This window comes from Enterobacter cloacae complex sp. R_G8, assembly GCF_024599795.1.
GTDB classification, from domain to species: Bacteria; Pseudomonadota; Gammaproteobacteria; order Enterobacterales; family Enterobacteriaceae; genus Enterobacter; species Enterobacter dissolvens.
The window spans coordinates 802505-1031980 of record NZ_CP102246.1 but is presented as its reverse complement, the minus strand read 5'-3'; the positions used below and the strand labels follow the sequence as shown (position 1 = coordinate 1031980).

Annotated in this window: 215 protein-coding genes, 2 tRNA genes, 1 other RNA gene, 2 pseudogenes and 1 riboswitch (1 of these 221 running past the window's edge); of the genes and pseudogenes, 99 read left to right on the top strand and 121 right to left on the bottom strand. The window is 55.8% G+C overall.

Annotation, left to right across the window (positions count from 1 at the left end; translation table 11 throughout):
* Positions 1 to 521 carry the 3' portion of a response regulator gene (locus tag NQ842_RS04915; RefSeq protein ID WP_014833240.1) on the top strand. It extends 172 nt beyond the left edge of the window, so only the last 521 of its 693 coding nucleotides appear in the window; its start codon lies off the left edge, out of view; the stop codon is at positions 519 to 521.
* Positions 522 to 575: 54 nt separating this feature from the next.
* Here the strand turns inward: NQ842_RS04915 and NQ842_RS04910 are convergent, their stop codons facing one another.
* Positions 576 to 2711 carry an ornithine decarboxylase gene (locus NQ842_RS04910; RefSeq protein ID WP_125365587.1) on the bottom strand — a complete coding sequence of 712 codons (2136 nt, stop codon included), beginning with the start codon at positions 2709 to 2711 and terminating at the stop codon, positions 576 to 578.
* 181 nt (positions 2712 to 2892) lie between these two features.
* On the opposite strand from NQ842_RS04910, the gene NQ842_RS04905 reads away from it, so the two are divergent.
* From NQ842_RS04905 to NQ842_RS04895, 3 genes are all read left to right on the top strand, one after another.
* Entirely contained in the window at positions 2893 to 3606 is a 714-nt protein-coding gene (locus NQ842_RS04905) for a DUF554 domain-containing protein (protein ID WP_014833242.1), read from the top strand.
* Between the two features lie 95 nt (positions 3607 to 3701).
* A tRNA-Phe gene (locus NQ842_RS04900) sits at positions 3702 to 3777 on the top strand.
* Between the two features lie 347 nt (positions 3778 to 4124).
* Positions 4125 to 4943: a DUF4225 domain-containing protein gene (locus tag NQ842_RS04895; protein ID WP_014833243.1), complete on the top strand. Its 819-nt coding sequence runs from the start codon at positions 4125 to 4127 to the stop codon at positions 4941 to 4943.
* On the opposite strand, the gene NQ842_RS04890 is transcribed toward NQ842_RS04895, so the two are convergent.
* The 3 genes from NQ842_RS04890 to NQ842_RS04880 all read right to left on the bottom strand — a co-directional run bounded on the left by NQ842_RS04890 (position 4921) and on the right by NQ842_RS04880 (position 7913).
* Positions 4921 to 5247, bottom strand: a complete 327-nt coding sequence (locus NQ842_RS04890) for a hypothetical protein (RefSeq protein ID WP_014833244.1) — start codon at positions 5245 to 5247, stop codon at positions 4921 to 4923. The genes NQ842_RS04895 and NQ842_RS04890 overlap by 23 nt on opposite strands.
* Positions 5248 to 5496: 249 nt before the next feature.
* Positions 5497 to 7284, bottom strand: coding sequence for a hybrid sensor histidine kinase/response regulator (locus NQ842_RS04885; RefSeq protein WP_257256578.1), 1788 nt, complete (start codon positions 7282 to 7284; stop codon positions 5497 to 5499).
* Entirely contained in the window at positions 7281 to 7913 is a 633-nt protein-coding gene (locus NQ842_RS04880) for a response regulator transcription factor (RefSeq protein ID WP_013098693.1), read from the bottom strand. The genes NQ842_RS04885 and NQ842_RS04880 overlap by 4 nt, the downstream gene beginning before the upstream one ends.
* A gap of 175 nt (positions 7914 to 8088) precedes the next feature.
* Here NQ842_RS04880 and NQ842_RS04875 point away from each other — a divergent pair, with 175 nt between their 5' ends.
* Both NQ842_RS04875 and NQ842_RS04870 read left to right on the top strand, forming a co-directional pair.
* Positions 8089 to 8403 carry a lipoprotein gene (locus NQ842_RS04875; protein ID WP_013098694.1) on the top strand — a complete coding sequence of 105 codons (315 nt, stop codon included), beginning with the start codon at positions 8089 to 8091 and terminating at the stop codon, positions 8401 to 8403.
* A gap of 116 nt (positions 8404 to 8519) precedes the next feature.
* Positions 8520 to 11537 (top strand): autotransporter domain-containing protein, encoded by a 3018-nt coding sequence (locus NQ842_RS04870; protein WP_257256577.1) that lies wholly within the window; start codon positions 8520 to 8522, stop codon positions 11535 to 11537.
* Between the two features lie 79 nt (positions 11538 to 11616).
* On the opposite strand, the gene NQ842_RS04865 is transcribed toward NQ842_RS04870, so the two are convergent.
* Entirely contained in the window at positions 11617 to 12144 is a 528-nt protein-coding gene (locus tag NQ842_RS04865; RefSeq protein ID WP_014833248.1) for a LuxR C-terminal-related transcriptional regulator, read from the bottom strand.
* A 671-nt stretch (positions 12145 to 12815) separates the two neighbouring features.
* Here NQ842_RS04865 and pgaA point away from each other — a divergent pair.
* From pgaA to pgaD, 4 genes are read left to right on the top strand one after another with little or no spacing between them, the layout of a single operon-like run.
* Positions 12816 to 15254, top strand: a complete 2439-nt coding sequence (pgaA, locus tag NQ842_RS04860; protein WP_257256576.1) for a poly-beta-1,6 N-acetyl-D-glucosamine export porin PgaA — start codon at positions 12816 to 12818, stop codon at positions 15252 to 15254.
* Between the two features lie 8 nt (positions 15255 to 15262).
* Positions 15263 to 17200: a poly-beta-1,6-N-acetyl-D-glucosamine N-deacetylase PgaB gene (gene pgaB, locus NQ842_RS04855; protein WP_014833250.1), complete on the top strand. Its 1938-nt coding sequence runs from the start codon at positions 15263 to 15265 to the stop codon at positions 17198 to 17200.
* Entirely contained in the window at positions 17193 to 18524 is a 1332-nt protein-coding gene (pgaC, locus tag NQ842_RS04850) for a poly-beta-1,6-N-acetyl-D-glucosamine synthase (protein WP_118283374.1), read from the top strand. The genes pgaB and pgaC overlap by 8 nt, the downstream gene beginning before the upstream one ends.
* Positions 18521 to 18949: a poly-beta-1,6-N-acetyl-D-glucosamine biosynthesis protein PgaD gene (pgaD, locus tag NQ842_RS04845; protein ID WP_014833252.1), complete on the top strand. Its 429-nt coding sequence runs from the start codon at positions 18521 to 18523 to the stop codon at positions 18947 to 18949. Before pgaC ends, pgaD begins: the two co-directional genes overlap by 4 nt.
* 52 nt (positions 18950 to 19001) lie before the next feature.
* Here the strand turns inward: pgaD and NQ842_RS04840 are convergent, their stop codons facing one another.
* Together NQ842_RS04840 and gss are read right to left on the bottom strand one after the other, a co-directional pair.
* Positions 19002 to 20108, bottom strand: coding sequence for a phosphotransferase (locus tag NQ842_RS04840; protein ID WP_257256575.1), 1107 nt, complete (start codon positions 20106 to 20108; stop codon positions 19002 to 19004).
* A gap of 157 nt (positions 20109 to 20265) precedes the next feature.
* Positions 20266 to 22128: a bifunctional glutathionylspermidine amidase/synthase gene (gene gss, locus NQ842_RS04835; RefSeq protein ID WP_257256574.1), complete on the bottom strand. Its 1863-nt coding sequence runs from the start codon at positions 22126 to 22128 to the stop codon at positions 20266 to 20268.
* A gap of 183 nt (positions 22129 to 22311) precedes the next feature.
* On the opposite strand from gss, the gene yghU reads away from it, so the two are divergent.
* The 3 genes and pseudogenes from yghU to NQ842_RS04820 all read left to right on the top strand — a co-directional run bounded on the left by yghU (position 22312) and on the right by NQ842_RS04820 (position 23936).
* On the top strand, positions 22312 to 23181 hold the full coding sequence (yghU, locus tag NQ842_RS04830; protein WP_014833255.1) for a glutathione-dependent disulfide-bond oxidoreductase: 870 nt from the start codon (positions 22312 to 22314) through the stop codon (positions 23179 to 23181).
* Positions 23182 to 23341: 160 nt separating this feature from the next.
* Positions 23342 to 23458: pseudogene (locus tag NQ842_RS04825) on the top strand (glycine zipper family protein); the annotation flags it as partial.
* Positions 23459 to 23606: 148 nt separating this feature from the next.
* Positions 23607 to 23936 (top strand): hypothetical protein, encoded by a 330-nt coding sequence (locus NQ842_RS04820; RefSeq protein ID WP_248041685.1) that lies wholly within the window; start codon positions 23607 to 23609, stop codon positions 23934 to 23936.
* Here the strand turns inward: NQ842_RS04820 and NQ842_RS04815 are convergent.
* The 4 genes from NQ842_RS04815 to NQ842_RS04800 all read right to left on the bottom strand — a co-directional run bounded on the left by NQ842_RS04815 (position 23911) and on the right by NQ842_RS04800 (position 27779).
* On the bottom strand, positions 23911 to 24717 hold the full coding sequence (locus tag NQ842_RS04815; protein ID WP_248041686.1) for a DUF4225 domain-containing protein: 807 nt from the start codon (positions 24715 to 24717) through the stop codon (positions 23911 to 23913). The genes NQ842_RS04820 and NQ842_RS04815 overlap by 26 nt on opposite strands.
* A gap of 193 nt (positions 24718 to 24910) precedes the next feature.
* Entirely contained in the window at positions 24911 to 25813 is a 903-nt protein-coding gene (locus NQ842_RS04810; RefSeq protein WP_257256573.1) for an alpha/beta hydrolase, read from the bottom strand.
* Entirely contained in the window at positions 25803 to 26699 is an 897-nt protein-coding gene (locus tag NQ842_RS04805) for an alpha/beta fold hydrolase (RefSeq protein WP_047361311.1), read from the bottom strand. Before NQ842_RS04805 ends, NQ842_RS04810 begins: the two co-directional genes overlap by 11 nt.
* A gap of 24 nt (positions 26700 to 26723) precedes the next feature.
* Positions 26724 to 27779 (bottom strand): sugar phosphate isomerase/epimerase, encoded by a 1056-nt coding sequence (locus NQ842_RS04800; RefSeq protein ID WP_257256571.1) that lies wholly within the window; start codon positions 27777 to 27779, stop codon positions 26724 to 26726.
* Between the two features lie 141 nt (positions 27780 to 27920).
* Here NQ842_RS04800 and NQ842_RS04795 point away from each other — a divergent pair, with 141 nt between their 5' ends.
* Positions 27921 to 28511 (top strand): TetR/AcrR family transcriptional regulator, encoded by a 591-nt coding sequence (locus NQ842_RS04795; protein ID WP_014833262.1) that lies wholly within the window; start codon positions 27921 to 27923, stop codon positions 28509 to 28511.
* A gap of 41 nt (positions 28512 to 28552) precedes the next feature.
* Here NQ842_RS04795 and NQ842_RS04790 read toward each other — a convergent pair whose 3' ends face one another.
* Positions 28553 to 30100 (bottom strand): methyl-accepting chemotaxis protein, encoded by a 1548-nt coding sequence (locus NQ842_RS04790; protein WP_257256570.1) that lies wholly within the window; start codon positions 30098 to 30100, stop codon positions 28553 to 28555.
* A gap of 246 nt (positions 30101 to 30346) precedes the next feature.
* Here NQ842_RS04790 and NQ842_RS04785 point away from each other — a divergent pair, with 246 nt between their 5' ends.
* Positions 30347 to 31387 (top strand): aldo/keto reductase, encoded by a 1041-nt coding sequence (locus tag NQ842_RS04785; RefSeq protein ID WP_047361308.1) that lies wholly within the window; start codon positions 30347 to 30349, stop codon positions 31385 to 31387.
* A gap of 60 nt (positions 31388 to 31447) precedes the next feature.
* Here NQ842_RS04785 and NQ842_RS04780 read toward each other — a convergent pair whose 3' ends face one another.
* The gene (locus tag NQ842_RS04780) at positions 31448 to 31936 is read right to left on the bottom strand and encodes a TIGR00645 family protein (RefSeq protein WP_013098707.1); all 489 of its coding nucleotides are present in this window, start codon (positions 31934 to 31936) and stop codon (positions 31448 to 31450) included.
* A gap of 72 nt (positions 31937 to 32008) precedes the next feature.
* Positions 32009 to 32512: an ESA_00282 family adhesion-associated protein gene (locus NQ842_RS04775; RefSeq protein ID WP_014833265.1), complete on the bottom strand. Its 504-nt coding sequence runs from the start codon at positions 32510 to 32512 to the stop codon at positions 32009 to 32011.
* 104 nt (positions 32513 to 32616) lie between these two features.
* Between NQ842_RS04775 and NQ842_RS04770 the strand changes: the two genes are divergently transcribed.
* Together NQ842_RS04770 and NQ842_RS04765 are read left to right on the top strand one after the other, a co-directional pair.
* Positions 32617 to 33021, top strand: a complete 405-nt coding sequence (locus NQ842_RS04770) for a hypothetical protein (RefSeq protein WP_013098709.1) — start codon at positions 32617 to 32619, stop codon at positions 33019 to 33021.
* 1 nt (position 33022) lies between these two features.
* Positions 33023 to 33472 (top strand): hypothetical protein, encoded by a 450-nt coding sequence (locus NQ842_RS04765; RefSeq protein WP_014833266.1) that lies wholly within the window; start codon positions 33023 to 33025, stop codon positions 33470 to 33472.
* Positions 33473 to 33514: 42 nt separating this feature from the next.
* On the opposite strand, the gene exbD is transcribed toward NQ842_RS04765, so the two are convergent.
* Together exbD and exbB are read right to left on the bottom strand one after the other, a co-directional pair.
* On the bottom strand, positions 33515 to 33940 hold the full coding sequence (gene exbD / locus NQ842_RS04760) for a TonB system transport protein ExbD (protein ID WP_257256566.1): 426 nt from the start codon (positions 33938 to 33940) through the stop codon (positions 33515 to 33517).
* Between the two features lie 6 nt (positions 33941 to 33946).
* Complete coding sequence (gene exbB, locus NQ842_RS04755) at positions 33947 to 34678, bottom strand: tol-pal system-associated acyl-CoA thioesterase (protein ID WP_182381088.1); 732 nt, start codon at positions 34676 to 34678, stop codon at positions 33947 to 33949.
* Between the two features lie 252 nt (positions 34679 to 34930).
* On the opposite strand from exbB, the gene metC reads away from it, so the two are divergent.
* On the top strand, positions 34931 to 36118 hold the full coding sequence (gene metC / locus NQ842_RS04750; protein ID WP_257256564.1) for a cystathionine beta-lyase: 1188 nt from the start codon (positions 34931 to 34933) through the stop codon (positions 36116 to 36118).
* Positions 36119 to 36260: 142 nt separating this feature from the next.
* Positions 36261 to 36920 carry a DedA family general envelope maintenance protein YghB gene (gene yghB / locus NQ842_RS04745; RefSeq protein ID WP_014833270.1) on the top strand — a complete coding sequence of 220 codons (660 nt, stop codon included), beginning with the start codon at positions 36261 to 36263 and terminating at the stop codon, positions 36918 to 36920.
* Positions 36921 to 36964: 44 nt separating this feature from the next.
* Here yghB and NQ842_RS04740 read toward each other — a convergent pair whose 3' ends face one another.
* A complete protein-coding gene (locus NQ842_RS04740; protein WP_050860595.1) occupies positions 36965 to 37864 on the bottom strand; it encodes an AraC family transcriptional regulator in 900 nt (299 codons plus the stop codon).
* A gap of 195 nt (positions 37865 to 38059) precedes the next feature.
* Between NQ842_RS04740 and yqhD the strand changes: the two genes are divergently transcribed.
* Positions 38060 to 39223 (top strand): alcohol dehydrogenase, encoded by a 1164-nt coding sequence (yqhD, locus tag NQ842_RS04735; RefSeq protein ID WP_014833272.1) that lies wholly within the window; start codon positions 38060 to 38062, stop codon positions 39221 to 39223.
* Positions 39224 to 39328: 105 nt separating this feature from the next.
* On the top strand, positions 39329 to 40156 hold the full coding sequence (gene dkgA / locus NQ842_RS04730; RefSeq protein ID WP_047361307.1) for a 2,5-didehydrogluconate reductase DkgA: 828 nt from the start codon (positions 39329 to 39331) through the stop codon (positions 40154 to 40156).
* Between the two features lie 77 nt (positions 40157 to 40233).
* On the opposite strand, the pseudogene NQ842_RS04725 reads toward dkgA, so the two are convergent.
* A pseudogene (locus NQ842_RS04725) lies at positions 40234 to 41388 on the bottom strand (IS481 family transposase).
* 101 nt (positions 41389 to 41489) lie between these two features.
* Positions 41490 to 43667, bottom strand: a complete 2178-nt coding sequence (locus tag NQ842_RS04720) for a YgiQ family radical SAM protein (protein ID WP_257256563.1) — start codon at positions 43665 to 43667, stop codon at positions 41490 to 41492.
* Between the two features lie 200 nt (positions 43668 to 43867).
* Between NQ842_RS04720 and NQ842_RS04715 the strand changes: the two genes are divergently transcribed.
* Positions 43868 to 45343, top strand: coding sequence for a TrkH family potassium uptake protein (locus NQ842_RS04715; protein WP_047361306.1), 1476 nt, complete (start codon positions 43868 to 43870; stop codon positions 45341 to 45343).
* Between the two features lie 30 nt (positions 45344 to 45373).
* Here NQ842_RS04715 and ftsP read toward each other — a convergent pair whose 3' ends face one another.
* The 4 genes from ftsP to NQ842_RS04695 all read right to left on the bottom strand — a co-directional run bounded on the left by ftsP (position 45374) and on the right by NQ842_RS04695 (position 50526).
* Positions 45374 to 46786 (bottom strand): cell division protein FtsP, encoded by a 1413-nt coding sequence (ftsP, locus tag NQ842_RS04710; protein WP_014833276.1) that lies wholly within the window; start codon positions 46784 to 46786, stop codon positions 45374 to 45376.
* 59 nt (positions 46787 to 46845) lie between these two features.
* Entirely contained in the window at positions 46846 to 47583 is a 738-nt protein-coding gene (gene plsC / locus NQ842_RS04705; protein ID WP_013098722.1) for a 1-acylglycerol-3-phosphate O-acyltransferase, read from the bottom strand.
* Positions 47584 to 47747: 164 nt separating this feature from the next.
* Positions 47748 to 50006 carry a DNA topoisomerase IV subunit A gene (gene parC / locus NQ842_RS04700; protein ID WP_125364687.1) on the bottom strand — a complete coding sequence of 753 codons (2259 nt, stop codon included), beginning with the start codon at positions 50004 to 50006 and terminating at the stop codon, positions 47748 to 47750.
* A 118-nt stretch (positions 50007 to 50124) separates the two neighbouring features.
* On the bottom strand, positions 50125 to 50526 hold the full coding sequence (locus NQ842_RS04695; protein WP_014833278.1) for a YgiW/YdeI family stress tolerance OB fold protein: 402 nt from the start codon (positions 50524 to 50526) through the stop codon (positions 50125 to 50127).
* A gap of 139 nt (positions 50527 to 50665) precedes the next feature.
* Here NQ842_RS04695 and qseB point away from each other — a divergent pair, with 139 nt between their 5' ends.
* From qseB to lysM, 5 genes are all read left to right on the top strand, one after another.
* Entirely contained in the window at positions 50666 to 51325 is a 660-nt protein-coding gene (qseB, locus tag NQ842_RS04690) for a quorum sensing response regulator transcription factor QseB (protein ID WP_014833279.1), read from the top strand.
* Positions 51322 to 52659 (top strand): quorum sensing histidine kinase QseC, encoded by a 1338-nt coding sequence (gene qseC / locus NQ842_RS04685; RefSeq protein WP_257256562.1) that lies wholly within the window; start codon positions 51322 to 51324, stop codon positions 52657 to 52659. The genes qseB and qseC overlap by 4 nt, the downstream gene beginning before the upstream one ends.
* Before the next feature lie 105 nt (positions 52660 to 52764).
* Entirely contained in the window at positions 52765 to 53346 is a 582-nt protein-coding gene (locus NQ842_RS04680) for an NAD(P)H-dependent oxidoreductase (protein ID WP_014833281.1), read from the top strand.
* A 30-nt stretch (positions 53347 to 53376) separates the two neighbouring features.
* On the top strand, positions 53377 to 53691 hold the full coding sequence (locus NQ842_RS04675) for a putative quinol monooxygenase (protein WP_014833282.1): 315 nt from the start codon (positions 53377 to 53379) through the stop codon (positions 53689 to 53691).
* Between the two features lie 142 nt (positions 53692 to 53833).
* Positions 53834 to 54274: a peptidoglycan-binding protein LysM gene (gene lysM / locus NQ842_RS04670; RefSeq protein ID WP_046888649.1), complete on the top strand. Its 441-nt coding sequence runs from the start codon at positions 53834 to 53836 to the stop codon at positions 54272 to 54274.
* 66 nt (positions 54275 to 54340) lie between these two features.
* Here the strand turns inward: lysM and NQ842_RS04665 are convergent, their stop codons facing one another.
* From NQ842_RS04665 to NQ842_RS04645, 5 genes are read right to left on the bottom strand one after another with little or no spacing between them, the layout of a single operon-like run.
* Positions 54341 to 55228 carry a MurR/RpiR family transcriptional regulator gene (locus NQ842_RS04665; RefSeq protein ID WP_046888650.1) on the bottom strand — a complete coding sequence of 296 codons (888 nt, stop codon included), beginning with the start codon at positions 55226 to 55228 and terminating at the stop codon, positions 54341 to 54343.
* Positions 55225 to 56175: an iron-siderophore ABC transporter substrate-binding protein gene (locus NQ842_RS04660; protein WP_257256907.1), complete on the bottom strand. Its 951-nt coding sequence runs from the start codon at positions 56173 to 56175 to the stop codon at positions 55225 to 55227. Before NQ842_RS04660 ends, NQ842_RS04665 begins: the two co-directional genes overlap by 4 nt.
* A 9-nt stretch (positions 56176 to 56184) precedes the next feature.
* Positions 56185 to 57225, bottom strand: coding sequence for an iron ABC transporter permease (locus tag NQ842_RS04655; RefSeq protein ID WP_063411982.1), 1041 nt, complete (start codon positions 57223 to 57225; stop codon positions 56185 to 56187).
* The gene (locus NQ842_RS04650) at positions 57222 to 58205 is read right to left on the bottom strand and encodes an iron ABC transporter permease (protein ID WP_257256561.1); all 984 of its coding nucleotides are present in this window, start codon (positions 58203 to 58205) and stop codon (positions 57222 to 57224) included. Before NQ842_RS04650 ends, NQ842_RS04655 begins: the two co-directional genes overlap by 4 nt.
* Positions 58202 to 59014 carry an ABC transporter ATP-binding protein gene (locus tag NQ842_RS04645; RefSeq protein ID WP_050860590.1) on the bottom strand — a complete coding sequence of 271 codons (813 nt, stop codon included), beginning with the start codon at positions 59012 to 59014 and terminating at the stop codon, positions 58202 to 58204. The genes NQ842_RS04650 and NQ842_RS04645 overlap by 4 nt, the downstream gene beginning before the upstream one ends.
* A gap of 383 nt (positions 59015 to 59397) precedes the next feature.
* Between NQ842_RS04645 and NQ842_RS04640 the strand changes: the two genes are divergently transcribed.
* Entirely contained in the window at positions 59398 to 61539 is a 2142-nt protein-coding gene (locus NQ842_RS04640; RefSeq protein ID WP_257256560.1) for a TonB-dependent siderophore receptor, read from the top strand.
* A 59-nt stretch (positions 61540 to 61598) separates the two neighbouring features.
* On the opposite strand, the gene parE is transcribed toward NQ842_RS04640, so the two are convergent.
* The 5 genes from parE to nudF are packed head-to-tail and all read right to left on the bottom strand — an operon-like array spanning position 61599 to position 66007.
* Positions 61599 to 63491 carry a DNA topoisomerase IV subunit B gene (parE, locus tag NQ842_RS04635; protein WP_014833290.1) on the bottom strand — a complete coding sequence of 631 codons (1893 nt, stop codon included), beginning with the start codon at positions 63489 to 63491 and terminating at the stop codon, positions 61599 to 61601.
* 28 nt (positions 63492 to 63519) lie between these two features.
* Entirely contained in the window at positions 63520 to 64101 is a 582-nt protein-coding gene (gene yqiA, locus NQ842_RS04630) for an esterase YqiA (protein WP_257256558.1), read from the bottom strand.
* Positions 64101 to 64928, bottom strand: coding sequence for a 3',5'-cyclic-AMP phosphodiesterase (gene cpdA, locus NQ842_RS04625; protein WP_014833292.1), 828 nt, complete (start codon positions 64926 to 64928; stop codon positions 64101 to 64103). The genes yqiA and cpdA overlap by 1 nt, the downstream gene beginning before the upstream one ends.
* A gap of 27 nt (positions 64929 to 64955) precedes the next feature.
* Positions 64956 to 65378, bottom strand: a complete 423-nt coding sequence (locus NQ842_RS04620; RefSeq protein WP_014833293.1) for a DUF1249 family protein — start codon at positions 65376 to 65378, stop codon at positions 64956 to 64958.
* Positions 65375 to 66007 (bottom strand): ADP-ribose diphosphatase, encoded by a 633-nt coding sequence (gene nudF, locus NQ842_RS04615; protein WP_014833294.1) that lies wholly within the window; start codon positions 66005 to 66007, stop codon positions 65375 to 65377. Before nudF ends, NQ842_RS04620 begins: the two co-directional genes overlap by 4 nt.
* A gap of 203 nt (positions 66008 to 66210) precedes the next feature.
* On the opposite strand from nudF, the gene tolC reads away from it, so the two are divergent.
* The 3 genes from tolC to NQ842_RS04600 all read left to right on the top strand — a co-directional run bounded on the left by tolC (position 66211) and on the right by NQ842_RS04600 (position 69708).
* Complete coding sequence (gene tolC / locus NQ842_RS04610; RefSeq protein ID WP_046888658.1) at positions 66211 to 67689, top strand: outer membrane channel protein TolC; 1479 nt, start codon at positions 66211 to 66213, stop codon at positions 67687 to 67689.
* Positions 67690 to 67879: 190 nt separating this feature from the next.
* Entirely contained in the window at positions 67880 to 68545 is a 666-nt protein-coding gene (locus NQ842_RS04605) for a DUF1190 family protein (protein WP_013098745.1), read from the top strand.
* 2 nt (positions 68546 to 68547) lie between these two features.
* Complete coding sequence (locus tag NQ842_RS04600; RefSeq protein ID WP_014833296.1) at positions 68548 to 69708, top strand: glutathionylspermidine synthase family protein; 1161 nt, start codon at positions 68548 to 68550, stop codon at positions 69706 to 69708.
* A 73-nt stretch (positions 69709 to 69781) separates the two neighbouring features.
* Here the strand turns inward: NQ842_RS04600 and ygiD are convergent, their stop codons facing one another.
* Complete coding sequence (gene ygiD / locus NQ842_RS04595) at positions 69782 to 70570, bottom strand: 4,5-DOPA dioxygenase extradiol (RefSeq protein ID WP_014833297.1); 789 nt, start codon at positions 70568 to 70570, stop codon at positions 69782 to 69784.
* Between the two features lie 197 nt (positions 70571 to 70767).
* On the opposite strand from ygiD, the gene zupT reads away from it, so the two are divergent.
* From zupT to NQ842_RS04570, 5 genes are all read left to right on the top strand, one after another.
* On the top strand, positions 70768 to 71541 hold the full coding sequence (gene zupT / locus NQ842_RS04590; protein WP_046888659.1) for a zinc transporter ZupT: 774 nt from the start codon (positions 70768 to 70770) through the stop codon (positions 71539 to 71541).
* Positions 71542 to 71741: 200 nt separating this feature from the next.
* A complete protein-coding gene (locus tag NQ842_RS04585) occupies positions 71742 to 72299 on the top strand; it encodes a fimbrial protein (RefSeq protein WP_063411988.1) in 558 nt (185 codons plus the stop codon).
* A gap of 73 nt (positions 72300 to 72372) precedes the next feature.
* Complete coding sequence (locus NQ842_RS04580; protein ID WP_373371741.1) at positions 72373 to 74811, top strand: fimbria/pilus outer membrane usher protein; 2439 nt, start codon at positions 72373 to 72375, stop codon at positions 74809 to 74811.
* A gap of 6 nt (positions 74812 to 74817) precedes the next feature.
* On the top strand, positions 74818 to 75576 hold the full coding sequence (locus tag NQ842_RS04575; protein ID WP_063411990.1) for a molecular chaperone: 759 nt from the start codon (positions 74818 to 74820) through the stop codon (positions 75574 to 75576).
* Positions 75560 to 76618, top strand: a complete 1059-nt coding sequence (locus NQ842_RS04570; RefSeq protein WP_046888663.1) for a fimbrial protein — start codon at positions 75560 to 75562, stop codon at positions 76616 to 76618. Before NQ842_RS04575 ends, NQ842_RS04570 begins: the two co-directional genes overlap by 17 nt.
* A 45-nt stretch (positions 76619 to 76663) precedes the next feature.
* Here NQ842_RS04570 and ribB read toward each other — a convergent pair whose 3' ends face one another.
* A complete protein-coding gene (gene ribB / locus NQ842_RS04565) occupies positions 76664 to 77317 on the bottom strand; it encodes a 3,4-dihydroxy-2-butanone-4-phosphate synthase (protein ID WP_014833303.1) in 654 nt (217 codons plus the stop codon).
* Positions 77318 to 77423: 106 nt separating this feature from the next.
* Positions 77424 to 77574, bottom strand: a riboswitch (FMN riboswitch).
* Positions 77575 to 77694: 120 nt separating this feature from the next.
* Between ribB and ubiK the strand changes: the two genes are divergently transcribed.
* Complete coding sequence (gene ubiK, locus NQ842_RS04560; protein ID WP_014833304.1) at positions 77695 to 77991, top strand: ubiquinone biosynthesis accessory factor UbiK; 297 nt, start codon at positions 77695 to 77697, stop codon at positions 77989 to 77991.
* Between the two features lie 79 nt (positions 77992 to 78070).
* Here ubiK and hldE read toward each other — a convergent pair whose 3' ends face one another.
* From hldE to NQ842_RS04545, 3 genes are read right to left on the bottom strand one after another with little or no spacing between them, the layout of a single operon-like run.
* A complete protein-coding gene (gene hldE, locus NQ842_RS04555) occupies positions 78071 to 79501 on the bottom strand; it encodes a bifunctional D-glycero-beta-D-manno-heptose-7-phosphate kinase/D-glycero-beta-D-manno-heptose 1-phosphate adenylyltransferase HldE (protein WP_014833305.1) in 1431 nt (476 codons plus the stop codon).
* Positions 79502 to 79541: 40 nt separating this feature from the next.
* Positions 79542 to 82400, bottom strand: coding sequence for a bifunctional [glutamate--ammonia ligase]-adenylyl-L-tyrosine phosphorylase/[glutamate--ammonia-ligase] adenylyltransferase (gene glnE / locus NQ842_RS04550; RefSeq protein ID WP_257256905.1), 2859 nt, complete (start codon positions 82398 to 82400; stop codon positions 79542 to 79544).
* A gap of 18 nt (positions 82401 to 82418) precedes the next feature.
* On the bottom strand, positions 82419 to 83720 hold the full coding sequence (locus NQ842_RS04545) for an inorganic triphosphatase (protein ID WP_257256555.1): 1302 nt from the start codon (positions 83718 to 83720) through the stop codon (positions 82419 to 82421).
* A 238-nt stretch (positions 83721 to 83958) separates the two neighbouring features.
* Between NQ842_RS04545 and NQ842_RS04540 the strand changes: the two genes are divergently transcribed.
* The gene (locus NQ842_RS04540; RefSeq protein ID WP_014833308.1) at positions 83959 to 84579 is read left to right on the top strand and encodes a TIGR04211 family SH3 domain-containing protein; all 621 of its coding nucleotides are present in this window, start codon (positions 83959 to 83961) and stop codon (positions 84577 to 84579) included.
* A gap of 60 nt (positions 84580 to 84639) precedes the next feature.
* Positions 84640 to 85881, top strand: coding sequence for a multifunctional CCA addition/repair protein (locus NQ842_RS04535; protein ID WP_046888666.1), 1242 nt, complete (start codon positions 84640 to 84642; stop codon positions 85879 to 85881).
* A 10-nt stretch (positions 85882 to 85891) separates the two neighbouring features.
* Here NQ842_RS04535 and bacA read toward each other — a convergent pair whose 3' ends face one another.
* Positions 85892 to 86713, bottom strand: coding sequence for an undecaprenyl-diphosphate phosphatase (bacA, locus tag NQ842_RS04530; protein WP_014833310.1), 822 nt, complete (start codon positions 86711 to 86713; stop codon positions 85892 to 85894).
* A 111-nt stretch (positions 86714 to 86824) separates the two neighbouring features.
* Entirely contained in the window at positions 86825 to 87187 is a 363-nt protein-coding gene (folB, locus tag NQ842_RS04525; protein WP_047361285.1) for a bifunctional dihydroneopterin aldolase/7,8-dihydroneopterin epimerase, read from the bottom strand.
* A gap of 107 nt (positions 87188 to 87294) precedes the next feature.
* Between folB and plsY the strand changes: the two genes are divergently transcribed.
* Both plsY and NQ842_RS04515 read left to right on the top strand, forming a co-directional pair.
* On the top strand, positions 87295 to 87909 hold the full coding sequence (plsY, locus tag NQ842_RS04520) for a glycerol-3-phosphate 1-O-acyltransferase PlsY (protein ID WP_014833311.1): 615 nt from the start codon (positions 87295 to 87297) through the stop codon (positions 87907 to 87909).
* A gap of 91 nt (positions 87910 to 88000) precedes the next feature.
* Positions 88001 to 89467 carry an MFS transporter gene (locus NQ842_RS04515; RefSeq protein WP_063411992.1) on the top strand — a complete coding sequence of 489 codons (1467 nt, stop codon included), beginning with the start codon at positions 88001 to 88003 and terminating at the stop codon, positions 89465 to 89467.
* 40 nt (positions 89468 to 89507) lie between these two features.
* Here NQ842_RS04515 and NQ842_RS04510 read toward each other — a convergent pair whose 3' ends face one another.
* On the bottom strand, positions 89508 to 89930 hold the full coding sequence (locus NQ842_RS04510) for a MarR family winged helix-turn-helix transcriptional regulator (RefSeq protein WP_014833313.1): 423 nt from the start codon (positions 89928 to 89930) through the stop codon (positions 89508 to 89510).
* 148 nt (positions 89931 to 90078) lie between these two features.
* Between NQ842_RS04510 and NQ842_RS04505 the strand changes: the two genes are divergently transcribed.
* The 9 genes from NQ842_RS04505 to ureG all read left to right on the top strand — a co-directional run bounded on the left by NQ842_RS04505 (position 90079) and on the right by ureG (position 96726).
* Complete coding sequence (locus NQ842_RS04505; protein ID WP_257256553.1) at positions 90079 to 91092, top strand: alpha/beta hydrolase; 1014 nt, start codon at positions 90079 to 90081, stop codon at positions 91090 to 91092.
* Positions 91093 to 91240: 148 nt separating this feature from the next.
* Positions 91241 to 92068, top strand: a complete 828-nt coding sequence (locus NQ842_RS04500) for an urease accessory protein UreD (RefSeq protein WP_257256552.1) — start codon at positions 91241 to 91243, stop codon at positions 92066 to 92068.
* Positions 92069 to 92078: 10 nt separating this feature from the next.
* Complete coding sequence (locus NQ842_RS04495) at positions 92079 to 92381, top strand: urease subunit gamma (protein WP_003862556.1); 303 nt, start codon at positions 92079 to 92081, stop codon at positions 92379 to 92381.
* 10 nt (positions 92382 to 92391) lie between these two features.
* On the top strand, positions 92392 to 92706 hold the full coding sequence (locus tag NQ842_RS04490) for an urease subunit beta (RefSeq protein ID WP_014833316.1): 315 nt from the start codon (positions 92392 to 92394) through the stop codon (positions 92704 to 92706).
* On the top strand, positions 92699 to 94402 hold the full coding sequence (ureC, locus tag NQ842_RS04485; RefSeq protein WP_014833317.1) for an urease subunit alpha: 1704 nt from the start codon (positions 92699 to 92701) through the stop codon (positions 94400 to 94402). Before NQ842_RS04490 ends, ureC begins: the two co-directional genes overlap by 8 nt.
* Before the next feature lie 9 nt (positions 94403 to 94411).
* On the top strand, positions 94412 to 94876 hold the full coding sequence (ureE, locus tag NQ842_RS04480; RefSeq protein WP_257256904.1) for an urease accessory protein UreE: 465 nt from the start codon (positions 94412 to 94414) through the stop codon (positions 94874 to 94876).
* Between the two features lie 9 nt (positions 94877 to 94885).
* Positions 94886 to 95425: a HupE/UreJ family protein gene (locus NQ842_RS04475; protein ID WP_257256551.1), complete on the top strand. Its 540-nt coding sequence runs from the start codon at positions 94886 to 94888 to the stop codon at positions 95423 to 95425.
* Positions 95425 to 96099 (top strand): urease accessory protein UreF, encoded by a 675-nt coding sequence (locus NQ842_RS04470; protein WP_257256550.1) that lies wholly within the window; start codon positions 95425 to 95427, stop codon positions 96097 to 96099. The genes NQ842_RS04475 and NQ842_RS04470 overlap by 1 nt, the downstream gene beginning before the upstream one ends.
* Before the next feature lie 9 nt (positions 96100 to 96108).
* Entirely contained in the window at positions 96109 to 96726 is a 618-nt protein-coding gene (gene ureG, locus NQ842_RS04465) for an urease accessory protein UreG (RefSeq protein WP_003862566.1), read from the top strand.
* A 35-nt stretch (positions 96727 to 96761) separates the two neighbouring features.
* Here the strand turns inward: ureG and NQ842_RS04460 are convergent, their stop codons facing one another.
* Both NQ842_RS04460 and tsaD read right to left on the bottom strand, forming a co-directional pair.
* Positions 96762 to 98774, bottom strand: coding sequence for a S8 family serine peptidase (locus tag NQ842_RS04460; RefSeq protein ID WP_257256549.1), 2013 nt, complete (start codon positions 98772 to 98774; stop codon positions 96762 to 96764).
* A gap of 292 nt (positions 98775 to 99066) precedes the next feature.
* Entirely contained in the window at positions 99067 to 100080 is a 1014-nt protein-coding gene (gene tsaD / locus NQ842_RS04455; protein WP_014833323.1) for a tRNA (adenosine(37)-N6)-threonylcarbamoyltransferase complex transferase subunit TsaD, read from the bottom strand.
* A gap of 236 nt (positions 100081 to 100316) precedes the next feature.
* Here tsaD and rpsU point away from each other — a divergent pair, with 236 nt between their 5' ends.
* The 3 genes from rpsU (at position 100317) to rpoD (ending at position 104395) form a co-directional block, all read left to right on the top strand.
* Positions 100317 to 100532: a 30S ribosomal protein S21 gene (rpsU, locus tag NQ842_RS04450; RefSeq protein WP_001144069.1), complete on the top strand. Its 216-nt coding sequence runs from the start codon at positions 100317 to 100319 to the stop codon at positions 100530 to 100532.
* Positions 100533 to 100648: 116 nt separating this feature from the next.
* Entirely contained in the window at positions 100649 to 102394 is a 1746-nt protein-coding gene (dnaG, locus tag NQ842_RS04445) for a DNA primase (protein WP_373371035.1), read from the top strand.
* A gap of 153 nt (positions 102395 to 102547) precedes the next feature.
* Positions 102548 to 104395: an RNA polymerase sigma factor RpoD gene (gene rpoD / locus NQ842_RS04440; RefSeq protein ID WP_013098777.1), complete on the top strand. Its 1848-nt coding sequence runs from the start codon at positions 102548 to 102550 to the stop codon at positions 104393 to 104395.
* 48 nt (positions 104396 to 104443) lie between these two features.
* Here the strand turns inward: rpoD and NQ842_RS04435 are convergent, their stop codons facing one another.
* From NQ842_RS04435 to mug, 4 genes are all read right to left on the bottom strand, one after another.
* Positions 104444 to 104917: a hypothetical protein gene (locus tag NQ842_RS04435; protein WP_223813278.1), complete on the bottom strand. Its 474-nt coding sequence runs from the start codon at positions 104915 to 104917 to the stop codon at positions 104444 to 104446.
* A gap of 14 nt (positions 104918 to 104931) precedes the next feature.
* Positions 104932 to 105537 carry a hypothetical protein gene (locus NQ842_RS04430; RefSeq protein WP_050860577.1) on the bottom strand — a complete coding sequence of 202 codons (606 nt, stop codon included), beginning with the start codon at positions 105535 to 105537 and terminating at the stop codon, positions 104932 to 104934.
* A gap of 50 nt (positions 105538 to 105587) precedes the next feature.
* Positions 105588 to 106088, bottom strand: a complete 501-nt coding sequence (locus tag NQ842_RS04425) for a hypothetical protein (protein WP_050860576.1) — start codon at positions 106086 to 106088, stop codon at positions 105588 to 105590.
* 203 nt (positions 106089 to 106291) lie between these two features.
* Positions 106292 to 106798 carry a G/U mismatch-specific DNA glycosylase gene (mug, locus tag NQ842_RS04420; RefSeq protein WP_050860575.1) on the bottom strand — a complete coding sequence of 169 codons (507 nt, stop codon included), beginning with the start codon at positions 106796 to 106798 and terminating at the stop codon, positions 106292 to 106294.
* 125 nt (positions 106799 to 106923) lie between these two features.
* On the opposite strand from mug, the gene NQ842_RS04415 reads away from it, so the two are divergent.
* A tRNA-Ile gene (locus tag NQ842_RS04415) sits at positions 106924 to 106999 on the top strand.
* 154 nt (positions 107000 to 107153) lie between these two features.
* Here the strand turns inward: NQ842_RS04415 and NQ842_RS04410 are convergent.
* From NQ842_RS04410 to NQ842_RS04285, 26 genes are all read right to left on the bottom strand, one after another.
* On the bottom strand, positions 107154 to 107354 hold the full coding sequence (locus tag NQ842_RS04410) for an ogr/Delta-like zinc finger family protein (RefSeq protein WP_014833326.1): 201 nt from the start codon (positions 107352 to 107354) through the stop codon (positions 107154 to 107156).
* 66 nt (positions 107355 to 107420) lie between these two features.
* A complete protein-coding gene (locus NQ842_RS04405; RefSeq protein ID WP_257256548.1) occupies positions 107421 to 108566 on the bottom strand; it encodes a phage late control D family protein in 1146 nt (381 codons plus the stop codon).
* A complete protein-coding gene (locus tag NQ842_RS04400) occupies positions 108563 to 109027 on the bottom strand; it encodes a phage tail protein (protein ID WP_014833328.1) in 465 nt (154 codons plus the stop codon). Before NQ842_RS04400 ends, NQ842_RS04405 begins: the two co-directional genes overlap by 4 nt.
* A gap of 11 nt (positions 109028 to 109038) precedes the next feature.
* Positions 109039 to 111486 carry a phage tail tape measure protein gene (locus NQ842_RS04395; RefSeq protein ID WP_257256547.1) on the bottom strand — a complete coding sequence of 816 codons (2448 nt, stop codon included), beginning with the start codon at positions 111484 to 111486 and terminating at the stop codon, positions 109039 to 109041.
* A complete protein-coding gene (locus NQ842_RS04390; protein WP_014833330.1) occupies positions 111479 to 111598 on the bottom strand; it encodes a GpE family phage tail protein in 120 nt (39 codons plus the stop codon). Before NQ842_RS04390 ends, NQ842_RS04395 begins: the two co-directional genes overlap by 8 nt.
* 32 nt (positions 111599 to 111630) lie before the next feature.
* Positions 111631 to 111939: a phage tail assembly protein gene (locus tag NQ842_RS04385; protein WP_257256545.1), complete on the bottom strand. Its 309-nt coding sequence runs from the start codon at positions 111937 to 111939 to the stop codon at positions 111631 to 111633.
* Between the two features lie 55 nt (positions 111940 to 111994).
* Positions 111995 to 112513, bottom strand: coding sequence for a phage major tail tube protein (locus NQ842_RS04380; protein ID WP_257256544.1), 519 nt, complete (start codon positions 112511 to 112513; stop codon positions 111995 to 111997).
* An 11-nt stretch (positions 112514 to 112524) separates the two neighbouring features.
* Positions 112525 to 113718 (bottom strand): phage tail sheath protein, encoded by a 1194-nt coding sequence (locus tag NQ842_RS04375; protein WP_257256543.1) that lies wholly within the window; start codon positions 113716 to 113718, stop codon positions 112525 to 112527.
* A 388-nt stretch (positions 113719 to 114106) separates the two neighbouring features.
* The gene (locus tag NQ842_RS04370) at positions 114107 to 114523 is read right to left on the bottom strand and encodes a tail fiber assembly protein (RefSeq protein WP_257256542.1); all 417 of its coding nucleotides are present in this window, start codon (positions 114521 to 114523) and stop codon (positions 114107 to 114109) included.
* Between the two features lies 1 nt (position 114524).
* Positions 114525 to 116597, bottom strand: a complete 2073-nt coding sequence (locus NQ842_RS04365) for a tail fiber protein (protein ID WP_257256541.1) — start codon at positions 116595 to 116597, stop codon at positions 114525 to 114527.
* Positions 116598 to 116608: 11 nt separating this feature from the next.
* Entirely contained in the window at positions 116609 to 117139 is a 531-nt protein-coding gene (locus tag NQ842_RS04360; protein ID WP_257256540.1) for a phage tail protein I, read from the bottom strand.
* Complete coding sequence (locus NQ842_RS04355; protein ID WP_257256539.1) at positions 117132 to 118040, bottom strand: baseplate assembly protein; 909 nt, start codon at positions 118038 to 118040, stop codon at positions 117132 to 117134. Before NQ842_RS04355 ends, NQ842_RS04360 begins: the two co-directional genes overlap by 8 nt.
* 5 nt (positions 118041 to 118045) lie before the next feature.
* A complete protein-coding gene (locus NQ842_RS04350) occupies positions 118046 to 118396 on the bottom strand; it encodes a GPW/gp25 family protein (RefSeq protein ID WP_046887381.1) in 351 nt (116 codons plus the stop codon).
* Positions 118393 to 119034 carry a phage baseplate assembly protein V gene (locus NQ842_RS04345; RefSeq protein WP_038420637.1) on the bottom strand — a complete coding sequence of 214 codons (642 nt, stop codon included), beginning with the start codon at positions 119032 to 119034 and terminating at the stop codon, positions 118393 to 118395. The genes NQ842_RS04350 and NQ842_RS04345 overlap by 4 nt, the downstream gene beginning before the upstream one ends.
* Positions 119035 to 119160: 126 nt before the next feature.
* Positions 119161 to 119628, bottom strand: coding sequence for a phage tail protein (locus tag NQ842_RS04340; RefSeq protein WP_046887380.1), 468 nt, complete (start codon positions 119626 to 119628; stop codon positions 119161 to 119163).
* On the bottom strand, positions 119591 to 119836 hold the full coding sequence (gene lysC / locus NQ842_RS04335; RefSeq protein WP_257256538.1) for an Rz1-like lysis system protein LysC: 246 nt from the start codon (positions 119834 to 119836) through the stop codon (positions 119591 to 119593). Before lysC ends, NQ842_RS04340 begins: the two co-directional genes overlap by 38 nt.
* Positions 119736 to 120149: an Rz-like lysis system protein LysB gene (lysB, locus tag NQ842_RS04330; RefSeq protein ID WP_248060398.1), complete on the bottom strand. Its 414-nt coding sequence runs from the start codon at positions 120147 to 120149 to the stop codon at positions 119736 to 119738. Before lysB ends, lysC begins: the two co-directional genes overlap by 101 nt.
* On the bottom strand, positions 120146 to 120655 hold the full coding sequence (locus NQ842_RS04325; RefSeq protein WP_257256537.1) for a lysozyme: 510 nt from the start codon (positions 120653 to 120655) through the stop codon (positions 120146 to 120148). The genes lysB and NQ842_RS04325 overlap by 4 nt, the downstream gene beginning before the upstream one ends.
* Positions 120639 to 120860: an HP1 family phage holin gene (locus NQ842_RS04320; protein WP_014833343.1), complete on the bottom strand. Its 222-nt coding sequence runs from the start codon at positions 120858 to 120860 to the stop codon at positions 120639 to 120641. Before NQ842_RS04320 ends, NQ842_RS04325 begins: the two co-directional genes overlap by 17 nt.
* On the bottom strand, positions 120851 to 121054 hold the full coding sequence (locus tag NQ842_RS04315) for a tail protein X (protein WP_063427239.1): 204 nt from the start codon (positions 121052 to 121054) through the stop codon (positions 120851 to 120853). Before NQ842_RS04315 ends, NQ842_RS04320 begins: the two co-directional genes overlap by 10 nt.
* Positions 121055 to 121219: 165 nt before the next feature.
* Positions 121220 to 121660, bottom strand: coding sequence for a DinI-like family protein (locus tag NQ842_RS04310; RefSeq protein WP_014833345.1), 441 nt, complete (start codon positions 121658 to 121660; stop codon positions 121220 to 121222).
* Positions 121661 to 121769: 109 nt separating this feature from the next.
* The gene (locus tag NQ842_RS04305; protein WP_257256535.1) at positions 121770 to 123731 is read right to left on the bottom strand and encodes a replication endonuclease; all 1962 of its coding nucleotides are present in this window, start codon (positions 123729 to 123731) and stop codon (positions 121770 to 121772) included.
* A gap of 1 nt (position 123732) precedes the next feature.
* On the bottom strand, positions 123733 to 123954 hold the full coding sequence (locus NQ842_RS04300) for a TraR/DksA family transcriptional regulator (RefSeq protein ID WP_014833347.1): 222 nt from the start codon (positions 123952 to 123954) through the stop codon (positions 123733 to 123735).
* Positions 123954 to 124181, bottom strand: coding sequence for a DUF2732 family protein (locus NQ842_RS04295; RefSeq protein WP_014833348.1), 228 nt, complete (start codon positions 124179 to 124181; stop codon positions 123954 to 123956). The genes NQ842_RS04300 and NQ842_RS04295 overlap by 1 nt, the downstream gene beginning before the upstream one ends.
* Positions 124182 to 124248: 67 nt before the next feature.
* Complete coding sequence (locus NQ842_RS04290) at positions 124249 to 124587, bottom strand: DUF5347 domain-containing protein (RefSeq protein ID WP_014833349.1); 339 nt, start codon at positions 124585 to 124587, stop codon at positions 124249 to 124251.
* Between the two features lie 32 nt (positions 124588 to 124619).
* Positions 124620 to 124883, bottom strand: a complete 264-nt coding sequence (locus tag NQ842_RS04285; protein ID WP_014833350.1) for a hypothetical protein — start codon at positions 124881 to 124883, stop codon at positions 124620 to 124622.
* 132 nt (positions 124884 to 125015) lie between these two features.
* On the opposite strand from NQ842_RS04285, the gene NQ842_RS04280 reads away from it, so the two are divergent.
* Both NQ842_RS04280 and NQ842_RS04275 read left to right on the top strand, forming a co-directional pair.
* Entirely contained in the window at positions 125016 to 125591 is a 576-nt protein-coding gene (locus tag NQ842_RS04280) for a phage repressor protein CI (RefSeq protein WP_023619965.1), read from the top strand.
* Positions 125591 to 126625, top strand: coding sequence for a tyrosine-type recombinase/integrase (locus NQ842_RS04275; RefSeq protein WP_046887376.1), 1035 nt, complete (start codon positions 125591 to 125593; stop codon positions 126623 to 126625). The genes NQ842_RS04280 and NQ842_RS04275 overlap by 1 nt, the downstream gene beginning before the upstream one ends.
* A gap of 551 nt (positions 126626 to 127176) precedes the next feature.
* Here NQ842_RS04275 and NQ842_RS04270 read toward each other — a convergent pair.
* From NQ842_RS04270 to NQ842_RS04205, 14 genes are all read right to left on the bottom strand, one after another.
* Entirely contained in the window at positions 127177 to 127710 is a 534-nt protein-coding gene (locus NQ842_RS04270; RefSeq protein ID WP_058661840.1) for a serine O-acetyltransferase, read from the bottom strand.
* Between the two features lie 260 nt (positions 127711 to 127970).
* Positions 127971 to 128654 carry an outer membrane protein gene (locus tag NQ842_RS04265; protein WP_083020579.1) on the bottom strand — a complete coding sequence of 228 codons (684 nt, stop codon included), beginning with the start codon at positions 128652 to 128654 and terminating at the stop codon, positions 127971 to 127973.
* Between the two features lie 137 nt (positions 128655 to 128791).
* Positions 128792 to 130906, bottom strand: a complete 2115-nt coding sequence (locus NQ842_RS04260) for a fimbria/pilus outer membrane usher protein (RefSeq protein ID WP_257256533.1) — start codon at positions 130904 to 130906, stop codon at positions 128792 to 128794.
* Positions 130907 to 130969: 63 nt separating this feature from the next.
* Positions 130970 to 131398, bottom strand: a complete 429-nt coding sequence (locus NQ842_RS04255) for a DUF1090 domain-containing protein (RefSeq protein WP_014833354.1) — start codon at positions 131396 to 131398, stop codon at positions 130970 to 130972.
* 62 nt (positions 131399 to 131460) lie between these two features.
* Positions 131461 to 134649 (bottom strand): ATP-binding protein, encoded by a 3189-nt coding sequence (locus NQ842_RS04250; RefSeq protein WP_257256532.1) that lies wholly within the window; start codon positions 134647 to 134649, stop codon positions 131461 to 131463.
* Complete coding sequence (locus NQ842_RS04245) at positions 134646 to 135275, bottom strand: response regulator transcription factor (RefSeq protein WP_257256531.1); 630 nt, start codon at positions 135273 to 135275, stop codon at positions 134646 to 134648. Before NQ842_RS04245 ends, NQ842_RS04250 begins: the two co-directional genes overlap by 4 nt.
* A 223-nt stretch (positions 135276 to 135498) precedes the next feature.
* Complete coding sequence (locus NQ842_RS04240) at positions 135499 to 135858, bottom strand: hypothetical protein (protein ID WP_257256530.1); 360 nt, start codon at positions 135856 to 135858, stop codon at positions 135499 to 135501.
* 356 nt (positions 135859 to 136214) lie between these two features.
* The gene (locus NQ842_RS04235) at positions 136215 to 136892 is read right to left on the bottom strand and encodes a hypothetical protein (protein ID WP_257256529.1); all 678 of its coding nucleotides are present in this window, start codon (positions 136890 to 136892) and stop codon (positions 136215 to 136217) included.
* Positions 136893 to 137624: 732 nt separating this feature from the next.
* Positions 137625 to 137891 (bottom strand): hypothetical protein, encoded by a 267-nt coding sequence (locus NQ842_RS04230; RefSeq protein WP_257256528.1) that lies wholly within the window; start codon positions 137889 to 137891, stop codon positions 137625 to 137627.
* Entirely contained in the window at positions 137888 to 138136 is a 249-nt protein-coding gene (locus tag NQ842_RS04225) for a DUF4258 domain-containing protein (RefSeq protein ID WP_072052087.1), read from the bottom strand. Before NQ842_RS04225 ends, NQ842_RS04230 begins: the two co-directional genes overlap by 4 nt.
* A 161-nt stretch (positions 138137 to 138297) precedes the next feature.
* Positions 138298 to 138822 (bottom strand): hypothetical protein, encoded by a 525-nt coding sequence (locus NQ842_RS04220; RefSeq protein WP_257256527.1) that lies wholly within the window; start codon positions 138820 to 138822, stop codon positions 138298 to 138300.
* Between the two features lie 186 nt (positions 138823 to 139008).
* Positions 139009 to 139230 (bottom strand): hypothetical protein, encoded by a 222-nt coding sequence (locus NQ842_RS04215; RefSeq protein ID WP_023619976.1) that lies wholly within the window; start codon positions 139228 to 139230, stop codon positions 139009 to 139011.
* Positions 139231 to 139232: 2 nt separating this feature from the next.
* Positions 139233 to 149168 (bottom strand): hemagglutinin repeat-containing protein, encoded by a 9936-nt coding sequence (locus tag NQ842_RS04210; protein ID WP_257256526.1) that lies wholly within the window; start codon positions 149166 to 149168, stop codon positions 139233 to 139235.
* A gap of 9 nt (positions 149169 to 149177) precedes the next feature.
* The gene (locus NQ842_RS04205) at positions 149178 to 150851 is read right to left on the bottom strand and encodes a ShlB/FhaC/HecB family hemolysin secretion/activation protein (protein WP_257256525.1); all 1674 of its coding nucleotides are present in this window, start codon (positions 150849 to 150851) and stop codon (positions 149178 to 149180) included.
* Positions 150852 to 151111: 260 nt separating this feature from the next.
* Between NQ842_RS04205 and NQ842_RS04200 the strand changes: the two genes are divergently transcribed.
* Entirely contained in the window at positions 151112 to 152281 is a 1170-nt protein-coding gene (locus NQ842_RS04200; RefSeq protein WP_014833366.1) for a DNA repair ATPase, read from the top strand.
* Here the strand turns inward: NQ842_RS04200 and NQ842_RS04195 are convergent, their stop codons facing one another.
* Entirely contained in the window at positions 152282 to 153046 is a 765-nt protein-coding gene (locus NQ842_RS04195) for a siderophore-interacting protein (protein WP_257256524.1), read from the bottom strand. It lies immediately after the preceding gene.
* Between the two features lie 146 nt (positions 153047 to 153192).
* Between NQ842_RS04195 and NQ842_RS04190 the strand changes: the two genes are divergently transcribed.
* Complete coding sequence (locus NQ842_RS04190; RefSeq protein WP_014833368.1) at positions 153193 to 153687, top strand: PadR family transcriptional regulator; 495 nt, start codon at positions 153193 to 153195, stop codon at positions 153685 to 153687.
* Here NQ842_RS04190 and NQ842_RS04185 read toward each other — a convergent pair.
* Together NQ842_RS04185 and NQ842_RS04180 are read right to left on the bottom strand one after the other, a co-directional pair.
* Positions 153684 to 155243 (bottom strand): methyl-accepting chemotaxis protein, encoded by a 1560-nt coding sequence (locus NQ842_RS04185; RefSeq protein WP_014833369.1) that lies wholly within the window; start codon positions 155241 to 155243, stop codon positions 153684 to 153686. The two genes, NQ842_RS04190 and NQ842_RS04185, sit on opposite strands and share 4 nt — an antisense overlap.
* Before the next feature lie 336 nt (positions 155244 to 155579).
* A complete protein-coding gene (locus NQ842_RS04180) occupies positions 155580 to 157100 on the bottom strand; it encodes a PAS domain-containing methyl-accepting chemotaxis protein (RefSeq protein ID WP_257256523.1) in 1521 nt (506 codons plus the stop codon).
* A gap of 434 nt (positions 157101 to 157534) precedes the next feature.
* On the opposite strand from NQ842_RS04180, the gene ygjG reads away from it, so the two are divergent.
* Positions 157535 to 158914, top strand: a complete 1380-nt coding sequence (ygjG, locus tag NQ842_RS04175) for a putrescine aminotransferase (protein WP_043951702.1) — start codon at positions 157535 to 157537, stop codon at positions 158912 to 158914.
* 35 nt (positions 158915 to 158949) lie between these two features.
* On the opposite strand, the gene NQ842_RS04170 is transcribed toward ygjG, so the two are convergent.
* Positions 158950 to 159552, bottom strand: a complete 603-nt coding sequence (locus NQ842_RS04170) for a helix-turn-helix domain-containing protein (RefSeq protein ID WP_153907382.1) — start codon at positions 159550 to 159552, stop codon at positions 158950 to 158952.
* Between the two features lie 42 nt (positions 159553 to 159594).
* Between NQ842_RS04170 and NQ842_RS04165 the strand changes: the two genes are divergently transcribed.
* Positions 159595 to 160281: a B3/4 domain-containing protein gene (locus tag NQ842_RS04165; RefSeq protein ID WP_063412552.1), complete on the top strand. Its 687-nt coding sequence runs from the start codon at positions 159595 to 159597 to the stop codon at positions 160279 to 160281.
* A gap of 11 nt (positions 160282 to 160292) precedes the next feature.
* Positions 160293 to 161141 (top strand): dihydrodipicolinate synthase family protein, encoded by an 849-nt coding sequence (locus NQ842_RS04160; protein ID WP_257256521.1) that lies wholly within the window; start codon positions 160293 to 160295, stop codon positions 161139 to 161141.
* Between the two features lie 94 nt (positions 161142 to 161235).
* Here NQ842_RS04160 and lsrG read toward each other — a convergent pair whose 3' ends face one another.
* The 6 genes from lsrG to lsrA are packed head-to-tail and all read right to left on the bottom strand — an operon-like array spanning position 161236 to position 166921.
* Positions 161236 to 161529 carry a (4S)-4-hydroxy-5-phosphonooxypentane-2,3-dione isomerase gene (gene lsrG / locus NQ842_RS04155; protein ID WP_013098845.1) on the bottom strand — a complete coding sequence of 98 codons (294 nt, stop codon included), beginning with the start codon at positions 161527 to 161529 and terminating at the stop codon, positions 161236 to 161238.
* Entirely contained in the window at positions 161526 to 162413 is an 888-nt protein-coding gene (gene lsrF, locus NQ842_RS04150) for a 3-hydroxy-5-phosphonooxypentane-2,4-dione thiolase (protein WP_014833375.1), read from the bottom strand. Before lsrF ends, lsrG begins: the two co-directional genes overlap by 4 nt.
* Positions 162414 to 162424: 11 nt before the next feature.
* On the bottom strand, positions 162425 to 163426 hold the full coding sequence (gene lsrB, locus NQ842_RS04145; protein WP_257256520.1) for an autoinducer 2 ABC transporter substrate-binding protein LsrB: 1002 nt from the start codon (positions 163424 to 163426) through the stop codon (positions 162425 to 162427).
* Position 163427: 1 nt separating this feature from the next.
* Positions 163428 to 164405, bottom strand: a complete 978-nt coding sequence (lsrD, locus tag NQ842_RS04140) for an autoinducer 2 ABC transporter permease LsrD (RefSeq protein ID WP_257256519.1) — start codon at positions 164403 to 164405, stop codon at positions 163428 to 163430.
* A complete protein-coding gene (gene lsrC / locus NQ842_RS04135) occupies positions 164406 to 165437 on the bottom strand; it encodes an autoinducer 2 ABC transporter permease LsrC (protein ID WP_257256518.1) in 1032 nt (343 codons plus the stop codon).
* Positions 165434 to 166921, bottom strand: coding sequence for an autoinducer 2 ABC transporter ATP-binding protein LsrA (gene lsrA, locus NQ842_RS04130; RefSeq protein WP_257256903.1), 1488 nt, complete (start codon positions 166919 to 166921; stop codon positions 165434 to 165436). The genes lsrC and lsrA overlap by 4 nt, the downstream gene beginning before the upstream one ends.
* A gap of 215 nt (positions 166922 to 167136) precedes the next feature.
* Between lsrA and lsrR the strand changes: the two genes are divergently transcribed.
* The 3 genes from lsrR to NQ842_RS04115 all read left to right on the top strand — a co-directional run bounded on the left by lsrR (position 167137) and on the right by NQ842_RS04115 (position 171920).
* On the top strand, positions 167137 to 168105 hold the full coding sequence (gene lsrR, locus NQ842_RS04125; RefSeq protein WP_013098851.1) for a transcriptional regulator LsrR: 969 nt from the start codon (positions 167137 to 167139) through the stop codon (positions 168103 to 168105).
* A 35-nt stretch (positions 168106 to 168140) separates the two neighbouring features.
* On the top strand, positions 168141 to 169733 hold the full coding sequence (gene lsrK, locus NQ842_RS04120) for an autoinducer-2 kinase (protein ID WP_257256517.1): 1593 nt from the start codon (positions 168141 to 168143) through the stop codon (positions 169731 to 169733).
* A 165-nt stretch (positions 169734 to 169898) separates the two neighbouring features.
* On the top strand, positions 169899 to 171920 hold the full coding sequence (locus tag NQ842_RS04115) for an NADPH-dependent 2,4-dienoyl-CoA reductase (RefSeq protein WP_083020559.1): 2022 nt from the start codon (positions 169899 to 169901) through the stop codon (positions 171918 to 171920).
* On the opposite strand, the gene rlmG is transcribed toward NQ842_RS04115, so the two are convergent.
* Positions 171917 to 173053, bottom strand: a complete 1137-nt coding sequence (gene rlmG, locus NQ842_RS04110; RefSeq protein ID WP_153907376.1) for a 23S rRNA (guanine(1835)-N(2))-methyltransferase RlmG — start codon at positions 173051 to 173053, stop codon at positions 171917 to 171919. The genes NQ842_RS04115 and rlmG overlap by 4 nt on opposite strands.
* A gap of 85 nt (positions 173054 to 173138) precedes the next feature.
* Here rlmG and NQ842_RS04105 point away from each other — a divergent pair, with 85 nt between their 5' ends.
* The 4 genes from NQ842_RS04105 (at position 173139) to sstT (ending at position 177381) form a co-directional block, all read left to right on the top strand.
* Entirely contained in the window at positions 173139 to 173642 is a 504-nt protein-coding gene (locus tag NQ842_RS04105) for a YgjP-like metallopeptidase domain-containing protein (protein WP_013098855.1), read from the top strand.
* A gap of 70 nt (positions 173643 to 173712) precedes the next feature.
* Complete coding sequence (locus NQ842_RS04100) at positions 173713 to 174711, top strand: Gfo/Idh/MocA family protein (protein WP_046887357.1); 999 nt, start codon at positions 173713 to 173715, stop codon at positions 174709 to 174711.
* Between the two features lie 252 nt (positions 174712 to 174963).
* On the top strand, positions 174964 to 175929 hold the full coding sequence (locus NQ842_RS04095) for a TerC family protein (protein WP_014833384.1): 966 nt from the start codon (positions 174964 to 174966) through the stop codon (positions 175927 to 175929).
* 210 nt (positions 175930 to 176139) lie between these two features.
* Positions 176140 to 177381 carry a serine/threonine transporter SstT gene (gene sstT / locus NQ842_RS04090; RefSeq protein ID WP_014833385.1) on the top strand — a complete coding sequence of 414 codons (1242 nt, stop codon included), beginning with the start codon at positions 176140 to 176142 and terminating at the stop codon, positions 177379 to 177381.
* 94 nt (positions 177382 to 177475) lie between these two features.
* Here sstT and NQ842_RS04085 read toward each other — a convergent pair whose 3' ends face one another.
* Positions 177476 to 178963, bottom strand: a complete 1488-nt coding sequence (locus tag NQ842_RS04085; RefSeq protein ID WP_014833386.1) for a UxaA family hydrolase — start codon at positions 178961 to 178963, stop codon at positions 177476 to 177478.
* 17 nt (positions 178964 to 178980) lie between these two features.
* The gene (uxaC, locus tag NQ842_RS04080; protein ID WP_014833387.1) at positions 178981 to 180393 is read right to left on the bottom strand and encodes a glucuronate isomerase; all 1413 of its coding nucleotides are present in this window, start codon (positions 180391 to 180393) and stop codon (positions 178981 to 178983) included.
* A 474-nt stretch (positions 180394 to 180867) separates the two neighbouring features.
* Here uxaC and NQ842_RS04075 point away from each other — a divergent pair, with 474 nt between their 5' ends.
* From NQ842_RS04075 to NQ842_RS04025, 11 genes are all read left to right on the top strand, one after another.
* Positions 180868 to 182166, top strand: coding sequence for an MFS transporter (locus tag NQ842_RS04075; protein WP_063427168.1), 1299 nt, complete (start codon positions 180868 to 180870; stop codon positions 182164 to 182166).
* A gap of 141 nt (positions 182167 to 182307) precedes the next feature.
* Complete coding sequence (gene exuR, locus NQ842_RS04070; protein ID WP_014833389.1) at positions 182308 to 183084, top strand: transcriptional regulator ExuR; 777 nt, start codon at positions 182308 to 182310, stop codon at positions 183082 to 183084.
* A 343-nt stretch (positions 183085 to 183427) separates the two neighbouring features.
* Positions 183428 to 184090, top strand: coding sequence for a DedA family general envelope maintenance protein YqjA (yqjA, locus tag NQ842_RS04065; protein WP_014833390.1), 663 nt, complete (start codon positions 183428 to 183430; stop codon positions 184088 to 184090).
* A 2-nt stretch (positions 184091 to 184092) separates the two neighbouring features.
* Positions 184093 to 184476: an EnvZ/OmpR regulon moderator MzrA gene (mzrA, locus tag NQ842_RS04060; protein WP_047361235.1), complete on the top strand. Its 384-nt coding sequence runs from the start codon at positions 184093 to 184095 to the stop codon at positions 184474 to 184476.
* Between the two features lie 142 nt (positions 184477 to 184618).
* Positions 184619 to 184987 (top strand): DUF1090 domain-containing protein, encoded by a 369-nt coding sequence (locus NQ842_RS04055; RefSeq protein WP_014833392.1) that lies wholly within the window; start codon positions 184619 to 184621, stop codon positions 184985 to 184987.
* A 29-nt stretch (positions 184988 to 185016) separates the two neighbouring features.
* Entirely contained in the window at positions 185017 to 185322 is a 306-nt protein-coding gene (locus NQ842_RS04050; protein ID WP_014833393.1) for a YqjD family protein, read from the top strand.
* Between the two features lies 1 nt (position 185323).
* Positions 185324 to 185722 (top strand): phage holin family protein, encoded by a 399-nt coding sequence (locus NQ842_RS04045; protein WP_013098867.1) that lies wholly within the window; start codon positions 185324 to 185326, stop codon positions 185720 to 185722.
* On the top strand, positions 185719 to 186015 hold the full coding sequence (locus tag NQ842_RS04040; protein ID WP_013098868.1) for a YqjK-like family protein: 297 nt from the start codon (positions 185719 to 185721) through the stop codon (positions 186013 to 186015). The genes NQ842_RS04045 and NQ842_RS04040 overlap by 4 nt, the downstream gene beginning before the upstream one ends.
* 278 nt (positions 186016 to 186293) lie before the next feature.
* A complete protein-coding gene (locus NQ842_RS04035; protein ID WP_014833394.1) occupies positions 186294 to 186686 on the top strand; it encodes a DoxX family protein in 393 nt (130 codons plus the stop codon).
* Between the two features lie 72 nt (positions 186687 to 186758).
* Entirely contained in the window at positions 186759 to 187745 is a 987-nt protein-coding gene (locus NQ842_RS04030; RefSeq protein ID WP_014833395.1) for a glutathione S-transferase family protein, read from the top strand.
* 105 nt (positions 187746 to 187850) lie between these two features.
* On the top strand, positions 187851 to 188216 hold the full coding sequence (locus tag NQ842_RS04025; RefSeq protein WP_014833396.1) for a DUF805 domain-containing protein: 366 nt from the start codon (positions 187851 to 187853) through the stop codon (positions 188214 to 188216).
* Positions 188217 to 188257: 41 nt separating this feature from the next.
* Here NQ842_RS04025 and NQ842_RS04020 read toward each other — a convergent pair whose 3' ends face one another.
* Positions 188258 to 189160 carry a LysR family transcriptional regulator gene (locus NQ842_RS04020; RefSeq protein ID WP_014833397.1) on the bottom strand — a complete coding sequence of 301 codons (903 nt, stop codon included), beginning with the start codon at positions 189158 to 189160 and terminating at the stop codon, positions 188258 to 188260.
* 104 nt (positions 189161 to 189264) lie between these two features.
* On the opposite strand from NQ842_RS04020, the gene NQ842_RS04015 reads away from it, so the two are divergent.
* Positions 189265 to 189966 (top strand): pirin family protein, encoded by a 702-nt coding sequence (locus tag NQ842_RS04015; protein ID WP_013098873.1) that lies wholly within the window; start codon positions 189265 to 189267, stop codon positions 189964 to 189966.
* Between the two features lie 313 nt (positions 189967 to 190279).
* On the opposite strand, the gene NQ842_RS04010 is transcribed toward NQ842_RS04015, so the two are convergent.
* The 9 genes from NQ842_RS04010 to garL all read right to left on the bottom strand — a co-directional run bounded on the left by NQ842_RS04010 (position 190280) and on the right by garL (position 200668).
* Positions 190280 to 190690, bottom strand: a complete 411-nt coding sequence (locus tag NQ842_RS04010) for a Spy/CpxP family protein refolding chaperone (protein ID WP_047361231.1) — start codon at positions 190688 to 190690, stop codon at positions 190280 to 190282.
* Between the two features lie 152 nt (positions 190691 to 190842).
* Positions 190843 to 193137 (bottom strand): formate C-acetyltransferase, encoded by a 2295-nt coding sequence (pflB, locus tag NQ842_RS04005; protein WP_257256516.1) that lies wholly within the window; start codon positions 193135 to 193137, stop codon positions 190843 to 190845.
* A 15-nt stretch (positions 193138 to 193152) separates the two neighbouring features.
* Positions 193153 to 194361 carry a propionate kinase gene (gene tdcD / locus NQ842_RS04000; RefSeq protein WP_257256902.1) on the bottom strand — a complete coding sequence of 403 codons (1209 nt, stop codon included), beginning with the start codon at positions 194359 to 194361 and terminating at the stop codon, positions 193153 to 193155.
* Between the two features lie 29 nt (positions 194362 to 194390).
* A complete protein-coding gene (gene tdcC / locus NQ842_RS03995) occupies positions 194391 to 195722 on the bottom strand; it encodes a threonine/serine transporter TdcC (protein WP_014833401.1) in 1332 nt (443 codons plus the stop codon).
* A gap of 9 nt (positions 195723 to 195731) precedes the next feature.
* Positions 195732 to 196721, bottom strand: a complete 990-nt coding sequence (gene tdcB, locus NQ842_RS03990; protein WP_047361524.1) for a bifunctional threonine ammonia-lyase/L-serine ammonia-lyase TdcB — start codon at positions 196719 to 196721, stop codon at positions 195732 to 195734.
* A 119-nt stretch (positions 196722 to 196840) separates the two neighbouring features.
* Complete coding sequence (gene tdcA, locus NQ842_RS03985) at positions 196841 to 197761, bottom strand: transcriptional regulator TdcA (protein WP_014833403.1); 921 nt, start codon at positions 197759 to 197761, stop codon at positions 196841 to 196843.
* 786 nt (positions 197762 to 198547) lie between these two features.
* Positions 198548 to 198926: RNase P RNA component class A (gene rnpB, locus NQ842_RS03980), an RNA gene on the bottom strand.
* Positions 198927 to 198985: 59 nt separating this feature from the next.
* Complete coding sequence (gene garR / locus NQ842_RS03975) at positions 198986 to 199876, bottom strand: 2-hydroxy-3-oxopropionate reductase (RefSeq protein WP_046887350.1); 891 nt, start codon at positions 199874 to 199876, stop codon at positions 198986 to 198988.
* A gap of 21 nt (positions 199877 to 199897) precedes the next feature.
* Positions 199898 to 200668: a 2-dehydro-3-deoxyglucarate aldolase gene (garL, locus tag NQ842_RS03970; RefSeq protein ID WP_013098883.1), complete on the bottom strand. Its 771-nt coding sequence runs from the start codon at positions 200666 to 200668 to the stop codon at positions 199898 to 199900.
* Between the two features lie 352 nt (positions 200669 to 201020).
* Here garL and garD point away from each other — a divergent pair, with 352 nt between their 5' ends.
* Positions 201021 to 202592, top strand: a complete 1572-nt coding sequence (gene garD / locus NQ842_RS03965) for a galactarate dehydratase (RefSeq protein ID WP_257256515.1) — start codon at positions 201021 to 201023, stop codon at positions 202590 to 202592.
* A gap of 99 nt (positions 202593 to 202691) precedes the next feature.
* Here the strand turns inward: garD and NQ842_RS03960 are convergent, their stop codons facing one another.
* On the bottom strand, positions 202692 to 203501 hold the full coding sequence (locus tag NQ842_RS03960) for a DeoR family transcriptional regulator (RefSeq protein WP_047361225.1): 810 nt from the start codon (positions 203499 to 203501) through the stop codon (positions 202692 to 202694).
* Between the two features lie 239 nt (positions 203502 to 203740).
* On the opposite strand from NQ842_RS03960, the gene kbaZ reads away from it, so the two are divergent.
* The 9 genes from kbaZ (at position 203741) to NQ842_RS03915 (ending at position 212970) form a co-directional block, all read left to right on the top strand.
* Positions 203741 to 205048: a tagatose-bisphosphate aldolase subunit KbaZ gene (kbaZ, locus tag NQ842_RS03955; RefSeq protein ID WP_257256514.1), complete on the top strand. Its 1308-nt coding sequence runs from the start codon at positions 203741 to 203743 to the stop codon at positions 205046 to 205048.
* 19 nt (positions 205049 to 205067) lie between these two features.
* Positions 205068 to 205541 (top strand): PTS N-acetylgalactosamine transporter subunit IIB, encoded by a 474-nt coding sequence (gene agaV / locus NQ842_RS03950; RefSeq protein ID WP_014833406.1) that lies wholly within the window; start codon positions 205068 to 205070, stop codon positions 205539 to 205541.
* Between the two features lie 10 nt (positions 205542 to 205551).
* Positions 205552 to 206331, top strand: a complete 780-nt coding sequence (gene agaW / locus NQ842_RS03945; RefSeq protein WP_257256513.1) for a PTS N-acetylgalactosamine transporter subunit IIC — start codon at positions 205552 to 205554, stop codon at positions 206329 to 206331.
* Positions 206321 to 207199 carry a PTS N-acetylgalactosamine transporter subunit IID gene (agaE, locus tag NQ842_RS03940; RefSeq protein WP_013098890.1) on the top strand — a complete coding sequence of 293 codons (879 nt, stop codon included), beginning with the start codon at positions 206321 to 206323 and terminating at the stop codon, positions 207197 to 207199. The genes agaW and agaE overlap by 11 nt, the downstream gene beginning before the upstream one ends.
* Positions 207200 to 207215: 16 nt before the next feature.
* Positions 207216 to 207650: a PTS galactosamine/N-acetylgalactosamine transporter subunit IIA gene (gene agaF, locus NQ842_RS03935; protein WP_014833408.1), complete on the top strand. Its 435-nt coding sequence runs from the start codon at positions 207216 to 207218 to the stop codon at positions 207648 to 207650.
* A complete protein-coding gene (gene nagA, locus NQ842_RS03930; RefSeq protein WP_257256511.1) occupies positions 207647 to 208780 on the top strand; it encodes an N-acetylglucosamine-6-phosphate deacetylase in 1134 nt (377 codons plus the stop codon). The genes agaF and nagA overlap by 4 nt, the downstream gene beginning before the upstream one ends.
* Before the next feature lie 246 nt (positions 208781 to 209026).
* Positions 209027 to 210175 carry an SIS domain-containing protein gene (locus NQ842_RS03925; protein WP_046887346.1) on the top strand — a complete coding sequence of 383 codons (1149 nt, stop codon included), beginning with the start codon at positions 209027 to 209029 and terminating at the stop codon, positions 210173 to 210175.
* A gap of 12 nt (positions 210176 to 210187) precedes the next feature.
* On the top strand, positions 210188 to 211060 hold the full coding sequence (gene kbaY / locus NQ842_RS03920) for a tagatose-bisphosphate aldolase subunit KbaY (protein WP_014833411.1): 873 nt from the start codon (positions 210188 to 210190) through the stop codon (positions 211058 to 211060).
* Between the two features lie 20 nt (positions 211061 to 211080).
* The gene (locus NQ842_RS03915) at positions 211081 to 212970 is read left to right on the top strand and encodes an enterotoxin (RefSeq protein ID WP_257256901.1); all 1890 of its coding nucleotides are present in this window, start codon (positions 211081 to 211083) and stop codon (positions 212968 to 212970) included.
* Between the two features lie 20 nt (positions 212971 to 212990).
* Here NQ842_RS03915 and NQ842_RS03910 read toward each other — a convergent pair whose 3' ends face one another.
* Positions 212991 to 213971 carry a Fic family protein gene (locus NQ842_RS03910; protein ID WP_257256510.1) on the bottom strand — a complete coding sequence of 327 codons (981 nt, stop codon included), beginning with the start codon at positions 213969 to 213971 and terminating at the stop codon, positions 212991 to 212993.
* A 5-nt stretch (positions 213972 to 213976) separates the two neighbouring features.
* A complete protein-coding gene (gene rsmI, locus NQ842_RS03905) occupies positions 213977 to 214840 on the bottom strand; it encodes a 16S rRNA (cytidine(1402)-2'-O)-methyltransferase (protein WP_013098896.1) in 864 nt (287 codons plus the stop codon).
* Between the two features lie 62 nt (positions 214841 to 214902).
* On the opposite strand from rsmI, the gene NQ842_RS03900 reads away from it, so the two are divergent.
* Genes NQ842_RS03900 through dolP form a run of 4 tightly spaced genes read left to right on the top strand, consistent with a single transcriptional unit; the run spans position 214903 to position 218612 of the window.
* Complete coding sequence (locus NQ842_RS03900) at positions 214903 to 217062, top strand: penicillin-binding protein activator (protein WP_257256508.1); 2160 nt, start codon at positions 214903 to 214905, stop codon at positions 217060 to 217062.
* Entirely contained in the window at positions 217020 to 217415 is a 396-nt protein-coding gene (locus NQ842_RS03895; protein WP_047361217.1) for a YraN family protein, read from the top strand. Before NQ842_RS03900 ends, NQ842_RS03895 begins: the two co-directional genes overlap by 43 nt.
* A gap of 21 nt (positions 217416 to 217436) precedes the next feature.
* The gene (gene diaA / locus NQ842_RS03890; RefSeq protein WP_003861754.1) at positions 217437 to 218027 is read left to right on the top strand and encodes a DnaA initiator-associating protein DiaA; all 591 of its coding nucleotides are present in this window, start codon (positions 217437 to 217439) and stop codon (positions 218025 to 218027) included.
* 9 nt (positions 218028 to 218036) lie between these two features.
* Positions 218037 to 218612: a division/outer membrane stress-associated lipid-binding lipoprotein gene (dolP, locus tag NQ842_RS03885; protein WP_014833417.1), complete on the top strand. Its 576-nt coding sequence runs from the start codon at positions 218037 to 218039 to the stop codon at positions 218610 to 218612.
* Positions 218613 to 218663: 51 nt separating this feature from the next.
* Here dolP and NQ842_RS03880 read toward each other — a convergent pair whose 3' ends face one another.
* Entirely contained in the window at positions 218664 to 219701 is a 1038-nt protein-coding gene (locus NQ842_RS03880; protein ID WP_248060425.1) for a permease, read from the bottom strand.
* 40 nt (positions 219702 to 219741) lie between these two features.
* Positions 219742 to 220386, bottom strand: a complete 645-nt coding sequence (locus tag NQ842_RS03875; RefSeq protein ID WP_014833419.1) for an NAD(P)H-binding protein — start codon at positions 220384 to 220386, stop codon at positions 219742 to 219744.
* Between the two features lie 128 nt (positions 220387 to 220514).
* Between NQ842_RS03875 and NQ842_RS03870 the strand changes: the two genes are divergently transcribed.
* The gene (locus tag NQ842_RS03870; protein ID WP_013098902.1) at positions 220515 to 221033 is read left to right on the top strand and encodes a type 1 glutamine amidotransferase domain-containing protein; all 519 of its coding nucleotides are present in this window, start codon (positions 220515 to 220517) and stop codon (positions 221031 to 221033) included.
* On the opposite strand, the gene NQ842_RS03865 is transcribed toward NQ842_RS03870, so the two are convergent.
* Positions 221013 to 221447 (bottom strand): YhbP family protein, encoded by a 435-nt coding sequence (locus tag NQ842_RS03865; protein WP_192544670.1) that lies wholly within the window; start codon positions 221445 to 221447, stop codon positions 221013 to 221015. The genes NQ842_RS03870 and NQ842_RS03865 overlap by 21 nt on opposite strands.
* Before the next feature lie 14 nt (positions 221448 to 221461).
* Here NQ842_RS03865 and NQ842_RS03860 point away from each other — a divergent pair, with 14 nt between their 5' ends.
* Positions 221462 to 221791, top strand: coding sequence for a GIY-YIG nuclease family protein (locus NQ842_RS03860; protein ID WP_072094927.1), 330 nt, complete (start codon positions 221462 to 221464; stop codon positions 221789 to 221791).
* Here NQ842_RS03860 and NQ842_RS03855 read toward each other — a convergent pair.
* Together NQ842_RS03855 and NQ842_RS03850 are read right to left on the bottom strand one after the other, a co-directional pair.
* Positions 221778 to 222281: a GNAT family N-acetyltransferase gene (locus tag NQ842_RS03855; protein WP_047361215.1), complete on the bottom strand. Its 504-nt coding sequence runs from the start codon at positions 222279 to 222281 to the stop codon at positions 221778 to 221780. The two genes, NQ842_RS03860 and NQ842_RS03855, sit on opposite strands and share 14 nt — an antisense overlap.
* Positions 222275 to 222799, bottom strand: a complete 525-nt coding sequence (locus NQ842_RS03850) for an SCP2 domain-containing protein (protein WP_248060451.1) — start codon at positions 222797 to 222799, stop codon at positions 222275 to 222277. Before NQ842_RS03850 ends, NQ842_RS03855 begins: the two co-directional genes overlap by 7 nt.
* 211 nt (positions 222800 to 223010) lie before the next feature.
* On the opposite strand from NQ842_RS03850, the gene NQ842_RS03845 reads away from it, so the two are divergent.
* The 3 genes from NQ842_RS03845 to NQ842_RS03835 all read left to right on the top strand — a co-directional run bounded on the left by NQ842_RS03845 (position 223011) and on the right by NQ842_RS03835 (position 225978).
* Positions 223011 to 224006, top strand: coding sequence for a peptidase U32 family protein (locus tag NQ842_RS03845; RefSeq protein WP_014833424.1), 996 nt, complete (start codon positions 223011 to 223013; stop codon positions 224004 to 224006).
* A 7-nt stretch (positions 224007 to 224013) separates the two neighbouring features.
* Entirely contained in the window at positions 224014 to 224892 is an 879-nt protein-coding gene (locus tag NQ842_RS03840; protein ID WP_083020546.1) for a U32 family peptidase, read from the top strand.
* Positions 224893 to 224970: 78 nt separating this feature from the next.
* Positions 224971 to 225978 (top strand): LLM class flavin-dependent oxidoreductase, encoded by a 1008-nt coding sequence (locus tag NQ842_RS03835; RefSeq protein WP_014833426.1) that lies wholly within the window; start codon positions 224971 to 224973, stop codon positions 225976 to 225978.
* 84 nt (positions 225979 to 226062) lie between these two features.
* Here NQ842_RS03835 and mtr read toward each other — a convergent pair whose 3' ends face one another.
* The 3 genes from mtr to yrbN form a co-directional block, all read right to left on the bottom strand.
* On the bottom strand, positions 226063 to 227307 hold the full coding sequence (gene mtr / locus NQ842_RS03830) for a tryptophan permease (RefSeq protein ID WP_014833427.1): 1245 nt from the start codon (positions 227305 to 227307) through the stop codon (positions 226063 to 226065).
* Between the two features lie 141 nt (positions 227308 to 227448).
* Positions 227449 to 229344, bottom strand: a complete 1896-nt coding sequence (locus NQ842_RS03825) for a DEAD/DEAH family ATP-dependent RNA helicase (RefSeq protein WP_014833428.1) — start codon at positions 229342 to 229344, stop codon at positions 227449 to 227451.
* Positions 229337 to 229417: a protein YrbN gene (gene yrbN, locus NQ842_RS23370; protein WP_100122156.1), complete on the bottom strand. Its 81-nt coding sequence runs from the start codon at positions 229415 to 229417 to the stop codon at positions 229337 to 229339. Before yrbN ends, NQ842_RS03825 begins: the two co-directional genes overlap by 8 nt.
* Positions 229418 to 229476: the final 59 nt, after the last annotated feature.

Sequence of the window (229476 nt, the reverse complement as noted above, 5' to 3'; positions counted from 1 at the left end):
ATAACTACCTGCCGGACGGGAAAGGTATCACCCTTATCAGTAACCCGATGCTCGCCCGCGCCAACTGCTCGGTGATTTTTATCACTGCCGCCAGCGATATGGACACCTGCAGCCAGGCCATTCGTAACGGGGCGTTTGATTACATCCTGAAGCCGGTTTCCTGGAAGCGGCTCAGCCAGTCGCTGGAGCGTTTTGTGCAGTTTGCTGAGCAACAGCGGGTCTGGAAGATTGTCGACCAGCAGAACGTCGATTCCCTCTATCAGCTACAGGCGAAAAACTACCGTCAGGACAACGGCAGCAAAGGCATTGAGGAAAATACGCTGGCGCGAGTGCAGGCGCTGTTTAACGACAAGGCGACACACTGTTTTACGGTGGATGAGGTGGTAAGCGAAACGGGGCTGAGTAAAACCACCACCCGGCGCTATCTGGAGCACTGCGTGGAGGCAGGTTTTCTGACGGTGGAGATGCTGTACGGCAAGATTGGGCATCCGCGGAGGATGTATAAACGTAGTGCGGTTTGAAGAAAAGTTCCCTCTCCCTGTGGGAGAGGGTTAGGGTGAGGGCAACAGCCCGCACTATCTCAATACATACCCATAAAGCCGCTTAATTCCGTCGGCATCCTTTTCGCTGTAAACGCCCTGCAGCTCCGGCGAGAAGCCCGGCAGCAGGTTAATCCCCTCTTCCAGCGCCAGGAAGTAGCGCTGCACCGCCCCGCCCCAGACTTCGCCCGGCACCACGCAGAGCACGCCTGGCGGATACGGCAGCGCGCCTTCGGCGGCAATACGCCCTTCAGCATCACGGATGCGCACCAGTTCCACGTTCCCGCGAATATACGCCTGATTGGCATCTTGCGGATTCATTACCACCGCAGGCAGGCTCTCCTTGCGGAACATCGCCTTCTGCAGATCTTTCACATCAAAACTGACGTAAAGATCGTGCATCTCCTGACACAGCTGGCGGAGTGTGTAATCCCTATAGCGCACCGGGTATTTCTGGTAGATGGTCGGCAACACGTCCGCCAGCGGCGTATCGTCTTCAATATGCTGTTCAAACTGGCCAAGCATCGCCACCAGCTGCGCCAGCTTCTCGCTGCTTTCGGCAGGCGTCAGCAGGAAGAGGATCGAGTTGAGATCGCACTTCTCCGGCACGATGCCGTTTTCCCGCAGATAGTGTGCGAGGATGGTCGCCGGGATACCGAAATCGGTATATTCCCCGGTTTCAGCATCGATACCCGGCGTGGTCAGCAGCAGCTTGCACGGATCGACAAAATACTGATCGCGGGCATAACCCTCAAATCCGTGCCATTTCGCGCCCGGCTCAAAGCTGAAGAAACGACGTTCGCTGGCGATGGCCTGAGTGGGATGATCCTGCCACGGACGGCCTGCCACCACTGGCGGAATAAACGGTTTGATCATATGGCAATTTGCAATGATCGCCTTACGCGCTTCAATCCCCAGCTCGACGCACTCCGCCCACAGCCTGCGTCCGCTCTCCCCTTCGTGAATTTTTGCGTTCACATCCAGCGCCGCAAACAGGGGATAAAACGGGCTGGTGGAGGCGTGCAGCATAAACGCGTTGTTCAGGCGCTTGTGTGGACAGAAACGCGCCTGGCCCCGGATGTGGTTATCCTTTTTATGGATCTGCGAGGTTTGCGAGAACCCGGCCTGCTGTTTATGCACCGACTGGGTCACGAAAATGCCCGGATCGTTCGCGTTCAGCTCCAGTAACAGCGGGGAGGTTTCCGCCATCATCGGAATGAACTGCTCGTAGCCCACCCAGGCGGAGTCAAACAGAATGTAGTCGCACAGATGGCCGATCTTGTCGATCACCTGACGGGCGTTGTAGATCGTGCCATCGTAAGTACCCAGCTGGATCACCGCCAGGCGGAACGGGCGGGTCTCGTCTGCCTTCTCCGGCGCCACGTCGCGGATCAGATTGCGCAGGTACGCGTCGTCAAAACAGTGTTCGTCAATCCCACCGATAAAGCCAAACGGGTTACGCGCCGCTTCCAGATACACCGGCGTCGCACCCGCCTGGATCAGCGCCCCGTGATGGTTGGATTTGTGGTTATTGCGATCAAACAGTACCAGATCGCCACGGGTCAGCAGCGCGTTGGTCACCACCTTGTTGGCCGCCGACGTACCGTTCAGCACGAAGTAGGTTTTATCCGCATTGAACACTTTCGCAGCGAACTTTTGCGCATGCTTGGCGGAACCTTCGTGGATCAGCAGATCGCCGAGCTTCACGTCGGCATTGCACATATCGGCGCGAAAAACGTTCTCACCAAAGAAGTCATAGAACTGTCGTCCCGCCGGGTGTTTTTTGAAAAACGCCCCGTGCTGGTGGCCCGGACAGGCAAAGGTGCTGTTGCCCATTGCAACATACTGGCTCAGGGTGTCGAAAAACGGCGGTAACAGGTTCTCTTCGTAACGACTGGCGGCAGATTCCAGTTCCAGGAACTCCTGCGCTTTACCCGAGATGACAGCCGTGGCGCCCTCGGGCACGTCCGTCGGCTCTTGCGAGAATAGATAGACCGGTAAATGAAAGCCCGTGCGTTTCAGCAACGCAAGAATGCCGCTGCGACTCTCCGCGAGCGTAATGACGACTGCCGCCACATCGGTGAAATCAGTGTTATCCAGCGTCACCTTTTCGCGATGCGTGGACACAGTGGAAACCAGCTCACGGCTGACGGCGATTTTCATGGTTTTCATAGGCGCTATTACCCTCACCGAACGGTGAGACAGGGAGGAGAAAATTCGCGCAATAATGTCACCTTTTATTTTGAGGTGCAAGAAGGAATCAGTATGCACTTCACCACCCAAAGCTAAGCCTAAATGAGCGCTGGCGTGTCATAATCATGCAATACCAATGATTAAGTAACAGGAGTTTTCCGTGGTTATCGGGCCATTTATCAACGCGGGTGCCGTATTGCTGGGCGGCGTACTCGGTGCAGTGTTAAGTCAGCGATTACCGGAGCGTATTCGCGTCTCTATGCCCTCCATTTTCGGCCTGGCCTCACTCGGGATTGGTATTCTGCTGGTGATCAAATGCGCTAACCTGCCGGTTATGGTGCTGGCCACCCTGCTCGGGGCGCTGATTGGCGAGTTTTGTTATCTGGAAAAGGGGATTAACAACGCGGTCAGCAAAGCGAAAAACCTGATAGCCCGGCCGGGCAAAACCAAACACGGTACCCACGAGACGTTTATTCAAAACTACGTTGCCATCATTATTCTTTTTTGCGCCAGCGGCACCGGGATTTTCGGCTCGATGCAGGAAGGGATGACCGGTGACCCCAGCATCTTAATCGCGAAGGCGTTTCTCGATTTCTTCACCGCTACGATTTTTGCCACCACGCTCGGTATCGCGGTGGCCGCGATTTGTGTGCCAATGCTGCTGATTCAGCTGGCGCTCGCCACCTGCGCCACCCTGATCCTTCCGCTGACCACGCCCGCGATGATGGCGGATTTTACCGCCGTTGGCGGTCTGCTCCTGCTGGCAACAGGGCTGCGCATCTGCGGGATCAAGATGTTCGCGGTGGTGAATATGCTGCCCGCCCTGCTGCTCGCCATGCCGCTTTCCGCGCTGTGGACCCACTTTTTCGCTTAGGATTACGACGAACTGGTGAGAGATTGTGCAGTCTGTAACGAAAACAACATTTTTCGTTGACGGCGGAGAGTGAATCGGGTTTAATGCGCCCCGTTGCCCGGATAGCTCAGTCGGTAGAGCAGGGGATTGAAAATCCCCGTGTCCTTGGTTCGATTCCGAGTCCGGGCACCACTCATTTATAACCCTCGCTTCGGCGGGGGTTTTTGCTTTCTGAGTCAGCAAAGTAGTTACCGCCCTTTTCTTTCCTCCATCCCCCGCTTCCCGGTGGTACGCAATTGGCGTGTTTACCGTCACACAGAAACAGAAAAACCTGACCTTCACCGATCTGTTCAAGTATTGTAAAGCACATATCAACCCCACAAATCCCAACAGAGTGGCGTCACGTATCCGTGAAGTGACTTCTGCTTCAGACCACGTAACCACATTGCTACTATATAGTGCGTTGGTACGCATGGCTGTTATGGGGAGTCGTTTATCAGTCTAAGCAGTGGCCGGTAAAGCAATGGAGAGAAATTACAATGGATGCAGCATTACTTAACATGATGCACTCAGGTGGAAGAAATAAAGCCTGGGCGGAAACTATGGTGAATATGGAAGCCAGGAAGCTGGTAAATACAGCCAACACTCTGTCGGCTTTTCATCTCAGCGATAGTCTGACTCGAATGAAGTTTATTCAGGAAATTCGTGACCTCATAGAACAACAGTTTACGTTAGCTCGTCGGGCTAAATCAGATGAAGAATGCATGGAATGCGTTAAAGTTCTGAGAGAAGAAAACTGTAACCTCCTGGAACAAGCTCGTTTATTACGAACGCGGGCAGCCAAACTTTACGCTAAAGTCGAGTTCATCCGAGAGAATAACAAAATTGTTGGATATGTGATCTCGGCAGTCAGTGTTGTGCTGGCCGGTGCTGAAATAGCTGCGGGGCTTACCCTCATTGGCACTATGACCCCTCTCGGGGTTCTTGCTGGTGCGATACTGGTTACTGACGGGGCAAACAGCATCAGTAAAGAAGTGGCTCGCTACGCAACTCACAACACGACCAGTGAAGGGCTGGTCGCGAATGCCGCGATGTCTACAGCTGAGTTTATGGGCTTTAGTCGTGAGAATGGGTTAGGCGTCTACAAATCAATCTCACTGGCCGCTAATGCGTACACCATTTTTGGCTTGTTACGGCGACCTGGTACCTGGCGACTGTTTCGATATCTGCCTGCTGACTATTACCGAAAGGTAAGCACACTGAGCCGCCCGCAGCTAACAATGAAAATAGCTGGTTATGGCGTGAAAGCTAAGATTGTTTTTGATCTGTTGTCCGTCAGCGATCCGTCCCAGAATTAGTCAGCATTTTACGATAACGCCAGGATTTGTAGCCAAGTTTTGCTGGCGTTATATACCAGATAAAAGGTAGTAAAATCAATAACGTGATCGCAAGTGTCAGACTTGTATCCTGAGATGCAAGTAAAAGAGTTAAAGCCAGTATGATGAAGGCAATAATAGTTATCCACTTCATTGCCTTAAAACGATTGGCCAGATCATGCGTTACGCTATCAAACGAACCACCGTAATTCTCAATATTGTTTTTTAGCTTTTGAAGATCTTGTTTGCTAAAACCTGATTTTAAAAGTGCTTCTTCGCTGGTCATTCTGTTATCAGTCCCATAACTCACTGAACCTGGGACGAAGTTTAACTTAATTTGACGGATAAATCGCTACCTGACGATATTCGTCAAATTTATATTTATATCAACTCGTTGAACATATCTTAGAGTATACGCTCGAAAACTGACATCTACCCGGTACAAAAAACGTGCAGGACAGCGCGAGCTAGCGGGCCTTACAGCCTGGCGACCGGGAGCAGGCAGTGAAGCTTAACGCTGCTGCTGCCTATTCTTCTATCCACGACTCCCGGACCACTGTGTCAGCAGCGCATGCAGTTTAGCCGGCTCCAGAGGCTTGCGTAGCACCATGTACCCTTCCTGCTCCGCCTCCAGCAGAACCGGTGAATTAAATTCGCCGCTGACCATCGCGCCGCTCATGTCCGGCAGACGTTCAAAAAGCGCTTTCAGGATGTCGAAGCCGCTTTCACCGGATCGCAGACGCTGGTCGCACAATACGGCAAACGGCGTAAAGCCATCGTCGATGATAGCGAACGCTTCTTCAGCGGAGGCCGCACAGCGCACGTTGATTCCCCAGATGCTCATCAGGCTCTCCCAGGCAGACGTCACCAGCGGGTCGTCATCAACGACCAGACAGGAACCGTGCAGCGGCGCATAGCGTACCGGCGAGGCAGTGTTGTCATAGGCGGGCCGCATCTCCGGCGCGATCTCGTCGCCAGCATATTGGGTGAAGCGCATCCAGAAGCGTGAACCTTTACCTTCAATGGATTGCATCCCGTACTTCACCTTCATCAGCTTGGCACAGCGGGCAACTACGGCCAGACCCAGCCCGTGTCCTGCACTGTCGATCTTCCAGGCCAGTTCGGGGCGGTAGTAAGGTGAGAAGATTTTACCTTTCTCATCATCGGCAATACCAACACCCGTGTCCCACACCTCCACCATACACCCGTCACCGCGCGGTCGGATGGCAACCAGCACGCCGCCCTGTAGCGTGTAGCGGAGGGCATTTTGAATCAGGTTAATCAGGGATTGTCGCACCAGCAGCGGATCGCCCATCACGTAGATGCGGCGTTTAGGTCGCCAGGTGCGCAGCCTGAGTGCGCGGCTGTTGGCCTCTTCGCGAAACAGCGTGATCACCGAGTCGAGCAGCGCGCCAATGTCCACTCTGGCAGGGGCAGTAAGCACATTCCCGGATTCAATCTTGCTGAGGTCAAGGAGGGAATTGAACATCAAATGCACCGAGCGGACGCTCTGCTGCAGATCAAGCAGCTGGGGCGTGAGGCTGTCGTCCCGGTTTCGGTGGATAATCGCTTCGATCAGAAACCCCATGGCGTGTACCGGCTGACGCAGGTCGTGGCTGGCGGTCGTCAGGAACTGATTTTTATCCAGCAGCGCCTGCTCGGCTTCCTCTTTGGCCTGGCGAAACTGTTCTGCCAGGCGTGAGCTTTTTTCCTCAAGCAGCGCCTGCTGAATGAAGAACGCGTGCGACGTTAACGCATGGCGGTAAATGGCGAAGCCGTACAGCAGGTTCAACATCAGCACAATGAACATCAGATCGTCCAGCCGCCAGATAATGCCAAGGTTCAGTACCCCCCAGGAGGCGAAGAAAAAGCACGTAAAGGTGCTGATGACCGGCGTCAGATGCGTCGCATTGGCGGCAACGATGGCGGCAATACTGATATTCAGGAGCAGGAAAAAGTCAAAGTTCTGCGTCTGCGGAGTAATTAAATAGAGAGATGAAATCCCCAGCCCGTGAATTAAAGCGATCTTATTTATACGCGGCAGCCAGCGGCGCAGGACATCCGCTTCATCATGCTCTTTCGCTTCGCGCTGGTAGCGTCGGTGCAATATTCGGATCGCCACGGCACATAGCAGGTAAATAATTATCCAGGTAATGGTTGGGCCGAGTTCGTCGCCCAGCAAATTAATCCAGATGGCGAAAGGAATGCCGACGAAAGGGACAGCGCTGAAGCTGAACACCAGCCGCAAAAAGGTATTGTTTAGCAAACGGATCTGCGCGGGAGGAGAGATGCCAGCGTTCTGTAAGCTCTGTAAAAATCTCATTCCGACGGTTCCCGTTTGCCATGCAGAAGCGTGATGGCTTCGACCCGACTGTTAACGCCTATCTTTTTCAATATATTGCTGATGTGTTCTTTGACTGTAGGCTCAGAAATAGAAAGTTGCGCGGCGATTCTTTTATTTGGCAGGCCGCGCATAATCATATTTAACACGTCTATTTGGCGCGGCGTTAAGTTAAATTTACTTAACTTCTCATTATTCGATTCAACGGAAAATTCGTTTCCCTCAGGAAACCAGGTGAGATTATCAGTGAGGGCAAAAACGGCCCGCGAAAACATTTCAGGTGGCTCGCTTTTCAATACGAAACCGTGCCCACCGGCGGCGTGAACTTTCTGCCAGATATCATTATTATCATCCCCGCTAACCACCAGGAGCCTTACCTGTGGGTAAAGTTGTTTGACTTCTTTGAGTAATTTCAACGCGGTTCCGGACGAGAGCCAAAAATCGATTACCAGCAAACGTGGCGGGCCATTATCCCTAATTTGACGGTAGCAATCATCCTCATTCGTCACCACACTCGCCTGCTTAAATCGGCAATGTGTAATCAGAAAATTGGCGATGCCGCTTGCTACCAATGGATGGTCATCAACGACCAACGCATAATTCTGCCCCAAAGGATCCTCCTTTTACCTTCGCATATTAGAGAGTACGGATGAATTATTATCTACCCACCCTACTTTAGGAGGGTTTTTTCGATTAGGAAAGGGAAATATATTATTCGCTGATTTGAGTAATAGAAAACATAAATACAATCAGAGAAATTAACTGATTGGATATAAAGGATAATTTATGAAAAAGCCACTACTCTTTTTAACCGTTACGTTGATGCTAGCCGGTTGTTCCACGCTGAAAACCGATCAGGCCATTCCACTCCTGCAGGCGGAAACCGCTAAAATGCTGGGGCTGGGCTCATCGGATGAAATAACCGTGACCAATGTTAATGGCGCCCAACCGGATGCACTGGGAGGGCAAAAGCTGTCTTATCGCGCGACAACGGAAAAAGGCCGTATTTTCGATTGCTCATCGATGATGATGCCAGGGATTTTAGGATCCGCCCCGACGCTGAGCGCGCCAACCTGTACACCTGTGGTCACCCATAAATAATTAACTTCATATCAAAAGGCGTACACATATTACGCCTTTAACTTTTTCTGTCGTATCTGATTTTTCATTTAAAACCGATTTTCCAGACATCACGCTAATGAGTACGGAGATAACCCGTGAATAACTCTACATCGCATTCTTTAGCGGTTAAGACGCCGCTTTCCAGACTTTACCTCGCTCTATTTTCCGCGCCGCTGTTACTGCTTTCACCTGCCGATTTCGCACGTGCAGCCGATGCCATTTTTGATGGTGACACGCGTATTACCGAAACGCTGGGTTACACCGGAGACGTTTACGTTGGACGCAATCAACGCGGAAACCTGCTGATCGATAATGGCAAAATCACCGCTTATAACATCAATATCGGCCGGCTGTTCAACGGCCAAATTTATGAAAGCGTGGTCACGGTCCGTGGGCCAAACGCTGAGCTTAACGCGGTGAACGATCAGTACGTCCTGCGCGGCGACCTGAATCTTGGCCTCGGCACCCTGCGAGTCGAAGAGGGCGCGCTGGCGAGTGCAAAAGAGATCGTTGTCGGCACCACCCGCGGCTACGACAGCCACCTTATCGCCACGGGTGCCGGCTCTCGCGTGACCAGTAATTTTCTTAGCGTAGGCCCCGATCTGGGCGCACGCTCCACGCTGGCGATTGAAGATGGCGCGGCGCTCGATACCACCTACGATGCGCGCATCGGCAATGGTACCGGGCCGGATGAAACCGACACGCTGAGCCCAAAAGCCACCGTCACGGGGAGCGGCTCACAGTGGAATGTTGGCCGTACGCTGACGCTGAATGGCGACCTGGACGTGCTGAACGGCGGAGCGGTTAACGTGGGCGGCGTGCAGGTGGCGGGCGTCTCCGGGGCTGGGAAAACCGCCGAGCTGGTTATTGCGGGCAAAGGCTCGCGCTTTACCAGCGACAGCAGCGTTAGCGTGGGCGATTATGGCAATGGCGTGCTGTCGGTTATTGACGGCGGTTCATTTTCCGCCGGCAGCAATGCGCTGATCGTGGGGACATCGGGCTCCGGTTCGAACCGGGGGGCGCTCATCATCGGCAGCCGCGGCAACATGGACACCGGCACGGGTATAACTGAGCCAACGCTTGGTACGGCAGGCGGCGCAGGGACCCTCGATGCGAAGACGGCAATCAGTCTGCGTGGCGGGCTATTCGGCAGCTATGTCTTCTTCAACCATACCGACGAAAACTACGTCTTCAGCAACAAGATGAGCGGCGAAGGTGAGGTGATCAATACCTCCGGGCAGACAACGCTGAACGGCGATCTTTCAGCGCTTCAGGCGAACGTGACCGCACGTGGTGGCAAAGTCATTATTGCCAGCAACATCAACACCCAGCCAGAAGACGATATTTTTGAGATTCAGACCCTTAGCGCTGAGAACGGCGGTACGCTGATCCTCAACGCGACGGCGGGTTCAGACGTCAGCAATGGGCTGGGTTACAGCAGCGCCGCGTCAATCAAGGCCGGCGGCACGCTGGGCGGCAACGGTACGCTGGGCCAGACCGAGATCCTGTCCGGTGGGCATATCTCACCAGGGGATGGCGATATCGGCACGCTGACGCTGAAACGCTATCTGAATTTTGTGGGCGAGTCTTTCTATGACGTTGATATCGCGGGAGATGGCCGCAGCGACCAACTGCTGGTATCGGGCAAAACCACCATCAGCGATCTGGCTAAAGTACAGGTCACCGCGCTGGATCCGCAAACCAGCTATAAAACGGGACAAAGCTATCGCATTTTAACTTCCGACGGGGGCATTGACGGTCAGTTCGCCGGAGCAATATCCAAATCCGCCTTCCTGGACGTGGCGCTCAAGCAGAGCACTAACGCCGTCGATCTGACCATCGCGCAGAAAGAGACCGGCGGCGAAAACCCGGGCGGTGAGAATCCAGGAGGAGAAAACCCTGGAGGCGAAAACCCTGGAGGCGAAAACCCGGGCGGTGAGAATCCGGGCGGTGAAAACCCCGGCGGAGAAAATCCTGGCAGCGGCAAGCCAGGGATTTTCCAGACCGTGGCCAGGAGCAGCAACCAGTGGAATACCGCCGGGGCGCTCTCCACGCTGACGCAAAGCGGCCCGTCGCTGGCGCTGTATAACTCGCTGCTGGTGCTGAGCGCGCCGGAAGCGCGCGAAGCGTTCAACCAACTCTCCGGTGAAGTGTATCCCTCGATGCAATCCAACCTGATCGCCGGCAGCACGCAGGTGTTTAACGTGTTAAACCAGCGGATGCAGCGCGCGTTTGATAACGACAGCCTGCCGATACCACCGCTAGCAATGTCGCTGGTGCAGCAGCCGGAGCCGCAAAACAATGGCGTCTGGGGCCAGACCTTCAGCTCCTGGAGCCGAAACAGCGGCGACGGTAACGTGGGCAAACTGGACGGCAACACCACCGGTTTCCTGCTGGGGGCAGATCGCAAGCTGGCGGACCATAACGTGCGTGTCGGTGGCTACTTCGGCTACAGCCGCGGGGATTACGACGTCGACAGCCGTCGTTCCTCAACGGATACCGACAACTATCACCTCGGCCTGTATGCAGCGGGTCAACAGGATGCGTTCTCCCTTCGCGGCGCGCTGGGTTACACCTGGCACAAGATCGAAGGCGAGCGCAACGTTGATTTCAGCGGCTTCTCGGATCGGCTGAAGTCAGATTACGACGCCAACTCGCTGCTGGCGTTCACCGAAGCGGGTTACCGTTTCGGCCAGCCAGAGATGAATGTCGAGCCCTTTGTTAACCTCTCCTGGATCCGACTGCATACCGACAGCTTCAGAGAGGACGGCGGTGCCGCCGCGCTGAGCGTACGTAATGAAACCATGAACACCTTCTATTCCACCCTCGGGGTGCGCGGTGTGACCGCGTTGCCGAAGAACGTTAACCTCTACGGTTCGTTGGGCTGGCAGCACGCCTATGGCGATAAGAATACCTCTTCGCGCATGGCGTTTGCGGGCAGCGACGCGTTCATTACTCAGGGTCAGACCGTGGATGAGGACGTGATGGTGGGTGATATCGGCGTGAGCGTGCAGCTGTCGCGTGCTGCGACGCTGGATGTGGGCTATCAGGGGCAATATGGTGCCGATACCCGCGTCAACTCGGTTAACGCTAATCTGCGCTGGTCGTTCTGATTGATATCAACGCTGAAGTGCCGGGTTGCGCTACGTCGACCCGGCCCTCGTGGCGGTTTTTTTTTGGTTTATGACCCAATCAGGGATCGTTCCCATCTCCATCCAGCAGTTTGTTTTTAAAGATAAACAAACACGCCTCGTTAAAATTCTCCGCCCCCAGCCGTTCAGAGAGCGCCGTTCGCGTGCGGTAGAGACTTTTAATCGAGGTGTTCAGTTCCTCCGCCACCTCTTCCATCGACATGCCCGCCCTGAGCAGCCGCAGCATAATCGCTTCATGGGTACTCAGCCGTAAGTTAAGCAGCCATTTGGTTGTCAGACGCCTGCCTTTCATATTCAGCACCAGATTAAACAACGACGCCATGTCAGCCACCGGAAGCGCAGTATTCATAAACATCTTCATGCTGAGCTGATTCTCCTCCCGGTGCCGCATATCGAGCATCACGCAGCCGATTGTTTTTCTCGTTCTGGCCGGATGGCGTATCAGATAATCATACAGACGGAGCGGTGAACGACTGTCAATCAGCACAGAATATTCATCTGCACTGTTATCAAATATCTTTCTGTCAATCGAATCCAGCAGGATTATATCCGGAAAAAATATCCTCATTCCCCTGACGAGGTAGCGATCCTGTGTCACTAACACTATTGAAGTTGCCACTAACCATCCCTTTTAGATTAAAGCAAGAACGACCCTTCAGAAAGAAGACGCCTTCGTTTTATAGCGCTTTTATATGAACGATAAATGTATTCTGGCTTTGATCATCCCTCGACACACACATTGATTTGTAAGACTTCCCATAGACTATCACTCAATGTCTGCTATTAATTATAAGTAAAAAACAATCGCAGAAAAGTCACCCCTCAAGATATTAAGAATTTTTGTCACGAAACTTCCCAAACATGCACCGGAAAGTACTTTAATTTATGCAGCACAGGCGCATTAAAAATATAAACAAAAACGTCACAATAAAAATAAATACATTATATATCAAGACATTAGAAATATAGCATTCGTTAAAAATAATCATAAAAATCACCTGAATACAGAATTATCTCAAAACAACAACCCGGCTTTTCAACATATTTATCCGTCAACATATCAGGTGTACATTACCTTTCACCCGGTCCATAACGATAAGGATCCATAATTACCTTTAAGTAAGTACCTCATAACGTAACTGCATTCACATTTTACGCTCTCATTTATGGCCTTTAACGCTACGTATAAAGGCGGCCGTGTTGCGCAATGGATTTATGATAAACAAATGGCAAATAGATATGGAAAGATCACTTCGCTTCAATACTTTATTCTTTTACCGCGCCCCAAAATTATTGTGTCTGCTATTACTGTTTCCCATTCTGGTTCAGGCTGCCGAATCCGTATATGACCAACAGATTCAGCAGGCGCGTAATGGTAATTACACTTCGTTTCTCCATTACTTGCAGCGTTATCAACAACAGCATGCCCTGACGCCTGAACAAGTTGCAGACTGGCTGCAGGTTGCCTCCTGGGCAGGACGCGATGACGAGGTTATTCAGGTATGGTTGCGTTATAACGTCTATATGCCACTCCCCGCCCGTGGCGTTGCCGCAGCCGCGCAATCCTGGAGAAATCAAAAGCAGTGGCAACCTGCGCTCGCACTCTGGAAACAGGCCTGTAGCTTTGCACCGGAACATGACGACTACCGTGTCGGGTATATCAAAACGCTGGCCGATGCCCGCATGGATCAACTGGCCCTTCAGGAAGCGCAAAAGCAGGTAACAGCGCACCCCAGCCAGATAAACCTGGAGACGCTCGCCTATGTGTACTTACGCCAGGGGAAAAGCTGGGATCGTTTATTAGCGGACACCCGCGCCCTGAAGAGCGCCCCCGAGAATAAAGCACAGCTCAGTGCGCTCATCGACGACCTGAACGATAACCGGGTCAGTACGCCTGCCCTGCGGCTGTCACAGGGTATTGCTCTGCCTCCGGCACAACGACGCCAGCTTGAACTTAACGCCGCCGCCGAACAGGTACGCCTGGCTGATGTGCCTGGCCGTACGGAAAAAGAGCGCCTGCGTCTGGCGCAAGCCGCACTGAATCGCTATGACGCTCTGCTTGCCCGCTGGCAACACGAACCGCAGGCGGCAGAAGATATCATTCGCGCCCGCGTCGACCGCCTTGGTGCGCTGTATGCGCAGGGTGATTATCCGCAGGTGATCGCTGAATATCACACGCTGACGTCAGCGCACCATCCGGTGCCGGGCTGGGCAATCGGCTGGGTCATCTCCGCGTATCTGCAGGAGCAAAACGCCGATGCAGCCCTGGCACTCCTGCAAAAGTATCCTGACTATGCACGTAACCCGCAGGACGAAGAGCATCAGCTTTTCTATGCCTGGCTGGATACCGGGCAGTATCAGGCCGCCCGTCAGTATGTCGAGCGGATAACCCGTCACGCCTCCTGGACCCGCTACGATTTCGGTTCGCCAACCGCCAAACCCAACGATCAATGGCTTATCGGCCAGTCGCTCACGTTTCAGTATTTGCTGGCAACAAATGCCCTGCCGGAAGCCGGAGCACTGGCGCACCGTCTGGCCGCCACGGCGCCCGGCAATCAGGGGCTACAGATTGATTATGCCGCCCTGCTTCAGGCCCGCGGCCTGTCACGTGCGGCAGAGCAAAAGCTCAAAATGGCGGAAGTACTGGAGCCCTCAAATACAGAGCTGGAGAAGCAGCAGGCTTACGTCGCGATGGATCTGCAGGAGTGGCGACAAATGGAACTCCTGACCGACGATCTGCTCGTCCGTGCGCCACGCGATCGCAGCGTCCAGCGCCTGGACAGGCTCAGAAATGTACATCATATGTCTGAACTGCGTCTGAACGCAGGCAAGGGATTGCACTCCGACAACCCGGTCAGCGGGACTCACGATCTGAACTGGGACGCCACGCTCTATGGTCCACCAGTCGCCGATAACTGGCGACTGTTTGGCGGCACCCGCTTTGCAGAAGGCAAGTTTGACGAAGGTAAAGGCACCAGCCGCCATCTGGTTGGTGGCGTCGAATGGCGGTCCCGGGATATCTGGCTTGAAGCGGAGCTCTCCGGCAACCGTTATCACGGCACCAGCACACCTGGCGCTCGCCTCTCCGGTCAGTACAGTCTGAACGATCGCTGGCAATCTGGCGGCAGCCTCGAACGGGTATCACGCACCACGCCGTTGCGGGCGTTACGGAACGGGATCCGTGCAGACCGCGCGGAAGGCTGGGTGCGCTGGTATCAGAACGAGCGTCGCGAGTATCAACTCAGCGCCGCAGTCAGCCATTTTTCCGACCATAACCGCCGACAGGAGTACACCCTCACCGGCAAGGAGCGGCTCTGGCAAACGCCGACCCTGACGCTGGATCTTGAACCGGGCATCTCCGCCAGCACGAATAGCCTGCGGGATACGCTCTATTACAACCCCGAGCGGGATCTGTCCGCGACGGCTGCGTTGTCCGTCGATCATCATCTGTACCGCTATTACGACACCCTCTGGAGCCAGCAACTGGTCGCCGGAGCCGGAGGTTACTGGCAGAAAAATCAGTCCGCCGGCGCCATCACGCTGCTCGGCTACGGGCAACGCGTTCAATGGAACAACGTCGTCGATACCGGCGTGATGTTGAACTGGGATAAGCGCCCTTACGACGGTAAACGAGAAAGCAATCTCTCCGTCACCTTCGATGCGACTTTACGGTTTTAAGGATGAATATGTTGAACATTCGTTTTCGTGTGGGCCTGCTCATCATCGGCTGGTTATGCCTCAGCGCGAGCGTCTGCGCACAGGCCCTTTCGTTTGTTTCGCCCCACGAGAGACCTCAGCCGGAAGCCAGTAAACCCTGGCCAAAGAATCAGTTTCTCGTGCTGGCCTACCACGATGTGGAAGATGATGCCGCCGATCAGCGCTACCTCTCCGTACGGACCAGCGCTTTAAACGAGCAGATAAGCTGGCTTGTGCATAACGGGTATAACGCCATCAGCGTGCAGGATATTCTGGATGCCCATGACGGTAAAAAAACGCTGCCGCCGAAAGCCTTTCTGCTCAGTTTTGACGACGGATACAGCAGCTTTTACACCCGCGTCTGGCCGCTGCTCCAGGCCTGGAATGTGCCGGCGCTGTGGGCTCCGGTCGGCAGTTGGGTGGATACGCCAGCACAGCAAAAAGTGAATTTTGGCGGTCTGATGACCCCCCGCGATCGCTTCGCGACGTGGGACATGGTGCGCGAGTTAAGCCAGTCCCCGCTGATTGAGATTGGCTCACATACCTGGGCCTCACATTACGGCATACCGGCCAATCCGCAGGGAAGCCGCGAACCGGCCATTGCCAGCCGCTTTTACGATAACGCGACAGGGCGCTACGAAACTGACCAGCAGTTCAGCCAGCGCATCGGCGATGACGTACGGAAAGTCACCGAAAAAATCGCGCAGGTGACGGGCAAAGCGCCGCGCGCCTGGGTGTGGCCTTACGGCGCTGCCAACGGCACGTCGCTCGCCATTGCCAGACAGCAGGGTTATCAGCTGGCCTTTACCCTTGAGGACGGGCTGGCAGACGTGCGTCACCTCGACAACATCCCGCGCCTGTTGATCTCCGGGAACCCTTCGCTCAAATCTTTTGCCAGCAGCATCGCGCAGATCCAGGAGACCGATCCTGTGCGAGTCATGCACGTGGATCTGGACTACGTTTATGATCCCGATCCGGCTCAGCAGACCAAAAACATCAACATGCTGATCCAGCGGGTCTATGACATGAAAATCAGCCATGTTTTCCTGCAGGCGTTTTCTGATCCCCTCGGCAACGGCACGATTAAGGCGCTCTATTTCCCCAACCGCCAGCTGCCCGTGCGTGCCGATCTCTTCAACTTTGTCGCCTGGCAACTGCAAACCCGCGCGGGCGTAAAAGTCTACGCGTGGATGCCGGTTCTCTCGTTCGATCTCTCCCCTGCCCTGCCGCGCGTGCAGCGCCGGGATCGTCAAACGGGCCAGGTGCGTGTCGCCACCGAGCCCTATACCCGGCTTTCGCCGTGGGACCCACAGGTTCGCCAGCAGGTGACCGAAATCTATGAAGACCTGGCCCGCTATGCCAGCTTCAACGGCATCTTGTTCCATGACGATGCGGTGCTCACGGACGTGGACGACGCCGGGCAGCAGACGACGCGTCAGAAAAGCCAGACGCTGATCGGGTTTACCCACGCCCTGAGCCTGGCGGTGAAGCACATCCGTGGCCCGCAGATAAAAACCGCGCGCAATATGTTCGCCCTGCCAATCCTCGACCCGGCGAGCGAAGCGTGGTTTGCGCAAAATCTTGATGACTTCCTGGCGGAGTATGACTGGACGGTGCCAATGGCCATGCCGCTGATGGAGTCCGTCCCGGCTGACGAGAGCAACGCCTGGCTAACGCGTCTGGTTAAGACCGTCGCCGAACGCCCCGGCGCGCTGAATAAAACCATTTTTGAGCTGCAGGCCCGTGACTGGGCGCAGACACCGCAACGCGCCGTACCCGACAGTCGTCTGGTGGAATGGATGCGCGTGCTCCAGCTTAACGGCAGCAAACATTACGGTTACTACCCCGACGATTTCATCCATAACCAACCTGATATGTCCCGTATCAGGCCTGAATTCTCTTCGTACTGGTATCCTGACAATGACTGATCGCCTTATTGCCTTCTCAATTTTATGCCTGGTATTCGGGTTGCCATTAGGCGTGGCCGCCCTCTTTACCGGCGAACTGATTCTGGATTTTGTCTTCTTCTGGCCCCTGTTCATGTCCGTGTTCTGGATCACCGGGGGGCTCTATTTCTGGTTTCAGCTTGAACGACACTGGTCATGGAACAGAAAAACGCCCGCCCCGACGTTAGAGGGCGATCCGTTAATTTCGATTCTCATTCCCTGTTTCAATGAGGAGCGAAACGCCCGGGAGACGATCGGTGCCGCGCTGGCCCAGCGTTACCCGAATATTGAGGTTATCGCCATCAACGATGGTTCGTCAGATAACACCGCGCAGGTGCTGCAACAGCTGGCGCAGGAGCAGCCGCGTCTGCGCGTCATCCATCTGGCGGAGAATCAGGGGAAAGCCGTGGCGCTGAAAGCGGGCGCAGCGGCGGCCCGGGGGGATCTTCTGGTCTGTATTGATGGCGATGCCCTGCTCGATCGCGATACCGCCGCTTATCTGGTTGCCCCGCTGATCCACTATCCCCACGTGGGCGCCGTGACCGGGAACCCGCGTATTCGTACGCGCTCCACATTAATTGGCCGCATTCAGGTGGGCGAATTCTCCTCGATCATTGGGCTCATCAAACGCACGCAGCGGATCTACGGCAGGGTCTTTACCGTCTCAGGCGTCATTGCGGCCTTTCGCCGTCAGGCGCTGGCGGACGTGGGCTACTGGAGCCCGGATATGATCACCGAAGATATCGACATCAGCTGGAAGCTTCAGCTTCGCCACTGGGATATCTTTTTCGAACCGCGCGCGCTGTGCTGGATCCTGATGCCGGAGACGTTAAAAGGGCTGTGGAAACAGCGCCTGCGCTGGGCCCAGGGCGGCGCGGAGGTGTTCCTGGTCAATCTTCGCAAGATCGTGCGCTGGGAACATCATCGCATGTGGCCGCTGTTTTTAGAGTACGCCCTGTCAACGCTGTGGGCGTTCGCGTATGCGGTGACGGTGCTGTTATTTATCATCAGCACCCTCACGCCGCTTCCGGCAAACCTGACCGTCACGAGCCTGTTTCCGCCGGAATTCACCGGACTCCTGTTGGGGATCATGTGCCTGCTGCAGTTCCTCGTCAGTTTGTACATTGAGCGACGTTATGAACGCAACGTGGCGAGTTCGCTCTTCTGGATCATCTGGTTTCCGATGGTGTACTGGATGATCGGCCTGTTCACCACCCTCGTCGCCTTCCCGAAGGTCATGCTTAAACGCCAGCGCTCACGCGCGCGCTGGATCAGTCCGGACAGAGGAAAAGGGAGCATTCAATGAACGAGAATACGTTAATCCTGACTGAACATCGGCTGGTGCCCCGGCTTTTTGATGCAGCGTTAACCCTGCTGGCCTGGGGTGGATTTCTGTTTTTCCTCTATGCCAACCTGTGGATGCAGATAACCAACGAGAGCGACTACCGCTGGGGAGTCATTATTGCCTCCTTTAAGACGGTGCTGATCTATTTGCTGATTGCCGCGCTCAACGGCTGGTTGCTGATCCTGTGGTATCAATATAATCGCCGCCGCGCGCATGCGAGACGACATCGCCGCGCAGCATCGCTTAAGCACGACGAGCTGGCCCGCAGCTTTAACGTGACGCCGCAAATCATCTCAGAGATGAGTCAGTACAATTTACTGACGGTCTATCATGACCAGATTGGACGCATAATTGATTTGAAAATCAGTCAGCAGGACGAGGAATAAGGCTCGGGCATCCGCAGGTTCTCCCTGCGGATGCTGTTTCTGCGGGTCACTCTCAGCGCTTATACTGTGGCTGCATAGCGTCACAGGCGAGCTGACGTTTGCGTTGATATTGCGCCAGTAACGCACTCTGACTTTTACCTTTATTATCGTAAAAAAGCGCGCCGCCATCGTTAAGCACCTCGTAACACGCCTGGATCGACTGAGTAATGTACTCAATCCTTTTCAGGGTCAGTGGCGTACAGCTTTGCCCATGTAAATCATCCTCGACATCCAGAACGTGTGAGCGAAACGCCTCAAGGGTGAAACCGCGCTGCAGGCTTTGATTATCATGCAGTGCCTGTTGCCAGCGGGTAATAATCGCATCCAGCCAGACGAGCACCGCCGCATCCGCGCCTTGCGACGCCAGTTTTTCTCTTTTATGGCGATAATGCTTCAGGGCCACAGTTTTCAGGGCATGATACTGCGACAGTTGCACGGCTTCAGGCTGATTTTCTTCGAGCAGCCTTCCGAAGAAAAAGCGGGTTTCAAAACGCTCGCAGGCGTGAAAGAGGGGATCCTTCAGGCCATTGCTGTTGTAGCTCTGCAGAGGCTGGAAAGGATACATATACCCGAAATCGAATAACCAGAGATGTCCGTTATCCATAAGAAGATTGCCGGGACACAAATCCCACTCCATAAGACCGGCCTCTTCGCATGCCATTAGCGTTGATAAAACCTGTTCAAACAGATCTTCATCGACCTTTTCTGGCGAGTGGCCCGGCAGCCAGGGCGAGAGAATAATCCCCTGGCGAAAGTTGGCATAAATCGTCGGTACGATGTGATCGAATCGTCCCGCCCAGAACGGATCGTTTTTGAGCCGGGTGAAATCAGCGCGTCTCTGTACTTCATTGAGGAACGAGGTCTGGCCATCGGTATTTCGCACCAGCGCCTCGTGTCGTTTCTGCTTGAGGGTGTAGTGTCTGCCCTCAATACACAGATGCAGGACCTGAGCGGTAAGGCCGCCATCAAAGCATTCAACGACGCAGGGATCGGAAGACGAAAGCTGCATTAATTTCTCAGGGGCCATCGGGCAATGGCGGCTGTCACCGACAACAATATTCTCTGCTGAGGCAATAAAAGAGAGCTGGGCTTGCTGGCGGGCATGGGTGAAAGTGTTCATAGGCTGTCCATCAGGTTGAGGGTCATCATCAGCCTGGCCTGGCCGCAGCCAGAAATCTTCCTCCGTGAGGCAGGATTTGAGGGAGGAACCTGAGGGTGGAGAAAGACAAAGAAAAGCCTCCGCAAGCGATCCTTGCGAAGGCTCGGTTACTGCCTGGTTACTTATCCTTGACCACAATCAGCGGTTCAATATCGCTCTCTTTTTTCACCACCAGCGTTTGATCCCCACGCAGACAGGTGCCGCCGTAATTCCCGCCCACGGTAAAGGTACAGACCTGGATATATTTGCCATCCACCTTCGGCAAACACCACAGCTGCTGGTAGATATTCTTGCGATCGACAAACTTGCCGCTGGATTTATCCAGCAGTTCATCCTGGGCGCTGATCAGATCGATATTACTGCCGCAACGTCCGGCGATCGGTTTGACGGCATAACCGGTCTGCTTCAGCAGGTCGTTAACCTCAAAATCGGTATCAAGCAGGTAGCGGTGGTTCGGGAACAGCTGCCACAGCACCGGCAGAATCGCCTTATTGCCTGGGATCACCGTCCACAGCGGTTCGAAGACCAGCACTTCCGGGCGCAGCAGCACGTCAATCAGCCGTACTTCGCCTGCCGGGTGACCGGTGCGGATCGGCACGGCAGCGTATTCGGTTTCGCTGACCTCCCGGATCTGCTCGATTGCCGTTTCCCACGCCCAGGTTTTCCACACGCAGTTGACGTGGCGACCTTCGTCGTCGATCAACTGCCCGGCGGCATCCCAGCTCAGCGCGCCGAGACCGTGCAGAATTTTGGTGTCAAACCCGGCCTGCAGCAGCGAGCGCTGAATGAAGAGCGCGTGATAATCCTCTTCAACATCGTTGTCCTGCATGATGTGCACGAACGGACGCGCATGGCTGTGTTTCCACGCCCCGGTCAGTTCCTCCAGCAAACCTTCTGCCGGGTTGTGCCCATTGCCGCGATAGCCGTGTTTAACCCACTCTTCCAGAATTAAGCCGCCCTCGGTGTGGCAGGAGGCGGAATCAGCATTGTACTCGTAAACCTTAATGCCGCGCTCATCCATACAGAAATCCATACGACCGGTGATCATATGGTGCCGACGCCACTGCCAGGAGAGACGCAGGCGCGGCCAGAGGATTTTGGGAATGTCGAAAAGCGCCAGTAAGTTGTCATCTTTCAGCACTTTGTCGGTGGCGTGCAGATACATCAGATGCAGTTCATTGGTCGCTTTAATCAACTCCTGTTCGGCGCTTTCGGTAATCGTGAAATAGTGGCAGGGATCGTGATTAATAATGTGGCCGTTGGCGCGGATGTAGGCCTGCTGCAGGGCGTCATTTTCGTTGAGCCATTTTCCGTCGTATTGACGTTTATTCTTCAACCGCGCACCGCTGATTTTCAGCAGTTCGCCGTCAGGTTCGGGCTGGGGAATGCTGTGCTCCGTGTCGTCCGTCTGGATCATCCAGCCAAGGATTTCGGTATCGCTGAAGGTGTCATGAAGCGTGTAACAGCCGTTCTCAACGGTCATGCGCAGCTCACGGGTCCACTGCTGTCCGAGCGGGAGCGGAGAGTGAATTACATTCTGCTCGGCAATGCGGACCTTGCCCTCCAAAAGCTGGGTGATTACCGCGACATGGCCGGTTTCATGGAACTCGCCGCCCTTTTGCCAGATGAGGAGCGCCCCGGCCTGCGGCGCGCGTTTCGAGCCGTTGGCAAAAGCCTGTAACGGCAGAATATTATCGTTCACCACCTGGCGCAAAAAGCGCAGGGAGAAGATCTCCCACGCCATCCCGACGTCGGTAAACACGAAGCCATAGTTGAGGAACAGAAAACGGCGGGCGAACTCCACACACTGCCACTTGTGGCCCATGTATTCGTTGCCGATATAGCTGCGGAAATCCGCGTCTTGCGGGTACTTACGCGGGTCCAGACTGCCGTAATTTGAAGAGTAAATCGCCACACCACCGGGCGCATAGCCTAACAACGTCCCGAATGGCGCATCACTGCTTAACTTTCCTTTACGCATGTATCCAACCTAAAACAGGCAGGCGGCAATTTTTTGAAGGGTTGTCGTCGTCTGCACGTTGTAATTAACCTGACAGAGGTGGGGTTATCATACACCTCCCCTGACCTTTGCGCTCAGTTCGTTAAACGGTCTATTCATCTCCTGCTACACTGCCTCAACACATCACAAAAAAGGCAGGCCAACATGTCAGACGAAAATACCTATCAGCCACCCAAAGTGTGGGAATGGAAAAAGAACGGCGGCGGGGCGTTCGCCAACATCAACCGTCCTGTTTCTGGTGCCACGCATGAAAAAGAACTGCCCGTCGGTTCGCACCCGCTGCAGCTTTACTCCCTGGGCACGCCGAACGGTCAGAAAGTGACGATCATGCTCGAAGAGCTGCTGGCGCTGGGCGTAACAGGCGCGGAGTACGACGCGTGGCTGATCCGCATCGGTGAAGGCGATCAGTTCTCCAGTGGCTTTGTTGAGGTGAACCCGAATTCGAAAATACCGGCGCTTCGTGACCACTCCACCACCCCGCCAACACGCGTATTTGAATCCGGCAACATCCTGCTCTATCTGGCAGAGAAGTTCGGGCATTTCCTGCCAAAAGATCCGGCTGGCCGCACGGAAACCCTGAACTGGCTGTTCTGGCTGCAGGGCGCGGCCCCATTCCTCGGTGGCGGTTTCGGCCATTTCTACAACTATGCGCCGGTGAAGATCGAGTACGCGATTGACCGCTTCACGATGGAAGCCAAACGCCTGTTCGACGTGCTGGATAAACAGCTCGCCCGTGGCCGCTACGTGGCGGGTGAAGAATACACCATCGCCGATATGGCGGTCTGGCCGTGGTTTGGCTGCGTGGCGCTGGGCAGCGTCTACAACGCCGCCGAGTTCCTGGATGCAGAGAAATACACTAACGTGCAGCGCTGGGCGAAAGACGTAGCGAACCGCCCTGCCGTGAAGCGTGGACGGATTGTGAATCGCACCAACGGTGAGCTTAACGAGCAACTCCACGAACGCCACGCGGCGAGCGACTTCGAGACCAAAACCGAAGATAAGCGTCAGGCGTGATGCACTGCCGGGCGGGTAACCGCCCGGCCAGGCAAATCCTTGCCCAGGGCATGATTAGCTTAAGGGATGGGCCGGTATTACTGGCTCTATGCGGACGTTTTTCTCCAGCCAGACGGCGAGAAGCGACGTTTCAACCGACAGCAGTCACAAAGGATTTGTTATGAAATCAATCAATACAGCGCTGGTGATCAGCATCCTCCTTTTTTCTACCTCAGGCATGGCGATGGACAAAACCGCCGCCGGTGCGGTAGCCGGCGCGGCGATTGGTGAAGCGACGCACTGATAAATGCCGTAGTTCTGCTTTTCGAACTGGTATGATGATGTTTCCAGATTTTCTGGCGGGCCTCCTTCCAGGTTGCCGATCGGGCTTAACTGGTTATTGCCGCAGGGCGTGTTAAACTTCCCGCAGGGAAAAGGAGGTAAGCATGAACCATAAAAATGATCTGATGAATCACGGTTTCAGAGAAGATGAAATTGTCCGATTGCAGGACAGTTCAGCTAAAACGGGTACGGAGATGGATACCCTGCTGAATGATCTGGCAAACCGTTTTAAGGCCCTTATTTGGGTTCTTTCAGTAATGGTGTTGATTTTCGTGACCACACTGTTGGTTGGCTCGAGGATGCATGCCATTTCCTTTGGTGTGGCCGTTGTGCTTCTTGGCACACTGTTTACAGTCACCATGCCTTTGAAGTTGGCCTATAAATCATGGCTTTACCGCAGGAAAACGCTCATTTCCCCGCATCATCCGAAGTGATCAGATCGAACACAACCTTAGCTTTTACCCCCCAGCCTACAATTTTCATTGTCAGTTTACCCCGGGACATGGTGTCGATTTTCCGGTAAAAATCGGTACTGATATAGTTAAACAGACGCCATGTTCCGGGTCTGGCCATCAATCCATAGATACTATATATATTGCCTGCTAGCGCTATCCCATTATAAATCCCCAACCCTGTTGATTGTTCAAATCCCATGAATTCAGCGATGTTCATCGCGCTATCACCAAACATGCCCTGCGTGTCAGGCTCATTCAGGAACTGACGACCAACTTCACGGGTAATAGTATTAGTCGCGTCGATAATCAGAATAGCACCGGCAAGAACGCCTACGGGGGTCATTGAGGAGGTCAGCACGAAGCCAAACACGCCCTGCATACCTGCCAGCACCACTTTAACGCCGGAGATCACATAACCGACCATCCGGTTTTCATCCCTGACGTATTTGATCTGTGCATACAGTTTCGCGTAACCGGTCTGGAGCTGACGGCTCTGCTCAAGCAGACTGCTGTTTTCAGTCTGCAAGTTACGCAGGCAAGCCATGCACTCCTCGTCGGACCTTGCCCGCCGGGCTCGTTCAAACTCGCCATTAATGACAGATTTAATTTCATCAATGAATTTGAGGCGCGTTAACCCGTCGCCCAGATGTCTGGCGCCAACAACGTTGGCTGTATTGACAAGTTTGCGGGCCTCCAGATTAATCATAGTTTCTGCCCAGACTCGTGTCTGGCTCTTGTTCCCCGGGAGAATTATATCCATTTCTCTCATCCTGACTGAAAAACACCCGTCAAAGCTTATCGCGCTCCCGGAGATAGGCAACCCTGCTTTAAAGGAAAAATTTGGAAACTGAATTGCCCCAAAGCACGATCCCGGATGTGCCGAAGGAAAATTTCGGAGGAAAAGATACTGAAATGAGTAGGGCTCCGTTTGGAAAACGGAGCCCTACTCTGAACTATATACAAGCCCGTTCAAACACCCGACGTGCCGCGGGCGTTAACCCTGACATATGAATACAGGCGTGCACCATGCCCGCTAACCGTTCACAGCGTACAGGCACCCCCGCCTCCTCAAGCCGCAACGCATATTGCTCCGCCTCATCGCGCAGGGGATCATATTCACAACTCAGGATGGTTGCTGGCGGTAACCCTCTCAGCGAGACCATATGCAGCGGCTCGGCATACGGATGTCGACGTTCTCCCAGATAGTTTTCCCAGCAAAACACCATCGCATCACGCGTTAAATAATACCCTTCAGCAAATTCACGGTAGCTTTCGCTCGACATTCCGCGGCTTAACGCCGGGTACAGCAGCAACTGATGCTCAATGTGAGGTCCGCTGCGATCCCGGGCCAGCAGAGTTGCCGCTGCAGCAAGGTTCCCGCCTGCGCTATCGCCCCCCACCGCCAGACGACTGGCATCAATGTCTAAAAGCGCGGCATGATCGCTGACCCAGCAGAGCGCCTGATAAATATCTTCTAATGGTCGCGGGAAGGGATACTCTGGTGCCAGCCGGTAATCCACCGAGAGTATTTTCCGACCGGTGGCATTAGCCAGTGCCTGACAGGGCCGATCGTACAGCGTCAGCGAGCCCAGACACCAGCCACCGCCGTGAGCAAACAGCATCGCAGGCTGCGCCATTTCCGTGTTTGAGGCGGCGGGGGTATAAACACGAAGGGCAATGGCGTAACCATCATCGGCGATGACTACGTAATCCTGCATGTCATCGCGTAATTCAGCTTCTCCCTGCAGCCGCAGCAAATCCGCTTCAGTCGCGGCTCGCATTTCGGCTAACGAGGCAGGTTGCGGCGCGCCCGATGACGCAGCCAGAAAATCAGCAATATGCGGATCAAGCGGCATAGTGAGTGCCCTCAGCCAGAAACGGCACGATCAGCTCAATAAACGCCTCATGACACTCTTCGGTAATAAAATGCCCGCAGTCGGCCACCGTCTCGCCACGCAGATCGAGGGCATTGCCCTCCAGAGTTATCAACGGTGCATCACGCGTGGCGTGTTCAGCCCCCACCGTTAACACCGGCATGGTTAAAGGCGTTTGCGCACGGCGCTGGTTCTGCCGGATAGTTTCCGGGATAGCGCGATAATAGTCGAAGCCGGCACGCAATCCGCCGGGAGTCGAATAGGCGGTGATATACACCTCTGCAGCGACCCGTTCACGACGATGCGACCAGCGGTCGAAAATATAGCTGAGATACTGTGATTCACGTCCGCTGGTCAGGGTTTCAGGTAAATCCGCCAGCTGATTAAACATGAAGTGCCAGAGAAAGATGTTCTCTTCCGGTGCGACAAAAATCGGTGGTGGCGGTGCCAGTCCTGGGATAACCGCTTCTGTCAGCACAAGCCGTTCTATCGCCTGAGGAAAATCGCTCGCCATGGCATAGCCAACCCACATACCGATATCGTGGCCCACAATGCGGTAATGCGAATGCCCCAGTTGTGCCATCATCGTATGCAGCGTGGCACCGACACGTCCGGTGTCATAGCCGTCGCGGGGTTTGTCTGATTCACCCATGCCCGGAGGATCAACCGCTATCGCCTTAAAACCCGCCGCTGCCAGCGCGCGCATGACATAGCGCCAGGTATACCAGGTCTGCGGCCAGCCGGGTATCAGTAATACCGGTTGACCTTTCCCCGCCACGACGCAGTGGATGCGCTGGCCGTTTACTTTCGTATAGACGTGTTCTGCCCTGAGATCCGCAGGCAGGATCTCACTGAATTGTTGTTCCATTGGGACTCCCTGTAATGTCGCGGCTTAGCGAATGCCGAGTAAGGCGTTGATTTGCTGATGGTTAACCGGCGCACCGGCGAAATCATCGAAGACTTTATCGGTGATGTGGATAATGTGGTCGCGGATGAATGCAGCCCCTTCTCGGGCACCATCCTGCGGGTTTTTCAGGCAGCACTCCCATTCAAGCGTTGCCCAGCCGGCATAATCGTATTGGGTCAGTTTCGAAAAGATAGCGTTGAAATCCACCTGCCCGTCACCCAGTGAGCGAAAGCGTCCTGCCCGGTCAATCCATGACTGGTAGCCACCATAAATCCCCTGACGACCGGTCGGATTAAATTCAGCGTCTTTCACGTGGAACATGGTGATCACGTCCTTATAGATATCAATAAACTCCAGGTAGTTAAGCTGCTGGAGCACCATGTGGCTGGGGTCAAAAAGCACCCGGCAGCGGGGATGCTCGTTTACCCGCTGATAAAACATTTCAAACGACACGCCATCGTGCAGATCTTCACTGGGGTGGATCTCATAGCAGAGATTAATCCCGTGCTCATCACAGGCGTTGAGCACCGGCATCCAGCGTCTGGCCAGTTCGTCAAAGGCAGTTTCAATTAACCCTTCCGGACGCTGCGGGAACGGGAACAGGTAGGGCCACGCCAGCGAGCCAGAGAAGGTACCCAGATCGCTGAGGCCCAGCCGGGCGGAAGCCTTGACCGCCATCAGCAGCTGTTGCCGCGCCCATTCGCCGCGGGCGTGCGAATTGCCGTGTACTTCCGGTGGCGCAAAGCTGTCGCATAAGCTGTCGTAAGCGGGATGTACCGCCATCAGCTGGCCGAAGATATGGCTGGTCAGTTCACTCACCACCAGGCCATGTTCCGCCAGCATGCCGGTCAGATCGTCGCAGTAGGTCTGGCTTTCTGCCGCCGTCGCCACGTCAAACAGACGGCGATCCCATGCCGGGATTTGCAGTGCGCTAAACCCCGTTTCCGCCGCCCACCGGGCTATCGCAGGCAAACTATTGAATGGGGCCGCATCATCACTGAACTGAGCAAGATGGAGAGAGGGACCTTTGAGGGTTTTCATCGTATACTCCTATTGTTTGTCGATTGACAAACAATAGGAGTAAAGCCGGATAACCGCAAGCGAAAATTATAAATTCGTTGGTAATCCAGAGGATTTAAGCGATCCTGTTTCACTGAATTCAGGAGCAACCGGAGCAACAAAATGGCAGGCAGACCGCGCCAGTTCGATCGTGACCAGGCGCTTATCAAAGCGCGCAACCTGTTCTGGCGACAGGGTTATGAAGGCACCTCAATGTCGGATCTGGTGGCAGAGCTGGGCATTGCATCGGCGCGTATTTATAAGGCGTTCGGTTCAAAAGAGCAGCTCTTTCGGGAAGCCATTGCCGATTATGAAAAACAGGAAGGCGGCTTTGCGGACCGGGCCTTAGCCACCGGGAGCAACGTGCGGGAGACAATCCAGACGCTGCTGATGGATGCCGTACACCTGTACTGTCATCCGGATTTACCGCAAGGATGCATGGTGGTCGCCTCCGCAGCCAGCGTCAGTGCGGAAAATGAGACGATCAAAACCTGGCTGGCACAGCATCGCCTGCAGCGCACACAGCAGATCATCGACCATCTGCGTCAGGCCGTGCATAACGGTGAACTGCCGGACACCACCGATGCAGACAGCCTGGGAGACTTTTTTGCCATCTTCTTACACGGTTTGTCGGTACAGGCCCGGGATGGCGTTCCGCCATCGCGATTGCAGGCGGCGGTTAATCAGGCCCTTAGCGTGCTGCCACCTTCCTGAGTGCAATCCCGTGAAAGGCCGCACGAGGCGGCCTTTGCGCGTTATGCCGTGAGGCGGAATTTCTGCACCGAACGCTGAAGCTCTTCAGTCTGACGCTCAAGCGCCGCAGCCGCGGCGGAGACCTGCTCCACCAGCGAGGCGTTTTGCTGGGTCACACCGTCCATCTGCGTAATGGCAACCCCGACCTGAGAAATGCCCTTGCTTTGTTCCTCAGAGGCTGACGCAATCTGCTTCATGATGGTGGTCACTTCCGTCACATCGCGCAGAATCGCTTCCATCGTGGTTCCCGTGTCGTTCACCAGTTGAGCCCCCTGCTCGACGCGAGCAACGGAATCGGCAATCAGCCCTTCAATCTCTTTCGCCGCGTTGGCGCTGCGGCTGGCCAGATTACGCACCTCACCTGCCACCACGGCAAAACCACGGCCTTGCTCACCCGCACGCGCCGCTTCCACTGCTGCGTTGAGCGCCAGGATATTGGTCTGGAAGGCGATACTGTTAATCACGGTGGTGATTTCAGCAATTTTCTTCGAGCTGTCGGAAATACCGCTCATGGTGGTCACCACCTCCTCCACCAGCGAGCCACCGCGGCTGGCCGTGGTCGATGCCACATCGGCCAGCTGGCTTGCCTGACGTGCGCTTTCGGCGTTCAGCTTCACCGTGGCAGTGAGTTGCTCCATGCTGGCCGCCGTCTCTTCCAGCGCGGCAGCCTGCTCTTCGGTACGGGAGGAGAGATCGTTGTTACCGCTGGAGATCTCCGTCGCCCCGCGCCAGATATTTTCACTGCCCGCGCGGATCGTGCTGACCGCTTCACGCAGGCTGTCCTGCATAGCGCTCAGCAAGGGAACCAGCTGTCCCACACAGTTGCGGCCAAACGGTTCAATGGGCTGGCTGAGATCGCCCTGTGCAATCTGGCGGAACTGCTGACGTATTCTGTCCAGCGGTTTCACCAGCATCGCCACCAGGTAACGGTCGGTGAAGAGCAGGATCAGCAGGCCGACAATCGTGGCGGCAATAATCACCGTGCGGGTCATGCTGGTCAGACCGTCCACCACCACGCGAGTGCTGTCGAGCGTTTTCGCGGCGGCGTTATTGAACGCCTCAGCCGCCGACCCGAACGCGCGGCTCAGCGGCGGCGTGACGTTGTTGGCCTGCTGGCGATAGCCGTCCAGCGCGCCCAGCTTCGCCTGCTGCATTTGTGGCGTGACGCCCTGTTCCAGCAACGCCTGCCAGCTGCTGATCACCCGGGAAGAGACCTGCTCATCCATCGGGCCGGGAGAGATTGCTTTCATCTCAGCCAGTTTCTTGCCCATGTTATCCAGCGCCTGTTGCGCGGAGGCCAGATCCGGCGTACCGCCGGCGGCTTTGGCTTCCATCGCGCGGCTCAAACGGGTAACAAAGCGAAAATACTGATCGTTGCCCTGGCTAAGAATGGTCATCTGTTTGACCAGCTGGCGATCGACTTCATTGCCATCAGAAACACGGGACAGGGACCAGGTGCTGTACAACCCGACGCCTGCCCACATTAAACAAAAGATCCCCAGGATCGTCAGCATGACGAAACGTATCGTGAAATTACGGAGCATATTCATAAATCTTCCTTGCCGTGAGGGTGAATTCGCCCAGAGGCGAGTGCTTCTCTCGTTATCGGCAGGAAATGGGGAAATTATAACCTTTTGTGATTATTTTTGATTAGCGTGGCTTCACAGGTACCACAGCACTGGTTAACGCTTAACCCTCGTTTCAGGCGCGACATCGCTTAACAACAGGATTTGTGATTTGATAATCAGAGAATGAAAACGTTGTTTCGAAAATTCATCGATAAGAAAGGAGACATCATGTCCTGGCACCCTAACCCCGGCCGCTATGAAAATATGCAGTACCGTTACTGCGGAAAAAGCGGCCTGCGCCTGCCTGCGCTGTCGCTCGGTCTGTGGCACAGCTTCGGCCACGTTCAGCCGCTCGATACCCAGCGTGCGCTGCTGCGTAAAGCCTTCGACCTCGGCATTACCCATTTCGATCTTGCCAATAACTACGGCCCGCCTGCGGGTAGCGCGGAAGAGAACTTTGGTCGCCTGCTGCAGGAGGATTTTGCCGCTTATCGCGACGAGCTGATTATCTCCACCAAAGCGGGTTACGACATGTGGCCGGGGCCGTATGGCTCGGGCGGCTCGCGCAAATATCTGCTCGCCAGCCTCGACCAGAGCCTGAAGCGTATGGGTCTGGAATATGTGGATATTTTCTATTCCCATCGCGTGGACGAGAACACGCCGATGGAAGAGACCGCTGCCGCGCTGGCCCATGCGGTACAGAGCGGTAAAGCGCTGTATGTCGGAATTTCGTCCTATTCAACGGCGCGCACGCAGAAAATGGCTGACCTGCTTCGCGAATGGAAAATACCACTGCTCATCCATCAGCCGTCGTACAACCTGCTTAACCGCTGGGTGGATAAAACCGGCCTGCTGGAGACGCTAAAGCAAAACGGTACCGGCTGTATTGCGTTTACCCCGCTGGCGCAGGGTTTGCTGACCGGAAAATACCTCAACGGTATTCCTGAAGGTTCACGGATGCAGCGCGAGGGGAACAAGGTGCGCGGACTGACGCAGAAGATGCTGACCGACGCCAATCTGAACAGTCTGCGCTTGCTCAATGAGATGGCGCAGGCACGTGGACAGACAATGGCGCAGATGGCGCTGAGCTGGCTGCTGAAAGATGAGCGCGTAACGTCCGTGCTGATTGGCGCGAGCCGCCCGGAACAGCTGGAAGAGAACGTTCTGGCCCTGAAAAACCTGCGCTTTACGGACGATGAGCTGATACGCATTGATCAGCATGTTACGGATGGAGAGTTGAATTTGTGGCAGGCGTCGTCGGATAAATAGTGCGGTCAGCTGCCCTCACCCCAGCCCTCTCCCACAGGGAGAGGGTGGTTAAGAAGGAAATTACTTCTTGCTGATCTTATCCAGATACCCCATCACAAACGCCGAAAGCACAAACGTCAGATGAATAATGACATACCACATCAGTTTGTTGTCCGGGACATTCTTTGCGTCCATGAACACGCGTAACAGGTGGATGGATGAGATCGCCACAATCGAGGCGGCCACTTTATTCTTCAGCGACGTGGCATCCATTTTGCCCAGCCAGCTCAGCTTTTCTTTCCGCGCGTCGATATCAAGCTGGGAGACAAAATTCTCATAGCCAGAGAACATCACCATCACCAGTAAGCCCCCCACCAGCGTCATATCCACCAGTGACAGCAGAACCAGAATCAAATCTGCTTCGGCAATGGAAAAGATGTTCGGCAGAACATGCAAGATTTCCTGGAAGAACTTAATCGTGAGCGCGATCAGCGCCAGCGAAAGGCCAAAATAGACGGGAGCCAGTATCCAGCGCGAGGCGTACATAGCGTTTTCAAAGAAGCGTTCCATAAAGTCCTGTCTGCAAACGAAACCAGCACTCAGTATATCGCAACGGCGCTGACTGTTTGCAACAACTAACCATTAGACGTTGTTGGGATCCACCTCAGGGCGCGCATACTCCGGCCAGACCAGCACCACCAGCTCCGGGTAGGCTTCCAGGCTGAACTCGCGAAAGCACTGACGCAGGTTTAATACGTCCAGGTCGGAATACGAGACCTTCTCACCATTCAGACAGCGCTTTTTGATATTGTCATAATATTTATAGACCGCTGAATTCAGGTCACTGCAGCGGCGCTGCGCTTCAAACAGGCCCGGCGTGTCATTAATTTCCGACATTTTCATCCGCTTAATTGTCGCGTGCAAAAAGTCGATATATTCATGGTTCACCCGCCAGTACCAAACCGGCGTCACCGAGTTCATCAAAACAGAGAAATGGTCTTCACCTTCCTCTTTAGTCATCAGTTCAGGCTGTGGGGATTCACTGGTGTCTTTCGACTCTTTCGTTTTATTGAACTCTTGCATCAATAAAAGAACACCAGCGGTCAGTAATAGTAATGTAATGACCGTAAAAAAGATGCTGTTCATGGGTTGGCTCCATTTTTTTTGATTTTAAAATTGCCTCATGATATTGTCAACGAATCTCACGCCTTTATCTTCCCCACCTTGTTGAAATTAAAGGAAATTAAAAAATGTTGCCCGACTATCTCGTCCCGGCTAAGTACCACATCACGCCTGTGGAACAGCAACCGACGGAAGCAGAAAAAGAGGCTAATTTCACTCAGGGAAAAAGAAAGCTCGCTGATTTTGAGCCTGACATATTAATTGGTGTTTCCCGTAGCGGCAAATCCCGTAATATGTTGCTGGAAGAGCACGATCGTCATATAAAGGATCGCTTATTTCGCGCCATCAAAATTGAAGCCTTTGTCCACCTGTTGAATGACCTGCAGGCAGAAGGCGAAATAGATGCCCAGAAACTAAGTCAAATAATGGCCGAAAAGACCAAAGAAATAAATGAAGCGGGCAATGAAATTTGGCTTAATCTAATTACGCGAGAAAAAAACAACCCTATTTTTTATAACCTGGGGGAAGATTAATGTGAAAGACGTTAAAGATAACGATGTCTATTTGACTTTAGATGACAAAAAAAGTGACGAATTTATCTTAAAGCAAAATCTCGAGGCTTTGCGTAACACCAAAAACGCCGAGATGACGCGTATTACCCAGGATCTGGTTTCCATTCCGGCGACGCTGGTGCGCCTGAAGTGGCAGAACCGCCGCGAGATTTATCCCTTACAGGTCAAGGAAGAGATTTACGGCGCCGTGATGAATGCCATCATCGAACAGCGACCCGAACTGAAAGAGAAGCTTCTGGGGCGTCTGGAGGCCAATTATCAGTATCTGCTGGCCAGAGAAACCGCGACCCTGCGCCTGACGCGCAAACTCTCTGACGGCGAGTACCGCACGTCAAACGTCACCTGTGTCGCGCTCGATGAAGACGCACTGGCAACCCCCGCTACCGCACCGACGACGAACAAACACGAATAACCCGACAGGCATAAAAAAAGCCGGCTTTCGCCAGCTTCTTCGTCATTTCGCGGCCGCTTTCTCTTCGCCGACCAGCCCTATCTTCAGATATCCCGCCTGATGCAGCGTATCCATGACTTTCATCATGGTCTCGTAATCAACGGTTTTATCCGCACGGAAGAAGACCGTCTTGTCTTTCTTACCGCCAGTGAGTTGATCCAGCGCGGGGATGACAGAATCCGCCGTTACCGGGTCGTTCCCGAGGAACATCGATTTATCCGCTTTCACTGACAGATAGATAGGTTTTTCCGGGCGCGGCTGCGGCTGGCTGGACGAGGCCGGCAGGTTTACCTTCACGTCGACCGTCGCCAGCGGCGCAGCCACCATGAAGATAATCAGCAGAACCAGCATAACGTCGATAAACGGCGTTACGTTGATTTCATGCATTTCGCCGTTGTCGTCCAGATTTTCATTAAGACGCATTGCCATAATTCATTAACCTACGCGCAGTTTAGACGCCGCGTGCACCGGTTTAACGGCGCTGGCATTCAGATCAAGATCGCGGCTTTGCAGCAGCAGAACCTGTGCGGCGACGTCACCGAGCGTGGCTTTATAGCTGCCAATCATTCGCGCGAAGATATTATAGATAACCACCGCCGGGATCGCCGCAACCAGACCGATAGCCGTCGCCAGCAGCGCTTCGGCGATACCCGGAGCAACCACCGCCAGGTTCGTCGTTTGGGTTTGTGCAATCCCGATAAAGCTGTTCATGATGCCCCAGACCGTACCGAACAGACCGACGAACGGCGAGATCGCCCCGATGGTCGCCAGATAACCATTGCCCCGGCCCATATGACGGCCCACGGCGGCGACACGGCGCTCCAGACGGAAGCCGGTACGTTCTTTAATGCCTTCGTTATCTTCACTGCCCGCGGAGAGTTCCAGCTCGTTTTGCGCTTCGTTAACTAACAGGGTGGTCAGGCTTTTCGCGTGGAAGGATGAAGTCATATCAGCCGCCTGATCCAGAGAGCGGGCTTCGGCCAGCTGCTGCTGCTCCCGCTTGAGGCGGCGCTTCTGTGAAATCAGCTCGGCGCTCTTGCCAAAGAAGATAGCCCACGTGATCACGGACGCCAGAATCAGGCCGATCATCACAATCTTAACCACGATGTCAGCATGATGATACATGCCCCAAACGGAGAGATCCGTCTGCATCAAATTATTACCCACTCTGTATCTCCAGGACGCAAATCACAAAATCTGAACGTAATAATATCAAAACATCGTCGAATTGATAGTCGTTCTCATTACTATTTACATAGTGCCGCAATTTTCGCTCACATTCCTTGCGCTTACGCAGTAAAAATTTCTTATGCGCTTTTTTGCTAATATTTTCTGCTTATTCGATAAGCATCCGGGTGCAGATTTTTACAATCGTGGTAGTCTGGACGTCCAGACGTATAAAAAACAGGGTTAGCGAACATGACTAAGAAGCATCTTGATACCACGCTGGTACAGGCCGGACGCAGCAAAAAATATACGCAGGGAGCGGTGAACAGCGTGATTCAACGAGCCTCCTCGCTGGTGTTTGATACCGTCGAGGACAAAAAAAACGCCACGCGCAACCGCGCCAAAGGAGGGTTGTTTTACGGCCGTCGTGGCACGCTAACCCATTTCTCACTGCAGGAAGCCATGTGCGAGCTGGAAGGCGGCGCAGGATGCGCGCTATTTCCGTGCGGCGCGGCGGCGGTCGCCAACACCATTCTGGCGTTCGTGGAACAGGGCGACCATATTCTGATGACCAACACCGCCTACGAGCCCAGCCAGGATTTCTGCACCAAGATCCTCACCCGCCTCGGCGTGACCACCGACTGGTTCGACCCGCTGATTGGCGAGGGCATCGCAGAGCTTATTCAGCCCAACACGCGCATCGTGTTCCTGGAATCGCCAGGTTCAATCACCATGGAAGTGCACGACGTGCCGGCCATTGTGAAGGCCGTGCGCAGCAAAGCGCCGGAGGCGATTATCATGATCGACAACACCTGGGCGGCGGGCGTGCTGTTTAAAGCGCTGGAATTCGATATTGATATCTCCATTCAGGCGGCGACCAAGTATCTGATTGGCCACTCTGACGGGATGATCGGCACGGCCGTTTCTAACGCCCGCTGCTGGGATCAGCTACGGGAAAATGCCTACCTGATGGGCCAGATGGTCGATGCCGATACCGCCTACATGACCAGCCGCGGCATCCGTACCCTGGGCGTGCGCCTGCGTCAGCATCATGAAAGCAGCCTGAAGATAGCCGAGTGGCTGGCACAGCACCCGCAGGTTGAGCGCGTCAACCATCCGGCACTGCCGGGCAGTAAAGGACATGAATTCTGGCAACGAGACTTTAAGGGTAGCAGCGGTTTGTTCTCATTCATTCTAAAAAAACGGCTGAGTAATGATGAGCTGGCAAGTTATCTGGATAATTTTACCCTCTTCAGCATGGCCTACTCCTGGGGCGGGTTTGAATCCCTGATCCTGCCTAACCAGCCGGAGCAGATTGCGGCCCTGCGCCCCGGCGGTGATGTGGACTTCAGCGGCACCCTGATTCGACTGCATATTGGTTTAGAAAACGCGGACGATTTAATTGCCGATTTAGCAGCAGGGTTTGCGCGTATCGTGTAGAGTGCTGGCAAACATGTACTCCATGGATGCTTTTGTGGACACTGCCACCAGAAAAGTCTGCATTAGTTGCGCCCGCGATCAACCCTGTCGGGCAAATTAGGGAGTACAATAGTGCTATATCTGCTGTTCCACAGGAAAGTCCATGGCTGTTATTCAAGATATTATCGCGGCGCTCTGGCAACACGACTTTGCCGCACTGACCGATCCTCACGTTGTAGGTATCGTCTATTTCGTGATGTTCGCGACCCTGTTCCTCGAAAATGGATTACTGCCAGCCTCATTTTTACCCGGTGACAGCCTGCTTTTGCTTGCAGGGGCGCTAATCGGTAAAGGTGTCATGGACTTCACGCCGACCATGGTGATCCTCACCTCCGCGGCAAGCCTGGGCTGCTGGCTGAGCTATCTGCAGGGCCGCTGGCTCGGCAACACGCGCGTCGTGAAAGGCTGGCTGGCGCAGCTACCGCATAAATACCATCAGCGTGCGACCTGCATGTTTGACAGGCACGGCCTGCTGGCGTTGCTGGCCGGGCGTTTTCTGGCCTTTGTTCGCACCCTGTTGCCCACCATGGCAGGCATTTCCGGCCTGTCGAACCGCCGCTTCCAGTTCTTTAACTGGCTGAGCGCGTTGTTATGGGTGGGTGTCGTTACTACCCTCGGCTACGCGCTGAACATGATCCCGTTTGTGAAGCACCATGAAGACCAGGTAATGACCTTCCTGATGGTGCTGCCGATGTTCCTGCTGGTGGCTGGACTGGTGGGAACGATTGCGGTGGTGATTAAGAAGAAATACTGCAGTGCATAAATAAAAGCCGGGTGGCGCTTCGCTTACCCGGCCTACGTTTGCCGTCAGACTCCCTGCATGGTTCGGATGCGTGACGCATCTTCTCCCGGCGTGACGCCGAAGTAGCGCTTAAACTCCCGACTAAACTGCGATGCACTTTCATACCCGACCCGCATCGCCGCCGCGCTGGCCTTCATGCCATCGTGGATCATCAACATACGAGCCTTATGCAGCCGGTAGGTTTTGAGGTACTGCAGCGGCGAGGTGCTGGTCACCGACTTAAAGTTGTGGTGAAACGCCGAGACGCTCATGTTCGCTTCCGCCGCCAGCTGGTCAACGCTGAGGTTTTCCGTGTACTGGCTTTCAATGCGCTTGAGTACGCGGCTTATCAGGCTGAAGTGGGTCTGCCGACTGACCAGCGCCAGTAATGCCCCGCCCCCCGGACCCAGCAGCACATGATAGAGAATTTCGCGGATGATTTGCTTACCCAGAATACGCGCATCCAGCGGCCTCTCCATCACGTCCAGCAGACGTTCAATGGCACAGAGGATCTCCTCTGACAGCGTGGCTGAGTTAATCCCGCTCGCCGCCATCGACGGCTGGAAAAGCTCGTCTTCGCCAATCTCCATCAGCAGCTCCTGAAGCTGAAGAATATCGACATTCACGCGGATCCCCGCCAGCGGAACCGCCTCTGTCGCGAAGGTTTCACATTCGAAGGGTAAAGGTACTGTCAGCAGAAGATATTCATTGGTGTCATAACGGAACACGCGTTCATTGATATAACCAATTTTATGGCCGGAAAAGAGAAAAACGATGCCCGGCTGATACATCACCGGCGTCCGCGTTCCCGGCTGCGTCCCGTAGAGCAGGCGAATATCCGGCAGCAGTTCGCCTGGGTTATTTTTCTTATCAATCAGTCTTTTAATCTGCGAAGTGAGCTGAAGACAGATGGCTTCACGGTTCATTTAGCGTTACTCCGGGTACGGTTTGCGACCCTCACAGTCTGCGCATTTTCCTGACGTTTCTCCAGTGCTCTGTAGAAATGGGCAAGACATCGGCAGGAATGTGCATTGAGAGGATATCCCCGGGCAGCCACAATGTGCAGCATCAGGTAGCCATCCGCGCCGCCACGATTTTTCACCCACGATAGGGAACGAGCCATGAATAATTTTAATCTCCACACCCCAACCCGCATCCTGTTTGGTAAAGGCGCTATCGCCGATCTGCGTGCACAGATCCCCGCTGACGCCCGCGTGCTGATCACCTACGGTGGCGGCAGCGTGAAAAAAACCGGCGTGCTGGATCAGGTTTACAGCGCACTGGAAGGGCTGGACGTGCGCGAGTTTGGCGGTATCGAGCCAAACCCGTCTTATGAAACGCTGATGAACGCGGTGAAAATCGCCCGCGAAGAAAACATCACCTTCCTGCTGGCTGTCGGCGGGGGTTCCGTGCTGGACGGCACGAAGTTCATCGCCGCGGCAGCACACTACGCCGACGGTATCGACCCCTGGCATATCCTGGAAACCCGCGGCAGCGACATTAAAAGCGCGATCCCGATGGGCTCCGTGCTGACCCTGCCAGCCACCGGTTCTGAATCCAACAAAGGCGCGGTGATCTCCCGTAAAACCACCGGAGACAAACAGGCCTTTATGAACGAGCACGTTCAGCCGGTATTCGCGATCCTCGATCCGGTGTACACCTACACCCTGCCCGCGCGTCAGGTCGCGAACGGCGTGGTCGACGCCTTTGTTCACACCGTTGAGCAGTACGTGACTTACCCGGTGGATGCCAAAATCCAGGACCGCTTCGCGGAAGGTATTCTGCTGACGCTTGTCGAAGACGGTCCGAAAGCGCTGAAAGAGCCGGAAAACTACGACGTACGTGCCAACGTGATGTGGGCTGCAACGCAGGCGCTGAACGGACTGATTGGCGCAGGCGTGCCGCAGGACTGGGCAACCCACATGCTGGGCCATGAACTGACGGCGATGCACGGGCTGGATCACGCCCAGACGCTGGCGGTGGTTCTGCCGGCCCTGTGGAACGAAAAACGTGATACCAAACGCGCCAAACTGCTGCAGTACGCGGAACGTGTCTGGAACATCACCGAAGGTTCTGACGACGCGCGTATCGATGCGGCAATCGAAGCGACCCGCAACTTCTTTGAAGGCCTGGGCGTGCCGACGCGTCTGTCCGGCTATGGTCTGGATGGCAGCTCTATCCCTGCCCTGCTGGCTAAACTGGAAGAACACGGTATGACTCAGCTGGGCGAACACGGCGACATTACGCTGGACGTCAGCCGTCGTATCTACGAGGCGGCGCGCTAAGCGTTTTTGGCATCCTGCCTTTCGTTTTTTGACATTTCGTCCAGACTTAATGCACACCCCATCGCCGGAGTCCCCCTCCGGCGATGCGCACCTGAAGGAGGAAAAATGGCAAACCAAACCGTAATCAAGCTGCAGGACGGCAACGTGATGCCCCAGTTGGGGCTAGGTGTATGGAAAGCCGGTAACGACGAGGTCGTCTCCGCCATTCATAAAGCACTGGAAGTCGGCTATCGGTCCATTGATACCGCCGCCGCCTACAAAAACGAGGACGGCGTGGGGAAAGCACTGGCCAGCGCCGGTATGCCCCGCGACGACCTTTTTATCACCACCAAACTGTGGAACGACGACCAAAAGCGCCCGCGTGAAGCGCTGCAGGAGAGCCTGGAGAAACTCCAGCTCGATTTCGTCGATCTGTATCTGATGCACTGGCCGGTTCCGGCTATCGACCATTATGTTGATGCCTGGAAAGGGATGATTGAACTGCAGAAGGAGGGGCTGGTGAAAAGCGTCGGCGTCTGTAACTTCCAGGTTCATCACCTGCAGCGCCTGATTGACGAGACGGGCGTTGCGCCGGTCATTAACCAGATTGAGCTGCACCCGCTAATGCAGCAGCGTCAGCTTCACGCCTGGAACGCCACGCACAAAATCCAGACCGAGTCCTGGAGCCCGCTGGCTCAGGGCGGTGAAGGGGTATTCGACCAGAAAATTATTCGCGATCTGGCGGATAAATATGGCAAAACCCCGGCGCAGATTGTCATTCGCTGGCATCTGGACAACGGCCTGGTGGTGATCCCGAAATCGGTCACGCCATCGCGCATCGCCGAGAACTTCGACGTCTGGGATTTCCGCCTGGATAAAGATGAGCTGGGCGAGATTGCAAAACTGGATCAGGGCAAGCGTTTAGGGCCCGATCCGGATCAGTTTGGCGGTTAATCCCCTCACCCTGCCCTCTCCCCGTGTACGGTCCGGGGACATGGTAGACAGGTGTTCGGGGACATGGTGAACACTTTTTAACATCCTTTACCCATGGTGATCGACTTTTTCTTCAGGTCGATCACCCCCACTTTTGTGCTGTACCACCACACCTCGTAGCGGCCGTCTTCCTGCATCTCCTTCAGCCCGACCCGTTCTCCCCTGAACGCCTTGCCTGCGCTCAGACTTACCCCTTTCACGCTCAGCTTTCCGCTGATATCCACTTTCCTGACCATCACGCCCTCGTCGTATTCCGGGGGCGTTGTGTTGCCGCTGTACCGTCGCGATGACGGCTGATACCGCGAGCCCGGTACCGCCATATCCAGCGCCTCATGCGGGCGTTCAAGGTTATAGACCGTCCGCCAGTGGTCGAAGGCGCGCTGCAGTTCGCCCTCACTCGCGAACCATTTACCCTGCAGCACCTCCGTCTTCAGGCTGCGGTGAAAACGCTCCAGCTTGCCCTGCGTCTGCGGATGATACGGCCGGGAGTGTCCCACCCGGATACCATGGCGCATCAGCCACAGCTCGAGCGCCGTCCAGGTGCCGGTGGTGTCTCCCCACGGGGCGCCGTTGTCCATCGTCATCCTGTCCGGCAGGCCCTAGCGTTCAAACACGCTGACCAGTTGTTGCTGCACGGTCTCACGCCGTTCATCGCTACAGTGCGCCAGGCACAGGGAAAAACGGGAGTGGTCATCCAGCAGGGTGAGCGGATGGCAGCGGCCACCGCCAAAGGGAAAGTGGCCCTTAAAATCCATCTGCCAGAGCCGGTTCGGCGCGTCATGTTCGAACCGTCCCGTGGCGGGAATGCCCGGTGAAGTGCCCGGCAGCAGGCCGTGACGGGCCATCAGGTTATGAACGGTGCTGAAGGCGGGCATACGGTGCCCCTGGTCTTCCAGCCAGCGCTTTATCTTGCGTGCGCCCCAGCGTTCATGGCGGTCATGGGCCATACGCAGCAGGGCAGTGATGTCGTCAGATGAGCGGTTCGGGGAATGGTGCGGTATGCGCGGGCGGTCCTGAAGGCCGGAGGAACCTTCCTCCATCCAGCGACGAAGCCACTTGTAGCCGGTGGCAGGTGAAATGCCGAAGCGACGGCAGAGGGAACGGATGTTCGCCCCGTCCTGCGAGGCGAACAAAACAAACTCGGTACGTAATGACATGGTATCTCTCGCATCCCAGGGCATAAGCGACTCCATAAACGGGTTCTTATGCCTTAGTTGTAAGTGTCTACCATGTCCCCGAACAAGTGTTCACTATGTCCCCGGACCGTACACCCGAAGGGGAGAGGGCATCATCGTTATCCGATCTTACGTTTTCCCGCTTTGTTCGCCCCCGTAGTCCCACCGTTCGAACGCTGATGCACAATCGGCGTGTGCTTGGTCAGCGCCGGGCGCGTATGGCGGTTCTGGCGACGCGCTTCACGCATCTCATCCAGCGTCGGGGCCGGTACCAGGCAGTCGCGACGCGAGCCAATCAGGTGTTTTTTCCCCATCTCTTCCAGCGCCTGACGGATCAGCGGCCAGTTTTTCGGATCGTGGTAACGCAGCAACGCTTTGTGCAGACGACGCTGTTTGTCCCCTTTCGGCACCACCACGTCTTCACTCTTGTAACCAATCTTACTCAGCGGGTTTTTGCCGGTGTAGTACATGGTTGTGGAGTTGGCGAGCGGTGACGGATAGAAGTTCTGCACCTGATCCAGACGGAAGCGACGCTGCTTCAGCCACAGCGCCAGATTCACCATGTCTTCATCGCGCGTACCCGGGTGGGCAGAGATGAAGTAAGGGATCAGGTACTGCTCTTTCCCGGCCTGCTTCGAGTAGGTATCGAACAACTGTTTAAAGCGATCGTAGCTGCCCATGCCCGGCTTCATCATTTTCGACAGCGGACCTTCTTCGGTGTGCTCCGGCGCAATCTTCAGATACCCGCCGACGTGGTGCGTCGCCAGCTCTTTGATGTAGCGCGGATCTTCCACGGCGATGTCGTAACGTACCCCGGAGGCAATCAGGATTTTTTTGATGCCCTTCAGGTCACGCGCGCGGCGATAGAGGTTGATCGTCGGCTCATGGTCGGTGTCCATATGCTCGCAAATGCTTGGATAGACACAGGAGAGACGACGACAGGTTTGCTCCGCGCGCGGCGATTTACAGCGCAGCATGTACATGTTGGCGGTCGGGCCACCGAGGTCGGAAATCACGCCGGTAAAGCCAGGCACGGAATCACGAATGGCCTCGATCTCGTTGATGATCGAATCTTCAGAGCGACTCTGAATAATGCGCCCCTCGTGCTCGGTAATGGAGCAGAAGGAGCAGCCGCCGAAGCAGCCGCGCATGATGTTGATCGAGAAGCGGATCATCTCATACGCCGGGATACGGGCGTTGCCGTACGCCGGGTGCGGCACGCGTTTGTACGGCAGTGCAAAGACGCTGTCCATCTCTTCGGTGGAGAGCGGGATCGCCGGCGGGTTGATCCAGATAAAACGCTCGCCGTGCTTCTGCATCAACGCACGCGCACAGCCGGGGTTGGTTTCATGGTGCAGAATACGCGACGCATGGGCGTAAAGCACCCTGTCGGCTTTTACCTTCTCGTAGGACGGCAGCAGCACATAGGTCTTTTCCCACGGTTTCGGGCGCGGCGGCTGCACGACGATAGCCTTCGCTTCCGCTTTTTTTGGCTCTACCGGCTTGTTATCGGCGCACGGCAGATCTTCGCCATACGGGTGCGGGATAGGATCGATTTTGCCAGGCATATCAATGATACGGGAATCCACCCCGCGCCAGCCCGGCAGCGCCTCTTTCACCATGATGGCGGTATTACGCACGTCGCGGATACTGCTCACCGGCTCGCCCTGCGACAGACGGTGCGCCACTTCCACCAGCGGACGCTCGCCGTTACCGTAAATCAGCATATCGGCTTTGGAATCAACCAGCACCGAGCGGCGCACGGTATCAGACCAGTAATCGTAGTGCGCGGTACGGCGCAGGCTCGCCTCAATGCCGCCCAGGATCACCGGCACGTCTTTCCAGGCTTCTTTGCAGCGTTGGGTGTAGACCAGCGTGGCGCGGTCCGGACGTTTGCCCGCCACGTTATCCGGGGTATAGGCGTCGTCATGGCGCAGCTTGCGATCGGCGGTATAGCGGTTGATCATCGAATCCATGTTGCCGGCGGTTACGCCGAAGAACAGGTTCGGTTTACCCAGACGCATAAAGTCGTCTTTGCTGTTCCAGTCCGGCTGGGAGATGATCCCCACACGGAAGCCCTGCGCTTCAAGCATACGGCCACAGATGGCCATACCGAAGCTCGGGTGGTCAACGTAGGCATCGCCCGTGACCAGAATGATATCGCAGCTATCCCAGCCCAGTTGGTCCATCTCTTCCCGGGACATCGGCAGGAACGGCGCCGGTCCAAAGCAGGCCGCCCAGTACTGGGGCCACGAGAAAAGGTCACGATCCGGCTGGATCAGGGAAATTGCGCTCATAATGCTTCCGAAGAAAAAATAGACAAAAGGAGCCGGATTATACGCTGTTCATCCGCCAGATTTGAAGAAAAGGATGCAGGAAGCAGACAGATATTCATGGAAGCCGCTAAAATACCGCGCCCTGATATTTTTGGATCATAATATTCACTATATTTTCCGGTGAGTTGCCCCGGAAAGGTGTTCTGGCGCGGAGTGCTTTTGTGAAGTTCAACGATTCGTTACATGTCTCCCAGCTGCGGGTTGTGCTTCACCTCTGCGGGTTTCTGGTCCTGCTGTACAGCCTGTCGATGTTGCCGCCGATGGTTATCGCGCTGCTGAATAAAGAGCGAACCTACTTTGCCTTTTTGACCACCTTTTTAACCTTTTTCACCCTCGGCGGACTGACCTGGCGGGCAACCCGTCACGCCGGTATACAGCTGCGCACCCGCGACGGCTTCGTGATTATCGTCCTGTTCTGGCTGCTGTTCTCATTCATTAGCGCCATGCCGCTCTGGATGGATGATGGTCTGCAACTCTCCTTCGCTGATGCACTTTTTGAAGGCGTTTCCGGGATCACCACCACGGGCGCAACGGTGATTGGCGACGTCAGCGCCCTACCCAAATCGTATCTGTATTATCGCGCGCAGCTCAATTTCATCGGCGGGCTGGGCGTCATCGTGCTGGCCGTCGCGGTCCTGCCGCTGTTGGGCATCGGGGGTATGAAGCTGTACCAGTCAGAGATGCCCGGGCCGTTTAAGGAGGAGCGTCTGACGCCCCGGCTTGCCGATACCGCACGCACGCTGTGGGTCACCTATCTGGCGCTGGGCATCACCTGCACGCTGGCATACTGGCTGGCGGGAATGCCCTTCTTTGATGCCGTTTGTCACGGGCTCTCCACAGTCTCCCTGGGCGGCTTTTCAACCCGCAGTGAGAGCATCGGTTTTTATGACAGCCACGCGATTGAGCTTGTCGCCGGGGTATTTTCGTTGCTCTCGGCGTTCAACTTTACGCTCTGGTATATCGCCCTTGTCAGACGCACCCTGAAGCCGATTCGCCGCAGCCCGGAGGTGAGATTCTTTCTGAGCGCCGCCGCGGTGATTATCGTCATCACCGCCTGGCAGGTCTGGCACGCGGGGATGTACAACGCCACCGATAGTCTGGTGCATGCGTTCTTTCTTGCCAGCTCAATGATGACCGATAACGGCCTTTCAACGGCCGACTATGCCCACTGGCCAGCCCACACCATTTTCCTGCTGTTGAGCGCCAGTTTCTTTGGCGGCTGCGTGGGATCAACCTGCGGTGGGATCAAGGCCCTGCGTTTTCTGATAATGTTCAAACAGAGCATACAGGAGATGAATCAACTGGCGCATCCGCGGGCGCTGTTGAGCATCAAGGTTGGCAACAGCGTGGTGAATGAGCGCGTCCTGCGTTCGGTATGGAGCTTCTTCTTTCTTTACGTGATGATCACGGGCTTTTTCGTCTGGGCACTCAATCTGATGGGCTATGACCTGTTTACATCATTCGCGACGGTTGCAGCCTGTATCAACAACATGGGGCTGGGCTTTGGCGAAACGGCATCAACCTTCGGGACGTTAAAGGAAGAGGCCAAACTGTTGATGTGTGCGGCGATGATCTTAGGACGTCTGGAAATTTATCCGGTGCTGATCCTGTTCTCGCGCTTTTTCTGGCGGGCATAACGCATTCCCGGCAAGCCGGGAATGGTGTGCTTACGGTGCAGGGTTAACCAGCATCTGCCCCACGGAGCCTCTGTCCATCATCTCCAGCGTCTGGCTGTGGAACAGGAACGGGAAGTGCGGCCACGAAGGTTGACCATAGTAGACGAGCAGTTCGACCTGACCATCCACCCAGACGGTGTCCTTCCAGCCCCTGTCTTCCGGGAACGGCATCGCGCCGTTCACGTTGCGGATCAGGAATGACACCCCTTCAATGTGGAACGACTGCGGCATGTCGGCGCGAACGGTCCAGCGCTCCCATGTGCCCTGCTGCGCGGTAATGTCGATACGGTTGACATCCCACAGCGCGCCATTGATCCCCGGATCATCGCCGAGGCTGATATCACGGCTGCGCACCGGCGAACCGCTCATGATCTCCTGCGGCAGCAGGCGCATGGGCAGGCTGTCGGTCACCAGCGGCAGCAGACCGGTTGGGCGCAGGGTCAGCACCAGCGTGGAGACCAGAATGCTCGACGGCTCAAAGAAGCCGCGGATGCGATCCACAATGCTCGCCGCTTCGCCGCAGGTCACAGAGACTTCATCACCGTTGGTCATATCCACGAGGATTTCACGCCGTTCACCCGGCGCAAGCGCCAGCTGTTTCACCGATACCGGCGCAGGTAAAAAGCCCTGATCGCCTGAAATAACGTGCAGCGCCCGGCCATCACTCATCTGCAGCTGATAGCGGCGCGAGTTAGAGGCGTTGAGCAGGCGCAGACGCACCCAACCGCGTGAGACTTCGACATACGGGCTCTGCGCGCCGTTGACCAGCAGCGTGTCACCAACAAAGCCACCGCTGCCCGGCTCGCTGTATTCCGGCGTGCCAAAGTTATCCAGACGCTTGTCCTGGATAATGACCGGGAAATCATCCACACCGTAGTGGTTGGGTATGGGCAGGGATTTACTGACCTCGTCTTCCACCAGCCACATCCCGGCCAGGCCGTTATAAACCTGCTGGGCAGTGCGGTTAGGGGTGTTGGCGTGATACCACAGCGTCGCCGCGCTCTGACGGATCGGCAGCACGGGAGCCCAGTCGGCGTTAGGCGACATCATGCGCGCAGCACCGCCAATTAACGGGCCCGGAACCTGCAATCCGCTGATGGTCATGGCGACGTTTTCAGAGGTGCGGTTACTGTAGATCAGCTTAACGTCATCGCCATTCCACACGCGGATGGTCGGCCCAAGGTAGCGCCCGTTAATGCCCCAGACTGGCGCACGGGTTCCCTGGGTAAACGACCAGTGGCTTCGCTGTAGCGTCAGGAATAGCGGCTGCCCGCGACGGGATTCAATCAACGGCGGAATGGGCAGCGGCTGTTGCTGCCCGGCGGCGCTGGCTGTCAGCGGCATCGCACCCGCACAAAGGGCGATCCCCGAAGCCTGAATAAACTGACGCCGACTGAGTGACATATAAGCTCCATCTGAAACGACTAACAACGCGGGAATTCGTTTTCCCTTTTAACGCCGGATTAGATCTTCCCGGCGGCTTCTCTCTCTGCGACTTCTTTGTCGAGCTGAGCAATATGCTGAACCATCAGTTCACGGCAGTGCGCAGCCAGCTCGCGGACCTGATCTTTACCGTATTTGCTGGTATCGACCGGCGGCAGCATCTCGACAATCACCAGCCCGTTATTCAGGCGGTTAAGATTAATCTTATTCGATGTATTGGAAACACACACGGGAATAATTGGAACGCCCGCCGCAATTGCAGCATGAAACGCACCGGTTTTAAACGGCAGCAGACCGCGACCGCGGCTGCGCGTCCCTTCCGGGAACATCCAGATAGAGATGCGGCGCTTTTTGAAATGATTCACCACTTCCGCAATGGTGCCGTGCGCTTTTGCGCGGTTATTACGGTCAATCAGCAGGTTACCCGTCAGCCAGTAAAGCTGGCCGAAAAAGGGGATCCACAGCAGGCTCTTTTTACCCACCGTCACGGTTGGCGGCAGAACGATGTTAGAGGCGGTCACCATATCGTAGTTATTTTGATGGTTTGCGATATAGATGGCGTTACCGAAATTCTCCGCCCCTTCCGGCAGACGCTTTTCAACCTTCAGACCAAACAGCGGCGCAAGACGACCAAACATGTGGCCGAAGGTGGCGACATGCTTCGGGTTACGCGGGCTGAACAGGCAATAGATGCAGCCGAAAACACAGACCAGAATGCAGTAGATAACGGTAAGAATAAGACGAACAATGTATAGCATAGCGACCTCTGAAGCCCTGACAGCTGACAATTATACTTCACCTGTGGCCAGGTAAGGACTTTATTACGAGCGCGTATTGTTAATCGCAACGCACGAATTAACAACGATTTTACGGGAAATTTTATTGGATATCCCCCTCCGGAACAGAGGGGGATCGAAACGCGTTACTCTTCGCTGTCGCCCGCGGTGCTGCGCTCAGGAGAATCGATCTCCACGCGGTCGATACGCTGCAGGCCGCGCATCAGCGAACCGCGGCGTCCGCGCTCGCCCACCACCTTCTGCAACTCTTCCGGACGCAGCTTGATTTTACGCTTGCCAACATGAATGGTCAGCGTGCTCTGCGGCGGCAGAATAAAGAGATGCGCCAGGCCATCTTCGCCTTTCGCGGCTTCCGCCGACGGGATGTTGATGATCTTGTTGCCCTTCCCTTTCGACAACTCCGGCAGGTCGCTGACCGGGAACATCAGCATACGGCCCGCGGATGTGATCGCCAGCAGCATGTCGCTCTCGTTCTCCACCACCAGCGGCGGCATAACGTGCGCGTTATCCGGCAGGCTGATCATGGCTTTACCGGCACGGTTGCGTGACACGAGGTCGTTAAAGGTACAGATAAAGCCGTAACCTGCATCAGAGGCCAACAGCAGTTTCTGGTCATCGGCTTCCATCAGCATGTGGTCAACCGTCGCCCCCGGCGGCAGCGTCAGCTTACCGGTGAGCGGTTCGCCCTGACCGCGTGCGGAAGGCAGCGTGATGGGGTCGATGGCGTAACTGCGGCCCGTGGAGTCAATAAACGCCACTGGCTGGTTGCTCTTGCCTTTCACGGCCGCCTTGAAGCTGTCGCCCGCTTTGTAGCTCAGTCCCGGCGCGTCGATATCATGGCCTTTGGCGCTACGCACCCAGCCGCTCTGCGACAGGACAATGGTGACCGGCTCTGAAGGCTGCATGTCATGCTCGTTCATTGCCTTCGCTTCTTCGCGCTCATGCAGCGGAGAGCGGCGCTCGTCGCCGAAGGCATCGGCATCGGCCTGCAACTCCTTCTTCAGCAGGGTGTTCATCTTGCGTTCGGACGCGAGGATCGCCTGCAGCTGATCGCGCTCTTTTTCCAGCTCGTTCTGCTCACCGCGGATCTTCATCTCTTCCAGCTTAGCGAGATGGCGCAGCTTCAGTTCGAGGATCGCTTCGGCCTGGGTTTCGCTGATACCAAAGCGCGACATTAACGCGGGCTTCGGCTCGTCCTCGGTACGGATGATCTCAATGACTTCATCAATATTGAGGAACGCCACCAGCAAACCTTCGAGGATATGCAGGCGCTTAAGCACTTTCTCCAGACGGTGGTTCAGACGGCGGCGCACCGTATCGCGACGGAAAGTCAGCCATTCGGAGAGGATCTCCAGCAGGTTTTTCACCGCCGGGCGCCCGTCCAGACCGATCATGTTCAGGTTGATGCGGTAGCTTTTTTCCAGGTCGGTGGTGGCGAACAGGTGGTTCATCACCTGCTCCATGTCCACGCGGTTAGAGCGCGGCACGATCACCAGACGGGTTGGGTTTTCGTGGTCGGATTCATCGCGCAGGTCGTCCACCATCGGCAGCTTTTTATTGCGCATCTGGGAGGCGATCTGCTCCAGCACCTTGGCACCAGAGACCTGATGCGGCAGCGCGGTAATCACCACGGCGCCGTCCTCTTTGGTCCACACCGCACGCATGCGCACGGAGCCACGGCCGTTCTGGTAGATTTTACGGATTTCCGCACGCGAGGTGATGATCTCCGCTTCGGTCGGGAAGTCCGGTCCCTGCACGATATCCAGCAGCTCATCCAGCGAGGTTTTCGGCTGTTCAATCAGGGTAATAGCGGCTTTCGCCACTTCACGCAGGTTGTGCGGCGGGATGTCCGTCGCCATACCGACTGCGATACCGGTGGTACCGTTCAGCAGGATATTCGGCAGACGCGCAGGCAGCATTTTCGGCTCCTGCAGCGTGCCGTCGAAGTTTGGCACCCAGTCCACCGTCCCCTGGCCGAGTTCGCCCAGCAGCACTTCGGCATATTTAGACAGGCGGGATTCGGTATAACGCATCGCTGCGAAGGATTTCGGATCGTCCGGCGCCCCCCAGTTACCCTGACCATCCACCAGCGGATAGCGGTACGAGAACGGCTGGGCCATCAGCACCATCGCTTCATAGCAGGCGCTGTCGCCGTGCGGATGGTATTTACCCAGTACGTCACCGACGGTACGGGCGGATTTCTTGAACTTGGCGGTGGCGTTCAGCCCCAGCTCGGACATCGCATAGACGATGCGGCGCTGGACGGGCTTGAGGCCATCACCGATAAACGGCAATGCCCTGTCCATGATGACGTACATGGAGTAGTTCAGGTAGGCGTTTTCCGTGAATTCATGTAGCGCGAGGCGCTCTGCCATATCGCTCATTACGTGTGATTCCTCAACTCAGAAACCGATGGGTTTCAGGCAATATTGCCGCAGATACTACCCTATCTGGCGAGTTGAGTCACAAAGAAAAAGGGCCGGATAAGCGGCCCTTTTTGCGTTATTTATTCAGCTTGATAACCTGCTTCACGTCGATTTCAAACTCATTCCAGTCTTTATCGACCTTACCCTGGAGCTCGACTTTATCCTGCGGAGTCACGGTTACGCCGTTCCAGCGTTTGTGGTCAATCTCTACCACCACCGTTCCGGTGTCATCGCGGAAGGTGTAGCGGTCATCGGACAGGCGTTCGGTGATGTTCCCGCGCAGCTTCACCCAGGCGTCGTCTTTCAGGTCTTTCACTTTAGCGGCCGTAGTCAGGTTAGCGTTGTTATCGACAAAGCCGCCCTGCTGGGTTTGCGTCTGAGCAGGTGTGGCCGATGGGCCCGTAAAACCGCCCTGAGCAGCGAAGACCGGTGCGGTGGTCATCATCATGATAGCAGCCATTGCAGCGAATTTTTTCATATTCATATCTCCCTTTAATGTGGTGTCGCAGTCCATTAAACAGGGTAATCCTTAACAACTTCTTAAGGGGAAAATTTATTTATTTTTACTGTACAGCAGGCGGACCCAGAGGGTTTACTGACGGCATCAAGGAGGGGATATGCGCATTTTACTGGTAGAAGACGACAAGCTGATTGGCGATGGTATCAAAGCAGGCTTGAGCAAAATGGGCTTCAGCGTGGACTGGTTCACCGATGGAAAAACCGGTCAGGCGGCGCTCTGTTCTGCCCCTTACGATGCGGTGGTGCTTGACCTGACGCTACCTGAGATCGACGGTCTGGCGATCCTGCGCGCCTGGCGCGAAAACGGGCGTAGCGAGCCGGTGCTGATCCTGACCGCGCGGGATGCGCTGAATCAGCGCGTTGAGGGGTTACGTCTGGGGGCCGATGATTATCTCTGCAAGCCCTTCGCGCTGATCGAAGTGGCGGCCCGCCTTGAGGCGCTGGTGCGTCGCAGCCACGGTCAGACGCGCAGCGAGTTACGTCACGGCAAGGTCACCCTCGACCCGACGAGCCTTGTCGCCACGCTGGAGGGGGAAACGCTGACGCTCAAGCCCAAAGAGTTTGCCCTGCTGGAACTCCTGATGCGCAATGCGGGCCGCGTTCTGCCGCGTAAAGCGATCGAAGAGAAGCTCTATACATGGGACGACGACGTCTCCAGTAATGCCGTGGAAGTTCACGTCCATCATCTGCGGCGTAAGCTGGGCAGTGAGTTTATCCGCACCGTTCATGGCATCGGTTATACCCTGGGTGACGCATGAAACTGAGTCTGAAACTCCGTCTGACGCTTCTTTTCCTGCTGCTGTCGCTGACGGCCTGGTTTGCCGCAAGCCTTGTCGCCTGGCAGCAGACGACCCACACGCTCGATAAGCTGTTTGATACCCAGCAGATGCTGTTTGCCAAACGGCTGCTGACGATGGATCTGGATGAGATCCGCGCTCCGGAGCGGATGCGCGAGATGCCAAAAAAAGTGAAGCATGGTCGCCTGGATGACGATGCCCTGGCCTTCGCCATTTACGCCACCGACGGCACGATGATCCTCAATGACGGGGAAAACGGGCGCGACATCCCGTATCACTATCGCCGCGACGGGTTTGATGACGGCAGGCTCAAAGACGACAACGATGAATGGCGTTTCGTCTGGCTGACCTCGCCAGACGGGAAGTACCGCGTGGTGGTTGGTCAGGAGTGGGAATACCGCCAGGAGATGGCGCTGGACGTGGTCAGCTCGCAGCTGACGCCGTGGCTGGTGGCGCTGCCGGTGATGCTGCTGTTGCTTATGGTCCTGCTGAGCCGGGAGCTTAAGCCATTGAAAAAACTGGCGCAGACGTTGCGCCTGCGCTCACCGGATGCCACCGACACCCTGCCGACGCAGGGCGTGCCATCAGAAGTGCGTCCCCTGCTTGACTCACTGAACCATCTCTTTACCCGAACTCAGGAGATGATGACCCGCGAGCGCCGCTTTACCTCTGATGCCGCCCATGAGTTGCGCAGCCCGCTGGCGGCACTGAAGGTACAAACCGACGTGGCGCAACTCTCTCTGGACGATCCGCAGGCGCAGGAAAAAGCGCTCTCGCAACTCCACGCGGGGATCGACCGGGCATCACGGCTGGTGGATCAGCTCCTCACGCTCTCACGTCTGGATTCTCTGGAAAACCTCGACGATGTCGAACCAATAATGATGGCCGATTTACTGCAGTCGGCGGTTCTGGATATCTGGCATCCGGCGCAGCAGGCGGGTATCGACGTTCGCCTGAACATCAACGCCCCGCAGGCTGAACGCACGGGTCAGCCGCTGCTGTTGAGCCTGCTGGTGCGTAACCTGCTGGATAACGCCGTGCGTTACAGCCCACACGGCAGTGTGGTAGACGTCACGCTGGAGGCCCGCGGCTTCACCGTACGCGACAACGGGCCGGGGCTCGCCCCCGAGGCGCTGGCCCGGATCGGCGAGCGTTTTTATCGCCCACCCGGTCAGGATGCCACGGGCAGCGGGCTGGGGTTATCGATTGTGAAACGCATTGCTGCGCTGCACGGTATGCGCGTTTCACTGGACAATGCCGCTGAAGGTGGCGTTGACGTGAAGGTGTGCTGGTAAGGGATTATTGCTTTTAACGCAAAAGACTTTGCACATTTTGCTCATTTTACCGCATCGCCCTCGCGCGTAGAATACTCGCCATACTCTCATCGACGAGGACAAATAATGAGCAACATTCTGATTATCAACGGCGCGAAAGAATTCGCCCACTCTAAAGGCCAGTTGAATGACACCCTGACCGAGGTCGCGGACGGCTTCCTGCGCGACGCCGGGCATGATGTTAAGGTTGTGCGCGCAGACAGCCATTACGACGTAAAAGCGGAAGTACAGAACTTCCTGTGGGCTGACGTGGTTATCTGGCAGATGCCTGGCTGGTGGATGGGCGCACCGTGGACCGTGAAAAAATACATGGACGACGTGTTCACTGAGGGCCACGGTTCACTGTATGCCAGCGACGGCCGTACCCGTTCAGACGCGTCTAAAAAATATGGCTCAGGCGGCCTGATTCAGGGTAAGAAATATATGCTCTCCCTGACCTGGAACGCCCCTCTGGAAGCATTCACCGAAAAAGATCAGTTCTTTGAAGGCGTGGGTGTCGACGGCGCGTACCTGCCTTTCCACAAGGCTAATCAGTTCCTGGGCATGGACCCGCTACCGACCTTCATCGTCAACGACGTGATTAAAATGCCGGACGTCCCGCGCTATATCGCAGAATATCGCAAGCATCTGGCTGAAATTTTTGCTTAACTGGTAGCCTGGAATTAGAAGGAGTTAATTATGCTTACCGTTATTGCTGAAATCCGTACGCGTCCTGGCCAACATCACCGCCAGGCGGTGCTGGATCAGTTCGCGAAAATTATCCCAACCGTACTGAAAGAAGAAGGCTGCCACGGCTATGCGCCGATGGTTGACGCCGCTACCAGCGCCAGCTTCCAGGCCACCGCCCCGGACTCGATCATCATGGTTGAGCAGTGGGAAACCGTGGCGCATCTTGAAGCCCACCTGCAGACCGCACATATGAAAGCGTGGAGCGACGCGGTGAAAGGTGACGTGCTGGAGACCCACATCCGTATTCTGGAGCAAGGGGTTTAAGTCCCCCCCTCACCTCGCCCTCTCCAGCGAAGAGAGGGAGAACAGATCCAGCCCGGCAGGCGCTAGCGCTCCGGGCTTTTTTTATCACCTTAAAACCCAACTGCTATGCTTATTCTGACTTCATGATTAACAGGAGGATGGAATGGGTCTTTTTAACTTCGTAAAAGAAGCAGGCGAAAAGCTGTGGGATAACCTGACCGATCATAAAGGTCAAAGCGACAAAATCACCGAGCACCTCAAGAAACTCAACCTTCCCGGCGCGGATAAAGTTCAGGTTAACGTCACCGATGGCAAAGCCAGCGTCACGGGTGACGGACTGACGCAGGAGCAGAAAGAAAAAATTCAGGTCGCCGTCGGCAATATTGCTGGCGTCAGCGAGGTGGAAAACAATATCACCGCCACCGATGCCAAAGATGAAGCCACCTACTACACGGTCAAATCAGGCGATACCCTGAGCGCCATCTCAAAAACCGTGTACGGTGATGCCAACCAGTACAACAAGATTTTTGAGGCGAACCGCCCAATGCTCTCCAGCCCGGACAAAATTTATCCCGGCCAGACGCTGCGTATTCCTAAGGCGTAACCCACAAGTCGGGGGGAAGCCCCCGACTTTTTACCTGCACAGCTTCCCGCTCTACGCCAAAAAACGTCAGCCGCTCTTTTTGCCGGGCTTTAACCCTCGATGAAACTCGTTGATGCGCTTCATGGATTTGATGGTGCGCTGCGGCTCGGTGGAGGCAACGGACAAGATAATCATCTCCAGACACAGCAGCACCGTTCCGTGCAGCGGAATTTTGCCTTTTTCTCCACCACGCGGAACGTGGATCACCACACTGGCCTCTTTGCTGAAACGCGAATCGAGGGCATTGGTCAGCAAAATAGTCGGGATCCCCAAACGTTTGGCTTCCCGCAGCGTAGTTTGCCCTTCCCGGTGTGCAGATTTTTGCGCCATCATCACCAGCACATCGCCGCGCTGGAGCGCAATCAGCTGTTCGGCAAGGCCTATTCCGGTGCGATTGAGCGGCATGGCGGGGAGCCCCATCCGGCTGAACAATCTGGCGGTGTAGTCGGCCAGAATGCCGGAGGCGCCAATCCCAAAGATAGCGACCTGTCTGGCCTGGGCCAGCAGTGACACCGCCTGCGCCATCGCATAGCGGTTGTGCGGTTGCGACAAGACCTCACAGGTGTGCTGATGCCCTTCAAGCACAAAATCGATGCTCGCGTTAACATCACTGGTGAGCGTATTTACCGTCGAGGAGATCTTTTCGCTCGAGGTGACCACCGGACCAAACCACTGCTCCAGCGTCTGCTTCAGATCGCGCAACCCGGCAAAGCCCAGCGCCTGAATCGCGCGCACCACGGTGGCGTCCGAGGTTTTAAGCAGCGTGGCGATCTCCATTGCCGTCTGCTCCATCACCGCTTCCCGGTTCTCGTTGATGTAGCGTGCCACCAGCTGCAGGCGTGGCGTTAACTGATGCCCCCGTGAGCGGAGGCGCTCGCCGTAAACATCGACCCGCGCTTTGTCTTTACGGATCACTGTGATGCCTCCGGTAGCGGTCGTCCGGCAATCTGCGACTGCACCTGCGCAACCATCAGCCCTAAAGAGGCGAAGGAATTCGAAATGGCCTCTTCACGTGAAATCAGCACATAGTGCCCGGTCCGGCAGGCATTGAGGAACTGGCACCAGCCCGGCATCACCGCCTCCATCGCCGCCAGCTCGTCCTGCGGTTTGCCCCCGGTGTCTCCGCGCCAGGTGGCAAAGACAAAATCGGCGTCCAGCTCCGGCAGACGTTCGGCGCTGACGTCAATCCGTCCCCCTTCCGGGATGCTCTCAATCAGCGGCGGGAAGGTAAAGCCGGCATCACGCAGCACGCGACCTAAAGAATGGTAGCTGTGCATGGCGTTGATTTTTCCCTGGTTGGCCTGAATCACCGACACGGTGATTTTGCGCGTATCGATGGTCGCCTTCAGCGCCCTGATTTGTTCCTGATAGCGGCGTTCCAGTATTTTCAGCCGCGCCTGCGTACCGGTGAGCTGCGCCAGCTTGCGGTAGATCTCCGGCGCACCGCCATCGAGATGGTCGATACTCACCGTCGGGGCTATCTTCTCCAGCTGTTCCACCGGCGTGTTGCGGGTGGGTTCAGTGATGATCAGATCGGGTTTGGCGGCGGCAATGGCTTCAATGTCGATATCCGCCGTGCCGATAAATTTGATACTGGAATTATCAAAATCGATACCCGTCAGCATGCCGCTGGCGCGCAGAAAATGGCTGCCATCCGGGCGCGTGCGGCCATGGCTGGCGACGGGCGGTACGCCAAGCTCTATCAGCGGAATGGTGATATCCAGATCATGCAGCGAGACGATCCGCTTCGGATGAAGCGGCACCACCACCTTGCGTCCCAGATCGTCAGTGAACGTCTGCGTCGGCTCCGCCGCACTCACCGTAAACCCAACCAGCAACAGCATCGAAAAAAGTACGCGCATCATAATCCTCTAAAATCTGTCCCGACGCTGCCAGAGCAGCAGCAGGAAAAACGGTCCGCCAATCAGTGAAATCACAATCCCCGCCGGCAACTGCAGCGGCAGGAATGCCAGACGCCCGACGGTATCGGCCAGCAGCACCAGTAGCGCGCCCAGCACGGCACTGCCCGTCAGCAACGCGGTTTGTCCACCGCGCAGCACCAGACGCGCCATATGCGGCGCAATCAGCCCCACAAAACCAATACTGCCCACGCAGGAGACGCAGGCCGCCGTTAACACTACCGGAGCCAGAACGCGCAGCAGCGCTAATCGTGAGGTGCGAACCCCAAGCCCCGTCGCGGTATGGTTACCCAGCAATGCCACGTCAGCCGCGCGGGCAGTAAAGAGCAGCAGCGCAAACGCAGGGGCAGCCCAGGCTGCGGCGATACCGAGCAGCGTCCAGTTTGCCGCATGCAGGCTCCCCGCCAGCCACAGCATCGCCGTCTGCACATCGCGTACATCGGCGGTGGTCATAAAGATCCCCATTGCCGCAGAGAAGGCCCATGACACGCCAATCCCAATAAGAATAAAACGTGGACGCGAGATATCGCGGGCCAGTGCCACCACCAGCAGCGCGGTAATGAGCCCACCGGCCATCCCGAACAGCGGACGCCAGGCCAGACCCAACGCAGGAAACTGAAAAATCAGCAGCAGCACCGCCGCGCTGCAGCCCTCTTTCACGCCGATCAGCCCCGGATCGGCCAGGCCATTGCGGGTGATGGACTGCATCGCCGCCCCCGCCATGCCCAGCATCGCGCCGCTTAAGACCGCCATCAGCAGCCGTGGCAGGCGAATATCCATCACGATATAGCGCGCATCCGCCTCCAGGCCTGGCTCAGTGAGCAGCGCGCGTCCGATAGCGGAAGCGGGTATGGGAAGCGAACCGTGCGTCAGGCCAAACCCCAGCAGGAGAACGCTCACAAGGACGATAAGCGCAACGCATGCCATAGCCCCCGGGCGCACCAGCCCGGAAAAGGGTCCGACACGCCATGCGCGAAGTCCGGCCCGGTTCATTTGAATATCCTCGACGCCATCAGGATAAAGAGAGGGGCGCCCACCAGCGCGGTCACAATCCCGGTGGCCAGCTCATACGGCATAAACAGCGTACGGGCCGCGATATCCGCCAGCAGTAACACCAGCGCCCCGCACAGGGCGGAAAGCGGCACCATCATACGTAAGTCCACCGACACCAGACGGCGAATCAGCTGTGGCACGACCAGGCCAATAAAACCAATCGGCCCGGCAATGGAGACGGCCGCGCCGCAAAGCAGCGCAATCGCCAGCAGGGCCAAAAGGCGGGTTTTCAACAGCGACACGCCCAGCCCCTGCGCCATCCGGTCGCCCAGGGCCAGCATATTAAGCGAAGGCGACAACCAGAGCGCCAGAGCGAACCCCACCGCGGCAACCCAGGATGCGCTATGGATGGTCTGCACGTTGAGCCCGGCCAAATCCCCCGCCAGCCAGGTGCGCATGGCAAGCAGCGTCTGTTCGTCCAGAATCAGCACCGTGGCGGTAATCGACGAGGCAAACGCCGACATCGCCACGCCGCATAAGGTGATTTTCATCGGCGTGAGTCCGGTACGCCCTGAGGAGGAGAACGTCAGCACCAGCAAAAACAGCGCGGCAGCACCAACAGCGGCAATCAGCGGGCGGCCAAACGGCAAGGTAAACCCGAGCGCGCTGGTCAGCACCACAGCCAGCGCCGCCCCCGCGTTCAGCCCCAGAATATGCGGCTCGCCCAGCGGGTTACGAATAACCGACTGTAACAACACGCCCGCCACGCCGAGTGCGGCCCCGGTGGCCATGGCGGCAGCCAGCCGTATCAGGCGCAATCTGACGATCACGTTATGATCGAAATTACGCGGGTCGAAATGAAGCAAGGCCTGCACCACCGTCTGGGGAGCAATGACACGCGCACCAACACCCAGGTGGGCAATCGCGCCCATCATCAGCAGCAAGGCAAACAGCAGGAAAGCCAGTGACGTTCGGATCATGATTTTTCTGCGACCTGGCGAAACGGCATAAAGAACGGCTTACCGGTCAGCGGATTAACCGACATATGGACGTCGACATCAAACACCGCTTTGATGAGCTCCGGCGTGCAGACATCACCTTCGTGCAGCACGCCCTGCACTTTCCCCTGGCGTAAGAAGACCAGCGAGTCACCGTAGTTTACGGCGAAGTTGAGATCGTGAAGCACCACCACTACCGTACGACCATGCTGGCGGGTCAGGGTATGCAGCAACTCGAGGATTTCTACCTGATAGCGAAGATCGAGAAAGGTTGTCGGTTCATCCAGCAGGATATACGGCGTTTGCTGCGCCAGGGCCATGGCGATCCAGCAGCGCTGACGCTGGCCGCCGGAGAGGCTTTCGACGGGCAAATGTGCAAACTCTGCCGTACCGGTCAGGTGCAGGGCCTCATCAACGGCCTGCTCGTCCTCGTCGCTCCACTGGCGCATAAAATTTTGCCAGGGAAAACGGCCGCGTGAAACCAGTTCAAATACGGTCAGTCCTTCCGGCAGCAGCGGAGATTGCGGCAGGATACCGAGCTGCCGGGCGACCGCTTTGGTCGGTTGCTCGTGAATGGCTTTGCCATCGAGCAGCGCGGCGCCGCCAAGCGGCTGCAACAGACGCGCAAGGGTGCTCAGCAGTGTGGATTTTCCACAGCCGTTCGCCCCCACCAGCACGGTCATTTTCTGCCGGGGGATTGCAAGGGAGATATCATCGACGATGATTTTTTTCTGATAGCCCGCGGAGAGGTTCTCCAGAACCAACCCCGGCTTATGCGTGTTGTGCGCCACGTGAATGCCAACTTAATAAAAAATCTAACAAATAAAAATAAAACTCATTCTCGTTGAGAGTTTGCCGCTGCACCATGTAGTAGTCAAGGGGATAAACACCCTGGTAAAGCCAGGGTTAAATAACAGGTACTACAGCAACAACGTTGTTTTTAACATCATTATTTTCATCATGTTATCCACCTCCCTTTCGCATCAGAACAGGCACCTTCAGGCTGTAGCCGATTTTTGCTTTTTTCCATTTACTACTACATTCCTGCATGATTGAATGATTCTCAATTACATGTTCGATGCCACACGGTTAACGAGCAGACAATTAAGGGCAATGACTCACACATTCTTCCGCGCCCCTTCATGCGTGGGATATTTTTGGGAAAACAGATGTAATGGCTACGTTCACACATTCTCTCTCTGGGGTAAAAGGGCGCGCGCTCTTTTCACTGCTGTTTATGGCACCGCTGGTGCAGGCAGCCGACACCACAACGGCTAAAGACGGCGAAACGCTGACCGTCACCGCCGATCCTAATGCCGTGGCCGAGGCCACAAACGGCTATCAGCCGCTGAACACCTCCACCGCCACGCTAACCAATATGCCGATGCTGGATATTCCGCAGGTGGTGAATACCGTCAGTGATAAAGTGCTGGAAGATCAGCACGCAACTTCACTTGATGAAGCGCTTTATAACGTCAGCAACGTAGTGCAGACCAACACCCTGGGGGGCACGCAGGATGCGTTTGTACGCCGGGGTTTTGGCGCGAACCGCGACGGGTCAATAATGACCAACGGCCTGCGCACCGTGCTGCCGCGCAGCTTTAATGCCGCGACCGGGCGCGTGGAAGTGCTGAAAGGCCCGGCCTCAACGCTGTATGGCATTCTCGATCCTGGCGGCCTGATCAACGTGGTTACCAAACGCCCGGAAACCCGCTTCGGCGGCTCGATATCTGCCACCTCCTCCAGCTTTGGCGGCGGCACCGGGCAGGTTGATGTCACCGGCCCGATTGACGGCACACGACTGGCGTATCGCCTGACGGGCGAGTATCAGGACGAAGATTACTGGCGTAATTTTGGCAACGAGCGCAGCACCTTTATCGCCCCGTCGCTGACCTGGTTTGGGGATGATGCCACCGTGACCGTGCTCTATTCGCATCGCGACTATAAGACGCCGTTCGATCGCGGAACCATCTTCGATCTCAACACCAAACAGCCGGTAAACGTGGATCGTAAAACCCGCTTTGACGAGCCGTTTAACGTTACTGATGGTCAGTCCGATCTGGCGCAGCTGAACGCGGAATACCGTCTTAACAGCCAGTGGACCGCGAAGTTTGACTACAGTTTCAGCCAGGATAAATACAGCGATAACCAGGCGCGCGTGATGGCCTATGACGCCAAAACGGGTAACCTGACCCGTCGTGTGGATGCAACTCAGGGATCGACTCAGCGCATGCACAGCACGCGTGCGGATCTGCAGGGGAACGTGGATATCGCGGGCTTTTACAATGAGATCCTGACCGGCGTGTCGTATGAGAATTACGATCTGCTGCGTACGGACATGATGCGCTGTAAGAACGTTAAAGACTTCAATATCTACCATCCGACCTACGGCAAGCTCGGCAAATGTACCACCGTCTCCGCCGCTGACAGCGACCAGACGCTCAAGCAGGAAAGCTACTCCGCCTACGCCCAGGACGCCCTGTACCTCACCGATAAATGGATTGCCGTTGCCGGGCTGCGCTATCAGTATTACACCCAGTATGCAGGCAAGGGTCGCCCGTTCAATGTGAATACCGACAGCCGCGACGAACAGTGGACACCGAAGCTGGGGCTGGTCTACAAGCTCACGCCATCCGTCTCGCTGTTTGCTAACTATTCCCAGACGTTTATGCCGCAATCGTCCATTGCGAGCTACATTGGTGACCTGCCGCCGGAAACGTCAAATGCTTACGAAGTGGGTGCAAAATTTGACCTGTTCGATGGCATTACCGCGAACATCGCGCTGTTTGATATTCACAAGCGCAACGTGCTGTACAACGAAAGCGTGGGCGGTGAAACCATCGCTAAAACCGCTGGCCGCGTACGCTCGCAGGGTGTGGAGGTGGATCTTGCCGGGTCACTGACTGAGAATACCAATATTATCGCCAGCTACGGTTACACCGATGCGAAAGTGCTGGAAGATCCAGACTATGCGGGTAAGCCCCTGCCGAACGTGCCGCGTCATACCGGTTCCCTGTTCCTGACTTACGACATTCATAACGTGATCGGCGGCAATACCCTGACCCTTGGCGGCGGTGGGCACGGCGTGAGCCGTCGTTCAGCGACCAACGGTGCGGATTATTATTTGCCGGGTTACTTTGTTGCCGATGCCTTTGCAGCCTACAAAATGAAGCTGCAGTATCCGGTGACGCTGCAGGTGAACGTGAAGAACCTGTTTGATAAAACCTACTATACCTCGTCCATTGCGACCAATAACCTGGGCAACCAGATTGGCGATCCGCGCGAAGTGCAGTTTACGGTGAAGATGGAGTTTTGATATAAAAAAGCCCGGTGGCGCTAGCGCTTACCGGGCCTACGATCGCTATGGCTGAGGCATCAGGCCTCAATATCCGCCATATCGCCTTTCTCCTGCAGCCAGTTGCGTCGGTCTTCCGAGCGTTTTTTGGCCAGCAGCATATCCATCATGGCGTTGGTTTGCTGCTCGTCTTCATCGCTGATAGTCAGCTGAACCAGACGACGGGTGTTAGGATCCAGCGTGGTTTCGCGCAGCTGCATTGGGTTCATCTCGCCCAGTCCTTTAAAGCGCTGAACGTTTGGTTTGCCCTTCTTGCGCTTGAGCTGTTCCAGCACGCCCGCTTTCTCTTCTTCCGTCAGCGCGTAGTACACCTCTTTGCCGAGGTCGATACGGTAAAGCGGCGGCAGCGCGACGTAGACGTGACCGTTTTTCACCAGCGTGCGGAAGTGCTTCACGAACAGAGCGCACAGCAGCGTGGCGATGTGCAGACCATCGGAGTCCGCATCCGCGAGGATACAGATCTTGCCGTAACGCAGCTGGCTGAGATCGTCGCTGTCCGGATCGATGCCGATCGCCACAGAGATATCATGCACTTCCTGCGAGGCCAGCACTTCATCAGACGAGACTTCCCAGGTATTCAGGATCTTACCTTTAAGCGGCATGATCGCCTGGTATTCACGGTCGCGCGCCTGCTTGGCCGAGCCCCCTGCCGAGTCCCCTTCCACCAGGAACAGCTCGGTGCGGTTGAGGTCCTGCGCCGTGCAGTCTGCCAGCTTGCCCGGCAGCGCAGGGCCGCTGGTCAGCTTTTTACGCACCACTTTCTTCGCCGCACGCAGACGACGCTGCGCGCTGGAGATCGCCATTTCCGCCAGCATCTCTGCGGCCTGAACGTTCTGGTTTAGCCACAGGGTAAAGGCATCTTTGACCACACCGGAAACGAAGGCCGCGCACTGACGCGAGGAGAGACGTTCTTTGGTTTGCCCGGCAAACTGCGGATCCTGCATCTTCACGGACAGTACGTAGGCACAGCGATCCCAGATATCTTCCGCCGACAGCTTCACGCCGCGCGGCAGAATGTTGCGGTATTCGCAGAATTCACGCATCGCATCCAGCAGACCCTGACGCAGTCCGTTGACGTGCGTACCGCCGAGCATGGTCGGGATCAGGTTGACGTAACTTTCGGTCAGCAGCTCCCCGCCTTCCGGCAGCCACAGCAACGCCCAGTCCACCGCTTCGGTATCGCCAGTGAAATTACCGACGAACGGTTTTTCTGGCAGGGTCGGCAGGCCGTTTACCGCTTCGCACAGATAGTCGTTAAGACCATCTTCATAGCGCCAGGTCTGCTCGGTGTTGTTGACGTTATCTTTAAACGTGATTTCCACGCCAGGGCACAGCACCGCTTTGGCTTTCAGCAGGTGCGTCAGACGAGAAACAGAGAAACGTGGGCTGTCGAAGAAGCTTTCATCAGGCCAGAAGTGGACGCTGGTACCGGTGTTGCGTTTACCGCACGTGCCGACAACCTGCAGATCCTGCACTTTCTCGCCGTTTTCAAACGCGATGTTATACACCTGGCCGTCGCGGCGAACGTTCACTTCCACGCGCTTTGACAGGGCGTTAACCACGGAGATCCCCACGCCGTGCAAACCACCGGAGAACTGGTAGTTCTTGTTGGAGAACTTACCGCCCGCATGCAGTCGGCAGAGGATCAGCTCAACGGCCGGTACGCCCTCTTCCGGATGGATATCCACCGGCATGCCGCGACCGTCGTCGATAACTTCCAGCGACTGATCGGCATGCAGGATAACGTCGACGCGTTTGGCATGGCCTGCCAGCGCTTCGTCGACACTGTTATCAATCACTTCCTGGCCCAGATGGTTTGGGCGCGTCGTATCGGTGTACATCCCCGGGCGGCGGCGAACCGGCTCAAGCCCGGTGAGTACCTCAATGGCATCAGCGTTATAGGTTTGCGTCATGATTTAAACTAGCAATTCGCATTGATTGTCAGAGGCTGTGCAGTCCAAGAAAATCGACAATCTGGGTGAAATGATCCTCAAAGCCCGTGAAAGCATGGTTTCCGCCCTCTTCTATAGTCTGGCGGCAGGATGCGTAATACGCCACTGCCTGGCGGTAATCCAGCACTTCATCACCCGTTTGTTGCAGCAGCCAGATCAGATCCGGTGCTTCAAGCGGGTCGACCTGCATAACTTTGAGATCGTAAATATGGCGTGACTCTAGCACATATTGTTGGCCGGTGTAGGGGTTCTCGTTTTCGCCAAGAAAGTCCCGCAGCAGCTCAAACGGCCGAACCGCCGGGTTAACCACAACGGCGGGCAGCATAAAGCATTGCGAGAGCCATGTGGCGTAATACCCTCCCAGCGAGGAGCCCACCACGCCAAAAGATTCGCCGCCGTGTTCCAGAACAATGGATTCCAGCATCTCCGCCGCCTCTGCCGGATAAGGCGGCAGCTGCGGGATAATCATCTCAACGTACGGATGATGCTCGCTCAGCCACTGGCGTAACTGTGTCGCTTTTGCGGAGCGCGGCGAGCTGTTGAACCCATGCAGGTAGAGGAGCGTAGACATCAATAGCCTTCTGAAGCGGTATCGGGGCGAAATTGCGTGCCTGCCAGACGGCAGACTTCGGTGGTCAGCGTACCATCGGCATGCAGTTCCAGCCAGCGCCAGCCCGGTGCAATGGTATCCAGGGTAAAGTTAGCGCAGTGCGGCTTAAACTGAACGCAGGTGGACGGCGTTGCCAGCAGACGGCGACCGTTCCAGTCGAGATCCTGTTCCTGATGAATGTGTCCGCACAGCAGATTCTTCACGCGCGGGAATTTCACCAGCACGCTATCCAGGGCGGCAGAGTTACGCAGACTGTGTTGATCAAGCCAGCTACAGCCCGCCGGCAGTGGATGATGATGAAGCAACAGCAGCGTATGACGCGCCGGTTCGGCAGCCAGTTTGGTCTCCAGCCAGTCGAGCTGAAACTCGCTTAACTCACCGTGCGGGACGCCAAACACCTGGCTGTCGAGCAGCAGGATCTGCCACTGGTCTCCCGCCAACACACACTTCGCCGGAGAGATCCCCGCTTCCAGGAGAGAGCTGTACATTGCAGGCTGGAAGTCATGGTTGCCCGGAAGCCAGACGCACGGCACGCTAAAGCTCGCGATGCCTTCAGCAAAATGCTGGTAGGCCGCGGAGGATTGATCCTGCGCCAGATCGCCCGTTGCGACAATCAGATCGCAGGCACGATTTTCAGCGTGAATCGCGCTAAGTACAGCCTGATAACTCTCCCAGGTGTTCACCCCCAGCAGAGTTTCATGCTTTTCGGCAAAAAGGTGAGTATCGGTGATTTGTAATATCCTGACTGGTGCCCCACCAGCAACAGTCAGGTTCAACAGGCTTTCCAAATGGTGTCCTTAGGTAGGTTTATGACGCTAACAAACCGGAATCGCCATTGCTCCATGTGCTAAACAATATCTTAGCCAGTCGGCTAAAAACTGGTTAATTTGATGCTTTTCGTCGCGTTGATGCAACTTTTTATTCGGGTAATCATACCGCGCTTTAAACCGAAAGATCTGCTGACTTGAACACACTTCAGCGACCATCGCGTCGTGATAGAGCCGCACTGTCATGGACGGCAGGCTCCAGTAGCTAATGCTGGGGGCCGTTTGTTCAATCTCCACCAGCGTAGTGTAGCGCGTTGATTCTGTTATCGTTAACCGATACTGCGCGTTGCTCACCTGATAGCTTACCGTTTCGCCGGGTGCGTCATTTTTCGGCAGCAGGCGGCGCAATTGTGCGAAATTGGTTTCGCACAGGCGCATCATTTCTGGGAAGTCAGGTGTATAACGCTTCATTTTTTCCACTCGTTTCGTAATGTCTGATAATGCAGTTGCAGCCATTGCAGGGCGATGACAGACGCTGCGTTGTCGATTTTCCCCTCTTCTACCCACTGGTAAGCCTGCTCCCGACTCACCACATGAACCCGAATATCTTCGTTTTCATCTGCCAGACCGTGGATCCCTTCCGCCGTCGTGGCGTCCACTTCGCCCACCATAATGGACAAGCGCTCGCTGGTGCCTCCCGGACTGGCCAGATAGCTCAGCACCGGTTTTGTGCGACCGACAACCAGCCCGGCTTCTTCCAGCGCTTCGCGACGGGCGACGTCTTCAACCGACTCGCCCTCTTCGATCATCCCGGCTACCATCTCCAGCAACCACGGGCTTTCACTGACGTCATAAGCGGCAATACGAATCTGCTCAACCAGCACAACTTCATCGCGCACTGGGTCAAAGGGTAGCAAGACTGCGGCATGCCCGCGCTCAAAAATTTCTCGCTTAATTTCGCCGCTCATTTCACCGTTAAACAGGCGATGCCTGAAACGGTAAAGTTCCATTGAAAAAAAACCGCTATATAGTGTTTCTCGTGCAATAATTTCTACATCGTTTTTGGCGAATGTCACGGGCAACTTATCTGGTTTTTGCATGAGTCGAGTCCTGGTAGCAATGGTGATGAAATGATGAATTTCAAGGCTGTTTGGCTGCCGTTTGTAAGGCTATATGATAGATTGGTGCAAATTACCGCCAGATGGCACGTTACGCCAACCTTTTGGTGTGGATGATTCTGTTAGAATCGGCAATTATTTTTAATTAGATCAGCGCTAATACTGCTTCACAACAAGGAATGCAAATGAAGAAATTGCTCCCCATCCTTATCGGCCTGAGCCTGACGGGCTTCAGTGCAATGAGCCAGGCGGAAAACCTGTTACAGGTCTACCAGCAGGCACGTCTGGGCAACCCTGATTTACGTAAATCAGCGGCCGATCGTGATGCTGCGTTTGAAAAGATTAACGAAGCGCGTAGCCCACTGCTGCCGCAGTTAGGTTTAGGTGCAGATTATACCTACAGCAACGGTTTCCGCGACGCTAACGGCGTTAACTCCAATGCTACCAGCGCCTCACTGCAATTGACACAGACGCTGTTTGATATGTCCAAATGGCGCGCCCTGACCCTGCAGGAAAAGAGCGCGGGTATTCAGGATGTGACTTATCAGACCGACCAGCAAACGCTGATCCTGAACACGGCGACCGCGTACTTCAACGTCCTGAGCGCGATTGACTCGCTCTCCTATACTGAAGCGCAGAAACAGGCGATTTACCGCCAGTTAGATCAAACCACCCAGCGTTTCAACGTGGGTCTGGTGGCGATCACTGACGTGCAGAACGCCCGTTCACAGTACGACAGCGTACTGGCCAACGAAGTGACCGCGCGTAACAACCTCGACAACGCGCTGGAATCCCTGCGTCAGGTCACCGGCAATTACTACCCGGAACTGGCTTCCCTGAACGTGGACAGCTTCAAGACCGATAAGCCGCAGGCGGTGAACGCCCTGCTGAAAGAAGCGGAAAACCGCAACCTGACCTTACTGCAGGCGCGTCTGAGCCAGGACCTGGCTCGCGAGCAGATTCGTCAGGCGCAGGATGGCCACCTGCCAACCCTGAGCCTGAGCGCCTCTACTGGCGTGTCTGATACCAGCTACAGCGGTTCTAAAACCAACACTGCCCAGTATGACGACAGCAACCAGGGCCAGAACAAAGTCGGTCTGAGCTTCTCTCTGCCGCTGTATCAGGGTGGGATGGTGAATTCTCAGGTGAAACAGGCGCAGTACAACTTTGTTGGCGCAAGCGAGCAGCTGGAAAGCGCACACCGCAACGTGGTGCAGACCGTGCGTTCGTCGTTCAACAACGTGAACGCCTCTATCAGCAGCATCAACGCGTATAAACAAGCCGTTGTGTCCGCCCAAAGCTCACTGGATGCAATGGAAGCCGGTTACTCCGTCGGTACCCGTACCATTGTTGACGTGCTGGACGCGACCACCACGCTGTATAACGCCAAACAGCAGCTCTCCAGCGCACGTTACCAGTACCTGATTAACCAGCTGAACATTAAGCAGGCGCTGGGTACGCTGAACGAGCAGGATCTGCAGGCGCTGAACAGCGCACTGGGCAAGCCAGTCTCAACGTCGCCGGACAGCGTTGCACCGGAGAACCCGGAGCAGGTTGCGGCGGTTGATAACTTCAACGCTGACAGCAGCGCGCCTGCTGCACAGCCAGCCGCTGCGCGTACCACGACGTCCACCAGCAAAGGCAATAATCCGTTCCGTAACTAAGCGTGTCATCAGGCCCACTGCGGCCTGATGCCCTCATCCCGGTCCTCTCCCACAGGGAGAGGACGCATCTGAATCACATCCGAACGTAAGCCAACGTAAAGATCCCCCTGATTCCGACCCTCTTCGCTTCATTTTCAACCACTCATCCTCTATCCTGAGCGTTATAACCACTGGGTCCTGGAAGACAAACATGAAACGGACAAAATCCATAAATCACGCGTCGTTCCGCAAAAGCTGGAACGCGCGTCACCTCACTCCTGTTGCGCTGGCGGTTACCGCTGTCTTTATGCTGGCAGGCTGTGAGAAAAGCGATGAAACGGTCTCTCTGTATCAAAACGCAGAGGACTGCTCAGCCGCAACCGGCAACGCGGCAGAATGTAAGACCGCGTATAACAACGCCCTGAAAGAAGCGGAACGTACCGCACCGAAATATGCCACACGCGAAGACTGCGTGGCAGAGTTCGGTGAAGGCCAGTGTCAGCAGACACCTGCTCAGGCGGGAACGGCGCCAGAAAACCAGGCGCAGGCACAGTCCAGCGGCAGCTTCTGGATGCCGCTGATGGCCGGCTATATGATGGGCCGCCTGATGGGTGGCGGTGCAGGTTACCAGCAGCAACCGCTGTTCAGCTCGAAAAACCCGGCCAGCCCGGCTTACGGCCAGTACACCGATGCCAGCGGCAAAGGCTATGGCGCAGCGACCCCGGGCCGTACCGTGACCGTACCGAAAACGGCGATGGCTCCGAAACCGGCTACCACCAGCACCATCACCCGCGGCGGGTTCGGTGAGTCTGTGGCGAAACAGACCAGCATGCAGCGTAGCGCGACGGGCACCTCGACTCGCTCAATGGGCGGCTGATCATGGAACGAGTCAGTATCACCGAGCGCCCGGACTGGCGCGAAAAAGCGACCGAATACGGTTTTAACTTCCACACCATGTATGGCGAACCGTACTGGTGTGAAGATGCTTATTACAAACTGACGCTCGCCCAGGTAGAAAAACTGGAAGCGGTGACAGCAGAACTGCATCAGATGTGCCTGAAGGTCGTTGAAAAAGTCATCGACAGCGATGAGCTAATGGCTAAATTCCGCATTCCTAAGCACACCTGGGGCTTTGTACGCCAGTCGTGGAAAACCAGCCAGCCCTCGCTCTACTCTCGCCTTGATTTGGCGTGGGACGGCGTGGGTGAACCTAAGCTTCTGGAAAATAACGCAGATACGCCAACCTCTCTGTATGAAGCGGCCTTCTTCCAGTGGATCTGGCTGGAAGATCAGATGAACGCCGGCAACCTGCCGGAAGAGAGCGACCAGTTCAACAGCCTGCAGGAAAAGTTGATTGAGCGTTTCGCCGAGCTGCGTGAACAGCACGGCTTTAACCTGCTGCATCTCGCCTGCTGCCGTGACACAGAAGAAGACCGTGGTACGGTTCAGTATCTGCAGGACTGTGCTGCCGAAGCGGAACTCGCCACCGAATTTCTCTACATCGAAGATATCGGACTGGGTGAGAAAGGTCAGTTTACTGACCTGCAGGATCAGGTGATCAGCAACCTGTTCAAGCTCTATCCGTGGGAATATATGCTGCGTGAGATGTTCTCCACCAAGCTGGAAGACGCTGGCGTGCGCTGGCTGGAACCGGCCTGGAAGAGCATCATCTCCAACAAAGCCCTGCTGCCGATGCTGTGGGAGATGTTCCCGAACCACCCGAACCTGCTGCCGGCGTACTTTGCGGAAGATGATTATCCACAAATGGAAAAATACGTCGTTAAGCCGATTTTCTCCCGCGAGGGGGCAAACGTCTCCATTATCGAAAACGGTAAAACGCTGGAAGCGGTTGAAGGGCCTTATGGCGAAGAAGGAATGATCGTCCAGCAGTTTTATCAACTGCCGAAATTTGGCGACAGCTATACGCTGATTGGCAGCTGGCTCATCAACGATCAGCCTGCCGGGATTGGCATCCGCGAAGATCGCGCGCTGATCACCCAGGATCTGTCACGCTTCTATCCGCATATTTTTGTGGAGTAGAGTGCGACCTGATGCCCTCTCCCACGGGAGAGGGTGCAAACACTAAAAACAGCAGCCGCAGGTTGTGCTTTTATTACCCCACCTGCACCGACAGCATACTCAAACTCCCCATCTCTATACCGTCGACCGGGATCGTCACCGGCTCCTGACCATCCCACGCGCCCAGGATATACAGCAGCGGCAGGAAGTGTTCCGGCGTTGGGTTAGAGAGCGAACCGCCTTCGTGATCCAGATAGTTCACCAGCGGGTGCTCTTCAACCGGGCCTTGCCAGGTCAGATTGTCTTTGACGTAGTCGTTAAAGGACGTTGCCCACGGATACGGGGTATTTTCACCGTGCCAGCGCGCCGTGCGAAGGTTGTGTACCACGTTACCGCTTGCCACCAGCATGATGCCTTCATCGCGAAGCGAAGCCAGCTTGCGGCCCATCTCCATGTGCCAGGCTGCCGGTTTAGTGCTGTCGATACTCAGCTGCACCATCGGGATATCGGCGTCAGGGTACATTTTTATCAGTACGCCCCATGAGCCGTGGTCAAAGCCCCAGGCTTCTTTATCCAGCGCGACCGGAACCGGGGCCAGTAGATCGACCAGTCGGAGGGCCAGCTCTGGCGAGCCTGGAGCCGGATAGTGCGTGTCGTACAACGCCTGCGGGAAGCCACCAAAATCATGAATGGTTTTTGGCGCTTCCATGGCGGTCACGCCGGTGCCGCGGGTAAACCAGTGCGCAGACACCACCACAATCGCTTTTGGACGCGGTAACGTCTCGCCCAGATGACGCCACGTGCGGGTATAGACATTATCTTCCAGCACGTTCATTGGGCTACCGTGGCCTAAAAACAGTGCTGGCATACGCGAAGAAGTCATGGTGATATCCTTACAGAAGGTGTCAATTTGATGGTGCTACATTACGCGTAATCCTGCAAAGATGAACGCTGATAAGCGTGAAGATCATCATCAGGAAATTTGAATGTAAGGAATGCGTAAAGCACAGGTTCCCGCTCTCGCTTTGGCTAAAGTGAATAATTAGTATTGATTAGAATGATTAACGCAAGGAGCATTGCATGTCTGTCCCCTTGATCCTGACCATACTTGCGGGCGCCGCCACGTTTATCGGTGCGTTCCTCGGCGTGCTCGGCCAAAAGCCGTCTAATCGCCTGCTGGCCTTTTCACTGGGTTTTGCCGCCGGCATTATGCTGCTCATCTCCCTGATGGAGATGCTGCCTGCCGCATTGGGAACGCAAGGCATGTCTCCGGTGCTGGGTTACGGCATGTTTGTCTTTGGTCTGCTGGGCTATTTTGCCCTCGATCGCATGCTGCCCCACGCGCATCCGCAGGATTTGATGCAGAAAAGCGTCACGCCCGTGCCACGTAAGATTAAACGTACCGCTATTTTACTGACACTCGGCATCAGTCTGCATAACTTCCCGGAGGGCGTGGCGACCTATGTGACCGCCAGCAGCAATCTGGAAATGGGGTTGGGTATCGCCCTGGCGGTGGCCTTGCACAATATTCCTGAAGGACTGGCCGTTGCCGGGCCGGTCTATGCCGCCACGGGATCAAAACGCACCGCCGTGCTCTGGGCCGGGATTTCAGGCATGGCTGAAATTCTGGGCGGTGTGCTGGCATGGCTGATCCTGGGCAGTCTGGTTTCACCGGTGGTGATGGCTGCCATTATGGCCACGGTTGCAGGGATTATGGTGGCGCTCTCGGTAGATGAACTGATGCCACTGGCGAAAGAGATCGATCCCGACAACAATCCAAGCTATGGCGTGTTATGCGGAATGTCTGTAATGGGATTAAGCCTGGTGTTGTTACAAACGGCAGGTATTGGCTAATATTATACTATGGCGCTTATTTTTTTATAAGCGCCCATCTCCCAGGCGTAATTAATCACACACCCATTCAATAAGCGCATATATATAAGCCATCTTAAAGCGGGCTTAATAATTACTAACAACACATTGTTACATTTGGAAGTAAAATACACAGAGCCAATTTTTGACCGTTCAAAAATGCTCATGTAAAGGAAATTCTAATGAACAATGGAAATAAAACCCTTCTTGCTCTGACTCTCGCCACTTTCCTCTCTGCACCTGCTTTTGCCAGCGATCAAGGCTCCGGAAAAATTACCTTCAAAGGCGTTGTGATTGATGCGCCATGTAATATCGCTCCTGACAGCGTTGATAAAGAGATCGATCTTGGTCAGATAACAACCGCGGTCATTAATGCCAACAAAAAATCAACGGCGGTGCCGGTTGATATCAATCTGGAAAACTGCCAGCTTGACGCAGCGGATGAAACCGCCACCCCCGTCACTAAAGTGGACGTGACCTTCAGCAGCACCGCTACCGATTCAACAGACACCAGCTTGCTGAGCAATACCTATGCGGGCGGTGCACAGAACGTTGGCGTTCGCCTGCTGGATAGCGCAGAGTCTCCAGTCACGCTTGGCTCCACAGAGACTGTCGATCTGTCTGCAGGTTCAGCAATTCAGACGCTGCACTTCAAAGCGCAGATGGAAGTGGCCAGTGGTAAAACAGCAACGGCCGGTCAGGTTGAATCTACCGCAAATTACGTCCTGCTGTATAAATAAGCCAAGACGCTGAATTCTGTTTCGGCTGGCAATATATTTGCCAGCCATTGCCGTAATTTTATTTGAGAGCTAAATGATGAAATACAGTGCGTTTTCGATCATCATTGCTGGCTTTCTTACGCCTCTTCCACTGGTTGCCGTTGAATTTAATATTAACGCTATCGATAAAGATCAGCGCGGCAATGTTGATTTATCCCAGTTCAAAGATAAGAACCACGTTGCGCCGGGTCATTATTTCGTTACCGTTTCAATAAATAATACGCCGCTCACTAACGGCTGGCAGTTAGCCTGGTATAAAAAAGACGATACAACGGAAGTCTGCATTCCGTCCGATCTGGCGGACACTTTTGGTCTGGACGATAAATACCGCAGCATGCTGACGGTTAACGCGGGCTGTGTCGACTTTTCCCCGCTGCCGCAGGTTCGTTTCGAGTTTATTCAGGCGACGCAAACGCTGGAAGTCACCCTACCTCAGGCCTGGCTACAGTACCGTTCCACCAACTGGATGCCGCCCGCGACCTGGGACAACGGTGTCTCAGGCGTGCTGCTGGATTACAATCTGTTTGCCAGCCGCTATCAGCCAGATGAGGGGTCAAGCAGCGATAACGTCAATACCTACGGGACCGCTGGCGCCAACCTGGGCGCCTGGCGACTGCGAGGAGATTATCAGTACGCCCTTAACCGTACGGATGGGAGGTCGCAGAGCGATGGCCGCCTTTCTCGCGCCTACCTTTTTCGCCCTCTGCCTGTATTTGGCTCTACGCTGACGCTGGGTGAGTCAGATTTTCAGTCGGATATTTTCGACGGATTTTCCTACACCGGAGCCTCACTTATCAGCGACGAGCGCATGCTGCCCTGGTCTCTGCGCGGCTACGCGCCACAAATTTCTGGTATTGCTCAGACGAATGCCACCGTGACCGTCAGCCAGGCAGACAGAATTATCTATCAAACCAAAGTTCCGCCGGGTCCCTTTGTGATCCAGGATATCAACCAGTCGGTACAGGGTACGTTAGACGTTATCGTCGCCGAAGAAGACGGTCACACCAGTACCTTTCAGGTTTCTGCAGCATCAGTGCCTTTCCTGACGCGAAAAGGCCAGGTTCGCTATAAGCTGGCGGGCGGTAAACCCCGTCAGGACAGCTCGCATAATGTCGAAAGCGAGGCCTTTTTAAGCAGCGAATTCTCCTGGGGCGTACTCTCCCGGACATCCCTGTACGGCGGGCTTCTCAACAGCGGTAATGATTACCGCGCACTGGCGGCAGGTATCGGGCAAAACATGGATATGCTTGGAGCGCTGTCATTTGACGTCACCCGGGCCAGCAGCCAGCGCGTAGGAGAAACAAAGCAGACCGGATACAGCTATCGCATCAACTACAGCAAGCGTTTCGACACCACCGGGAGTCAGCTCACGCTTGCCAGCTACCGCTACTCCGACAATCGCTTTCTCAGCTATGCCCGTTTTCTTGAAAACGATCAGGCTGACGCAGAAATGGAAAAACAAACGCTGAGCATCACTGCCAGCCAGTTCATCCCCGCCCTGTCGCTAAACCTTTACCTTGGTATGCTGCGCCAGACCTGGTGGGACAGAGCCCCCTCCACCACCGGAACGCTCACGGCAGGATACACCTTCGACCTTGGCCGCTGGAAAAATCTTGGCGTGACGGCCTCATGGAGCAAAACACATTATCAGGATCAAAGCGATGACACGCAGGTTTACTTCTCGCTAAGCCTGCCCCTCGATCCGGAGCACCGCCTCAATTACGACCTGAGAAACAGCGACACGACGCGTCAGACGCTCTCCTGGTATGACTCTTCAGACAGTAACAATACCTGGGGGATATCCGCTGGTACCGAGAGCAAAAAAACTGACGCCGGGGCGCAAGTCAGCGCGAATTATCAGCATTACGCCGGAACGGGAGACCTGAACCTGTCCGGAAGCTACAAGGCCAACGAATACCGTTCCATCAGTGCGAGCTGGAACGGCTCGTTCACCGCAACCGCCCATGGGGCAGCGCTTCATCGCCGGAGCTACGGTAACGAACCACGCGTGATGGTCAGCACGGAAGGAATCGGCAATATACCGCTGAATATGTCCCACGATGCGACCAATACCTTTGGTATTGGCGTCCTGCCCGCCTTTTCGAGCTATATGCCCGCCAGCGTACAGGTGAATCTGAATAATCTGCCAGAGGGTGTCGATGTCGATAACCGCGTCCTCCGCTCGACATGGACCGAGGGGGCAATCGGTTATCGGCTGATTGCCTCCCGTCAGGGTCAGGATATTGCCGGTGTCGTGCGTACCGCCCGCGGCACGCCTCCCCTCGGTGCCCAGGTGCGTGAGCAGGATTCAGGTAAAGAGGTGGGCATTGTCGCCCAGGACGGACACATCTGGCTGGGAGCGGTAAACGCGAAACAGCACTTTACGGTCACGTGGGGAGACAATCAGCAGTGTCATTTCTCCCTGCCAGCCTCTCTCGACAACACCACGCAGCTAATGCTGCCCTGTCAGTAAATTATCATGATGAAATCATATGTTTATTTAGCAGCATTCCTGTTTTGTGGCTCCAGCGTCTCGCATGCGGCGATTAACCTGGACAGGACGCGCATCGTCTTTTCCGCAAGCGATAAAGCCAGCAGCCTGACTATCGACAACCAGAGTAAATCACTTCCCTATCTTGCCCTCGCCTGGGTGGAGGATCAGGAGGGGCGCAAAGAGGACAGCCATTTTATGGTCCTGCCTCCCATTCAGCGTATTGAACCTGGCACTTCGTCACAGGTACGGATTGTGAAACAGGCTGCGACGCAACAGCTGCCTCAGGATAGGGAAACGCTGTTTTATTTCAATCTGCGTGAAGTGCCGCCCAAAAGCACGAATCTGAAAGAGGCGCGTAGCGTCATGCAGGTGGCTATGCAGAGCCGCATCAAGTTGTTCTGGCGTCCGGAAAACATCCGCAAAAAAACGGGAGAGGAAACGGAAATGCAACTGGCGGTGACATTGTCGGGCAACACCATGCGCCTGAAAAACCCAACGCCCTATTTCATCACCCTGGCGTGGCTGAGCAATAACGGTAAAACAATGATGCCAGGCTTCGACAGTTTGATGATCGACCCGTTTGCGACCAGCACGCTGACGCTGAGTGAATCACAAGGAACGGGCTATAGCATAGGTTATATCGATGATTACGGTGCGCTACGCAAGGTTAATCTAACCTGCTCCGGGTCAACACCATGCACGCTGGCGCCGCGTAAGGCAGGGCAAAATGCGACAACTCGCTAAGCTTTTCCTTTTTATGCTGGTGATGTGTCCCCTTAAGCAGGCGCTGGCGCTGAACTGCTACCTTGGCACACAAAATGGCCCGGTGGAGCAAACCAAAACGGTGTCAGAATTCTCAATCCCCAGCACAGCCAGGGTTGGGCAAAAAATATGGGAATCCAGCGATATCAAAATCCCCGTGTATTGCGACAGGAATACCGCGTCAAATCATGAGAACGAAGACGTCTTCGCCTGGGTGAACCCTTATCCGTCGGTGTCGGATCCTTACTACGAACTTGGGGTGACCTACGAAGGTGCGGATTACGATGCCATCGGGCAAACCTACGGCGTGGATACCCGTCAGTGTCTGGACAACAACAGCCTGAGTAAATATACGGCTGAACAGTTAAAAGCGATGGGCTGGGAGAAATACGTGTGCTCGGGGAATGCGTTGGATGTTCATACCTCACGAACCTTTGCGGCGCGCTTCAGACTGTACGTTAAGCTCAGGGCGATACCGCCTCAGGGCTACGTCAGTACGCTTGGTGATTACATCGTCGTGCAGTTTGACGGCAAAGGAGGCGTAAATGCCCTTTCTGATGCGAAAAATCTCAAATATCACATTAACGGGCTGGAGAACATCAGGGTCCTGGACTGCGGGGCGACGTTCAGCATTTACCCTGAAAATCAGGAGATCGATTTTGGCACCTTCAGCGCACGTGACATCGTCAATCAGGGCACACGCACGCGAACGTTCTCGGTTAAAACCAGTAAAGTACAGGATGCACAGTGTTCAGACGGGTTTAAGATCGACGCGTCGTTCTATACCGATAACGAACTGACGGCCAATGACACGGCGTTGCTGATTGGTAATGGGCTGAAGCTGCGTATTCTTAACGGTACACAGCCCTACACCTTCAATCAGTATGACGAGTACGCTGATTTTACCGGTTCGGTACTGCATTTCGAGACCACGTACACCGCTGAGCTTTCACGTGCAGAGGGAAAGGGTATCGATTCTGGTCCTTTTGAAACGGTCGTGCTGTTTAAAATTAACTACCACTAGAGACAACAAAGCCGGGTTTCCCCGGCTTTTTCATTCATGCATCGTTCAGCTGGCTTTGCGCTCGTGCGCCTGACGGTACTCGATCAGATCTTCAATCGTCACCACCGGCATGTTGTGCAAGCGTGCAAAGGTGATGCACTCTGGTGCACGCGCCATGGTGCCATCATCGTTGGTCAGTTCACACAGTACGCCTGCAGGTTTGAAGCCTGCCAGCGTTACCAGGTCAATGGTCGCTTCCGTGTGGCCGCCACGGGTCAGCACACCGCCCGCCTGCGCACGCAGCGGGAAGACGTGGCCAGGACGGTGCAGGTCGGAGGGTTTCGCGCCATCCGCAATCGCTGCACGGACGGTAGTCAGACGGTCAGCCGCTGACACACCGGTGGTCACGCCATGCGCAGCTTCAATCGTCACGGTAAAACCGGTACCAAAGGCGCTGGTGTTGTTCTCAACCATCATCGGCAGGTCAAGCTGCTTACGACGGTCTTCGGTAATACACAGGCATACGATGCCGCTGCCGTGACGGATGGTCAGTGCCATCTGCTCAACGGTCATGTTTTCGGCGGCGAAAATCATGTCGCCTTCGTTTTCACGGTTTTCATCGTCCAGCACCATCACACCGCGGCCTTCGCGCAATGCATCCAGTGCATGTTCAACACGTTGAGTTGAAGTGCCAAAAGAGGAAAGTAGCGTCTGATTCATGGTAAAAAAACCTCATTAACATTATGGTTACCAGAATCAGGGCAGTCTTAGGAGCGCCGTATAAGCGGCAAAAAGATAACGTGAGCGGGCCCATGCCCGACTGGATCGTTACTCTCTCCCATCCGGACTCTAACCGTCGGCCCCGGAATTACACCGGATCTGCTGACCTTTGAGTGTTCACCCAAAGCGCTCGCGGGCTTTCAGCATGACGCTGATTTACCGCCGGTGGGGAATTTCGCCCCGCCCTGAGAATAAGCGAGATAACTATAACGCTATTGATTATCCTGGGCAATGCATAAGCAACAAACAATTTTGTTTAACCCGTGGCATGACGCGCTACAATGGACACTAACACCTTTTCATCAAGGGAAACGACAATGATTGACCCAAAGAAAATTGAGCAAATTGCACGTCAGGTTCATGAATCCATGCCGAAAGGCATTCGTGAGTTTGGTGATGATGTTGAGAAGAAAATCCGCCAGACGCTGCAGGCGCAGTTGGTTCGCCTTGATTTAGTCAGCCGCGAAGAGTTTGACGTGCAGACGCAGGTTCTGCTGCGCACCCGCGAGAAGCTGGCGCTGCTGGAACAGCGTCTGACCGAGCTGGAAAACCGGAATACGCCAGCGGAAGTGAAACCCGCACCGGCGATTCCACCTGTGGATGACCAGGAGTAAGTGCGGCCTGTTGTGCCCTCACCCCAGCCCTCTCCCACGGGGAGAGGGTAAAAAAAACGGGCCAACTGGCCCGTTTTTTTTACTGACTGTCTTTCTGGATCTTCTTGATGATGTTGGTGGTTGAACACCCGTCCTCAAAGTTGAGCACCATCACTTCACCGCCGTTGGCCCAGACCTCTTCGCTGCCCGCGATTTGCTCCGGTTTATAGTCGCCGCCTTTCACCAGCAGATCCGGCAGAATGCCTGCAATCAGGCGCTGAGGCGTGTCTTCTTCAAACGGCACCACCCAGTCCACCGCTTCCAGCGCGCCGAGCACAATCATACGCTGCTCCAGCGGATTCACCGGACGCGTTTCGCCCTTCAGACGTTTGGTCGAGGCATCGCTGTTCACTGCCACAATCAGACGATCGCCCAGCTTGCGTGCATTCGCCAGATAAGAGACATGGCCCGCGTGCAGAATGTCGAACACGCCATTGGTCATCACCACTTTCTCACCGCGTTTACGCGCAGCGGCAACGGCCACTTTCAGTTCGTCTTCGCTCATGACGCCAAAACCGGTATCGGCACGGCCGCGTACGGCGTTTTCCAGTTCGATTGGCGAAACGGTAGATGTCCCGAGCTTACCGACGACCACGCCCGCCGCGGCGTTCGCGAAGTAGCAGGCTTCTTCGAGGGAGTTACCCGCCGCCAGCGTTGCCGCCAGCACGCCGATCACCGTATCACCGGCACCCGTCACGTCGTACACTTCCTGCGCCTGAGTAGGCATATGCAGCGGCGCTTTGCCCGGCTGCAGCAGGGTCATCCCCTGCTCGGAGCGGGTCACCAGCAGTGCAGACAGCTCGAAGTCAGCGATGATCTTCATACCGCGCTCGACGATCTCCGCTTCCGTCTTACACTTGCCCGCCACCGCTTCAAACTCCGAGAGGTTTGGCGTCAGCAGCGTTGCGCCGCGATAGCGCTCAAAGTCGGTGCCTTTCGGATCGATCAGTACCGGCACATTGGCTTTACGCGCCAGCTGGATCATCTGCTGTACGCTTGCCAGCGCCCCTTTGGCGTAATCGGACAGTACCAGCGCGCCGATATTGCTCAGCGCCTGATTAATGCGCTCGTGCAGCGGCTCAGGATCCACACCTTCAAACCCTTCTTCAAAGTCGAGGCGGATCAGTTGCTGGTTACGCGACAACACGCGCAGCTTGGTTATGGTCGGGTGCGTCGGAACAGAGACGAAATCGCACTTCACGTTCACGTCCGCCAGCGACTTGCTCAGCGCGCGCGCCGCATCGTCGATACCGGTGAGGCCCACCAGACGCGAATGTGCGCCCAGAGAAGCAATGTTCATCGCCACGTTTGCCGCGCCGCCAGGACGCTCTTCAATGGTATCGACCTTAACGACCGGTACCGGTGCTTCCGGGGAGATACGGCTGGTCGGCCCATACCAGTAGCGATCCAGCATCACATCGCCGACAACCATAACTCCAGCACGTTCAAACTCTGGCAGTGTTACTTTCATTCCTGACTCCAGAAAGATTCACAATTTGCGCGCGATGATATCACACTTGTTTTGTTACGCACGGTTCCACCAGCCACTTCTGCCAGCTCGCTTTCACCTGGTCGCGTTCACGGGTAAAGCAGTCGAGCGCCACGTGGCCCGGCTGTTCCTGCAAGGCGAGGTGGTGCAACTCATCGCGCAGCGTGGTGTAGGCGCGGGTTAAGGCCAGCGCTTCCTGCTCATCCATGATGTCGTTTTGCGCAAGCAGCTCCAGAATGCGCACATTATCCGACCAGCGGGTCAGCTTCGGCTTATCATGCGCATGCAGGAGCACCAGATACTGGGTAATAAACTCAATGTCGGTAATGCCACCCTCATCGGCTTTAATATCAAACCGATCGCGGTGTTTATTGCCCAGGTGCGCACGCATTTTTTCACGCATTTCGCGCACGTCGGTCTGCAACTTACTGCCTTCACGTGGGGTGGTCATCACCGCTTTACGAATGGCATCGAACTGCGTTTTTAACTGCGGATCACCATACACCACGCGGGCGCGCACCAGCGCCTGATGCTCCCACGTCCAGGCTTCGTTTTTCTGATAATCGGCAAAGGATTCCGTTGAAGTCACCAGCATCCCGGCCGCGCCGGACGGGCGCAGACGGGCATCCACTTCGTACAAAATACCCGATGACGTGCGGGTGCTGAACAGGTGCATAATGCGCTGGGCCAGACGCAGATAGAACTGGCGCCCGTCAATTTCACGCTCGCCGTCGGTCATCACATCGGCCGGACAATCGTGCAGGAAGATTAAATCCAGATCCGAGCTGTATCCCAGTTCCCACCCGCCGAGCTTGCCATAGCCTACCACGGCGAAACCGCGGCCTTCTCGTTCAGCAAGATGTTTTGGCTGACCGTAACGCGCCACCATCTGGATCCACGCCTGATGCACAACTGCATCGATGATTGCTTCCGCCAGCCAGGTTAAGTGATCGCTCACTTTCATCACCGGCAGCGTTCCGGCAATATCCGCCGCCGCGACGCGCAGCATCTGCGCCTGTTTGAACTGACGCAGCGCTTCCAGCTGCTGCTCTTCATCTTCCTCGGGCACGCGCAGCAGATACTGACGCAGCTCATCGCGGTAGGCATCGGTCGCCGTCGGCTGATAGAGGGTATTGGGATCGAGCAGTTCATCCAGCAGCAGCGGGTAACGCGCCAGCTTGTTCGCCACCATCGGTGACGCCGCGCAGAGCGTGATCAGATGCTTCAACGCTCCCGGGAACTCGCTCAGCAGTTCAAGATAGGTGGTACGCGTAATAATGCCGCTCAGCAGCGGCATCATGCGGGAAAGTGGCACCGGTGCGTCGGCACGGGAACAGACATCGCTCAGCAGGTGCGGCATCAGGTGATCCAGCACCTGGCGACCACGCGGACCAATGGCGCGCTTGTTGAGTTCAAGGCGGAAATCGGCGATCAGCGCCACCACCCGATGGCGATCGTCGTCGCTCAGGTGCGCCAGCACGGGCGTGGTGTCATCTTCCTGCAGGGCATCCTGCCACAGTTCACGCCAGTGTTCAGAGAGCGTATCGTCCTGCGATTCGCTTTCATCATCGCCAATCAGCTCGTTAAAGATACGGCGCACGCCTGCCATATGCGCGTCCAGTCGTTCGGTCAGTGCCGCCCAGTCGTCCACGCGCATGCCCCAGGCCAGACGCGCCCGGTTCAGCTCATCCCCCGGCAGGGTCTGGGTTTGCTCGTCATTGATGCTTTGCAGCAGATTTTCCAGACGACGCAGGAACAGGTATGCCTCACGCAGGGTTTGCGCGTCCCCCTCCGGCAGGAGATGGAGTTGCTCAATCGCCGACAGCGTCGGGAGCAACGAGCGGGATTGCAGCGACGGCTCGCGACCACCGCGGATGAGCTGGAAAACCTGGACAATAAACTCGATTTCACGAATGCCACCCGCGCCGAGCTTAATGTTATCTTTCAGCCCACGACGGCGTACCTCACGGGCGATCATCCCTTTCATGTTACGCAGGGACTGGATCACGCTGAAGTCGATATAGCGACGGAACACAAACGGGCGCAGCATGGCGCGTAGCTCGTTGGCGTAAGCGTCGTCACTGTCACCCATGATCCGCGCTTTGACCATCGCATAACGCTCCCAGTCGCGCCCCTGCTCCTGGTAGTAATCTTCCAGCGCCGCAAAACTCAGCACCAGCGGGCCGCTGTCGCCAAACGGACGCAGACGCATATCCACGCGATAGACAAATCCGTCCTGCGTCGGCTGATCCAGCGCCTTAATCAGACGCTGGCCAAGACGGGTGAAGAACTGGGCGTTGTCCAGCTCACGACGGCCTCCGCGCGTGGAGCCGTTCTCCGGCCAGGCAAAAATCAGGTCGATATCGGAGGAGAAGTTCAGCTCGCAGCCGCCCAGCTTGCCCATCCCCAGAATCAACAGCGGCTGAGGAACCCCTTCCTCGCTGCACGGCGTGCCCCACTCTTTACAGCAGGCGGCGTAAAGCCAGTCTCGCGCAGCGACAATCAGCGTCTGCGCCAGCTCGCTCAACTGCTGGAGCGTGCTCTCTTCACTGACCAGCTCAAGCGCCTGCGCCCAGGCGATACGCACCATCACCCGGCGGCGGAACTGGCGCAACACCCGCATTAAGGTGGCCTCATCCACGACGTCAGCCAGCGCGGTTTGCAGCCAGACTGCATAATGCCGCCACTCGTCAGCCTGCGGCGGGGCGTTTTCAAGCTCCACCAGCCAGTCCGGGTTAGCCGTAATACTTTCCTGCACAAAATCACTGAACGTGAGCACGCGCTTTGCCTGCTCACTTAACGATGACGCCGGTAATGACTCAGGCAGACGTTCGCAAACGGTCTGCCACTGCTGCTGTAACTGCGAAGAAAGCGGCATTATAGGGGTTCCTTGCCAGAGTTAACGTTTTCCGCTGTGCAGCCAGAATGGCTCCTGCGAAATGGCCTCGTTGCGGAAATGCTCAATCTCAATATGCTGACGGGTTTCGATGGCATGTTTCAGCCCCTGCCAGTTCTCCAGCCAGGCCTGCGCTTTGACGCCATCATAGGCGCCTGACAGCAGTAACATGCTGTCGATGTTGCGCGTCAGGCGGATCAGCTGATCGCCGTACTGGTCGCCCAGCGGATAAGCAAAGGTGGTTTTCAGCTCTGCGGCATGGCGGGAAAGGTGGATATCCGCGAAACGTTTGAAGTTTTCTGCGATTTTGGTCTGGGCTTTAGCGTCCAGGAAGGTGCGCCAGCCGCGTGTCACCAGAAACTCGGTCAGCGCCAGTTTGGCGGCCGCGGTTTGCGGGCTGTAGATCGCCGTTTGCGCCGACACGTCGGAGAGCATCAGTGCTTCGGTTTGGGTCAGCAGATCGCGTAAGTGAGCACTTGCTTTGCGCGGCACAATGCCGCCAAACAGCGTCAGGGTATGACGAACCAGACCGATGGCGGCCAGGACGTGGGCTTTTGCGTTTTTGACATTACGTACCCAGAGCTCCTCGTGGTACTGCCACTGCGAGAGCGCCAGCTCCAGCGCCGCCTCCATACCCTGCTCAACGCTGGCTTTTGGGGCAACGCGTAGCACAGGGGTCTCTTTCAGCACGCGTGGCGCATTCCCGGCTGCCAGATGATAGCCGCGGGCGGCTTTGCTGAGGCTGCCCTGACGTAAGCCTGACTGACTCACTAGCTTACGCGCCAGCCTCAGCACATCGTTCGTCTCACCTTCCAGCAACTCAAGCTCCAGCTCGCAAATCGGTTCCTGGTATTCGCCCGCTTTCACCTCGCCCAAATCAAGGGCGATTTCAATGCGGCTTTTGCCTTCCGTTACCAGCCATTTCTCGCGCCAGAAATCGGTGCTGAACAGCGGCTGCACCTCTGTTGCCAGGGTGGATGGCAGTTCGCCGTTCGGCCACACTTCTGCCGGAAAACGTTCCAGCTCAAGTTCTGGCTGACTGATGTCGATATTGTATTCCGGGCGCTGATGCAAACCGCCCACAACGCGACCGGCGATTTTCATCGTCATCTCGTAGCGCCCGTTCGCGCCACGGATGCGCAAGCCCATATCGTGACGACGCAGCCAGTTGTCCGGCGTTTCGTAATAGATATTGAGCAGCTGTACGGGTTCATGGTGTTCGCCGGACAGCGTTTGCAGATGCTGGCGCAGCGCGTCAACGCTGTCTTTTTCGACGATAAACTTTAATTCGATCTCTTGTGCCATAGCCTTGTACTTTTGCGTGCGTCACAGACGCGTCGATGAAGGCGAACTTCCTCGCCATTTGTTTGTCAGTACATAGTATTTTGCGCCAAATTGCCACGCAATGAGCAATTTGACGGGCGTAAAAAGTTTGCAGCGGCGGCGATCGGGACACAGATGATTCTGATTGATGACGAATCCTTTGCGTAGAGACACTGATGCCACTACTATCGTTCCACTATTTATGAAAATAACGACTGATATGCTTAAATTACGCCTGATTGGACTTACTTTACTCGCTTTTAGCGCCGCGACTGCGGTCCACGCTGAAGAAAAGCGTTACGTTTCTGACGAACTGAACACCTGGGTACGTAGCGGCCCCGGAGATAATTATCGCCTCGTGGGTACGGTAAATGCCGGCGAGGAAGTCACCCTGTTACAGACCAACGCGGAGACCAATTATGGTCAGGTTCGCGACAGTTCCGGCCGTACGTCCTGGATCCCCCTGAAAGAGCTGAGCACCGTGCCAAGCCTGCGCACCCGCGTGCCGGATCTGGAAAACCAGGTGAAAACCCTGACCGACAAGCTGAACAACATTGACGGCACCTGGAACCAGCGTACCGCGGAAATGCAGCAGAAAGTCGCGCAGAGCGACAGCGTGATTAACGGTCTGAAAGAAGAGAACCAGAAACTGAAGAATGAGCTGATTGTGGCGCAGAAGAAAGTGAATGCCGCCAATCTGCAGCTCGATGACAAACAGCGCACCATCATCATGCAGTGGTTTATGTATGGCGGCGGCGTACTGGGCGTCGGTCTGGTACTGGGTCTCGTTCTGCCACACCTGATCCCAAGCCGTAAGCGTAAAGACCGCTGGATGAACTAACTCGTCTTCTCTGCCAGACTTACGTATGATCCTGGAAAAGAGAAAACGGGAGTGTAAGGCGTGAAGAGTTATCTGGTCGGTGGTGCGGTACGTGATGCGTTGTTAGGTCTGCCGGTCAAAGATAAAGACTGGGTGGTGGTAGGCGCCACCCCCGAAGAGATGCTTAACGCGGGCTACCAGCAGGTAGGCCGCGATTTTCCCGTGTTCCTCCATCCGCAAAGCCGCGAAGAGTACGCCCTGGCGCGTACGGAGCGTAAATCCGGTTCCGGCTATACCGGCTTCACCTGCTATGCCGCGCCGGACGTCACGCTGGAGCAAGATCTGCTGCGCCGCGATCTCACCATCAACGCGCTGGCGCAGGACGAGAACGGCCAGATCGTAGACGCTTATGGCGGCCAGGACGATCTGCGCAACCGTCTTTTACGTCATGTTTCCCCGGCCTTTTCTGAAGATCCGCTCCGGGTGCTGCGCGTGGCGCGCTTTGCCGCGCGTTACGCCCATCTCAGTTTCCGTATTGCCGATGAGACGATGGCGCTGATGACCGCCATGACCGAGGCGGGCGAGCTGGAACACCTGACGCCAGAGCGCGTCTGGAAAGAGACGGAAAATGCCCTCACCACCCGCAACCCGCAGGTCTTTTTCCAGGTGCTGCGCGACTGCGGCGCCCTGAAGGTGCTGTTCCCGGAGATAGACGTGCTGTTTGGCGTGCCTGCCCCGGCAAAATGGCATCCGGAAATCGACACTGGCGTGCACACCCTGATGACGCTCAGTATGGCGGCCATGCTCAGCCCGGAGGTGGACGTGCGTTTTTCCACCCTGTGCCACGATCTTGGCAAAGGCTTAACGCCAAAAGAATTCTGGCCTCGCCACCACGGGCACGGCCCGGCAGGGGTGAAGCTGGTCGAGGGGCTGTGCCAGCGCCTGCGGGTGCCGAACGAGATCCGCGATCTGGCGAAACTGGTGGCCGAATTCCACGACCTTATCCACACCTTCCCAATCCTGAAACCGGCCACCATCGTTAAACTGTTCGATAACATCGATGCCTGGCGTAAACCCCAGCGCGTCGAGCAGATCGCGCTCACCAGCGAAGCTGACGTGCGCGGGCGTACCGGGTTTGAAGCCTGTGACTACCCGCAGGGGCGTTTGCTGCGCGCAGCGTGGGCGGTGGCCAAAGCGGTACCGACGAAAGATGTTGTCGACGCGGGCTTTAAAGGTCCCGAGATCCGGGAGGAGCTCACCAGACGGCGAATTCAGGCGGTATCAGACTGGAAGGAAAAGCATTGCCCTCAGCCAAAAGACTGAGGGCAGTCGGTCAGAAGAAGACCACGTAAACGGCAGCCGCGACGATAAAGCGGTAGATGGCGAACGGGATAAACGAGATACGCTTAATCAGTTGCAGGAAGGTTTTAATGGCAATCAGCGCCACGATAAAGGCGGTGATAAAGCCGACAGCAAACATCGGAATGTCGCCCGTGGTGAGGAAGCCAATGCTTTTGTAGAGGTCCAGCGCGGTGGCGCCCATCATCATCGGCACCGCCAGCAGGAACGAAAACTCCGACGCCGCGTAACGGCTTACGCCCATCAGCATCCCGCCAGAGATCGTCGCACCAGAACGCGAGAAGCCCGGCCACAGTGCCAGACACTGGAAGCAGCCAATGATAAAGGCCTGGCGATAGGTCATATCGTCCAGGCCTTCTGCCCGCGGCGTTTTTGGCTTCAGCACTTCCGCCGCAATCAGCAGGAAACCACCGACCACCAGCGCGTACATCACGTTAATCGGGTTAAACAGCGATTTGATGGTGTCGTGGAAAACCAGCCCCAGCACCACTGCCGGGATCATCCCGAGCAGGATATGAATCAGCGTCAGGCGGCCCTTGCTCTCACCTTCACGCTGTGGCAAACGCCCGAAGTGGATACCGATCAACCCAAACAGACGCCGCCAGAACATCACGACCACAGCCAGAATGGAACCCAACTGAATGACCACCTCGAACGTCTTTGCGGTATCGCCTTCAAAGCCCAGCAGATGGCCAACGATAATCATATGGCCCGTACTGGAAACCGGCAAAAACTCCGTCAATCCTTCGACCACACCCAGAATTGCCGCCACCAGCAGCGAGTGCATATCGCTCATCTATAAACCCCTAAAAAAATATAAAAAAACGGTCGCCCCAACAGCTACCGTGAAAGATACAGCTTTAAGACCGATATAACCTAAAATGGTTTAGCTATTATGACGTTAAATCTATCCTTTCAGATTTGTGCCACGCTCGATGATGACGCCCACATTAGCGGCACGCGCCACCGCGCCTGGCTTGCTCAGCTTAATGCGCACCCACGGCGAGTTGAATTTGGTCAGCAGCAGTTCGGCCACCTCCTCCGCCACCCGTTCTACCAGCGCAAAACGCTGCCCTTCAACGTGGGCAATGACCGTTTCGCTGATGTCGGCATAGCTCAGACAATCATTTACGTCATCACTCTTCGCTGACTTGCGGTTATCCCAGCCCATTTCGATATCGAACACCAGCTTCTGCTCGATGGTCTGTTCCCAGTCGTAAACACCAATAGTGGTGATTACCGAAAGTTGCTCTATAAATACAATATCCATCACGACCTGCCTGCTTTTTGGCTAAACCGGATACCACTTCCGGTGAATTATGCGTATTATCCACAGATGCTGAGAATACAGATACATTTTCTAAACGGAACAGCGTTATGAGTGCAATCGCGCCTGGAATGATTCTCCTCGCCTACCTTTGCGGCTCAATCTCCAGCGCCATTCTGGTCTGCCGCATTGCCGGGTTACCTGACCCGCGCGAAAGTGGTTCCGGGAATCCGGGAGCGACCAATGTACTACGAATTGGCGGCAAGGGAGCAGCCGTAGCGGTTTTGATTTTTGACGTTCTGAAAGGGATGTTACCCGTCTGGGGCGCGTATGCGCTGGGCGTTACTCCGTTCTGGCTGGGGCTTATTGCCATCGCCGCCTGTGTCGGCCACATCTGGCCCGTATTCTTCGGTTTTAAAGGCGGCAAAGGCGTCGCGACAGCCTTTGGTGCCATCGCGCCCATCGGCTGGGATCTCACCGGCGTGATGGCGGGCACCTGGCTGCTGACCATCCTTCTGAGCGGCTATTCGTCGCTGGGCGCCATCGTCAGCGCGCTGATTGCCCCCTTCTACGTCTGGTGGTTCAAACCCCAGTTCACCTTCCCGGTGTCGATGCTCTCCTGCCTTATCCTGCTGCGTCATCACGATAATATTCAGCGTCTGTGGCGTCGTCAGGAGACCAAAATCTGGACGAAGCTCAAGCGAAAGAAAAAAGATCCCGAGTAGCGGAGAGTTATGCCTTATAACCAAATGTGATTTTGGTCATCTTCTGCCTGTGGTAACTGTTAGAGACACAACACAACCACACAAAAAGAAAATGGCAGAAATCACAGACACCACTCCCCTTGCAACGGCAGGAAACACCCCGGATGGCGACATCAAGTGGGTACGTAACGCATCGGACGTTTCACGTCTGGTTAACGACGGTTCTCAGGGCCGCACCAACGCCCGTATTGTGGTCGGTATTGCGCTGGGAGGGATTTTCCTCGATGCCTACGATCTCGGCGCGCTGGCGTTTGGCATCAAAGACATTACCCGCGAATTCAATTTAACCCCTGCAGGCACCGGCATGGTGGCCTCGGCCATTACCTTTGGTGCTATCGTCGGGGCGCTGCTTGGCGGCTATCTTACGGATAAAATCGGGCGTTACCGCGTCTTTATGGCCGACATGGTGTTCTTTGTCGTCGCCGCTATCGCCTGCGCACTGGCACCAAACGAATATGTGCTGGCGGGTGCGCGCTTTGTGATGGGGCTCGGCGTGGGGATTGACCTCCCCGTGGCGATGGCCTTTCTGAGCGAGTTTGCCAAACTCAAAGGCCCGGGTAATAAGGCCTCCAGCGTCGCAATGTGGTGCCCTACCTGGTATGCCGCCATCAGCATCTCTTACCTGCTGGTGCTTTTCTTCTACGCCGTGCTGCCGGCAAGCCACAGCGACTGGCTCTGGCGCTTAATCCTCGGTTTTGGTGCGGTGCCTGCGCTGGTGATTATCGCCATTCGCAGTCGCTATATGAGCGAATCGCCGGTCTGGGCGGCAAATCAGGGCAACCTGAAAGAGGCGGCGTCTATTTTACGTCAGTCGTATAACATCAATGCCCACGTGCCGCAGGACGCGCTCAGCCAGCCCGCGCCGGTGGTCAATAAGGCAAAATGGTCGAACTACCTGAACCTGTTCCGGGGCATCTATTTACGCCGCACCACGCTCGCCACGCTGCTGTCGGTGGTCTCTTCCTTCGCCTATAACGCCGTGGCGTTTGGTCTTCCGGTAATCATCTCCAGCTTCTTTGTCCAGTCGATGCTGACCACCATTCTGATTTCGCTCGCGCTTAACCTGCTGTTTGCCTTCGTTGGCGGACTGCTGGCGGTCCGCTACGTGCCGCGCTTCGGCGCCTGGCGAATGTCACTTGCGGGCTACGCCTGTCAACTGGTGGCACTGCTTGGGCTGGCGCTGATAGGGCGGCCTGAAGGCGCGGCAGAGGGTGTGATTGCCGTCGGCATGCTGGCGCTGTTCCTGTTTGGTCAGGGTTTTGGGCCAGGCGCGCATACCATGACGTTCGCTTCCCTCAGCTACCCGACCTCGCTGCGCGGCGTGGGCGTAGGCCTTAACCAGACGCTGATGCGCAGCAGTTCAACGCTGTCACTGTTCCTGTTCCCGCTGCTGGTAGCCTCACTGGATACCGCCGTCTTCTGGGTGATCGCCCTGGCGCCGTTTATCGGGCTGGCCTCACTGCTGGCGATCCGCTGGGAACCCTCCGGGTATGATGTGGATGCGGAGGATTACCGGTAATTACGTATCACTTCGGTGGGGTCAGCCCACCGAAGGACTTTTATAAATCTTCCAGCAGCGTTCTGGAGAGTTTTTTTAGCGTCTCAAGCTCATCATCATTCATCCGCATGCTGCAGCGAATCCGGTCTGGCAGCGCCATCACCTGCTTTTTAAGTTCATTCGCCTTATCGGTCAGAACGACGTGTTTCATCCGTTCATCATTAGCCACGGCAACACGGTTCAAAAATCCTTTTGCCTCAAGCTTTTGTACGAGCGGAGTCAATGTACCCGAATCAAAAAACGTCTTATCGCTCAGATCGCGAAGCGGGATGTTGTCTTTCTCATAAAGGGCCATCAAAACAACAAATTGCGGATAAGTGAGGTCCAGCTCCTGCAGTAAGGGGCGATATTGTCGAACGAACGCATTGGTAACCGAGTACAGGGAGAAGCAAAGTAAATCATCTAATGTTTTGTTTTCTTTCATTTTTGTATCCACCCTGAAGCTGTTATCAAAAAAAAATTATAAATAAAGTTTGACTAAAAGTATCTTGCGCGCAAGTATTATATCAACAACTAAGTAGCGCACTACTTAATACGGTAACTGTTCAATACTCGCTTAAAGAGGTACTACCATGAAAACAATGACCGCCATCCTAATTTCTTCCGTCTTCGCGTCAGCCGCGGCATCCGCTCAAACCAGCAATACCCCAACCCCGACCGCGGGCGTGCAGGCATTTCTTAATGTTCTGAATGCCGGGAAAGGGAAACCGATGGAACAGATGACCCCGCAGGAAGCACGTCAGGTATTGATTGGCGCGCAGCAGGGCGCAAAACTTCCCCCCGCTGACGTTTCAGAAAAAACGATCCAGGTAAATGGTCAGGCGATCAAACTGAAAATAGTGAAACCTGAAAACGCGAGCGGCACGCTCCCGGCATTTATGTTCTTTCACGGCGGCGGTTGGGTGCTGGGTGATTTCCCAACCCACGAACGTTTAATCCGCGACCTCGTTCGCGCTTCCGGCGCCGCTGCGGTTTATGTCGATTACACACCGTCACCTGAAGCCCACTTCCCGGTGGCAATCAATCAGGCCTATGAAGCGACAAAATGGGTAGCCGCGCACGGTCAGGAAATTGGCGTGGATGGTAGCCGTCTGGGTCTGGTCGGTAACAGTGTGGGCGGCAATATGGTGGCTTCCGTGGCGCTGCAGGCAAAACAGTTCAACGGCCCCAAAATTCGCTACAACGTGATGCTCTGGCCAGTTACCGATGCGAATTTCGATACTGCCTCGTATAACCAGTTCGAAAATGGCTATTTCCTGTCGAAAAACATGATGAAATGGTTCTGGGATAACTACACCACCCGCGCTGACGATCGCAACAATATCCTGGCCTCTCCGCTTCGTGCCAGCACCGCGCAGTTGAAAGGTTTCCCGGAGACCTTGATTCAGACAGCAGAGCTGGACGTTCTGCGGGATGAAGGTGAAGCCTTCGGGCGTAAACTGGATGCAGCTGGCGTCCCGGTGACCGTCACGCGCTATAACGGCATGATCCATGATTACGGCCTGCTCAATCCACTGAGCGAAGAGCCGACGGTCAAGGTTGCCCTGGAGCAGGCTGGCGCAGCGCTGCATGAGCACCTGAAATAACAGCATCGCGATCCTCGTTAAAAAGCACGTCCCCGGGGCGTGCTTTTTGGTTTCGTCTTAAACGCCATCCATAAGCGACTCATATGACAGCCTTCAATTCTGCCAGGGCATACTGAAACGACCCCGATGATGAGCAGATGGATGCAGCATGTTAGCAGCTCAGGTCACTGATAATACATACAAAGGCTGGCAGGCATCGCTTGCCCTGCAGTTTTGTCACACCCCTGAGAAAACCCTCCTGCACTCCGCTCATCACGTCGGGCCGCTCACCGTTCAGCGTCCGTTTTACCCCGAAGGGGAAACCTGCCACCTTTATCTGCTTCATCCGCCCGGCGGGATTGTGGGCGGCGATACGCTGGACATTTCCGTTCGGCTGAACGCCAAAAGCCATACGCTTATCACCATGCCCGGCGCCAGCAAGTTCTATCGCAGCAGCGGCCCGCAGGCCCGTCTGAGCCAGCACTTTTATCTCGATGAAGACGCCACCCTGGAATGGCTGCCGCAGGACACCATTATTTTTCCCGGTGCGAATGCCGCACTGCGCTCCGTCTTCCACCTGAAGGCCTCCAGCACGCTGCTGGCGTGGGAGCTGTACTGCCTGGGCCGCCCGGTGATAAACGAAACCTTCAGCCACGGCACGCTGGAGAGCCGTCTTGAGGTGTGGGTAGATGACGAGCCGCGCCTGATTGAGCGCCAGCATCTTAGCGACGGCGATCTCACGCCCGTCGCCGGACATCCGTGGATCGGCACGCTGCTGTTCTATCCGGCTACCGATGATCACCTCGACGCGGTGCGCGAGCGGCTCGCACCGCTGGAAAATTATGCCGGGGCAACGCTCACCGATGGCCTGCTGTCGGTGCGTTTTCTCTCCCACGACAACCTGATTTGCCAGCGGGTGATGCGCGATATCTGGCAGTCGCTTCGCCCGCTCCTCACCACCAAAACCGCCTGTTCGCCGCGTATCTGGCAGACATAAGAGAAACGTTATGGAACTGACCCCCAGAGAAAAAGACAAGCTGTTGCTGTTCACCGCCGCGCTGGTTGCCGAACGCCGCCTTGCGCGCGGGGTAAAGCTCAATTACCCGGAATCGGTCGCGCTGATCAGCGCCTTCATTATGGAAGGCGCGCGCGATGGCGAAACCGTCGCCTCACTGATGGAAGCGGGCCGTCACGTCCTGACGCGCGACCAGGTGATGGAGGGCGTACCGGAGATGATCCCGGATATTCAGGTGGAAGCCACCTTCCCCGACGGGTCAAAGCTCGTCACCGTGCATAACCCGATCGTCTAAGGAGCGCGTGATGATCCCAGGCGAGTATCAGATCCAACCCGGCACTATTGCCCTTAACGTCGGGCGCGAAACCCGGCGTGTCATCGTCGAAAATCACGGTGACCGGCCGATCCAGGTGGGATCGCACTACCACTTTTACGAGGTGAATCCGGCGCTGAAGTTTGACCGGGAAGCCACCAAAGGCTACCGGCTGAATATTCCGGCAGGCACCGCCGTGCGTTTCGAACCTGGCCAGAAGCGCGAAGTGACGCTGGTTAAGGTCACCGGGGCGCAGCGCATTTTCGGTTTCCGTGGTGATGTGATGGGAGAAGTGAAAAATGGCTGAAATTTCGCGCCAGGCTTATGCCGATATGTTCGGCCCCACCACCGGCGATAAAGTACGATTAGCCGACAGTGAGCTGTGGATCGAAGTGGAAGACGATCTCACCGTCTACGGCGAAGAGGTTAAATTTGGCGGCGGGAAAGTGATCCGCGACGGCATGGGCCAGGGGCAGATGACCGCGCAAGACTGCGTGGATCTGGTGCTGACTAACGCGTTGATTGTCGATCACTGGGGGATCGTGAAAGCGGATATCGGCGTGAAGAACGGGCGGATCTTCGCCGTCGGCAAAGCCGGTAACCCTGACATTCAGCCTGGCGTAACGATCCCGATCGGTGCCGCCACAGAAGTGATCGCCGCTGAAGGGAAGATCGTCACCGCTGGCGGGATCGACACCCACATCCACTGGATCTGCCCGCAACAGGCCGAAGAGGCGCTGGTTTCCGGCGTCACAACGATGATCGGCGGCGGTACGGGACCTGCGGCAGGGACCAACGCCACCACCTGCACGCCGGGACCGTGGTATATCGCCCGTATGCTGCAGGCTGCTGATACCCTGCCGGTGAATATCGGCCTGCTCGGCAAAGGTAACGGTTCAAACCCGGATGCCCTGCGCGAGCAGATAGTCGCCGGTGCCATCGGGCTTAAGATCCACGAAGACTGGGGCGCGACGCCCGCAGCCATCAACTGCTCGCTGGAGGTGGCGGAAGAGATGGACATTCAGGTGGCGCTGCACAGCGACACGCTGAACGAATCCGGTTTCGTCGAAGACACGCTGGCCGCCATTGGCGGGCGCACCATCCATACTTTCCACACTGAAGGAGCAGGCGGTGGCCACGCGCCGGATATTATTACCGCCTGCGCACACCCCAATATTCTGCCCTCCTCCACCAACCCGACGCTGCCCTATACGGTCAATACCATCGATGAACATCTCGACATGCTGATGGTCTGCCACCACCTCGATCCGGATATCGCCGAGGACGTAGCCTTTGCCGAATCGCGTATTCGCCGGGAAACCATCGCCGCGGAGGATGTGCTGCACGATATCGGCGCATTCTCGCTCACCTCCTCAGATTCGCAGGCCATGGGCCGCGTCGGGGAAGTGATTATCCGCACCTGGCAGGTGGCGCACCGCATGAAGGTGCAGCGCGGCGCACTGCCGGAAGAAACCGGCGATAACGACAACTTTCGCGTGAAGCGCTACGTCGCCAAATACACCATTAACCCGGCACTTACCCACGGTATCGCCCACGAAGTGGGCTCCATCGAGGCGGGCAAGCTGGCGGATTTAGTGGTCTGGTCCCCGGCGTTCTTTGGCGTGAAACCCGCCACCATCGTCAAGGGCGGGATGATCGCCTGCGCGCCGATGGGCGATATCAACGCCTCGATTCCCACGCCGCAACCGGTCCACTACCGCCCGATGTTTGGTGCGCTGGGTGCCGCACGCCACGCCACCCGGCTGACGTTTGTCTCGCAGGCTGCTGACGCGCTGGGAATGGCACAACAGCTCAACCTGCAGAGCGCCACAGCGGTGGTCAAAGGCTGCCGGACGGTGAAAAAAGCCGACATGATCCACAACGGCCTGCAGCCAAATATCACCGTCGATTCGCAAACCTATGAAGTGCGCGTCGACGGCGAACTGATAACCAGCGAACCGGCTGACGTTCTGCCGATGGCGCAACGCTATTTCCTGTTTTGAGGAGTGATGATGATCTTTTTAACCCAACGCCTGGACCATGCGCATCCGATTACCGCCAGCGTCACGCTGCCGATTGACGTACGGGTGAAAAGCCGCGCCCGCGTATCGCTAAACGACGGCCGCGAAGCCGGACTGATGCTGCCGCGCGGCCTGCTGCTGCGTGGGGGGGACCTGCTCTGTAACGAAGACGGCAGCGAGGTGATCGAAGTGATTGCCGCCCCGGAGTCCGTCTCCGTGGTGCGCTGCGACGATCCTTTCCTGCTCGCCCGCGCCTGCTACCACCTGGGTAACCGCCACGTGCCGCTGCAAATCATGCCCGGCGAGCTGCGCTATCACCACGATCACGTCCTCGACGACATGCTGCGCCAGTTTGGGCTGGCGGTAACCTTCGCCAGCCTGCCGTTTGAACCCGAAGCGGGGGCCTACACCAGCGAGGCCCACAGTCATAGCCACGCTCACGCTCATTCACATTAAGGATTCATCATGCGCAAGTACTTACCCCTGTTACTGCTGGCTTTTTCCCTGCCTGCGCTGGCACATCCGGGACACGGTGCCGACAGCTTCCATGCTGGTTTTTTCCACCCACTGACCGGACTTGATCACCTGCTGATGCTTGCCGGTGCGGGCGTGCTCTCCGCGCTGAGCGGCCGCAAGCTGCTGCTGCCTTTTGCCACCCTCGGGATGATGCTCGTCGGTGCCATTGCAGGCAGCCTGCTCGGCGGCTTTAGCGGCATGGAGATGCTGATTATCGCCTCGCTGGGCGTCTGCGGCGTGATGATGTTTAAAACCGAAAATCGTCTGCTGCTGGCGGTGCCTACCCTGGCGATGTTCCACGGCTGGGCGCACGGGGTGGAGATGTCCGGCCACAGCTTCTGGCTCTTCACCAGCGGCTTTATGCTGGCCAGCGCCACGGTGCTGTGCGCCAGCTTCGCCGCGGGGTTACTGCTGCGCCGCCACGACGGACTGCGTAAAACTTTTGGCGGCGGGCTTATCGTCTCTGCCCTGCTGGCGCTGATGAGCTGATGGAGCTCGCCCGCCAGCGTCTGCGCCTGATGCAGCTCTCCAGCAGCAGCCTGCCGGTCGGGTCGTTTACCTGGTCACAGGGGCTGGAGTGGGCCGTCGAGACAGGCTGGGTTACCGACGCAGAGGCGTTCAAAAACTGGCAAACCCTGCAGATGGAGCAGAGCTTTTTCTGCGTCGACCTGCCGCTGTTTGCCCGGCTCTACCGGGCCTGTGAAGAGGGCGATCTGGCGGCAGCAAAACGCTGGACGTCATATCTGCTCGCCTGTCGGGAAACCCGTGAACTGCGGGAAGAAGAACGCAATCGCGGCGCCGCCTTTACGCGGCTCATCAAAAGCTGGGAGCCGGACTGTCCGGCCCCGTGGCAGCCGCTGTTTATGCAGAGCCAGCTCAGCGGCATGGCGTGGCTCGGCGTGCGTTGGGGGATTAGCGCGCACGAGATGGCCCTGAGTCTGGGCTACAGCTGGATTGAGAGCGCGGTGATGGCCGGCGTCAAGCTGGTGCCGTTTGGGCAACAGGCCGCGCAGCGGCTGATTATCGAACTGAGCGATCATTTTGCTGCCCGGTTTGAACAGGCATTTTTACGTGACGATGAGGCACTGGGCGCGGCGACGCCGCTGTCCGCCATCGCCTCTGCGCGCCACGAAACACAATATTCACGACTATTCCGTTCCTGAGGAAGCAACATGGCTGATTACAAACATCCCCTGCGCGTGGGCGTGGGTGGCCCGGTGGGGTCGGGTAAAACCGCGCTGCTGGAAGCGCTCTGCAAGGCAATGCGCGACACGTATCACCTGGCGGTGGTGACGAATGATATCTACACCAAAGAGGATCAGCGCATCCTGACCGAAGCAGGCGCGCTTGAGCCGGAGCGCATCGTCGGGGTGGAGACCGGCGGCTGCCCGCACACCGCCATCCGCGAAGATGCGTCAATGAACCTGGCCGCAGTGGAAGCGCTCAGCGAGAAGTTCGGTAACCTGGATCTGATCTTCGTTGAAAGCGGCGGCGATAACCTGAGCGCCACCTTCAGCCCGGAGCTGGCGGATCTGACCATTTACGTGATCGACGTGGCCGAAGGGGAGAAGATCCCGCGCAAGGGCGGGCCGGGGATCACCAAATCCGATTTTCTGGTGATCAACAAAACCGACCTGGCCCCCTACGTTGGCGCCTCACTGGAGGTGATGGAGCGCGACACCAACCGCATGCGCGGCGAGCGTCCGTGGACCTTTACCAACCTGAAAGCGGGGGATGGTCTGGCGACGATTATTGCGTTTCTGGAAGAAAAAGGCATGCTGCGGATCTGAATAAACCGGCCTGGCGCAATGCCAGGCCGTGTGGGTTATTTACAGCTGTTATTGGAAGCGCCCTGTTCACGCCATGCGCCCCACTGCCCGCCGGTTCCCGGGGTTTCCTGGCCCGGGTTGACATACCACTGGTTGAACCAAATTTTTCCGTTGTAAGAGACTTTGGTGCATTTGGTCGGGTAAGCAATTTTGGCGTTATAGGCCGGTGCAGCAGGTTTTACCGGCGTATCGTCTTTTGCCGGGGTGTCGTCTTTCGCGGGTACCGCAGGCTTAGTGACCTTAATGGTCATGCTGTCCGTCGCGGTACGGCCGTCTGCGCCGGTTGTGGTCAGCGTGAAGACCGCTTCTCCCTCGCTGTTGGCCGGAATGACGGCATAGGCATGCGCGCTATCCACGCTCTTCACCAGCGTGCCGTTTAGTTTCGCCTCCAGTGAGAAGGTTTCAGCCCCTTTCGTCACGCTCCAGTTATAGGATTTGGCATTCAGGCTCTTGCTGCCGTCCAGCGGGTAGGTGCTCACGCCAGTGGCCGGTGACACCATGGTGTAATCTGCCCCTGCCGCAGCCGTTGGAGCCGGCGCGACAGGCGTGTTACCGTCTTTCAGCGCCATAATGCGGGCTACCGCGCGCTCCATGTCAGGCTGTGTACCCACTTTCGCCGACTCCCCGTTCGCCAGCGGCGTACCGGTCTCCGCCAGAATCTGACGCATCTGACGCGGCGTCACGGTGATACCATTGGCTTTCGCAATGCCCGACAGGCTCGCGACCACGCCGGCAATAATCGGGTTCGCAGACGACGTGCCGGCGAACGTCGACGTATACTGTGCGTTTGGCGCATTATAAAGGTTGCCAAAGCCCGCGCTGACCACATCCCAGCATCCCCATGACGAACTGGTGACGCGCGATCCGTAGGTACTGAAGTAGGCTCTCTTACCCTCCTTCGCACAAAACGCACCGGCAATGATGGCCCCGGAATCGCGGACATTAACGTCAAATTTACCGTTAAACGCACTATGATCGAGGTTAACGTTGCCGTTCCCTGCCGCTTCAATGACATAGACGCCTTTATCGGTGAGAGCCTTGATGATGTCGTAGTAGCTCTGCACATTCTCCTGCGGCACGTAGCAGGTTGTGGTGCACCCTGTGATCTCACCGCCGCCGGTCTGCATGCCAATCTGTACGACATCGCCTGCTTTGAGCAACGGGATCATGTTATAGAGGTTGTTATAGTGCCAGTCGCTGAAGCCCACGCGGCTTTTCCAGCTAAGCCCACGGACGCCTGCGCCAATGTCTCTTGCCGCCATAATCCCCACTGAAGCCGTATCATGATCGTCAACATATTTATTGCTGCCCTGAATCAGAGCTGGCTTCGGCAGGTTGATATGGTTGACGTTCCAGATATCGTTCTCCATGGAGATAATCGTGACACCTTCTCCTTCGTTGCCAGGATATTTATTCACACTGTCCCGATTGACGCCGCCCATATAATAGCCCTGACGTTTGTCAGTGGGCGATTTAGTGTAATATTGCTGGCTACGAAAGTCTGGTACTGACGATGCCCCCACCGAGCTTTGCACCGTTGATTTTAATGGTGGCTTATTTTGATGTTCTTCACCACTGTATTTATCTAATGATACCGGGACGCTTTCCGGGTAGACTATTTCCACATTCTGGTTTTGTTCCAGTTCCGTAATGACGCGATTGATATAATTTTTATCGGTGCTTTTATTTTCCGGCAAATCAATCCGCACATAACGATCAAAACCGTAGCGTGCATTCAGCTGTGCAAACTCATCAGATTGGGTACTGCGCAGTTTATTTGGACGGAACATACTGGTCGGCACCAGAGCGGGGTCGCTCAGCGTCAGCGTATTTGCCGTGGTTGTGGTTGTACTGGTGGATTTGAGCAACGGTTTGCCCGGCTTCAGCTTCACCACAATCGCAATATAGGATTCGCCGTCCTGGGCAAACTCTGCCTGTGGCGTGGTTTCAGCAAAGGCAGAACATGTCACTGCCGCACATATTAAGAGTGAGAGAAGACTTTTTTTCATTTCGCCAACGTTCCTTTATGACATTTTGATGAGGGAGTTCCTTTTTACAGGATGAATTAACTCCCCATCACAGCCAATAAAAACGCAGGGTAAAAATAGTCAAAATAGATTGGGAAATATGTCAACCAGGATAAGGCAATAATAAGCAAGGAACGAATAAAATAAAAATATCCGTTGAATTATTGAGTCGGTGAAAATGCGGGGGTTATAAAATAATTTGCTCTAATAGAGTAATGAAGCTTCACTGCCTGCTTATCTCCGCCCGAATGTCTGACATTCGGGCGGTGAATTGTCACGCCTCTGGCAACTCCGCCAGCGGCCAGCGAGGACGCACGGAGACGCTCAGATCGGACGTTGCGCCAGCGTTCAGGCGTACCATTCCGGCGTAGGCGATCATCGCCCCGTTATCGGTACAGAATTCCGGACGCGCATAGAACACTTCCCCGCGACGTTTTTGCATCATCTCCGCCAGCTTCGTGCGCAGCGTGCGGTTAGCGCTAACGCCACCCGCCATGACCAGGCGCTTAAAACCGGTCTGATCCAGCGCGCGTTTGCACTTGATCATCAGCGTATCGACCACCGCATCTTCGAACGCACGGGCGATATCCGCACGGGTCTGCTCGCTGTCGTCATTATTGCGGATGGTATTGGCGGCAAAGGTTTTCAGGCCAGAGAAGCTGAAATCCAGCCCCGGACGGTCGGTCATCGGACGCGGGAAGACAAAACGCCCTTCCGTACCCTGCGACGCCATTTTCGAGAGCATCGGGCCACCCGGGTAATCCAGCCCCAGCAGCTTGGCGGTTTTGTCGAAGGCTTCTCCGGCGGCGTCATCAATCGACTCGCCCAACAGCTCATACTTGCCGATGCCGGTCACGCTAATCAGCTGGGTATGGCCGCCTGAGACCAGCAGCGCCACAAACGGGAATTCGGGCGGATTCTCTTCCAGCATCGGTGCCAGAAGATGCCCTTCCATATGGTGAACCGGAATGGCCGGAACATCCCACGCGAAGGCCAGGGAACGGCCCACCGTGGCACCGACCAGCAGCGCGCCGACCAGACCCGGGCCTGCCGTGTAGGCGACGGCATCAATATCAGTTGAGTTCAATCCGGCCTCTTTCAGCGCCGCCTGAATCAGGGGAACCGTTTTACGCACGTGGTCACGAGAGGCCAGTTCAGGCACGACGCCGCCGTAGTCAGCATGCAATTTCACCTGACTATACAGTTGGTTGGCAAGAAGCCCTTTTTCGTCGTCGTAAATGGCGATGCCGGTTTCATCGCAGGATGTTTCAATACCCAGTACACGCATGACTTGTTTTACCTCGTTTCAGTACCGCGCAGTGTAGAGCCTGGGCGGGTTGATGTAAAACTTTGTTCGCCCCAGGACATCCGCTCGTGTATACTCTTCCCCCTTATAAAAGTCCCTTTCAAAAACGCGTCGGTGCTTTACAAAGCAGCAGCATTTGCAGTAAAATTCCGCACCATTTTGAAATAAGCTGGCGTTGATGCCAGCGGCAAACCGAATTTATCAAAGGTGAGAGTTACATGCCGGTAATTAAAGTACGTGAAAACGAGCCGTTCGACGTAGCACTGCGTCGCTTCAAACGTTCATGCGAGAAAGCAGGTGTTCTGGCTGAAGTTCGTCGTCGTGAGTTCTATGAAAAACCAACGACTGAACGTAAGCGCGCTAAAGCTTCTGCAGTGAAACGTCACGCGAAGAAACTGGCTCGCGAAAACGCACGCCGTACTCGTCTGTACTAATCCGTTGAGGGCGATAGTCCTCAATTGACAGACAGAGTAATAGTCGTAAGGCCGTGCTTCCGGAAGGAATGCGCGGCTTGTTTTCGTTTATGAGTTGCTAAAAACTTTTGGGGCATATGGCCGGACGAATCCCACGCGTTTTCATCAATGACCTGCTGGCAAGAACCGACATCGTCGATCTCATCGACGCGCGGGTAAAGCTGAAAAAGCAGGGCAAGAACTACCATGCGTGCTGTCCTTTCCATAACGAAAAAACCCCCTCCTTCACCGTCAACGGTGAAAAGCAGTTTTACCATTGCTTCGGCTGTGGCGCACACGGTAATGCCGTCGATTTTTTAATGAACTATGACAAGCTCGAGTTCGTTGAAACTGTCGAAGAGCTGGCCGCGATGCACAACCTTGAAGTGCCGTATGAAGCGGGCAGTGGACCAAGCCAGATAGAGCGCCATCAGCGTCAAACGCTGTATCAACTGATGGATGGCCTGAATTCGTTTTACCAACAGTCTCTTAAGCACTCTGCGGCTGAGCCTGCGCGTCAATATCTGAACAAGCGCGGACTGAGCGAAGATGTTATTGCGCGTTTCGCTATTGGTTACGCCCCGCCCGGCTGGGACAACGTGTTAAAGCGTTTTGGCGGCAATAGCGAAGATCGTAAATCGCTGATCGACGCAGGCATGCTGGTCACCAACGACCAGGGACGAAGCTACGACCGCTTCCGCGAACGGGTGATGTTCCCGATCCGCGACAAGCGTGGCCGGGTGATTGGTTTTGGGGGGCGCGTGCTGGGTGATGCGCTGCCCAAGTACCTCAACTCCCCGGAGACCGACATTTTCCATAAGGGCCGCCAGCTTTACGGCCTTTATGAAGCGCAGCAGGCGAATGCGGAACCTCCGCGCCTTCTGGTCGTCGAAGGGTATATGGATGTCGTTGCGCTGGCGCAGTACGACATCAATTACGCGGTGGCCTCGTTGGGTACCTCCACCACGGCCGATCATATTCAGCTGCTGTTTCGGGTGACCAACAACGTCATCTGCTGTTACGACGGTGACCGTGCAGGGCGCGATGCCGCCTGGCGTGCGCTGGAAACTGCGCTACCTTATATGACCGACGGGCGGCAGTTACGCTTTATGTTCCTGCCCGACGGTGAAGACCCGGATACGCTGGTGCGTAAAGAGGGCAAAGCGGCGTTTGAAGCGCGGATGGAGCAGGCTCAGCCGCTCTCCACGTTCTTGTTTAACAGCCTGATGCCGCAGGTTGATTTGAGTACTCCTGACGGGCGCGCGCAGCTCAGCACGCTGGCGCTGCCATTAATTAGCCAGGTGCCCGGCGAAACGCTGCGCATCTATCTGCGTCAGGAGTTAGGCAACAAGCTCGGCATTCTGGATGACAGCCAGCTTGAACGTTTAATGCCAAAACAGGCTGAAAACGGCACGGTTCGCCCCGCGCCTCAGCTAAAACGCACAACCATGCGTATACTGATAGGGTTACTGGTCCAAAACCCCGAACTTGCGCCGCAAGTGCCATCGCTGGCGGGTTTGAACCACGAAAAATTGCCCGGGCTGGGCTTATTTTCAGAACTGGTCAACACATGTTTGTCTCAGCCAGGTCTGACCACCGGACAACTTTTAGAACATTATCGCGGCACAAAAGAGGCCGCTACCCTTGAAAAATTGTCGATGTGGGACGATATAGCAGATAAGGACATTGCAGAAAAAACGTTCACCGACTCACTCAACCATATGTTTGATTCGATGCTTGAGTTGCGCCAGGAAGAGTTGATTGCTCGCGAGCGCACACACGGCTTAAGCAGCGAAGAACGCCGGGAACTGTGGATGATTAACCAGGAACTGGCGAAGAAATAAAAGAATTTAACGGCTTAAGTGCCGAATATCGATCGGGAAGCCCCCGGCAGCCGCACTGAGAGGCAGCGGCAAAAATATAAGTACGCCCTCGCTTTAAAGGTTGGCAAACCATCGCCGACACCAATCAAACGAATTAAGTGTGGATACCGTCTTATGGAGCAAAACCCGCAGTCACAGCTGAAACTTCTTGTCCAACGTGGTAAGGAGCAAGGCTATCTGACCTATGCCGAGGTCAATGACCATCTGCCGGAAGATATCGTCGATTCAGATCAAATCGAAGACATCATCCAAATGATCAATGACATGGGCATTCAGGTGATGGAAGAAGCACCGGATGCCGATGATCTGTTGCTGGCTGAAACCTCCAACAACACTGACGAAGATGCGGAAGAAGCTGCTGCACAGGTACTGTCCAGCGTGGAATCTGAAATCGGGCGTACCACTGACCCGGTCCGCATGTACATGCGCGAAATGGGTACCGTTGAACTGTTGACCCGCGAAGGCGAAATTGACATCGCAAAACGCATCGAAGACGGGATCAACCAGGTTCAGTGCTCTGTTGCTGAGTACCCGGAAGCGATCACCTATCTGCTGGAGCAGTACGATCGCGTTGAAGCGGAAGAAGCGCGCCTGTCCGATCTGATCACCGGTTTTGTCGACCCGAACGCTGAAGAAGATATGGCGCCAACCGCCACTCACGTCGGTTCTGAACTGTCTCAGGAAGAGATGGATGACGACGAAGACGAAGATGAAGAAGAGAGCGACGACGACAGCGCCGATGATGACAACAGCATCGACCCGGAACTGGCACGTGAGAAGTTCGCCGAACTGCGTACCCAGTACGAAGTGACGCGTGACACCATCAAAGCCAAAGGTCGCAGTCACGCTGCTGCCCAGGAAGAGATCCTGAAACTGTCTGAAGTCTTCAAACAGTTCCGCCTGGTGCCAAAACAGTTCGACTACCTGGTGAACAGCATGCGCGTGATGATGGATCGCGTACGTACCCAGGAACGCATCATCATGAAGCTGTGCGTTGAGCAGTGCAAAATGCCGAAGAAGAACTTCATCACCCTCTTCACCGGCAACGAAACCAGCGAAACCTGGTTCAACGCGGCTATCGCGATGAACAAGCCGTGGTCTGAAAAACTGCACGACGTGAAAGAAGACGTGCATCGCGGTCTGCAGAAGCTGCAGCAGATTGAAGAAGAGACCGGCCTGACCATTGAGCAGGTTAAAGACATCAACCGTCGTATGTCCATCGGTGAAGCGAAAGCCCGCCGTGCGAAGAAAGAGATGGTTGAAGCAAACTTACGTCTGGTTATCTCTATCGCCAAGAAATACACCAACCGCGGTCTGCAGTTCCTGGATCTGATTCAGGAAGGCAACATCGGTCTGATGAAAGCGGTAGATAAGTTTGAATACCGTCGTGGTTACAAGTTCTCCACCTATGCGACCTGGTGGATCCGTCAGGCGATTACCCGCTCTATCGCAGATCAGGCGCGCACCATCCGTATTCCGGTGCATATGATTGAGACCATCAACAAGCTCAACCGTATTTCCCGACAGATGCTGCAGGAGATGGGCCGCGAGCCGACGCCGGAAGAGCTGGCTGAACGCATGCTGATGCCGGAAGACAAGATCCGCAAAGTGCTGAAGATCGCCAAAGAGCCAATCTCCATGGAAACACCAATCGGTGATGATGAAGATTCGCATCTGGGTGATTTCATCGAGGATACTACCCTCGAGCTGCCGCTGGACTCTGCCACCACCGAGAGCCTGCGTGCTGCCACGCACGATGTGCTGGCTGGTCTGACCGCCCGTGAAGCGAAAGTACTGCGTATGCGTTTCGGTATTGATATGAATACCGACCACACGCTGGAAGAAGTGGGTAAACAATTCGATGTTACCCGCGAACGTATCCGTCAGATCGAAGCGAAGGCGCTGCGTAAACTGCGCCATCCGAGCCGCTCTGAAGTGCTGCGTAGCTTCCTGGACGATTAATCTGCAGCCATGCAGAATGAAGCCCCGATTTATGATCGGGGCTTTTTTTTACCGCAAAATCTTCGCCGGACGCCAGTTTAGATCGTCGGGAAGCGGAATCAGTCCCGAGCTGTCGCCATTAATCCCATAGACATGAGTATTCAGCGAATTCAGCAGGAACTGCACCTGCAACGTGGTAATAAAGCTGTCGATTTTTTGCGAATCTGTGGCCGACTGGCAGGCATCGACATAAACCTTACCTTTATATCCAGGTGGGATCAGAGACCGGATATTGATAAAGCACTGCTCGCCATTGAGATAAAAGTCCCGGTCACCATCCCGGTCGCCGATCACCGGCCTGCCTTCATCACCCTGGAACGCCCCATGGGCAATAATAAACAGATCTTCTTCGAAACCCAGCGGCGGAATAGCACTGTGGAAAATTTTATAGTAACTGAGAAAAACCTCCGGCTCATTGAGGACGGATTCGGCGGCAATCTCCACCAGTTCAGGATCGTCAGTACATACGACAATAATCATCATCACACTCCTCTGAATTATTTAACCGTCCAGGTGTTGTCGAGGTTCAGCACGACATCCACGTTATAGACGTTAGGGTTAAAACTGATTTGCTGGGCGTTAGTAATGCTCTCCGTATCCAGCACTTCACCCGTTTCATAATCACCGAAGGTCACCCAATAAACGGGATGCGGCGTATAGGAGAACTGCAAATTAGGCTGCGCCTCTTTGGCAAAAGTACCGGCTCCCGACATGGCGATACCCACGGAGACCTGATCAAAGGGCACCGTATTATCGTTATGGACATAAAGCGTGCCCGGACGTCCGCCGGTTACCTGATCCCGGAAGGTTAATGCATTACGGGAAGTGGTCAGCGTAACGCTGTTATTCTTAGTAAGATCGGCAGGCCAGGTTTGTGATGCATCAAATTTCACACCAGGTACCAGCGGACCGGTCTCATCCCAGATAAACGCATAATCAATGGTCCACGTAAACTGAACGCGGGTAGTTGGGTGCGCGGGTTCGGTAAACCATGCCAGAGACATCAGCTGCGGGTCGGCAATATCCGGTGCAGTCTGGTAGACACAAATTTTGCCGTAGTTACGCGTGTTGTTTTGAAAAGTAAGCGTGTATTGTTGTGACATTTTCAGTTCCTCTTTACATGATGAGATTGTGTTTATTTAAAGAAAAATTGCTAAAGTGCTTCACCCCCTTTTTGTTTATCAGTAGTAGAACGAATCATTCTTATATTCCGCATACTCACCCCAAACGTGCGTGTTAATTCCGTTGAGGAGAGATTATCCCGCATAGCCATTTGCATGGCCGCGCGACGAATGGCGATAAAAACGCCCCAGGCAGAAGGCAGTTCAATATTCCCGGCTGAATCCACGCGCTTTAACAAACGGTCATACTGTTCTGCTGAAATATCAATGCAGTAGAGTTTTTTAAAACGTTCCTGTTTTTTGGGCAGATATATTTTCCTGCCGCCAAAGTCGTAAATCATATGAAACAGCGTTGAGAACCCACAGACCCCAGCGATCTCCGCCGCCGCCCAGGGCATAGCGGATAAAACGTAATGTGGATAGCGTTCACAAAACTGAATCAGTTCCTTTTCATTTTCTGAGCTCATTGCTGGTAAGCCGGAAAAAATGACAGGATAAGCCTGCAAAAAATGGTCGTTAATTTTATTATTCATACTTACCTCATGGGTCTCTTTTATTCATTGCTAACAGGCAATCTGAATAAGACAGGTAAAGTATTAATCGCAGAAAAGAATACAGACACGGAGGAAGTGTTCCCCCGCGTGAGAAATGCGTGTGTTTAATGAAGCTGAGATAAATTAAATTTTAGAGGCGCTACATAAAAATGAGACGCAGCGCCGAATAAAACAAGGATATATTATAAACCTCTACTCACCAGCGCCTCATCGAGTTCCCTGTAAGCTTCCACCAGTTTATCCAGCGTTGCCCTGTTAAGTCCGCTCGGGTTTGGCAGCACCCATACCTGCGTCACGCCGATGGTGATGGCCTGTTTCCCCCATTTCACCCCGCGCTGGCTGAACGCCTGCTCATAGGCCTGTTTGCCCAGAATCGCCAGCGCGGCAGGCTGGTAGTCTTCGATCTTCTTAATCAGTTCCCGCCCGCCAGTGCGCAGTTCATGCAGGTTGACTTCGCTCGCCTGCACGGTAGGTCGCTCCACCAGCATGGTGATCCCGCAGCGCGTATCCAGCAGATGCTGCTCCTCTTCAGGCTTGAGTAAGCGGTCGGTAAACCCGGCCTGGTAGATCACTTTCCAGAAGCGGTTCCCCGGATGAGCAAAGTGAAAACCGGTATGCGCCGAGGATTTACCGGGGTTGATTCCGCAGAACACCACCCGCAGTCCCGGGGCCAGAATATCGTTGATCATGTTTACTCCCGATTGATACATCATCATGGAAGTATAAAGGATTGATTATGCGTTGTTTATAAAAACAGCAGGCGGGTGTGAATGGCTGGATTGCGGCGGGGAGTTACATTATAATCCACCGCCACGGCCCCTTAGCTCAGTGGTTAGAGCAGGCGACTCATAATCGCTTGGTCGCTGGTTCAAGTCCAGCAGGGGCCACCAAATTTTAGCTTTAGTATCATATAATTAAGCCACTCACATGAGTGGCTTTTTTGTTGGCTCAATTTGCAGTGGCGATGAAATGGCGGTATCGCTGAGTTGTTACAGGGATAAAAAAAACCGCACGAGGCGGTTTTTTTGACTGATGCGGCGATCGCTAACTGCGGTTCACCGAGGGCGCCCGGGCACGCTCTGGCATGCCAGGGGCTGCAATCAGGCGCTCAACAGACTCCATGGTGACAAACGTACAGCTGCAATCAACGTTGGTACACTGGTGATAACGCTCTTTGGTATTTTCACTCAAATAGCGACTGGTTCGCGCATGTGCCGAGTGCTTACATTTAGGACAATGAAACATACCGCCTCCGTTTAATTCACTTTTTGTGAATTAATAATACCCCAAAGGCGTAAAATTAAAAGCATACTACTCGCTTTCGATGGAAAATTTTTCGTCGGCAATGTCAGGTTCAAGATTCACCTCCGTCGTAAAGCCTCTTCCGTCAAGGGTGTGTACGACCCGGCTGACGATCCACGCTTGCTCGTCAATCGCCCGCTTAAAGCCTTTTACCTGAAGGGGGGTTTCGGGAAAAAGGTCAGCTTTCCCCAGCGCCAGCTGGATAGAAAATTTCACCACCCCGCGCTGTAAAGCACGCCATTTGGCTTCAGCCGCTCTGAGTGCCTGCGCTTCGGAGGCAAAAATAGTGGTCAACTCAAAGACGTTATCGGCGGCACCAACCAATGTCTCCTGCGGCGTTTGCTCCGTGCTGCCGGATACGGCTGCGGCATCCGGATGAGGTAACGCACCTGTCGCTGCCGCCTGAGGCAGACGATTGATGCTGACCTTGGGGTGTTGTTGTTTAGGATCGCTCGTTTGCAGCCATTTGGCCGTCACGCCGGAATACGCTTCGCGATCGGCGATGGAAAAGCTGTGTTTATCGCCATCGGCGCGTTCAATCACCTTCAACGGAACCGGTTTGCCGCTGGCCGTCACGGCGCCGCCCGCTTTCATGAAAAGCACCTTCCCTTCCTTAACGGCCACAAACGCGCCATTGCGTTCAGCCAGGCGGGAGAGAAACGCGGCATCGGACTCCTGAGTCTGGTCGATATGCGCAATGGCTATGGATGAAAATTCCGCCGCCACGCTGGCGCTAAGCTGGTTGCGCTGCGCGATGGTATCAACAATTTCGCCGAGGGTGGTGTCATGCCATGACTGCTCGCGACGAACGTTGAGCTTGCCACGAAAATCGGCGCTGCGCCCACGAATGGTTAACCGGTCCGGCGCCCCCCGAAATTCAATATCATCGACCGTGAAATTCCCCTTCGGCTCCAGAGGGGTGCCCTGCCAGCCCAGCCATAGAGTAATAAACGCGCCGCGAGCCGGCAGGTCTAACAGACCGTCGGAATCATCCAGCTCAATGTCCACCTGATCGGCTTCCAGGCCTCGGTTGTCAGTCATGGTCAAGCGGATAAGGCGATGGCTAAAATTTTGCGTAATATCACGGCCATTAAGCTTGAGCATAAAATCGGGGGCGATTTTCCCCCCCGCCCGGACATTCATTTCCGTGATCATCCCAGCAGCCCTCCGATTTCGGTACGCGCGCTGGTCACCAGCTCTTCAGCCTGTGTTCTCAGGTCGCCAAACATCGCCATCAGCGATTCATCAACGCGCTTCAGCGAAAGCGTAAAATCAATTTTACGCGCCGTACCATCGCTGTAAAAATCCGTATGGGTGTGCGTGACCTTATCAATCACAAACATGCCATGGATAATGCCCGTCCCGTCAATCAGCGGCCAGGCCCGCCCCTCATTCGCCATCAGTTCGATGGCTTTGAGGGACAATCGCCCTCCGGTAATTTCAGGATAAAGCGTTCCGGAGAGCGTATGGGATGTATCGCCCTCACCCAGATACTGCCAGGCTTTGGGCTTCCCGATGCGATCGTTAGAGGCCCAGCGGTAATCCTTTGAAAACTGCATTGACTGATACGGCAAGGTTCGTCGCTCAAAGACAAACAGCCCCAGCACCATTAACATTTTCTCTCTCCTTACTCATACATAAAGCGCGATCGCTGGTTCGCCGCTCTCTGATTCTCTCTGCTGTCCAGGGCATCCTGAATTTGGCGGCTGAGGTCCGCGCCGGAGGTCATGTCACCCTGCAGCGTGAAGTGATATTCGCTCCTGCTCTGATCGACATAAGAGCGTCCGCCAGTGGCCAGCGCTGGCTGATACTTCAGATAGCCACCATAGGTCGATGTCGGCGGAATATACGCACTGCCCGGCGCAGAGGAAGCCGCCCCTGCGTTAGCCGCAGCGGGCTCGATGTTATCCGACTCTGTTTTGATAAGACCGAGTTTATCCAGTAGCCAGGTCGCCTTGCTGCTCAGAGTGTTGAACAGATTAAGCGGTGCCATCAACGCCTCCCCGAGCATCTGACCGAACATCACCCCCGCGTTTTTGCAACTGTCGAGCGTTTCCTGAGTCGCTTTGATTGGCGTAATCAGGTCAGTAAACCACTGCCAGATCCCGCCCAGCTTCTCTGAGATGAAACCAAACGCCTGCAGAAGTGGAGAAAACAGCTCGCCCAGTGGAGCAAAGGCCACAGAAAGCCCTTCCATCACCCCGGTAAAGAAGGCGCTGACAGGTTCCCAGTATTTAAAAATCAGTAATGCACCCGCCGCAATCGCCGCACCAATGGCAATGATGGGCCAGCTGAGTGCACCCAGGATCGCCATGATGCTACCGCCGACCACGCTGAAGGCGGTGCCTAACATCCCGGCGGCGGTAATGACCAGGTTCAGGCCGGTCACCATCGGCGCAACGACCGTGCCCAGCCCGCCCACTATGCCGGCAAACGCCTGCGCGCCGACGATAACCCCGACCAGGCCTTGCGTCAGTGCGGGGTTGGCATTCACCCACAGAGAGAGCGTACTGATCCACCCGGTCGCGGTGGTGGTCAGGGTACGCAGGGCGCCATCCGCCTTATCAAATACATCCATCTTCAGGCCGTTCCACACCGCCTGAAGCTTGCCTATATCACCGGCAAGGTTATCGGACTGAACGGCAGCTACCCGCGCGGTACTGCCCTTTGCCCCCTGGAGCTGCTGACGTTTCTCAGACAGCGTTCCATTACCCGCGGCGGAGACCAGTACCGCAGCGCCTTGCGCGTTTTCCTGACCGAAAATGGTCTTCAGGTACGCCATCTGCTGCGCGGTACCGAGTTGGCTCTTTTCAAAGGATGCGGAGAGGGCTTTGAGGATCTGCTCCGCAGGCAGCAGATTGCCTTGTACATCATGGGTCTGTACGTTCAGTTCACCCAGCGCGGCAGAACCCTGACCGTTCTGCATCTGCAGATGGCTCAGCACAGCGCCGACCCCGGCGCCAGCCGTGCTCCCTTTCATCCCCTTTTCCATCAGAATGCCAAGCAGCGCGGTCGTATCTTCAAGGCTCACGCCAGCGCCGCTGGCAATTGGCGCGACAGAGGCCACGGCAGCACCCAGCTCGGTAAGGCTGGTGTGAGAGGAGGTAAATCCGCGGGTCAGCACGTCTGCGACACGCCCAGCATCGGTATTGGCCAGGTTGAACGCGGTCTGTGCATTGCTGATGATGTCAGCGGCGTTTGCGGCATCGACATTTCCCGCAAGGCTGAGATTGACCGCAGGAAGCGTGGCTGCAAGCACACCCTCGGCGTCATATCCTGAACGAACCAGCTCGGTCTGCGCCCGGGTGACCGCCTCCGTTGAGGTTCCCGTACCGGCACTGACGTCCCGCGCCTGCTGGCGAATAGCCTCAAGCCTGACATCCCCCTTCTCCAGACCAAGACTGGCCTGAATAGCAGACATCTGCTTTTCAGCACTGATACCCGGCGCCATAAACCGGGACATCTGGTCAACGCCCGTCTTTGCCATGCTCACGCCTGCGCCAGCGATCTGATGCACGCGCGTGGCAACACGTTTGCCGGATTCGTAGCGACGCTGAACGGCATTGAGCCGCTCCTGCTGCTGATTAACCCGGGCGAGTGCCTCTCGTTGTCCGTTGAGCTGCTGCGTTTTTTCGCCGATGCTCTTTCTTAAACGACGTTCATCTGCTGCCAGGGTACGGGTGTTAATCCCCGCCTGCGCCAGTTCGCCGCGCTGGCGCTGGACGGACTGGCGCAGAGTGTTGTACTCAAGCTTCAGGGCGGCGGCAGACTGGCGGGCTGCCGTCAGCGCATCGTTCTGCTCCCGGGTGGGGTTTTGCGTGTTTTTCAGTTCACGCGCCAGTGCCGCCGTCTGTTGTTTCGCCATGGCAAGCGCCTGCCCCGTCATGGTGAGCTGACTGCTTGTTTTTCTGAATCCATCGACGCGGGCCGCCTGCTCATCGAGCGCGCGCAGCGCCGCCTGCGATTCACCGATCTCTCCCTCAAGAGAGAGACTGGCATTGTGGATAGCTTTGAGCGGTCGGCTTGCCCTGGCGACTGCATCCAGCAGCGCCTGAAGTCTGACATTATTACTCATGGTGGTTTCCGCTTCGCTGCAGCGCCTTTTCGCGCCATATGAGGAGTTCGGTCACGCTCAGGGGGTACAGCTCTGACGGCGGCCAGTGAAAAATCACCGCGATATCCGCCATCAGATCGTCGACCGACAGGTTTTCAGGAAATTTCAGCGAGCCGAAGTCGGTGACAAAAAACCGACCACCTTACCGGCAAAAGAGAGCAGGTCGGAGGCATCCAGACGTGCAATCTCATGTTCGGTCAACGCCGGAGAGGTCATTCGCGGCAGCACCTTAATCAGGGCATCCACGTCGGATTGCGCCAGCGACGCCAGCGATACGCCACGCAGGGTGCCCGCATTGGGTTTTGCGACGGTCACTTTTTCGATTTTATGCTCGCCGCGCAGAACGGGGCTATCAAGCGTGACGGTGTTTGGGTTTTCGCTTTCGTTGATAACAGTCTCGTTGATATTTTCCATTTCGTTACTCTCAAAAAGGGTAAGTAACCGGCCAGCAGCTGCGGCCGGTTAAGGGTTACAGGCCGATGGCCTTACGGTGTTCCGCCAGACGATCGACGCCGTCGACTTTCAGCACCATGTTGATGATGTCAATCTCGATAACCTCTTTGCCATCGATAGTGAGCTGGTAGTAAGCGCACTCGGTGGACATCTTGGTCGTGCCGCTTTCGCCCTGCTTGTTCTCGCCGCCGTCAAACTCTTTGTGACGGCCACGCATCACGATCTCCACCGCAGAGATTTCGCCGGTATCGTCACGCTGGAAGGAACCGGTAAAACGCAGCGGCACGCTGTCCGCGCCTGGCGAGGCATACTGCGCCCACAGTGCAACGTCCGGCAGACCACCAATGGTCCACTCCAGCGCCATGGCATCATCGTCCAGGCCGAGGTCGACAGAGACCGAACCCGGCATACCGCCGCCGCGATACTTCTCCAGCTTGCGGGTGAGCTTCGGTAAGGTGACAGACTCAACAACGCCCATATAGCTCAGGCCATCGTTGAACATATTCAGATATTTAAGTTTGCGTGGTAACGCCATGCTGCAGCTCCTTAGCTGTTAACCGAATCTGACAGGTCTGCCAGATAGGTATCGGTGATGCGCTGGCGCAGGGTCAGATTCTCCAGCGGCGGAACAGGGGTGTAGTCGTAATCGATATACAGTTTCCCCGCTTTGAGGGTCGACACGTCATTCGATTCCGGGTCATACCAGCAGGAGCCGTCAACGATGTAGCCGTTGGTTTTCAGCTCGCGGAATTTGGCATTGATACCGGAAATGATGTCGCGGATAAGCGTTGGGGTAATGGGTTTATCCATCGCCCATGCGTGCGCTTCCGCCATGGTGTCGGCCAGTACCTGCGCGGTACGGGTGTAGTTTTCAAACAGGAATAACGGATCGTCAGAGCAGGTACGGTTGCCCCAGAATTTGAAACTGTCATTGCGAATCAGCGTAGTCACGCCCGCCTGGTTAAGCAGGTTGGCATCGGTGGCCTGTTCCTGCAGGTCCCAGGAGACAGAAGCGCTCACCCCGGTGACGCCGTTAACACCGACGTTGGACAGGGTTTTATGCCAGCCGGTAGTCTGGTCAATCTTGGCGCGCAGACCAAGTGCGCGTGCGGTCGCCCAGGCCGTTTTGGTGGCGTTCGTCGTGGTATCCCACGCCAGGAAATCCGGGTGAATAACCATCAGCTCACGCTGGCTGAAGTTTTTGCGATAGTTGATCGCCTCAGGAATGGTTTTACAGCCCCATGCGCTGACATAGCCAAACGCACGCAGGCTCTGACACGTCGCTGCCAGCGCGGTCGCCACTTCCTGCGAATCCAGACCCGGTACACCAAGAATGCGTGGTTTAACGCCGGTCACCGTTTTCGCGGTGAGAAGTGCCTTCAGACCGGTGTATTTGCCGTTTTCATCGGTGGTACCGATGATGTTAGAAATGGTTTCTTTCTGTGCGGCTTCCGGGTCGTCCGGGTTATCGACACCTTCGGCCACGCGAACAACAACGACAACCGGTTTACACTGATCGGCAATCGCCTGAAGGGAAGCGGACAGCGTGCCTGTTTTCCCGGCTTTCGCAATCGCGGATTGTACATTGGTAATGAGCACAGGCTCGTTAAGAGGGAATGTCTGTTCGTCAGCATCGCTGGCCGTACAGACCATACCGATGATTGCCGTCGAGACGGTGGAAATGGTGCGTGTGCCATCGTTGATTTCGATGACTTCCACGCCGTGGTGATAGTCGCCCATCCGTTTAACTCCGTGGTTTAGTGGAGCATCTATTCTCTTGCATCAGCGGTTTATGCTCTATATAACTGAGTTCGTTTGCACATAACACAACAATCTATTCACCAGCGAATATATAAAAACTCTGTTGAGCCACAATAGTGTTACGGGGATTATGGACATTAATAAAATCCATTATGTTGACCTTTTAAATGCAATGAATTTTTATCGTTCACATATATACCATCTAACTAGATATGGAAATCGGTTACCAAAAACTTAATTCCGAAATAACACTTAAAAGTGAATAACCTCAATTAATATAAAAAGCACGCCGCTAATAAAATCAAGTGTAAATCAAGCTTAAAAATAATTATCGTAACGTGAGATCCCCCCATGGGGGGGGCTACTATCACGGTTCTTCTGGCCATACAGGGCTATCAGTTCGAACTCTGCTCACCAGCACACGATAATTCCGCCATGCAGGGAGTGCTGCTTCCTCTTCTTTGGTGCTGATTCCGAGCTCTATCGCATCGTTTAAAACAGCTATTTTTTCACTAACCACCCGCATTATTTGTGCTTTTTTTTCCTCGACAATCCCCCTCATCTCATGTTGCGTAGGTGGTGGTGGTTCTGACGGCACAGGCTGACCGAATTCGTTTGGTCTAATCACCTCCCCCCTTGCCTGACAATTAAGAATATAGGTATACCATTCTGTCGAGATTTCCTTAATATCATCTGGTAATGTACCTGCCTTAATATAATCAGGAATAAGCAAAGAGGGATAAAAAGCATTAGTTTTTGCGCTGTAATAGTATTTATCATTCATATTAATACCCTATTGCAAACCAGTATGAACCTGATGCATCACTGGACACACTCGCTGATGTGTTGTTAAAACTCGAGACAAAACCCCATGGTTTTGTTCCCGGATTATCAGCTCCTCTAACCCAAGAGTTTTGAACATTCAAACATGCATTAGGAAAAGCAATCGGGAAAATTACAGAGGCATTTCCTACTCCAGTGGATCCGTTTCTACCCCACTGAAAAATGATACCGGTATTAGTGTCTTTATACCAACCGTTAGCCGCCTTTGATGCAGTGTTTAATTTTTGATACCGAGCATCGCTCTCCGCTTTTGTATAGGCCTGCCCTGCAGGTGTATAACTCCCTTTAGGCTGGAAACGCCCGTCGCTTTCAGCTTTGGTATATGCGCCCGTTTTCGCCATATAACCCGCATCTGATTGCGTTTTAGTGTAATAGCGCGCGTCAAAAAACTGAAAGTTGGTTAAGTTCAGCTTACCCATGGTTACATCACCAGAAGACAAGCTCACGGCTAAAGGACGAAGGCCGTTATAACTTCCGTACTGATCACCGCTGTTGGTCAGCATGAGATATAAATTACTACCATCCTGCCGCCAAAATGCACCGTAGTTGCCATATACCATGCGATAGTTATTGGCTGAAATACTTTGAAATTCAGCTGAGTTTCTTACCACCCCATTTACAGCGGTGCTACCCGCCAGGGGGATGGCACTAACATCTATCGCCGTGGGTTTATTGGCCGCGTCATACTGTTTTATCCAGGCCGACCAGGTACCGCTGTAGAGGGTACGAATGTAAGTGCGAGAATTATTATAAATCCGATAAATTTGTGTAACACCGGCATGTTTATATACTTCAAGGGAACCGGCATTTGCTTCAGGGTAGTTTTTACCGGTTTGCGCCTGCGCATTCGCTGGCTGGTAATACAGCCCAGGTGTGGTATAGGCATTCAGATCTTCTGCATTACCAATCCCTGCCGCCTGACCGTTAAAAATATCCTGTGAAGTAACATTAATGTCGCCAGTTAACGCGCGGCCATTCACCTTTCGCCCAGACGGTACTCGCCCGTTGGCATTATCATTGGCTGCCTTAACCGATTTTGCTGTTGCCGCTAACGTCTCAGACGTGCTGTCCGTTGCACTGCTGAGCTGGACGATGCCCTTTTGCGTCGTCGTTGCATCTGCTGCCGTATACTTCCCGTTCGCCAAATCATACGCAGCCTTCACCGCCTTCGGCGTCGCTGCCAGCACCTCCGACACACTGTCAATCGCACTGCTGAGCTGGACAAGCCCCTTACGCGCCGTAGTGGCATCTACCGCGGTGTACTTGGCGTTTGCCAGATCGTACGCAGTCTTCACCGCCTTCGGCGTTGCCGCCAGCACCTCAGACACACTGTCAGTGGCACTACTCAGCTGAACAATCCCCTTACGCGCCGTGGTTGCATCCGCTGCGGTATATTTCCCGTTCGCCAGGTCGTACGCCGCCTTCACCGCTTTCGGCGTTGCAGCGAGCACCTCGGAGGCGCTGTCAATGGCGCTACTGAGCTGTGTAAAGCCCTTCGCAGCAAGGGTCGCGTCCGGATGGCGACGCGACTGCTCGTGCTCCGCGAGCTTCCCGTCGACGTATTCCTGCGTGGCCATTACCGTTGAGGTGTCAATCGTCAACTCGACGGAGGAAATATCGCTCACCATGATAACCATGCGAAGCGTCTGCGCGCGTCCTGACCCCTCCGCCAGCGCGGGCTTATAGCTTTCAGCCATATTCCCGACGGCAATCAGCGTCCCGGTATCGTCATAAAGGCCCATCTCACGCATCCAGAAACCACCCACTTCTGGCGGGATCAGCAGCTCCGCCACAACGTAGTTTTTGTTCTTCTTGTCCTGGCTGATTTTGTTCAGCGCGTGGCGCCAGACTTCATTCACCAGCTTTGTCTGGCTGGCATCCGGAACGGGCAACGCACCGCCGCCGTCGCCGACCGCCATTGCGGTGAAGTTCACTTTCTTCCCGTTGGGGACGGTTGCTGCAGCCAGTTTTTCTGCACCGGCTTTGGTGATAACCGTTTTAAATTTCACTGTCATTGTGCTCTCACTTATCCGGGGTAAACCGTAATGATGTCGCCGTCATAGCTCAGGGCACCGGTAAAGAGATAACCCGGGATGTCCTGGATGATATTCAGGCCGATAAGGTGGCGGCTGGCAGGCTTCGCATCAGCGATAAGCCTTTCCATCTCGTAATACATTTCCTCGGTGATACCGGTGTCTAATACGCCGATATCAAGGCGGAAGGTGCCGGGCGGATCGTTGGTTTGCCACCACTCGGTGACGTTAATCAGATAACCAAGCGGCTCCACGACGCGGCGCACGGCACCGATGGTTCCCTTGTGGGCATGGATAAACCACGCCGCGCGGATCACGTCCCGTTTGGTGGCCTCCGGCCAGTTCTCGTCCCAGCGATCGACCGAAAATGCCCACGCCAGCCACGGCAGCAAATTTGCCGGGCAGGTATCTGCGCTCCAGAGATGGCGTAGCGGTACCGGCGTTTTTTCTATCTCCGCACAGGCGCGCGCGGCCGCCACCTCAAGAGGCGACGCTCCAACCGGTAAAAGACGGGTATCACTCATCGCTCCCCCCCACGGTTACGCTGTACTGGCTGCACCATGAGGCCTGAGTTTCATCGAGCACGATATCGGCTGCCGGAGCGGTCAGCTCCACGCGCTGCACTCCTTCAACGTGAAGAGCGGCGTAAATGGCAGACTTGCGAATATCGCGTCCCAGCCGATGCTGCGCCGTGATATAGGCCTGCAGCCGGGCTCTGGCCGCGTTGAGCACCGGTTCGCTTTCCGGGCCAGGGAAGAGGAACAGCGAGGCCGCAATGGTGTAGTCGACAATTTTGGCCGACTGGACGGTCACGCGATCGGCGACTGGCCTGACGTCCTCATCGTTCAGCGCATTGCGAACGAGGGTAAGCAGCTCTTCAGACGCCACGCCGTTATTCTCCCGGGAGAGCACGGAAACCGTGACGTTCGCGGGCTGAGGGCTTATCACGGAAATATCCGCCACCCGCCCATCCGCGCTGCGGCCATGGAACTGATAAGCGCCAGTCGAACCGGCCACGCTCAGCCCTTCTGGCGCCTGCTGGATGCGCAGACGAAAATCGGTATCGGATTCCATTACCGCTGGCGTGGGCGGAAAGCTCGTGTCGTCGGCAGGCGTAATCACCAGGCGCTGAAGGTTAGCGTTTGCCCCAATCTGGTCGAGATCGCTGCCGGCGGCGTAGGCCAGCATGACCGCTCGCGCGGCCTCGTTGACGCGCTGGCGCCAGATAACTTCCCGATACGCGTTTTCCTGCAGCAGCTTCACAATCGGCTCTGACTCTAAGGCCAGCGTGCGTGCGATAGCCTCTTGCTCCGCCTCAGGAAAGAGTGAGACAAAGGTGGCCTTTCGTTCTGCCAGCAGCGTTTCATAATCCACCTCCTCCACGACATCAGGCGCGGCGAGCTGGCTCAGATCAACAATAGCCATAGCGTTTAACTCAGTGAAATGGTGAGAGAAAAGGAGCGATCGGAAGCCGGTCGCGTGCCGGTGATATCGACATACAGCGTCCCGTCACTCTCCGACCGTTCGAAAGCAATCGCCGTCAGGCTGATCCGCGGTTCCCATTTCTGGATCGCGGAATAACATGCGGCCATAATCTGCAGGCGCAGCGCCGGACTCTGGGGCCTGTCGATCATCGCCGCCAGCAAGGAGCCGTACTCCCGGCGCATAACACGTGAGCCAACTGGCGTAACCAGAATGTCGCGCACGCTTTGCCTGATATGTTCCGCCTCTGAAATGCTGAGCCCGGTCTGACTGTTCATTCCCGTGTAGCGCACCGTCATTGCGTCCCCTTAGTCCAGCTTCCGCCGCTTTGCACACTGCCGTGGGCATGGTTGTCCACCTGCACCCCATTCGAGGTGAATTTACCGCCGGAATGTTCAATATTTCCGGCCATCACGCCGCCCTTCTGCACCTCCAGAGAGGCGGTAATTAACTTGTTGGTACACACCACTTCAGGCGTATCCAGCGTGATACGGGTCTCTGCTTTCACCTGTACCACCGGAACGGTCGCGGTCAGCGATTCCGATGCGGTGATGGTTGCCGTTTTGATGCCGGTCGCCGTCAGCGCACCGTTGCCGGGCTCGTATTCGATAACCGCCCCATCAGGAAACGAGACGTGGAGCGCGTCAGGCGACTCAGACGGCGCCGGATGGTCGTCAGAGAAAATGCCTGGCAACACGAAGGCGGTATCCAGCTCACCGCCGATAGCCAGCAGCAAGACCTGTTCACCCTCGGACGGTGCCCACCAGACGCGCGAGCGGCCTGCGCGGCAGGTCAGCCAGTTCAGCCAGGTGGTTTTCATTCCCCCGGACTGGACGCGGCAGAGCCCTCGTTTGAGGTCGACATCGGTCACAACACCGAGACGAATAAGATTGCGGATCGCGCGAGCGATGCCGTGCATGGAAGTTAGCGTATTCATAAGAAGAGAATGCCGCTCAGGGCGATCGGCAGCAACGAGGCGGGGTTTTATGCGGGATGAAACAACAAGCTGTGGTGCCGTCTGGCCAGCCGACAGGGCTGCGGACTGGCCATCAGCACGGGAACGTCAGGCCTCCCACCGGCTGACCAGTTCACCGTTGACGTATAACTCCATCGGACGCGTGACGGGTTCTGGCAGCGGCGGCTCCGGAGAATAGGTGGCAAGCAAGGTCCCTTCATTCTCGGACACCAGAATCCGCTCGGTTAACTGCAGGCTGAAGCTGATATCTGAGGTTTCATCGTCATTTAAGACAACCTGAAAGAGATACCCCTTTTTTCGTCCCTCATCGAGGGTAAAAATATCCGGCTGGTTTTCCCGAAGCCAGGCCAGCACCGGGACGAAAATCCCCTCGCTGTCACCGGAAAAACCGCTGACGTTCGCCTTCAGTTCATATTGTTTTTCGAACGAGAGCGAGGCCGCCAGACGCGCATCGATGTTACCGCTTCCGACGGACATCTGTAAGCGCTCCGGGTTTGCGCGCAGTTGTGGTACAGCGTCAATTAATGCCTGACGCAGGCTTTTGAGTTTGTGCATCGAGTTTATCCTGACAGTCTTTAATGGTTTCAACCTGCAAGGCGCAGGCGATAAGGGCGTGCTCAAGCCTGCGAATATCGGCACTCAGATCGCCGTTTGTGACAGGCTCACTTGCCGGCATCGGGCAGGTGCTCACCTTTGGGCAAGCGTTGTAAACAATGTGCGGCGGAGGCACAGGCGGCGCGGGTGTGCAACCTGCGGACAACATCAGGCAGCTGAGCGTGATACCAGCGGCGTAGTTCTTCATTTTCATTCATCAATCTCCCGATAGCCGCTTCGCGCCTTGCCATCTCCTCAGCGGTAACGGCAAGCGCATCGCGGAGCCTGACCTGCGCGTTTTCATTTTCTCTGGCCATTCGTTGCGATACGGCCAGCTGATGGTTCAGCGCGTTAATCGTGTTTTTTTGTTCAGTGGCGATCTGGTTGGCTTTGGCAAAGGCGCGGGACAGGTTCTGATTGTCATGACGAAACCACAGGGTAATGGCCATCAGCACAGCCAGCATCAGCAGGAGAGTTCTCATCCCGCCCCCTGCATACACCAGGCCTTTTCACGGGCCCGACGGTTTTCCAGCCCGGCGTTCTTCTTCCCGTTGACATACACCCAGCGGGTCAGCTGATCGCAGGCCTGCGGCCACTGTTTGTGATGAATAAACGCCACCAGCGTCGAACGGCAGGCGGCACCGGTTCCCACGTTAAAGGCAAAACTGACCAGCGCGTCATAGACACGGGGTGGCATCTCCACCGGCGCGCATGCGGCAAGCCGTTTCTCAACATTCAGAACGTCGGCGATCAGGTTCGCCGCCGCGTCACGCTCGGTGATCGCCTGCGTCGGTACAACGCCTGCCGTATGGCCAATGCCTGACGTCCATACGCCCGCGCTACAGCGGTAGGGTGAAAGACGGCAGCCTTCGAGATCGGCAATTAACGCCAGCCCTTCAGGCGAGGTGTGCAGTAATCGAAAGTCAGGCATGAGCACCGCCAGGGCAAGGACGCTGGCGACGCTGCAACGCTTAATGATTGAGTTCACGAATACTCTTCTTATCGAGGCCCAGAGAGTTGAGATAGCGCCAGGTTTTTCGCTTAAACCAGTAATTCGTCAGCGCGGTAAAAATGGCGCAGAGGCTTCCCACGTACAGCGCCACTTTTTCAGGAGACATCGCCCCGAACCAGGCCAGCGCCACGGCCAGCCAGTAGGCAATAAACGTGGTGACTTTCTCCAGACTCAGTCCCATAGGTTCACGGTTTCTTTTCTGGGTGCGCTATCAACCTCTGGCATGTCTACTGCCGTGCCATGGGGTAAAACAACGCCCCACTCAGCAAGGCCAGGATTGGCTTTCAGAACGGGTTCGACTACGCCTGCCGTGCGCCCGTAATAACGGGCACAGATGGCATCAAGCGTATCTCCCTGCATTGCATAGATCTTCATCAGACACTCCAACATCCGGATTTCCAGGTACTGTAGAGTTTCCAGAGCCAGCGCCCTTTCCGCTACCGCAGGCGGATGGACAATCGCGGGCACAACAGGCTGTCCGCGTACGACCGAACGCGGCTCAAATCTGAATGAAGGTTGTTGCCGGGGAAAGGGCAGACGCTAGCGCCAGCTCTCGTCTTCCCAGACTTCCCGAAGAATGTTGTCTAACGCTTCGCGCTCGGCCTCGCCGTTGATGCCCAGCAGCTCGACGCCCGTCATGGAGCCTTCTTTCACCGTCACCCGCGTTGACGGGAACAGCGGCCTTATCCTGCGGGTGAGTTCGCACTGGAAGGCTTCCACCACCGACGGACCAATGTGCTGATCTTTATCGAGGGTGATATTTACCCGCACATGGCTCTCTTTTTTGATTCGTTCCGGAACAGGCGATGCCGAGAAAACAACGGTAAACGCGTTGTTTTTGATTAAATTCCCTCTCGCTATCTCAGCAATAAGATTCAGGGCAATTTCACGATCTCTCTCCTGACATGTTCCTTCTGTCGTCAGTCGCGCAATCATCTCGACTCGTTCAATCATGACTTGCTCATTCAACTCTCTGTCCACACAACCTCCACCACGAGATACTGTATAAACATACAGTAGCACGTATTCATAAAAAGAGTGAAGCAAAAAATCAGAACCGTATGCGGTATGTGCATGATATCGATGGAGATTAGCGCATCACCGCGGCCAGCTGACGCGTTAAATGCCCGGTACGTTCAAGGATTGAACGGGTCTTTTCCTGGAATGGCGGGGGCAATTCGCGGTGGCGGTGCAGTTGAGAAAAATCGCCCGGCGTACAGTTATTGACAGAACTCCAAGAGGGCGCGGTGGCGCCCTTAAGGTCAACGGCCCGCTTCGGGACAATCTTCCACTGTTTGAGGCGGGTTAACACCGGTGACCCGGCCCCAACGGCCGCATCGTAGACCCCGCGGATACAGACGGTTTCCTCGCCGTACTGGTTATATTCTTCTTTCGATTCGTAGAGCGTACGTACCTGCAGCTCGTCACGACGGACAAACGGCCCGCCCTGGGCGTTCACATACCCCGCCCAGTCTCCGGCGTCCGCCGCGTCATGCACGGCGGCAAGCTCCACGCTCAGGCCATACGCCGTCTCGCGCTCGGTGAGACGGCGCAACTCCCGGTAGACCGTCACCGGCGCACCGCCAATAAACTGAAACTGACGGATGTGCCAGCGGGCCGCCCAGGCGGAAACGGCGGGAGCGGTCTCTTTCAGCAGCTCGCCATTTTCATCATCAGTTTCGCCCTCAAGCGCATAGCCATCGATATTCTTCGCGATATATTTGGCGATATAGCCGGTAGCGCTTCCCTTCTCCGGGTCAATGGCTTCGGCGTGAAAGCGGGCTTTTTTAGCCCTGTCGCGTTGTAACTCAGCAGCATCCTCTTCGCAGGCATAGTCATCCATGATGCGTCTAACGCGCCCGACATCCTCCGGTTGCATGAACAGCAGCATATGCCAGTGGGGCGTACCGTCATGATGAGGTTCAGCAACACGGATCCCGAAAATACGCATCCCCTCCCGGTGCAGCTTCGCCCGGATGCGCGCCCAGAGCCGGTTAAGGTAGTGTTGCGTGTCTGCCGGGCTGGCGCCGTTCCACTTGCCGTTACGGTAACCGGCCTGCACGGTCGCGTGATATTTAGCGGGGGCGGTTAAGGTGTAGAACTCGCCTGCATAGCCCAGCTCATGGCAGATATTTTCAAACCCGCGAATACGGGTCATCAGTTCGCAGCGGCGTATTGCAGGGTTAGCCACCGAGCCATCGTATTTTTCAATCAGGCTGATACGATTACCCTCTTCATCTTCAAGCTCCAGCCCCTTCAGGAACTCACGCGTACGGCGCTTCTGCTCGCGCCACTCGGCGATGCACCGTTTGCTCGCATAGGCAGATTTCTTTTTGCTGACGTGACCGATGGCGATCTGCAGATGCTCCCGCCAGGCGGCCGCCATCCGACGCAGACGACCGCGCCACCAGGCCTCTGAAAACATGCGCATCACCGCCGGGGCAATGTCCTCTTTGCAAAAGACGGTTTTCGACACGCGCTCCCAGTGGGGAGGGACCACATTAAACTGACGGGTAATCACACCGGCGCGTTGATACCAGGCATGCAGCGTTTGATATTCACCCATGCCGGCATCGTCCATATTTGCCAGCTCGGCGCGAATAAAGCGGGCGATGTCAGCCCCCAGCAGATCGATATCCGCACGGGACATATCCGGAAGGCGGTTGAAGCGGGCGACCATATCCACCATCCGCGAGGCGAGGTATTGCAGTTGCGGCGTGTCAAAGTGGCCATCAAAAACCGCCGCGGAGACGCTCTCGTGCACGCCAACCCGGCTGTATTGCTCAGCAACCCGCTGCAGGCGCGGTAAGACCCCTTTACAGAAGCGGATCAGAAACGCATTGGCTCGCGGCGTGCCCTGCTGCTGTTCGATGGCGTCAACCGTACGCCACACTTCGGAACGGACGCATTCAGGCTGCAGAGAGAGGGCTTTTCTGGCTTGCAGCAGCGCCGCGAACAGACGATCGCGACGCTGCAGTTGAGAGTGTGTGAGATAGGGGCTGGCAATGGCCGTCCGTGGCGCATTCCACGGATAAGCACAGGAGATAGCCAATTCACCCTCCCCGATAGTGTTTGTTTTTCAGCTCCGTCATTTCCTGGCAGGTAACGCACATGGCCACGCCGGGGACGGCAATACGGCGTGCCTCGGGGATCGGGGCGTCGCACGCTTCGCAGAGAAAACGCGATGGCGACACAGGTCGACGGCGCGCGCTGTTAATGTGGCGCTCGCGTTCTGCCAGTTCACGCTCCTGCACCAGATCGATAAAATCAGCCATCAGTGCAGCTCCTGGGATTCACGCTCGTAACGGGCCGCTTCGTGGCACAGCAGTTCAGCCACGTCTTCACCGCTCATACCGGTTTTGTAAATGTGGCTGGCCAGCGCCTCAAGGCGCTGTGAAACCGCGAGCGCACGTGCTCTTCGCTCCTCGGTCTTTGCCTGCGCCAGCAGACGTACCAGTTTTTCTCCCTCGATCGGGGACGTGCGGTTTTCGCTATTTCGCATTACTCGTTCTCCTTACATTCAGGCAATAGAATGCCCGGCGGGTTTACGCCATTACGTTTGGGTGGGGTTACATCGGCAGGGTCAGCCGTTCGGGAAATAAGCTCACGACTGCACGAAAATGGTTCATGGCGGTAATCAGCGCCCTTTTCTCGTCAGTCGTCAGTTCACCGATCTCGCACGCATGACGGGTAGCGGGTAATTTCGCCAGGAAGAAGATGGCAGCCAGCGCGCGGGTGTTCTCTGCAAAACAGGGATCGCGCTTATCACGCAGCGCTGCAAAAAACCGCGTCAGCTCTTTCTCGCTATCGCCCCAGAATCTGGCGCGCAGTTCAGCCACGTGGTTAAGTCCGGACAGACGCGCCCCGACGCTGAGCGGAACGCTTGCCTGAGCAGCTTCTATCGCCATATCGCCCCTCGCTTCGTTTCCCGCAACGTGAATTATTCACCGATAACAAGCTGGAAGCGGGAATGGCCTAACGCCTTACGTAGCTGCTCCTCTTTCCAGCGCGCGTAATAGATACGGATGGGGCCACCTGCTTTTTTGCAGCCCTTGCGGATAGTGCGCGGCTCAATGGGGACCCGGGGGTTATCGCCGGTCGTCCAGCGGTAGGCAGTACGCTCAGAAACACCTTCCAGCGCGGCGAATTGCTGCAGCGTCACCACAGGGGCTGGCACTTTGATGATTGCGATTTCAGAAGCCATGTTGCATGATTCCCATTTTGATAATGACTGCAATCTTTAGCCTCTGTTTGCCAACGTCTGCCGCTGATTGCCCGAATTTGCAATGATACTAATACCCAATTGAGTATTAGTAAACACCCAAAGGAATATATTTTGATTTTAGATTCTCAAGTGAATAATGAAGAGTTGCTCGATAGAATCTGTCAGGTATATGGTTTTACGCAAAAAATCCAGCTTGCCCGGCACTTCAATATTGCCGCCAGCTCGCTGCAGAACCGCTACGCACGCGGCACTATCTCTTATGACTTCGCCGTGCAGTGCGCCCTGGATACGGGCGCCAGCCTGCGCTGGCTAATGACCGGGCAAGGTTCTCAGTTTGAAGGTCAGCCTGCGCCGGGCGATCCTGTATCTGTCGCGTCGTTCACTCTTAGTGATGGTCGACTGGAAGAAAATACTACTTTGAGTATCGACTCCCATTTCTTCAGCAAACAACTTACCCGCGGCATCGCCGTCCGGGCTGAGGGAAAACTTCACTTTGTTGAAAAAGACGCATCGTTAACCGACGGGCTGTGGCTGGTTGAGATTGAAGGCACCACCAGCATCCGCGAGTTGACGCTCCTGCCGGGTAAAAAACTCCACGTCGCGGGCGGAAAAATCCCGTTTGAATGCGGTATCGACGAGATAAAAACGATTGGCCGTGTGGTGGGTGTCTACAGCGAGGTTAACTGATGGCGGTCCGTAAAAATCCTGCCGGTGGCTGGCTTTGCGAGATCTACCCCAACGGGGCAAAGGGTAAGCGCATCAGAAAGAAATTCGCCACCAAAGGCGAAGCGCTGGCCTTTGAACAGTACACCGTTCAAAACCCATGGCAGGAGGAAAAAGAGGACCGCCGCACCTTAAAAGCGCTGATTGACGCCTGGTATAGCGCTCACGGCATTACGTTGAAAGACGGTCTTAAACGCCAGCTGGCGATGCATCATGCTTTTGAGTGTATGGGCGAACCGCTCGCGAGGGATTTCGATGCGCAGATGTTTTCCCGCTACCGGGAAAAGCGGCTAAAAGGCGAATACGCCCGTTCTGCCCGGGTAAAAGAAGTTTCTCCCCGCACGCTTAACCTTGAGCTGGCCTACTTCCGGGCGGTATTCAACGAGCTGAATCGTCTGGGGGAATGGAAAGGCGAAAATCCGCTGAAAAATATGCGCCCTTTCCGCACGGAAGAGATGGAAATGGCCTGGCTGACGCAGGAGCAAATTGCCCGGTTACTGGCCGAGTGTCGGCGTCATGACAACCCGGATCTGGAAAACGTGGTCAGGATTTGTCTCGCCACGGGCGCACGCTGGTCTGAAGCCGAAGGGCTCAAAAAAAGCCAGCTGTCGAAGTACAAAATCACCTATATCAATACCAAAGGGCGAAAAAACCGCACCGTTCCTGTCAGCAAAGCCCTTTATGACGCTCTGCCTGATAACAAAAATGGCCGTTTGTTCAGTGATTGCTATGGTGCGTTCCGCTCTGCGCTGCAACGGACAGGTATCGAGTTACCCGCCGGGCAACTGACCCATGTTCTGCGCCATACTTTTGCCAGCCACTTTATGATGAATGGCGGGAATATCCTGGTCTTGCAGCGGGTGCTTGGGCATACGGATATTAAAATGACTATGCGGTATGCGCACTTTGCACCTGATCATTTAGAGGATGCCGTTAAGCTCAACCCACTGGCGATGAGTGGCGATAAAGTGGCGGTAGAAATGGCGAATAATGGGTAATTGATGGCAAACAGTGGCAAAGTATGTCAATGATAAATCACGCAATGCGTTGATTTATGGTTGTTCTGGTAGGAACTCATAATCGCTTGGTCGCTGGTTCAAGTCCAGATGCGAATACCAAATTGAAATTATTGCCGTTTAATCCCTACCATTTGCTATCAACGTTAAGCAAAGTCATCGCATTTTGTGCAGGGTTTAGCCCCAAAGATGCATTTCGCGCTTTTTTGACTTTTAACTCCCCGAAAACTTAAAGGGAAAAAGAAGTTTTCTTATGTCAACAAGGATAAACCAGACAATGTTACTCACTACCATGAAAATACTTAAAATATAATTCCGAAAAAGTTGCGCGCAGACTGACTTCAAAACATAGATACACGTTCCAGTTTTGATTTTATATAATCCAGCATGCGCTTACGCGGGTTGGTGATAAAAATGAGATGGAGGAAGGAATGGGTTATAGGTCAACGAGACAAAAACCCGCTCCTGCGGGTTTAATGTAATTCAACCGAGCAAGCTAGTGAAACAATCATTCCTCCCAGTCTGCTTTACTCTTATACCGACACGCTTACAATCTCTGTTACTTTTTTTGTATAAACACGGCAGTTATCCGGGAGATCTTTATTGATGAATGTCATTGCGCCAATAGTAACATTATCGCCAATTTTCAGATCGTCGCCAATTATGCAGCTATTCGATCCCAGATAAAAGTTATTCCCAATGACGATCTTACCCTGTGTACCTTTTCCACTGCTTCCAATAACAGAATTTTGGGTAAGTTTCATATTTTTTCCTGCATGCACTCGCTTTGTCACTACTATACCAATATGATGAGCGATAGTTAGCCCTTCACCGATAGTTGCACCGAGCATAATATCGCAAGCAAATTTACTCTTGATGCGTGAGTGGACACGATAGGCCATGCGGCGGTGGCCGTTCTCATACAAATAACTTGCCAGTCGCCACCAAAAAACATATTTCAAACCCGGTTTGTTCCTTAGGCGTGTCATTAGGCGCAGAAAAGAAAATTTTTTTTCAAGACCAATAATCTCTACATGCCAGAATCGTTTTAGCTGTGAAAATTTCATTAATTAAAAATCTCTTTTTTTAGACTTGCTAATCAAGTTCGCCAGACGTCAAGTCAAGCGATTATATCAATATTTACTGCAGGTCTGCAAAATGAGTGAGTTATACTGAAAAAGGCCAGGCGGTCTTCACCGACCTCATCATCCGCAACGGTTACTGATCTGGCTCGGTCAATCAACATGCCACACCTGCGCAATAAAAAAGCCAACCCCGCACTCCCACGGTGTTGGCCCTGTTTTAAAGCAGTGACAGCCACAACAGGTTAAAACACGTAACGCATACCCAGCGTAAATTCGTTAGAGACAATATGCGCTTTCATCTGCTCATCTTTTAAGCCGCGCGCGTTAGTGAAATTGTTATATCCGCTTTCGATCTTGCCCATATCGATATAGCGATAAACCAAATCGACATACAGACGTTCAACCGGCGTGTAGCTTACGCCCGCTCCTAATGCGTAGGTCAGGTTGCTTTGGGTGGTCGAGGCGTATTCACGTCCGGCGTTACCCTGCCAGCCGCCCGCTTTGATCTTGCTCACGCCAAGCCCTGCGGTACCGTAAACAGAGACACCGTAGCCGAGTTCATAATCGCGGTAGACATTCAGCATCAGACGTTCTGTTTCGGTCTGCAGGTGGTTAAAGCTGTTCGCGAATGTGCTGGAGCCGCTGGTGTACTCCGTCTTTTGTTTAAAGGTGTATTCACCCTCGGTGCGCCAGCCGTTACCGAACTGGTAGCCTGCGGCAATCGCCGCGCCGCCAAAATGCTCTTTCTCTTTACCGCCCACAAACTGTCCGACACCCGGACGCGCGCTGGTATCCATCTCCTTCGCACGCTGTTCAATCTGCAGGTATTTTGCCGAGCCGTAATACCCTTCTTCCGTATTTGCCGCCAGAACGGTAGCCGGGATCATCGCCACAGGCAGGGCAATTAAAATTGCTTTCATCTTCATCTACACTCCATTGAAAAACAGTCAGTGAGACGAATCATAAGCAGTCCCGAAAGGGCAAACTATTAGGATGAATACGCGTTTAACCTGGTAATTTTACGTAGGGATTTGTCCCGCTTTTCATCCTGTTTATTGTAATTTCAATCCGTTACCGGTTGGGGAAAACGCAGCAGGACGATCGCGCCATCGGTGGGCACCGATTCCAGTTCCGTCACATCCAGCGCGGTGTTTTCCGGCAAGCTCAGGCTATCGACCGTAATGCGGTTCACCCGCCATGGCGTTAAGTAACTCACCAGCAGCTCACCTCTGGCATTGGTTGTGGAGCCAAACTGGTTATAGAAGCCAATGCCCGGCGAGTCCGGCACGTCCACCAGCGCAGCGGTGCTGCCGAGCTGTTGACCCAGCGTCACGCCGTCAGCGTGCACCAGAATGCTGCCGCTGGTGTCGGCATGATAATCGCGGCGCGTTCCCCCGCGTACCATACTGAGGTTCAGCTCGCCCGCGTTGTATTGATAGCCCAGATTCGCAGAGAGCTCATCATTGCGGTGTACGGTATGCGTCGCCTGCAGATCGTAACGCAGGCTGTAATCACTTAACGCTGAACCATACACATTCACCCCATGGCTATCTTCCCCCCGGCTGGCGAGCTCGGTGATATAACCGACATTACTCGTCGCCCCCCAAAGGGATAAAGGCACGCTGATGTTGATACCCACGGTGGTTTCATCCGGGTTTTTACCGTAGCGCTCGTATACGCCGTACACACTTACATCCACGTTGTGTAAGGTTGTATTCAGGCTCAGTGTCGCCCCCGTGTTGCCCGCGTCAGGTTCACGTGACTTCACCCCGTGCCAGGACAGGCTCAGGCTGGAATCCTCACCAAAATTCTGGTTAAGCTCCAGCTGTCCACGCAGCGCCCGCCGGGTGACGTCATCGTCCCAGCCGTACCTCAGCAATTCCGCCCGCGTAATTTTTTCTTCCAGCGACCGGTAATGCTCACCACGTGGATACCACTGGAGCTGGGCGGTGAGGCTGGTTTCGGTAGTGAAGAACGCTTTGGCATAGCGCAGACGCCACACCTTGCCCCGTAGCGTCTCCGCCTCTTGCGAATAGCGAGCCGCGCTGACATCGCCGGAAAACGCCCCCCACAGCCCCAGGTTAGCGCCAAAACCCGCGACCTGGCTGAAATAGTGCTCCCCTTGCTGCAGCCCGGCAAACACAGTGACCTGCCGTGCAATCCCCCACGAGACCGTACTCTGCCAGAAGCGATCCTTGTCCCTGTCAATGCCGTGAAAAGGCTTATACCGACCGGCGGCCAGTTCGTAGCTAAAGAGTCCCTGATGCACCAGATTGGGCATACTGGAATAGGGCAGCAGGCGGGTACGCTCTGTACCATCGCTCTCCTGAATCGTCATTTCCAGGTTGCCGTTTGGGTCCGGCGGATAAAAATCGCGAATGGTAAACGGCCCGGGCGGGACATGAATACGGTAAACACGTACCCCGTTCTGATGAATGGTGACTTCCGCCTCTGTGCGGGCATAGCCGTTGATCCAGGGCGAATAGGGTCGCCAGCTATCCGGGTACATCGCCTCGTCACTGGCGAGTGATGCACCGCGAAACGCCAGGCTGTCGAACATATTTGAAGAGGTATTGCCGTCGCCCAGGGTCACACGCGAACGCAGCGGCGTGATGCTGCGCCAGAGCGACATCGCATTGGTGTACGAACCGTGTTGCCCCTCTTTTTCACGCCAGAAGGTGTTTTGATAACGCAAACGCCAGGGACCCACATTAAGGCCATTGTCCAGGCTCAGCGTGGCGTCAGTACCGGAATGCTCCCAGTCGTACTGCGCCTGGCTGTTATCCGCATCCAGACGATAGTTAATAAACAGTGCGTTGATGCCATCATCCCAGCGACTGGTACTGACGCCGTTCTGCTGTGGGCTAATGGCGTCTGGCGGGAAGAGAAGGGTCAGCAGTTGCGCTTGTGGGCGGTACCAGTATTTGAGGTTGAACTGCTCCGCAGACTGCGGCGTCAGGCAACCTTTGGCATCCCAGACCAGACGTGAAAGCACCGCGTCACGCACGCCCCACTCCTCCATCAAAGGCTGACTAAGGCAAGGTCCCGAGGCAGACACCTCAAACGAAATCGCCCCTTTGTAGAGGTTATTAAGGATCACCCACGTCTTTTGGGTGGCCGCGCGGCTCTCTGCCATGGCGAAAAGCAGCACAAAAAAGAGAAGATGGAGTCGCATCATGATGGCAGGCAGCGCAAAAAGGTGAGGAGGCTCACGCCCCCTCACCTGTTTTACAAAAAAGCGTTATTTCTGCAGGGAGGCGAGCGCAGCGCGAGCACGGCTCAGCTCTTGCTGAATGCTGCTCAGATCGCTCTGTTTTTCAGCCAGTTTGCGCTGGTATTTTGCCACTTTCTTGCTGTCGCCTTTGGCTTTCGCTTCACGCAGATCTGCCTGAACCTCGGCAATATCTTCACGCTTCTCGGCCAGTTTCTTCTCCAGCTTCTTCACCTCTTTTTGCGCATCAGCCTGTACGCTTGCCGGGGTGCAGTGCGCTTTCACTTCGGCCAGTGCTTTTTTCAGGCCGTTGACCTTATAGGTATTACCGTACTGCTGGGCAATACGGATCTCTTTTTCCAGTGCCGCGGCTTTCGCAGAACAGCTTTCTGCCGCCTGGGCGGTGGTGAACATACCAACAGATGCGATAACGGCCAGTGCGGATACGAGTTTTTTCATCGGGATATCTCCTTTATATGTGAACTTCCCCGACTAAAAGCGTACCCCGATGGAGGGGAAGCTTACGCTGTACGCCCGTCCTCATTCTGCTGTAGGACGGTCTCGCCCGGCTGTAGTCCCGTCTCGCGCCAGCGCTGTAATACGCTCCTCAATGCCAGAATGTCCTCCTCAAGCTGACGGATGCCGCCGCTGTCGGCAGCCTGTTCCTGCTCCAGACAGCGCGCTTCCAGCGCCGGCATACCGAGCAGTTGAATACCGCCCCGCAGACGGTGCAGCGCGTCCTTCAAGGGTATACCGGGGTCCTTCCGCCACAGCGCGATATCACGCAGCGTCTCCTCCAGCACGCTTATCTGCAAATCCAGAAACGTTGCCAGATGCTCACCGTCCAGCAGTGCTGGGGGTAGCGTGATGGAACAAGGTAACGCATCCGGTGATTTTTCGGATGGAGCAAGAGGGGCGAGCAGATTTTCCAGCGCAACCAGCGTGACCGGCTTGAAGATACAGTCGCGCATGCCCGCTTCCCGCGCCTCATCCCGCACGGATTCACGCGCGTCCGCCGTCATGCCAAACACCGTGACATCCGGGTAACGTTCATTGACGATGCGCGACAGGGCATAGCCGCTCATTTCGGGCATGTTGCAGTCGGTGATCACCACGTCCGGCTGTCGGGTTGCCAGGCGCTCGATCAGCATTTTCGGGCTGTCGTACTGGATGACGGCATGCCCCAGCCACTCAAGCTGCTGGGTAAGCAGCATCCGTCCGACCGGATTGTCGTCTACCACCATAATGGTCAACGCAGCGCGTTTGCCGGAAGGGACAGCATGCCCGGCCTCTTTCTCTGGCAGGGCGGCCATAACGGGCAGCCTGAGCGTCACCGTGACCGTCGTCCCCTCACCTTGCACGCTATTCAGCGTGAGATCCCCTTCCATCATGTCCGCGAGCTGGCGACAGATATAGAGCCCCAGCCCGCTGCCCTGCGCCCGGGTACGGCTCTCACCCTGACTAAAAGGCTGGAACAGACGCTGTTGCGTCGCGATATCAATCCCCTCGCCGGTGTCTGCTATTGCCAGCTCCAGCAGCATAAACTCGCCGTCCTGCCATTGCGGCTGCGCGCGCAGCATCACCTGACCGTGGTCGGTGAATTTAATGGCGTTGCCCAGCAGGTTGGTGACGATCTGGCGAAAACGCATCACATCGATCAATACGTCCCCCTTCAGGGCGGTATCCATTTCCAGCAGCAGCTTCAATGATTTCTGCGCCGCCAGCCCCTCAAACTGCGACACCGTTCCTTCAATCAGGTTTCGAAGCGAGGCGCGCTCCGGGCGGAGCACCAGACGGCCGGACGCAATACGCTCCACATCCAGGATATTCCCGATAAGCAGCAACAGCGACTGCGCCGCGTCCCAGGCGACCCGTATCGACTGCGGGTTTTGCGGGGCATGGTCGGGACGTTTCATCACCAGTTCCAGCATGCCGATAATGGCGCTGACGGGCGTGCGAATTTCATGGCTCATGGTCGCCAGAAAGGCGCTTTTTCCCCGACGGGCTCGCTCTGCGCGCTGTTTCGCCGCACGCAGCGTCTGAATAAGCTTGCGGATGCGCGCCTGCTGGATGCGCCGCCGACGGTAGATCCATCCTGCCACCAGCGCCAGCAAGGCCAGACCGGCGGCGGTGAACGTCACCAACCACGTTATCGACAGCGCCGACGTCGACACCGAGGCAAACGCATTGCCCGTATTGCTGCCGCGCGTCAGGGCATGGAGATCTTCCGGCGGGATGTTGATCAGCGCTTTATTCAGAATGGTGATCAACGGCCAGGCCTGCCGCGATGCGCCAAAGGCAAAGCGCAACGGTTCGGCATCGATGCTGGCGAGAATTTTTAGTGAGGCAAATTCTTTGCGGGTGAGTTGGGCGTTGGCAATGATCAGCGGCACCACCATCATGTCGTTTTTATCCTTCACCACGCTGTTAAAACCCTGCCACCAGGTATCGACCTTCGCCGTCTGCCCACTGTTTTGTCGGCCAAGCCAGCCATCAGGCGCTTCACCGCGCAGGCTCACCACACGGGGCTGAAGCGCCTCCTTGCCCGGCAGCGCGCGTCCAACCATAACCCAGGAGTTATACAGCCAGGTTCGGGTAGTGAGGAGATCCGCCTGCCAGATCCCCTCCTGCGTGACACCTGCAATCAGCTCGGCCTCTCCGCGATTAATGGCCCTGAAGGCGGCGGCCTGGCTGGGATAACGGCGGATTTCAAAGGTAAACCCGGTACGCAGGCGGAGCGCGGTGAGCAGATCCGCCAGGATGCCGCGCAGCTGCCCGCGCTCGTTGAAAAAGGCAATGGGGGCGTTATCCTGCGCCACCGCGACGCGGATCCGGGAATGTTCTTTGATCCATTTATGTTCGAGCGAGGTGTAACGCGGTGGCTCTTCGCTCAGGGAGAGCGGGATCCCCCCGCTCCAGCGACGGTGGATCTCCACGCCCGCGTTCTCCGGCAGCGCCATCAGCATCTTGTTGAGGATCGCGATCCAGACCGCCATCTTTGGCATCGCAGCGAACGAGAATCCCGACGCCTCGAACGTGTCCGCCACCGGACGAATACTGAGATTGCTTAAATTTGACTGACTCGCCAGATAGCGCGCGGTGATCGCATCGCTGAAGAACAGATCGATTTTGCGAAACGCCAGCGCCTCCAGCGCATGCCGCGTGGAGGAGAAATTCACAATGACAGCCCCCGGATAACGGGCCAGCACGTCGCTGCTGCTGTAGACAGGCGAAACGGCGATCCGTTTCACCGGCTCATCGGGCGAGGCATCGGTATTTACCACTTCAACAGGGATGTTGTCGCTGTAGGGCACACTCAGCAACAGCCCCTGTTTTTGCTGGCTACCCCCTGCCTGAGGCATAAAATCCGCCTTACCTGCCCGCAATGCTGACAAAGCATCGTCATAGGTGGGATAACGCACCACCTCGATCTCCAGACCGAGGTTTTCCGCCACCAGCCCGGTGAAATCCGCATTGATACCACCGTAATCGTTCAGCCCCGTGGTGATGTCGTAAGGGGGCATCATCGGCTCCCAGACCGCCAGACGGATTTTGCGGTGTTCGCGCACCCAGCGCCATTCGCTGCCGCTGAGTCCCGGCTCGATCACCTTTTCATGGCTACGCGCCAGCAGGCGAAGGGATTCCCCCGGTTGCGCGGCGCACACGGTAAAGGCAATACAAAAAAGCAGGATAAAGGTAACGGCTCTCACGTCTCTGGCTCTGAAGTATCAATAAGATCGAAAAGTTGTTCAAAATGCGCAAAGCCGCTTTTTTTCATCATTCGCGCCTTATAGGTGCTGATGGTTTTGTTGCTGAGCGCCAGCCGGTCGGCAATCTCCTTGTTGCTTTTGCCCTGCTTCAGATAGTTCAGCACCGCGATTTCACGATCGGAGAAACTCGCCAGCAGCGCCCGGGTATCATGTTTTATTTCAGTAGCCTCGACGATTTTCATGAACGTCTCTTCCGGGAAACAGTGATAGCCGTCCAGCAGCAGCTGGCAAACCGGCTCGACGCGCTCCAGTGCCAGGCTTTTATTGATAAACCCGCTCGCCCCGGCCTTCAGCGTACGCAGTGCGTAGATCCCCGCAGGCTGGTTGGTATAAACCAGCACCCTGAGCGCAGGGAAGTGGTGTTTGATACGCGGGAGAAGATCCAGCCCGTCAGCGTTTTTGAGTTCCAGGTCGAGGATCAGCAGCGACGGCTGTTCCCGATGCAGCAGCGCCAGCAGGTTCTCGCCGGAGGATGTCGTCACGATAAAATCCGGATTCTTTTCCAGCAGCACCTTGAGCGCAAAGCAGATTGCCGGATGGTCATCCACAAGCAGTATTTTTGTCATTGGTGTTTATTCTTTCCTGAGGCATTAACGGCTCCATTACACGCTGTACACCATAGCCTACCACGTGTTGAATCAGGACAAGGTTTGTCTGGTTTGAGAATAATTCAGAAAAAATACGGAATACGCGAACACAACCTACTTTTCATTAGGCATAATGATTTAAACAAATGGGTTGGGAATTTTAATGCCAGATATTACAGGAGGGTTTTAATGCAGCAAAACGCTAAACCTGTCCTGTGATGAAAAAGGATCTGCAAACCTCAGTCACAAACTCGAAATCACTTATCAGGTCATGAGAGTGACTCAGGAAAACAGGCGGAACAGCACTTTCTTTCCTTTCAAAAAAAGCAGTCTGGATGCTTTGTATGTTTGTTTTATCATCCTTACCCTTAATTAATGAGAGCAGGAAATGCATACCATCCGAATGGATGCTGAGCGTTTTTTGATTATCAACATCTACAATATTAACGCTTCCCGTATTCGTCCTGAGCTGATGAAGCGCATCGTAAACATCTGACCATAAGGGAAAGTCCTTTTTACTTAAACCTGTATTTGCGCAAAACAGGGAAAGCTTCATTTTCATCGTTTGTCCTTTAACAATGTTGTTTGCTACGTATTTTAACATGGAAGATGAACAATCCAGAGCAGGATAAAGTGATGTCGCTGGCAAATTACACATTTTAGGAATTTTATGGTAAACCGGGCATAGGGGGCGGGGTAATCAGAATGACAACTGCGAACAAGCCCCGCAACGTGTAATGAGAGTAAATGTAACAATTGATATAGGATTTCCAGCATGGAGGTAGGGATCATTCAATGATATTGTTCAAAAATATTTTCCGAAGCTACTTCGCCATTCCCATAATTATTTTTATCAAAAGCGAATTTTCATACAGATAACATCCCGGTTTTAAAACCGGGACTGTTTTTATACAAATGCTATTTCTTCAGCAAGCGCGGGAGTTGATTATTTAATTCGAGGATACACGCATCCATATATTTCTGGGTTTCAACAGCCACCTTCTTATAATTATCACGTTCCCATTCTGACAGATTCGCTTCCACAGGAACGGGGGAACATTCAGCTACAGTATACGCGGAAAACATATTCCCACCCTCAGGTTTTTTATAGAAAAGCACCTTATATTTCAACTGATAAACGGGAGCGGTTGCTGTAGCATCTTTAAAAATCAATGCCCAGGTAGCATGGCCAATATTGAGTTGTTCTTTATAAACATACCCGCTGGATTGGGAGTCCATCCACTTACTGATACTTTTCTTTGCACCTTGAGCGAGGTAGGTATCAGTAGGATTTTTGATCGACTCGATGATTTCCCCTTTATAATTTTCTTTATCAAAACTGCTGGGTTTTATATTTCCGGTTAACACAGACAAAACGGCCAACCCTTTTCCTACAGCGTTATGAGTCGGAGTAACTACGCGTAGTGAATTATCTGCGATACGGTTATTATTAAGATCTGCCTGTGCTGACACAGCCATGATCTCAATTGAACTACCATTGGAAGAGGTTACTGTTTCAGGCTTTATTTTGCTGGCACACCCCGTTAGCGCTACAACGAATAGTAAAGTAGTTACTGTGAATGTTGTTACTTTCATTTTCTTTCCTTGAGATAAAATAATGAAGGAGAATATTCTTCTATATGCTTACGCTTACCGCTCTTTCGTACTTAGTTCAGGCCTGATTCGGCGTTCCCCTGCATACTGCAATATCCACTGCCGTTAAATTTCGGCAATCTGTGAGTGATCCAGAGCAGATACGGGAATTTCGAGTAAAGCCTAATAGTTTAAAAAAGAAGATCCCGACATACAGGCCGGGAGCTTCCTGGTTACCACAATTTAGGATAGTCGCTAAATGCTTCATATATAGTGCGCGTTGATTCTTCAGTTAGTTTTTCCTTTCCCTGGAAGGATGTAACATTTCCCTCCAAATCCTCTTTGGCGCATGACCATTCTAGCCAGCCTTGAGAAGAAAATACCCGCAACTCGAAAAAATGGTTCATATCTTTAAGTATTGCTACATCACCCCTTTTCATATTATCGATAAACCTGTCAAACTCCTGATATTATATCCAGAACTGAGAGTTTACCTCGCAGCTATAGCAAAATTTCCTTACCCGAATAGTTACACTAAACTTCATGGAGGGAATATTCTCGTCAAGCTCCATTACGTCAAGAGTAATATTTATAGGGCTATTAATTTCTATAACCATTTAATGTAAACCCAAGTATCGACATGAATGATTGTTAGCAACTCGCCAGCAGCGGGCATTGTATGTAAACGTAACTACTGATAACGCTCCCACCTCGACAGTCGGGAGCTTTCATTTTTTAGTGAACTTTTGGCAAATAAAATAACTTTTCGGCAACTCTACGCTCTAAATCACTATTTACATTCAGGCACATATAATCAGTAGCAACCCAATGTAGATAGTGAAAAATGTCTTCGATTTCTTTTCCCGCATATAACATATCACAGATAGGCTGCACATATGCATCATATTCATCATCGGCCTCAATGAGGTCGCTGATACCTAAAGGATCCCACTCATGTAATAAAACAGCCTTAACTTGGTCATATAAAAAGCGATCATTCATTTTGTCGGTGCTCCTGGAATTACTGTTACAACATCGCCTGTATTAGAGTTAATAATTACCCGCAGATTGTTTGTTGCATCGTAGTACCCCATAGTTCCGGACTTTGTTGAATAAGTATTCCCTGTCTTAATAGTATTTTCTACTGCTGAAGGCGGAACACCGCGCCCTTGCATACGATCAACTGTATGAGCTGAATATTTTCGCTCTCCAATTGCTGCTGGCGAGTTAGAACCTTTGGTATTCATGGGATTACCATTTCTACCAGTAGGATTGTAAGCACCTCTGGATCCTCCACCTTCAATCAGCGGGTTATCACGACAATCCCAAGGGGTTTCCGCACACATCACGCTCTTTAGAGAATTATTCTCAATAAAGAGTCATTTTTGCGGCATGTGAATGTGGGATATTATTTCAAAGTATTTCTTAAGCCGAGATAAATATCCAACAACCTTTTAACATTCTCTTCATCGACAGCTTGATTCGTGTAATCAAAAATAAAATAGTGAGCATTATAATGATTCATTAAGAATAATTTCCGACTATTTTTTACACTATACTCAACTTCATATATATTTTTACCAAATAATGAAACATTATCTTCAATAGTAAACTTTACTTTCTGCGTTACATCTTTTGGCTCCCACGTCAAAAAGCCCTCATACAAATCAATCCATGTCTGAACATTGTCTTTTGTCACGTAACCAAAGTGGCTTTCGACGTTTCCACCATTATAAATAACCATCGATGCATATTTACCCTCATCTTGCAAACGCAGGATGGCATCTACACCTCCTTTCCATTTTGGCATACTGACAACTTCAACTTCCACCCCTGTTTTATATTGTGTCCACTCGTAAAACAGACCATGCTTTCCTGGTGATGAGCATCCAACGGTCATAAATATAAACAATGTAATCAACAGTTTTTTCATAAAGTTTAATATCCTTATTTTTAGTGTTCAGGCGAACCATTTTGGGTTTAGTACCCACTATCAGTAATGGCTAAAGCAATCCTCAGTCGTAAAAGCACAGACATTCTCCTTGTTTTTCATTTACCCTTTGATGTTAAGGGCTGACGGGTAAAAAGAAGATCCCGCTACTAAAGGCGGGATCTTCTTTTACTGATTTAACAATTTTCTCTTAGCCTCATTTAACGCATTCTGAAGCCAGTCAAAGTTTACTGAATTAATATTAGATGCAAATTCAACTTTTAGATCATCCACACCATTTTCTTGTTGTAAAAGAGCAATAAACTCGTCATTAAGATAAATCTCAGCTATTAGATTCTCATAATCGACATCACTTGCAATTACTATTTTTAAACGATCTTTACTATTCATAATTAAGGCTCCAAAAATCCACGGAAGTTACCTTGAGGGTCGAATCTGGCGCCACGCCCATCAGGGGCGATGACATCAAACCCTCCAAAACGATTTCCTTCTTTTACAGAAGCTCCTGGCGCTTTAACTATCTCATCTAATATTTTCTGCCCCTGCTCATTCATTTGAGCAGGAGTGCCTTTAGCAGCAGGATAAGCACTTCCTTCGCGGCTACCGTGTTTTTGTAATGCCCTGCCTGCAACGGTGAAATTGCCAGACTTAGCTGCTGAGTCAATATTAGCTCCAGTTTTAGAAAGCGAATTTAATTCAAGCTGACCAAACTTACCGGCATTAATTTTTCCAATATCTGATGAGAGATTTTTCGCTGCATTAGCCGCTAACGCTTCGGCTTTCGCCGCCGTCGCCTCCGCTACCGACTTACCGATGCCTACCGCACCGCCAGCACCAACACCAACACCACCCGGTACGATAGCTTCTGATACCTGTATTCCGGCGCTGTTCAGACACAGCACAACATTTCCAGCGCAGGCCTGTATTGCAGCCTGAGCCGCTGCCGCTATTTCCGGCGTTGCTGCTGCCAGTACTCCACCGCCAAGACCTGCCGGAAGTGCCACCATCAGCGCATCATTCATCGCCAGGCCTTTCTGACAGGATGCTGAACCGGGATCAGTGCTACAGGATGCTATATTCTTGCCATGCTCCTGCACAAACTTCGTCTGGGTATCTTCGTTACCACCCAGAAGATTATTCTCAGACGAGTTCTTCCCTGCCTGCCCCCCGGCAACCGCTGACCCCGTACTGTCCCCGGCCAGTCCACCGGCCATCCCCGCCGATATCGTCGCCAGCGCACTGACCGTCTGCTTCTGCTCTTCGCTCAGCTTCGATAAATCTTTGACGTCAGGATACAGCATACCCGCTATCGCTTTCGCCGCAAGCTCACCGGTCGCCGCCCCTGCCGCACCCGCTGCCGCACTGTTTCCCTGCAGCGCCGCAACCGCACCGCCCAGGATGGCATGCGCAATGGTTTTCGCTGCCGTACTGTCATCGATCCCCATGCCGTGACCAATACGATACGCCAGCTCCGGTGCCGAAGCCCCCGCCAGTGCTGCCGTCAGGTCGCTGCCCGCCAGCCCCTGAAGCGCGGCCGTCGCCGCCTGGATACCCCTCTGCAGGTCGCTGCCCGTGCCATATTTCGCCGTCGTGGTTTTGTACGCATCGGTCCCGCGCAGCGCATCCTGATAGGCCTTTTTCAGTGCGTCGCTGGCATCCGCCCCCGGCTCGGTTATCCCTTTATCTGCAAGCTCTTTTCTGCCTGCATTCAGCCCGTTTATCTCGCCCTGCGTATTCGCAATATCCACCGCCTGCGAGCCAATCTCACCAATCAACTGCACTTCCTGCAGGCGCTGCTGCTCCTTCTCCTTGTCAAATATCGGGCTGATGCTGCCGTTCGCATGTTCCGCATCGCGGCTCAGGTCCACCACATCCTGCTTCTGGTTCTCCTTATCGCGGATGATGAGCGTCCCTTCGCTCACCGCCGCCTGTGTTGTCCCTTCCGCGTGACCGCTGTTACCGCCTCCGGCCAGCAGAGCGTTCGCCATATTCCCGGCAAACTGCTTGCCGATGCTGCCGCCCGAACTGATACCCGCGCCCTGATGCTCCGTCTTAAAATCCGCCTGGTTGTGGATATCGCTAAAGCCCAGCGTGCCCGTATCTAGACGGTTTTTATCCGCCGTCGCCGTGGAGGCAATCACCCCGCCGTCGAGCTGCGTATGGTTGCCCACCGTCACGTCAAACCCGCCGTTGCCTGCAAACAGCCCGCTCTGCTCCTGCACCGAGTCGTAGTCGCTGGTCATTTTGTCGCGGCTGACATTGATGCTGCCGGAGAAACCGCCTGCACCAAAGGTGTAACCCGCACCGCCGCTGACGCTGTTCTGCTTGCTGTTGTAGTGATCGCTGTCCTGGGTGCTGGCAATCGTCAGGTCGCGCCCGATATCCGCCACCACGGTTTCGCCGCTCACCTGCGCCCCGGCGATCGTCGCGTCGCGCCCGGTGTTGATGGTCACGCGGTTACCCGCATCCACCGTGGTCTCGTTCTGCCAGACACCGTTGCCCTTCTCGTGCCCCTTGCTGCTGTTTGCGTTCGCCGAGATGCTGATGCCCGCCCCACCGGAACCGACACCCACTCCAACACCCAGGCTGCCACCGCTGCTGCTGTTTTTACCCGTTGTCTGCTGCGTGTCCTGCGAGGCAATCAGGTTGACGTCCCGTACTGCATCAAGCGTCACGTCCTTTCCGGCCTTAATCTGGCTTCCCGCCACGGTGATGTCGCTTCCGGTGGCTTTTATCGTGACGTTATTGCCTGCACTCAGGGAGCTGCCCGTGGTCGTTTCGCTCTCCATGTGCGATGAGGATTTGGACGACTGTGACCCAATCGACGCGCTGACGCCGATGGTGTTGTTATTGCGTTTGTCAGAGTCGCCCTTCACCTGATCCAGCGCCACGGCCTGTCCGGCCTGTACGCCTGACAGCGCCGCCTGCGTACCCTGCAGTGCCGCCAGACGTGAGTCGCTGCTCTGCTTCGCGCTCTGGGCCGTGGTGACCGCGTTATTCACCGCGCTCCCCGCCGCCCCGGACAACGCCACCGTCAGTCCGCTGCTCTTCTGCTCAAATTTCTCATCGCGGGTGCGTTTGTCATGCCCCGGCTCAATCACCACGCTGTCACCGGTCAGGCTGATATCCTTCTGTGCGATGATATCTGCCCCGCCGATATGCGCCTGTTTGCCCGCTGCAATGCTGACGTTGCCGCCCGTCGAGCCGACGATGCTGAAGCTCTCGCTCTGGGTGGTACCCTGCTCGCGAAGATCGTGGGTGGACTTGCTGCTGCCGATGGTGAAGCCAATGCCGCCCGTGCCCATCAGGCCGGACTTTTTGGTCTCCTTAAAGCGCCAGGCCGTGTCGGTGTTGGTCGCCGCCACGATGTCCACATTGTTGCCCGCGGAAAGGGCCACATCGCCGTCGCCAGCGACCGCTGAACCTAACACCCGCAGGTTGTTACCCGCCGACACCGTTACATTGTCGCCGCTCAGCAGCGAGCCTTTCTCCCGTGTCGCGCTGTCTTCCTCGATGGTGTGGGTGGTCTTTTTGCTCAGGAAGCCGCTACTGGTTTTAGTTTGTTCCCGATAGCGGTAATCGCTCTCCGTCGCCGTCGTCAGATTTACGTCGCGGCCTGCCGCCACGCCAATATCGCCCTGCGCTGTCACGTCAGCCGCCTGCGCGGTTACGTCGCGCCCTGCGAGGATCACCGTATTCCCCCCGCTGGCAATCTCCGTACCCTGCTGACGTACAGATTCGTCAATGGCGGTTTTTTTCTTCACCTGGCTGCTGGAGCGTTCCATCGACGCTTCCGCCAGCAGGTTCACATCCCGACCGGCCTGAATGCCCACATCGCCTTCCGCCGCTATCGCCGCCGCACGGGCATTCACATCGTTACCTGCCTGCAAGGTGAGGTCACCGCCCGCGCTCAGGGTGCTGCCCTGATGCGTGACGGACGCCGTCTCCGTGGTCGCGCGGTTGCGCCCGGCGCGTCCTTCGCTGGTCGCGATCTCGTTGGCGGTGATGTTGATATCATTCCCCGCCGCCATACCCAGGCGGCCACCCGCCGAGACGTTTGCGCCGGTCACGTTGATATCCTGTCCGGCGCGCATCGTCAGCCCGTCGGTGGCGGTGATGGAGGCCGTCTTGCCGACATCGGTGCCACTGAAATGCACATTTCCCGCATCGACATTCCACTGCTGTGCGCGGGTAATGTTGTTAATGCTGCCCGCGACGCTCTCCAGCCCTACCGTTTTGCCGCTGATGGTGGATCCGATGTTATTGATATCCCCCAGCGCGCTCAGGTTCAGCCCGCCGCCTGCGCTCAGCAGCCCCGCATTGAGGTTGCTCAGGCTGTTGCTGCTGTCGATTGATAGCCCATTCTGCGCCGCAATCGTACTGCCGCTGTTAATGACGTTCCCGCCCGCCAGCTGGACGTTATTGCCGCTAATCACGCTGCCGCTGTGAACGGTGACATCCTTCGGCGACAGGTAGACTTTCGGGATCATCACCGTCTGACCGTTGATGGTCGCTGACTCCCACCAGAGCATGCTTTTATCGAGCGCGGCAACCTGCTCAGCCGTAAGCGCCACGCCAAATTTCAGCCCCAGCGTTTTTTGTTGCTCTGCGGCGCTGTTCATCAGGTAGCGCATCTGATCGAGATCGGAACCGATGCCGTTGATATAGCGGCTACCGGTCTGGTTCAGAATCGCGTTGCTGACGTAACGGGTATCAAACGCCGCGTCGCCGAGGAAGCGGTAGTCGCGATCCGGGTTCAGGCCGAGCCTGTCCAGGAAATAGGACGAGCCAAGGAACTGGTTCCGATCGGTGTACGCGCTGTTGGTTTCACGCGGTGTGGCACCGGGTGTTATGCCAAGCAGGTCATACAGTCCATTAAACAGGCTGTCGTCCATGTTGCCGAGGTCATCGAGCTTCGGGTTCACCGTAATCAGATACGGGCTATCGGGGTCGGTGGAGGGAACAAAATAGCCGTTATTGCCAGACGGCAGTGGATAGTTACCGCTGCTGCCGTTTTGGTTGGAGAGTGATGAACCACCGGAGATATCTTTCAGGGCGTCACTCACCGCATCACGCCATTGCGGCGTGGTGATGTCCTGCGCATCCGCTTCGACAAGGGCCTGCGCCTGCTCGCCGCTGGTAATGGACTGGTTGCTGAGCGGGGTCAGCGTAGGGGCGGCAATCGTATTGCTAAAGCCGTCCGTGTTGGCGGTGACGAGAGTGTTGCTGATGTCGTTGGTGAAGGTGGCGTGAATATTACCGCCTGCCTGAATAACGGCACGGTAACTCGTTGCTGTTCCCTCGGTTGCAGTGTATCTCTCGCCAGTAGCAAGGTACCGGATGGTATCGTGCACATCCCCTGTTTTTGCCGGGTTAGGCTTCATGCTTCCCAGGCGTCCCTGCGTCTCGGATGCATCATAGTGGTAAACCTGATAAGTGATCCGCTTACCCGATTCCCATGACTGATTGTTTAATACGCTCCCGCTTAACGTGGCGTCACGTTGCGCAAGAATAAAACTCGCCTGATTATCAAGTTCACCCGCAGTAATAAAGAGATCGCGCCCGGAGGCGATCCTGGCGGCTTTGCCCGTCGCGTTTACCCGAACTTCAGACTCAAGAACGGCAAAGGCTTTTTCATAGTATGCTTCGTAAGGTGTCGCCCAGGATTCCGGTTTGAAACCAGGGGCTCCAGTACCACTGCCACCGAAGTCTGTCACAAACCAATCATATTCCTCCCGGGGCAACCAGCCTGCTGGGATCAACGCTTCCGTCATTGTTACCCACGGCAACGAAGTCACCGCCTGCTCAGGCAGCACTTCCACATCCAACTGCTCCCATTTATTGCTCAGCAGCCCTGTTGCGACGGTCAAATCACCTTTCTGCGTCTCTATATTCCCGGACGTATTCACCACTTCACTGTTCGCCGCACCCGCCGCATTTTTCTGCATCCACAGGCTATTCCCTGCCAGAATATCGCCGTAGACGTTATGAATACGGTCGGCAAAGAGCTGCATATTATTTGCGGCATAAATCAGTGCGGTATTGAGCAAGGTGCCCACAGCATTCATCGTCAGGCTGCCAGCCGTACCGGTAAAACCATTTACGGTTATATCGCTCAGGCTGTTAAATACCACGTCGCCGCCTGCCGAGAGGCTACCGGCTGCATTGAGCACAATACGTTGCGCGCTGAACGTGCTGTCACCCTTACCTGCAGTGAACTGGCCGTTGTTGGTTAATACTCCACCCGTGCTCAGAACGAGGCTGTTTCCCTGTAAGGTGCCATTATTGGTGATATCCCCCTGAGCGGTGAGAGACAGGGTGTTGCTGGCGGCCAGCGTTCCACTGAACTCAAGCGCATTTAACAGATGAAGCGTAACATCCCCCAGCGCCACAATCTGTCCGGCGTTTTTCAGCGTGCCGCTGTTGAGCGTGAGGTTACCCGCGCTGAACAACTTACCGCTGATAGAATGGGTAATCTCATCGCCCTTCACCGTAAGCGAACGGGTACCGAGAGCCGTACCGCTGTTACTCAGTTTTTGATAATTAACCAGCAGGTCTGCGCCCTGCAGCATGCCGTCGTTGGTCAGCGCCGTTCCCCGTAGCTCAGCGTTGTCGGTGGCGAGTATCCGCCCACTATTTGCCGCGTTCACCACATCCAGCAGCAACCTCACCGCCTGAACCAGACCGCTGCTGCTGTTCTCCAGTTCCGGTGCGGTCAGCGTGAGTTTGCCACCGGAGAGCATTTTGCCGTCGTTCTGTACGCGGGTGGTGGCCTTCACCGAAGATTCCCCACCGCCCTGCAGCGTGCCCTGATTGTTCAGCGTGGCTGTCGATACCGTCAGCGCATTCTCGCTCAGCAGCACACCGCTGGCGGTATTGTTCAGCGCGCCCGAGGCATTCAGCGTCAGCGCTTCTCCCTGAAGCCGTCCGCTGTTAATGAGTTGCCCGGCGGTAACCGTGGTCGCTTTCCCCTGGATTTGCCCGGCGTTCGTTGCATTGTCCGCATCAAGCGTCAGCGCGCCTGCACTGAGCAGTTTTCCTCCGGCCTGGTTATTCATCTGCGTAAGGGCGACCGAAAGCGCATCAACGCCGGTGATCTCACCGCTGTTGTTCAGGGTACTGGCCCCCAGCGTGAGGTGTTTTGCAATCCACTGCCCGCTGTTTGCCAGCGTCAGTGCTGAGAGCGCCAGTTCTCCATTGGAGGTGATTTTGCTGCCCGTTGTCCCGGTAAGGGTGCTGACAATTTGCGCATCCAGTAAATTTTCTGCCTGGATCGCACCGCCGTTCGTAAGCGCCTGCGCATGAATAAGTACCCGTTTCCCCTGCCATTGCCCTGCGTTACGCAGATCGCCGCCCGTCACGGACAACTCGCCCGCGGTCAGCAACGATCCCGACGCGTCATTCACCAGCGTCAGTAATGGCGCCGCCATCTCCAGGCGCGCGGCCAGCGTCAGGGCGGCAATCCCGGTCAGCGTTCCGCTGTTCGTGATGTTGTCCTGATGCGCGGTGACGCGGTTCCCCTGAAGCGTACCGCTGTTGCGCAGCGTCTTTCCGTTAAGCGAAAGGTCACCGGCCGACAACATATTGCCGCTGTTAACGGTATTGACCGCATTCAGCGTGCCGTTGCCCTGGCTCATCAGTTCGCCGGTATTGCTGAGTGTTCCGGCGGTCGTCACGTCAAGTGAGCCGGTCGCAAGGGAACTTCCGCGGTTATTCCAGTCAAAGGCACGGATGCTGACATCCTGTCCCTGGAGCTGCCCTGCGGTAGTCAGCGTGGTACCTGAAAAGCCGAGTTCTCCCCCCGTCAGCGTGCGGGAGCCTGTCAGTAAATTCAGGATCCCGGCGGTCAGTGATAATGCGCTATCGCCCTGTAACAGACCGGCACTTTCCAGACGATCGGCATTCAGCGTCAGGGTGTTGCCCACCATGCTGCCCGCACTGGACACCGACTGTGCCGTGATGCGGTTGGCCCCGTGAGCCAGCAGCAGACCACCCGCGCTGTTCTTCAGCGTCTCGTAATCAATTGCCAGTGAAGCACCGCTCAGCTCGCCGCTGTTGGTCAGATTTGAACCAGAGAGAGAAAGCGCCGCGTCGCTGGTGATAATACCGGCGTTGTTCAGTTCAGAGAGGGAAAGTGACAGCGCCGCCGGGCTGTACAGCACGCCGCTGCTGCGGTTATCCAGCAGACGGGAAACCAGCGACAGCGTTTGTCCGGCATGGATCAGACCACCGTTAGTGACCTCAGGGCTGTCGATTGCAAGGGAGGAGGCCGTCAGGGTTCCACCGTTGCTGAGATGGCCGGTTTCAACCTTAAGCCCTGAGGCTGATGATTTCCCCGTGTGGTTAAGGCTGCTGTCAGCCTTCAACGTCAGGTTGCCTTTGGCAGCCTGAGTGCCTTCAAGGTTTGCGTTTTGCACGGCCACGCCGACGCTGTTGCCCTGCGTCTGTGCCGTGGCCGTGGTGTTGAGGCTGCGGCCCTGCACGGTGACGGTGCCACCGGCACTGGTTTCACCTGCCAGCGTGGTATCGGTGTTGTTCAGCGCCACGTCCCCGTCGCTGTGGGTCACTGACTTTGCGCTGGCGGTGAACGTCTCTGCTGAGGTGGTAACCCCCCGGACACCGGAAAGCGTACCGCTGTTGACGATCTGCGCCGCGTTCAGCGTCAGCGTGTCATCGCTGATAAGCGCGCCACTGTTGTTCAGGTTACCGCTCGCGGTTACGGTGGTTTTGCCTTTCGCGCCGGTCTCACCGGAAAGCGTGGCATTGCGTGCGCGGATATCCAGCGTGGAGGCGCTCTTCAGCGTGCCAGAGCTGGTGATATCCGTTCCGGAGACGGTCAGGCTGTTGCCCTGAACGGTGCCGGTATTGCTGAATTTACCGGTGTTAATCCGGGCATCCGCCACGGCGGCTAATGTGCCATTGTTCGCGAGGCTGCCCGCGCTGACGGCGAGAGAGTGTCCGGCGGCGGTGCTGCCTTTCAGTTGGCTGTGGCCAGACGTGGTAAGCGCGATGTTGCCACTGGCATTTGTTGTGCTGCGGCTCTCCTGCGTCAGCGTCTGCGCGGTGAGGGCAATCTCTGCGGCACTGAGACTTCCCTGCTGCACCAGCTCGCCACCCTTGACCGACAACTGCTGACCCGCCACAACAGAACCGTTAAGCGCCGCGTTTTTCTCAGCATTTACGGCAAGATGACGGCCCGCGCTTGCCCGGGCATCTGCACTCTGGATCAGGGTGGTCGCGGCAAGCGTAGCGTCATTTGCCGCCGTGAACGCACCGCCGTTTTGCGTCAGCGTGCCGCGGGTTGTTAACTGAAGGTTGTTATCGGCGGCAACGTGAGCCTGGTCAAGCGTCAGCGCCGTCTGGCCGGAGACCGTGACGTTGCCACCCGCTTTATGGTCCCCGCGTAACGTTACGTCCGCCGCGCTGACCGTGGTGCTGCCACTGGCAAGGGTGTCTTTCAGCACCACTTTTCCCGCGCTGCTGAGCGCAATATCTCCCTGTCGCGCGTTAAGGTTGCCCAGGTTTACGCCCACCCCCGTTTCACTGGAGACCAGACGGATCCGGTTAGCGTACATGCCGCCCAGCGCGCCGGTGTCCACCGCGACCTTCGGGGCGGTACCTTCACCTTTTAACGCACTGACGCTGCCATCCGCCGCTACGCGGTTCGCCCCTGCAACAACACGTAAATCTTTCGCATGCAGTTGCGCGTTGATCTCCGTCGCACGGGAGATGATCGACACCGCATCGCTCTGCGAGCCATTCAGGCCCGCGCCCTCGATGGTGACCGCACCCTGGGTTACATCAAGAGATTGCAGCTTACCGCTGGCATCAAGCACCGGTTTACCCGTGGTGAGGGTCACATTCGGCGTGTTGATAAATCCGCAGCCGTTACAGGTGATACCGTAGGGATTCGCCACAATGACGTTCGCCGCCTTGCCGGCCACTTCGGTATAGCCCTGCAAATTCGAGCGGTTAGCGCCGGTGACTTCGTTGATGATGCCTTTGGCTTCCTGCCCGGCCTTCAGGTTGGGGTTATTCTGGATAAGCCCGCCAAGCTGAGTCTGGTTAAGCTGCCCGGTCGCGTTATTGAGAATCAGCCCCTCTTTCCCGACGTTGTAGTCGTTGTATTTGTTATGGGAAATACCGGACTGGTTCGGCGTGGCGATGTTCACCACCGGCACGCCGTTGGCCGTCTTGTCGATCTGCGTATTGCCGGACGGGGTGATGGATGCCGCCACCGCGGGTAACAGCGGCTGAGTCGCCAGCAGCACGCTCAGTAACGCGCTCAGCGCGCGCTGTGAAAAACGAACCTGATCCTGTTTCATCATCCCTGTCCCTTAGAAAGCCACTGATACGCGGTAGTAAATTGTGAGGTGATCCGGTGCCAGCCAGTCCGGATACGCCATCGGTGTGCCAACGGTAAACTGGCTTGAATAGCCGCGATGAGCCGTCGTCAGACCAAACGCGGCGCCCCACAGCGTGCCGGAGGCGTAACGGTCAAAGCCGTCCTTCTTCAGCCAGCCACCGTCAACTGCCGCCAGCAGACCAACATCCCCCACCCACGGCAGCGTAAAGAGCGAATAATTGAGTTCATTTCGCCAGTAACCGCCGTTATCACCGGAGAGGTACTGCTCTTTGAAGCCGCGCACGGAGGTCTCTCCCCCCAGCGTCAGGCGCTCGCTGCCGTATAGCCGGTCCGGCGACCACTGAAAATAGACGCTGGTCAACCACCACAGCCCGTCAGCAACCGGGCGCTGAAAACTGCCGTTGACGCTCCATTTGCGGAACTCGGCTTTCGGCACATCGCCATGTTTGTCGTTATCATCTTCGGCGCCAAACCACGGCACACCCTGAGTGAAGGTCGGGTTCAGGGTCGCCACGCCAGAGGCAATTTTTTGCGTGTGGTTAAGGCCCAGGGAGAAACTTGAAAGTTTGCGGCTGCTGGTAGCCAGCAGAACATCGTCGAGATAGTTATGGTTGATGCGGTGGGTGATGCCCGCCGACACGCCGGTTTTGATATCGCCATTGCGGAACAGCACCCAGGAGCCATTCAGACGGTGGGTTTCTGTGTCGCCCGTCGAACGCCAGAGCCAGCCATTATTATCGATGGTACTGAGGTAGTTGCTCCAGCTGTAGCTGTAGTCCAGCAAGCCGTAGCCATAAGGCACGCTGACCCCGGCGGCAAAATTCTGCGCATCATGGCTGTTCGAAAAATCGCTGCTGCGCCCGCCGCTGATAAACCACTTATCCGCCAGCCCCAGCAGGTTATTGCCGTACAGCGCGCCATTGAGTTGTCCGGTACCGGTACTCTTTTGCCCGCTGTTATCGAAACTCACTGAACCGCCGAGCGGGAATTCAGGCGAAGCCGTCAGATTAACGACAGAATAGCCCTGCCTGTCGCCGGGCAAAATTTCAATTTCAACCGGGGTCTGACGTACGCGATTGAGCTGCTCCATGCCCTGTTCGATATCGCGCAGGTTAAGAATTTTCCCTTCGAGGCCGGGGAAGGTCATGCTCAGCGTGCGGGCGGGAACCCCTTCAAGCCGGATTTGCTGGAGTTTGCCTTCCAGCACCGCGAGATGCAGTACGCCACCAGAGAGATCCTGCTCGGTTAAAAAGGCGCGGCTGGTAATATACCCCCGGCTGATATACCAGTCAGAGACGGCGTTGGTCAGGGCATTGAGACGCGCCATATCAAGACACTGGTTCACCCACGGCGCAACCAGGCGATCTCTGGCTAACGGAGAAAGAAGGGTGGCGCCCGTCAGTTCGATACGCGAGATAACAAAACAGGGACCTTGCGGGGTCGCGGTACTGTCGGGCTGAACAGGACGCGGTAATACCACGCTGCGCTCCAGCTCTTCACGCTGGCGCTGGTTTTCATCCAGAAGCTGCTGCTGTTGCTGCTGAATAGTATTACGGTCGGCCGGAGTCAGGGGGGCCGCCTGCGCAGCACCTGCCAGCAAGGCCATGCCAGCCAGCACCTGTAGTATCGACGTTTTCCCTGACATCACTGCCGCTCCTTGCATAAAGTCCGTTTTCAGACTTGCCTGTCAAAAAACGCGCAACTTATGTCAAAAAGTAAACAGTGTAAATACACACATTTAATTTAAGGTCTATTTTGCAGCATTTTCAGAATTTAGCGGGTGACACTGCGTAAATCTAAAGAAATCCCCCATCGCGCCGATCATCATCCGTGTGTATTATTTCCTGTAGCGTTTCCAACAACTAACCTTAACTCAAATACTTAAGCGCCAAAGCGAAAGGCATCATGAGCACACCGATCAAACGGCTAGAAATCATTAAAAATGCCATTGAACTGGAAGATGACGACATCATTCAGAGCCAGCTGACCCGGCTGAAAAATGAAGCGTTTGACGATGAGCTACAGGCAATCGTCGTGGCGCTTGAGCAGAAAAATTACACCGCAGCCATCGCCGCGATTGCCGCCTGGCTGCAGAGCCAGCGTGCCGTTACCCCCTGGCGCGATCCGCAGGTCGCCGCGAGCAAACTGGAACTGAAAGCGCTGGAAGAGCGACTGCGCGATCTGATTGACCGCCGTAACGCACGCGTACAGCAGCTTGATGAGTTTAACGATCTCTATTTCTCCCGCCTGGGTCCGCTGATGCAGCAGATCCTCGCCCTGCGTAAAACGCTGGCCGAGCTGAACCTGCGCCGCCAGCAGGCTGAAGCGCGTCGTCGCGAGGAAGACTATCGCCGCTGTCAGCGCTACATGGCCCAGGCCGTGGAGGTGCTGGCAACACTCACCCAGCGCTGGCGCGATCTGCCTGCCGATTCCGTACAGGCAGCCGAGGCGCGTAAGCATCTGCAGCAGCAAAGTAACCTGATTGCCAACCTGCTGGCCGAGGCGCTGGAGCTGGAGAGCGGCTTAACGCGTGAGGAAGAGCCAGCGCGTCAGGCGCGTGACGAGGCCAACGAAGAGTACGAGAAATACCGCGAGCAGCATCAGGATGCCGAAGTGCGTCTGCGTAAAGGGAAGGATCTTTCACAAGAGGATCGGGACGAGCTGAAACGGCTCTGGCGGCAGGCGAGTAAGCTGTGTCACCCGGATCTGGTGGCGGACGATTTGAAAGAAGAAGCCAACGCGATGATGGTGCAACTCAACCAGGCTAAACAGCGTGGCGACGTCAAAGCCATTCGTTCTCTGGTGGCGCGCCTGCAGCAGGGCTTCGAGCCGCTGATGGCCAGCGACAGGCTGAACGATCTGGAGCGCATCCGCAAAAAAATGGCCCAGGTTCGCGAGCAGATCGACACCTTAGTGAACGAGCTGGCGGAGCTGGAGAAAGAAGAATCCTGGCTGCTGGTGTCGTCGCTCAGCAATATGGAAGCGTACTTCGCGCAGCAGGAAAAGGCGCTGAACGAGGTCCGCGCCTCGCTCGAACATCAGGTGAGCGAAGCGCAGCTCGATTCGGCAGCGTAACTATTTCGCGTGCCAGTACGCGCTGGCACGCACCAGCTGCTGATCGATAGCCTCCGTCTCAAACAGACGGCTCAGGTTTTTAACCACCTTCCCTTCCCCGGTCAGCCAGATAAAGTAATCTTCCGCCGGAACGTTCAGCGCCGCCAGATGCTCAGCCACTGCCTGCTCGTTGTGGCCTGTCACCCAGGTGATGTTGAACGCGCTCAGGTGCGCCAGATAGTCCTTGTACGATTCATCCCCGACGGTGACCACCGCGTGAATTTCCGGGCGATTCGGCAAGCTGGCGATGCCTTCCAGGCGGCGACGCAACGCCGGCATCCCGGACTCATCGCACACGTACAGCTGCCAGGCGTAATCCTCCGCGACCACCAGAGAACCGCGCGGACCACCAATCGTCAGCCTGTCGCCCGCTTTCGCCTCTACTGCCCACTGGCTGGCAACGCCGCCGTCATGCACGAAGAAATCGAGCACCAGCTCGTGCTTCGCGGCGTCATACAGCGGCGTGTAGTCGCGGGTTTGCGGACGCACGCCGTCCCCCCAGTCAATGCCGTCGTCGGTGACCACCGGCGGTACAAATGTTGTTCCCGGAGCCGGGAAAAACACTTTGGTGTGGTCGTCGAAACCGCGGGAGCTAAAGCCCTCCAGCGCCTCGCCGCCTAAAACAATGCGCTGAAAACCAGCGCTTACACGCTCAACACGGAGCACGTTCAGTTCACGAAAACGCAGCTCGTTACGCACGCGTTGTGGATAGCGGGTGGTTGCCATGTTCAGTCCCTTCTCAGGTGAATACGATATATCGAAATTAATTTTAAATGATAATGATTGCTAATCAGCAAGAATGCAAGATCTTTTAGATTGCATCTGAATATATCTTAGATATAGTTTAGATATATCATTTTGAGAGAGACACTATGCGACACGAACATGATGGCGGTGGACGTCGACCACGCTTTTTTGGTCACGGCGATCTGCGGCTGGTGATTCTGGATATTCTGACCCGCAACGCGAGCCACGGTTACGAGCTGATCAAAGAGATTGAGAACCTGACTCAGGGGAACTATACCCCGAGTCCTGGCGTGATTTACCCGACGCTGGATTATCTTCAGGATCAGGCCTTTATCACCATTACGGAAGAAGAGAATGGGCGTAAGCGTATTGCCATCAACGCGGCAGGACAGCAGTGGCTGGACGAAAACCAGGAACAGCTGGAGCAGATTCAGGCGCGGATCAAAGCGCGCGCGGTCGGTTTCCAGCTACGCAAAAACCCGCAGATGAAGCGGGCCCTGGAAAACTTCAAAGCGGTGTTGGATTTGAAGGTGAATCAGGGAGCGCTCAGCGACGCGCAGCTTAAGCAGATCGTTGGCGTGATCGACCGCGCGGCGCTGGAGATCTCCCAGCTGGATTAAGCCGGTGCGTGCGCGCTCACGCGGAAGACGCGTACCAGCTCTTTCAGGTGCATCGCCTGCTCGTTCAGGGACGCCGCCGCGGCAACAGACTCCTCCACCAGCGCGGAGTTTTGCTGGGTGGTGGCATCAATCAGGCCAATCGCGCTGTTAATCTGCGAGATCCCCTCTGTCTGCTCGTGGCTCGCCTGGCGGATCTCACGCAGGATCACATCCATCTCTTCCACGTTGCCCACCATGCCGTTGATCAGCTCGCTCGCCTTCTCAACCAGGTTCATTCCGTCCTGCGTCTGGCTGGTGGAGCTTTCAATCAGCTCACGGATCTCACTGGCCGATGAAGCACTCTTCTGCGCGAGCTGGCGCACTTCACCTGCCACCACTGCAAAGCCACGACCGTGCTCGCCCGCCCGGGCCGCTTCCACCGCCGCGTTCAGCGCCAGAATATTGGTCTGGAAGGCAATGGCATCGATCAGGTCGATGATGTCGGACATCCGGTTTGAGGTCTCGTTAATCAGGCGCATTTTGCTGGTCACCTGCTTCATCATTTCGCCGTTGTTTTTGACCACCTTCGCGGCATCCGCCGACAGGTTGGTCGCTTCTCCGGTATGCGAAGCGGTGTTTTTCACCGTCGCGGTAATCTGCTCCATCGAGGCCGCGGTCTGTTCCACAGAGCTGGCCTGCTCTTCCGTGCGCGCGGCCAGATCCTGGTTCCCGGCGACAATCTGCGCGGCGGCGCTGGAGATATTCTCCGAGCCGGTCTGCACCTGCTGCACAATGTCCAGCAGACGCGTTTTCATCTCCATCAGGGCATGCAGCAACAGGCCGGTTTCGTCTTTACCGTGCGAGGTGATGCTGCCGGTGAGATCGCCATCCGCAATCGCCGCCGCAAAGTCCACGGCCTGGCCCAGCGGACGGGTAATGGAACGCACGATAAACCAGCCAATCAGGCTGCCTGCCGCCACGCTGAAGAGGGTGATGAGGATCAGCAACAGACGGTTGCTCCTGAAATCACTCTCCACCTGCACGCCGGCGTTTTGCATCTCGGTATTCTGAATCGCAATCAGCGCCTGCACTTTGGCTTTATAGGCCTGCTGCAGTTTTAGCGTGTTGGTCATCATCTCCTGAACGGCACCGGCACGATCGTGGTTCTGCACCGCCTGCAAAATACGATACCGCGAGTCCAGATACTGCTGGCGCACGCCGCGTATCTCGGCGAGAACCTGCTGCGATTGTTGATCCTGCAGTGCCTTGTTCAGCTCGCCGAGGATCACCGTGATGTGCTCGCTAATCTCTTTGAGATGCTGCTGCGACTGCGCCGTGTACGTCCCCTGTTCATCCAGCAGCATGAGTTGCTGAGTGCTAATAAATTCCTGGAAGTTGTCGATTAACTGGTTCGCTTTTACCGTGGTCGGATAATCACTGGTAATGATGGATTGCATCCCGTTGTTTGCCCGGTTCAGACTCATTAAAGACAAACTCGCGCTCACCACCATCAGGACAATAAAGAATCCAAACGCCAGAAATAATTTCGTGCCGATTTTTACGTCATGTAAGAACATATTTACTCCATCGATGTGATTATTTCTCAGACGATCACCGTTATCGGTAACGAAACCGCTAACTTTATGACTTTGATCGTTTTTTTATTTCATAACCATCACAATGGATAGGCAGAGGCTATTAATATGGCCGTATCGATCGTTACTCAACTACCAGACGGGGCATTTCTGAAATAGCATCGGGAAAAAATGACTTAGGCAGGGATAAATAACTGAGGCACTTTCTTTAGTTATTTAATATAAAATTAACATTAAACCGCAGAAATAATCACAAATGAAGCGAAGGAAGCCGTTTAATCCTGACAGAATAAACGGCTTTTCTGGAACATTACAGACTCAATGGAGTACCGTCACCGCATCCTGAAGACGTCCGGCACGGTGTTTTACCATCGCGGAGATCTGCGCACTCTCCTCAACCAGATCCGCGTTTTTCTGCGTGATGCTGTCCAGTTCAGCCACCGCGCGGGTTAACTCCGAGAGCCCGGTAGCCTGTTCAGAGGTGGAATGGCTAATCTGCGCGATCAGCTGCGTGACGTTTTTCACCTGCTCAACGATATCATCCATGGTGCGCCCTGCGGCGTGTACCTGCTCAGATCCGGACTGTACCTTGCTGGCGCTGGCATCAATCAGCTTACGGATATCGTTGGCGGCGTTCGCGCTGCGGCTGGCAAGATGGCGAACTTCACCAGCCACCACCGCAAAGCCTTTGCCCTGCTCACCGGCTCGTGCCGCTTCTACCGCCGCATTCAGGGCCAGGATATTGGTCTGGAAGGCAATATCATTGATCAGGGTGGTAATGGAGCCGATACGCTGGGTACTGTCGGCGATATCATCCATGGTTTTCACCACCGTCTGCATCGCGTTGCCGCCTTTGGTTGCCGCACTGCTGGCGGCTACGGAGAGTTTGTCCACCTCGGTGGCGGTTTCAGAGTTACTCTGAACGGAGGCCGCCATCTGGTTCATCGTCGCCACGGTCTGCTGCACGTTTGCAACGGTCTGACGCGTGCGGTCATTCAGATCCTCATTACCCTGCGCCAGCTTGTCGCTGCCGTCGCGCACGCTCACCACCTGACTTGAAACATCATGGATTAACCAGCGACACATCAGCCCTAACTGCCCCACCGCGCGCAGAGTGAGTCCCAGCTCGTCGCTGCGGTTGAGATGCTGCACGCTATTGCGCTCGCCGGTTGCCACCTTCAGCGCCTGACGCGCCACGTTCTCTATCGGGCGGACAATCTGCTGCTCAAACAACAACGTGCCGAGCAGCAACACGACAGCTGCCGCGACCAACGACACCCAGCCTGCTGAGGTTGCCACCAGCGTGGCGGCGAGCGCGCCAAAGAGCACTGCCATCACGCCGCGTACCCGCCAGCGCAGCGGCATCGCCGGTAGCTTTCCGAGCCAGCCCTGACGCACCACCAACCCTTTATGGATCCGTTTATTACAGCGTCCGGCATTCAGGGCCTTATAGAGTGGCTCCACGGTGGCGATCTCTTCTGCCGTCGCTTTGGTGCGAATCGACATATAGCCAGTGACCTTCCCGTGGCGCACCATCGGCACCGCGTTGGCGCGCACCCAGTAGTGATCGCCATTTTTACGGCGGTTTTTGACAATTCCGCTCCACGGCTCGCCCTGTTGCAGGGTGTACCACATATCGGCAAACGCGGCTTTCGGCATATCAGGGTGGCGCACCAGATTATGCGGCTGACCCATCAGCTCATTAAGCTGATAGCCACTCACCTGAACAAAGGTGTCATTAGCATGAGTCAGATAGCTGTGGACGTCTGTGGTAGACATTAAGGTGGTGTCATCCTCCAGAAGATATTCATTCTGGGTGACATAGGTTGGAGAGGACATCGTGAGCATCCCTTGCAGGTTATTTGAATGTTAATTTTGTGGTTTATTGTTTTTTCGGCGGTAAACAATTTATCTTTAGTTGTTAAACTTGATGGAGATCGCAGATTTCACTTAAACCGCACTTTTTGTGAGATTTTATAATTGATTGATTTTAAATACTTTCGGAATGAAATTACCTGCAAAGGATGATCTGTTAACGCCCACTTAAGTCGCACCGCCTGCACCCCCCTGGTGCAATTGACCCCATGCACGTCTTCTTGCGCCCGTTTTCCGTACCGCTAAATCCCGTTTGGAAAACATCGGCATGATTAAATATTGCGCAACATTATTTTAACCTGGCGTTTATCCCGATTTTCGTTAAGTCCGCTGAAGTGGCGTAATCCCTGCAATACTTAACGCAGTATCATGTGATACGCGATCCCCGGGAGCATATTTTGAACAGGTTACCTTCCAGCGCCTCGGCTCTTGCCTGTACCGCGCACGCACTGAATCTCATTGAGAAGCGAACGCTTGATCATGAGGAGATGAAACAACTTAACCGAGAGGTCATCGATTACTTTAAAGAGCACGTCAATCCAGGTTTTCTGGAGTATCGCAAATCTGTTACCGCCGGCGGGGATTACGGAGCCGTAGAGTGGCAAGCGGGAAGTCTGAATACGCTTGTCGACACCCAGGGACAGGAGTTTATTGATTGCCTGGGTGGTTTTGGCATTTTCAACGTGGGGCACCGTAATCCAGTAGTGGTTTCCGCCGTACAGAATCAACTCGCGAAACAACCTCTCCATAGCCAGGAACTGCTCGACCCGCTTCGCGCCATGCTCGCGAAAACGCTGGCAGCCTTAACGCCCGGCAAACTGAAGTACAGTTTCTTTTGCAACAGCGGCACGGAATCGGTCGAAGCGGCGCTTAAACTCGCCAAAGCGTACCAGTCGCCGCGCGGGAAATTCACTTTTGTCGCCACCAGCGGCGCGTTCCACGGTAAATCCCTGGGCGCCCTGTCAGCGACCGCCAAATCCACCTTCCGTAAACCGTTTATGCCGCTGCTGCCGGGCTTCCGCCACGTGCCGTTCGGCGACATTAACGCCATGCGCACCGTGCTCAGCGAATGCCGTAAAACCGGTGATGACGTAGCCGCGGTGATCCTGGAGCCTATTCAGGGTGAAGGCGGCGTGATCCTGCCTCCGCAGGGCTATCTGCCTGCCGTGCGTCAGCTGTGCGATGAGTTTGGCGCATTGCTGATCCTCGACGAAGTGCAGACCGGCATGGGACGTACCGGCAAGATGTTCGCCTGCGAGCACGAGAACGTTCAGCCGGACATTCTGTGTCTGGCGAAAGCGCTCGGCGGCGGCGTAATGCCGATTGGTGCGACGGTTGCCACCGAAGAGGTCTTCTCGGTGCTGTTCGACAACCCGTTCCTGCATACCACCACCTTTGGCGGTAACCCGCTGGCCTGTGCGGCCGCGCTGGCCACCATCAACGTGCTGCTGGAGCAAAACCTGCCTGCGCAGGCGGAGCAGAAAGGCGACATGCTGCTGGACGGTTTCCGTCAGCTGGGACGTGAATACCCGGATCTGATCCAGGAGGCACGAGGCAAAGGGATGCTGATGGCCATTGAGTTTGTTGACAACGAAATCGGCTACAGCTTCGCGAGCGAGATGTTCCGCCAGCGGGTGCTGGTGGCTGGCACGCTCAACAACGCCAAAACCATCCGCATTGAGCCACCGCTGACGCTGACGATTGAGCAGTGTGAGCAGGTGCTGAAGGCGGCGAGTAAAGCGCTGGCGGCACTGCGCGTGAGTGTGGAGGAAGCGTAAAAAACGCCGGGTGGCGCGGCGCCACCGGCTGCTTTTTATCGGTGAAACTCCGCCACCGTCATGGTGAAGCGAAGCACGGTATTGCCTTCATTGGCATAGCCGTGCGCCGCTTCAGTTTTCGCCACCGCCGATGCCCCGGCAGCAACCTGCGTCACCGCCTCGCCCACTGTCAGCGATAAAACGCCTTCGTTCACGTGCAACAGCTCAAAGGTTCCCGCCGGATGCCCGGAAGAGGTAAATCGCTCTCCCGGCTGCATCTCCCACTGCCATAGCTCAATCATATCCGGGCCCGCGGTTCCTGCCAGCAGTCTGGCGCGTCCGCCCTTTTCCCCCTGCCACAGCACCGGGATCGCCGATTCCTCAATGATATGCACCCGCGGTTCGCTGGAGACATTCACAATATCCGCCACCGACACGCCGAGCGCGGCAGCCAGCTTGCACAGAATTGCGATACTGGGGTTAGCCGCCCCTTTCTCGATCTCCACCAGCATGCCTTTGCTGACGCTGGCACGCCGCGAGAGCTCATCCAGCGACAGTTTTTTCTCTTTACGCCAGTTGCGAATACGGCTGGCGACGGCCAGGCTTACCTGGGCGATATCGGCACCCTGTTCAGTCATTATATTGACTTTTTCAGTCATTGGTCACTACCATGGTATAAAACAGTCAATACAGGATTATTTATGTCTCTCGTTACGCCGTCAATAGACCCGCGTCTTGCCGGGATTGCCCCGGGCTTTCGGGCGCTGAGCATTGTGGTTGACGCTGCGCCGATTACCCACCCGGAAGTCGCTCCGGCCGTGCTCAGGCAGGCCTGCCAGCAAATGTTGAATGATGATGTTCCGTGGGCTGACGCGCACCTTTCCGGCTGGGATGAGGTATTCAAGGCCTTCGGCGCAAAACCGAAACGCACGCCCTGCTCGGCATCCGCCCTGCGTAAGCGGGTCTTAAAAGACGGCTCGCTGCCGCCGCTGGATCCGGTGGTGGATATCTACAACGCGGTGAGTATTCGCTACGCCATCCCGGTTGGTGGAGAAAATCTTGCGGCTTACACGGGGGCGCCACGTCTGACGCTGGCCGACGGCAGCGAGCCGTTTGATACCGTCAAAGAGGGGCAGCCGGTGGTGGAATACCCGGAGCCGGGCGAGGTTATCTGGCGCGACGATCTCGGTGTTACCTGCCGTCGCTGGAACTGGCGCCAGGGGATACGCACTCGTCTTGACAGTCAGGCGCAAACCATGTGGTTTATTCTGGAAAGTCTGCCGTCAATGCCGCTTACAGCACTGGAAGAAGCTGGCGCGGACCTGGTGGATAACCTGCAACGTCTGATGCCGGGTGCAGTGGCGCACAGGCAGTTACTGACACTGTAAGAGGATAAAAAATGTTTCGTGGAGTCAGCGCGTTTCCATTAACGCCCCTGAAAAACGGCACGTTTGATGAGCAGGCGTTTACGCGTCTGCTCTCTCCCGTGGTTGAGGCAGGCGTGGATTCACTGGGCATTCTTGGCTCGACGGGGAGCTATGCCTATCTGACCGTTGAAGAGCGTGCCCGGGTGACACGCTGCGCGGTGGAGCATGCCGGTGGCATACCGGTCATCGTCAGCATCGGCGCACTGCGGCTGGACGATATTCTGCGTCTGGCTGACGACGCGCAAACGGCCGGGGTATCCGGCGTGCTGTTGGCGCCCGTGTCGTACCAGCGATTAACGGATGAGGAAGTGTTTAAGCTCTATGAAACGGTGACCCGCCAGCTCTCCGTACCGCTGTGCATTTACGATAACCCTGCCACGACCGGTTTTGCGTTTAGTGATGAATTGCTATTTGCCGTCGCGTCTCTGCCGAATGTGGGTTCCATCAAGCTTGGCCGCGTGCCGGAGGATCTGTCTCAGGTACGTGCCCGGCTTCCTGATACGGTCACACTGGGTATCGCCGGTGACTGGCGGGCAGCCTCAGCCCTGCAGGCCGGGTTTGACGTGTGGTATTCGGTTCTCGCGGGGTTGTTCCCAAAAGCGGCGCTGGCGATAGCGCGTTCGGGGAAGAGTACTGAGTCAGAACGGTTAGAGCCGCTATGGGATCTGTTCCGTCGTTACGGTAGCGTAAGGGTCATCGCGGCAGCGGCGGAAATGAGGGGAAAAGTGGCACCCCCCGGATTGCCGTTTCCGTTGCAGGCGATTCAGGGAGAGCCGCGCGAGGCGCTTTCAGCGATCCTTGCGGAACTGGAACTGGCCTGAAAAACGCCGGGTGGCGCTGCGCTTGCCCGTCCTACACAATCAACACGAACTCGTGGCTGTAGGCCCGGTAAGCGCAGCGCCACCGGGCAAAACGTTACTCCGGCAACAACCCCACAAAACTGCGTTTTTTGCGTGGTTCCGACATTAATTCTTCGAGCTTATCCACGCAGGCCAGATAGTGCGGCGTTTTCTTGTGCGCCAGCACCGCCTCTTCGTCTTTATAGGCCTCGTAGATAAAGAACCGGGTTTTCACCCGGGGGTCCTGCAACACGTCAAAACGCAGGTTTCCCGGCTCCTGAATCGCGCCCTCGTGGTTGGCGCGAAACACCTCCAGAAACTCGTCCACCCGCTCGGGTTTGATGTTGATCTCCACTAACGTCACGTTCATTTCGCTTCTCCCTGTTTCTCTTCCTGCCAGAACTGGAACGCCTCCCGGGCGCTCATGTTCTCGTGAACTACTTTCTTCACCGCCTTCAGCATGGCGAGCGGCGCGCTGGACTGGAAGATATTACGCCCCATGTCCACGCCGGAGGCTCCCTGATCAATCGCGCGCCAGCACATCTCCAGTGCCTCGTGCTCCGGCAGCTTTTTCCCCCCGGCGATGACGATCGGCACCGGGCAGCTGGCGGTCACTTTTTCAAAACCGTCATCCACAAAATAGGTTTTAACGAACTGCGCCCCCATTTCGGCGGCAATCCGGCTGGCGAGCGAGAAGTACCGCGCATCGCGTGCCATCTCTTTGCCCACCCCCGTCACCGCCAGCACGGGCATCCCGTAACGTGCCCCCGCATCCACCAGCTTGATGATGTTGTTGATCGACTGATGCTCGAATTCACTGCCAATGTACACCTGCGCCGCCACCGCGCAGACGTTCAGGCGCAGGGCATCCTCCATCGCCACCGCCACGCACTCGTTGGAGAGCTCGCCTAAAATCGAATTCCCTCCCGAGGCGCGCAGGACCACCGGTTTATTGGTGGCGGCCGGGACGGTGCTGCGCAAAATACCGCGGGTACACATCAACACATCGGTTTCGCCGAACAGCGGCGCGATAGAGAGATCGATACGCTCAAGACCGGTGGTCGGCCCCTGGAAGTAACCGTGGTCAAAGGCCAGCATCACTGTGCGGTTGCTTTTTGGGTTGAAGATGCGCGAAAGCCGGGACTGCATGCCCCAGTCCAGCGAGCCACAGCCCTTCAGGGTGAACGGCACATTTTGCTGCGGTGTACCGATGCCAAAATCCTTACCGTCTTTGATGTCGTCTAAATCAGCCATTTGCTCCCCCGTCAGAAATCGTATTTGTTGATGTTCTCTTTGGTGAACACCACGCGCTCTGGCAGCAGCACGATGCCGTTGCCTTTTGCTTCATACTGGTAGCCCTGGACGCTGTTCGGCTCGACCTTCAGCGTACCGATATCTTTCACCTCCACGCTGTCGCCGACGTTAAGATCGCCTTTTTTCAATAAACGATCGGCGACATTGACCGCAATTTTGCCCTGTTGCACCACATCCCACAGGCCGAAGGCTTTAACCGTGCCGCGTTCGACGTACGGGCGCATGACGTTAGGCGTACTGAATCCGACAATCGCCACCCCTTCCCGCTTCAGGTTTTCCGCCGCCTGCGCCGCGGCTGGCAGGGCGTTGGCGTCCGGGGCGATGATCGCATCCAGATCCGGGTATGCTTTTAAGATCCCTTCGGCGGTTTGCAGGGATTTGGTGGCGTCGTTATAGCCAAACTGGGTGGTGACGATCTGCCACTGGGGATGGTCTTTCTCGATTTTGGCCTTCGCCTCTTTCACCCACTGGTTCTGGTCGGTGACGGTTGGGCTGGAGTAGAAGAAGGCCACTCTGGCATTCGGCTTTGTCACCTGCTTCCCGGCCATCTCCACCAGCAGGCCGCCGAGCTGCTCCGGGGTACCCTGGTTGATGTAGATGCTGCGGCACTCCGGTTTGGTGTCAGAATCCCAGGTCAGCACTTTGACACCGCGCTGCATCGCACGCTTCAGCGCCGGGCAAAGGCCATCCGGCGACACGGCGGAGACGATAATGGCGTTATAGCCCTGGTTGACGAAGTTATTGATGAGCTGCACCTGGCCGGAGACGCTCGGCTCGGTGGGGCCGTCGTAGGTGACGTCCACGCCGAGCGCTTTCCCCGCCTCTTTTGCACCGTTGCCGCCGCTGGTAAAGAAGCCCACCCCCACCAGCTTCGGGATAAAGGCGATGCGGTCCGCCGCCTGCGCCGAGGCGAAGCTGAGGGCCATTGCCAGGACTATCAGTTTTGTTTTCATCTTACGCTCCGGATAGTTTTCTAAAGAGAGAACGCACCCATTCACGGTGCAGACTCAGCGAACGTCCCATCACCACCACAACCAACAGCGCCCCTGACAGCGCGCTCGACACCTGGTTGGGGATGCCGACCATCTGTAAACCCTGCTGCAGGTACCCCACCAGCAGCGCTGCCAGTGCCGTACCGATAACCGATCCTGACCCGCCGTAAATATTCGCCCCGCCAAGTACGGCGGCGGTGAGGGCAGGCATCAGCAGATCGCGCCCCAGATCCGAACGCGCGGAACCGAAATAAGAGACCATCACCAGGGCGGCAATGGCCGAGGCGACGCCCACCAGGCCATACAGCGCGTAGGGCATACCGTTAACCGACAGCGCCGCATAGCGCGCGGCGCGCGGGTTCTGGCCGATTAAGAACAGATGCCGCCCAAAGCGCCCGCGGTGGGTAATCAGCCAGAAGAAAAGCGTAATGAGCGCAAACAGCACCAGTGGAATGGGCAGACCTGACACGGTCAGGTTAGCGAACGCGGTAAAGCTGTCCGGGAAGCCGCCGATGCCCTCATAGCCCGTCGCGCCCGCCATGCCGGAGAGTAGCAGCGCCCCGCCGCCGTAGAGGTAGAGCGTGCCGAGAGTGATGACTAACGGGCTGATGCCGGTGTAGTGGATCAGCGCCGCATTCACCAGCCCGCACAGCAGGCCCAGCAGCAGCGTCAGAGGAATGGCGACCGCCATCGGCCAGTCCGATTGCATCATCACCCCCAGCGCAATGGCGCACAGGCCGATGGTCGAACCGAGGGAGATATCGATCCCGCCGCTGATGATCACCAGCGTCAGCGGCAGCGCCACAATGCCGATGCAGATGAAATCGCTGGTGCTGAACAGCAGCATATTGATGTCGAGCATCCGCGGGTTGATGGCGCCAAAGAGCAGGATCTCCAGCACCAGTAAGATCAGCAGCGCGCTTTCCCAGTTAAGCTTCATTTACGCCACCTCTTTTTTGCGTTTGGGAAACGGGGTAATGTGCTTTCCCCCTCTGTTACCCGGCTGGAAGCGAGCGTATTTCAGCGCCCGCTGATGACGCGCCAGCGCCTGGCGCAGACGCCCGTCGAGCACCAGCACGCCCAGCAGCACCAGCCCGGCGATAAAGTCGTTCCACCACGCCGGGAGCTTAAACAGCACCAGTACGGTGTCGATTTGCGTCAGGAAAAAAGCCCCCAGCAGTGCGCCAATCAGCGTGCCCGTCCCGCCCAGCAGCGAAATGCCGCCGAGCACGCAGGCGGCGATGGCTTTCATCTCCAGCCCGCTGCCGGTCTGGTTTGGCACAAAGCCAATCTGGGAAGCAAAGACAATTCCGGCGCAGGCCGCCAGCATGCCATTGAGGGTAAAGGCGATCATCCGCGTGCGGTTGACCGCCACGCCCAGCTGGTGCGCGGCGGCAAGGTTATCGCCCACGGCGTAGAAATCCCGGCCGAAGGCGGTACGCGAGAGCGTCCACGCGCCGACAGCGGCCAAAAACAGCACCACCATGCCGAGCGGTGAGATACCAACCGCAACCGGTTCTGAGAGGGATTTCAGCGCTGGCGGCAGCCCTTCGATCCACTTCCCGCCGGTCCAGAGCAGCATCGCCCCGCGATACAGCCCCAGCGTACCGAGGGTGGCAACAATCGCCGGGATGCGCAGCGCCACCACCAAAAACCCGTTGAACGCCCCTGCCAGCGCGCCGACAGACAGCGCGAACAGCATCGACACCGGCAGGCTGTAGCCATTGTTCAGCGCCACGCCGATCGCGATGGCGGAGAGCCCCACGGTGGAGCCCACGGAGACGTCAATATTGCGGGTCAGCATCACCAGCGCAGCGCCAAGCGCCAGCAGGATCAGGATTTGCGCGCTGGCGAAGATCATCCCCAGCGTCTGAAGGCTCAGGTACGCCGGATTAAGCGCCACCAGCACGGCAAACAGCGCCAGAATGGCGAGAAATGCGCTCAGCTCGCGGTTTTTCAGTAACGTCTTCATGATTGTCCTCCGAACGCCAGCGCCATCATCCGATCGAGGCTGACGGCATGGCGCGGCAACTCGCCGCTGAGCACGCCCTGGTGCATCACCAGCACGCGATCGGCAAGGCCAGGAAACTCATCGAGATCGCTTGAGATCATCAGCACCGCCACGTTCTGCGCGGCCACGCTTTTGATGAGCTGGTAGATATCAGCACGTGCCGACACATCCACGCCGCGCGTCGGTTCATCGACGATCAGCAGTAACGGGTTGGCTTCCAGACAGCGGGCCAGCAGCACTTTCTGCTGATTCCCGCCGGAGAGGGTGCGCACGGTTTGATCCGCATGATTGAGTTTGATCCCCAGCGCCCGGTGGTAACGCTCCACCACCGCGGACTCCCGCTTGCGTTGCTGCCAGAGAGACGGCTCGTTCAGCGCCACCGTGTTCCAGCGGATCGGTGCATCCAGGAACAAGCCGGACACCTGCCTGTCTTCCGGCAGATAAACCAGGCCTTTGTCCAGCCGGCCGCCCACGCTCTCGTGAGTGATCTCCTGATTCTCCAGCCAGACCCGTCCGCCACGCACCGGACGCAGGCCGTAGAGCGTCTCGGCAAATTCGGTGCGCCCGGATCCGACCAGACCGGCCAGACCGACGATCTCGCCTGCGTAGATCTCAAGCGAGAGATCGATAAACCCCTCCCCGGTAAGATCGTCCACGCGCAATACCGGAAAATCCTGCGGCTGGGTGCGACGGTTTCCCGGCAGCGCCAGCCACAGTTTTTGCGCATCGCTTAAGCCTTTCTCCCGGCTCACCGGCGTCATGGCGGCAATCAGCGCGTTATCGTCGAACTGCGCGGTTTCCCCGCTGAGCACCACGGCACCGTCGCGCATCACCGAGACGTGGCTTGCCAGCTGGCGGATCTCCGGCAATTTATGCGAAATAAAGACGATGCCGACGCCCATATCCTGCAGGGCGCGGATCTGGCGAAACAGGCGTTCGGTTTCACCGGGCGTGAGGGACGCCGTGGGTTCGTCGAGGATCAGGATCGTCGCGTTACGCATCAGACCGCGCAGGATCTCCACCATCTGCTGATCCGCCACTTCCAGCGTGCTGGCGATCGCGTCGAGATTTAGCTGGCACTGCAGCTGCTGCAGCTTCTCCGTCAGCCGATTCTCTCGTTCCCTTTCACGCGGCAGGCGGAAAAGGATGTTTTCCCGCACCGTCAGATTGGGGAACAGGAGCGGTTCCTGCGGCACCAGATAGATACCTAACTTATGCGCCTGCACGGGCGTGAGCCGCGCATATGAATGGCCTGCTACGGAAAGTTCACCGCTGTCCGGCGTCTCCACCCCGGCGATGATCTTCATCAGCGTCGATTTACCCGCGCCGTTCCCGCCCATCAGCGCATGTACCTGGCCCGCAAGCAGCGTGAAATCAATGCCTTTCAAAACCGGCACCCCGGAAAACTGCTTGCAGATGGCTCGTGCTTCGATAAGTGGGGTCATCATCGCTCCGCTATTGAACAAATGATTTTTAGATTTAATAATGTTCAAAAGCGTAGACGGTGAACTATATTTACAACCGTGCAGGGATCACAGTTTTATCGATTAAGATCCAACTGAACCAGAAACTATCTAAAAGATCCGTTTTGCCGCGTGGCTCACATTTTCGACCTGCGCCGTCACGAACATATGATCTAAATTTTTATAAGAGTTCAATTATGAGCGATAAACGCACTGCGGAAGAAGGTCGGTTTGCCGGGCTGGCACTGGCGGAAGAGGAGTTGGTTGCCCGCGTGGCCTGGTGTTACTACCACGACGGATTGACGCAAAACGACATTGGCGAACGGCTCGGCCTGCCGCGCCTGAAGATCTCTCGCCTGCTGGAGAAAGGTCGCCAGTCCGGGGTGATCCGCGTGCAGATCAACTCCCGCTATGAGGGCTGTCTGGCACTGGAAACCGAACTGCAGCAACGCTTTGGGCTAAAGCTGGTGCGCGTGCTGCCAGCGCTGAATACCCCGCCCATGAACGTGCGGTTAGGCATTGGTGCCGCGCAGTCATTAATGGGCGTGCTGGAACCCGGCCAGCTGTTAGCGGTGGGATTTGGTGAAACCACCATGAGCAGCCTGCAGCACTTAAGCGGCTTTATCAGCTCACAGCAGATCCGTCTGGTGACCCTTTCCGGCGGCGTGGGGCCGTATATGACCGGTATCGGCCAGCTGGACGCGGCATGCAGCGTCAGCATGATCCCCGCCCCGCTTCGCGTCTCCTCCGCCGAGGTGGCTGGGATCTTAAAACGTGAAACCAGCGTGCGGGACGTGATCCTCGCCGCAACGGCGGCCGACGTGGCGGTGGTCGGGATTGGGTCCGTGAACCAGCGTCGTGATGCAACGATATTGCGCTCAGGCTACATCAGCGAAGGTGAACAGCTGATGTATGCCCGTAAAGGGGCGGTCGGCGACATTCTCGGTTATTTCCTCACTGCCGAGGGAGAGTGCGTTGAGGAGCTGGAGATCCACAAAGAACTGCTGGGCGTCACGCTTGATGAACTGGCGCAGTTGCCCACCATCGTTGGCGTGGCCGGCGGTGTTGAGAAAGCCGATGCGATTTACGCCGCACTGAAAGGTCGCCGTATCAATGGCCTGGTGACGGAAGAGACAACAGCCCGCGCGGTGCTGGCCCTGACGTAACGGGGTAAGCCCTGCGCTAACAACGAGGCAAACTCATGAGTTACCTTTTAGCGTTAGATGCAGGGACAGGCAGCGTGCGTGCCGTTATTTTCGATCTGCAGGGCAACCAGGTTGCCGTGGGTCAGGCCGAGTGGAAGCACCTCAGCGTGGACAATGTGCCGGGCTCGATGGAGTTCGACCTTGAGACCAACTGGCGGCTCACCTGCCAGTGCATCCACCAGGCGCTGGATCGCGCGCACCTGAGCGCGGCAGATATCCAGTCCGTCGCCTGCTGCTCCATGCGCGAAGGGATTGTTCTGTATGACCGCAACGGCGAGGCCATCTGGGCCTGCGCCAACGTCGACGCCCGCGCCAGCCGCGAGGTGGCCGAACTCAAAGAGATCCACGACAACCAGTTTGAATCCGAAGTGTACGACGTTTCCGGCCAGACCCTGGCCTTGAGCGCCATGCCGCGTCTGCTGTGGCTGGCGCACCATCGCCCGGATATCTATCGCAAGGCTGCCACTATTACCATGATCAGCGACTGGCTGGCGGCGAAGCTCTCCGGCGAGCTGGCCGTCGATCCATCAAATGCGGGCACCACCGGGATGCTGGATCTCTTCTCCCGCGACTGGCGGCCAGCGCTGCTGGATATGGCCGGGCTGCGCGCCGATATCCTCTCCCCGGTGAAAGAGACCGGCACTGTTCTGGGTGCCATCACCCATGATGCCGCCCGGCAGAGCGGCCTGCGTGAAGGCACGCCTGTGGTGATGGGCGGTGGCGACGTACAGCTGGGCTGTCTGGGGCTGGGCGTGGTGCGCGCCGGGCAAACGGCGGTGCTGGGTGGCACCTTCTGGCAGCAGGTGGTCAACCTGCCGCAGGTGCGCACCGACCCAGACATGAACATTCGCGTGAACCCACACGTCATCCCCGGTATGGCGCAGGCGGAGTCGATAAGCTTCTTCACCGGCCTGACCATGCGCTGGTTCCGCGACGCCTTCTGCGCGGAAGAGAAGCTGATCGCCGAACGTATGGGGATGGACACCTATTCCCTGCTCGAGGAGATGGCGAGCCGGGTGCCCGCGGGTTCGCATGGCGTGATGCCCATCTTCTCCGACGCGATGCATTTTAAGCAGTGGTACCACGCCGCCCCGTCGTTTATTAACCTCTCCATCGACCCGGAAAAGTGCAACAAAGCGACGCTGTTCCGCGCACTGGAAGAGAACGCGGCGATTGTCTCGGCCTGCAATCTGGCTCAGATCTCACGTTTCTCCGGCGTTCACTTCGAGAGCCTGGTGTTTGCCGGAGGCGGTTCGAAGGGGGCGCTATGGAGCCAGATTTTAAGTGACGTCACCGGTTTGCCGGTGCGCGTACCGGAAGTGAAAGAGGCGACGGCGCTGGGCTGCGCGATTGCCGCCGGAGCCGGGGCCGGACTGTTTGCGGATATGGCCACCACCGGCGAGCGGCTGGTGAAATGGAGCCGCGAGTTTACCCCGAACCCGCAGCACCGGGCGCTGTACGATGGCATGATGCAGAAGTGGCAGGCGGTGTACGCCGACCAGCTTGGGCTGGTGGACAGCGGGCTGACGACATCAATGTGGCAGGCGCCGGGGCTGGTGCGTTCCCCCTCACCCCGCCCCTCTCCCTAAGGGAGAGGAAGATTGAGTCCCCTCTCCCTGTGGGAGAGGGTTAGGGTGAGGGCATTATTTGAATCCCATCACAATCACTGCATTCCCCTTTTCCCTTTTACTTCCTGCTGGCTAAATTAGTAACTCATCCGACCACATAACAATAATTTTACACTGGAAGAGACTATGAGCCGCTACCCGTCGTTATTCGCCCCCCTCGATCTGGGGTTCACAACGCTCAAAAACCGCGTGTTGATGGGCTCAATGCATACCGGGCTGGAGGAGCATCCGGACGGGGCCGAGCGTCTGGCGGCCTTCTATGCCGAACGCGCACGCCACGGGGTGGCGCTGATCGTCACCGGGGGTGTGGCTCCCGCGCCCTCAGGGGTGGGGATGGAAGGCGGAGCGGTACTTAACGATGTATCACAGCTGCCGCACCACCGCATTGTGACCGATGCCGTTCACAATGAAGGCGGGAAAATTGCCCTGCAAATCCTGCATACCGGGCGTTATAGTTATCAGCCGCATCTGGTTGCGCCGTCGGCCATTCAGGCACCGATTAACCGCTTCAAACCGCATGCCCTTAGCCACGATGAAGTGCTGGCGCTGATTGACGACTTCGCCCGCTGTGCGGCGCTGGCGCGTGAAGCGGGCTATGACGGCGTCGAGGTGATGGGCTCCGAGGGCTATCTGATTAACGAATTCCTCGCGGCCCGCACGAACCAGCGTGACGACGAATGGGGCGGCGATTATGCGCGACGCATGCGCTTTGCCGTCGAAGTGGTACGCGCCGTGCGTGAACGTGCGGGCGCTGACTTTATTATTATCTTCCGCCTGTCGATGCTGGATTTGGTGGAAGGTGGCGGGACGTTTGACGAGACCGTCCAGCTGGCGCAGGCGATTGAAGCCGCCGGTGCCACCCTCATCAACACCGGGATTGGCTGGCACGAGGCGCGTATCCCGACTATCGCCACGCCGGTACCGCGCGCCGCCTTCACCTGGGTTACGCGCAAGCTGAAAGGCAAAGTGTCTGTTCCGCTGGTGACCACTAACCGTATTAACGATCCGCAGGTGGCGGATGATGTCATCGCACGTGGCGATGCCGATATGGTGTCGATGGCGCGTCCGTTCCTGGCGGATGCTGAGCTGCTCTCCAAAGCGCAAAGCGGGCGGGCGGATGAGATCAACACCTGCATCGGCTGTAACCAGGCCTGTCTGGATCAGATCTTCGTCGGGAAAGTGACCTCCTGCCTGGTTAACCCCCGCGCCTGCCATGAAACCAAAATGCCGGTGCTCCCGGCAGTAAACCCAAAACGCCTGGCGGTTGTGGGGGCGGGCCCCGCAGGGCTGGCGTTTGCAATAAATGCGGCGTCGCGCGGGCACAGCGTGACGCTGTACGATGCCGCTGGCGAGATTGGCGGGCAGTTTAATATTGCCAAACAGATCCCCGGCAAAGAGGAGTTCTATGAAACGCTGCGCTATTACCGCCGGATGATCGCGCTAACGGGTGTGGATCTGCGGCTCAACCAGTGGGTGAGCGCGCCAGATCTTGTGGATTACGACGAGGTGATCCTGGCGAGCGGGATCGCCCCGCGCACGCCTGCGATCGAGGGCATCGATCATCCTAAAGTACTGAGCTATCTCGATGTGCTGCGCGATAAAGCGCCGGTTGGGGAAAACGTGGCCATTATCGGCTGCGGTGGGATTGGCTTTGATACCGCCATGTATTTAAGCCAGCCGGGCGAGGCCACCAGCCAGAACATCGCCGAGTTTTGCGTGGAATGGGGCATCGACACCAGCCTGAGCCAGTCCGGCGGCCTGCGCCCGGAAGGGCCACAGCTGCCGAAAAGCCCACGGCAGATCGTGATGCTGCAGCGCAAAGCGAGTAAGCCGGGTGAAGGACTGGGGAAAACAACTGGCTGGATCCACCGCGCCACCCTGCTCTCGCGCGGCGTGAAGATGATCCCGGCGGTGAGCTACCAGAAGATCGACGATGACGGCCTGCACGTCACGATCGGCGGTGAGCCGCAGCTGCTGCGCGTGGATCATGTCATTTTATGTGCCGGGCAGGAGCCGAAGCGGGATCTGGCGGATCCACTGCGTGAGGCGGGTAAAACGGTGCATTTAATCGGCGGGTGCGATGTGGCGATGGAGCTGGATGCGCGGCGGGCCATTGCGCAGGGCACCCAGCTTGCACTGGTTATTTAGCGACGACGCCCCAGCTTCACCGCTTTCAAGACCACAAATTTGTTATTGGTGGCGATGGTGACGCAGTTACCGAAAATCTTCTTCAGCTTATGGAAGTAGTCCAGGTGACGGTTGGCCACGATATACAGCTCGCCGTTAATTTTCAGGCAGCGGCGCGCATGGTGGAACATCTCCCACGCAACGTTATCCGTCAGGGCATGCTTCTGGTGGAACGGTGGGTTGCAGAACACGGCGTTGAAGCGGAAAGGCTCTACGCCGGACAGCGCGTTATTGATCATAAACTCGCAGCGATCCAGCGCCTCTGGCATGTTGGTTTCCACGTTCAGACGGCTCGACGCCACTGCCATTGGCGATTCGTCGCTAAAGACCACGCTGGCTTGTGGGTTCTTTGCCAGCAGCGTCAGGCCAATCACGCCGTTACCGCAGCCGAGATCCACAATCTCCCCTTCCAGATTTTCCGGCAGATGTTCAATAAAGAAACGTGCGCCGATATCCAGGCCAGTGCGTGAGAAGACATTCGCGTGGTTGTGGATGGTCCAGTCGGTGCCTTCCATCTTCCAGCTCAGCGTCTCTGGCGCGTCAGCCAGTTCCGGCGCGCTGAAGGTACAGTTGATCAGGCGCGCTTTTTTCCAGGCCAGCGTCGTGGTGGTCGGGCCCAGCACTTTCTCGAACAGCTCCAGCGTTGAGGTGTGAATATCACGCGCCTTCGCACCTGCGATGATGCGCGTCTCTGGCGTGACGACTTTCCGTAATGCACGCAGCTGCTGCTCCAGCAACGCCATGGTTTTTGGCACTTTAATCAGCACCACGCCCGGCGCCTGCGGGTAGTCCGCGGTGCTGTCGAGGAACTTCACGCTGGCTTCGCCGAGATCGTTGTGACGCAGGTTTTCACGCGTCGCCAGCTCGCTTAAGTAAGAATCGCCAATGCTGTAAGGCGTGTGCGCCGCCAGGGCGCAGCCCAGCGCTCCGAAGGCATCATTCAGGATCAGAACCGGGCCGCGGATTTCAGTCTCATCCAACTGTTGCAGCAGATATTCATCCGCCGCTTCCCACGCCTGAAGCGGGTTAACGTCGTCCGTCTCCGGGAAACGTTTAAGGTTGAGTGAACGGAAACCGTTGTCTAAGTGGCTCATCGGCCCTCCTGAATGGTAAAATTTCGGCGTTATCCCTGAAAAGGGTGCGTGAGTATACCCGTTTTCAACTTATTTTGGGGTTTTGATGAACCAGCTGACTTATCTCCAGGGCTACCCGGAGCATCTGCTCTCCCAGGTACGCACGTTAATTGCCGAGCAAAAACTGGGGGCGGTGCTGGAAAAACGCTATCCCGGCACGCACGATGTCGCGACCGATAAAGCCCTCTGGCAGTATACGCAGGATCTCAAAAACCGGTATCTGAAGAGCGCGCCGCCGATCAACAAGGTGATGTACGACAATAAGATCCACGTGCTGAAAAATGCGCTCGGCCTGCACACCGCCATCTCCCGCGTGCAGGGCGGCAAGCTGAAAGCGAAAGCCGAGATCCGCGTCGCCACCGTCTTTCGCAACGCACCGGAAGCCTTTCTGCGAATGATCGTGGTACACGAGCTGGCGCACCTCAAAGAGAAAGAGCACGACAAGGCGTTCTACTCCCTGTGCTGCCACATGGAGCCGCAGTACCATCAGCTGGAGTTTGATACCCGCTTGTGGCTTACGCATTTATCGTTAAAGAGTAATGCGCAGTAGCGCACTGGTTTTGCAACAATCACGTGCTACAGTGGCTAAAGGTTCCCCGCTACGGAGTACGTAAACGTTTATGATACGTTTCGCAGTCATTGGTACGAACTGGATCACGCGCCAGTTCGTCGACGCCGCCCACGAAACCGGCAAATTTAAGCTCACCGCAGTCTATTCCCGCAGCCCTGAACAGGCGCAGGCTTTCGCGAATGATTACCTGGTTGAACATCTGTTCACCTCGCTTGATGAGATGGCGCAAAGCGACGCGATTGACGCGGTCTACATCGCCAGCCCGAACGCCCTGCACTTCCCGCAAACCCGGCTTTTCCTCAGCCATAAAAAACATGTCATTTGCGAGAAGCCGTTGGCGTCGAATATTCAGGAAGTCGAAGCCGCCATTCAGTGCGCCCGCGACAACCAGGTGGTGCTGTTCGAAGCGTTTAAAACCGCCAGTCTGCCGAATTTCCTGCTGTTACAGCAGTCTTTGCCGAAGATTGGCAAAGTGCGCAAAGCCTTTATTAACTACTGCCAGTACTCGTCACGCTACCAGCGTTATCTGGACGGTGAGAACCCGAACACCTTTAATCCGGCCTTCTCAAACGGCTCGATTATGGACATCGGTTTCTATTGCCTGGCCTCTGCGGTTGCCCTGTGGGGGGAGCCGCACGGCGTTACGGCCACTGCCAGCCTGCTGGAGAGCGGCGTGGATGCGCACGGTGTCGTGGTGCTGGATTACGGTGATTTCAGCGTCACGCTGCAGCACTCCAAAGTGAGTGACTCCGTCCTGCCAAGTGAAATTCAGGGTGAAAACGGCTCGCTGGTTATCGAGAAGATCTCCGAATGCCAGAAGCTTAGCTTTGTGCCGCGCGGCGGTAAAGCGCAGGAGCTGACGCAGCCTCAGCATATTAACACTATGCTCTATGAGGCAGAGGTCTTCGCCCGACTGGTGGAAGACAACGAGGTGAATCACCCCGGGCTTGCGGTAAGCCGCACCACGGCCAAGCTGCAAACGGAAATCCGTCGCCAGACCGGCGTGGTTTTCCCGGCAGACGGCGTGAGCGCAGACGCTATCGCGTAAAGCTGTGTAATGAATGACTGTGGACCATTGACGAAACTGATGGTCTGACATATTTTGTTACGAGCAAAGGGGAGTAACTTCCTTGCCGGTGGATCGTCATTACGATGCGTGCAAAACCGCATCCGGTCGCCGGGCAACCCTTGTGGTTGTAAGTGAGACCTTGCCGGAAGGCGAGGTCTATGCATAAAAAGCTAACGGCTATCGTCTTCTGACCATAGCCGTTTTTGTTTTTTTATGTGTAAGGAAAATAGTATGCATTCTGTCGGCACTCCAATGTTGTGGGGCGGATTCGCGGTTGTCGTGCTCATCATGCTGGCGATCGACCTCTTTTTACAGGGGCGTCGTGGCGAGCACGGTATGAGCATCAAACAGGCTGCCGTCTGGTCGCTGGTGTGGGTTACCCTCTCTCTGCTCTTCTGCGCCGCCTTCTGGTGGTATCTGGCCTCGACCGAAGGCCGTGCGGTGGCCGATCCTCAGGCACTCGCCTTCCTCACCGGTTATCTGATTGAAAAAGCGCTGGCGGTGGATAACGTCTTCGTCTGGCTGATGCTGTTCAGCTACTTTGCCGTGCCTGCTGCCCTGCAGCGTCGCGTGCTGGTTTACGGCGTGCTGGGGGCGATCGTTCTGCGTACCATCATGATCTTCGCCGGAAGCTGGCTGATTACCCAGTTCGAATGGCTGCTGTACGTCTTTGGCGCGTTCCTGCTGTTCACCGGGATCAAGATGGCGCTGGCGAAGGAAGACGAAACCGGCATTGGCGAAAAGCCGCTGGTGAAGTGGATCCGTGGGCACCTGCGCATGACCGACAAGATCGAGAGCGAGCACTTCTTTGTTCGTCAGAACGGCCTGCTGTTTGCCACCCCGCTGCTGCTGGTGCTGATTCTGGTTGAGCTGAGCGATGTGATCTTCGCCGTGGACAGTATCCCGGCTATCTTCGCCGTCACCACTGACCCGTTCATCGTGCTGACCTCAAACCTGTTCGCGATTCTCGGTCTGCGTGCGATGTACTTCCTGCTGGCAGGCGCGGCTGAGCGCTTCTCAATGCTGAAGTACGGTCTGTCGGTGATCCTGGTATTCATCGGTATCAAGATGCTGATTGTCGATTTCTACCATATCCCGATCGCCATCTCGCTCGGCGTGGTGTTTGGCATTCTGCTGGTGACGCTGATTATCAATACCTGGGTTAACCGCCAGAACGATAAAAAGCAGCAGGCATAGTGCGTTTTGCCGGGTGGTGCAGCGCCACCCGGCACTTTCGTTAAACAATAGTTAAAAAACATGACGCAACACGTAAAGTCCAGCATTTTACGCTTCCGCCTTTCCTCGATTTCCCTGATACTCAACCAGGCAAACAAATACTTACATCCGGACATAAATGTGCCTTAGAGCACAGCCAGGATGGAACGCAATTTCACTCAGGAATAACGTATGAGCACACAATCACGCGGTCTGTTCGCGCGCCTGGCGCAGGGCAGCCTTGTAAAACAAATTCTGGTCGGGCTGGTACTGGGTATTCTGCTGGCAATGGTGTCAAAACCTGCTGCGGAAGCCACGGGACTGCTTGGAACCCTTTTCGTTGGCGCACTGAAAGCCGTTGCACCGGTACTGGTTCTGATGCTGGTCATGGCGTCGATTGCCAACCACCAACACGGACAAAAAACCAACATTCGCCCGATTCTGTTCCTGTATCTGCTGGGAACCTTCTCCGCTGCCTTAACCGCCGTGGTATTTAGCTTCCTGTTCCCGTCCACGCTGCATCTGACCAGCGCGGCCGGTGATATCACGCCGCCATCGGGGATTGTGGAAGTGCTTCGTGGCCTGCTGATGAGCATGGTCTCTAACCCAATCACGGCGCTGATGAACGCAAACTACATTGGCATCCTGGTCTGGGCGATTGGTCTGGGCTTCGCGCTGCGTCATGGTAATGAGACCACGAAAAACCTGGTTAACGATGTCTCGAACGCCGTGACGTTCATGGTGAAGCTGGTGATTCGTTTTGCGCCAATCGGGATCTTCGGTCTGGTCTCTTCCACGCTGGCAACCACCGGTTTTGACGCGCTGTGGGGCTACGCACAGTTACTGGTCGTGCTGGTAGGCTGTATGCTGCTGGTGGCGCTAGTGATTAACCCCCTGCTGGTGTTCTGGCAGATCCGCCGCAACCCGTATCCACTGGTGCTGACCTGCCTGCGTGAAAGCGGCGTGTATGCCTTCTTTACCCGCAGCTCTGCAGCCAACATTCCGGTTAACATGGCGCTGGCTGAAAAGCTGAACCTCGATCGCGACACCTACTCCGTGTCGATCCCGCTGGGCGCCACCGTGAACATGGCGGGTGCGGCAATCACCATTACCGTGCTGACTCTGGCGGCCGTGCATACGCTGGGTATTCCGGTGGATCTGCCTACGGCGCTGCTGCTGAGCGTGGTGGCATCACTGTGTGCGTGCGGTGCATCCGGCGTGGCGGGCGGTTCTCTGCTGCTGATCCCGCTGGCGTGCAATATGTTCGGTATCCCGAATGAAATTGCCATGCAGGTTGTTGCTGTCGGCTTTATCATCGGCGTGCTGCAGGATTCCTGTGAAACGGCGCTGAACTCCTCTACCGACGTGCTGTTCACCGCTGCGGCCTGTCAGGCGGAAGACGCGCGTTTAGCGAAGAACGCCCTGCGAGGTTAACAGCAAAACGGCAACCCTGAGGTTGCCGTTTTTAGTGTTTGTACCCTCTCCCCGTGGGAGAGGGTCAGGGTGAGGGCACCAGCCCGTACCCAACTTACAGCGTCACCCCACTCTTAAAGATCGCCAGCTCGCGGAAGTCGTTCTTCTCGTTACAGGTCTGTTTGCCGTTAGCAAACGCTACAATAGTATCCACAAACTCCGTCAGCAGCTGCGGCATCGCTTTGCCGTGAATGAGCTGACCGGCATCGAAGTCGATCCAGTGCTTTTTCTTCGCCGCCAGTTCACTGTTGGTGGCAATTTTGACCGTCGGGACAAACCCACCGTACGGCGTACCGCGGCCGGTACTGAACAGCACCATATGGCAGCCAGCCCCGGCAAGTGCACTGGTGGCAACCGCGTCGTTACCCGGGGCGCTCAGCAGATTAAGCCCGTGCGTTTTCAGGCGTTCGCCATAGCGCAGGACATCCACCACCTGGCTGGCCCCTGCTTTCTGCGTACAGCCCAGTGACTTTTCTTCAAGCGTGGTGATCCCGCCTGCTTTGTTGCCCGGAGACGGGTTTTCATAAATCGGCTGGTTGTGGGCAATGAAGTACTGTTTGAAATCATTCACCATGGTGACCGTTTTCTCAAACGTCGCTTCATCACGGCAGTGGCTCATCAGGATACGCTCAGCACCGAACATCTCCGGCACTTCCGTCAGCACGGTGGTACCGCCGTTGGCAATCACATAGTCTGAGAAGCGCCCCAGCATGGGGTTCGCGGTGATGCCGGAAAGACCGTCCGAGCCGCCGCATTCCAGACCAAACTTAAGCTCGCTCAGTTTGCCCGGCTCGCGTTTGTCGTGACGCATCACCTCATACAGCTGATGCAGTTGCTCAACGCCCGCTTCCACTTCATCGTCCTGATGCTGACACACCATAAAGTGCACACGGTCAGGGTCAAACTCGCCCAGCGTCTCCCGGAAGGCATCCACCTGGTTGTTCTCGCAGCCCAGGCCAATTACCAGCACCGCCCCCGCGTTCGGATGACGCACCATATTTTGCAGCATGGTACGGGTGTTAATATGGTCATCTCCCAGCTGCGAACAGCCGTAGGTGTGGCTGAACAGATGCACGCCGTCAGTGCCTTCGGCATCATGGGTCTCTTTCAGAAAACGCGTCTGGATTTGACGCGCGATCCCGTTCACACAACCGACGGTCGGGAGGATCCACAGTTCGTTGCGGATCCCCACGTCACCGTTGGCGCGGCGGTAGATCTGTACCTCACGATCCGCCGCCTGCTTTTCTTCCGGGTGGAAATCAGGTTGATAGCTGTACTCGTCCAGATCGCTCAGATTGGTGCGCGTATTGTGGGAGTGGATGTATTCACCCGGCGCAATATCCTCCAGCGCATGGCCAATCGGTAAACCGTACTTCACCACGTTCTCCCCTTTCGCAATGGGGAGCAGGGCAAACTTATGCCCACGTCCAATGGCCTGACGTAACGTAACCGACTGATTATCGAAAGTGACGTCCGTTCCTTCGGTCAGATCCGCCAGCGCAACGGCGACGTTATCCAGCGAATGGATTTTGATGTATTGCATATCAACCTCAAACGGCCTTAGTTCAGTTCAATGGCGAAGTAGTCACGCGCATTGTTGAAGCAGATGTTTCTCACCATTTCACCCAGCAGCTGGATATCTGCCGGTGCTTCGCCTGCATGCACCCAGCGGCCAATCATCTGGCAGAGAATGCGACGGAAATACTCGTGGCGGGTATAGGAGAGGAAACTGCGACTGTCGGTCAACATCCCCACAAAGCGGCTTAACAGGCCCAGCTGTGCCAGCTGCGTCATTTGACGCTCCATGCCATCTTTCTGGTCATTGAACCACCAGCCGGAGCCGAACTGCATCTTGCCTGGCATCCCTTCGCCCTGGAAGTTGCCAATCATGGTGCCCAGCACTTCGTTATCGCGCGGGTTCAGGCAGTAGAGAATGGTTTTTGGCAGCAGATTTTGCTCGTTCTGCTTACTCAGCAGTTTAGAGAGCGCTTCGGCCAGCGGACGGTCGTTGATGGAGTCAAAGCCCACGTCCGCGCCCAGCAGTTTGAACTGACGCTGGTTGTTATTACGCAGCGCGCCAATGTGGTACTGCTGTACCCAGCCGCGACGGGCATATTCTGCACCGAGGAACACCAGTACCGCAGTTTTGAACTGGGCGACTTCATGCTCGCTCAGGGATTCGCCGGAGAGACGGCGCGCCAGGATGCTATCCAGTTCGGCTTCGTTAGACTCCGCAAACAGCACCACATCCAGGGCGTGGTCAGAGACTTTACAGCCGTGCGCGGCAAAATGGTCCAGACGTTTGGTCAGCGCAGTTTGCAGATCGGCGAAACGACGAATGTCGGTGTCGGAGACTTCAGCCAGCTTCGCCATATAGTCGCTAAACGTATCGAGTTCAATGTTAAACGCTTTATCCGGACGCCAGCTTGGCAGCACTTTGATATCAAACGCGGTGTCTTTCGCAATAACCGCGTGGTGCTCCAGCGAGTCGATTGGATCGTCCGTGGTGCCCACCATTTTCACGTTCATCTGCTTCATGATGCCGCGCGCGGAGAAGTTATCCTGTGCCAGCAAGTCGTTGCACTGCTCCCAGATCTCATCCGCCGTGGCCGGTGAAAGCAGCTTGCCGGTAATGCCAAACGGACGGCGCAGTTCGAGGTGCGTCCAGTGATAGAGCGGATTACCGATGGTCTGCGGCACGGTAGCCGCCCAGGCGTCAAATTTCTCGCGGTCGCTTGCGTCGCCAGTACACAGGCGCTCCGGGACACCGTTAGTGCGCATGGCGCGCCATTTATAGTGATCACCCTTCAGCCAGATGTCATACAGGTTTTTGAAACGGTAATTTTCGGCTACCTGCTGCGGCGGTAAATGACAGTGGTAGTCGAAAATGGGCTGGTCTTTTGCGTAGTCGTGGTACAGGCGGCGAGCAAATTCAGTGTCTAACAGAAAATCGTCGGTCATAAACGGTGTCATTATCGTCTTCCTCGTAACGGGAGCGGCAGAAAGCTTATGTTCAGATGCTGCAAAGTTATCACACCAATTTCCAGAGCCCGAAGTTTTTTTCGTGAGTTGGATCAATAAACCCGGACAAAAAAATTACCCCAAATGAGGTAAACCCTCCTCCAGACCGCGCCAGCACTGGCTTTACCTGCGCCAGATAATGTCCCTACAAAGAATCATACATTTGTGATGTCACTCACCTTTTAAAGTTGTATGACAAGTTATCTTTTCGCCGTCGCAAACACGCAGCTGACGGAATGCATTACCGGTGGCAGACATCGGATTTAACGGTACGGAAACCGACTTATGCACGCTTACTTATGGCAAGGTTCGGGCCGTTCCGGGACGTTCTCCCGGTTACGCCCCTCCCGTTACACAGCCCTCCCCGAAACCGGTTGAGAGGTTGCCGTGCCCCGGCACGGAAATAACATAACGATGAGGTTTTAGATGCGTAAAATTAAAGGGTTACGTTGGTATATGATCGCACTGGTGACGCTGGGCACCGTGCTGGGTTACCTGACGCGTAACACCGTGGCAGCCGCCGCGCCCACGTTGATGGAAGAGCTGCACATCTCCACGCAGCAATACTCCTACATCATTGCCGCTTACTCCGCGGCTTACACCATCATGCAGCCTGTTGCCGGCTATGTGCTGGACATTCTCGGGACCAAAATCGGTTATGCCTTCTTCGCCATTGCCTGGGCGGTGTTCTGCGGGGCAACAGCGCTGGCAGGGAGCTGGGGTGGCCTGGCGCTGGCACGCGGCGCGGTAGGTGCGGCGGAAGCGGCGATGATCCCCGCAGGGCTGAAAGCCAGCTCTGAGTGGTTCCCGGCAAAAGAGCGTTCCATTGCGGTCGGTTACTTCAACGTCGGTTCGTCCATCGGGGCGATGATTGCCCCCCCGCTGGTGGTGTGGGCCATTGTGATGCACAGCTGGCAGATGGCGTTCATTATCTCTGGCGTACTGAGCTTTGCCTGGGCTATGGCGTGGCTGGTGTTCTATAAACACCCACGCGATCAGAAAAAACTCTCTGAAGAAGAGCGCGAGTACATCATTGGTGGTCAGGAAGCACAGCATCAGACCAACAACGGCAAAAAAATGTCCGTCTGGCAGATCCTGGGAACCCGTCAGTTCTGGGGGATCGCCCTGCCACGCTTCCTGGCTGAGCCGGCCTGGGGCACCTTTAACGCCTGGATCCCGCTGTTCATGTTCAAGGTCTATGGCTTTAACCTGAAAGAGATCGCCATGTTCGCCTGGATGCCGATGCTGTTCGCAGACCTGGGCTGTATTGTGGGGGGTTACCTGCCGCCGCTGTTCCAGCGCTGGTTTGGCGTGAATCTGATCGTCTCCCGCAAAATGGTGGTGACGATGGGCGCGGTGCTGATGATTGGCCCAGGCATGATCGGTCTCTTCACCAGTCCGTATGTGGCTATTGCCCTGCTGTGTATCGGTGGCTTTGCTCACCAGTCGCTGTCCGGTGCGCTGATTACGCTCTCGTCTGACGTTTTCGGGCGTAACGAAGTGGCGACGGCCAACGGCCTGACCGGGATGGCCGCCTGGACCGCAAGTACCCTGTTCGCGCTGGTGGTCGGTGCGCTGGCGGACACGATTGGTTTCAGCCCGCTGTTCGCGGTACTGGCTATCTTCGACCTGATGGGTGCGGTCGTTATCTGGACGGTGCTGAAAAGCAAATCAGCGGACGAACTGGCGAAAGAGTCGCTTGGGGGACCGGCGACACAGAGTTAGCCTTGCTGTGCCGGGTGGCGCTACGCTTACCCGACCTACAAAACCAGCCGCCTCCGGGCGGCTTTTTTCATGGTGAAATCTGGAGAGTGGTGCGCAAAAGTGGTATAACAAATCATCTGCCGTACCCTGCCTGGAGCGCATATGGAAATCACCGAACCACGTCGTTTATATCAACAACTTGCTGCCGAGCTGAAAGATCGCATCGAGCAAGGTGTCTATCTTGTCGGTGACAAACTCCCCGCTGAGCGCTTCATTGCCGATGAAAAGAGCGTGAGCCGCACCGTGGTGCGTGAAGCGATCATCATGCTGGAAGTGGAAGGTTACGTTGAGGTTCGCAAAGGCTCTGGCATTCATGTGATTTCGAATCAGCCTAAACACTCTCCTGTGGCGGACGAAAGTCTGGAGTTTGCCAGCTATGGTCCGTTTGAGCTGCTCCAGGCCCGCCAGCTCATTGAAAGCAACATCGCGGAATTTGCGGCAACCCAGGTAACCAAGCAGGACATCATGAAACTGATGGAGATTCAGGAGAACGCCCGCAAGGAAAAATGTTTCCGCGATTCAGAGTGGGATCTGCAGTTCCACGTTCAGGTTGCCCTGGCGACGCAAAATACCGCGCTGGCCGCAATTGTAGAAAAAATGTGGACTCAGCGCGTTCACAACCCGTACTGGAAAAAACTGCACGATCATATCGATTCTCGAACGGTGGATAACTGGTGTGACGATCACGACCAAATCCTCAAGGCGCTGATTCGTAAAGATCCCCATGCCGCGAAACTGGCCATGTGGCAGCACCTGGAGAACACCAAGCAGATGTTGTTCAATGAGACCAGTGACGACTTCGAATTTAACGCTGACCGTTATCTTTTTGCGGATAATCCGGTCGTTCATCTCGATACCGCCTCAAGTCAGGCAAAATAGATTCCCTTTCTGCTGGCAGGCGCTTCGCTGCGCCTTCCGGCGCTGATGGGTAAGCAAAACATATATAGTGTCAGCCTTTGTAAATCCCCTCGCTCACTTCCAGGGCTTACGCCAAAATCATCACACCCTGCAAATTCTGTGACGCAGAACGTTGGGCTTTGTTACAATTGGATTCAATTCCTTATTTTGTAAGTTAGTGCTTGCTAACCAGCCAATTAACAGGGAACAGTGTTGGCCACACCGCAATGTGTCCGCGAGCGACCATAATGAAATCACAACAATGTCGCCGTGCTGTTTGTCCCGGATAACAGGCGTGACGTTAACCGATTTCCAGGAACACTGAATGGAACTTTTGACCCAACTACTGAATGCCCTCTGGGCTCAGGATTTCGAAACGCTGGCCAACCCTTCCATGATTGGCATGCTCTATTTTGTCTTGTTTATGATCCTGTTCCTTGAGAACGGTCTGCTGCCTGCGGCCTTTTTGCCAGGCGACAGTTTGCTGGTGCTGGTCGGCGTGCTGTGCGCTAAAGGGGCGATGGCATTCCCGCAAACCATTTTGTTACTGACCGTCGCCGCCAGCCTCGGCTGCTGGGTGAGCTACATCCAGGGACGATGGCTTGGCAATACGCGACTCGTGCAGAACTGGCTCTCTCATCTTCCCGCCCATTATCATCAGCGGGCGCACCATCTTTTCCATAAGCACGGACTTTCGGCACTGCTGATTGGCCGTTTTATCGCCTTTGTGCGTACCCTGCTGCCAACCATCGCAGGTCTTTCAGGGCTCAGCAGCGCGCGCTTCCAGTTCTTTAACTGGATGAGCGGCCTGTTGTGGGTGCTGATCCTCACCACGCTGGGCTATGCGCTGGGTAAAACGCCGGTCTTTATGAAGTATGAAGATCAGCTGATGTCATGCCTGATGCTGCTGCCTGTCGTTCTGCTGGTCTTCGGCCTGATTGGTTCGTTGGTTGTCCTGTGGAAGAAAAAATACGGAGCCAGGAGCTAGCAATGGTTATCTCAGCGCTCTCCCTGCGTCGTTGTGCGTATGCCCTGACCGTGCTGGTGCTAATTAGCGCCATGCTTCTGGTCTGGAGCGCGCTTTCGCATCAGGAGTCTACGCTGGCCATTCGCCCGGTGAATCAGGGTGCCAGCGTGCCTGATGGTTTCTCTGTCTGGCATCATCTGGATGCCAACGGGATCCGCTTTAAAAGCATTACGCCGCAAAATGATGTGTTACTGATCAAGTTTGACTCCCGTGCGCAGAGCGCGGCCGCGAAAGTGGTTCTCGACCGCACGCTGCCCCATGGATATATCATTGCTCAGCAGGACGATGACAGCCAGCCTGCGTCCTGGCTGTCGCTGATTCGCGATACGTCGCATCGATTTGGATAATTACCAGGATTCCGAATCTTTTCACTTACTTTGGTGAATCCCCCGTTTACTTACTATGCTTAAGTACGCGGAGCACCCCTCAGATGTTCTCCGCTTAGTCTGGATAGCGGCGTATGCCGCAACACAATGGAAGGTTTCGATAATGAAATTCCGCATTACTCTGGCTCTGGCCCTTTTATCTTTAAGCACTGCATCCTTCGCTAACTCTCTCTGTCAGGAGAAAGAGCAGGATATTCAGCGTGAGATCGGTTATGCCGAAAAGCACAACAATCAGCATCGTGTTGAGGGTCTGAAAAAAGCGCTGAGTGAAGTCAAAGCTAACTGTTCGGACAGCAAACTGCGTGCCGATCACCAGAAAAAAATCGCTGAACAGAAGGACGAAATAGCCGAGCGCCGTCGCGACCTGCAGGAAGCGAAAGAGAAAGGGGATGCGGAAAAAATTACCAAGCGCGAGAGAAAGCTGAAAGAAGCGCAGGACGACCTGAAAGCGCTGGAAGCTCGCGATTATTGAGTTAACGGAAATCTCAACAGGAGAAAATCATGTCAAAAGATACGACGTCTGAACATCTGCGCGCTGAACTGAAATCCCTGGCTGACACCCTTGAAGAGGTGCTGAACTCCTCCGCAGATAAGTCAAAAGAAGAGGTCAGCAAACTGCGCAGTAAAGCGGAGCAAGCGCTGAAAGAGAGCCGTCATCGTCTGGGTGAAACCGGTGATGCGCTGGCGAAACAGACCCGTGAAGCCGCCGCTCGCGCCGACGAATATGTACGCGATAATCCGTGGACGGGTGTCGGTATTGGTGCCGCAGTCGGTGTGGTACTGGGTGTTCTGCTGACGCGTCGTTGATATGGAAGATCCTCGTCACGCACAAGGGCCTGCTAACAACGTCCTCGGCATCGGCCAGCGTATTTTAACGACGCTGGTCGGGATTGCCGAAACGCGCGTCCGGCTGGCAGTGGTAGAACTGGAAGAGGAGAAAGCCAACCTCTTCCAGATGCTGCTGATGCTCGGGCTGACCATGCTCTTCGCCGCGTTTGGTCTGATGAGCCTGATGGTATTAATCATCTGGGCTATCGACCCGCAATATCGACTTAACGCGATGATTGCCACCACCGTCGTTTTGCTGGTTGCGGCACTGATTGGCGGTATCTGGACGATGCGCAAAGCGCGTAAGTCCACTTTCCTGCGCCATACGCGCCAGGAGCTGGCGAACGATCGCGCTCTGCTGGAGGATGACAAGCCGTGAGCGATAAAGCCGAACGTGAAAAGCGAAAAGCCTTTCTGTTAAGTCAGATCCAGCAGCAACGGCTGGATCTCTCTGCCAGCCGTCGCGACTGGATTGACGCGACGCGTCGGTTTGACCGTGGCTGGAACACCTTCCTGAGCCTCCGTTCCTGGGCTCTGGTCGGCAGCAGTGTGATGGCTATCTGGACGATCCGTCATCCGAATATGCTGATCCGTTGGGCCCGACGCGGCTTTGGTGCCTGGAGTGCCTGGCGCCTGGTGAAAGCAACGATTCGCCAGCAGCAGCTTCGCTAGCCTTCTCGCCGGGTGGCGGCGTCGAGGTAAAAGTAAAACGGTAACTCAGGTTACCGTTTTTTGTTTTTGCTCCCTCTCCCTGTGGGAGAGGGCTGGGGTGAAAGCACCAGCTCACCTGCCCTTACTCAATATCTTTGATAAAGATTGACAGTTTTCCTTGCTAACAATCGCCCACCGTCACGTTTATGATGCTCTCCATCGACAGCAAAGACGCGGTATCTACCCGAATTTGCAGACAAATAAAGATCAGCCACTAATGTGGTTTCCTGGAGAGTAAAATGAAAAAATTAGAAGATGTTGGTGTACTGGTAGCACGTATTCTGATGCCAATTCTGTTCATCGTTGCAGGTTGGGGCAAAATCACCGGTTATGCGGGTACCCAGCAATACATGGAAGCCATGGGCGTTCCGGGATTCCTGCTGCCACTGACCATTCTGCTTGAGTTCGGCGGCGGCCTGGCAGTACTGTTCGGCTTCCTGACCCGCACCACGGCACTGTTTACCGCGGGCTTCACCCTGCTGACGGCGTTCATCTTCCACAGCAACTTTGCTGAAGGTGTGAACTCCCTGATGTTCATGAAAAACCTGACCATCGCGGGTGGCTTCCTGCTGCTGGCTATCACCGGCCCGGGCGCATACAGCATCGACCGCGTTCTGAATAAGAAATGGTAAGCACGCTATACTGAATGAACACAAAGCGAGGAGACCTCTCCTCGCTTTTGCTATCTGACGGAGGAGAAAAAAATGGGACAACTCGTAGACGGCGTCTGGCAGGATGTCTGGTATGACACCAAATCCACCGGTGGACGCTTCAAGCGCTCTGTTTCGGCCTTCCGTAACTGGCTCACCGCCGATGGCGCACCCGGCCCCAGTGGCGAGGGTGGCTTTGCCCCCGAGAAAGATCGGTATCACCTCTATGTTTCCCTCGCCTGCCCGTGGGCGCACCGCACGCTGATTGTGCGCAAGCTGAAAGGCCTCGAATCCTTAATTCCGGTGTCGGTTGTGAACCCGCTAATGCTGGAAAACGGCTGGACCTTCGACAGTGATTTCCCTGCTGCGACGGGTGATGACCTTTACCATCATGACTTCCTCTACCAGCTTTATCTGCGTGCCGACCCGCACTACACCGGGCGCGTCACCGTACCGGTTCTGTGGGACAAGAAAAACCAGACGATTGTCAGCAATGAGTCTGCGGAGATCATCCGCATGTTCAACACCGCCTTCGATGCCCATGGCGCGCGCGCCGGTGATTACTATCCGGTTGAGCTGCGAGACAAAATCGATGAGCTGAACAGCTGGATTTACGACAACGTTAACAACGGCGTTTACAAGGCCGGTTTTGCCACCAGCCAGGAAGCCTACGACGAAGCGGTCGGGAAAGTCTTTGAATCTCTTGAGCGTCTGGAGCAGATCCTCGGCCAGCACCGCTACCTGACGGGCGATCGTCTGACGGAAGCGGATATCCGCCTGTGGACGACGCTGGTTCGCTTTGATCCGGTCTATGTCACCCACTTTAAGTGTGACAAACACCGCATCAGCGATTATTTGAACCTGTATGGCTTCCTGCGCGACATCTACCAGATGCCGGGAATTGCCGAAACGGTCGATTTTGACCATATTCGTACCCACTATTTCCGCAGCCATAAAACCATTAACCCGACGGGTATTATCTCTATCGGGCCGTGGCAGGATCTAAATGAACCCCACGGGCGCGACGTTCGTTTTGGATAAATATCGAGGGCATCGTAAGATGCCCTTTTTTAATTCACAATCTGCATCTATCCTTACCTCGATCGCTTAGAAAACAAGTGATTGACTGATAAAAGAGGCAAGGAAATGGATTGGTATTTAAACGTACTGCGCAACTACATTGGATTTGGTGGCCGCGCGCGCCGCAAAGAGTACTGGATGTTCATTCTGGTGAACTTCATCCTCGCTCTGGTGCTGAGCATCGTGGATAAAATTCTGGGCTGGGAGTGGGCGAGCGGGGAAGGCGTCCTTACATCGATTTATGCCATCTTTATTCTGCTGCCATCCTGGGCCGTACAGTTCCGCCGGCTTCACGACACGGATCGTTCCGCCTGGTGGTTACTGCTGCTGTTGATCCCGGTAGTGGGGTGGATCGTGATTTTAATCTTCAACTGTCAGAGCGGGACACCGGGCGAAAACCGCTTTGGTCCGGATCCGAAGATCGGCGCGTAAATTTATGCCCGATGGCGCTTACGCACATCGGGCTTACACTTTTACTTGTTGTGATGCGCAAAGAGCTTTGGAATTTCGCGCAAACACCACGATTTGGCTTCGCCCATGCTGTCGCGACGCCACGCCATAATGATATCCACTTCGCTGGTATATTCCGGGCTGACAACGCGCAGACGCCCTTCAGCAATATCCTTTTCAACAAACGGATACGGCATGGTCGCCACGCCCAGTCCGGCCAGCAATGCCTGGCGCTTATCTTCCAGAGAGGTCACCGTCAGACGCGGCTGTTTATCCAGCAACTGTACCGTTAACACCGGACGCTCACGCGCGGTATCCGCGACCGCCACGCCGCGATACTTCACACGCGTCACTTCAGAAAGCGGCTCCGCCTCCTGGTGAATCGGGTGATTGGGTGCGGCGACGTAGACGTTCATCACGCTGTAGAGTTTGCGGGAGTTGATTTCAGACGATGACCGGAAGTGCATATCCGGCGCAATGACGATATCCGCCCTGCCCGTCTCCAGACGCTCCCACGCGCCTGCCAGCACCTCAGTGATGATTGAGAGCTGCGTGTTCGCTTTGTCTGCCAGCCTGTCCACCAGCGGGAACAGCGCCTCGGTAGGCACCAGAGCCTCAGTGACCAGCGTCAGATGGGTTTCCCAGCCGCGCGCCAGCGCCTCGGCATCGGTTGTCAGTTTATCGGCCGCTTCCAGCAGTACGCGACCGCGCTCCAGCAGCATCCGCCCAACGTTAGTGAATTTTGTTCGATGACCGGAGCGGTCAAAGAGCACCACGTCCAGCTCTTCCTCCAGCTTCTGCATGGTATAGCTGAGCGCAGACGGAACGCGCCCCAGTTCATCTGCTGCGGCGGCAAAGCTGCCGCGCCTGTCTATCGCGTCCATGACGCGAAGCGCCTCAAGCGTCAATGCTCTCTCTTTAGCCATCTCGTTCTCATTCAGGAAATTTGAACATACCCGGCAGAATATCTGGCTAACAATGAAGCGTCCATACCTTTACCATTGTTTTAGTGTAAAGAGAGGTCAAGTTTATGATTACGACAAGAACAGCTAAACAGTGCGGACAAGCCGATTTCGGTTGGCTGCAGGCCCGCTACACCTTTTCCTTTGGACACTACTTTGACCCTAAACTCCTCGGTTACGCTTCACTGCGCGTGTTAAATCAGGAAGTGCTCGCTCCGGGCGCATCCTTCCAGCCGCGTACGTATCCGAAAGTCGATATCCTGAACCTGATCCTGGAAGGCGAGGCAGAATACCGCGATAGCGAGGGCAATCATGTCCAGGCAAAGGCTGGCGAAGCATTGTTAATATCCACACAGCCCGGCATCAGTTATAGCGAGCATAACCTCAGCAAAGACAAAACGCTGACCCGTATGCAGCTGTGGCTGGATGCCTGTCCTGAGCGGGAAAATCCGCTGGTGCAAAAAATCGATCTGCAGAGCGAAAAGCAACAGCTGATCGCTTCTCCGGACGGGAGCAAAGGCAGCCTGCAACTGCGTCAGCAGGTGTGGCTGCACCATATCGAACTGAAGAAAGGTGAACAGGCGAGCTTCCAGCTTCATGGCCCGCGCGCCTATCTGCAATCGATTCACGGTACGGTGCATGCGGTAACGCACACGGAAGAGAAAGAGGCGCTCACCTGCGGCGACGGGGCGTTTATTCGTGATGAAGCGAATATTACGCTGGTGGCTGATACGCCGCTGCGTGCGCTGCTGATTGATTTGCCGGTTTAAAGAATGCCCTCACCTACAGGGCTGAGGGATCCCCACAAAATAATGCGTGCACAAACGGCCCCCTCTCCCTTGAGGGAGAGGGCTGGGGTGAGGGGGAACATACGGCTCTGGTGGTCATTCCGTTCACTTTACGTTGATTGCTACTCTGTAACGACGAAACCTGTGAACGTGTCAGGGCGACTCAGTCGCCACCGCCCTGACGACCCGGGCTCCCGGCCAGAAGGAAATGCCTCAGCGATTTACAGCCGGACCAGGGCATCGCTGTAATTGCTTAATTCTACAGTTAAATGTTAATCGCTTTTGAATGTAAAGATCACTCTGCCAGCGCGTTAGCCATATCCGTTCTAATCTGTTTACGCTGTTCCGGCGTTAATACCTGGCTGACATCAAAGTAATATTTCACGCGGTAATAACGGGTCTGCTCTTCAATTTTGCTGAAGGCGGTAAGCTGGCTTTTCACCGTGCTTTCGTCCCATTTACCCGCCTGGAACATGTCGATCAGCGCACCGTCCTTCACGCCCGTCATTGGGATCTTGCTGACATTTTGTTCCAGCTGCTGATGCAGATCGTCAATCTTTTTAACCTGCTCATTGCTGAGCTTCAGGTGCTGTACCAGCGGATCCTGCGATGGAGACGGGGCTGCCTCAACGTTCGCGGCCTGCGCGGTAAAGCTGCACACCGCCAACGACGCTGCAACCAAAGCAATACGGGTCATTTTCATCATCTTACTGTCCTTACATTTTGTTATGGGGAAAAGCAGGAACATTGTTTTTCAAGAGCGGATGAATATGTGTGAGTAATTATATAAACAATTTTGTATGTTTAGCGGGCAAAAAAATGCCCCCTGCGTTGAGGGGGCATGAGACCTGAATGTCGTCAGATTGATTGCGTAAATGTTCGCGAAATCACATCCTGCTGCTGCTCGCGCGTCAGGGCGTTAAACCGTACCGCATAGCCTGACACGCGGATCGTCAGGTTCGGGTAATTCTCGGGATGCGCGATGGCATCGAGGAGCATTTCCCGGTTCATGACGTTGACGTTCAGATGCTGCCCGCCCTCGATAGCTGTTTCGTGGTGGAAGTACCCGTCCAGCAGCCCCACAAGGTTAGTTTTGCGCATCAGCTCGTCCTTGCCCAGCGCCTGCGGCACGATGGAGAAGGTGTAAGAGATCCCGTCCTTGGCGTAGGTAAACGGCAACTTGGCGACCGAGGTTAACGACGCCACCGCCCCTTTTCTGTCACGTCCGTGCATTGGGTTGGCACCCGGCGCAAACGGCGTGCCGCCCCGGCGTCCGTCTGGCGTGTTGCCGGTCTTCTGGCCGTACACCACGTTCGAGGTGATGGTCAGGATCGACTGGGTAGGCACCGCGTTACGATAGGTTGGCAGCGCCTGAATCTTCTTCATAAAGCGCTCCACCAGGTCACAGGCGATGCTGTCCACGCGATCGTCGTTGTTACCGTACTGCGGATAATCCCCTTCAATGACGAAATCGACCGCCAGACCGGTATGGTCGCGCACCGGCTTCACCGTCGCATATTTAATGGCGGAAAGGGAATCCGCCGCTACCGACAGTCCGGCGATACCGCAGGCCATGGTGCGGTAGACGTCCCGATCGTGCAGCGCCATCAGCGAGGCTTCGTAGCTGTACTTATCATGCATGTAGTGAATGAGATTCAGCGCGCTGATGTACTGTACCGCCAGCCAGTCCATAAAGTGATCGAGGCTCGCCATCACGGTGTCGTAGTCCAGCACGTCATCCAGCAGCGGCTCGGTTTTCGGGCCGACCTGAATCTTCAGCTTCTCGTCCACCCCGCCGTTGATCGCGTACAGCAGCGTTTTGGCGAGGTTGGCGCGGGCGCCAAAGAACTGCATCTGCTTGCCGATCACCATCGGGCTGACGCAGCAGGCAATGGCGTAGTCGTCGCTGTTGAAGTCCGCACGCATCAGGTCGTCGTTCTCATACTGCAGCGAAGAGGTGACGATCGACACCTGCGCGGCGTATTTCTTGAACGCGATCGGCAGCTGTTCTGACCAGAGGATCGTCAGGTTAGGCTCTGGCGCAGGCCCCATGGTGTGCAGCGTATGCAGATAGCGGAAGCTGTTTTTGGTCACCAGCGTGCGTCCGTCCAGCCCCATGCCGCCGATCACTTCCGTCGCCCAGATCGGATCGCCGGAGAAAAGCGTGTCGAACTCCGGCGTACGCAGGAAACGCACCATGCGGATCTTCATGATGAAGTGGTCGATCAGCTCCTGGGCCTGTACCTCGCTCAGGCGCCCGGCCTGCATGTCGCGCTCAATGTAGATATCGAGGAATGACGCGGTGCGCCCCAGCGACATCGCCCCACCGTTCTGGGATTTCACCGCGGCCAGATAGGCAAAGTACAGCCACTGCACCGCTTCCTGGGTGTTTATCGCCGGACGCGAGATATCAAAGCCATAGTTCGCCGCCATCTGCTGGATCTGCAGCAGCGCGCGCTTATGCTCCGCGAGCTCTTCGCGCAGGCGGATCGTCGCCTCCAGATCCTCGCCGCGCTCCAGTTTCCCCTGCAGATCCGCAAACTGCAGTTCACGCTCACGCACCAGATAGCTGATGCCGTACAGCGCCACGCGGCGGTAGTCGCCGATAATGCGCCCGCGCCCGTAGCCGTCCGGCAGACCGGTCAACACGCCGGATTTACGGCAGCGCATCATCTCCGGCGAATACACGTCAAACACGCCCTGGTTGTGGGTTTTGCGCAGATCGGTAAACAGGTATTCGAACTGCGGATCCATCTCGCGGCCGTAGGCTTCAAAAGAGCTGCGGATCATGTTGATCCCGCCGTACGGGTGCAGCGCGCGCTTGAGCGGTTTATCGGTTTGTAGGCCGACGATCGTCTCCAGATCCTGGTCGATATAGCCTGGACCGTGCGCCGTAATGGTTGTGGCAATGTTGGTGTCAAAATCCACCGGAGCGTGGGTGGCGTTCTCCTGACGAATGCCGACCATTACCTTCTGCCACAGCGCCGTCGTTGCTGGCGTCGCCTGCGCGAGGAAAGCTTCGTCGCCGTCATAAGGGGTGTAGTTATGCTGAATAAAATCGCGCACGTTGACGGTGTCTTTCCATTCTTCACCGCGAAACCCGGCCCATGCGTCGCTGTAGGGCGCGACGCCCGTATCGATTGTAACTTTCATCTTATTCTCGCTTTATCAGGCGTAAGCCGCAGCCGGGGTAACCTTCCCAAGACGGAGGGCGTCCAGCGCGATCATTTTTTCTTCGTTGGTAGGGACAACCGCGCAGGCCACGCGGGACGACTCGGTGCTGATGACGCGCTCACCCGCGCTGCCCGGCAGGGCATTTTTGGCGTCGTCGAGGATGATGCCAAACACCGTCAGGCGTTCCGCCACCAGGGCGCGGACAAGCGTTGAGTTCTCGCCGATGCCGCCGGTAAAGATCACCCCATCCAGGCGGTGCAGCGACGCGGCGTGACCGGCAATGTGACGCGCAATGCGGTGCACAAAGGTCTGGATCGCCAGCTGGGCACGTTCATTGCCCGCGTGCCAGGCTTTCTCAAGCGCCCGCAGGTCTGAAGAAATACCGGAGATGCCAAGCAGCCCCGACTCTTTGTTGACCAGCCGCTCCAGGTCCTCGAACGACTGGCCGGTCTGCTGGGCAATCCACGCCATTGCGCCAAAATCCACGTCGCCGCAGCGCGTGCCCATCACCAGCCCTTCCAGCGGCGTCATCCCCATGGAGGTATCCACGCTTTCGCCATTGCGCACCGCGCAGATGGACGCCCCGTTGCCGAGATGGGCAATCACCAGGCCGCTGTCATCGGGGGACAGCCCGAGAAGCGCCTGCGCCTGTCCGGCCACGTAGCGGTGAGAGGTCCCGTGAAAGCCGTAGCGACGCACGCCCAGCTCTTCAAAATAGCGGTACGGCAATCCGTACAGATACGCCTGCGGCGGCAGCGTCTGGTGGAAGCTGGTATCGAACACCGCGACCTGCTGTACGCCCGGGAACAGGCGCTCTGCGGCTTCCACGCCGCTTAAGTTTGCGTAGTTATGCAATGGTGCCAGCGGGGAAACCTGGCGGATCTGCGCAATCACCTCTTCCGTAATCAGGGTCGACTCGCTGAAGAGGTCGCCGCCGTGAGCTATGCGGTGGCCAATTAAGGCCACGCTGCTCATCAGGTTACGCTTCTCCAGCTCCAGGGCGATGGCAGCCAGGGCCCCTTCGTAGTCGTGGTGAGCCAGTGTGGCTGGCTCACCCCCGTTCACGGAAATAAAGGCGTTTTCAGTATTGATACCGTCGGCAATGCCCGTCATCAGGGCATCGCAGCTGCTGGCATCGAGTACCGAAAACTTAACAGAGGACGAACCGCAGTTAATAACCAGTACAACCGGAAACTCATTCATCATGTGACTCCGCTCTTCCTGAGCTTTGGTTAGAACAGTTTGTAAACGATATTCAGAATGGTCAGCAGACCCACAATCGTGACGAAGATGTTCTCCGGTCTGCCTTTGTATTTCGCCATGGCCGGCGCTTTGCGGATGGCATACATCGGCAGCAGGCACAGCAGAGAGGCGATGATCGGCGCACCCATGGCTTCGATAAGGTCAAGAATGTTCGGGTTGGCATACGCGACGACCCAGGTGGACCCCATGATGAAGACCATGCTGATGGTGTTCAGTTTGCCCACCGAGACCTTCTTCTTATCGCCCTTGTAACCGAACTTCAGGATCAGGCCGTTAAGCCCTTCCAGCGTGCCCAGGTAGTGGCCGAAGAAAGATTTGAAGATTGCGACCAGCGCGATGATGGAGGCGCCGTATTCCAGCACCGTCGCAAACGTCGATTTGGTGCCTGACATCGACGCAAAATGGTTCGCCAGATAAGAGAGCACCGGAATGTTCTGCGCTTTGGCATCAGCCATGTTCTGCGGAGAGAGCGTAAACAGGCAGCTAAAGGCGAAGAACATCACCACGGCCACCATCAGCAGGCTGGCGCGGCCGATGATTCTGGAACATTTCTGCTCGGTGAAGTCTTTACCGAACTCCGGTTCGTACTCTTCGCGCTTGGAGACCACAAACGAGGAGACAATCGGCGAGAAGTTAAAGGAGAAGACCATGATGGAGATCCCCAGCCACACCGTCACCAGAATGCCGTCATGGCCGGTGAAGGCGATATCGCTCAGGTTGACCTGGTCGATCACCGCCGAGTTCCAGTAAGGGATCAGCGACAGGGAAATCAGCACCAGACTGGCGATAAACGGGAACACCAGAAAGCTCATGACCTTCACCATCAGATCTTTGCCAAACCAGATCACAAAGGCCATCAGCAGCAGCAGGAACAGCGCCACCACCCCGCGGTTCAGCGCCGGCAGCTGGAGCTGGTTTTCCCAGAAGGTCATAAAGGTGTTGGTAATGGTGACGCCGTAAATCCACAGCAGCGGGCAAATGGCGAAGAAGTAGAGGAAGGTGATGACCACTCCGCCTGTTTTACCAAAATGCTCCTCCACCGTTTCGGTGATATTGCCGGAAACGTTGCTACCGGACAGGCACAGACGCGCCAGCGCGCGGTGGCAGTAGAACGCAATCGGGAACGCGAGAAGCAGCATCAGCAGGATAGGGATCAAGCCGCCAAAACCTGCACGAATAGGGAAGAACAGCACGCCTGCGCCAATGGCGGTACCAAACAATCCCAGCGTCCAGGTGGTGTCTGACTTACGCCAGGAGGACGTTTTTGTCTGGCCAACGATAATGCTTTCAGTGTTGCTCATAGGTCATCCTTATGCGTCAACGAAGCCGGTAATTTGGGAAACACGGGAGAGATCGATATTGCCGCCGGAAATAATGCAGACGGTTTTGCGTCCCTGAATATAATGGTCGAGCTTGCCGCTTAATAACGCCGCACAGGCCAGCGCACCCGCCCCTTCAGTCACCACTTTATTGCGCTGTATTAACGCAATCATGCTGTTGCGAATGTCATCTTCACTAACCAGCACAATGTCATCGACTAATTCGCGAACAATTTCGAAGGTTAAATTTCCCGGACGAGAAACATCGCAACCGTCGGCTAATGTGCCGGTCACGCGATGGCTTGTTATTTCTCCGGCCTGATACGATGCCGCCATGCCGTGAACGTTTTCCGACTGCACGCCAATAATATTAATGGTCGGGTTAATCGATTTTATGGCCGTTGCGATGCCGGCAATTAACCCGCCACCGCCGATCGGCACAATGACGTTATCCACGTCGTATAAATCTTCGAGAATTTCGAGGCCGATCGTGCCCTGACCGGCGATCACTTTCGGGTCATCGTAAGGCGGGATAAAAATACGCCCTTCCATCTCAACGATTTCGCTCACTTTGGCGATCGTGTCGTTGAAGTTCTCGCCGTGCAGCACCACTTCCGCCGAGTAGTCACGCGTGGCGGCAACTTTGGATTTTGGCGCGCCCATCGGCATCACCACTTTGCCGTCGATGCCGAGCATGGCACAGGAAAGGGAGACGCCCTGCGCATGGTTTCCCGCAGAGCAGGCCACAACCCCTTTACGTCTTTCAGCATCGGTCAGCGAGCTTAATTTATTGAACGCGCCGCGAATTTTGAAGGAGCCGGTACGCTGCATATTTTCAAACTTCAGAAAGATTTCACCCTTACAGCGTTCGCTGAGATAATTAGAGCGCGGCATGCCGGTTTTATATATCTTTCCTGCCAGTCGTTTTCTGGCGTCCTGAATATCTTCAATGGTTACCGGGAGATCGTAGGTAATATGCATAATATCCTCGTTATAATAATTCATTCTTTTCGGGCAAAGTCAGGGTATCAGAGCACAGCTAAAATAAGCTCTGGGGTGTTTTTCAAAAAATAGGCAGTACTTATTTGGAAATTAATTATTCATCGTCGTCGTTCACTGGTCAGTGACGCATATTGTTTTGCCAGCTCAACTAACACTGACGCTGATTTTTTAATTCTGTAATTTTTTGACCACACGGCGGCATAGCGTGCCACCGGTAATTCATCTTCTACTGGCAGTACAATAAACTGGTCTGAACCGAACGGCGCAATCATGTCGCGAGGGATCACCGTCAGGTAATCGGCATTCAGGACAAGGTTATAAATGGTGACGACGGAATCGGTCTGGACGATGTTTTCAATACTGATGTGGTTGTCTTGCAGAGTGGTCAGAAGTTCTTTGTAGTAGCCCATGTCGGTTTGCGGCATCACCCACTGCTCATGGGTGAGCGATGCCAGTGTCGTCGGGGCGGTGCACGTTCGTGATTTGCTGGCCACCAGCACAAATTCAGACTCGAACAGCGGCTCGACATGCAGATCCTGCAGCAGCATTTCATCACTCAGCGTGCCGATGGCAAAGTCCAGACGCCCGTCACGAATGGCCGGAAGGAAAGAAGAGAGCTGCGCTTCATACATGGAGACCCGCGCTTTCGGGAACACTTCCTTGAATTTTTTGATCATTTCAGAGAGGAACGTGAAGCCAATCAGCGACGGATAACCAAACGAGACGTCCATGACGGTGCTGAAACTGAGGCTGTTAATCTCGCTCACCATGTTTTTCATCTCACGGGTGATCGTCTCTGAGTACGAGAGCAGAACCTGGCCCGCCGCCGTTAGTTTTACGCCCGTGTTTTTACGCACCATTACTTCCACACCGAAGTAAGATTCGATGTCACTGATAATTTTGCTGACGGCGGGTTGCGTCAGACCCAGTTGTCTTGCTGCAGAACCTATGGAGCCACTTTTAATGACTTCCTGAAATACCACGAGGTGCTGTGTTTTCGGTAGAATAATAGTGTTCATAATATTCTGCGCTTATTTCCCTATGACGGGGTGAATTCTACTCAATATTGTTTCAGGGGGTATGTGCTGTTACTCACAATTTACCTTTTCGCACCATTACCAGGAACTACCGGACCCCACTAAAAACCCTTAAAATCAATAAAATACGACAAACCAAATACGCTATTACGCTGATATTGATCAACAAAAATGGCGGTAATAAATTTATTTTATGGCGATAACCCGGATAAATTTTTCTGCGTTTAAAAAATCAATAAAGACTATCTTTCAGGCAATTAAAGAACAATAAATAACCATTATGCATGTGAAACATTCTTTCAGTTTTTCGAAATTTACAGGCGTAATTTGGCAGAGGTTCGGGAAAGAGTGGAATACGTCACACATTCTTTGGGTGAATGTTTTTAATTTCAAAATATGCATATCAAATAAGAAAACATTCGGGATCATCCAGTTAACATTCATAACAAATTAATCATACTCAGAATTCAGGATTTTTTAGCGGTAAATTTTGTGATAACGATCAGGATTAGACAGCAGAGCGGCAATGAATGAAGAAAACAGTGAAATGTGCTTAATGTCGCAAATATGAGAATTGGTGTCGTTTGGGGAGTTGCCGGGTGGCGCTGCGTACATACCTCATTAAGCAAAAACCCCGCCGAAGCGGGGTTCTCTAAGAAGTTGAAGCTGACCGATAAGCCGCGTTCTTTCATAGAAAGCGGAGTGGACAGTCATTCATCTCTTTTAGCGCAGATAGCAAAAACCCCGCCGAAGCGGGGTTTTCAAAGAAGTTGAAGCTGACCGATAAGCCGGGTTCTGTCGTGGACAGTCATTCATCTAGGCCAGCAATCGCTCACTGGCTCAAGCAGCCTACCCGGGTTCAGTACGGGCCGTACCATGTGAACCCCTATTTGGCCTTGCTCCGGGTGGAGTTTACCGTGCCACGGACTGTTACCAGCCGCGCGGTGCGCTCTTACCGCACCCTTTCACCCTTACCTGATCCCACTTGCGTGGGCCATCGGCGGTTTGCTCTCTGTTGCACTGGTCGTGGGTTTCCCCCCCAGGCGTTACCTGGCACCCTGCCCTGTGGAGCCCGGACTTTCCTCCCCTTCGCCCGTCTCCACCCGAGGGTGGACGACGACGAAGCGGCGACTGTCTGGTCAGCTTCGGCGCGCAGTATAGTGGGTTTGCACGCCGCTGTCACCCTTGGTTGTGGGGAAGACGAAATTAGCGGGAGACTTCCACCTTCGCCAGTTTTTCGTAGTAGCACGCAATGGCACTGTGGTCGGCGGTGCCCAGACCGTCGGCGCGCAGCGCCTGCATCATCTCCATGACGGCGGCGGTCAGCGGCAGTTGGGCCCCTACGCCGTGAGAAGTGTCCAGCGCGTTAGCCAGATCTTTAATGTGCAGGTCGATACGGAAACCGGGTTTGAAGTTACGATCCATCACCATCGGCGCTTTAGCATCCAGCACCGTGCTGCCCGCCAGCCCACCGCGGATTGCCTGGTAAACCAGATCCGGGTTGACGCCCGCTTTGGTTGCCAGAGTGAGCGCCTCAGACATGGCGGCGATGTTCAGCGCCACAATCACCTGGTTTGCCAGCTTGGTCACGTTACCCGCGCCAATCTCCCCGGTGTGCACCACGGAACCGGCCATCGCTTTCATCAGATCGTAGTATTTGTCGAAAATCGCCTTGTCACCACCGACCATCACCGACAACGTGCCGTCGATGGCTTTCGGTTCACCGCCGCTCACCGGGGCATCGAGCATCTCGACGCCTTTCGCTTTCAGCGCCTCGCTGATTTCCCGGCTGGCCAGCGGTGCGATAGAGCTCATGTCGATCAACACCAGGCCCGGCTTCGCGCCGTCGATAATGCCGTTCTCACCCAGCGCGACCTCTTTTACATGGGGAGAGTTTGGCAGCATGGTGATAATGACATCGCACTGCTCGGCAATGGCTTTGGCTGTGGCGGCGGTTTCTGCGCCAGCCGCCATCACTTCGGCCACGGCCTGCGAATTATGGTCTGAAACCACCAGGGAGTATCCTGCTTTGATGAGGTTTTTACTCATTGGTTTGCCCATAATGCCCAGGCCAATAAAACCCACTTTCAGCGTCATAATCTGTTTTCCTCAAGATGGTTATTTTTTAAAAGCGTCCGCTAATTTCTGCGTCGCAGAACGGAATACGCCGAGGTCGCTGCCGACGGCAACGAAGGTCGCGCCCCACTCCAGATAGCGGCGTGCGTCTGCTTCAACCGGCGCCAGAATGCCACACGGTTTGCCGTGCGCTTTGGCGCGGGCAAAAATGTGCTGAATGGCGCGCTGCACATCCGGGTGACCCGCATTGCCCAGGTGCCCAAATGCGGCCGCCAGATCGCTTGGGCCGACGAAAATGCCGTCCACCCCCTCGGTGGCGGCGATGGCATCCACGTTGTCGACACCCTGCTGACTCTCAATCTGTACCAGAATGGTGATGTTGCTGTTGGACTGCGCAAAGTAGTCCGGTACGGTGCCAAACATGTTGGCGCGATGCGAAACGGAGACGCCGCGGATCCCTTCCGGTGGATAGCGTGTTGACGCCACGGCCTGTGCCGCCTCCTCCTGCGTTTCAACAAACGGGATCAGGAAGTTGTAGAAGCCGATATCCAGCAGGCGCTTGATGATCACCGGCTCGTTCGTGGGGACGCGGACCACCGGCGCGCTCTGGCTGCCTTTGAGCGCCATCAGCTGCGGAATAAAGGTGCTGATATCGTTCGGCGCATGCTCGCCATCCAGCACCAGCCAGTCGAACCCCGCCAGACCCAGCACTTCGGTGCTGATTGGGTTTGCCAGTGCGGACCAGCATCCAATTTGAATCTGGTGCGCCGCAAGCGCCGCTTTAAATTTATTTGGGAAGATAGCGTTATTCATCGTATTTACCTTTTTAATTCCGCAGCCCTGGTCAGTATATTTATTACCAGCGTTATATTTATTCTCTATTTCGGCGTGATAAAATCGTCATTCAGTATAATCTCCACTTTCCGGCAGCACATTGTTTTAATGCTCAAGTGTTACGCTCTGTTTCAATAATATTTTGAGCATATGCACAAACCACTGGGCGCTGATGCACAGAATCAGCCATTACTGGTTCGGGAGCGATCGCGATCACATTCTCACGCTCTGTCTCCTGACATGCTCTATTTTCGCAAGCTGCGTTTTTATTTTTGCCATAAGAAAATTGGCTGTATTAATTATCAGATTCTTTGCTGGAGAATATTGAACAATGGCCGACATTGAAATTCGACAAGCGTTGCCGACGGCGTTCTATATAAAAGTTCACGACACGGATAATGTGGCAATTATTGTGAACGACAATGGCTTAAAAGCCGGAACCCGCTTCCCGGATGGTCTGGAGCTGATTGAACATATTCCGCAGGGGCATAAAGTGGCGCTGGTGGATATCCCGGCCCAGGGTGAAATCGTGCGTTATGGTGAAGTCATTGGCTATGCCGTCCGTGCCATTCCGCAAGGCAGCTGGATTGATGAGTCTCTGGTTGAGCTGCCAGAAGCCCCACCGTTGAACACCCTGCCGCTGGCGACCCGCGTCCCGGAGCCGCTGCCACCGCTGGAAGGGTACACCTTTGATGGCTACCGCAACGCAGACGGGAGCGTGGGAACCAAAAACCTGCTCGGCATTACCACCAGCGTTCACTGTGTGGCAGGCGTGGTGGATTACGTGGTGAAACTCATCGAGCGCGATCTGCTGCCAAAGTACCCGAACGTTGATGGCGTGGTGGGGCTGAATCACCTTTATGGCTGCGGCGTGGCGATCAATGCCCCTGCGGCCGTGGTGCCAATCCGAACTATCCACAATATCGCCCTGAACCCGAACTTTGGTGGCGAAGTGATGGTGATAGGCCTGGGTTGTGAAAAACTACAGCCTGAGCGCCTGCTGCAGGGCACCGAGGATGTCAAAGCCATTCCGGCCGACGAGGCCAGCATTGTGCGTCTGCAGGACGAGCGCCACGTTGGTTTCCGTTCGATGGTTGACGATATCCTGCAGGTGGCAGAGCGTCATCTGGCTAAACTCAATATCCGTCAACGTGAGACCTGCCCGGCTTCCGAGCTGGTGATTGGTACACAATGCGGCGGCAGCGATGCGTTTTCCGGCGTGACCGCCAACCCGGCGGTGGGTTATGCCTCCGACCTGTTTGTTCGCTGCGGGGCCACGGTGATGTTCTCCGAAGTGACCGAAGTGCGTGACGCCATCCATCTGCTCACGCCGCGCGCCATCAACGAGGAGGTAGGCAAACGCCTGCTCGAAGAGATGGCCTGGTACGATAACTATCTTGATATGGGTAAAACCGACCGCAGCGCTAACCCGTCTCCGGGCAACAAAAAAGGGGGACTGGCGAACGTGGTGGAAAAAGCGCTTGGCTCAATCGCCAAATCCGGCCAGAGCGCCATTGTGGAAGTACTCTCGCCGGGCCAGCGCCCGACAAAACGCGGCCTGATCTACGCGGCAACGCCGGCCAGCGACTTCGTTTGCGGCACCCAGCAGGTGGCTTCCGGCATTACGGTGCAGGTCTTTACCACCGGACGCGGTACGCCGTACGGCCTGATGGCGGTGCCTGTGATAAAAATGGCGACCCGCACTGAGCTGGCTAACCGCTGGTATGACCTAATGGACATTAATGCAGGCACCATTGCCACAGGGGAAGAGAGTATAGAAGAGGTAGGCTGGAAGCTGTTCCACTTTATTCTGGATGTGGCGAGTGGTCGGAAGAAAACCTTCTCGGACCAGTGGGGGCTGCACAATCAGCTGGCGGTGTTTAACCCAGCTCCGGTGACGTGATAGCCCCTCACCCTGCCCTCTCCCCACAGGGGAGAGGGTAAAAACCGCACCGAGCAGTCCCCTCTCCCCTGTGGGGAGAGGGTTAGGGTGGGGGAGAAACTACCCTTTCACCAGCACCACATCGATCCCGCTTTTACGCAACCCATCCAGGCTCTCCGCCGGAATGCCTTCGTCGACAATAATCATATCAATCCGTTGTGTATCAATGATTTTATGCAGGCTTGAGCGGTTAAATTTGCTGGAGTCGGTCACGACAATAATACGCTCTGCCACTTCGCACATCCGGCGGTTGAGGCGCGCCTCGTCTTCATTGTGCGTGCTCACGCCGCGATCGAGATCGATGGCGTCAACGCCCAGGAACAAAAGATCGAAGTGATAATTTTGTAATGACTGCTCCGCCTGGTCGCCATAAAAGGATTGCGACTGTCGGCGCAGATGCCCGCCTGTCATCAGCAGCTCCACTCCTTCCGCTTCCAGCAAAGCGTTCGCGACGTTCATGCCATTGGTCATGGCAATCACATCCGTGTGCTGGCGCAGCATTCGGGCAATTTCAAACGTTGTGGTACCCGAATCCAGAATGATGCGATGCCCTGGCTTTACCAGTTCTGCGGCAACCTTCGCGATACTGCGCTTCACGGCAGTATTCAGCGAGCTTTTATCTTCTACGGAGGGTTCAGCGCCCGGCACATTGCCTTCGCAAATCAACGCGCCGCCATAGGCGCGAACGGCGATACCTTGCTTCTCCAGAAAAGCCAGATCGTTGCGGATCGTTACTGTCGACACACCGTATAAATGGGAAAGATCGTTAACCTGTACGCTTCCCTGCGCCCGCAACCGCTGAATGATCTGCTCTCGCCTTTCACTGGTGCCGGTGATGCGCTTTTCCGCGGAGGAATCAGTGCTGCTCATACGCGATCCTTTATAAATAAACTTTCGTTTCATTTCGTTTTGCCTATTAAGGCCTTTCTTTTAGGGGAATGCAAGCTCCATCTGCCGTTCTTACCCTCCCCTTCCCGACGCTGAAACCTTTCATTGCGTTTCTTTTGTGAAACAGATCGGAAAACCATTATCTTTCGTTTTATTTTTATACCACCATAATGCAGTATCAAATGAAACAAAACGAAAGATGAATACCATCACCATCCGAAATGGAGAGGAAAGTGAAACATCTGACTGATATGGTGGAACAACATAAACGGGGGAATTCAAACGGGATTTATGCCGTCTGTTCCGCACATCCATTAGTACTTGAAGCTGCAATTCGTTACGCCCATTCGCAACAAACGCCGCTGCTAATTGAAGCCACCTCAAACCAGGTCGATCAGTTTGGCGGTTACACCGGCATGACGCCCACCGACTTTTACGGGTTCGTCCGCAAGCTGGCGGACTCTCTTGGCTTCCCCGCGTCACAGCTGATCCTCGGCGGCGACCACTTGGGGCCAAACCGCTGGCAACACCTGCCCGCGCAGGAAGCGATGGCAAATGCTGACGATCTTATCAAAAGCTATGTCGCAGCCGGGTTCAAAAAGATCCACCTCGACTGCAGTATGTCCTGCGAGGATGATCCGGTTCCTTTGACCGACGCGATTGTCGCCGAACGCGCGGCACGTCTGGCAAAAGTCGCCGAGAAGACCTGCCGTGAACAGTTTGGTGAATCCGATCTGGTCTATGTCATTGGCACTGAAGTCCCCGTGCCGGGTGGCGCACACGAAACGCTTACCGAGCTTGAAGTCACCACGCCTGACGCGGCTCGCGCGACGCTTGAGGCGCATCGTCATGCGTTCGAAAAGGAAGGGGTAGGTGACATCTGGCCACGCATTATTGGCCTGGTGGTTCAGCCTGGCGTGGAGTTCGACCATGCGCACGTCTGTGACTACCAGCCGCAAAAAGCCCATTCCCTGAGCACCATGGTTGAAGCCTACGATACGCTGGTTTTTGAAGCGCACTCTACCGACTACCAGACGCCACAGGCGCTTCGCCAGCTGGTAAAGGACCACTTCGCCATTTTAAAAGTTGGCCCGGCCCTCACCTTCACTCTGCGCGAGGCACTCTTTGCGCTGGCTGCCATAGAAGAGGAGCTGCTGCCAGCGAAAGCCAGCTCGGGCCTGCGTCACGTGCTGGAAAACGTGATGCTCGATCGGCCGGAATACTGGCAAAGCCACTACCATGGCGACAGCAACGCACGCCGCCTGGCGCGCGGCTACAGCTACTCTGACCGCGTACGCTACTACTGGCCGGACAGCCAGATTGACGATGCCTTTGAACGTTTGGTGCGTAACCTGGCGGACGAACCGCTACCGTTGCCGCTGATTAGCCAGTATCTGCCGTTGCAGTACAGCAAAGTTCGCGAGGGGGCTCTCAAGTCAACGCCGCGAGAACTCATCATCAACCACATTCAGGACATACTTCAGCAGTACCACGCCGCCTGCGAAGGCGTAACGACTCAGCATGCATAATTAAAAAGAGGAAAAAGCTATGCCAAACATTGTCTTATGCCGAATTGATGAACGTCTGATCCACGGTCAGGTGGGCGTGCAATGGGTGGGGTTCGCGGGGGCGAACCTGGTACTGGTCGCGAATGACGAGGTGGCAGAGGATCCGGTTCAACAGAACCTGATGGAAATGGTGCTCGCGGAGGGGATCGCCGTGCGTTTCTGGTCTTTGCAAAAAGTGATCGACAACATTCATCGCGCCGCTGATCGCCAGAAAATTCTACTGGTCTGTAAATCTCCCGCTGATTTTCTGAAGCTGGTTGAAGGGGGCGTGCCCATCACCCGTATCAACGTAGGAAACATGCACTACGCCAGTGGCAAACGACAAATTGCCAAAACGGTATCTGTAGACGCGGACGACATCGCCGCCTTCAACGGCCTGAAAGCGGCCGGGGTGGAATGCTTCGTTCAGGGCGTTCCAACAGAGACTGCTTTGGATCTCTTTAAACTGCTTTGAGGGATTCACAATGGAAATCAGTCTGTTGCAGGCTTTCGCGCTGGGGCTTCTCGCCTTTATCGCGGGTCTGGATATGTTTAATGGCTTAACACACATGCACCGTCCGGTCGTACTTGGGCCGCTGGTTGGCCTGATCCTTGGCGATCTGCACACCGGGATTTTAACCGGCGGGACGTTAGAGCTGGTCTGGATGGGTCTGGCACCGCTCGCGGGCGCACAGCCGCCAAACGTCATTATCGGCACCATCGTCGGGACCACGTTTGCCATCACCACAGGCGTGAAACCGGATGTCGCCGTTGGGGTCGCCGTGCCGTTTGCCGTCGCGGTACAGATGGGAATTACCTTCCTCTTCTCGGTAATGTCCGGTGTGATGTCCCGCTGCGATCGCATGGCGGCTAATGCAGATACTAACGGCATTGAACGGGTTAACTATCTGGCTCTGCTGGCACTCGGCCTCTTCTATTTCTTGTGCGCGTTTCTGCCCATTTACTTTGGTGCGGAACACGCGAAAACCGCCATTGATGTTCTGCCGGCGCGTCTGATTGACGGCCTTGGCGTCGCAGGCGGCATCATGCCTGCCATTGGCTTTGCCGTGCTGCTCAAAATCATGATGAAAAACGTCTACATCCCCTACTTCATTATCGGTTTTGTCGCCGCGGCCTGGCTCAAGCTTCCGGTGCTGGCGATTGCCGCTGCCGCGCTGGCCATGGCTTTGATAGACCTGATGCGTAAATCACCTGAACCGGCGGCACCAGCGGCCCAGAAAGAGGAATTAGAAGATGGCATCTAATCACACAACATTACCGGGCGTGTCTGAAAGCGAAGAGACGCTGCTGACCGGCGTCAATGAAAACGTCTACGAAGACCAGAGCATCGGTGCAGAACTGACGAAAAAGGACATCAACCGCGTCGCCTGGCGTTCTATGCTGCTGCAGGCCTCATTCAACTATGAACGTATGCAGGCCTCCGGCTGGCTTTACGGGTTACTGCCTGCGTTGAAAAAGATCCATACCAACAAGCGCGATCTGGCACGCGCCATGAAAGGCCATATGGGGTTCTTTAATACCCACCCGTTCCTGGTGACCTTTGTTATCGGCATTATTCTGGCGATGGAACGCTCCAAACAGGATGTAAACAGTATTCAGAGCACCAAAATTGCCGTCGGTGCGCCGCTTGGCGGCATTGGTGACGCCATGTTCTGGCTGACTCTGTTGCCGATCTGCGGCGGTATCGGCGCCAGCCTGGCGCTGCAAGGTTCGATTCTGGGTGCGGTGGTGTTTATCGTGCTGTTTAACGTTGTGCATCTCGGCCTGCGCTTTGGCCTGGCGCATTACGCTTACCGGATGGGCGTCGCAGCCATTCCGTTGATCAAAGCCAATACTAAAAAGGTCGGCCATGCGGCTTCCATTGTCGGGATGACGGTGATCGGTGCGCTGGTGGCAACCTATGTTCGTCTCAATACCACGCTCGAAATCAAAGCCGGGGATGCGGTCGTCAAACTGCAGGCTGACGTTATCGATAAGCTGATGCCCGCGTTTCTGCCGCTGGTCTACACCCTGACCATGTTCTGGCTGGTGCGTCGTGGCTGGAGCCCGCTGCGGCTGATTGGTATCACCGTGGTGTTGGGTGTTGTCGGTAAATTCTGTCACTTCCTGTAAACGCAAAGAGGTTGCGATGTTAGGCATTATTTTGACGGGTCACGGCGGTTTTGCCAGCGGGCTTGAGCAGGCTATGAAGCAGATCCTGGGCGAGCAGCCGCAGTTTATCGCCATCGATTTTCCTGAAACTTCCACCACCGCGCGGCTGACCGCGCAGCTTGAGCAGGCGGTGAGCGAGCTCGACGCCCGGCACGATATAGTGTTCCTTACCGATCTGCTGGGCGGGACCCCGTTTCGCGTTGCTTCTATGCTCGCCATGAAAAGACCGGGCAGCGAAGTGATCACCGGTACCAACCTGCAATTGCTGCTGGAAATGGTGCTGGAGCGCGATGGATTAACCAGCGAAGCGTTTCGTCTGCAGGCGCTGGAGTGTGGCCACCGCGGTCTGACGAGCCTGGTAGATGAGCTTGGCCGCTGTCGCGAGGAAGCGCCCGCAGAGGAAGGAATATGAGCCAACTGCTGCGCGCGCGACAGGTGCTGACCGAACAAGGCTGGCTGGATGACCACCAGCTTCGTTTTGAGGACGGCATTATCGCAGCGATTGAACCCATCCCCGCAGGCGTTCACGCCCGCGATGCCGATAAGCTTTGCCCGGCATTCATTGATATTCACGTTCATGGTGGCATGGGTGTGGATGTGATGGATGACGCCCCCGATGCGCTGGATGTTTTGGCTCTCCATAAAGCACGTGAAGGCGTCGGGGCATTTTTGCCCACGACGGTCACCGCGCCGCTGGAGGCGATTCACGGCGCACTCACGCGGATCGCCCGACGCTGTCAGTCAGGCGGCCCTGGCGCGCAGATTCTGGGCAGCTATCTGGAGGGCCCGTACTTTACCCCGCAGAACAAAGGGGCGCATCCACCCGCGCTGTTTCGGGAACTGGATATCGCCGAGCTGGACGCGTTGATTGCGGTATCACACAACACGCTGAAGGTGGTGGCACTGGCACCGGAAAAACCCGGCGCGCTACAGGCCATTCGCCACCTGAAGCAGCGGGGTATCCGTGTGATGCTGGGCCACAGTGGCGCCACGTACGAGCAAACCCTTGCCGCCTTTGACGCCGGTGCAGACGGGCTGGTGCACTGCTTTAACGGTATGACGGGGCTGCATCACAGAGCGCCGGGTATGGTCGGTGCCGGGCTGACGGACAAACGGGCGTGGCTGGAGCTTATTGCCGACGGTCATCATGTTCATCCGGGCGCCATGCGTGTATGCAGCTGCTGTGCGAAGGATCGCGTGGTGCTGATTACCGATGCCATGCAGGCGGCAGGTATGCCGGACGGGCGGTATATGCTCTGTGGCGAAGAGGTCACAATGCACCACGGCGTGGTAAAAACCGCCTCTGGCGGGCTGGCGGGAAGCACGCTGTCGCTGGATGCCGCCGTCAGGCATATGGTGGAACATGCGGGTGTGACAGCAGAAGAGGCCATTCATATGGCTTCGCTGCATCCTGCCCGCCTGCTGGGCAGTGATCATCAGCTTGGCTCCTTAACGCCAGGGAAACGCGCCAATATTATTGCGCTGGATGACGGTTTACACCTTCAGCAGATCTGGATTCAGGGCCAGGCTCTCCCTCTTTAGCCCTTTTATTGTGTCTCCTTTTGGCTTTATGGCGTCAAACCGTAAGGCCTTTCTTTTCCTTTCCTTAATTTTACCCTTTCCTTTCGCGATCACACTTTTCGTTTTATTTCTTTTCTTTCGTTGAACTTTCGATTTCTTTTCTATAGATTTTATTTAACTGCTTAAGTGAACAAGTGAAACGAAACGAAAGATAGCGACACATTTGCCAGCGTCTGATGTGGAATTCACACGACTAAGGACTGAGTTATGCCACAGATCACTCCCACCGCCACAACCGGCACCTGGACCGAAGAAGAGATCCGCCAGCAGCCTGCCAGCTGGATCCGCTCGCTCCACAACATCGATAATTTGCGTTCCTCGATTGACAGTTTCCTGACGCCACTGCTGCGTAAGCACGATCTGCGGATCGTACTGACCGGCGCAGGCACGTCCGCGTTTATAGGCGATATCATTGCGCCATGGCTTGCGAGCCACACCGGGAAAAACATCTCCGCCGTACCGACAACCGATCTGGTCACGAACCCGATGGATTACTTCAGCCCTGCACATCCGCTGCTGCTGATCTCATTTGCCCGTTCCGGTAACAGCCCTGAAAGCGTCGCCGCCGTTGAGCTGGCTAATCAGTTCGTGCCGGAGTGCTACCATCTGTCGATCACCTGTAACGAGGCGGGAAACCTGTATCAGAGCGCTATCGACAGTGATAACGCCTGTGCCCTGCTGATGCCTGCCGAAACGCACGATCGCGGTTTCGCGATGACCAGCAGTATCACCACCATGATGGCAAGCTGCCTGGCCGTATTCGCGCCAGAGACGATCAACAGCAACACCTTCCGCGACGTGGCCGATCGCTGTCAGGCGATCCTCACCTCACTTGGTGATTTCCGCCATGGCGTATTTGGTAACGAGCCCTGGAAACGGATCGTCTACCTGGGAAGCGGTGGCCTGCAGGGGGCGGCGCGGGAATCGGCGCTGAAGGTACTGGAACTGACCGCGGGCAAGCTGGCGGCATTCTACGATTCCCCAACGGGGTTCCGTCACGGGCCTAAGTCGCTGGTAGATAACGAAACGCTGGTGGTGGTGTTTATCTCCAGCCATCCGTATACGCGTCAGTACGATCTGGATCTTCTGGCGGAATTGCGTCGCGATCGCCAGGCCCTGCGCGTTGTCGCCATCGCCGCTGAAAACGATCCGGTGATTGAAGCGGGCCCGCACATCCTGCTGCCGCCTTCACGCCCGTTTATTGATATGGAACAGGCGTTCTGCTTCCTGATGTACGCCCAGGTCTTTGCACTGTCCCAGTCCCTCAGCGTGGGCAATACACCCGATACGCCATCCGCCAGCGGCACGGTCAACCGCGTGGTACAGGGCGTTGTTATTCATCCGTGGCAGGCTTAAGAGGATCGCATCATGAGCATTATCTCAACGAAATATCTTCTGCAGGACGCACAGGCAAAAGGCTACGCCGTACCGGCGTTTAACATCCACAACGCAGAGACGATCCAGGCGATCCTCGAAGTGTGTAGCGAGATGCGATCGCCAGTGATCCTCGCAGGCACGCCGGGCACGTTCAAACATATTGCCCTGGAAGAGATCTACGCCCTGTGCAGCGCATATTCATTAACCTACGACATGCCGCTGGCGCTGCATCTCGATCATCACGAATCCCTCGACGATATTCGTCGCAAGGTTACCGCTGGCGTGCGTAGCGCGATGATCGACGGCAGCCACTATCCGTTTGAACAAAACGTGAAGCTGGTGAAATCGGTAGTCGATTTCTGTCACCTCAACGACTGTAGCGTCGAGGCTGAGCTGGGCCGTCTGGGCGGCGTGGAAGATGACATGAGCGTCGACGCGGAGAGTGCATTTCTCACCGACCCGCAGGAAGCGAAACGCTTTGTCGAACTGACCGGCGTCGATAGCCTCGCCGTCGCCATCGGCACCGCACATGGCCTGTATACCAAACGCCCTAAAATTGACTTCCAGCGCCTGGCCGAAATCCGTGAAGTGGTCACCGTGCCGCTGGTGCTGCACGGTGCGAGCGATGTGCCGGATGAGGATGTACGTCGCACCATCGCGCTGGGTGTGTGCAAAGTCAACGTGGCGACCGAGCTGAAAATCGCCTTCTCTGACGCAGTGAAAGCCTGGTTTGCTGAAAACCCACAGGGTAACGATCCGCGTTTTTATATGCGGGTCGGAATGGATGCCATGAAAGAGGTGGTCAGAAGCAAGATTACCGTGTGTGGCTCGGCAAACCGCTTGCTGCTTCCGGCAGAAGCCTGATGAAAAAGGATCTTACCCTGATGAAAAAAATCCTCCCCCTATCCATGCTTGCCCTGGGTGTTTCCCATAGCGCGATAGCAGCGAATTACACCCTTAATAACGACAACATTGCCCTGTCATTTGATGACGCGAACTCGACGGTCGTGGTGAAGGACACCAGGGCTAATCATCCGCTGACGCCGCAGGAACTGTTCTTTCTGACGCTGCCGGACGAGACTAAAATTCACACGACGGATTTTAAGGTCAAACATGTCGAAAAACAGGACAGTGGTATTGTCGTCGACTTCACCCATCCTGACTTTAACGTGACGGTGAAGCTGAACCTGGTGAAGGGCAAATACGCCAGCATCGACTACACCATCGCCGCCGTCGGGCAGCCTCGGGATGTGGCGAAAATCACCTTCTTCCCGACCAAAAAGCAGGCTCAGGCACCTTACGTAGATGGGGCAATTAACAGCTCGCCGATTATTGCAGACTCGTTCTTTATCCTGCCGGATAAACCCATCGTTAACACGTACGCCTATGAAGCGACGACCAACCTCAACGTGGAGCTGAAAACCCCCATTCAGCCGGCAACCCCGGTCAGCTACACCACCTACTTCGGTACCTTCCCGGAGACCAGCCAACTGCGCCGTAGCGTAAACCAGTTTATCGATGCCGTGCGTCCGCGTCCGTATAAACCTTACTTACACTACAACAGCTGGATGGACATCGGCTTCTTTACCCCGTACTCCGAGCAGGATGTGCTGGGGCGGATGGACGAATGGAACAAGGAGTTTATTGCCGGGCGGGGTGTCGCGCTGGATGCTTTCCTGCTTGACGATGGCTGGGATGACCTTACCGGGCGCTGGCTGTTCGGCCCGGCTTTCAGCAAAGGTTTTGGCAAGGTACGGGAGAAAGCAGACAGCCTGCACAGCTCTGTTGGCCTGTGGCTCTCGCCATGGGGCGGATATAACAAACCGCGCGATACGCGCGTCTCGCATGCAAAAGAGTACGGTTTCGAAACGGTAGACGGGAAGCTGGCGCTGTCAGGCCCGAACTATTTTAAGAACTTTAATGAGCAGATCGTTAAGCTGATAAAAAACGAGCACATTACCTCGTTTAAACTGGACGGCATGGGCAACGCCAACTCGCACATCAAAGGCAGCCCGTTCGCCTCGGATTTTGACGCCTCTATTGCACTGCTGCATAACATGCGCAGCGCCAATCCGAATCTGTTTATCAACCTGACGACCGGTACCAATGCCAGCCCATCCTGGCTGTTCTACGCTGATTCCATCTGGCGTCAGGGTGACGATATCAACCTGTACGGCCCCGGCACGCCGGTTCAGCAGTGGATGACCTATCGCGATGCGGAGACGTATCGCTCTATTGTGCGTAAAGGTCCGCTGTTCCCGCTGAACTCCCTGATGTATCACGGGATCGTCAGCGCGGAGAATGCGTATTACGGTCTGGAGAAGGTGCAAACGGACAGTGATTTTGCTGACCAGGTCTGGAGCTACTTCGCCACCGGCACCCAGTTGCAGGAGCTGTATATCACCCCTTCAATGCTCAACAAGGCGAAGTGGGATACCCTGGCGCAGGCTGCCAAATGGTCCCGGGATAACGCCAGCGTGCTGGTGGATACCCACTGGATTGGCGGAGACCCAACGGCGCTTGAGATCTACGGCTGGGCGTCGTGGAATCAAGACAAAGCCATTTTTGGTTTACGAAACCCGTCGGATAAGCCGCAAAGCTATTATCTGGATTTGACGAAAGATTTCGAAATCCCGACCGGAGATGCGACGCCGTTTAGCCTGAAAGCGGTCTATGGCAGTAACGCCACGATACCGGCAGAGTATAAAAACGCGGTGGTGATTACCCTCAAACCGCTGGAAACGCTGGTGTTTGAGGCGATGCCAGAAAAATAAAACGTGCTCGGCTGAGCAGGTTAAGGCATGACCTGCCAGCTTCCTCCTTTCCTGGCTCCCAGGCGCTTTAGTTTCCCTTTTGTTTGCAAGGCGCTGAGATAGCGTTCCACAGTGCGGGAAGTGACACCTAGCATGGATGCTAACATCGCTGCGGACATCTGCGGTTGAACGGTAAGAAGCTCAAGAATAGTCGTTTCCTTTTCCGACATCTCTTCCGACATTTTTTCCGACATAACAGAAGGTGCCCCTATGCCCTCCCGCAACGCTTCAGCCATATTCTGGAGCATAAACTCTATAAATGCGGTGCAATCACTCGCCCGGTCACATTCTCCCAAAATCTGATAATAGCGATCCTGCTGAAAATGAATCAGTGTCTCAACTGGCAGCCAGGCAAGCTCTGAGCGCCACTGACTCAAAATCAACGTTTGCCACAGCCGCCCCATACGACCATTCCCATCAGAAAATGCATGGATGAATTCAAATTCGTAATGGAAGACTGAGCTGGTAATCAGTGGATGGAGTTCGGTTTCTTTTAACCAGACAAGCAGATCAGCAATAAACCGGTTAATTTGGGAAGCGGGTGGAGCCATATGGACCAACTGATTCCCGCGATATACGCCTACGTCCCCCATTCGGAGCTTGCCAGGGTTATCAACCAGACCAAGCATTAATAACCGGTGTGCACTGAGTAAGTCTTTGAGCGTCCAGGGCTTCCATTCAGGCAATCTCTCATAAGCCAGAATCGCGTTACGCACTTCCTGAATATCTTTTTCAGGTGCGAGCACGCGTTTACCCTCCATGATTGCCGTTACTTGTCCGGTCGTCAGAGAGTTATGTTCAATGGCCAGAGAAGCCTGGATGGTGCGGATTCGGTTCTCTTTACGCAGTAACGGAGAGGTTCTTCCTGAATGCGCCGCCCAGTGCCCTAATAGCTCACCAATCTCAACAACCTGATTGAGAATCGATGGTGTGATCGTGAAAGGAGGCTGGTAGCGGCTCATATCACTTACTCCCCCTGCTGCTCCAGCGCATATTTATAGAGCGCATTCTTCTTCACGCCGTGGATTTCCGCCGCCAGTGCCGCCGCTTTCTTAAGCGGCAATTCAGCCTGTAGCAGTGCCAGAGTACGTAGCGCATCGGCAGGCAGTGCGTCCTCCTCCGCTTTATGCCCTTCGACAATCAGCACCATCTCGCCCTTGCGACGGTTTTCGTCCTCTTTTACCCACGCCAGCAGTTCGCCGACCGGCGCGCCGTGAATGGTTTCCCAGGTTTTGGTCAGCTCGCGCGCCAACACCACGTAGCGGCTCTCTCCCCAGACGGTCACCATATCTTCCAGGCTTTCCAGCAGGCGATGCGTGGATTCGTAGAAAATCAGCGTACGCGGTTCAGCTTCCAGCTCTTTTAACACGTCACGGCGGCCTTTGGATTTGGCGGGCAGGAAACCTTCATAGCAGAAACGATCGGACGGCAGGCCCGCAGCGCTCAATGCAGCAATCGCAGCACACGGTCCCGGCAGAGGGACCACCCGGATCCCCGCTTCACGGCAGGTACGCACCAGATGGTAGCCCGGATCGTTAATCAGCGGCGTACCGGCGTCAGAGACCAGCGCAATGTTCTGCCCCTCTTTGAGCTTCGCCACCAGCGTTTCTGCTTTTTGCTGCTCATTATGATCGTGCAGGGCGAAGAGACGAGCGTTAATCGCAAAGTGTTGCAGCAATAAACCGGTATGCCGGGTATCTTCAGCAGCAATTAAATCAACAGCTTGCAATACGGTCAGCGCACGTTGGGTAATATCAGACAAATTCCCGATAGGAGTAGGTACAATATAAAGCTGGCCTTGAGAATTCTCTGCCGTTTCGTGTTGTTTCATTGTTTCGTCCGTATTGCCGATTTAATATTGAGCATTGCGTAAAAAAAATCACTGGATACAGTATGGTACCGTTAACGTTTCTTCGAAAAAAAGCCACGCGCAGCGTGCCGCTTCTGCTGGCAGCCCTGATCTTTGCGGGCTGTGGCACCCAGGCACCTGACCAGAGCACGGCCCATCTGCAGGGATCCGCTCAGGCTGATTCTGGCTTTTATCTGCAACAAATGTCGCAAAGCTCAAATGATACCAGGATCAACTGGCAATTACTCGCCATTCGTGCACTGCTGAAAGAGGGCAAAACCCAGCAGGCCGCCGAACTGTTCAACCAGCTTCCGCACGAGCTTAACGATGCCCAGCGTCTTGAGCAGAGCCTGCTCTCTGCCGAGCTGAAAGTCGCGCTGAAAGATTATGCCGCCGCGAAAAAGATCCTTGGCGACATCGACGTAAGCGCGCTGGATAAAAATCAGCAGGCCCGTTTCTGGCAGGCGGGTATCACCGCTGAGCAGGGACGTCCTTCCCTGACGCTGCTGCGGGCGCTGATCGCCCAGGAGCCGCTGCTCGGCGGTGCGGACAAGCAGAAAAATATTGATGCCACCTGGCAGGCGCTCGCCTCAATGACCCAGGAACAGGCGCAGGCGCTGGTCATCAATGCTGATGAAAACGTGTTGCAGGGGTGGCTGGATCTGCAACAGATGTGGTTTAACAACCGCAGCGATCCAAACATGCTGAAAGCCGGTATTACCGACTGGCAAACGCGCTACCCACAAAACCCGGGCGCGAAAATGCTGCCGACACAGCTGGTGAACGTGCAGAACTTTAAGCCTGCCTCCACCAGCAAAATCGCCCTGCTTCTGCCGTTGAACGGCCAGGCGGCGGTATTTGGCCGCACCATTCAACAAGGTTTTGAAGCGGCGAAGAACGGTACCACGCCCGTTACCGGTAGCGCGGTTCCGGCACAGGCAGCTCAGGCGGCAAACGTGAACGACGTTGTTAGCCCTTCCGCTGCGGAAACCAGCGACCTGACCACAGCACAAACGCCGCCGCAGGGGACGATGCAGAACCCGGTGACAGCACCGACCACACCTGCGGCCGCAGCACCTGCGACTCCGGCTCCGGTAGAGACACAATCCGCACCGGCAACAGAGTCTGCGACAGCGGAGCAGCCTCAACCGCAGAGCACTGAGCCCGCAGCACAACCTGCCGCTCAGCCCGCCACTCAGCCACAGGCCGTAGCCACCACCAGCGCTAACCCTGGCGCTGAATTGAAGATCTACGACACCAGCTCTCAGCCGCTCGATCAGGTACTGGCGCAGGTTCAGCAGGACGGTGCCAGCATCGTTGTCGGCCCGCTGCTGAAAAACAACGTGGAAGAGCTGATGAAGAGCAACACTGCGCTGAACGTGCTGGCGCTCAACCAGCCTGAACAGGTTCAGAACCGCGCCAATATCTGCTATTTCGCCCTCTCTCCGGAAGATGAAGCCCGCGATGCGGCGCGTCATATTCACGAGCAGGGGAAACAGTCTCCGCTGCTGCTGATCCCTCGCAGTACGCTGGGCGATCGCGTCGCCAACGCCTTTGCCGAAGAGTGGCAGAAGCTGGGCGGCGGCATCGTGCTGCAGCAGAAATTCGGTTCCGTCTCTGAACTGCGTGCGGGCGTTAACGGCGGCGCGGGTATTGCGCTTAACGGCAGCCCGGTGAGTGCCAGCCTGCCACAGCAGCAGAGCGTGACGATTGGCGGTCTGACCATCCCGGCCCCGCCAACCGATGCGCAAATCGGCGGTAGCGGCAAAGTGGATGCGGCCTATATCGTCGCCACGCCGCAGGAGATTGCCTTCATCAAACCGATGATCGCCATGCGTAACGGCAGCCAGAGCGGCGCCACGCTCTACGCCAGCTCGCGCAGCGCGCAAGGGACCGCGGGCCCGGATTTCCGTCTGGAGATGGACGGTCTGCAGTACAGTGAGATTCCTATGCTGGCAGGCAGCAATCCGGCGCTGATGCAGCAGGCGCTGAGTACGGTCCGTAACGACTACTCGCTGGCGCGTCTGTATGCAATGGGTGTCGATGCCTGGGCGCTGGCAAACCACTTTACCCAAATGCGTCAGGTGCCGGGCTTTGAACTTAACGGCAATACCGGCGATCTGACGGCCACTCAGGATTGCGTGATTAACAGGAAGTTATCATGGCTCAAATACCAGCAGGGGCAAATCGTCCCGGCCAGTTAAGCCGTAAAGAGACCGGCGACGCATGGGAATTAAAAGCCCGTCGCTGGCTTGAGGGCAAAGGACTGCGCTTTATCGCCGCTAACGTTCGCGGACGTGGCGGCGAAATCGATCTGATCATGAAAGAGGGTCAGGTCATTGTGTTTGTAGAAGTACGCTACCGACAGTCTTCCCGTTTTGGCGGTGCTGCCGCCAGCGTGACGCTCGCCAAACAACATAAATTATTACAGACTGCCCACTTGTGGCTTGCCCGCCATAATGGGAGTTTTGATACTGTGGATTGCCGGTTCGATGTGTTAGCCTTCACCGGAAACGAGATCGAATGGCTGAAAAACGCTTTTGGCGAAGACGCATAATTAAGATTTAAAAGGGATAACGTGCTCGAAAGAATTAAAGTGTGCTTCACAGAAAGCATCCAGACTCAGATTGCCGCGGCAGAAGCCCTCCCTGACGCGATCTCTCGCGCCGCAATGACGCTGGTGCAGTCTTTGCTGAATGGCAACAAAATCCTCTGTTGTGGCAATGGTACGTCCGCCGCCAACGCACAGCATTTTGCTGCCAGTATGATCAATCGTTTTGAAACAGAACGTCCCAGTTTACCTGCCATTGCACTTAATACCGATAATGTGGTCTTAACAGCGATTGCTAACGATCGTCTGCATGACGAGATTTACGCAAAGCAGGTGCGTGCCCTGGGCCATGCGGGTGATGTGCTGCTGGCCATCTCCACGCGCGGCAATAGCCGTGACATTGTCAAAGCCGTCGAAGCCGCCGTCACCCGCGATATGACTATCGTTGCCTTAACCGGCTATGACGGGGGCGAGCTGGCAGGTCTGCTGGGGCCGCAGGATGTGGAAATCCGCATTCCGTCTCACCGTAGCGCACGCATTCAGGAGATGCATATGCTCACGGTGAACTGCTTATGTGATTTGATCGATAACACGCTTTTCCCTCACCAGGATGATTAAGGAGTTCTCATGAAGGCTTTATCGACCCTCGCAGTCCTTATGTCTGCATTACTGCTTCAGGGATGTATTGCTGCGGCTGTTGTGGGTACCGCCGCGGTAGGCACCAAAGCCGCGACCGATCCACGCACCGTCGGTACTCAGGTAGATGACGGCACGCTGGAGCTGCGCGTCAACAGTGCGCTGTCGAAAGACGAGCAAATTAAGAAAGAAGCGCGCATCAACGTGACGGCTTACCAGGGCAAAGTGCTGCTGACAGGCCAGGCGCCAAATACTGACCTCTCCAGCCGCGCAAAACAGATCGCGATGGGCGTAGAAGGTACCACGGAAGTCTTTAACGAAGTGCGTCAGGGGCAGCCAATCAGCCTTGGTACCGCCTCCAATGATACGTGGATCACCACCAAAGTCCGTTCCCAGCTGCTGGGTTCAGACCAGGTGAAATCATCCAACGTGAAAGTGACGACCGAAAACGGCGAAGTGTTCCTGCTGGGTCTGGTTACCGACCGTGAAGGCAAAGCGGCGGCCGATATTGCCAGCCGGGTGAGTGGCGTGAAACACGTCACCACCGCCTTCACTTACATCAAGTAAGCCACACCTGACTCCAGGCCCGGTAAGCGCCAGCGCTACCGGGCTTTTTTTTCACAGAAGCGCAATACTTCCCACAATTACCCCGCTCAACGCCACCAGCCCCGCGGTCAGCCACAGCGCTTTCGCCGGGAATGACTTACGCAGCATGATAAGCGACGGCAGGCTGATCGCAGGCAGTGTGATCAGCAGAGCCAGCGCCGGAGCCGTTCCCATGCCGGCCAGCATCATGGTCTGCACAATCGGAATTTCTGCGGCCGTTGGGATCACAAACAGACAACCGGCAACGGCCATCGCAATGACCCACATAAGGGTATTGTCGATGGCGCCGTCGGCATGCGGGAATAGCCAGACGCGTGCGGCCCCGAGCACCAGCACCGCCAGGATATACACAGGAATGGTACTCCAGAAGAGCTGCCACAGCGCGTTACCCCAGCGCGCAAAGAAGTTCCCCTGCGGCTCGCTCACGTCAAGCTCGACAGACGCAGGTTCCACGGCAGTTTCTTTCACCCATTTTTGCACCAGCGTTGCCACCACCAGCACCGTCAGTAGCCCGGCCACCAGGCGGATAAACGCGAAATGCCAGCCCAGCACAAAGCCCATAAACACCAGCGTCGCCGGGTTTAACAGCGGGTTGCCCATCCAGAACGCCAGCGCGCCGCCCATTGAGACTCGCTGGCGACGCATACCGGCAGCGACAGGCGCGGCACAGCAGGAACACATCATGCCCGGCAGGGAGAAAATGGTCCCCAGCAGGGTGCCCTGAAAGCGCGGCTGCCCCAGGGTTTTTACCAGCCAGTGGCGCGGGATAAGTACCTGAATCAACGAGCCCAGAATGACACCTAATACGGCGGCTTTCCAGACGGCAAGGAAATAGACCATGGCATAATCCCACGCTGCGCGAAGCGGGCTGGAATCAGCCTGGGCGAGAATAGATTTACCGATGCTGTGCGTTTCGGCGGCAGTGAAGGCTTTACCGTAGTACGGCTGCCATTTCACATACCAGAGGCCAATAATGACCACGAGAAAGAAGAGTGCGGGCTTCCACCATTGGACAGGTGTTGCCGCCTGAGATGAAGACTGACCAGTCATAGCATTCCCCGGAGAGTGTTATTTAATTAGCCGGGGGAGTTTACGCCTCGCCTTGAGCGATTTCACGCAGTTTTGCCGAAGGAATGATATTCACCCCCTCCTGCGACGGCGAAAGTGCCTCGTTTAGCATCGCACGCGCCACATCGCGCGCCTCAATGGATTTCCAGTTACCAGGCAGAATGCGGAACAAGGGGGCAAAAACAGACTCGTTAAAACGACGCTCGTCGCGATGCCCCAGCAGCATGGAGGGACGGACGATAGTCAACCGCTCCCACTTCTGGGCAATCAGTGCCTCTTCCATCTCCCCCTTCACCTTGTTGTAAAAGAACGGCGAACGGGCGCTGGCACCCAGCGAGCTGACCACCAGAAAATGGGTGGCTCCCAGCTTTTTCGCCGTCAGCGCCGTGTCGACCACCAGCGTGTAGTCGGCATGGACAAACGCCTCTTTACTGCCCGCCTCGCGCCGCGTCGTCCCAAGACAGCAAAAGGCGATATCGATGGGATCCTGCACCTGTGCCAGTGCGTCAGTCAGCTGCGGATCGTGAGGATTAAAGACGCCAGAGATGTCAGCCAGCGGTCGACGTGTCGGGGCTGCGATGTAGTTCACCCTGCGATCCTGAATCAGCAGCCGCAGCAGATGATCGCCCACCAGCCCGGTTGCGCCTGTAATCAGTACCTGACTCATCTCTTCCCCTTTACAGAATAGTCCGTTTGCGAACTCAGCACGGTCAACCACACTTAGAAGTCTGTTACCGGTAAGTATTTACCACAAACGGGAAAAAAACAGTCTGAAGCGAAAACAACGGAGGAAGCATGGGTAAAAAAATCGCAGTCCTGATTACCGACGAGTTTGAAGATTCAGAGTTCACCTCACCTGCGGAGGCGTTCCGTAAGGCGGGACATGAGGTCATCACCATCGAGAAAGAGGCGGGAAAAACGGTGAAAGGCCACAAGGGCGAAGCCAGCGTGACCATCGACGAAACCATTGATAACGTCAGCCCGTCAGATTTCGATGCGCTACTGTTACCCGGCGGTCATTCCCCGGATTCCCTGCGCGGGGACGAGCGCTTCGTCACATTCACCCGCGATTTCGTCTCGACCGGCAAACCGGTCTTTGCCATCTGCCACGGTCCGCAACTGCTTATCAGCGCGGATGTGGTGCGCGGGCGTAAACTCACGGCCGTGAAACCGATCGTTGTCGATCTGAAAAACGCGGGGGCCGAGTTTTACGATCAGGAGGTGGTTAACGACAAAGACCAGCTGATCACCAGCCGAACCCCGGACGATCTGCCCGCGTTTAACCGCGAAGCGCTACGCCTGCTCGGCGCGTAGCCAGTGCAGCTTTTTGCCAAAGCCCAGCGTGTTGTCGGTAAATTTCAGCTCATCAAGGCGGATTTCCCACACCGGGGCTTTTAAGGCGGCGGCTACCGGAAAGCGGCGCGTGTAGTGCTTACGGCGCGCGTCGCTCTCTTCACCGTCCAGCCGACGGATCTCCCCTTTAAACTGCACCCCACGGATCAGTGCCACCGTTTTAGGCTGACCGTTAACTGTCCCTGCTACCTTCGCCTGTTGCCCGGTCATCTGCGCATGGCGCGTTTTATCTTCGGTCATCACATAAAACGCAACGCGATCAGGGTCATAATAGTAAAACGCATTCGCGCACCACATTTCACCGTCGTCATACACGCACCAGGTGACAACATGCTGTTTCGCCAGCCAGCGGTTAATGGCAGCCAGAGTTTCCATTTTCGTTCTCTCTCATGCTATGGTGCGTTCACCTTAACATACTGAATCTGTTTACCGTGTGCTGGTTTCTCTACCTTGTCCGTACCGCCGATAATGCCCTCTACACCGGGATCACCACCGATGTGGCGCGGCGTTTTCTTCAACATCAAACGGGAAAAGGGGCAAAAGCGCTGCGGGGGAAAGGTGAATTAACGCTCGCCTTTTCAGCCCCCGTAGGTGACCGATCGCTGGCGTTAAGGGTGGAATACCGCATTAAGCAGCTGACAAAGCGCCAGAAAGAGCGCCTCGTCACCGGAGACGGCTCGTTTGAGGCGCTGTGCGAAAGCCTGATTAGAAACGATTAAAATGGTCGTGGTACTCCACCAGACCATTTACACCATTCAGTGCGTCATCAGCCAGTCGGTGCACCTGGAAGGCAGATTCGGTGCCCGGCCAGCGACAACGAAGATCGTAGTGCGCCGCCTGTTCGAAGCCCAGACGACCATAGAAAGCAGGATCGCCCAGCGTCACCACCGCGGCATAGCCAAACTCATTGAGCGAGTCCAGCCCTTCATACACCAGCTGACGCGCCAGCCCCTGCCCGCGATAGTGCTCATCTACCGCCAGCGGCGCCATTCCTACCCACTGTAATTCTTCACCCTGAACGGTTACCGGGCTGAAGGCAACGTAGCCCACCACCTGACCTTCATCATCGGTGGCAACCAGCCCCAGCGTGATCAGGCCGTCTTCGCGGAGATCGTGGACCAGTTGGGCTTCTGCGTCGCTCGCAAAAGAACGGCGTAACAACGCATCGATACCCGGTGCATCAATCCCAATTTCGACTCGAATCAGCATGGCTCACCTACTGAAGTGTGTTTACTGTCAGGCGGGGTTTTCAGCCCGGCCTCAACGAAATCTGCCATTTGCATCAACATCACGCGCAGCGCTTTTGGCATCTGCTCCAGCTCAATGGCATCCATTAAATTTTTGACGTACAGACCCAGTTCCGTATCGCCTTCAATGACCAGACGGCGCTGGAAAAAGAGGGTATCCGGATCCTGCTTACGCGCGGCGATCATCAGCAGATCGCAGGCGTCGGCGCTAAAGCTCACATCCGCGTCGGCAGACTCGCGTACGATCAGCTGGTCATTCTCAACGGAGGTAAACCAGCGCAGACCGATATCACGCACTTCAATGCTTAACCAGCGACCTTCCAGAAACGCCAGCTCGCCATCCTGCAACGCCTGGCGGAATTGCCAGCTCAGGACCTGCTCCAGCACCTGACGTTTAAGCGCGAACGGCGCCAGTTTTACCGGCACGCTCAGCATTGATGGACCAAATTGTACGAGACGTGAACGCAGTTTTTCCAGCACGAGCTTTACTCCCTGATAGCGATAGTGCGGGTATTTTGCCATATCCGGAGGACAACATAGCGGCGTAAATCAACAAACCGTCGTCCGGTGTACCTCATTATTGGTGCCATCAATACGCCATTAGCTGCCTTAAATCAAAAATTGTCGCGTATGGGTTAATTAAAATCCCAGCTCGTTAACATTTTTGCTCTCGACGACATCAGGATAAATTATGGAGCTGCTCTGCCCTGCCGGAAACCTTCCGGCGCTTAAGGCGGCCATCGAAAATGGGGCCGATGCGGTCTATATCGGGCTGAAAGATGATACTAACGCCCGCCATTTTGCTGGCCTCAACTTTACGGAGAAAAAGCTTCAGGAAGCCGTTAACTTCGTACACCAGCACCGCCGCAAATTGCATATTGCCATCAATACCTTTGCCCATCCTGATGGCTATGCCCGCTGGCAGCGCGCGGTGGATATGGCAGCACAGCTGGGTGCCGATGCGCTGATTCTGGCCGACCTCGCCATGCTGGAGTATGCGGCAGAACGCTATCCTCATATTGAGCGCCATGTCTCTGTTCAGGCCTCTGCCACCAACGAAGAGGCGGTACGTTTTTATCATCAACACTTTGACGTGGCCCGCGTGGTCTTACCGCGCGTGCTCTCTATTCATCAGGTTAAGCAACTCGCGCGCGTCACGCCAGTGCCGCTGGAAGTTTTTGCCTTTGGCAGCCTGTGCATCATGGCTGAAGGCCGCTGCTATCTCTCCTCGTATTTAACCGGTGAATCACCCAATACCGTTGGCGCCTGCTCGCCTGCTCGCTTTGTTCGCTGGCAGCAAACGCCACAGGGGCTGGAATCTCGCCTGAATGAGGTACTGATTGACCGCTATCAGGACGGTGAAAACGCCGGCTACCCGACCTTGTGCAAAGGCCGCTATCTGGTTGACGGTGAGCGTTATCACGCGCTGGAAGAACCCACCAGCCTCAACACGCTGGAACTGCTGCCGGAACTGCTGGCCGCTAATATTGCTTCGGTGAAGATTGAAGGTCGCCAGCGCAGCCCGGCCTACGTCAGTCAGGTGGCGAAAGTCTGGCGTCAGGCTATCGACCGCTGCATGGCAGACCCGCAGAACTACGCCCCACAGTCGGCCTGGATGGAGACCCTCGGCGCGATGTCTGAAGGCACACAAACCACGCTTGGCGCGTATCACCGTAAATGGCAGTGAGATAATCATGAAATATTCATTAGGACCGGTGCTCTACTACTGGCCAAAAGAGACGCTGGAAGATTTTTATCAACAGGCCGCAACCAGCAGCGCCGATGTGATTTATCTTGGCGAAGCGGTATGCAGCAAGCGCCGCGCCACCAAAGTGGGCGACTGGCTGGAGATGGCGAAAAGCCTCGCCGGGAGCGGCAAACAGGTGGTGCTCTCCACGCTGGCGCTGGTGCAGGCGTCCTCCGAACTGGGTGAGCTAAAACGCTATGTGGAGAACGGTGAATTCCTGATTGAAGCGAGCGACCTGGGCGTGGTGAACATGTGCGCTGAACGCAAGCTGCCGTTTGTCGCGGGCCATGCATTGAACTGCTATAACGCCGTGACCCTGCGCCTGCTGCTGAAACAGGGGATGACGCGCTGGTGCATGCCGGTAGAGCTGTCGCGCGACTGGCTGGCAAACCTGCTCGCTCAGAGTGAAGAGCTTGGCATTCGCAATCAGTTTGAAGTGGAAGTGCTGAGCTATGGCCATCTGCCGCTGGCGTACTCTGCCCGCTGCTTTACTGCCCGCTCTGAAGATCGGCCGAAAGACGAGTGCGAGACCTGCTGCATCAAGTACCCGAACGGGCGCAGCATGCTGTCGCAGGAGAACCAGCAGGTGTTTGTCCTCAACGGCATTCAGACCATGAGCGGCTATGTCTATAACCTGGGTAACGAGCTGGCGTCGATGGTCGGGCTGGTGGATATGGTGCGTCTGTCGCCGCTGGACACCAGCGTGTTTGCCATGCTGGATGCTTTTCGCGCCAACGAAAATGGCGCGTCACCGCTGCCGCTGACGGCAAACAGTGACTGTAACGGCTACTGGAAACGGCTGGCCGGACTGGAGCTGCAGGCCTGAAAAAGGCTCACTTTGTTAACAACGGTTATCATTATTTAATGCAGTATTAAAGATTGACCGTCGACAAAGTGAGCTGTTATGACTGACAAAACCCTTCCGTTTTCGGTGCTGGATCTGGCGCCGATCCCACAAGGCTCCTCGGCCAGAGAAGCCTTTTCGCACTCTCTCGATCTGGCTCAACTGGCCGAAAAGCGTGGCTATCACCGTTACTGGCTGGCAGAGCACCACAACATGGTCGGTATCGCCAGCGCCGCCACCTCGGTACTGATTGGTTATCTGGCCGCGAACACCACCACCCTGCACCTGGGATCCGGTGGCGTGATGCTGCCAAACCATGCTCCACTGGTGATCGCCGAGCAGTTTGGTACGCTGAATACCCTCTATCCGGGCCGTATTGATTTAGGCCTTGGCCGTGCGCCGGGCAGCGACCAGCCAACCATGCGCGCCCTGCGTCGCCATATGAGTGGTGACATCGACAATTTCCCGCGTGATGTGGCGGAACTGGTGGACTGGTTCGATGCGCGTGACCCGAACCCGCACGTGCGCCCGGTGCCGGGCTACGGCGAAAAGATCCCGGTATGGCTGCTGGGGTCGAGCCTGTACAGTGCGCAGCTTGCTGCACAGTTGGGGCTGCCGTTTGCGTTTGCCTCGCACTTCGCACCGGATATGCTGCATCAGGCGCTGCATCTCTACCGCACGAACTTCAAACCTTCTGAAAGGCTGGAGAAACCGTACGCGATGGTGTGTATCAACATCATTGCCGCCGACAGCAATCGCGATGCGGAATTCCTGTTTACCTCCATGCAGCAGGCGTTTGTGAAGCTGCGTCGCGGCGAGACAGGCCAACTGCCGCCACCGGTGGAGAATATGCATCAGCTGTGGTCAGCCTCCGAGCAGTATGGCGTTCAGCAAGCGCTGAGCATGTCGCTGGTGGGAGATAAAGCAAAGGTGCGTCACGGGCTGGAAGCGGTGCTGCGCGAAACGCAGGCGGATGAGATTATGGTTAACGGCCAGATATTTGATCACCAGGCGCGTTTGCATTCGTTTGATTTAGCGATGCAGGTGAAAGAAGAATTGGTGGGGTAGTTTTTTGCCGGATGGCGGCTTCGCCTTATCCGGCCTACGCGATCCCTGTAGGCCCGGTAAGCGTAGCGCCACCGGGCTTTGTGTTTAGTGATATACAGGCAACAAATTAAAACTCGACAGCACGTGCACCACCGCGTTGCCAATACCAAACACCAGAATCAGTGCAATCATCGGTTTGCCGCCCCAGACGCGGAATTTCGGGCTACCGAAGCGCTGACGGGATTTACGCGCCAGCAGCGCTGGCACAATTGCCGCCCAGATGGTAGCCGCCAGACCGGCATAGCCGATGGCGTACAGGAAGCCGTTCGGCCACAGCAGGCCGCCGACAATCGGTGGCAGGAAGGTCAGCAGTGCGGTTTTAAAGCGCCCCATCGCGGAATCATCAAAACCAAACAGATCCGCCAGATAGTCAAACAGGCCCAGCGTCACGCCGAGGAAAGAGCTCGCTACCGCAAAGTTAGAGAACACCACCAGCAGCAGATCCAGACTGCGGCTGTTCAGTACCCCACTCAGGGCCTGGACCAGCACATCAATGTTACCGCCCTTCTGCGCAATGCCGATAAACTCCGGACGCGGGATGTTGCCCATCGTCCCCAGCAGCCAAATCACATACAGCCCCAGCGCCAGCAGCGTACCGTAGACCAGGCACTTTACAATCGTCCGGGGGTCTTTGCCGTAGTACTTCATCAGGCTCGGTACGTTGCCGTGGTAGCCAAACGACGCCAGACAGAACGGCAGGGTCATCAGCAGATACGGCGTATACGACGTATTGGTTTCAGCCACGTTAAACAACGTTGACGGGGTAACGTGCCCCAGCAGGCTACCGAAGGTCAGGAAGAAAGTGATGACCTTTGCGCCCAGTACGATGGCCGTCATCCGGCTCACCGCTTTGGTACTCATCCAGACTATAAACGCGACGCCCAGCGCAAAGCACAGCCCAGCCAGACGCGCCGGAACGTTCAGCGACATCTCCGCAAAGGTGTGATGCAGAATCGAACCGCTTGCAGAGATGTACGCGTAGGTCAGGATGTAAAGCACAAACGCGATGGAAAGGCCGTTCACCAGGTTCCAGCCTTTACCCAGCAGATCTTTCGTGATGGTGTCGAAGCTGGAGCCAATGCGGTAGTTCAGGTTGGCTTCAAGGATCATCAGCCCTGAATGCAACATACAGAACCAGGTGAAAACCAGCGCAGCCAGCGACCAGAAGAACCACGCACCGGACATGACCACTGGCAGGGAGAACATCCCGGCACCAATAATGGTTCCGCCGATGATCACCACGCCGCCAAGCAGCGAAGGTGACGTTTGGGTGGTGGTTAGTGTCGCCATACAGCCATATCTCCAGTCAAAAATGTGGTTTGCATTTTAATGCGCTGCACTGTACCAGTACAAGAGTACAAAGAAAATAAAAAAAGCCCCGATAGTCTTTATCGGGGCTGTATATATTACTTTACGTCAGAAACGAAAGGCTTACGCGTCACCAAAACGACGACGGCTGGTGCCTTCTTCACGACGTGGGCCACGGCTCTCGCGGCGTTCACCGGAGAAACGACGACCTTCACCACCACGACCTTCGCTACGACCGCCTTCACGACGCTCGCCACCGAAACCGCGACCACCGCCACGACGTTCGCCGCCACGGTCAGGACGTGGCTGTGCATCGCCCAGCAGCTGCATGTTCATCGGCTTGTTCAGGATGCGAGTACGGGTAAAGTGCTGCAGTACTTCGCCCGGCATGCCTTTTGGCAGCTCGATGGTGGAGTGGGATGCGAACAGCTTGATGTTACCGATGTAACGGCTGCTGATGTCGCCTTCGTTCGCGATCGCGCCAACGATATGACGAACTTCAACACCATCATCACGGCCCACTTCAATGCGGTACAGCTCCATTTCGCCAGCGTCACGACGCTCACGACGTGGACGATCTTCACCACCACGCTCTGGACGGTCACCACGTGGGCCACGGTCGTTACGATCGCCACGACGTTCGAAGCGATCGTCACGGTCACGGAACTCACGACGAGGACGCATCGGTGCATCTGGTGGCACGATCAGGGTACGTTCGCCCTGTGCCATCTTCAGCAGTGCTGCAGCCAGCGTTTCGATATCCAGCTCTTCGCCTTCAGCGGTTGGCTGGATCTGCGCCAGCAGCGCACGGTACTGATCCAGATCGCTGCTTTCCAGTTGCTGCTGAACTTTGGCAGCGAATTTTTCCAGACGGCGTTTGCCCAGCAGTTCTGCGTTTGGCAGCTCAGCTTCCGGAATGGTCAGCTTCATAGTGCGTTCAATGTTACGCAGCAGACGACGCTCGCGATTCTCAACGAACAGCAGCGCACGGCCTGCACGACCCGCACGACCGGTACGGCCGATACGGTGAACGTAGGACTCGGAGTCCATTGGGATGTCGTAGTTTACAACCAGGCTGATACGTTCAACGTCCAGACCACGTGCTGCCACGTCGGTTGCAATCAGGATATCCAGACGACCGTCTTTCAGACGCTCCAGCGTCTGCTCACGCAGAGCCTGGTTCATGTCGCCATTCAGCGCTGCGCTGTTATAGCCGTTACGCTCCAGGGCTTCAGCCACTTCCAGGGTCGCGTTTTTGGTACGTACGAAAATAATCGCCGCATCAAAATCTTCTGCTTCCAGGAAACGCACCAGCGCTTCGTTTTTGCGCATGCCGTACACAGACCAGTAGCTCTGGCTGATGTCCGGGCGAGTGGTAACGCTGGACTGAATGCGCACTTCCTGCGGCTCTTTCATGAAGCGACGGGTAATGCGACGAATGGCTTCTGGCATCGTGGCAGAGAACAGAGCGGTCTGATGACCTTCCGGGATCTGCGCCATAATGGTTTCTACGTCTTCGATGAAGCCCATACGCAGCATTTCGTCTGCTTCATCCAGTACCAGACCGCTCAGTTTAGAGAGATCCAGTGTACCGCGCTTCAGGTGATCCAGCAGACGGCCCGGCGTACCGACAACAATCTGTGGGCCCTGGCGCAGGGCGCGTAACTGCACGTCATAACGCTGGCCGCCGTACAGGGCAACCACGTTTACGCCGCGCATGTGTTTAGAGAATTCCGTCATGGCTTCAGCAACCTGAACCGCCAGTTCACGGGTTGGAGCCAGAACGAGGATCTGCGGTGCACGCAGGTCCGGATCGATGTTGTTCAGCAGCGGCAGCGAGAACGCCGCAGTTTTACCGCTACCAGTCTGGGCCATGCCCAGCACGTCACGACCAGAAAGCAGGTGTGGGATACATTCTGCCTGGATCGGAGATGGTTTTTCGTAACCCAGATCGTTAAGGGCTTCAAGGATAGGAGCCTTCAGGCCCAGATCTGCAAAAGTGGTTTCGAATTCAGCCATGTAGTACGAGTGCCTCAATGTCAATGGCGGCCAGTCTACTTAGCTCATCGTGAAAATGATTAGCAATTTTCATTGAAAAGTGTGAACCGGCTCAAAGTAGGTGTATTGACGAACAACAACGCCCTCACCAGT

Excerpts from the sequence above, each read along its gene's own strand:
- NQ842_RS04910 (WP_125365587.1), bottom strand. The coding sequence starts at position 2,711 with ATGAAAACCATGAAAATCGCCGTCAGCCGTGAGCTGGTTTCCACTGTG.
- NQ842_RS04895 (WP_014833243.1), top strand. The coding sequence starts at position 4,125 with ATGGATGCAGCATTACTTAACATGATGCACTCAGGTGGAAGAAATAAA.
- NQ842_RS04890 (WP_014833244.1), bottom strand. The coding sequence starts at position 5,247 with ATGACCAGCGAAGAAGCACTTTTAAAATCAGGTTTTAGCAAACAAGAT.
- NQ842_RS04885 (WP_257256578.1), bottom strand. The coding sequence starts at position 7,284 with ATGAGATTTTTACAGAGCTTACAGAACGCTGGCATCTCTCCTCCCGCG.
- NQ842_RS04875 (WP_013098694.1), top strand. The coding sequence starts at position 8,089 with ATGAAAAAGCCACTACTCTTTTTAACCGTTACGTTGATGCTAGCCGGT.
- NQ842_RS04865 (WP_014833248.1), bottom strand. The coding sequence starts at position 12,144 with ATGAGGATATTTTTTCCGGATATAATCCTGCTGGATTCGATTGACAGA.
- pgaA (WP_257256576.1), top strand. The coding sequence starts at position 12,816 with ATGGAAAGATCACTTCGCTTCAATACTTTATTCTTTTACCGCGCCCCA.
- pgaB (WP_014833250.1), top strand. The coding sequence starts at position 15,263 with ATGTTGAACATTCGTTTTCGTGTGGGCCTGCTCATCATCGGCTGGTTA.
- pgaC (WP_118283374.1), top strand. The coding sequence starts at position 17,193 with ATGACTGATCGCCTTATTGCCTTCTCAATTTTATGCCTGGTATTCGGG.
- pgaD (WP_014833252.1), top strand. The coding sequence starts at position 18,521 with ATGAACGAGAATACGTTAATCCTGACTGAACATCGGCTGGTGCCCCGG.
- NQ842_RS04840 (WP_257256575.1), bottom strand. The coding sequence starts at position 20,108 with ATGAACACTTTCACCCATGCCCGCCAGCAAGCCCAGCTCTCTTTTATT.
- gss (WP_257256574.1), bottom strand. The coding sequence starts at position 22,128 with ATGCGTAAAGGAAAGTTAAGCAGTGATGCGCCATTCGGGACGTTGTTA.
- yghU (WP_014833255.1), top strand. The coding sequence starts at position 22,312 with ATGTCAGACGAAAATACCTATCAGCCACCCAAAGTGTGGGAATGGAAA.
- NQ842_RS04820 (WP_248041685.1), top strand. The coding sequence starts at position 23,607 with ATGAACCATAAAAATGATCTGATGAATCACGGTTTCAGAGAAGATGAA.
- NQ842_RS04815 (WP_248041686.1), bottom strand. The coding sequence starts at position 24,717 with ATGGATATAATTCTCCCGGGGAACAAGAGCCAGACACGAGTCTGGGCA.
- NQ842_RS04810 (WP_257256573.1), bottom strand. The coding sequence starts at position 25,813 with ATGCCGCTTGATCCGCATATTGCTGATTTTCTGGCTGCGTCATCGGGC.
- NQ842_RS04805 (WP_047361311.1), bottom strand. The coding sequence starts at position 26,699 with ATGGAACAACAATTCAGTGAGATCCTGCCTGCGGATCTCAGGGCAGAA.
- NQ842_RS04800 (WP_257256571.1), bottom strand. The coding sequence starts at position 27,779 with ATGAAAACCCTCAAAGGTCCCTCTCTCCATCTTGCTCAGTTCAGTGAT.
- NQ842_RS04795 (WP_014833262.1), top strand. The coding sequence starts at position 27,921 with ATGGCAGGCAGACCGCGCCAGTTCGATCGTGACCAGGCGCTTATCAAA.
- NQ842_RS04790 (WP_257256570.1), bottom strand. The coding sequence starts at position 30,100 with ATGAATATGCTCCGTAATTTCACGATACGTTTCGTCATGCTGACGATC.
- NQ842_RS04785 (WP_047361308.1), top strand. The coding sequence starts at position 30,347 with ATGTCCTGGCACCCTAACCCCGGCCGCTATGAAAATATGCAGTACCGT.
- NQ842_RS04780 (WP_013098707.1), bottom strand. The coding sequence starts at position 31,936 with ATGGAACGCTTCTTTGAAAACGCTATGTACGCCTCGCGCTGGATACTG.
- NQ842_RS04775 (WP_014833265.1), bottom strand. The coding sequence starts at position 32,512 with ATGAACAGCATCTTTTTTACGGTCATTACATTACTATTACTGACCGCT.
- NQ842_RS04770 (WP_013098709.1), top strand. The coding sequence starts at position 32,617 with ATGTTGCCCGACTATCTCGTCCCGGCTAAGTACCACATCACGCCTGTG.
- exbD (WP_257256566.1), bottom strand. The coding sequence starts at position 33,940 with ATGGCAATGCGTCTTAATGAAAATCTGGACGACAACGGCGAAATGCAT.
- metC (WP_257256564.1), top strand. The coding sequence starts at position 34,931 with ATGACTAAGAAGCATCTTGATACCACGCTGGTACAGGCCGGACGCAGC.
- yghB (WP_014833270.1), top strand. The coding sequence starts at position 36,261 with ATGGCTGTTATTCAAGATATTATCGCGGCGCTCTGGCAACACGACTTT.
- NQ842_RS04740 (WP_050860595.1), bottom strand. The coding sequence starts at position 37,864 with ATGAACCGTGAAGCCATCTGTCTTCAGCTCACTTCGCAGATTAAAAGA.
- yqhD (WP_014833272.1), top strand. The coding sequence starts at position 38,060 with ATGAATAATTTTAATCTCCACACCCCAACCCGCATCCTGTTTGGTAAA.
- dkgA (WP_047361307.1), top strand. The coding sequence starts at position 39,329 with ATGGCAAACCAAACCGTAATCAAGCTGCAGGACGGCAACGTGATGCCC.
- NQ842_RS04720 (WP_257256563.1), bottom strand. The coding sequence starts at position 43,667 with ATGAGCGCAATTTCCCTGATCCAGCCGGATCGTGACCTTTTCTCGTGG.
- ftsP (WP_014833276.1), bottom strand. The coding sequence starts at position 46,786 with ATGTCACTCAGTCGGCGTCAGTTTATTCAGGCTTCGGGGATCGCCCTT.
- plsC (WP_013098722.1), bottom strand. The coding sequence starts at position 47,583 with ATGCTATACATTGTTCGTCTTATTCTTACCGTTATCTACTGCATTCTG.
- parC (WP_125364687.1), bottom strand. The coding sequence starts at position 50,006 with ATGAGCGATATGGCAGAGCGCCTCGCGCTACATGAATTCACGGAAAAC.
- NQ842_RS04695 (WP_014833278.1), bottom strand. The coding sequence starts at position 50,526 with ATGAAAAAATTCGCTGCAATGGCTGCTATCATGATGATGACCACCGCA.
- qseB (WP_014833279.1), top strand. The coding sequence starts at position 50,666 with ATGCGCATTTTACTGGTAGAAGACGACAAGCTGATTGGCGATGGTATC.
- qseC (WP_257256562.1), top strand. The coding sequence starts at position 51,322 with ATGAAACTGAGTCTGAAACTCCGTCTGACGCTTCTTTTCCTGCTGCTG.
- NQ842_RS04680 (WP_014833281.1), top strand. The coding sequence starts at position 52,765 with ATGAGCAACATTCTGATTATCAACGGCGCGAAAGAATTCGCCCACTCT.
- NQ842_RS04675 (WP_014833282.1), top strand. The coding sequence starts at position 53,377 with ATGCTTACCGTTATTGCTGAAATCCGTACGCGTCCTGGCCAACATCAC.
- lysM (WP_046888649.1), top strand. The coding sequence starts at position 53,834 with ATGGGTCTTTTTAACTTCGTAAAAGAAGCAGGCGAAAAGCTGTGGGAT.
- NQ842_RS04660 (WP_257256907.1), bottom strand. The coding sequence starts at position 56,175 with ATGCGCGTACTTTTTTCGATGCTGTTGCTGGTTGGGTTTACGGTGAGT.
- NQ842_RS04655 (WP_063411982.1), bottom strand. The coding sequence starts at position 57,225 with ATGAACCGGGCCGGACTTCGCGCATGGCGTGTCGGACCCTTTTCCGGG.
- NQ842_RS04650 (WP_257256561.1), bottom strand. The coding sequence starts at position 58,205 with ATGATCCGAACGTCACTGGCTTTCCTGCTGTTTGCCTTGCTGCTGATG.
- NQ842_RS04640 (WP_257256560.1), top strand. The coding sequence starts at position 59,398 with ATGGCTACGTTCACACATTCTCTCTCTGGGGTAAAAGGGCGCGCGCTC.
- parE (WP_014833290.1), bottom strand. The coding sequence starts at position 63,491 with ATGACGCAAACCTATAACGCTGATGCCATTGAGGTACTCACCGGGCTT.
- yqiA (WP_257256558.1), bottom strand. The coding sequence starts at position 64,101 with ATGTCTACGCTCCTCTACCTGCATGGGTTCAACAGCTCGCCGCGCTCC.
- NQ842_RS04620 (WP_014833293.1), bottom strand. The coding sequence starts at position 65,378 with ATGAAGCGTTATACACCTGACTTCCCAGAAATGATGCGCCTGTGCGAA.
- nudF (WP_014833294.1), bottom strand. The coding sequence starts at position 66,007 with ATGCAAAAACCAGATAAGTTGCCCGTGACATTCGCCAAAAACGATGTA.
- tolC (WP_046888658.1), top strand. The coding sequence starts at position 66,211 with ATGAAGAAATTGCTCCCCATCCTTATCGGCCTGAGCCTGACGGGCTTC.
- NQ842_RS04605 (WP_013098745.1), top strand. The coding sequence starts at position 67,880 with ATGAAACGGACAAAATCCATAAATCACGCGTCGTTCCGCAAAAGCTGG.
- NQ842_RS04600 (WP_014833296.1), top strand. The coding sequence starts at position 68,548 with ATGGAACGAGTCAGTATCACCGAGCGCCCGGACTGGCGCGAAAAAGCG.
- ygiD (WP_014833297.1), bottom strand. The coding sequence starts at position 70,570 with ATGACTTCTTCGCGTATGCCAGCACTGTTTTTAGGCCACGGTAGCCCA.
- zupT (WP_046888659.1), top strand. The coding sequence starts at position 70,768 with ATGTCTGTCCCCTTGATCCTGACCATACTTGCGGGCGCCGCCACGTTT.
- NQ842_RS04585 (WP_063411988.1), top strand. The coding sequence starts at position 71,742 with ATGAACAATGGAAATAAAACCCTTCTTGCTCTGACTCTCGCCACTTTC.
- NQ842_RS04580 (WP_373371741.1), top strand. The coding sequence starts at position 72,373 with ATGATGAAATACAGTGCGTTTTCGATCATCATTGCTGGCTTTCTTACG.
- NQ842_RS04575 (WP_063411990.1), top strand. The coding sequence starts at position 74,818 with ATGATGAAATCATATGTTTATTTAGCAGCATTCCTGTTTTGTGGCTCC.
- NQ842_RS04570 (WP_046888663.1), top strand. The coding sequence starts at position 75,560 with ATGCGACAACTCGCTAAGCTTTTCCTTTTTATGCTGGTGATGTGTCCC.
- ribB (WP_014833303.1), bottom strand. The coding sequence starts at position 77,317 with ATGAATCAGACGCTACTTTCCTCTTTTGGCACTTCAACTCAACGTGTT.
- ubiK (WP_014833304.1), top strand. The coding sequence starts at position 77,695 with ATGATTGACCCAAAGAAAATTGAGCAAATTGCACGTCAGGTTCATGAA.
- hldE (WP_014833305.1), bottom strand. The coding sequence starts at position 79,501 with ATGAAAGTAACACTGCCAGAGTTTGAACGTGCTGGAGTTATGGTTGTC.
- NQ842_RS04545 (WP_257256555.1), bottom strand. The coding sequence starts at position 83,720 with ATGGCACAAGAGATCGAATTAAAGTTTATCGTCGAAAAAGACAGCGTT.
- NQ842_RS04540 (WP_014833308.1), top strand. The coding sequence starts at position 83,959 with ATGCTTAAATTACGCCTGATTGGACTTACTTTACTCGCTTTTAGCGCC.
- bacA (WP_014833310.1), bottom strand. The coding sequence starts at position 86,713 with ATGAGCGATATGCACTCGCTGCTGGTGGCGGCAATTCTGGGTGTGGTC.
- folB (WP_047361285.1), bottom strand. The coding sequence starts at position 87,187 with ATGGATATTGTATTTATAGAGCAACTTTCGGTAATCACCACTATTGGT.
- plsY (WP_014833311.1), top strand. The coding sequence starts at position 87,295 with ATGAGTGCAATCGCGCCTGGAATGATTCTCCTCGCCTACCTTTGCGGC.
- NQ842_RS04515 (WP_063411992.1), top strand. The coding sequence starts at position 88,001 with ATGGCAGAAATCACAGACACCACTCCCCTTGCAACGGCAGGAAACACC.
- NQ842_RS04510 (WP_014833313.1), bottom strand. The coding sequence starts at position 89,930 with ATGAAAGAAAACAAAACATTAGATGATTTACTTTGCTTCTCCCTGTAC.
- NQ842_RS04505 (WP_257256553.1), top strand. The coding sequence starts at position 90,079 with ATGAAAACAATGACCGCCATCCTAATTTCTTCCGTCTTCGCGTCAGCC.
- NQ842_RS04500 (WP_257256552.1), top strand. The coding sequence starts at position 91,241 with ATGTTAGCAGCTCAGGTCACTGATAATACATACAAAGGCTGGCAGGCA.
- NQ842_RS04495 (WP_003862556.1), top strand. The coding sequence starts at position 92,079 with ATGGAACTGACCCCCAGAGAAAAAGACAAGCTGTTGCTGTTCACCGCC.
- NQ842_RS04490 (WP_014833316.1), top strand. The coding sequence starts at position 92,392 with ATGATCCCAGGCGAGTATCAGATCCAACCCGGCACTATTGCCCTTAAC.
- ureC (WP_014833317.1), top strand. The coding sequence starts at position 92,699 with ATGGCTGAAATTTCGCGCCAGGCTTATGCCGATATGTTCGGCCCCACC.
- ureE (WP_257256904.1), top strand. The coding sequence starts at position 94,412 with ATGATCTTTTTAACCCAACGCCTGGACCATGCGCATCCGATTACCGCC.
- NQ842_RS04475 (WP_257256551.1), top strand. The coding sequence starts at position 94,886 with ATGCGCAAGTACTTACCCCTGTTACTGCTGGCTTTTTCCCTGCCTGCG.
- NQ842_RS04470 (WP_257256550.1), top strand. The coding sequence starts at position 95,425 with ATGGAGCTCGCCCGCCAGCGTCTGCGCCTGATGCAGCTCTCCAGCAGC.
- ureG (WP_003862566.1), top strand. The coding sequence starts at position 96,109 with ATGGCTGATTACAAACATCCCCTGCGCGTGGGCGTGGGTGGCCCGGTG.
- NQ842_RS04460 (WP_257256549.1), bottom strand. The coding sequence starts at position 98,774 with ATGAAAAAAAGTCTTCTCTCACTCTTAATATGTGCGGCAGTGACATGT.
- tsaD (WP_014833323.1), bottom strand. The coding sequence starts at position 100,080 with ATGCGTGTACTGGGTATTGAAACATCCTGCGATGAAACCGGCATCGCC.
- rpsU (WP_001144069.1), top strand. The coding sequence starts at position 100,317 with ATGCCGGTAATTAAAGTACGTGAAAACGAGCCGTTCGACGTAGCACTG.
- dnaG (WP_373371035.1), top strand. The coding sequence starts at position 100,649 with ATGGCCGGACGAATCCCACGCGTTTTCATCAATGACCTGCTGGCAAGA.
- rpoD (WP_013098777.1), top strand. The coding sequence starts at position 102,548 with ATGGAGCAAAACCCGCAGTCACAGCTGAAACTTCTTGTCCAACGTGGT.
- NQ842_RS04435 (WP_223813278.1), bottom strand. The coding sequence starts at position 104,917 with ATGATGATTATTGTCGTATGTACTGACGATCCTGAACTGGTGGAGATT.
- NQ842_RS04430 (WP_050860577.1), bottom strand. The coding sequence starts at position 105,537 with ATGTCACAACAATACACGCTTACTTTTCAAAACAACACGCGTAACTAC.
- NQ842_RS04425 (WP_050860576.1), bottom strand. The coding sequence starts at position 106,088 with ATGAATAATAAAATTAACGACCATTTTTTGCAGGCTTATCCTGTCATT.
- mug (WP_050860575.1), bottom strand. The coding sequence starts at position 106,798 with ATGATCAACGATATTCTGGCCCCGGGACTGCGGGTGGTGTTCTGCGGA.
- NQ842_RS04410 (WP_014833326.1), bottom strand. The coding sequence starts at position 107,354 with ATGTTTCATTGTCCTAAATGTAAGCACTCGGCACATGCGCGAACCAGT.
- NQ842_RS04405 (WP_257256548.1), bottom strand. The coding sequence starts at position 108,566 with ATGATCACGGAAATGAATGTCCGGGCGGGGGGGAAAATCGCCCCCGAT.
- NQ842_RS04400 (WP_014833328.1), bottom strand. The coding sequence starts at position 109,027 with ATGTTAATGGTGCTGGGGCTGTTTGTCTTTGAGCGACGAACCTTGCCG.
- NQ842_RS04395 (WP_257256547.1), bottom strand. The coding sequence starts at position 111,486 with ATGAGTAATAATGTCAGACTTCAGGCGCTGCTGGATGCAGTCGCCAGG.
- NQ842_RS04390 (WP_014833330.1), bottom strand. The coding sequence starts at position 111,598 with ATGGCGGATATCGCGGTGATTTTTCACTGGCCGCCGTCAGAGCTGTAC.
- NQ842_RS04385 (WP_257256545.1), bottom strand. The coding sequence starts at position 111,939 with ATGGAAAATATCAACGAGACTGTTATCAACGAAAGCGAAAACCCAAAC.
- NQ842_RS04380 (WP_257256544.1), bottom strand. The coding sequence starts at position 112,513 with ATGGCGTTACCACGCAAACTTAAATATCTGAATATGTTCAACGATGGC.
- NQ842_RS04375 (WP_257256543.1), bottom strand. The coding sequence starts at position 113,718 with ATGGGCGACTATCACCACGGCGTGGAAGTCATCGAAATCAACGATGGC.
- NQ842_RS04370 (WP_257256542.1), bottom strand. The coding sequence starts at position 114,523 with ATGAATGATAAATACTATTACAGCGCAAAAACTAATGCTTTTTATCCC.
- NQ842_RS04365 (WP_257256541.1), bottom strand. The coding sequence starts at position 116,597 with ATGACAGTGAAATTTAAAACGGTTATCACCAAAGCCGGTGCAGAAAAA.
- NQ842_RS04360 (WP_257256540.1), bottom strand. The coding sequence starts at position 117,139 with ATGAGTGATACCCGTCTTTTACCGGTTGGAGCGTCGCCTCTTGAGGTG.
- NQ842_RS04355 (WP_257256539.1), bottom strand. The coding sequence starts at position 118,040 with ATGGCTATTGTTGATCTGAGCCAGCTCGCCGCGCCTGATGTCGTGGAG.
- NQ842_RS04350 (WP_046887381.1), bottom strand. The coding sequence starts at position 118,396 with ATGACGGTGCGCTACACGGGAATGAACAGTCAGACCGGGCTCAGCATT.
- NQ842_RS04345 (WP_038420637.1), bottom strand. The coding sequence starts at position 119,034 with ATGAATACGCTAACTTCCATGCACGGCATCGCTCGCGCGATCCGCAAT.
- NQ842_RS04340 (WP_046887380.1), bottom strand. The coding sequence starts at position 119,628 with ATGCACAAACTCAAAAGCCTGCGTCAGGCATTAATTGACGCTGTACCA.
- lysC (WP_257256538.1), bottom strand. The coding sequence starts at position 119,836 with ATGTTGTCCGCAGGTTGCACACCCGCGCCGCCTGTGCCTCCGCCGCAC.
- lysB (WP_248060398.1), bottom strand. The coding sequence starts at position 120,149 with ATGAGAACTCTCCTGCTGATGCTGGCTGTGCTGATGGCCATTACCCTG.
- NQ842_RS04320 (WP_014833343.1), bottom strand. The coding sequence starts at position 120,860 with ATGGGACTGAGTCTGGAGAAAGTCACCACGTTTATTGCCTACTGGCTG.
- NQ842_RS04315 (WP_063427239.1), bottom strand. The coding sequence starts at position 121,054 with ATGAAGATCTATGCAATGCAGGGAGATACGCTTGATGCCATCTGTGCC.
- NQ842_RS04300 (WP_014833347.1), bottom strand. The coding sequence starts at position 123,954 with ATGGCTGATTTTATCGATCTGGTGCAGGAGCGTGAACTGGCAGAACGC.
- NQ842_RS04295 (WP_014833348.1), bottom strand. The coding sequence starts at position 124,181 with ATGCGAAATAGCGAAAACCGCACGTCCCCGATCGAGGGAGAAAAACTG.
- NQ842_RS04290 (WP_014833349.1), bottom strand. The coding sequence starts at position 124,587 with ATGGCGATAGAAGCTGCTCAGGCAAGCGTTCCGCTCAGCGTCGGGGCG.
- NQ842_RS04285 (WP_014833350.1), bottom strand. The coding sequence starts at position 124,883 with ATGGCTTCTGAAATCGCAATCATCAAAGTGCCAGCCCCTGTGGTGACG.
- NQ842_RS04275 (WP_046887376.1), top strand. The coding sequence starts at position 125,591 with ATGGCGGTCCGTAAAAATCCTGCCGGTGGCTGGCTTTGCGAGATCTAC.
- NQ842_RS04270 (WP_058661840.1), bottom strand. The coding sequence starts at position 127,710 with ATGAAATTTTCACAGCTAAAACGATTCTGGCATGTAGAGATTATTGGT.
- NQ842_RS04265 (WP_083020579.1), bottom strand. The coding sequence starts at position 128,654 with ATGAAGATGAAAGCAATTTTAATTGCCCTGCCTGTGGCGATGATCCCG.
- NQ842_RS04260 (WP_257256533.1), bottom strand. The coding sequence starts at position 130,906 with ATGATGCGACTCCATCTTCTCTTTTTTGTGCTGCTTTTCGCCATGGCA.
- NQ842_RS04255 (WP_014833354.1), bottom strand. The coding sequence starts at position 131,398 with ATGAAAAAACTCGTATCCGCACTGGCCGTTATCGCATCTGTTGGTATG.
- NQ842_RS04245 (WP_257256531.1), bottom strand. The coding sequence starts at position 135,275 with ATGACAAAAATACTGCTTGTGGATGACCATCCGGCAATCTGCTTTGCG.
- NQ842_RS04240 (WP_257256530.1), bottom strand. The coding sequence starts at position 135,858 with ATGAAAATGAAGCTTTCCCTGTTTTGCGCAAATACAGGTTTAAGTAAA.
- NQ842_RS04235 (WP_257256529.1), bottom strand. The coding sequence starts at position 136,892 with ATGAAAGTAACAACATTCACAGTAACTACTTTACTATTCGTTGTAGCG.
- NQ842_RS04230 (WP_257256528.1), bottom strand. The coding sequence starts at position 137,891 with ATGAATGATCGCTTTTTATATGACCAAGTTAAGGCTGTTTTATTACAT.
- NQ842_RS04225 (WP_072052087.1), bottom strand. The coding sequence starts at position 138,136 with ATGAATACCAAAGGTTCTAACTCGCCAGCAGCAATTGGAGAGCGAAAA.
- NQ842_RS04220 (WP_257256527.1), bottom strand. The coding sequence starts at position 138,822 with ATGAAAAAACTGTTGATTACATTGTTTATATTTATGACCGTTGGATGC.
- NQ842_RS04215 (WP_023619976.1), bottom strand. The coding sequence starts at position 139,230 with ATGAATAGTAAAGATCGTTTAAAAATAGTAATTGCAAGTGATGTCGAT.
- NQ842_RS04210 (WP_257256526.1), bottom strand. The coding sequence starts at position 149,168 with ATGATGAAACAGGATCAGGTTCGTTTTTCACAGCGCGCGCTGAGCGCG.
- NQ842_RS04205 (WP_257256525.1), bottom strand. The coding sequence starts at position 150,851 with ATGTCAGGGAAAACGTCGATACTACAGGTGCTGGCTGGCATGGCCTTG.
- NQ842_RS04200 (WP_014833366.1), top strand. The coding sequence starts at position 151,112 with ATGAGCACACCGATCAAACGGCTAGAAATCATTAAAAATGCCATTGAA.
- NQ842_RS04195 (WP_257256524.1), bottom strand. The coding sequence starts at position 153,046 with ATGGCAACCACCCGCTATCCACAACGCGTGCGTAACGAGCTGCGTTTT.
- NQ842_RS04190 (WP_014833368.1), top strand. The coding sequence starts at position 153,193 with ATGCGACACGAACATGATGGCGGTGGACGTCGACCACGCTTTTTTGGT.
- NQ842_RS04185 (WP_014833369.1), bottom strand. The coding sequence starts at position 155,243 with ATGTTCTTACATGACGTAAAAATCGGCACGAAATTATTTCTGGCGTTT.
- NQ842_RS04180 (WP_257256523.1), bottom strand. The coding sequence starts at position 157,100 with ATGTCCTCTCCAACCTATGTCACCCAGAATGAATATCTTCTGGAGGAT.
- NQ842_RS04170 (WP_153907382.1), bottom strand. The coding sequence starts at position 159,552 with ATGACTGAAAAAGTCAATATAATGACTGAACAGGGTGCCGATATCGCC.
- NQ842_RS04165 (WP_063412552.1), top strand. The coding sequence starts at position 159,595 with ATGTCTCTCGTTACGCCGTCAATAGACCCGCGTCTTGCCGGGATTGCC.
- NQ842_RS04160 (WP_257256521.1), top strand. The coding sequence starts at position 160,293 with ATGTTTCGTGGAGTCAGCGCGTTTCCATTAACGCCCCTGAAAAACGGC.
- lsrG (WP_013098845.1), bottom strand. The coding sequence starts at position 161,529 with ATGAACGTGACGTTAGTGGAGATCAACATCAAACCCGAGCGGGTGGAC.
- lsrF (WP_014833375.1), bottom strand. The coding sequence starts at position 162,413 with ATGGCTGATTTAGACGACATCAAAGACGGTAAGGATTTTGGCATCGGT.
- lsrB (WP_257256520.1), bottom strand. The coding sequence starts at position 163,426 with ATGAAAACAAAACTGATAGTCCTGGCAATGGCCCTCAGCTTCGCCTCG.
- lsrD (WP_257256519.1), bottom strand. The coding sequence starts at position 164,405 with ATGAAGCTTAACTGGGAAAGCGCGCTGCTGATCTTACTGGTGCTGGAG.
- lsrC (WP_257256518.1), bottom strand. The coding sequence starts at position 165,437 with ATGAAGACGTTACTGAAAAACCGCGAGCTGAGCGCATTTCTCGCCATT.
- lsrA (WP_257256903.1), bottom strand. The coding sequence starts at position 166,921 with ATGACCCCACTTATCGAAGCACGAGCCATCTGCAAGCAGTTTTCCGGG.
- lsrR (WP_013098851.1), top strand. The coding sequence starts at position 167,137 with ATGAGCGATAAACGCACTGCGGAAGAAGGTCGGTTTGCCGGGCTGGCA.
- lsrK (WP_257256517.1), top strand. The coding sequence starts at position 168,141 with ATGAGTTACCTTTTAGCGTTAGATGCAGGGACAGGCAGCGTGCGTGCC.
- NQ842_RS04115 (WP_083020559.1), top strand. The coding sequence starts at position 169,899 with ATGAGCCGCTACCCGTCGTTATTCGCCCCCCTCGATCTGGGGTTCACA.
- rlmG (WP_153907376.1), bottom strand. The coding sequence starts at position 173,053 with ATGAGCCACTTAGACAACGGTTTCCGTTCACTCAACCTTAAACGTTTC.
- NQ842_RS04105 (WP_013098855.1), top strand. The coding sequence starts at position 173,139 with ATGAACCAGCTGACTTATCTCCAGGGCTACCCGGAGCATCTGCTCTCC.
- NQ842_RS04100 (WP_046887357.1), top strand. The coding sequence starts at position 173,713 with ATGATACGTTTCGCAGTCATTGGTACGAACTGGATCACGCGCCAGTTC.
- NQ842_RS04095 (WP_014833384.1), top strand. The coding sequence starts at position 174,964 with ATGCATTCTGTCGGCACTCCAATGTTGTGGGGCGGATTCGCGGTTGTC.
- sstT (WP_014833385.1), top strand. The coding sequence starts at position 176,140 with ATGAGCACACAATCACGCGGTCTGTTCGCGCGCCTGGCGCAGGGCAGC.
- NQ842_RS04085 (WP_014833386.1), bottom strand. The coding sequence starts at position 178,963 with ATGCAATACATCAAAATCCATTCGCTGGATAACGTCGCCGTTGCGCTG.
- uxaC (WP_014833387.1), bottom strand. The coding sequence starts at position 180,393 with ATGACACCGTTTATGACCGACGATTTTCTGTTAGACACTGAATTTGCT.
- NQ842_RS04075 (WP_063427168.1), top strand. The coding sequence starts at position 180,868 with ATGCGTAAAATTAAAGGGTTACGTTGGTATATGATCGCACTGGTGACG.
- exuR (WP_014833389.1), top strand. The coding sequence starts at position 182,308 with ATGGAAATCACCGAACCACGTCGTTTATATCAACAACTTGCTGCCGAG.
- yqjA (WP_014833390.1), top strand. The coding sequence starts at position 183,428 with ATGGAACTTTTGACCCAACTACTGAATGCCCTCTGGGCTCAGGATTTC.
- mzrA (WP_047361235.1), top strand. The coding sequence starts at position 184,093 with ATGGTTATCTCAGCGCTCTCCCTGCGTCGTTGTGCGTATGCCCTGACC.
- NQ842_RS04055 (WP_014833392.1), top strand. The coding sequence starts at position 184,619 with ATGAAATTCCGCATTACTCTGGCTCTGGCCCTTTTATCTTTAAGCACT.
- NQ842_RS04050 (WP_014833393.1), top strand. The coding sequence starts at position 185,017 with ATGTCAAAAGATACGACGTCTGAACATCTGCGCGCTGAACTGAAATCC.
- NQ842_RS04045 (WP_013098867.1), top strand. The coding sequence starts at position 185,324 with ATGGAAGATCCTCGTCACGCACAAGGGCCTGCTAACAACGTCCTCGGC.
- NQ842_RS04035 (WP_014833394.1), top strand. The coding sequence starts at position 186,294 with ATGAAAAAATTAGAAGATGTTGGTGTACTGGTAGCACGTATTCTGATG.
- NQ842_RS04030 (WP_014833395.1), top strand. The coding sequence starts at position 186,759 with ATGGGACAACTCGTAGACGGCGTCTGGCAGGATGTCTGGTATGACACC.
- NQ842_RS04025 (WP_014833396.1), top strand. The coding sequence starts at position 187,851 with ATGGATTGGTATTTAAACGTACTGCGCAACTACATTGGATTTGGTGGC.
- NQ842_RS04020 (WP_014833397.1), bottom strand. The coding sequence starts at position 189,160 with ATGGCTAAAGAGAGAGCATTGACGCTTGAGGCGCTTCGCGTCATGGAC.
- NQ842_RS04015 (WP_013098873.1), top strand. The coding sequence starts at position 189,265 with ATGATTACGACAAGAACAGCTAAACAGTGCGGACAAGCCGATTTCGGT.
- NQ842_RS04010 (WP_047361231.1), bottom strand. The coding sequence starts at position 190,690 with ATGATGAAAATGACCCGTATTGCTTTGGTTGCAGCGTCGTTGGCGGTG.
- pflB (WP_257256516.1), bottom strand. The coding sequence starts at position 193,137 with ATGAAAGTTACAATCGATACGGGCGTCGCGCCCTACAGCGACGCATGG.
- tdcD (WP_257256902.1), bottom strand. The coding sequence starts at position 194,361 with ATGAATGAGTTTCCGGTTGTACTGGTTATTAACTGCGGTTCGTCCTCT.
- tdcC (WP_014833401.1), bottom strand. The coding sequence starts at position 195,722 with ATGAGCAACACTGAAAGCATTATCGTTGGCCAGACAAAAACGTCCTCC.
- tdcB (WP_047361524.1), bottom strand. The coding sequence starts at position 196,721 with ATGCATATTACCTACGATCTCCCGGTAACCATTGAAGATATTCAGGAC.
- tdcA (WP_014833403.1), bottom strand. The coding sequence starts at position 197,761 with ATGAACACTATTATTCTACCGAAAACACAGCACCTCGTGGTATTTCAG.
- garR (WP_046887350.1), bottom strand. The coding sequence starts at position 199,876 with ATGACGCTGAAAGTGGGTTTTATTGGCCTGGGCATTATGGGCAAACCA.
- garL (WP_013098883.1), bottom strand. The coding sequence starts at position 200,668 with ATGAATAACGCTATCTTCCCAAATAAATTTAAAGCGGCGCTTGCGGCG.
- garD (WP_257256515.1), top strand. The coding sequence starts at position 201,021 with ATGGCCGACATTGAAATTCGACAAGCGTTGCCGACGGCGTTCTATATA.
- NQ842_RS03960 (WP_047361225.1), bottom strand. The coding sequence starts at position 203,501 with ATGAGCAGCACTGATTCCTCCGCGGAAAAGCGCATCACCGGCACCAGT.
- kbaZ (WP_257256514.1), top strand. The coding sequence starts at position 203,741 with ATGGAGAGGAAAGTGAAACATCTGACTGATATGGTGGAACAACATAAA.
- agaV (WP_014833406.1), top strand. The coding sequence starts at position 205,068 with ATGCCAAACATTGTCTTATGCCGAATTGATGAACGTCTGATCCACGGT.
- agaW (WP_257256513.1), top strand. The coding sequence starts at position 205,552 with ATGGAAATCAGTCTGTTGCAGGCTTTCGCGCTGGGGCTTCTCGCCTTT.
- agaE (WP_013098890.1), top strand. The coding sequence starts at position 206,321 with ATGGCATCTAATCACACAACATTACCGGGCGTGTCTGAAAGCGAAGAG.
- agaF (WP_014833408.1), top strand. The coding sequence starts at position 207,216 with ATGTTAGGCATTATTTTGACGGGTCACGGCGGTTTTGCCAGCGGGCTT.
- nagA (WP_257256511.1), top strand. The coding sequence starts at position 207,647 with ATGAGCCAACTGCTGCGCGCGCGACAGGTGCTGACCGAACAAGGCTGG.
- NQ842_RS03925 (WP_046887346.1), top strand. The coding sequence starts at position 209,027 with ATGCCACAGATCACTCCCACCGCCACAACCGGCACCTGGACCGAAGAA.
- kbaY (WP_014833411.1), top strand. The coding sequence starts at position 210,188 with ATGAGCATTATCTCAACGAAATATCTTCTGCAGGACGCACAGGCAAAA.
- NQ842_RS03915 (WP_257256901.1), top strand. The coding sequence starts at position 211,081 with ATGAAAAAAATCCTCCCCCTATCCATGCTTGCCCTGGGTGTTTCCCAT.
- NQ842_RS03910 (WP_257256510.1), bottom strand. The coding sequence starts at position 213,971 with ATGAGCCGCTACCAGCCTCCTTTCACGATCACACCATCGATTCTCAAT.
- rsmI (WP_013098896.1), bottom strand. The coding sequence starts at position 214,840 with ATGAAACAACACGAAACGGCAGAGAATTCTCAAGGCCAGCTTTATATT.
- NQ842_RS03900 (WP_257256508.1), top strand. The coding sequence starts at position 214,903 with ATGGTACCGTTAACGTTTCTTCGAAAAAAAGCCACGCGCAGCGTGCCG.
- NQ842_RS03895 (WP_047361217.1), top strand. The coding sequence starts at position 217,020 with ATGGCTCAAATACCAGCAGGGGCAAATCGTCCCGGCCAGTTAAGCCGT.
- dolP (WP_014833417.1), top strand. The coding sequence starts at position 218,037 with ATGAAGGCTTTATCGACCCTCGCAGTCCTTATGTCTGCATTACTGCTT.
- NQ842_RS03880 (WP_248060425.1), bottom strand. The coding sequence starts at position 219,701 with ATGACTGGTCAGTCTTCATCTCAGGCGGCAACACCTGTCCAATGGTGG.
- NQ842_RS03875 (WP_014833419.1), bottom strand. The coding sequence starts at position 220,386 with ATGAGTCAGGTACTGATTACAGGCGCAACCGGGCTGGTGGGCGATCAT.
- NQ842_RS03870 (WP_013098902.1), top strand. The coding sequence starts at position 220,515 with ATGGGTAAAAAAATCGCAGTCCTGATTACCGACGAGTTTGAAGATTCA.
- NQ842_RS03865 (WP_192544670.1), bottom strand. The coding sequence starts at position 221,447 with ATGGAAACTCTGGCTGCCATTAACCGCTGGCTGGCGAAACAGCATGTT.
- NQ842_RS03860 (WP_072094927.1), top strand. The coding sequence starts at position 221,462 with ATGCTATGGTGCGTTCACCTTAACATACTGAATCTGTTTACCGTGTGC.
- NQ842_RS03855 (WP_047361215.1), bottom strand. The coding sequence starts at position 222,281 with ATGCTGATTCGAGTCGAAATTGGGATTGATGCACCGGGTATCGATGCG.
- NQ842_RS03845 (WP_014833424.1), top strand. The coding sequence starts at position 223,011 with ATGGAGCTGCTCTGCCCTGCCGGAAACCTTCCGGCGCTTAAGGCGGCC.
- NQ842_RS03840 (WP_083020546.1), top strand. The coding sequence starts at position 224,014 with ATGAAATATTCATTAGGACCGGTGCTCTACTACTGGCCAAAAGAGACG.
- NQ842_RS03835 (WP_014833426.1), top strand. The coding sequence starts at position 224,971 with ATGACTGACAAAACCCTTCCGTTTTCGGTGCTGGATCTGGCGCCGATC.
- mtr (WP_014833427.1), bottom strand. The coding sequence starts at position 227,307 with ATGGCGACACTAACCACCACCCAAACGTCACCTTCGCTGCTTGGCGGC.
- NQ842_RS03825 (WP_014833428.1), bottom strand. The coding sequence starts at position 229,344 with ATGGCTGAATTCGAAACCACTTTTGCAGATCTGGGCCTGAAGGCTCCT.
- yrbN (WP_100122156.1), bottom strand. The coding sequence starts at position 229,417 with ATGAAAATTGCTAATCATTTTCACGATGAGCTAAGTAGACTGGCCGCC.